Source organism: Bacillus sp. PK3-037, assembly GCF_054161355.1.
Genome location: NZ_CP096408.1, coordinates 1,840,049 through 2,070,734 on the forward strand (window position 1 = coordinate 1,840,049; position 230,686 = coordinate 2,070,734).

General features: G+C 41.3%; 236 protein-coding genes, 1 tRNA gene, 2 other RNA genes, 17 pseudogenes and 2 riboswitches (3 of these 258 running past the window's edge). Of the genes and pseudogenes, 182 read left to right on the forward strand and 74 right to left on the reverse strand.

What is annotated here, in order from left to right:
* A protein-coding gene (locus M1D69_RS09625; protein WP_458103903.1) for a CCA tRNA nucleotidyltransferase crosses the window boundary here: on the forward strand, position 1 shows a 1-nt sliver of it. The gene continues 1,193 nt to the left of window position 1, outside the view; a 1-nt sliver of its 1,194-nt coding sequence is all that appears in the window; its start codon lies off the left edge, out of view; only part of the stop codon is in view: it crosses the left edge, with 1 base visible at position 1.
* Positions 1–969, forward strand: the 3' portion of a protein-coding gene (locus M1D69_RS09630) for a biotin--[acetyl-CoA-carboxylase] ligase (protein ID WP_458103902.1). It extends 15 nt beyond the left edge of the window; 969 of the gene's 984 nt are visible here — the last part of the coding sequence; the start codon falls outside the window, past its left edge; it ends in the stop codon at positions 967–969. The genes M1D69_RS09625 and M1D69_RS09630 overlap by 16 nt, the downstream gene beginning before the upstream one ends.
* A gap of 239 nt (positions 970–1,208) precedes the next feature.
* Complete coding sequence (gene panB / locus M1D69_RS09635) at positions 1,209–2,042, forward strand: 3-methyl-2-oxobutanoate hydroxymethyltransferase (protein WP_305934396.1); 834 nt, start codon at positions 1,209–1,211, stop codon at positions 2,040–2,042.
* Position 2,043: 1 nt separating this feature from the next.
* Positions 2,044–2,904: a pantoate--beta-alanine ligase gene (gene panC, locus M1D69_RS09640; protein ID WP_458103901.1), complete on the forward strand. Its 861-nt coding sequence runs from the start codon at positions 2,044–2,046 to the stop codon at positions 2,902–2,904.
* A gap of 2 nt (positions 2,905–2,906) precedes the next feature.
* Complete coding sequence (panD, locus tag M1D69_RS09645; protein WP_044156733.1) at positions 2,907–3,290, forward strand: aspartate 1-decarboxylase; 384 nt, start codon at positions 2,907–2,909, stop codon at positions 3,288–3,290.
* 125 nt (positions 3,291–3,415) lie between these two features.
* Positions 3,416–6,211: an ATP-dependent DNA helicase DinG gene (gene dinG / locus M1D69_RS09650; RefSeq protein ID WP_458103900.1), complete on the forward strand. Its 2,796-nt coding sequence runs from the start codon at positions 3,416–3,418 to the stop codon at positions 6,209–6,211.
* Between the two features lie 140 nt (positions 6,212–6,351).
* Positions 6,352–6,522 carry a YpmA family protein gene (locus tag M1D69_RS09655; RefSeq protein WP_003225588.1) on the forward strand — a complete coding sequence of 57 codons (171 nt, stop codon included), beginning with the start codon at positions 6,352–6,354 and terminating at the stop codon, positions 6,520–6,522.
* Positions 6,523–6,530: 8 nt separating this feature from the next.
* A complete protein-coding gene (gene tseB / locus M1D69_RS09660) occupies positions 6,531–7,016 on the forward strand; it encodes a cell wall elongation/penicillin-binding protein regulator TseB (RefSeq protein WP_024121839.1) in 486 nt (161 codons plus the stop codon).
* 22 nt (positions 7,017–7,038) lie between these two features.
* Positions 7,039–8,220: an aspartate transaminase AspB gene (aspB, locus tag M1D69_RS09665; protein WP_268509220.1), complete on the forward strand. Its 1,182-nt coding sequence runs from the start codon at positions 7,039–7,041 to the stop codon at positions 8,218–8,220.
* Between the two features lie 140 nt (positions 8,221–8,360).
* A complete protein-coding gene (asnS, locus tag M1D69_RS09670) occupies positions 8,361–9,653 on the forward strand; it encodes an asparagine--tRNA ligase (RefSeq protein ID WP_458103899.1) in 1,293 nt (430 codons plus the stop codon).
* A 95-nt stretch (positions 9,654–9,748) separates the two neighbouring features.
* Positions 9,749–10,447 (forward strand): DNA replication protein DnaD, encoded by a 699-nt coding sequence (gene dnaD / locus M1D69_RS09675; RefSeq protein ID WP_458103898.1) that lies wholly within the window; start codon positions 9,749–9,751, stop codon positions 10,445–10,447.
* Between the two features lie 18 nt (positions 10,448–10,465).
* Positions 10,466–11,125, forward strand: coding sequence for an endonuclease III (gene nth / locus M1D69_RS09680; protein WP_458103897.1), 660 nt, complete (start codon positions 10,466–10,468; stop codon positions 11,123–11,125).
* Positions 11,122–11,616 (forward strand): YpoC family protein, encoded by a 495-nt coding sequence (locus M1D69_RS09685; protein ID WP_458103896.1) that lies wholly within the window; start codon positions 11,122–11,124, stop codon positions 11,614–11,616. The genes nth and M1D69_RS09685 overlap by 4 nt, the downstream gene beginning before the upstream one ends.
* A 72-nt stretch (positions 11,617–11,688) precedes the next feature.
* Here the strand turns inward: M1D69_RS09685 and M1D69_RS09690 are convergent, their stop codons facing one another.
* Together M1D69_RS09690 and recU are read right to left on the reverse strand one after the other, a co-directional pair.
* Complete coding sequence (locus M1D69_RS09690) at positions 11,689–14,433, reverse strand: PBP1A family penicillin-binding protein (RefSeq protein ID WP_458103895.1); 2,745 nt, start codon at positions 14,431–14,433, stop codon at positions 11,689–11,691.
* A 21-nt stretch (positions 14,434–14,454) separates the two neighbouring features.
* Positions 14,455–15,075, reverse strand: a complete 621-nt coding sequence (gene recU / locus M1D69_RS09695; RefSeq protein ID WP_044155259.1) for a Holliday junction resolvase RecU — start codon at positions 15,073–15,075, stop codon at positions 14,455–14,457.
* A gap of 40 nt (positions 15,076–15,115) precedes the next feature.
* On the opposite strand from recU, the gene M1D69_RS09700 reads away from it, so the two are divergent.
* Positions 15,116–16,078 (forward strand): DUF2515 domain-containing protein, encoded by a 963-nt coding sequence (locus M1D69_RS09700; protein ID WP_458103894.1) that lies wholly within the window; start codon positions 15,116–15,118, stop codon positions 16,076–16,078.
* Between the two features lie 26 nt (positions 16,079–16,104).
* Here M1D69_RS09700 and sspM read toward each other — a convergent pair whose 3' ends face one another.
* Positions 16,105–16,209 (reverse strand): acid-soluble spore protein SspM, encoded by a 105-nt coding sequence (sspM, locus tag M1D69_RS09705; protein ID WP_003225606.1) that lies wholly within the window; start codon positions 16,207–16,209, stop codon positions 16,105–16,107.
* 198 nt (positions 16,210–16,407) lie between these two features.
* On the opposite strand from sspM, the gene M1D69_RS09710 reads away from it, so the two are divergent.
* Together M1D69_RS09710 and M1D69_RS09715 are read left to right on the forward strand one after the other, a co-directional pair.
* A complete protein-coding gene (locus M1D69_RS09710; RefSeq protein ID WP_458103893.1) occupies positions 16,408–16,653 on the forward strand; it encodes a DUF5446 family protein in 246 nt (81 codons plus the stop codon).
* 45 nt (positions 16,654–16,698) lie between these two features.
* Entirely contained in the window at positions 16,699–17,070 is a 372-nt protein-coding gene (locus M1D69_RS09715; RefSeq protein WP_458106173.1) for a YppE family protein, read from the forward strand.
* Positions 17,071–17,105: 35 nt separating this feature from the next.
* Here M1D69_RS09715 and M1D69_RS09720 read toward each other — a convergent pair whose 3' ends face one another.
* The gene (locus M1D69_RS09720) at positions 17,106–17,294 is read right to left on the reverse strand and encodes a YppF family protein (protein ID WP_044155293.1); all 189 of its coding nucleotides are present in this window, start codon (positions 17,292–17,294) and stop codon (positions 17,106–17,108) included.
* A gap of 188 nt (positions 17,295–17,482) precedes the next feature.
* Between M1D69_RS09720 and M1D69_RS09725 the strand changes: the two genes are divergently transcribed.
* The gene (locus tag M1D69_RS09725; protein ID WP_458103892.1) at positions 17,483–17,857 is read left to right on the forward strand and encodes a YppG family protein; all 375 of its coding nucleotides are present in this window, start codon (positions 17,483–17,485) and stop codon (positions 17,855–17,857) included.
* 21 nt (positions 17,858–17,878) lie between these two features.
* Here the strand turns inward: M1D69_RS09725 and M1D69_RS09730 are convergent, their stop codons facing one another.
* A complete protein-coding gene (locus M1D69_RS09730; RefSeq protein ID WP_458103891.1) occupies positions 17,879–18,298 on the reverse strand; it encodes an Hsp20/alpha crystallin family protein in 420 nt (139 codons plus the stop codon).
* 136 nt (positions 18,299–18,434) lie between these two features.
* On the opposite strand from M1D69_RS09730, the gene M1D69_RS09735 reads away from it, so the two are divergent.
* From M1D69_RS09735 to M1D69_RS09775, 9 genes are all read left to right on the forward strand, one after another.
* Complete coding sequence (locus M1D69_RS09735) at positions 18,435–18,941, forward strand: PTS sugar transporter subunit IIA (RefSeq protein WP_458103890.1); 507 nt, start codon at positions 18,435–18,437, stop codon at positions 18,939–18,941.
* A gap of 104 nt (positions 18,942–19,045) precedes the next feature.
* Positions 19,046–21,295, forward strand: a complete 2,250-nt coding sequence (gene mrfA / locus M1D69_RS09740) for an ATP-dependent helicase MrfA (RefSeq protein ID WP_458103889.1) — start codon at positions 19,046–19,048, stop codon at positions 21,293–21,295.
* 16 nt (positions 21,296–21,311) lie between these two features.
* A complete protein-coding gene (locus tag M1D69_RS09745; protein WP_458103888.1) occupies positions 21,312–22,553 on the forward strand; it encodes a ribonuclease H-like domain-containing protein in 1,242 nt (413 codons plus the stop codon).
* Between the two features lie 100 nt (positions 22,554–22,653).
* On the forward strand, positions 22,654–22,782 hold the full coding sequence (locus M1D69_RS09750) for a hypothetical protein (RefSeq protein ID WP_003230707.1): 129 nt from the start codon (positions 22,654–22,656) through the stop codon (positions 22,780–22,782).
* Positions 22,783–22,866: 84 nt separating this feature from the next.
* On the forward strand, positions 22,867–23,094 hold the full coding sequence (gene cotD, locus M1D69_RS09755) for a spore coat protein CotD (RefSeq protein ID WP_458103887.1): 228 nt from the start codon (positions 22,867–22,869) through the stop codon (positions 23,092–23,094).
* An 89-nt stretch (positions 23,095–23,183) separates the two neighbouring features.
* Positions 23,184–23,729: a DUF1273 domain-containing protein gene (locus M1D69_RS09760; protein WP_024121823.1), complete on the forward strand. Its 546-nt coding sequence runs from the start codon at positions 23,184–23,186 to the stop codon at positions 23,727–23,729.
* 78 nt (positions 23,730–23,807) lie between these two features.
* Positions 23,808–24,104 carry a cell division regulator GpsB gene (gene gpsB, locus M1D69_RS09765; protein ID WP_010334692.1) on the forward strand — a complete coding sequence of 99 codons (297 nt, stop codon included), beginning with the start codon at positions 23,808–23,810 and terminating at the stop codon, positions 24,102–24,104.
* A gap of 66 nt (positions 24,105–24,170) precedes the next feature.
* An RNA gene (gene rnpB, locus M1D69_RS09770) (RNase P RNA component class B) lies at positions 24,171–24,552 on the forward strand.
* A gap of 98 nt (positions 24,553–24,650) precedes the next feature.
* Entirely contained in the window at positions 24,651–25,808 is a 1,158-nt protein-coding gene (locus M1D69_RS09775) for a THUMP domain-containing class I SAM-dependent RNA methyltransferase (RefSeq protein ID WP_458103886.1), read from the forward strand.
* A 52-nt stretch (positions 25,809–25,860) separates the two neighbouring features.
* Here the strand turns inward: M1D69_RS09775 and M1D69_RS09780 are convergent, their stop codons facing one another.
* Positions 25,861–26,013 (reverse strand): YpzG family protein, encoded by a 153-nt coding sequence (locus tag M1D69_RS09780; protein ID WP_003153548.1) that lies wholly within the window; start codon positions 26,011–26,013, stop codon positions 25,861–25,863.
* A gap of 161 nt (positions 26,014–26,174) precedes the next feature.
* Here M1D69_RS09780 and M1D69_RS09785 point away from each other — a divergent pair, with 161 nt between their 5' ends.
* On the forward strand, positions 26,175–26,366 hold the full coding sequence (locus tag M1D69_RS09785; protein ID WP_059293836.1) for a hypothetical protein: 192 nt from the start codon (positions 26,175–26,177) through the stop codon (positions 26,364–26,366).
* Between the two features lie 102 nt (positions 26,367–26,468).
* A complete protein-coding gene (locus tag M1D69_RS09790) occupies positions 26,469–28,394 on the forward strand; it encodes an ATP-dependent DNA helicase (RefSeq protein ID WP_458103885.1) in 1,926 nt (641 codons plus the stop codon).
* A 45-nt stretch (positions 28,395–28,439) separates the two neighbouring features.
* On the opposite strand, the gene kduD is transcribed toward M1D69_RS09790, so the two are convergent.
* Together kduD and kduI are read right to left on the reverse strand one after the other, a co-directional pair.
* The gene (gene kduD, locus M1D69_RS09795; RefSeq protein ID WP_458103884.1) at positions 28,440–29,204 is read right to left on the reverse strand and encodes a 2-dehydro-3-deoxy-D-gluconate 5-dehydrogenase KduD; all 765 of its coding nucleotides are present in this window, start codon (positions 29,202–29,204) and stop codon (positions 28,440–28,442) included.
* Position 29,205: 1 nt separating this feature from the next.
* Positions 29,206–30,033: a 5-dehydro-4-deoxy-D-glucuronate isomerase gene (gene kduI / locus M1D69_RS09800; protein WP_024121818.1), complete on the reverse strand. Its 828-nt coding sequence runs from the start codon at positions 30,031–30,033 to the stop codon at positions 29,206–29,208.
* Positions 30,034–30,255: 222 nt separating this feature from the next.
* Here kduI and M1D69_RS09805 point away from each other — a divergent pair, with 222 nt between their 5' ends.
* From M1D69_RS09805 to M1D69_RS09870, 14 genes are all read left to right on the forward strand, one after another.
* On the forward strand, positions 30,256–31,275 hold the full coding sequence (locus M1D69_RS09805) for a LacI family DNA-binding transcriptional regulator (protein WP_458103883.1): 1,020 nt from the start codon (positions 30,256–30,258) through the stop codon (positions 31,273–31,275).
* 34 nt (positions 31,276–31,309) lie between these two features.
* Complete coding sequence (gene kdgK, locus M1D69_RS09810; protein ID WP_458103882.1) at positions 31,310–32,284, forward strand: 2-dehydro-3-deoxygluconokinase; 975 nt, start codon at positions 31,310–31,312, stop codon at positions 32,282–32,284.
* A gap of 1 nt (position 32,285) precedes the next feature.
* Positions 32,286–32,876: a bifunctional 4-hydroxy-2-oxoglutarate aldolase/2-dehydro-3-deoxy-phosphogluconate aldolase gene (gene eda / locus M1D69_RS09815; protein ID WP_458103881.1), complete on the forward strand. Its 591-nt coding sequence runs from the start codon at positions 32,286–32,288 to the stop codon at positions 32,874–32,876.
* A 49-nt stretch (positions 32,877–32,925) separates the two neighbouring features.
* A complete protein-coding gene (gene kdgT / locus M1D69_RS09820) occupies positions 32,926–33,921 on the forward strand; it encodes a 2-keto-3-deoxygluconate transporter (RefSeq protein ID WP_256766214.1) in 996 nt (331 codons plus the stop codon).
* 112 nt (positions 33,922–34,033) lie between these two features.
* Positions 34,034–35,539 (forward strand): carboxypeptidase M32, encoded by a 1,506-nt coding sequence (locus M1D69_RS09825; protein ID WP_458103880.1) that lies wholly within the window; start codon positions 34,034–34,036, stop codon positions 35,537–35,539.
* A gap of 143 nt (positions 35,540–35,682) precedes the next feature.
* Positions 35,683–35,782, forward strand: a riboswitch (purine riboswitch).
* A gap of 91 nt (positions 35,783–35,873) precedes the next feature.
* Positions 35,874–36,458 carry a xanthine phosphoribosyltransferase gene (gene xpt, locus M1D69_RS09830; RefSeq protein ID WP_059336603.1) on the forward strand — a complete coding sequence of 195 codons (585 nt, stop codon included), beginning with the start codon at positions 35,874–35,876 and terminating at the stop codon, positions 36,456–36,458.
* Entirely contained in the window at positions 36,455–37,771 is a 1,317-nt protein-coding gene (pbuX, locus tag M1D69_RS09835) for a xanthine permease PbuX (RefSeq protein ID WP_458103879.1), read from the forward strand. The genes xpt and pbuX overlap by 4 nt, the downstream gene beginning before the upstream one ends.
* Before the next feature lie 73 nt (positions 37,772–37,844).
* Positions 37,845–38,942, forward strand: a complete 1,098-nt coding sequence (locus M1D69_RS09840) for a type III polyketide synthase (protein ID WP_458103878.1) — start codon at positions 37,845–37,847, stop codon at positions 38,940–38,942.
* Between the two features lie 3 nt (positions 38,943–38,945).
* Positions 38,946–39,452, forward strand: a complete 507-nt coding sequence (locus M1D69_RS09845) for an isoprenylcysteine carboxyl methyltransferase family protein (RefSeq protein WP_458103877.1) — start codon at positions 38,946–38,948, stop codon at positions 39,450–39,452.
* Between the two features lie 70 nt (positions 39,453–39,522).
* Positions 39,523–39,612, forward strand: a complete 90-nt coding sequence (gene fbpC / locus M1D69_RS09850) for a Fur-regulated basic protein FbpC (RefSeq protein WP_100069434.1) — start codon at positions 39,523–39,525, stop codon at positions 39,610–39,612.
* Positions 39,613–39,791: 179 nt separating this feature from the next.
* Entirely contained in the window at positions 39,792–43,373 is a 3,582-nt protein-coding gene (locus tag M1D69_RS09855) for a dynamin family protein (protein ID WP_458103876.1), read from the forward strand.
* A gap of 64 nt (positions 43,374–43,437) precedes the next feature.
* Positions 43,438–43,695: a YpbS family protein gene (locus M1D69_RS09860; RefSeq protein WP_458103875.1), complete on the forward strand. Its 258-nt coding sequence runs from the start codon at positions 43,438–43,440 to the stop codon at positions 43,693–43,695.
* 74 nt (positions 43,696–43,769) lie between these two features.
* The gene (locus M1D69_RS09865) at positions 43,770–43,916 is read left to right on the forward strand and encodes a hypothetical protein (RefSeq protein ID WP_003230761.1); all 147 of its coding nucleotides are present in this window, start codon (positions 43,770–43,772) and stop codon (positions 43,914–43,916) included.
* 98 nt (positions 43,917–44,014) lie between these two features.
* Positions 44,015–44,902, forward strand: coding sequence for a 5'-3' exonuclease (locus M1D69_RS09870; protein WP_458103874.1), 888 nt, complete (start codon positions 44,015–44,017; stop codon positions 44,900–44,902).
* Positions 44,903–44,910: 8 nt separating this feature from the next.
* Here the strand turns inward: M1D69_RS09870 and sspL are convergent, their stop codons facing one another.
* From sspL to M1D69_RS09885, 3 genes are read right to left on the reverse strand one after another with little or no spacing between them, the layout of a single operon-like run.
* Complete coding sequence (gene sspL / locus M1D69_RS09875) at positions 44,911–45,039, reverse strand: small, acid-soluble spore protein L (protein ID WP_010334670.1); 129 nt, start codon at positions 45,037–45,039, stop codon at positions 44,911–44,913.
* Positions 45,040–45,071: 32 nt separating this feature from the next.
* Positions 45,072–45,470, reverse strand: coding sequence for a reverse transcriptase-like protein (locus M1D69_RS09880; RefSeq protein ID WP_024121805.1), 399 nt, complete (start codon positions 45,468–45,470; stop codon positions 45,072–45,074).
* Entirely contained in the window at positions 45,470–46,159 is a 690-nt protein-coding gene (locus tag M1D69_RS09885) for a queuosine precursor transporter (RefSeq protein WP_458103873.1), read from the reverse strand. The genes M1D69_RS09880 and M1D69_RS09885 overlap by 1 nt, the downstream gene beginning before the upstream one ends.
* Positions 46,160–46,241: 82 nt before the next feature.
* Here M1D69_RS09885 and M1D69_RS09890 point away from each other — a divergent pair, with 82 nt between their 5' ends.
* Together M1D69_RS09890 and M1D69_RS09895 are read left to right on the forward strand one after the other, a co-directional pair.
* Positions 46,242–46,922: a ribonuclease H family protein gene (locus M1D69_RS09890; protein ID WP_458103872.1), complete on the forward strand. Its 681-nt coding sequence runs from the start codon at positions 46,242–46,244 to the stop codon at positions 46,920–46,922.
* Positions 46,915–47,097, forward strand: coding sequence for a zinc-finger domain-containing protein (locus tag M1D69_RS09895; RefSeq protein ID WP_458103871.1), 183 nt, complete (start codon positions 46,915–46,917; stop codon positions 47,095–47,097). Before M1D69_RS09890 ends, M1D69_RS09895 begins: the two co-directional genes overlap by 8 nt.
* 26 nt (positions 47,098–47,123) lie before the next feature.
* Here the strand turns inward: M1D69_RS09895 and M1D69_RS09900 are convergent, their stop codons facing one another.
* Positions 47,124–47,393 carry a DUF2564 family protein gene (locus M1D69_RS09900; RefSeq protein WP_024121801.1) on the reverse strand — a complete coding sequence of 90 codons (270 nt, stop codon included), beginning with the start codon at positions 47,391–47,393 and terminating at the stop codon, positions 47,124–47,126.
* Positions 47,394–47,549: 156 nt separating this feature from the next.
* Between M1D69_RS09900 and degR the strand changes: the two genes are divergently transcribed.
* Entirely contained in the window at positions 47,550–47,732 is a 183-nt protein-coding gene (gene degR / locus M1D69_RS09905; protein ID WP_010334663.1) for a transcriptional regulator DegR, read from the forward strand.
* Positions 47,733–47,775: 43 nt separating this feature from the next.
* On the opposite strand, the gene cspD is transcribed toward degR, so the two are convergent.
* The 4 genes and pseudogenes from cspD to metA form a co-directional block, all read right to left on the reverse strand.
* Positions 47,776–47,976, reverse strand: coding sequence for a cold-shock protein CspD (gene cspD / locus M1D69_RS09910; protein ID WP_003153604.1), 201 nt, complete (start codon positions 47,974–47,976; stop codon positions 47,776–47,778).
* A gap of 15 nt (positions 47,977–47,991) precedes the next feature.
* Positions 47,992–48,119: pseudogene (locus M1D69_RS09915) on the reverse strand (hypothetical protein).
* A 102-nt stretch (positions 48,120–48,221) separates the two neighbouring features.
* On the reverse strand, positions 48,222–49,370 hold the full coding sequence (locus M1D69_RS09920; RefSeq protein WP_458103870.1) for a diglucosyl diacylglycerol synthase: 1,149 nt from the start codon (positions 49,368–49,370) through the stop codon (positions 48,222–48,224).
* A gap of 230 nt (positions 49,371–49,600) precedes the next feature.
* Positions 49,601–50,506, reverse strand: a complete 906-nt coding sequence (metA, locus tag M1D69_RS09925; RefSeq protein ID WP_024121799.1) for a homoserine O-acetyltransferase MetA — start codon at positions 50,504–50,506, stop codon at positions 49,601–49,603.
* Between the two features lie 353 nt (positions 50,507–50,859).
* Between metA and M1D69_RS09930 the strand changes: the two genes are divergently transcribed.
* The 11 genes from M1D69_RS09930 to M1D69_RS09980 all read left to right on the forward strand — a co-directional run bounded on the left by M1D69_RS09930 (position 50,860) and on the right by M1D69_RS09980 (position 59,933).
* The gene (locus M1D69_RS09930) at positions 50,860–51,342 is read left to right on the forward strand and encodes a glutathione peroxidase (protein WP_458103869.1); all 483 of its coding nucleotides are present in this window, start codon (positions 50,860–50,862) and stop codon (positions 51,340–51,342) included.
* Between the two features lie 31 nt (positions 51,343–51,373).
* Complete coding sequence (locus tag M1D69_RS09935; protein ID WP_458106172.1) at positions 51,374–51,979, forward strand: HD domain-containing protein; 606 nt, start codon at positions 51,374–51,376, stop codon at positions 51,977–51,979.
* A 59-nt stretch (positions 51,980–52,038) separates the two neighbouring features.
* The gene (locus tag M1D69_RS09940; RefSeq protein ID WP_458103868.1) at positions 52,039–53,169 is read left to right on the forward strand and encodes a conserved virulence factor C family protein; all 1,131 of its coding nucleotides are present in this window, start codon (positions 52,039–52,041) and stop codon (positions 53,167–53,169) included.
* A 292-nt stretch (positions 53,170–53,461) separates the two neighbouring features.
* Positions 53,462–55,138 carry a dihydroxy-acid dehydratase gene (gene ilvD / locus M1D69_RS09945; protein ID WP_059293734.1) on the forward strand — a complete coding sequence of 559 codons (1,677 nt, stop codon included), beginning with the start codon at positions 53,462–53,464 and terminating at the stop codon, positions 55,136–55,138.
* 104 nt (positions 55,139–55,242) lie between these two features.
* Complete coding sequence (brxA, locus tag M1D69_RS09950) at positions 55,243–55,677, forward strand: bacilliredoxin BrxA (RefSeq protein ID WP_024121794.1); 435 nt, start codon at positions 55,243–55,245, stop codon at positions 55,675–55,677.
* A gap of 39 nt (positions 55,678–55,716) precedes the next feature.
* Positions 55,717–56,502 carry a class I SAM-dependent methyltransferase gene (locus tag M1D69_RS09955; protein ID WP_458103867.1) on the forward strand — a complete coding sequence of 262 codons (786 nt, stop codon included), beginning with the start codon at positions 55,717–55,719 and terminating at the stop codon, positions 56,500–56,502.
* A 259-nt stretch (positions 56,503–56,761) separates the two neighbouring features.
* The gene (locus M1D69_RS09960; protein ID WP_095713138.1) at positions 56,762–57,376 is read left to right on the forward strand and encodes a YpjP family protein; all 615 of its coding nucleotides are present in this window, start codon (positions 56,762–56,764) and stop codon (positions 57,374–57,376) included.
* 17 nt (positions 57,377–57,393) lie between these two features.
* Entirely contained in the window at positions 57,394–57,927 is a 534-nt protein-coding gene (locus M1D69_RS09965) for a phosphatidylglycerophosphatase A family protein (RefSeq protein WP_003230797.1), read from the forward strand.
* 84 nt (positions 57,928–58,011) lie between these two features.
* Positions 58,012–58,806, forward strand: coding sequence for a thymidylate synthase (locus M1D69_RS09970; RefSeq protein WP_010334650.1), 795 nt, complete (start codon positions 58,012–58,014; stop codon positions 58,804–58,806).
* Positions 58,803–59,312 carry a dihydrofolate reductase DfrA gene (dfrA, locus tag M1D69_RS09975; protein ID WP_215510411.1) on the forward strand — a complete coding sequence of 170 codons (510 nt, stop codon included), beginning with the start codon at positions 58,803–58,805 and terminating at the stop codon, positions 59,310–59,312. Before M1D69_RS09970 ends, dfrA begins: the two co-directional genes overlap by 4 nt.
* The gene (locus M1D69_RS09980; RefSeq protein WP_458103866.1) at positions 59,313–59,933 is read left to right on the forward strand and encodes a 1-acyl-sn-glycerol-3-phosphate acyltransferase; all 621 of its coding nucleotides are present in this window, start codon (positions 59,313–59,315) and stop codon (positions 59,931–59,933) included.
* Positions 59,934–59,965: 32 nt separating this feature from the next.
* Here the strand turns inward: M1D69_RS09980 and trhA are convergent, their stop codons facing one another.
* Together trhA and M1D69_RS09990 are read right to left on the reverse strand one after the other, a co-directional pair.
* Positions 59,966–60,607: a PAQR family membrane homeostasis protein TrhA gene (gene trhA, locus M1D69_RS09985; RefSeq protein ID WP_044155470.1), complete on the reverse strand. Its 642-nt coding sequence runs from the start codon at positions 60,605–60,607 to the stop codon at positions 59,966–59,968.
* Between the two features lie 23 nt (positions 60,608–60,630).
* Positions 60,631–61,635: a sigma 54-interacting transcriptional regulator gene (locus M1D69_RS09990; RefSeq protein ID WP_268509272.1), complete on the reverse strand. Its 1,005-nt coding sequence runs from the start codon at positions 61,633–61,635 to the stop codon at positions 60,631–60,633.
* A gap of 250 nt (positions 61,636–61,885) precedes the next feature.
* Between M1D69_RS09990 and ilvA the strand changes: the two genes are divergently transcribed.
* The 7 genes from ilvA to M1D69_RS10025 all read left to right on the forward strand — a co-directional run bounded on the left by ilvA (position 61,886) and on the right by M1D69_RS10025 (position 67,267).
* Positions 61,886–63,154, forward strand: a complete 1,269-nt coding sequence (gene ilvA, locus M1D69_RS09995; protein WP_458103865.1) for a threonine ammonia-lyase IlvA — start codon at positions 61,886–61,888, stop codon at positions 63,152–63,154.
* 90 nt (positions 63,155–63,244) lie between these two features.
* Positions 63,245–63,496 (forward strand): DUF2535 family protein, encoded by a 252-nt coding sequence (locus tag M1D69_RS10000; RefSeq protein ID WP_326324554.1) that lies wholly within the window; start codon positions 63,245–63,247, stop codon positions 63,494–63,496.
* 156 nt (positions 63,497–63,652) lie between these two features.
* Entirely contained in the window at positions 63,653–64,234 is a 582-nt protein-coding gene (locus M1D69_RS10005; RefSeq protein WP_458106171.1) for an SCO family protein, read from the forward strand.
* A 77-nt stretch (positions 64,235–64,311) separates the two neighbouring features.
* Positions 64,312–65,079 carry an SGNH/GDSL hydrolase family protein gene (locus tag M1D69_RS10010; RefSeq protein ID WP_458103864.1) on the forward strand — a complete coding sequence of 256 codons (768 nt, stop codon included), beginning with the start codon at positions 64,312–64,314 and terminating at the stop codon, positions 65,077–65,079.
* Between the two features lie 9 nt (positions 65,080–65,088).
* Positions 65,089–65,652, forward strand: coding sequence for a YpmS family protein (locus M1D69_RS10015; RefSeq protein WP_458103863.1), 564 nt, complete (start codon positions 65,089–65,091; stop codon positions 65,650–65,652).
* Between the two features lie 11 nt (positions 65,653–65,663).
* Positions 65,664–65,858 carry a protein YpmT gene (gene ypmT / locus M1D69_RS10020; protein WP_044155479.1) on the forward strand — a complete coding sequence of 65 codons (195 nt, stop codon included), beginning with the start codon at positions 65,664–65,666 and terminating at the stop codon, positions 65,856–65,858.
* Positions 65,859–65,929: 71 nt separating this feature from the next.
* Positions 65,930–67,267, forward strand: a complete 1,338-nt coding sequence (locus M1D69_RS10025; RefSeq protein WP_458103862.1) for an MATE family efflux transporter — start codon at positions 65,930–65,932, stop codon at positions 67,265–67,267.
* 47 nt (positions 67,268–67,314) lie between these two features.
* Here M1D69_RS10025 and M1D69_RS10030 read toward each other — a convergent pair whose 3' ends face one another.
* Positions 67,315–67,740: a MarR family transcriptional regulator gene (locus tag M1D69_RS10030; protein ID WP_024121778.1), complete on the reverse strand. Its 426-nt coding sequence runs from the start codon at positions 67,738–67,740 to the stop codon at positions 67,315–67,317.
* A gap of 133 nt (positions 67,741–67,873) precedes the next feature.
* Between M1D69_RS10030 and msrA the strand changes: the two genes are divergently transcribed.
* Positions 67,874–68,407, forward strand: coding sequence for a peptide-methionine (S)-S-oxide reductase MsrA (msrA, locus tag M1D69_RS10035; protein WP_458103861.1), 534 nt, complete (start codon positions 67,874–67,876; stop codon positions 68,405–68,407).
* Entirely contained in the window at positions 68,408–68,842 is a 435-nt protein-coding gene (msrB, locus tag M1D69_RS10040) for a peptide-methionine (R)-S-oxide reductase MsrB (protein WP_024121776.1), read from the forward strand. It abuts the gene before it with no gap.
* A 46-nt stretch (positions 68,843–68,888) separates the two neighbouring features.
* On the opposite strand, the gene M1D69_RS10045 is transcribed toward msrB, so the two are convergent.
* Complete coding sequence (locus M1D69_RS10045; RefSeq protein WP_458103860.1) at positions 68,889–69,914, reverse strand: SDR family NAD(P)-dependent oxidoreductase; 1,026 nt, start codon at positions 69,912–69,914, stop codon at positions 68,889–68,891.
* A 355-nt stretch (positions 69,915–70,269) separates the two neighbouring features.
* Between M1D69_RS10045 and M1D69_RS10050 the strand changes: the two genes are divergently transcribed.
* Positions 70,270–71,418, forward strand: a complete 1,149-nt coding sequence (locus M1D69_RS10050; protein WP_458103859.1) for a phytase — start codon at positions 70,270–70,272, stop codon at positions 71,416–71,418.
* A gap of 67 nt (positions 71,419–71,485) precedes the next feature.
* On the opposite strand, the gene M1D69_RS10055 is transcribed toward M1D69_RS10050, so the two are convergent.
* Both M1D69_RS10055 and M1D69_RS10060 read right to left on the reverse strand, forming a co-directional pair.
* A complete protein-coding gene (locus tag M1D69_RS10055) occupies positions 71,486–72,436 on the reverse strand; it encodes a CgeB family protein (RefSeq protein WP_458103858.1) in 951 nt (316 codons plus the stop codon).
* A 6-nt stretch (positions 72,437–72,442) separates the two neighbouring features.
* A complete protein-coding gene (locus M1D69_RS10060; RefSeq protein ID WP_217827704.1) occupies positions 72,443–72,835 on the reverse strand; it encodes a protein CgeA in 393 nt (130 codons plus the stop codon).
* Positions 72,836–73,039: 204 nt separating this feature from the next.
* On the opposite strand from M1D69_RS10060, the pseudogene cgeC reads away from it, so the two are divergent.
* The 13 genes and pseudogenes from cgeC to M1D69_RS10125 form a co-directional block, all read left to right on the forward strand.
* A pseudogene (gene cgeC, locus M1D69_RS10065) lies at positions 73,040–73,332 on the forward strand (spore maturation protein CgeC); the annotation flags it as partial.
* A gap of 68 nt (positions 73,333–73,400) precedes the next feature.
* Entirely contained in the window at positions 73,401–74,681 is a 1,281-nt protein-coding gene (locus M1D69_RS10070) for a glycosyltransferase family 2 protein (RefSeq protein ID WP_458103857.1), read from the forward strand.
* Positions 74,682–74,708: 27 nt separating this feature from the next.
* A complete protein-coding gene (locus M1D69_RS10075; RefSeq protein ID WP_458103856.1) occupies positions 74,709–75,488 on the forward strand; it encodes a GNAT family N-acetyltransferase in 780 nt (259 codons plus the stop codon).
* 79 nt (positions 75,489–75,567) lie between these two features.
* Positions 75,568–75,684 carry a YjcZ family sporulation protein gene (locus M1D69_RS10080; RefSeq protein WP_044155488.1) on the forward strand — a complete coding sequence of 39 codons (117 nt, stop codon included), beginning with the start codon at positions 75,568–75,570 and terminating at the stop codon, positions 75,682–75,684.
* Between the two features lie 131 nt (positions 75,685–75,815).
* Positions 75,816–77,138, forward strand: coding sequence for an aspartate aminotransferase family protein (locus M1D69_RS10085; RefSeq protein ID WP_044155489.1), 1,323 nt, complete (start codon positions 75,816–75,818; stop codon positions 77,136–77,138).
* Between the two features lie 18 nt (positions 77,139–77,156).
* Positions 77,157–77,846, forward strand: coding sequence for a CoA transferase subunit A (locus tag M1D69_RS10090; RefSeq protein ID WP_458103855.1), 690 nt, complete (start codon positions 77,157–77,159; stop codon positions 77,844–77,846).
* Positions 77,831–78,484: a 3-oxoacid CoA-transferase subunit B gene (locus M1D69_RS10095; protein WP_458103854.1), complete on the forward strand. Its 654-nt coding sequence runs from the start codon at positions 77,831–77,833 to the stop codon at positions 78,482–78,484. Before M1D69_RS10090 ends, M1D69_RS10095 begins: the two co-directional genes overlap by 16 nt.
* An 8-nt stretch (positions 78,485–78,492) precedes the next feature.
* Positions 78,493–79,803 carry a peptidase gene (locus M1D69_RS10100; RefSeq protein WP_458103853.1) on the forward strand — a complete coding sequence of 437 codons (1,311 nt, stop codon included), beginning with the start codon at positions 78,493–78,495 and terminating at the stop codon, positions 79,801–79,803.
* Positions 79,781–80,608 (forward strand): putative beta-lysine N-acetyltransferase, encoded by an 828-nt coding sequence (gene ablB / locus M1D69_RS10105; RefSeq protein ID WP_458103852.1) that lies wholly within the window; start codon positions 79,781–79,783, stop codon positions 80,606–80,608. Before M1D69_RS10100 ends, ablB begins: the two co-directional genes overlap by 23 nt.
* A 31-nt stretch (positions 80,609–80,639) precedes the next feature.
* Complete coding sequence (gene kamA, locus M1D69_RS10110; protein WP_458103851.1) at positions 80,640–82,055, forward strand: lysine 2,3-aminomutase; 1,416 nt, start codon at positions 80,640–80,642, stop codon at positions 82,053–82,055.
* Positions 82,052–82,330 carry a YokU family protein gene (locus M1D69_RS10115; protein WP_458103850.1) on the forward strand — a complete coding sequence of 93 codons (279 nt, stop codon included), beginning with the start codon at positions 82,052–82,054 and terminating at the stop codon, positions 82,328–82,330. The genes kamA and M1D69_RS10115 overlap by 4 nt, the downstream gene beginning before the upstream one ends.
* Positions 82,331–82,415: 85 nt before the next feature.
* The gene (locus M1D69_RS10120) at positions 82,416–82,640 is read left to right on the forward strand and encodes a YozE family protein (protein WP_010334616.1); all 225 of its coding nucleotides are present in this window, start codon (positions 82,416–82,418) and stop codon (positions 82,638–82,640) included.
* 153 nt (positions 82,641–82,793) lie between these two features.
* Positions 82,794–83,480 (forward strand): hypothetical protein, encoded by a 687-nt coding sequence (locus M1D69_RS10125; protein WP_326196027.1) that lies wholly within the window; start codon positions 82,794–82,796, stop codon positions 83,478–83,480.
* Here the strand turns inward: M1D69_RS10125 and M1D69_RS10130 are convergent.
* The gene (locus tag M1D69_RS10130; RefSeq protein WP_458103849.1) at positions 83,477–83,620 is read right to left on the reverse strand and encodes a hypothetical protein; all 144 of its coding nucleotides are present in this window, start codon (positions 83,618–83,620) and stop codon (positions 83,477–83,479) included. The genes M1D69_RS10125 and M1D69_RS10130 overlap by 4 nt on opposite strands.
* A gap of 120 nt (positions 83,621–83,740) precedes the next feature.
* Between M1D69_RS10130 and M1D69_RS10135 the strand changes: the two genes are divergently transcribed.
* From M1D69_RS10135 to yodL, 3 genes are all read left to right on the forward strand, one after another.
* Positions 83,741–83,917, forward strand: a complete 177-nt coding sequence (locus M1D69_RS10135) for a YozD family protein (protein WP_010334612.1) — start codon at positions 83,741–83,743, stop codon at positions 83,915–83,917.
* Positions 83,918–83,994: 77 nt separating this feature from the next.
* A complete protein-coding gene (locus tag M1D69_RS10140; RefSeq protein ID WP_024121760.1) occupies positions 83,995–84,606 on the forward strand; it encodes a phosphatase PAP2 family protein in 612 nt (203 codons plus the stop codon).
* Between the two features lie 59 nt (positions 84,607–84,665).
* Complete coding sequence (gene yodL, locus M1D69_RS10145; RefSeq protein ID WP_038954208.1) at positions 84,666–84,980, forward strand: shape determination protein YodL; 315 nt, start codon at positions 84,666–84,668, stop codon at positions 84,978–84,980.
* 72 nt (positions 84,981–85,052) lie between these two features.
* On the opposite strand, the pseudogene M1D69_RS10150 reads toward yodL, so the two are convergent.
* Positions 85,053–85,154, reverse strand: a pseudogene (locus tag M1D69_RS10150) (ArsR family transcriptional regulator); the annotation flags it as partial.
* A gap of 176 nt (positions 85,155–85,330) precedes the next feature.
* Between M1D69_RS10150 and M1D69_RS10155 the strand changes: the two are divergent.
* Positions 85,331–85,881, forward strand: a pseudogene (locus tag M1D69_RS10155) (NAD(P)H-dependent oxidoreductase).
* A gap of 125 nt (positions 85,882–86,006) precedes the next feature.
* Here the strand turns inward: M1D69_RS10155 and M1D69_RS10160 are convergent.
* Positions 86,007–87,194, reverse strand: coding sequence for an MFS transporter (locus tag M1D69_RS10160; RefSeq protein ID WP_202647406.1), 1,188 nt, complete (start codon positions 87,192–87,194; stop codon positions 86,007–86,009).
* Positions 87,195–87,385: 191 nt separating this feature from the next.
* On the opposite strand from M1D69_RS10160, the gene M1D69_RS10165 reads away from it, so the two are divergent.
* Positions 87,386–87,970, forward strand: coding sequence for a TetR/AcrR family transcriptional regulator (locus M1D69_RS10165; RefSeq protein WP_202647405.1), 585 nt, complete (start codon positions 87,386–87,388; stop codon positions 87,968–87,970).
* 215 nt (positions 87,971–88,185) lie between these two features.
* On the opposite strand, the gene pdxR is transcribed toward M1D69_RS10165, so the two are convergent.
* A complete protein-coding gene (gene pdxR, locus M1D69_RS10170) occupies positions 88,186–89,667 on the reverse strand; it encodes a MocR-like pyridoxine biosynthesis transcription factor PdxR (protein WP_458103848.1) in 1,482 nt (493 codons plus the stop codon).
* 130 nt (positions 89,668–89,797) lie between these two features.
* Here pdxR and M1D69_RS10175 point away from each other — a divergent pair, with 130 nt between their 5' ends.
* The 3 genes and pseudogenes from M1D69_RS10175 (at position 89,798) to M1D69_RS10185 (ending at position 92,465) form a co-directional block, all read left to right on the forward strand.
* Positions 89,798–90,526: an AzlC family ABC transporter permease gene (locus M1D69_RS10175; RefSeq protein WP_458103847.1), complete on the forward strand. Its 729-nt coding sequence runs from the start codon at positions 89,798–89,800 to the stop codon at positions 90,524–90,526.
* On the forward strand, positions 90,517–90,843 hold the full coding sequence (locus tag M1D69_RS10180; protein WP_029318452.1) for an AzlD domain-containing protein: 327 nt from the start codon (positions 90,517–90,519) through the stop codon (positions 90,841–90,843). The genes M1D69_RS10175 and M1D69_RS10180 overlap by 10 nt, the downstream gene beginning before the upstream one ends.
* A gap of 723 nt (positions 90,844–91,566) precedes the next feature.
* Positions 91,567–92,465, forward strand: a pseudogene (locus M1D69_RS10185) (IS1595 family transposase).
* 262 nt (positions 92,466–92,727) lie between these two features.
* On the opposite strand, the gene M1D69_RS10190 reads toward M1D69_RS10185, so the two are convergent.
* Positions 92,728–92,853 carry a hypothetical protein gene (locus M1D69_RS10190; RefSeq protein ID WP_024121758.1) on the reverse strand — a complete coding sequence of 42 codons (126 nt, stop codon included), beginning with the start codon at positions 92,851–92,853 and terminating at the stop codon, positions 92,728–92,730.
* 203 nt (positions 92,854–93,056) lie between these two features.
* Here M1D69_RS10190 and deoD point away from each other — a divergent pair, with 203 nt between their 5' ends.
* Complete coding sequence (gene deoD / locus M1D69_RS10195; RefSeq protein WP_458103846.1) at positions 93,057–93,758, forward strand: purine-nucleoside phosphorylase; 702 nt, start codon at positions 93,057–93,059, stop codon at positions 93,756–93,758.
* Positions 93,759–93,840: 82 nt separating this feature from the next.
* On the forward strand, positions 93,841–94,662 hold the full coding sequence (locus M1D69_RS10200; protein ID WP_044155508.1) for a D-Ala-D-Ala carboxypeptidase VanY: 822 nt from the start codon (positions 93,841–93,843) through the stop codon (positions 94,660–94,662).
* 40 nt (positions 94,663–94,702) lie between these two features.
* Here the strand turns inward: M1D69_RS10200 and M1D69_RS10205 are convergent, their stop codons facing one another.
* The gene (locus M1D69_RS10205; protein ID WP_105955011.1) at positions 94,703–94,957 is read right to left on the reverse strand and encodes a hypothetical protein; all 255 of its coding nucleotides are present in this window, start codon (positions 94,955–94,957) and stop codon (positions 94,703–94,705) included.
* Between the two features lie 87 nt (positions 94,958–95,044).
* Positions 95,045–95,746, reverse strand: coding sequence for a class I SAM-dependent methyltransferase (locus tag M1D69_RS10210; RefSeq protein ID WP_458103845.1), 702 nt, complete (start codon positions 95,744–95,746; stop codon positions 95,045–95,047).
* A gap of 151 nt (positions 95,747–95,897) precedes the next feature.
* Between M1D69_RS10210 and ctpA the strand changes: the two genes are divergently transcribed.
* On the forward strand, positions 95,898–97,298 hold the full coding sequence (gene ctpA / locus M1D69_RS10215; RefSeq protein WP_202647401.1) for a carboxy-terminal processing protease CtpA: 1,401 nt from the start codon (positions 95,898–95,900) through the stop codon (positions 97,296–97,298).
* A gap of 34 nt (positions 97,299–97,332) precedes the next feature.
* Here the strand turns inward: ctpA and M1D69_RS10220 are convergent, their stop codons facing one another.
* The gene (locus tag M1D69_RS10220; protein ID WP_458106170.1) at positions 97,333–98,823 is read right to left on the reverse strand and encodes a sodium:solute symporter family protein; all 1,491 of its coding nucleotides are present in this window, start codon (positions 98,821–98,823) and stop codon (positions 97,333–97,335) included.
* Positions 98,823–99,023, reverse strand: coding sequence for a DUF3311 domain-containing protein (locus M1D69_RS10225; RefSeq protein ID WP_044155515.1), 201 nt, complete (start codon positions 99,021–99,023; stop codon positions 98,823–98,825). The genes M1D69_RS10220 and M1D69_RS10225 overlap by 1 nt, the downstream gene beginning before the upstream one ends.
* Positions 99,024–99,207: 184 nt before the next feature.
* Here M1D69_RS10225 and M1D69_RS10230 point away from each other — a divergent pair, with 184 nt between their 5' ends.
* Together M1D69_RS10230 and M1D69_RS10235 are read left to right on the forward strand one after the other, a co-directional pair.
* Complete coding sequence (locus M1D69_RS10230; RefSeq protein ID WP_202647400.1) at positions 99,208–100,119, forward strand: ring-cleaving dioxygenase; 912 nt, start codon at positions 99,208–99,210, stop codon at positions 100,117–100,119.
* Between the two features lie 11 nt (positions 100,120–100,130).
* Positions 100,131–100,733 (forward strand): alpha/beta hydrolase, encoded by a 603-nt coding sequence (locus tag M1D69_RS10235; RefSeq protein ID WP_458106169.1) that lies wholly within the window; start codon positions 100,131–100,133, stop codon positions 100,731–100,733.
* A 45-nt stretch (positions 100,734–100,778) separates the two neighbouring features.
* Here M1D69_RS10235 and M1D69_RS10240 read toward each other — a convergent pair whose 3' ends face one another.
* Entirely contained in the window at positions 100,779–101,387 is a 609-nt protein-coding gene (locus M1D69_RS10240) for a nitroreductase family protein (protein ID WP_458103844.1), read from the reverse strand.
* A 129-nt stretch (positions 101,388–101,516) separates the two neighbouring features.
* On the opposite strand from M1D69_RS10240, the gene yodB reads away from it, so the two are divergent.
* Positions 101,517–101,855 (forward strand): transcriptional regulator YodB, encoded by a 339-nt coding sequence (yodB, locus tag M1D69_RS10245; protein ID WP_024121748.1) that lies wholly within the window; start codon positions 101,517–101,519, stop codon positions 101,853–101,855.
* Between the two features lie 182 nt (positions 101,856–102,037).
* Positions 102,038–102,304, forward strand: a complete 267-nt coding sequence (locus M1D69_RS10250; protein ID WP_458103843.1) for a hypothetical protein — start codon at positions 102,038–102,040, stop codon at positions 102,302–102,304.
* 91 nt (positions 102,305–102,395) lie between these two features.
* Here M1D69_RS10250 and M1D69_RS10255 read toward each other — a convergent pair.
* A pseudogene (locus M1D69_RS10255) lies at positions 102,396–102,785 on the reverse strand (tautomerase family protein).
* A 364-nt stretch (positions 102,786–103,149) separates the two neighbouring features.
* Between M1D69_RS10255 and M1D69_RS10260 the strand changes: the two are divergent.
* A pseudogene (locus tag M1D69_RS10260) lies at positions 103,150–103,250 on the forward strand (transporter); the annotation flags it as partial.
* A gap of 99 nt (positions 103,251–103,349) precedes the next feature.
* Positions 103,350–103,583, forward strand: a complete 234-nt coding sequence (locus M1D69_RS10265) for a hypothetical protein (RefSeq protein WP_044155524.1) — start codon at positions 103,350–103,352, stop codon at positions 103,581–103,583.
* A gap of 32 nt (positions 103,584–103,615) precedes the next feature.
* On the opposite strand, the gene M1D69_RS10270 is transcribed toward M1D69_RS10265, so the two are convergent.
* Entirely contained in the window at positions 103,616–104,071 is a 456-nt protein-coding gene (locus tag M1D69_RS10270) for an Hsp20/alpha crystallin family protein (RefSeq protein ID WP_326327435.1), read from the reverse strand.
* Between the two features lie 98 nt (positions 104,072–104,169).
* Here M1D69_RS10270 and rarD point away from each other — a divergent pair, with 98 nt between their 5' ends.
* The 4 genes from rarD to bshB2 all read left to right on the forward strand — a co-directional run bounded on the left by rarD (position 104,170) and on the right by bshB2 (position 106,451).
* Entirely contained in the window at positions 104,170–105,066 is an 897-nt protein-coding gene (gene rarD / locus M1D69_RS10275; RefSeq protein ID WP_458103842.1) for an EamA family transporter RarD, read from the forward strand.
* 74 nt (positions 105,067–105,140) lie between these two features.
* The gene (locus M1D69_RS10280) at positions 105,141–105,419 is read left to right on the forward strand and encodes a hypothetical protein (RefSeq protein WP_106021292.1); all 279 of its coding nucleotides are present in this window, start codon (positions 105,141–105,143) and stop codon (positions 105,417–105,419) included.
* The gene (locus tag M1D69_RS10285; RefSeq protein ID WP_010334594.1) at positions 105,416–105,766 is read left to right on the forward strand and encodes a YojF family protein; all 351 of its coding nucleotides are present in this window, start codon (positions 105,416–105,418) and stop codon (positions 105,764–105,766) included. Before M1D69_RS10280 ends, M1D69_RS10285 begins: the two co-directional genes overlap by 4 nt.
* Before the next feature lie 19 nt (positions 105,767–105,785).
* Positions 105,786–106,451, forward strand: a complete 666-nt coding sequence (gene bshB2, locus M1D69_RS10290; RefSeq protein ID WP_458103841.1) for a bacillithiol biosynthesis deacetylase BshB2 — start codon at positions 105,786–105,788, stop codon at positions 106,449–106,451.
* A gap of 30 nt (positions 106,452–106,481) precedes the next feature.
* On the opposite strand, the gene M1D69_RS10295 is transcribed toward bshB2, so the two are convergent.
* The gene (locus M1D69_RS10295) at positions 106,482–107,330 is read right to left on the reverse strand and encodes an STAS domain-containing protein (protein WP_458103840.1); all 849 of its coding nucleotides are present in this window, start codon (positions 107,328–107,330) and stop codon (positions 106,482–106,484) included.
* A 15-nt stretch (positions 107,331–107,345) separates the two neighbouring features.
* Positions 107,346–108,704 carry an MATE family efflux transporter gene (locus tag M1D69_RS10300; protein WP_458103839.1) on the reverse strand — a complete coding sequence of 453 codons (1,359 nt, stop codon included), beginning with the start codon at positions 108,702–108,704 and terminating at the stop codon, positions 107,346–107,348.
* A 275-nt stretch (positions 108,705–108,979) separates the two neighbouring features.
* On the opposite strand from M1D69_RS10300, the gene cdaS reads away from it, so the two are divergent.
* The 8 genes from cdaS to odhB all read left to right on the forward strand — a co-directional run bounded on the left by cdaS (position 108,980) and on the right by odhB (position 120,662).
* Entirely contained in the window at positions 108,980–109,594 is a 615-nt protein-coding gene (gene cdaS / locus M1D69_RS10305) for a sporulation-specific diadenylate cyclase CdaS (RefSeq protein ID WP_458103838.1), read from the forward strand.
* Between the two features lie 243 nt (positions 109,595–109,837).
* Positions 109,838–111,055: a macrolide family glycosyltransferase gene (locus M1D69_RS10310; protein WP_458103837.1), complete on the forward strand. Its 1,218-nt coding sequence runs from the start codon at positions 109,838–109,840 to the stop codon at positions 111,053–111,055.
* Between the two features lie 397 nt (positions 111,056–111,452).
* Positions 111,453–112,691 carry a LysM peptidoglycan-binding domain-containing protein gene (locus M1D69_RS10315; protein WP_458103836.1) on the forward strand — a complete coding sequence of 413 codons (1,239 nt, stop codon included), beginning with the start codon at positions 111,453–111,455 and terminating at the stop codon, positions 112,689–112,691.
* Between the two features lie 143 nt (positions 112,692–112,834).
* On the forward strand, positions 112,835–113,425 hold the full coding sequence (locus M1D69_RS10320) for a superoxide dismutase family protein (RefSeq protein ID WP_202647393.1): 591 nt from the start codon (positions 112,835–112,837) through the stop codon (positions 113,423–113,425).
* An 87-nt stretch (positions 113,426–113,512) separates the two neighbouring features.
* Positions 113,513–114,403: an AAA family ATPase gene (locus M1D69_RS10325; protein WP_010334584.1), complete on the forward strand. Its 891-nt coding sequence runs from the start codon at positions 113,513–113,515 to the stop codon at positions 114,401–114,403.
* 10 nt (positions 114,404–114,413) lie between these two features.
* On the forward strand, positions 114,414–116,330 hold the full coding sequence (locus tag M1D69_RS10330) for a vWA domain-containing protein (RefSeq protein ID WP_458103835.1): 1,917 nt from the start codon (positions 114,414–114,416) through the stop codon (positions 116,328–116,330).
* A gap of 228 nt (positions 116,331–116,558) precedes the next feature.
* Positions 116,559–119,393, forward strand: a complete 2,835-nt coding sequence (gene sucA, locus M1D69_RS10335) for a 2-oxoglutarate dehydrogenase E1 component (protein ID WP_458103834.1) — start codon at positions 116,559–116,561, stop codon at positions 119,391–119,393.
* Between the two features lie 15 nt (positions 119,394–119,408).
* Complete coding sequence (odhB, locus tag M1D69_RS10340; RefSeq protein WP_458103833.1) at positions 119,409–120,662, forward strand: 2-oxoglutarate dehydrogenase complex dihydrolipoyllysine-residue succinyltransferase; 1,254 nt, start codon at positions 119,409–119,411, stop codon at positions 120,660–120,662.
* Positions 120,663–120,719: 57 nt separating this feature from the next.
* Here odhB and M1D69_RS10345 read toward each other — a convergent pair whose 3' ends face one another.
* Positions 120,720–121,685 carry a bile acid:sodium symporter family transporter gene (locus tag M1D69_RS10345; RefSeq protein ID WP_458103832.1) on the reverse strand — a complete coding sequence of 322 codons (966 nt, stop codon included), beginning with the start codon at positions 121,683–121,685 and terminating at the stop codon, positions 120,720–120,722.
* A 240-nt stretch (positions 121,686–121,925) separates the two neighbouring features.
* Between M1D69_RS10345 and M1D69_RS10350 the strand changes: the two genes are divergently transcribed.
* The gene (locus tag M1D69_RS10350; protein WP_458103831.1) at positions 121,926–123,263 is read left to right on the forward strand and encodes a sodium-dependent transporter; all 1,338 of its coding nucleotides are present in this window, start codon (positions 121,926–121,928) and stop codon (positions 123,261–123,263) included.
* A gap of 31 nt (positions 123,264–123,294) precedes the next feature.
* On the opposite strand, the gene M1D69_RS10355 is transcribed toward M1D69_RS10350, so the two are convergent.
* From M1D69_RS10355 to dhaS, 3 genes are all read right to left on the reverse strand, one after another.
* Positions 123,295–124,140 (reverse strand): superoxide dismutase, encoded by an 846-nt coding sequence (locus tag M1D69_RS10355; protein ID WP_044155550.1) that lies wholly within the window; start codon positions 124,138–124,140, stop codon positions 123,295–123,297.
* Positions 124,130–126,028, reverse strand: a complete 1,899-nt coding sequence (locus M1D69_RS10360; protein WP_458103830.1) for a terpene cyclase/mutase family protein — start codon at positions 126,026–126,028, stop codon at positions 124,130–124,132. The genes M1D69_RS10355 and M1D69_RS10360 overlap by 11 nt, the downstream gene beginning before the upstream one ends.
* Before the next feature lie 98 nt (positions 126,029–126,126).
* On the reverse strand, positions 126,127–127,614 hold the full coding sequence (dhaS, locus tag M1D69_RS10365; RefSeq protein WP_458103829.1) for an aldehyde dehydrogenase DhaS: 1,488 nt from the start codon (positions 127,612–127,614) through the stop codon (positions 126,127–126,129).
* Positions 127,615–127,842: 228 nt separating this feature from the next.
* Here dhaS and M1D69_RS10370 point away from each other — a divergent pair, with 228 nt between their 5' ends.
* The 9 genes from M1D69_RS10370 to M1D69_RS10410 all read left to right on the forward strand — a co-directional run bounded on the left by M1D69_RS10370 (position 127,843) and on the right by M1D69_RS10410 (position 134,773).
* A complete protein-coding gene (locus M1D69_RS10370) occupies positions 127,843–128,046 on the forward strand; it encodes a DUF6501 family protein (protein ID WP_458103828.1) in 204 nt (67 codons plus the stop codon).
* A 385-nt stretch (positions 128,047–128,431) separates the two neighbouring features.
* Entirely contained in the window at positions 128,432–128,776 is a 345-nt protein-coding gene (locus M1D69_RS10375) for a PH domain-containing protein (RefSeq protein WP_024121720.1), read from the forward strand.
* A gap of 122 nt (positions 128,777–128,898) precedes the next feature.
* Positions 128,899–129,390, forward strand: a complete 492-nt coding sequence (locus tag M1D69_RS10380; RefSeq protein ID WP_458103827.1) for a TraR/DksA family transcriptional regulator — start codon at positions 128,899–128,901, stop codon at positions 129,388–129,390.
* Between the two features lie 150 nt (positions 129,391–129,540).
* A complete protein-coding gene (gene azoJ / locus M1D69_RS10385) occupies positions 129,541–130,167 on the forward strand; it encodes an FMN-dependent NADH-azoreductase AzoJ (RefSeq protein WP_024121718.1) in 627 nt (208 codons plus the stop codon).
* Positions 130,168–130,397: 230 nt separating this feature from the next.
* Positions 130,398–130,584: non-coding RNA, 6S RNA (gene ssrS, locus M1D69_RS10390), on the forward strand.
* Between the two features lie 143 nt (positions 130,585–130,727).
* On the forward strand, positions 130,728–132,515 hold the full coding sequence (recQ, locus tag M1D69_RS10395; protein WP_458103826.1) for a DNA helicase RecQ: 1,788 nt from the start codon (positions 130,728–130,730) through the stop codon (positions 132,513–132,515).
* Between the two features lie 235 nt (positions 132,516–132,750).
* Entirely contained in the window at positions 132,751–133,614 is an 864-nt protein-coding gene (locus M1D69_RS10400) for a LysM peptidoglycan-binding domain-containing protein (RefSeq protein ID WP_458103825.1), read from the forward strand.
* Positions 133,615–133,899: 285 nt separating this feature from the next.
* Positions 133,900–134,151, forward strand: a complete 252-nt coding sequence (locus M1D69_RS10405) for a hypothetical protein (RefSeq protein ID WP_458103824.1) — start codon at positions 133,900–133,902, stop codon at positions 134,149–134,151.
* A 355-nt stretch (positions 134,152–134,506) separates the two neighbouring features.
* On the forward strand, positions 134,507–134,773 hold the full coding sequence (locus M1D69_RS10410) for a sodium:solute symporter family transporter (RefSeq protein ID WP_458106168.1): 267 nt from the start codon (positions 134,507–134,509) through the stop codon (positions 134,771–134,773).
* Between the two features lie 190 nt (positions 134,774–134,963).
* On the opposite strand, the gene desR is transcribed toward M1D69_RS10410, so the two are convergent.
* The 5 genes from desR to M1D69_RS10435 form a co-directional block, all read right to left on the reverse strand.
* Positions 134,964–135,563, reverse strand: a complete 600-nt coding sequence (desR, locus tag M1D69_RS10415) for a two-component system response regulator DesR (protein WP_044155563.1) — start codon at positions 135,561–135,563, stop codon at positions 134,964–134,966.
* An 18-nt stretch (positions 135,564–135,581) separates the two neighbouring features.
* A complete protein-coding gene (desK, locus tag M1D69_RS10420) occupies positions 135,582–136,694 on the reverse strand; it encodes a two-component sensor histidine kinase DesK (protein WP_458103823.1) in 1,113 nt (370 codons plus the stop codon).
* A gap of 119 nt (positions 136,695–136,813) precedes the next feature.
* Positions 136,814–137,872, reverse strand: a complete 1,059-nt coding sequence (desA, locus tag M1D69_RS10425) for a Delta(5) desaturase DesA (RefSeq protein ID WP_458103822.1) — start codon at positions 137,870–137,872, stop codon at positions 136,814–136,816.
* 121 nt (positions 137,873–137,993) lie between these two features.
* Positions 137,994–138,971: a S66 family peptidase gene (locus M1D69_RS10430; RefSeq protein WP_458103821.1), complete on the reverse strand. Its 978-nt coding sequence runs from the start codon at positions 138,969–138,971 to the stop codon at positions 137,994–137,996.
* Positions 138,972–139,035: 64 nt separating this feature from the next.
* Positions 139,036–139,533 (reverse strand): hypothetical protein, encoded by a 498-nt coding sequence (locus M1D69_RS10435; protein ID WP_024121710.1) that lies wholly within the window; start codon positions 139,531–139,533, stop codon positions 139,036–139,038.
* A 170-nt stretch (positions 139,534–139,703) separates the two neighbouring features.
* On the opposite strand from M1D69_RS10435, the gene M1D69_RS10440 reads away from it, so the two are divergent.
* Positions 139,704–140,486 (forward strand): VLRF1 family aeRF1-type release factor, encoded by a 783-nt coding sequence (locus tag M1D69_RS10440; RefSeq protein WP_458103820.1) that lies wholly within the window; start codon positions 139,704–139,706, stop codon positions 140,484–140,486.
* Between the two features lie 137 nt (positions 140,487–140,623).
* Entirely contained in the window at positions 140,624–141,160 is a 537-nt protein-coding gene (locus tag M1D69_RS10445; RefSeq protein WP_003231280.1) for a DUF420 domain-containing protein, read from the forward strand.
* Between the two features lie 92 nt (positions 141,161–141,252).
* Here the strand turns inward: M1D69_RS10445 and M1D69_RS10450 are convergent, their stop codons facing one another.
* Entirely contained in the window at positions 141,253–141,927 is a 675-nt protein-coding gene (locus tag M1D69_RS10450; protein ID WP_458103819.1) for a lysozyme family protein, read from the reverse strand.
* 191 nt (positions 141,928–142,118) lie between these two features.
* Between M1D69_RS10450 and czrA the strand changes: the two genes are divergently transcribed.
* Complete coding sequence (gene czrA, locus M1D69_RS10455) at positions 142,119–142,451, forward strand: Zn(II)-responsive metalloregulatory transcriptional repressor CzrA (protein ID WP_024121707.1); 333 nt, start codon at positions 142,119–142,121, stop codon at positions 142,449–142,451.
* Positions 142,452–142,481: 30 nt separating this feature from the next.
* Here the strand turns inward: czrA and M1D69_RS10460 are convergent, their stop codons facing one another.
* Complete coding sequence (locus M1D69_RS10460) at positions 142,482–143,024, reverse strand: kinase (RefSeq protein WP_458103818.1); 543 nt, start codon at positions 143,022–143,024, stop codon at positions 142,482–142,484.
* A 208-nt stretch (positions 143,025–143,232) separates the two neighbouring features.
* Here M1D69_RS10460 and M1D69_RS10465 point away from each other — a divergent pair, with 208 nt between their 5' ends.
* The 7 genes from M1D69_RS10465 to csaA all read left to right on the forward strand — a co-directional run bounded on the left by M1D69_RS10465 (position 143,233) and on the right by csaA (position 148,016).
* Positions 143,233–144,171 carry a helix-turn-helix transcriptional regulator gene (locus tag M1D69_RS10465; protein ID WP_458103817.1) on the forward strand — a complete coding sequence of 313 codons (939 nt, stop codon included), beginning with the start codon at positions 143,233–143,235 and terminating at the stop codon, positions 144,169–144,171.
* A 53-nt stretch (positions 144,172–144,224) separates the two neighbouring features.
* Entirely contained in the window at positions 144,225–144,710 is a 486-nt protein-coding gene (locus tag M1D69_RS10470; RefSeq protein WP_105955042.1) for a GyrI-like domain-containing protein, read from the forward strand.
* Positions 144,711–144,785: 75 nt separating this feature from the next.
* Positions 144,786–145,490, forward strand: coding sequence for an MBL fold metallo-hydrolase (locus M1D69_RS10475; RefSeq protein ID WP_458103816.1), 705 nt, complete (start codon positions 144,786–144,788; stop codon positions 145,488–145,490).
* A gap of 2 nt (positions 145,491–145,492) precedes the next feature.
* Complete coding sequence (locus M1D69_RS10480; RefSeq protein ID WP_059336558.1) at positions 145,493–146,068, forward strand: TetR/AcrR family transcriptional regulator; 576 nt, start codon at positions 145,493–145,495, stop codon at positions 146,066–146,068.
* 78 nt (positions 146,069–146,146) lie between these two features.
* The gene (locus M1D69_RS10485; RefSeq protein WP_458103815.1) at positions 146,147–146,899 is read left to right on the forward strand and encodes a GNAT family N-acetyltransferase; all 753 of its coding nucleotides are present in this window, start codon (positions 146,147–146,149) and stop codon (positions 146,897–146,899) included.
* The gene (locus tag M1D69_RS10490; RefSeq protein WP_458103814.1) at positions 146,899–147,621 is read left to right on the forward strand and encodes a helix-turn-helix domain-containing protein; all 723 of its coding nucleotides are present in this window, start codon (positions 146,899–146,901) and stop codon (positions 147,619–147,621) included. Before M1D69_RS10485 ends, M1D69_RS10490 begins: the two co-directional genes overlap by 1 nt.
* Positions 147,622–147,683: 62 nt before the next feature.
* Entirely contained in the window at positions 147,684–148,016 is a 333-nt protein-coding gene (gene csaA / locus M1D69_RS10495) for a chaperone CsaA (protein ID WP_458103813.1), read from the forward strand.
* A gap of 686 nt (positions 148,017–148,702) precedes the next feature.
* Here the strand turns inward: csaA and M1D69_RS10500 are convergent.
* Positions 148,703–149,071, reverse strand: a complete 369-nt coding sequence (locus tag M1D69_RS10500; RefSeq protein ID WP_017417659.1) for a winged helix-turn-helix transcriptional regulator — start codon at positions 149,069–149,071, stop codon at positions 148,703–148,705.
* Positions 149,072–149,239: 168 nt separating this feature from the next.
* Between M1D69_RS10500 and M1D69_RS10505 the strand changes: the two genes are divergently transcribed.
* Entirely contained in the window at positions 149,240–149,986 is a 747-nt protein-coding gene (locus M1D69_RS10505; protein ID WP_458103812.1) for an SDR family NAD(P)-dependent oxidoreductase, read from the forward strand.
* 433 nt (positions 149,987–150,419) lie between these two features.
* On the opposite strand, the gene M1D69_RS10510 is transcribed toward M1D69_RS10505, so the two are convergent.
* Positions 150,420–150,602, reverse strand: a complete 183-nt coding sequence (locus tag M1D69_RS10510) for a hypothetical protein (RefSeq protein ID WP_458103811.1) — start codon at positions 150,600–150,602, stop codon at positions 150,420–150,422.
* Positions 150,603–152,140: 1,538 nt separating this feature from the next.
* Between M1D69_RS10510 and M1D69_RS10515 the strand changes: the two genes are divergently transcribed.
* The 5 genes and pseudogenes from M1D69_RS10515 to M1D69_RS10535 form a co-directional block, all read left to right on the forward strand.
* Positions 152,141–152,674: a GNAT family N-acetyltransferase gene (locus M1D69_RS10515; RefSeq protein WP_458103810.1), complete on the forward strand. Its 534-nt coding sequence runs from the start codon at positions 152,141–152,143 to the stop codon at positions 152,672–152,674.
* Between the two features lie 214 nt (positions 152,675–152,888).
* Positions 152,889–153,245: a hypothetical protein gene (locus M1D69_RS10520; RefSeq protein ID WP_458103809.1), complete on the forward strand. Its 357-nt coding sequence runs from the start codon at positions 152,889–152,891 to the stop codon at positions 153,243–153,245.
* Positions 153,246–153,693: 448 nt separating this feature from the next.
* Complete coding sequence (locus M1D69_RS10525; protein WP_458103808.1) at positions 153,694–154,983, forward strand: Na+/H+ antiporter NhaC family protein; 1,290 nt, start codon at positions 153,694–153,696, stop codon at positions 154,981–154,983.
* Positions 154,984–155,335: 352 nt separating this feature from the next.
* Positions 155,336–155,612: pseudogene (locus M1D69_RS10530) on the forward strand (YolD-like family protein).
* 16 nt (positions 155,613–155,628) lie between these two features.
* Positions 155,629–156,176 (forward strand): annotated as a pseudogene (locus M1D69_RS10535) (Y-family DNA polymerase); the annotation flags it as partial.
* Positions 156,177–156,220: 44 nt separating this feature from the next.
* Here the strand turns inward: M1D69_RS10535 and M1D69_RS10540 are convergent.
* The 4 genes from M1D69_RS10540 to M1D69_RS10555 all read right to left on the reverse strand — a co-directional run bounded on the left by M1D69_RS10540 (position 156,221) and on the right by M1D69_RS10555 (position 158,235).
* Positions 156,221–156,364: a hypothetical protein gene (locus M1D69_RS10540; RefSeq protein WP_458103807.1), complete on the reverse strand. Its 144-nt coding sequence runs from the start codon at positions 156,362–156,364 to the stop codon at positions 156,221–156,223.
* Positions 156,354–157,484 (reverse strand): response regulator aspartate phosphatase, encoded by a 1,131-nt coding sequence (locus M1D69_RS10545; protein ID WP_458103806.1) that lies wholly within the window; start codon positions 157,482–157,484, stop codon positions 156,354–156,356. The genes M1D69_RS10540 and M1D69_RS10545 overlap by 11 nt, the downstream gene beginning before the upstream one ends.
* A gap of 132 nt (positions 157,485–157,616) precedes the next feature.
* Positions 157,617–157,790, reverse strand: a complete 174-nt coding sequence (locus M1D69_RS10550; RefSeq protein ID WP_458103805.1) for a phage holin — start codon at positions 157,788–157,790, stop codon at positions 157,617–157,619.
* Between the two features lie 184 nt (positions 157,791–157,974).
* Positions 157,975–158,235, reverse strand: a complete 261-nt coding sequence (locus M1D69_RS10555) for a hypothetical protein (protein WP_458103804.1) — start codon at positions 158,233–158,235, stop codon at positions 157,975–157,977.
* 657 nt (positions 158,236–158,892) lie between these two features.
* On the opposite strand from M1D69_RS10555, the gene M1D69_RS10560 reads away from it, so the two are divergent.
* The 4 genes and pseudogenes from M1D69_RS10560 to M1D69_RS10575 all read left to right on the forward strand — a co-directional run bounded on the left by M1D69_RS10560 (position 158,893) and on the right by M1D69_RS10575 (position 160,406).
* The gene (locus M1D69_RS10560) at positions 158,893–159,609 is read left to right on the forward strand and encodes a hypothetical protein (RefSeq protein WP_458103803.1); all 717 of its coding nucleotides are present in this window, start codon (positions 158,893–158,895) and stop codon (positions 159,607–159,609) included.
* Positions 159,610–159,634: 25 nt separating this feature from the next.
* Positions 159,635–159,780: pseudogene (locus M1D69_RS10565) on the forward strand (helix-turn-helix domain-containing protein); the annotation flags it as partial.
* A gap of 334 nt (positions 159,781–160,114) precedes the next feature.
* Positions 160,115–160,234: a UPF0715 family protein gene (locus M1D69_RS10570; protein WP_254518301.1), complete on the forward strand. Its 120-nt coding sequence runs from the start codon at positions 160,115–160,117 to the stop codon at positions 160,232–160,234.
* 112 nt (positions 160,235–160,346) lie between these two features.
* Positions 160,347–160,406, forward strand: a complete 60-nt coding sequence (locus M1D69_RS10575) for a hypothetical protein (protein WP_255004945.1) — start codon at positions 160,347–160,349, stop codon at positions 160,404–160,406.
* A gap of 7 nt (positions 160,407–160,413) precedes the next feature.
* On the opposite strand, the gene M1D69_RS10580 is transcribed toward M1D69_RS10575, so the two are convergent.
* Positions 160,414–160,644, reverse strand: coding sequence for a hypothetical protein (locus tag M1D69_RS10580; RefSeq protein ID WP_105955051.1), 231 nt, complete (start codon positions 160,642–160,644; stop codon positions 160,414–160,416).
* 441 nt (positions 160,645–161,085) lie between these two features.
* Here M1D69_RS10580 and M1D69_RS10585 point away from each other — a divergent pair, with 441 nt between their 5' ends.
* The 4 genes and pseudogenes from M1D69_RS10585 (at position 161,086) to M1D69_RS10600 (ending at position 164,430) form a co-directional block, all read left to right on the forward strand.
* Positions 161,086–161,829: an alpha/beta fold hydrolase gene (locus tag M1D69_RS10585; protein WP_202657155.1), complete on the forward strand. Its 744-nt coding sequence runs from the start codon at positions 161,086–161,088 to the stop codon at positions 161,827–161,829.
* Positions 161,830–162,321: 492 nt separating this feature from the next.
* Complete coding sequence (locus tag M1D69_RS10590; RefSeq protein WP_105955053.1) at positions 162,322–163,065, forward strand: hypothetical protein; 744 nt, start codon at positions 162,322–162,324, stop codon at positions 163,063–163,065.
* A 316-nt stretch (positions 163,066–163,381) separates the two neighbouring features.
* Positions 163,382–163,543: pseudogene (locus tag M1D69_RS10595) on the forward strand (GNAT family N-acetyltransferase); the annotation flags it as partial.
* 374 nt (positions 163,544–163,917) lie between these two features.
* Positions 163,918–164,430, forward strand: a complete 513-nt coding sequence (locus M1D69_RS10600; RefSeq protein ID WP_458103802.1) for a GNAT family N-acetyltransferase — start codon at positions 163,918–163,920, stop codon at positions 164,428–164,430.
* Positions 164,431–164,557: 127 nt separating this feature from the next.
* Here M1D69_RS10600 and M1D69_RS10605 read toward each other — a convergent pair whose 3' ends face one another.
* Together M1D69_RS10605 and M1D69_RS10610 are read right to left on the reverse strand one after the other, a co-directional pair.
* On the reverse strand, positions 164,558–164,791 hold the full coding sequence (locus tag M1D69_RS10605; protein ID WP_127696876.1) for a hypothetical protein: 234 nt from the start codon (positions 164,789–164,791) through the stop codon (positions 164,558–164,560).
* 197 nt (positions 164,792–164,988) lie between these two features.
* On the reverse strand, positions 164,989–165,492 hold the full coding sequence (locus M1D69_RS10610) for a DinB family protein (RefSeq protein ID WP_439024276.1): 504 nt from the start codon (positions 165,490–165,492) through the stop codon (positions 164,989–164,991).
* A 584-nt stretch (positions 165,493–166,076) separates the two neighbouring features.
* On the opposite strand from M1D69_RS10610, the gene M1D69_RS10615 reads away from it, so the two are divergent.
* The 3 genes from M1D69_RS10615 (at position 166,077) to M1D69_RS10625 (ending at position 167,995) form a co-directional block, all read left to right on the forward strand.
* Positions 166,077–166,697 (forward strand): lytic polysaccharide monooxygenase auxiliary activity family 9 protein, encoded by a 621-nt coding sequence (locus M1D69_RS10615; RefSeq protein ID WP_059336679.1) that lies wholly within the window; start codon positions 166,077–166,079, stop codon positions 166,695–166,697.
* 543 nt (positions 166,698–167,240) lie between these two features.
* Positions 167,241–167,516, forward strand: coding sequence for a hypothetical protein (locus tag M1D69_RS10620; RefSeq protein ID WP_044155612.1), 276 nt, complete (start codon positions 167,241–167,243; stop codon positions 167,514–167,516).
* 83 nt (positions 167,517–167,599) lie between these two features.
* Complete coding sequence (locus M1D69_RS10625; protein WP_458103801.1) at positions 167,600–167,995, forward strand: UPF0715 family protein; 396 nt, start codon at positions 167,600–167,602, stop codon at positions 167,993–167,995.
* Between the two features lie 12 nt (positions 167,996–168,007).
* Here the strand turns inward: M1D69_RS10625 and M1D69_RS10630 are convergent, their stop codons facing one another.
* Complete coding sequence (locus M1D69_RS10630; protein ID WP_044155615.1) at positions 168,008–168,238, reverse strand: membrane protein; 231 nt, start codon at positions 168,236–168,238, stop codon at positions 168,008–168,010.
* Positions 168,239–169,324: 1,086 nt separating this feature from the next.
* On the opposite strand from M1D69_RS10630, the gene M1D69_RS10635 reads away from it, so the two are divergent.
* From M1D69_RS10635 to M1D69_RS10645, 3 genes are all read left to right on the forward strand, one after another.
* Positions 169,325–169,654 carry an HIT domain-containing protein gene (locus tag M1D69_RS10635; RefSeq protein WP_458103800.1) on the forward strand — a complete coding sequence of 110 codons (330 nt, stop codon included), beginning with the start codon at positions 169,325–169,327 and terminating at the stop codon, positions 169,652–169,654.
* Between the two features lie 190 nt (positions 169,655–169,844).
* The gene (locus M1D69_RS10640; RefSeq protein ID WP_458103799.1) at positions 169,845–170,315 is read left to right on the forward strand and encodes a hypothetical protein; all 471 of its coding nucleotides are present in this window, start codon (positions 169,845–169,847) and stop codon (positions 170,313–170,315) included.
* 383 nt (positions 170,316–170,698) lie between these two features.
* On the forward strand, positions 170,699–171,229 hold the full coding sequence (locus tag M1D69_RS10645; protein ID WP_458103798.1) for a GNAT family N-acetyltransferase: 531 nt from the start codon (positions 170,699–170,701) through the stop codon (positions 171,227–171,229).
* 256 nt (positions 171,230–171,485) lie between these two features.
* Here the strand turns inward: M1D69_RS10645 and M1D69_RS10650 are convergent.
* A pseudogene (locus tag M1D69_RS10650) lies at positions 171,486–171,730 on the reverse strand (thermonuclease family protein); the annotation flags it as partial.
* A 501-nt stretch (positions 171,731–172,231) separates the two neighbouring features.
* Here M1D69_RS10650 and M1D69_RS10655 point away from each other — a divergent pair.
* Together M1D69_RS10655 and xynB are read left to right on the forward strand one after the other, a co-directional pair.
* On the forward strand, positions 172,232–173,623 hold the full coding sequence (locus M1D69_RS10655; protein WP_458103797.1) for an MFS transporter: 1,392 nt from the start codon (positions 172,232–172,234) through the stop codon (positions 173,621–173,623).
* 30 nt (positions 173,624–173,653) lie between these two features.
* The gene (gene xynB, locus M1D69_RS10660) at positions 173,654–175,255 is read left to right on the forward strand and encodes a xylan 1,4-beta-xylosidase (protein WP_458103796.1); all 1,602 of its coding nucleotides are present in this window, start codon (positions 173,654–173,656) and stop codon (positions 175,253–175,255) included.
* A gap of 130 nt (positions 175,256–175,385) precedes the next feature.
* Here the strand turns inward: xynB and xylR are convergent, their stop codons facing one another.
* Positions 175,386–176,540 carry a transcriptional repressor XylR gene (gene xylR, locus M1D69_RS10665; RefSeq protein WP_458103795.1) on the reverse strand — a complete coding sequence of 385 codons (1,155 nt, stop codon included), beginning with the start codon at positions 176,538–176,540 and terminating at the stop codon, positions 175,386–175,388.
* Between the two features lie 257 nt (positions 176,541–176,797).
* Between xylR and xylA the strand changes: the two genes are divergently transcribed.
* The 3 genes and pseudogenes from xylA to M1D69_RS10680 all read left to right on the forward strand — a co-directional run.
* Positions 176,798–178,135, forward strand: a complete 1,338-nt coding sequence (gene xylA / locus M1D69_RS10670) for a xylose isomerase (RefSeq protein WP_458103794.1) — start codon at positions 176,798–176,800, stop codon at positions 178,133–178,135.
* Between the two features lie 161 nt (positions 178,136–178,296).
* Entirely contained in the window at positions 178,297–179,796 is a 1,500-nt protein-coding gene (gene xylB, locus M1D69_RS10675) for a xylulokinase (RefSeq protein WP_458103793.1), read from the forward strand.
* A 133-nt stretch (positions 179,797–179,929) separates the two neighbouring features.
* A pseudogene (locus M1D69_RS10680) lies at positions 179,930–180,047 on the forward strand (glycoside hydrolase family 11 protein); the annotation flags it as partial.
* Positions 180,048–180,299: 252 nt separating this feature from the next.
* On the opposite strand, the pseudogene M1D69_RS10685 reads toward M1D69_RS10680, so the two are convergent.
* Positions 180,300–181,259, reverse strand: a pseudogene (locus M1D69_RS10685) (flavin monoamine oxidase family protein); the annotation flags it as partial.
* Between the two features lie 366 nt (positions 181,260–181,625).
* On the opposite strand from M1D69_RS10685, the gene M1D69_RS10690 reads away from it, so the two are divergent.
* The 4 genes from M1D69_RS10690 (at position 181,626) to M1D69_RS10705 (ending at position 184,508) form a co-directional block, all read left to right on the forward strand.
* Positions 181,626–182,171: a delta-aminolevulinic acid dehydratase gene (locus tag M1D69_RS10690; protein WP_458103792.1), complete on the forward strand. Its 546-nt coding sequence runs from the start codon at positions 181,626–181,628 to the stop codon at positions 182,169–182,171.
* Positions 182,172–182,359: 188 nt separating this feature from the next.
* Positions 182,360–182,839, forward strand: coding sequence for a hypothetical protein (locus M1D69_RS10695; protein ID WP_458103791.1), 480 nt, complete (start codon positions 182,360–182,362; stop codon positions 182,837–182,839).
* 273 nt (positions 182,840–183,112) lie between these two features.
* Positions 183,113–183,592, forward strand: coding sequence for a DUF4944 domain-containing protein (locus M1D69_RS10700; RefSeq protein WP_458103790.1), 480 nt, complete (start codon positions 183,113–183,115; stop codon positions 183,590–183,592).
* Between the two features lie 559 nt (positions 183,593–184,151).
* Entirely contained in the window at positions 184,152–184,508 is a 357-nt protein-coding gene (locus M1D69_RS10705) for a DUF3221 domain-containing protein (protein ID WP_458103789.1), read from the forward strand.
* A 144-nt stretch (positions 184,509–184,652) separates the two neighbouring features.
* Here M1D69_RS10705 and M1D69_RS10710 read toward each other — a convergent pair.
* The 3 genes and pseudogenes from M1D69_RS10710 to M1D69_RS10720 form a co-directional block, all read right to left on the reverse strand.
* A pseudogene (locus M1D69_RS10710) lies at positions 184,653–185,018 on the reverse strand (hypothetical protein).
* Positions 185,019–185,397: 379 nt separating this feature from the next.
* A complete protein-coding gene (locus M1D69_RS10715) occupies positions 185,398–185,943 on the reverse strand; it encodes a hypothetical protein (protein ID WP_458103788.1) in 546 nt (181 codons plus the stop codon).
* Positions 185,944–186,159: 216 nt separating this feature from the next.
* Positions 186,160–186,747, reverse strand: coding sequence for a VanZ family protein (locus M1D69_RS10720; RefSeq protein WP_458110427.1), 588 nt, complete (start codon positions 186,745–186,747; stop codon positions 186,160–186,162).
* Positions 186,748–187,449: 702 nt separating this feature from the next.
* Between M1D69_RS10720 and M1D69_RS10725 the strand changes: the two are divergent.
* Together M1D69_RS10725 and M1D69_RS10730 are read left to right on the forward strand one after the other, a co-directional pair.
* Positions 187,450–187,836 (forward strand): annotated as a pseudogene (locus tag M1D69_RS10725) (thymidylate synthase); the annotation flags it as partial.
* Positions 187,837–188,021: 185 nt separating this feature from the next.
* Positions 188,022–188,795 (forward strand): acetoin reductase, encoded by a 774-nt coding sequence (locus M1D69_RS10730; protein ID WP_458103786.1) that lies wholly within the window; start codon positions 188,022–188,024, stop codon positions 188,793–188,795.
* Positions 188,796–189,084: 289 nt separating this feature from the next.
* Here M1D69_RS10730 and M1D69_RS10735 read toward each other — a convergent pair whose 3' ends face one another.
* Positions 189,085–190,095 (reverse strand): polysaccharide lyase family 1 protein, encoded by a 1,011-nt coding sequence (locus M1D69_RS10735; protein WP_458106167.1) that lies wholly within the window; start codon positions 190,093–190,095, stop codon positions 189,085–189,087.
* A gap of 195 nt (positions 190,096–190,290) precedes the next feature.
* Between M1D69_RS10735 and M1D69_RS10740 the strand changes: the two genes are divergently transcribed.
* Positions 190,291–190,968 carry a YoaK family protein gene (locus tag M1D69_RS10740; RefSeq protein WP_458106166.1) on the forward strand — a complete coding sequence of 226 codons (678 nt, stop codon included), beginning with the start codon at positions 190,291–190,293 and terminating at the stop codon, positions 190,966–190,968.
* 281 nt (positions 190,969–191,249) lie between these two features.
* Positions 191,250–191,948 (forward strand): expansin EXLX1 family cellulose-binding protein, encoded by a 699-nt coding sequence (locus M1D69_RS10745; RefSeq protein ID WP_044155645.1) that lies wholly within the window; start codon positions 191,250–191,252, stop codon positions 191,946–191,948.
* 435 nt (positions 191,949–192,383) lie between these two features.
* Here M1D69_RS10745 and M1D69_RS10750 read toward each other — a convergent pair whose 3' ends face one another.
* Both M1D69_RS10750 and M1D69_RS10755 read right to left on the reverse strand, forming a co-directional pair.
* Entirely contained in the window at positions 192,384–192,680 is a 297-nt protein-coding gene (locus tag M1D69_RS10750; RefSeq protein WP_059336530.1) for a hypothetical protein, read from the reverse strand.
* A 113-nt stretch (positions 192,681–192,793) separates the two neighbouring features.
* Entirely contained in the window at positions 192,794–194,836 is a 2,043-nt protein-coding gene (locus tag M1D69_RS10755; RefSeq protein ID WP_458103785.1) for a molybdopterin oxidoreductase family protein, read from the reverse strand.
* A gap of 147 nt (positions 194,837–194,983) precedes the next feature.
* Positions 194,984–195,075, forward strand: a riboswitch (SAM riboswitch).
* Positions 195,076–195,171: 96 nt separating this feature from the next.
* Here M1D69_RS10755 and M1D69_RS10760 point away from each other — a divergent pair.
* From M1D69_RS10760 to M1D69_RS10790, 7 genes are all read left to right on the forward strand, one after another.
* Positions 195,172–196,194 (forward strand): 2-hydroxyacid dehydrogenase, encoded by a 1,023-nt coding sequence (locus M1D69_RS10760; protein ID WP_458103784.1) that lies wholly within the window; start codon positions 195,172–195,174, stop codon positions 196,192–196,194.
* A gap of 18 nt (positions 196,195–196,212) precedes the next feature.
* Entirely contained in the window at positions 196,213–197,691 is a 1,479-nt protein-coding gene (locus M1D69_RS10765) for an FGGY-family carbohydrate kinase (RefSeq protein WP_458103783.1), read from the forward strand.
* A 93-nt stretch (positions 197,692–197,784) separates the two neighbouring features.
* Positions 197,785–199,029 (forward strand): RbtT/DalT/CsbX family MFS transporter, encoded by a 1,245-nt coding sequence (locus tag M1D69_RS10770; protein ID WP_458103782.1) that lies wholly within the window; start codon positions 197,785–197,787, stop codon positions 199,027–199,029.
* A 468-nt stretch (positions 199,030–199,497) separates the two neighbouring features.
* The gene (locus M1D69_RS10775; RefSeq protein ID WP_458103781.1) at positions 199,498–200,049 is read left to right on the forward strand and encodes a MarR family winged helix-turn-helix transcriptional regulator; all 552 of its coding nucleotides are present in this window, start codon (positions 199,498–199,500) and stop codon (positions 200,047–200,049) included.
* Positions 200,050–200,062: 13 nt separating this feature from the next.
* Complete coding sequence (locus M1D69_RS10780; RefSeq protein ID WP_458103780.1) at positions 200,063–201,001, forward strand: ATP-binding cassette domain-containing protein; 939 nt, start codon at positions 200,063–200,065, stop codon at positions 200,999–201,001.
* 10 nt (positions 201,002–201,011) lie between these two features.
* Positions 201,012–201,758, forward strand: coding sequence for an ABC transporter permease (locus M1D69_RS10785; RefSeq protein ID WP_458103779.1), 747 nt, complete (start codon positions 201,012–201,014; stop codon positions 201,756–201,758).
* On the forward strand, positions 201,752–202,741 hold the full coding sequence (locus tag M1D69_RS10790) for an ABC transporter permease (protein ID WP_458103778.1): 990 nt from the start codon (positions 201,752–201,754) through the stop codon (positions 202,739–202,741). Before M1D69_RS10785 ends, M1D69_RS10790 begins: the two co-directional genes overlap by 7 nt.
* A gap of 288 nt (positions 202,742–203,029) precedes the next feature.
* On the opposite strand, the gene M1D69_RS10795 is transcribed toward M1D69_RS10790, so the two are convergent.
* From M1D69_RS10795 to M1D69_RS10805, 3 genes and pseudogenes are all read right to left on the reverse strand, one after another.
* Positions 203,030–203,557 (reverse strand): GNAT family N-acetyltransferase, encoded by a 528-nt coding sequence (locus M1D69_RS10795; protein WP_458103777.1) that lies wholly within the window; start codon positions 203,555–203,557, stop codon positions 203,030–203,032.
* Between the two features lie 40 nt (positions 203,558–203,597).
* Positions 203,598–204,376, reverse strand: a pseudogene (locus tag M1D69_RS10800) (hypothetical protein).
* A 68-nt stretch (positions 204,377–204,444) separates the two neighbouring features.
* On the reverse strand, positions 204,445–204,750 hold the full coding sequence (locus M1D69_RS10805) for a DUF948 domain-containing protein (RefSeq protein WP_458103776.1): 306 nt from the start codon (positions 204,748–204,750) through the stop codon (positions 204,445–204,447).
* A 149-nt stretch (positions 204,751–204,899) separates the two neighbouring features.
* On the opposite strand from M1D69_RS10805, the gene M1D69_RS10810 reads away from it, so the two are divergent.
* Positions 204,900–205,616: a 3-ketoacyl-ACP reductase gene (locus M1D69_RS10810; protein WP_059293344.1), complete on the forward strand. Its 717-nt coding sequence runs from the start codon at positions 204,900–204,902 to the stop codon at positions 205,614–205,616.
* 30 nt (positions 205,617–205,646) lie between these two features.
* Here M1D69_RS10810 and M1D69_RS10815 read toward each other — a convergent pair whose 3' ends face one another.
* Entirely contained in the window at positions 205,647–206,864 is a 1,218-nt protein-coding gene (locus M1D69_RS10815; RefSeq protein WP_458103775.1) for a cytochrome P450, read from the reverse strand.
* Positions 206,865–207,168: 304 nt separating this feature from the next.
* Here M1D69_RS10815 and rtp point away from each other — a divergent pair, with 304 nt between their 5' ends.
* The 3 genes from rtp (at position 207,169) to proB (ending at position 209,693) form a co-directional block, all read left to right on the forward strand.
* Entirely contained in the window at positions 207,169–207,537 is a 369-nt protein-coding gene (rtp, locus tag M1D69_RS10820) for a replication termination protein (protein WP_010334473.1), read from the forward strand.
* A gap of 146 nt (positions 207,538–207,683) precedes the next feature.
* A complete protein-coding gene (gene proC / locus M1D69_RS10825) occupies positions 207,684–208,562 on the forward strand; it encodes a pyrroline-5-carboxylate reductase (RefSeq protein WP_458106165.1) in 879 nt (292 codons plus the stop codon).
* 15 nt (positions 208,563–208,577) lie between these two features.
* Positions 208,578–209,693: a glutamate 5-kinase gene (gene proB / locus M1D69_RS10830; RefSeq protein WP_458103774.1), complete on the forward strand. Its 1,116-nt coding sequence runs from the start codon at positions 208,578–208,580 to the stop codon at positions 209,691–209,693.
* A gap of 62 nt (positions 209,694–209,755) precedes the next feature.
* Here the strand turns inward: proB and gltC are convergent, their stop codons facing one another.
* The gene (gene gltC / locus M1D69_RS10835) at positions 209,756–210,658 is read right to left on the reverse strand and encodes a glutamate biosynthesis transcriptional regulator GltC (RefSeq protein WP_024121635.1); all 903 of its coding nucleotides are present in this window, start codon (positions 210,656–210,658) and stop codon (positions 209,756–209,758) included.
* A gap of 146 nt (positions 210,659–210,804) precedes the next feature.
* On the opposite strand from gltC, the gene gltB reads away from it, so the two are divergent.
* Together gltB and gltD are read left to right on the forward strand one after the other, a co-directional pair.
* Complete coding sequence (gltB, locus tag M1D69_RS10840) at positions 210,805–215,367, forward strand: glutamate synthase large subunit (protein ID WP_458103773.1); 4,563 nt, start codon at positions 210,805–210,807, stop codon at positions 215,365–215,367.
* A gap of 16 nt (positions 215,368–215,383) precedes the next feature.
* Entirely contained in the window at positions 215,384–216,865 is a 1,482-nt protein-coding gene (gene gltD, locus M1D69_RS10845) for a glutamate synthase small subunit (RefSeq protein WP_458103772.1), read from the forward strand.
* Positions 216,866–216,920: 55 nt separating this feature from the next.
* On the opposite strand, the gene M1D69_RS10850 is transcribed toward gltD, so the two are convergent.
* Positions 216,921–217,910 carry a zinc-binding dehydrogenase gene (locus M1D69_RS10850; RefSeq protein ID WP_458103771.1) on the reverse strand — a complete coding sequence of 330 codons (990 nt, stop codon included), beginning with the start codon at positions 217,908–217,910 and terminating at the stop codon, positions 216,921–216,923.
* A 128-nt stretch (positions 217,911–218,038) separates the two neighbouring features.
* Between M1D69_RS10850 and M1D69_RS10855 the strand changes: the two genes are divergently transcribed.
* Complete coding sequence (locus M1D69_RS10855; RefSeq protein WP_458103770.1) at positions 218,039–218,908, forward strand: LysR family transcriptional regulator; 870 nt, start codon at positions 218,039–218,041, stop codon at positions 218,906–218,908.
* Between the two features lie 189 nt (positions 218,909–219,097).
* Here the strand turns inward: M1D69_RS10855 and ggt are convergent, their stop codons facing one another.
* Positions 219,098–220,861 carry a gamma-glutamyltransferase gene (gene ggt, locus M1D69_RS10860; protein ID WP_458103769.1) on the reverse strand — a complete coding sequence of 588 codons (1,764 nt, stop codon included), beginning with the start codon at positions 220,859–220,861 and terminating at the stop codon, positions 219,098–219,100.
* 182 nt (positions 220,862–221,043) lie between these two features.
* Here ggt and M1D69_RS10865 point away from each other — a divergent pair, with 182 nt between their 5' ends.
* The 3 genes from M1D69_RS10865 to M1D69_RS10875 all read left to right on the forward strand — a co-directional run bounded on the left by M1D69_RS10865 (position 221,044) and on the right by M1D69_RS10875 (position 222,262).
* On the forward strand, positions 221,044–221,274 hold the full coding sequence (locus M1D69_RS10865) for an excisionase family DNA-binding protein (RefSeq protein WP_024121629.1): 231 nt from the start codon (positions 221,044–221,046) through the stop codon (positions 221,272–221,274).
* Between the two features lie 315 nt (positions 221,275–221,589).
* Complete coding sequence (locus tag M1D69_RS10870) at positions 221,590–222,135, forward strand: site-specific integrase (RefSeq protein ID WP_044155674.1); 546 nt, start codon at positions 221,590–221,592, stop codon at positions 222,133–222,135.
* A 54-nt stretch (positions 222,136–222,189) separates the two neighbouring features.
* Positions 222,190–222,262 (forward strand) — tRNA-Arg (locus M1D69_RS10875).
* 88 nt (positions 222,263–222,350) lie between these two features.
* On the opposite strand, the gene M1D69_RS10880 is transcribed toward M1D69_RS10875, so the two are convergent.
* Complete coding sequence (locus tag M1D69_RS10880; protein WP_458103768.1) at positions 222,351–222,896, reverse strand: IseA DL-endopeptidase inhibitor family protein; 546 nt, start codon at positions 222,894–222,896, stop codon at positions 222,351–222,353.
* A gap of 288 nt (positions 222,897–223,184) precedes the next feature.
* Between M1D69_RS10880 and M1D69_RS10885 the strand changes: the two genes are divergently transcribed.
* The 4 genes from M1D69_RS10885 to fenC all read left to right on the forward strand — a co-directional run.
* Entirely contained in the window at positions 223,185–224,576 is a 1,392-nt protein-coding gene (locus M1D69_RS10885; protein WP_059293216.1) for an MATE family efflux transporter, read from the forward strand.
* Between the two features lie 139 nt (positions 224,577–224,715).
* A complete protein-coding gene (galM, locus tag M1D69_RS10890; RefSeq protein ID WP_059336511.1) occupies positions 224,716–225,690 on the forward strand; it encodes an aldose 1-epimerase in 975 nt (324 codons plus the stop codon).
* A 26-nt stretch (positions 225,691–225,716) separates the two neighbouring features.
* Positions 225,717–227,192 (forward strand): D-alanyl-D-alanine carboxypeptidase/D-alanyl-D-alanine endopeptidase, encoded by a 1,476-nt coding sequence (dacB, locus tag M1D69_RS10895; protein ID WP_458106091.1) that lies wholly within the window; start codon positions 225,717–225,719, stop codon positions 227,190–227,192.
* A 433-nt stretch (positions 227,193–227,625) separates the two neighbouring features.
* Positions 227,626–230,686, forward strand: partial view of a fengycin non-ribosomal peptide synthetase FenC gene (gene fenC, locus M1D69_RS10900; RefSeq protein ID WP_458106090.1) — the beginning only. 4,622 nt of this gene lie beyond the right edge of the window; only the first 3,061 of its 7,683 coding nucleotides appear in the window; its start codon is at positions 227,626–227,628; the stop codon falls past the right edge of the window.

The window sequence follows — 230,686 nt, forward strand, 5'->3', positions numbered from 1 at the left end:
AGAAACGATCTTATTGAATTATTTTCTCAGGCCGGAAGCGAGTTTATTTCCGGCCAAAAAATCAGTGATGCTCTCGGATGCTCGAGAACAGCTATATGGAAGCATATTGAGGAGCTTCGCAAAGAAGGCTATGAAGTGGAGGCTGTCAGAAGAAAAGGGTATCGGCTTATCAAAAAGCCTGGAAAACTCAGTGAAAGTGAAATTCGGTTTGGGCTGAAAACAGAAGTGATGGGCCAGCATCTTTTTTATCATGACGTCCTTTCATCCACTCAAAAAAAGGCTCATGAGCTTGCTAATGATAACGCGCCGGAGGGCACTCTCGTTGTCGCAGATAAACAAACAGCCGGCAGAGGGCGTATGTCAAGGGTGTGGCATTCTCAAGAAGGAACAGGCATCTGGATGAGCCTGATTTTGCGTCCGAACATTCCGCTTCAAAAAACACCTCAGCTTACGCTTCTTGCTGCGGTAGCTGTTGTGCAAGGAATAGAGGAGGCAACAGGTCTCCAAACGGATATTAAATGGCCTAATGACATATTAATTCACGGAAAAAAAGCAGTCGGCATTTTAACTGAAATGCAGGCGGAAGAAGACCGCGTCCGTTCAGTCATTATTGGAACAGGCATAAACGTTAATCAAGAGGCCGATGATTTTCCCGAGGAGCTAAAGGAAACCGCAACGAGCCTTAGTCAGGCAGCCGGTGAAAAAATAGATCGGGCCAGCGTCATGCAGCATATTTTGCTTTCTTTTGAAAAACGGTACCGCGATTATTTAGCGCATGGTTTCACGCCGATTAAACTTCTGTGGGAAAGCTATGCGCTTGGAATCGGCAGTGAATTAAGAGCAAGAACGCTAAACGGAACATTTTATGGGAAAGCTTTAGGAATAGACGAAGAGGGTGTTCTTCTTTTAGAAACAAAGGAAGGCATAAAAAAAATCTATTCGGCAGATATCGAAATGGGTTCATTGTAGTTGGTACAAGCCTGTTGATTTTGATATACTTCCATTGGGCAGTATCGCCTGCGAACTGCACCTATTCATAAAAAATAGATAGACATTGCAGCAGTCTGCCTTGATCCAAAAAGGACTGGGACAGAGGGATGAAACTCGCCGAACTTTAGAAAGTGAAGAATCCTTCTCGTATAGCGGAGGTTTTTTGGCTTGTATAAGAAACGGCAGCTCATCTCCTCTAAAAATGAGGAGGAGAAAAAGTGAAAACAAAACTTGATTTCTTAAAAATGAAAGAAAATGAAGAACCGATTGTCATGCTGACGGCTTACGATTATCCGGCAGCCAAGCTTGCTGAACAAGCGGGAGTGGATATGATTTTAGTCGGCGATTCACTAGGAATGGTCGTGCTAGGCCTTGATTCAACTGTCGGCGTGACAGTTGCTGACATGATCCATCATACGAAAGCGGTCAAAAGAGGTGCGCCAAATACATTTATCGTAACCGACATGCCGTTTATGTCCTACCACTTGTCTAAAGAGGATACGCTGAAAAATGCCGCAGCTATCGTTCAGGAAAGCGGAGCCGACGCGCTGAAGCTGGAAGGCGGTGAAGGAGTGTTTGAATCCATCCGCGCCTTGACGCTCGGTGGCATTCCTGTTGTCAGTCATTTAGGGCTGACACCGCAATCAGTCGGTGTATTAGGCGGATATAAAGTACAGGGCAAAGATGAACAAAGCGCCAAGAAATTAATAGAAGACAGTATAAAATGTGAGGAAGCGGGAGCCATGATGCTTGTGCTTGAATGTGTACCTGCAGAACTCACGGCAAAAATCGCAGAAACATTATCCATTCCTGTCATTGGAATCGGAGCTGGTGTAAAAGCGGACGGACAGGTTCTTGTTTATCACGATGTTATCGGCCATGGTGTTGTTAGAACACCTAAATTTGTGAAACAATATACGCAAATTGACGGCACGATAGAAACAGCAATCAGTGGGTATGTCCATGATGTAAGACATCGTGCTTTCCCTGAACAACAGCATTCCTTTCAGATGAATCAGGCAGTCCTGGAAGGCTTGTACGGAGGAAAATAAGATGAAGCAGATTACAGATATCTCACAGCTGAAAGAAATCATTACACAATATCAGTCAGAAGGCAAAACAATCGGATTTGTTCCGACGATGGGATTTCTTCATGAAGGACATTTAACCTTGGCAGACAAAGCCAGACAAGAAAATGACGCCGTCGTTATGAGTATTTTTGTAAATCCGACGCAATTCGGTCCCGGGGAGGATTTTGAAGCGTATCCGCGCGATCTCGAACGTGATGCCGCTCTTGCGGAAAATGCCGGCGTTGATATTCTTTTCACTCCTGATGCCCGTGACATGTATCCCGGCGAAAAAAATGTAACGATACATGTTGAGAGACGTACAGAGGTTTTATGCGGGCGTTCAAGGGAAGGACACTTTGACGGAGTTGCCATCGTGCTGACGAAGCTGTTCAATCTTGTTAAACCGACACGCGCTTATTTTGGTTTAAAGGATGCGCAGCAGGTGGCAGTTGTTGATGGTTTAATCAGTGATTTCTTCATGGATATTGAACTGGTTGCTGTAGATACGGTCAGAGAGGAAGACGGGTTAGCCAAAAGCTCCCGGAATGTGTATTTAACGGCTGAGGAAAGAAGAGAAGCACCTAAGCTTTACCAAGCCCTTCAGACGAGTGCCGAGCTGATCAGAGCAGGTGAGAGAAATCCTGAAGCGGTCATCAATGCTGCAAAAGACATCATTGAAACGACAAGCGGCAGAATTGATTATGTTGAGCTATATTCTTATCCGGAACTTGAGCCTGTGAACAAGCTCGAAGGAAAGATTATTCTGGCTGTAGCAGTTGCATTTTCAAAAGCGCGTTTAATAGACAATATCATTATTGATATTCGAGAAATGGAGAGAATATAATGATGTATCGCACGATGATGAGCGGAAAGCTTCATAGAGCTACAGTTACAGAAGCAAATCTTAACTATGTGGGCAGCATTACAATTGATGAAGATCTGATTGATGCGGTAGGAATGCTTCCTAATGAAAAAGTACAAATTGTGAATAATAACAATGGAGCACGCCTGGAAACGTACATTATTCCCGGTCAGCGCGGAAGCGGAGTCATCTGTTTAAACGGAGCTGCCGCACGCCTTGTACAGGAAGGCGATAAGGTTATTATTATTTCCTACAAAATGATGTCTGATCAAGAAGCGGCAAACCATCAGCCGAAAGTTGCCGTTTTGAATGACCAAAACAAAATTGAACAAATGCTTGGACAAGAACCTGCCAGCACCATTTTGTAGATATACCGCCCCCTTTATCGGGGGTTTTCGTTTAAGATTTTCAGCGTAAAACGGTTTTGCCGCTCCATTTCCGTACAAAACGTGTTACACTTTTGTCGTATGCAAGAATTGAGGTGTCCATTTTAATGAAAAAGCAACGGTTCGTTGTTATAGATGTAGAAACAACAGGGAATTCGCCAAAAAAGGGCGATAAAATCATTCAAATTGCAGCGGTTGTAATTGAAAATGGACAAATTACTGAGCGGTTTTCAAAATATATTAATCCAAATAAATCCATTCCGGTTTTTATTGAACAGCTTACGGGAATCACGAATCAAATGGTAGAAAATCAGCCGCCGTTTAAAGCAGTGGCTGAAGAAGTGTTTCATTTGCTTGACGGCGCTTACTTTGTCGCCCACAATATCCATTTTGACCTCGGATTTGTGAAGCATGAGTTACATAAAGCGGGTTTCCAGCTCCCAGATTGTGAAGTGCTGGATACTGTTGAGCTCTCCCGTATCGCATTTCCGGGATTTGAGGGATATAAGCTGACTGAATTAAGCGAAGAGCTTCAGCTGCGGCATGATCAGCCGCATCGAGCTGACAGCGACGCTGAAGTCACAGGACTTATTTTTTTGGAAATTCTTGAAAAGCTAAGGCGGCTTCCTTATCCGACATTAAAGCAGTTAAGAAGGCTGTCACAGCATTTTATCAGTGATCTGACGCATTTGTTAGATATGTTCATTTATGAAAACAGACATACAGATATGCCAGGCTTTACGCGTTTTTCATCTTTTTCTGTCAGAGAACCTGAACCTGTGATTGAACGTCTCAAAGAAGATGAAGAATTTCTATTTGAGATGGAAAATTGGGCAGCAGGAAATGAAAAAGCGCTCTCTGAGTTCATGCCCCAGTACGAAAAAAGAGAAGGCCAAATGCTGATGATGAAAGAAGTGGCTGATGCCTTTGCCAATCGTGAACACGCGCTGATTGAAGCTGCCCCGGGAATCGGAAAAACGATCGGCTACCTGATTCCGGCCGCGCTTTTTGCTAAAAAGTCAAAAAAGCCGGTCGTCATCAGCACGTATTCAACCCTTCTTCAGCAGCAGATTTTGACGAAGGATTTGCCGATCATTAAAGATATGTTCCCTTTTTCGGTGACTGCGGCTATTTTAAAAGGTCAATCGCATTATCTGTGCCTTTATAAGTTTGAGCAGGTGCTTCATGAGGAAGACGATAACTATGATGCCGTTTTGACAAAAGCCCAGCTTCTTGTTTGGCTGACAGAGACAAACACGGGAGATGCAGCAGAACTGAATTTGCCGTCAGGCGGAAAACTGCTGTGGGACAGATTGGCATATGATGATCATTCTTATAAACGAAATCAGAGGGATCAAGTGATTGGTTTTTATGAACGGGCCAAACAAAGTGCCATGCGGTCTGATCTGGTGATTACGAATCATTCTCTTCTGCTAACCGATGAGGCAAGCCGGAAAAAAAGACTCCCGGATAGCGGGACTTTTGTAATTGATGAAGCCCACCATTTCGAACGTGCTGCCAGCGAACATTTAGGAAAAAGAGCAACTTACATAGAACTGCATACAAAATTGAGCAGAATCGGGACGCTGAAAGAGCAGGGGCTTCTGAAAAAAATGAGACAGCTTTTCCAGCGCCACAGCCTGCCGGTGGATTCATTTTTCGAAGTGGAGGAGTGGATTCAGCATATTCAGGCGGAAAGTGACGCGTTTTTCAGCTCTGTGCATTCTTTTGTCAAACGAAGAAAACCTAAAGAAGACTTAAACCGTCTTGTCTTTAACGTGAACAAAAAAAGTCACGATAAAGGATGGCCTATTTTAACGGATGGAGCGGAAAGGCTTTGTTCTATGCTGACGCATTTGCAGCAGCTTTTCGAGACCCAGACGGCTCTGATGGAAGAACATCTGACGGCTATGAAAAGCAAAAATGCTTTTTTGGCCGATGAATATAATAGAAGCATGAATGATTTGGGGGAGTACTGCCAGACTCTAAATCAGCTGTTCTTTGGCTCAGATGACAATGAAGCGGTTTGGATTGAGATAGATGCTAAAGGTGCGAAGAATGCAGTAGCTATATATGCGCAGCCGCTGGAACCGGGCGAGCTTCTTGCTGATCAGTTTTTTGCCCGGAAAAACAGTGTCGTTCTTACATCTGCAACCCTAACGATAGAAAATTCGTTTCAATTTATCATTGAGCGTTTGGGGTTAAGCGACTTTTTCCCCCGCACAATGAGGATCGCGTCGCCTTTTTCTTATGATGAGCGGATGCAGGTAATGATTCCAAAAGAAATAAAATCGATCCAAGATACGGGGCAGACTGAATTTATACAGGATACCGCACGTTATATCGAACTGATGGCAAAAGAAAAACAGCCGAAAATCCTTGTGCTGTTTACGTCTCATGACATGCTGAAAAAAGTGCATCAGGAACTCAAGCTCGCCATGAGTGTTTCAGGCATACAGCTTTTGGCTCAGGGCATAACCGGCGGCAGTCCTGGAAAACTGATGAAAACGTTCAAAACAGCCAATCAGGCCATTTTGCTTGGAACGAATCATTTTTGGGAAGGCGTTGATTTCCCTGGCGATGAGCTGACGACAGTGATCATCGTGAGACTTCCTTTCCGTGCTCCGGATCATCCGCTGCACGCTGCAAAATGTGAGCTGGCGAGGAAAAAAGGGCGCAATCCGTTTCAAACGGTCTCACTGCCGGAAGCGGTGCTGACGTTCAGACAAGGAATTGGGCGCTTGCTCCGGACAGCAGGAGACAAAGGAACGATTGTCATATTAGACAGACGGGTCAAAACCGCTGGTTACGGGCGCCTGTTTCTTGATGCTCTGCCGACAACCGCAATATCTGAAGTGACTGACAGTGAGATTGAAGCTTATGTTGCCGGAAAAAGTGAATAAAAGCCGCATAAAGCGGCTTTCCGGTGTGGGAGTAGGACGTGTTTTATTTGTAAAAGCGGGTTTTTCCGCTCTGTGGTACTAGTATGGCGCGTCCTGAAAAGGAGTATGACTAACAATATTTGTTTTTGGAGGATGAAAAAATGGAAAGCAAAATCGAAATTCTTTCAACAATTAATGTAGAGCATTCGGATGACCTTTATAAAATTGTAGATACGCTGAATCGGACACTGAAAAGAGATAATCTGATGTTCGGTCTTGCGCTTGATGAAGAAAACAAAAACCAAGCCGTTTTTACCATTTATCGTACGTAGGTGAGAAGATGAGAAAAAAAGCATTAATATTTACCGCCATATTTGGTATTATTTTTTTAGCAGTACTTCTTGTCTCGGCAAACATTTATAAATCAGCCATGGCACAAAAGGAAAAGGGGCACGAAGCAGCAGCTGCTGAAGCGAAAAAAGAAACCGACCTCACCAGCGTTGATCAAGTCGAAACATTTGTCGGAAAAGAAAAGTATTATATCGTAAAGGGAACCGACAAAAAAGGCATCAAATTATATGTATGGGTTCCTGAAGATAAAAAAGCAAAAATTCTCTCAAAAGAAGCAAAAGAGGGAATCACCGAGGACAAAGCGGCGAAAATCATACAAGATGAAGGGCTGGTTTCAAAGCAAAAAGAGGTTCACCTGGCAAGAGAAGGGAACGTCCTGCTTTGGGAAGTAACGTACTTAGACAAAGAAGGACAATACAGTTTAAGTTATGTGGACTTTACAACTGGAAAGATTCTCAAAAATATCACGCCTTAAGACGAATTAGGGGGAGTTCAAGTTGAAACTGGCAAAAAGAGTATCCGCATTAACACCGTCTACCACACTGGCCATTACAGCGAAAGCGAAAGAACTGAAAGCGGCAGGCCATGATGTCATCGGCCTTGGAGCGGGCGAACCCGACTTCAACACACCGCAGCACATTATTGATGCAGCTGTACGCTCAATGAACGAAGGACATACGAAATACACGCCTTCAGGCGGTTTGGCTGAATTAAAGAACAGCATTGCAGAGAAATTTAAACGTGACCAGAATATTGAATACAAACCGTCTCAATTGATTGTCTGTACTGGTGCCAAACATGCACTGTATACCCTTTTCCAAGTGATTTTGGATGAAGGAGACGAAGTGATTATCCCAACGCCGTACTGGGTAAGCTATCCGGAACAGGTGAAACTCGCTGGCGGCCAGCCTGTTTATGTGGAAGGGCTTGAGGAAAATCACTTTAAAATTTCTCCTGAGCAGCTGAAAAAAGCGATTACAGAAAAAACAAAAGCAATCGTTATTAATTCACCAAGCAATCCGACTGGCGTTATGTATACGGAAGAAGAGCTGGCCGCGCTTGGCGAAGTATGCCTTGATCATGACATCCTGATAGTATCTGACGAAATTTATGAAAAACTTACATACGGCGGAAAAAAACACGTTTCCATCGCACAGCTGTCTGACCGTTTGAAAGAGCAAACGATCGTCATCAACGGCGTATCAAAATCACACAGCATGACAGGCTGGAGAATCGGTTATGCGGCTGGAGCAGAAGAGATCATCAAAGCGATGACAAACCTTGCAAGCCACAGCACGTCAAATCCGACATCCATCGCGCAATACGGAGCGATTGCCGCATACAATGGACCTTCTGAGCCAATGGAAGAGATGAGAAAGGCATTTGAGCATAGATTAAACACGATTTATGATCAGCTCATTGAAATCCCGGGCTTCAGCTGCGTGAAGCCGGAAGGTGCTTTTTACTTATTTCCGAATGCAAAAAAAGCAGCTCAAACTTGCGGTTTCAAAGATGTAGATGAATTTGTCAAGGCGCTTCTTGAAGAAGAAAAAGTCGCGATTGTTCCAGGCTCCGGATTCGGCTCTCCCGATAATGTCCGGTTGTCCTACGCGACATCATTAGATCTTCTGGAAAAAGCGGTGGAACGAATCAAACGTTTTGTAGAAAAACATAGCTAACGGATCAGAAAGCGGCTGACAAAAAGCCGCTTTTTATCTGCATTGACCCGGTCAGTTAAGACCGGGTATAATAAAGTGATGATAAAAGAGTTCGCGGGGCAAAAGCTTCCGAATGTCTTCTTGTTTTGGAGGGAAATATTTTGAAAACAACAATCAACCAAGTGTACAAGCACGTAGGTGAGGAAGTAACGATCGGAGCTTGGATCGCTAATAAGCGTTCAAGCGGGAAAATCGCGTTTTTACAGCTGAGAGACGGTACAGGTTTTATTCAAGGTGTCGTTGTAAAAGCGGAGGTTGAAGAAAGCATTTTCCAAACGGCTAAATCTGTGACGCAGGAAACGTCACTCTATATAAAAGGAATTGTCAAAGAGGACGAGCGTTCTCCGCTTGGTTATGAATTAGCTGTGACAGATATTGAAGTCATTCACGAAGCGACTGATTATCCAATTACGCCAAAGGAACACGGTACGGAATTTTTGATGGATCACAGACACTTATGGCTTCGTTCAAAGCGCCAGCATGCGATCATGAAAATCCGTAATGAAATCATTCGCGCAACTTACGAATTCTTTAATAACGAAGGCTTCGTAAAAGTGGATCCGCCGATTCTGACTGGAAGTGCGCCTGAAGGAACAACTGAGCTCTTTGCGACAAAATACTTCGATGAAGATGCTTACCTTTCTCAAAGCGGACAGCTGTACATGGAAGCTGCGGCAATGGCATTAGGAAAAGTATTCTCCTTCGGGCCGACGTTCAGAGCAGAAAAGTCTAAAACAAAGCGCCACTTGATCGAATTCTGGATGATCGAACCGGAAATGGCGTTTGTAGAATTTGAAGAAAACCTTCAGGTACAGGAAAATTACGTTTCTTTCATCGTGCAATCAGTTCTTAAGAACTGCAAAATTGAATTAAACACACTAGGAAGAGACACGTCAAAACTTGAGCAAATCAAAGCGCCGTTCCCAAGAATTACGTATGACGAAGCGGTTGATTTTCTGAAAGAAAAAGGCTTTGACGATATCGAGTGGGGAGACGACTTCGGAGCACCTCATGAAACGGCGATTGCCGAGCACTATGACAAGCCGGTTTTCATCACTCGCTATCCGACGTCCTTAAAACCGTTCTATATGCAGCCGGCATCTGACCGCGAAGATGTAGTGCTTTGCGCAGATCTAATCGCGCCTGAAGGCTACGGAGAAATCATCGGCGGTTCTGAACGGGTTCACGACATGGAACTTTTGGAAGCGCGCCTTAAAGAACATGGACTGGATTCTGACGCATATAAATGGTATGCTGAACTTAGAAAATATGGATCAGTTCCACATTCCGGATTCGGCCTTGGATTAGAGCGTACAGTAGCTTGGATCAGCGGAGCGCCTCACGTACGTGAAACAATTCCGTTCCCAAGACTGTTGAACCGTCTGTATCCGTAATACATTTAAATGAAACAAGAAAAAAGAGTCTCCTGCAAGGGAGACTTTTTACAGTAAAGGGGAAAACACTATCCTTTACAGTAAGAGGTGTAACGATGAAAAAACAGCAATTTATTGATATGCAGGAGATGGGGATGTCGACGATCCCCAATCTTTTGCTGACCCATTATAAACTGCTTGGACTTAATGAAACAGAACTGATTCTGCTGTTGAAAATCAAAATGCATTTAGAAAAGGGATCTTATTTTCCTACACCGCATGAACTGCAGGAAGGCATGACGATTTCTGTTGAAGAATGCACAAACAGATTGCGTATGTTTATTCAAAAGGGATTTCTGTTTATTGAGGAAGGCGAAGACCAAAACGGCATCAAGTTTGAGAAATATTCACTCCAGCCTTTATGGGGCAAGCTCTATGAGTATATAGAGCTTGCACAGAATCAAACACAAGAAAGAAAAGCAGAAGGGGAACAAAAAAGCCTTTATACGATTTTTGAAGAAGAGTTTGCAAGACCGTTATCTCCTTTAGAGTGTGAAACGCTGGCCATTTGGCAGGATCAGGATCAGCATGATGCACAGCTGATTAAACACGCTTTAAAAGAGGCTGTATTATCAGGAAAACTCAGCTTCCGCTACATTGACCGGATTTTGTTTGAATGGAAGAAAAACGGGCTGAAAACAGTGGAACAGGCCAAAATCCACAGCCAAAAATTCCGGCGTGTTCAAACAAAACAGAATGAACCGCAAAAAGAGTATAAGAGGCAGGTTCCTTTTTACAATTGGCTTGAACAATAAAGTGAAAAGGTGACAATCGTGTTAAATCTAAAACAAATTGAATTCTGTTTAGAGAAGATAGGCGACATGTTTCCCCACGCGGAGTGTGAACTTGTTCATTCCAATCCCTTTGAATTAGTGGTGGCAGTCGCATTATCTGCGCAATGTACAGACGCACTTGTAAACAGGGTGACCAAAACATTATTTCAAAAATATAAACGGCCGGAAGACTATTTATTTGTTTCTCTGGAAGAGCTTCAGCAGGATATCAAATCAATCGGTCTGTACCGTAATAAAGCAAAAAATATTCAAAAACTGAGTAAAATGATTATTGAAGATTATGGCGGAGAAGTACCAAAGGACCGTGATGAGCTTGTGAAACTCCCAGGAGTTGGCCGGAAGACCGCCAATGTTGTCGTATCTGTTGCCTTTGGCGTACCGGCCATTGCAGTGGATACACACGTCGAGAGGGTCAGCAAGCGTCTGGGAATCTGCCGATGGAAGGATTCGGTGCTGGAAGTCGAAAAGACACTGATGCGCAAGGTTCCTAAAGAAGATTGGTCCGTTACCCATCATCGTCTCATATTCTTCGGAAGATACCACTGTAAGGCACAATCGCCTCGCTGTGCGGAATGTCCATTGCTTTCTCTGTGCAGAGAAGGGCAGAAGAGAGATAAAAAAGGGCTGGTGAAACGATGACGGCAGCGAATGAATTGTTAGCTTCTTATGAGCAATATTTGCGCAGTCTAGGGCACATTGACTCCTCTGATATCAAGGAACCATTAAGGATTAATCCTTTGTATTTTGACTTCTGCGAGACCACGCAAGACATATTGCCATGGGAAAACAGCGGCAAGTACGTTCCGTATCTATTTCAAGTGTGGGAAGAAACAAAAGAATCACTTCTCCCTGTATTTCAAACAAGAAAGTCCAGATGCGACCAAAACGACATGCTTAAAGGTATTGTATGTTTACTGGCTTCATTTCATTGGACAGCGGGTGAGCGGGTGATATCGCTGAATTGGTCAGAACTGACAAAGAAATCTTTTCCGGCTAAGCCGATTAATTGGGCTGAGCGAGTGGAGTTCATTTTGCTGAAGCCGACCCAGTATCATTGCTTTATCCAGCTAGATGAACTTTTTACAGAAATGAAGAAGCATTTCTATAAGCATCACGCGATGAAACGATAAAACCTCCCCTAAAAAGGAGGTTTTTTTGTGCAGAAAAAAGCCACCACCTTTTAAAGGGTGATGGCTTTGTCTTTAATTCGTTTTTTCAGTTGATGATGAATTCGTTTGTGTATTACCAGATGTATTTGTTTTGTTTTTATCTGTATTAGTTCCTGATGAATCATCCGTTGAGTCACCATCTGACGCGTCCTCTTCTTTGCGGCCGTTGTTATTGTTGCTGTTATCGTTAGATTGGTCTTGGTTGCTGTTGTCGGACGGATTGGTGTTCGTGTTGTCTTGTTTTTTGTCTTGATCGTTTGTTGAATCATCTGTCTGATCTTGATCTGTCTGACTGTCATCTGTTTGAGAATCATCAGTTTGTGTGTCATCCTGAGTCTTCTCATCATCTTGATTTTCATCATCCGTTTGCTGCTGGTCTTCTTTCTCTTCATCCTCTTCGGCTTTTGGCACTTCATAGGATGTCGACGCTGAACTTTCGCCATCATCACTGACGGCTGTCACTTCGAATTTGTATACAGAGCCTGGCTGCACGCCCGAAATGACTGCTTCTTTTGCAGAGCTGTTTTGAACTTCAGAGTAGCTGCCGCCATCAACAGATTGCTTAACAGCAAAGGTCGCATCTCCGTCGTACTTCCAGCTTAATGTCAATGATTGATTATCTTTATCATATTTCACACTTAAACCAGACAGTTTTGCTGTTTCCTCTTTTTCTTCTTTCTCATATGTTTTAGAAACAGTAGAAGGGGATGTACCTTTTACAAAGTACTCTGTGACCTTTTTATCGCTTGGCGTATTCGGCCCTGCCAGTTTTGCCGGATTAGAGCCTTTTTCCACAGTCGCTTCCACTACGCTATCAGGTTTCTCAAATGATCCGCTTCCGTCATCGACATCGGCAATGAGCTGGGCGAAGATGCGTTTTGCAACTTTTTGCTCTTCAGTTGAAAGAGATTTCTTTCCAGCTTCGTTTTCTCCCATACCCGTCCAGACGGCTGCTGTATATTGCGGTGTGTAGCCGACAAACCAAGAATCTCGGGCACCGTCGCTTGCGATATTGTACCTTTGGATTTCACTTTCTTCGAAGTTGGTCGTCCCTGTTTTTCCTGCTACTTCCACACCGGGTACTTGTGCAAGCTGTCCGGTACCTGTCTTAACAGCTGTTTTCAGCATATCTGTAATCATAAAGGCTGTATAATCGCTCATTGCTGACTTAGATTTCGGTGTTAAATCAAGCTTTGTTCCATCGTTAAATTCAATAGACTTCACAAAATGCGGTTCATTATACGTTCCGTTATTTCCAAATGCGCTGTATGCTCCTGCCATTGTCAGAGAAGAGACACCCGGGTTGTCATCTCCGAATCCTCCGATAGAATACGATTCATACACTTTTTCCTTATTTAAACCGAGTCCTAATCCGTTAGCAAAATCCACTGCAGTGTCTTTTCCGACTGCTTGGAATGCTTTTAAAGCTGGGATATTACGAGATTGTGCCAGTGCTTCACGCATAGACATTGGTCCTTTATATGAGCGGTCAAAGTCTCGGATCGGTGTTCCATCAGAATACGTGTAAGCTGAGTCATCAATTTGTTCGTATGTGGACCATTTTTTATTTTCAATAACTGGACCGTAGTCGAGAATAGGCTTAATGGTAGACCCAGGCTGTCGCTGAGCTTGGGTCGCGTAATTGTAGCCACCAACCGTAGAATTTCTTCCCGCACCAATCGCGCGGACTTCTCCGGTTTTTGTATCGAGAAGCGAAACACCGCCCTGCATGCCTTCAGTAAATCCGACAGTGTCTCCGTCCATCAATTCATCTAGTTTGTCTTGTGCTTTTGTATCTAATGTTGTATAAATCTTTAATCCGTCAGTACCTGGATTGACATCAGATTTTTCTTCAATTTCTTTCATGACTTCTTCAACAAACGCGCTGTATTTATTTGAATTTGTTTTTTCATATTCTTTCTGTGATACAACGCCTTCATCTTTCACTGCCACTTTTTTCGCTTTGTTATATTGAGAATCAGAAATAAATCCTTGCTTTTTCATGAGACTGAGTACGATGTTCCGTCTTTTTTCCGCTTTATCCGGGTTTTTAACGGGATTGTACGCTGTCGGGCTTTGCGGCATACCCGCAAGTGTCGCAGCTTGTTCCACAGTCAATTTGCTTAAATCTGTGACGCCGAAAAATTCTTCCGCCGCTTTTCCGATTCCGTATGCTCTAGGAGAAAAATAAATCCGGTTTAAATACATTTCTAAAATTTCATCTTTAGAGTAATTGCGTTCAAGCTGAATCGATAGCCAAACTTCTTGGACCTTCCGTTTCAGCGTCTTCTGATGAGAAAGAAGGGAGTTCTTGACGACCTGCTGTGTGATCGTACTTCCGCCTTCAGCCCCGAAGCCGTCTGTAAAGTTGGCGACTAAGGCACCTCCGATACGGACAGGGTCAATCCCGTGGTGCTCATAAAAACGGGCGTCCTCTGTCGCGATAAAGGCTTCTTTTACAACATCGGGAATTTCATCTATCGAGACGTAGGACCGCTTTTCGGAACCGTATTCAGCGATTTCTTTTCCATTTTTATCATAAATTGTCGATGAATAAGGTGTCTTCAATTTGTTTTCGTCAAGTTTTGGCGCATCTGAAATCATGACGGCAAATGTAACTGCACCGCCGACTACGCCTAAAACAAATAGAATGAGTAAAGTGAAAAGGGTCTTTTTAAACAAACCGCCTTTTTTTCGTTTCTTGCCTTTTTTCGGTGAAGGGCTCGACTTGCTGTTCGCTTTACGTCGAGCTTCACGACTCGTAAATTGATCTGACATAACATCTCAACCTTTCGTTAATCAACCTTTCGCACTAGATGATGGCGAAAAATAAAGCTGCTCAATAATACTAATATAATCAATTCTTGGCGCGTATCCAAGTGAAATCGGATAAGCTGCTTCCTCTAACTCATCTTTTCGAATTGATTTTCTGCCGTTTTTCTCTTTTCTTTCCCAGAAATAAAACAGCCTATCGGCTTCTAAAAAATAAACCTGGCCGAAAGCGGATATAATAACAAAACAAATACCGTCTTGAGCCGTTACCTGCTTCATATGCTCAATTTGATGGTCATGGAAATTCTGCAGGGGGAAAGAGGTTTTGTTTTTTGTCTCTTTCGCCTCAAAGTCAATGTACCGCCCTTTATAAATTCCGTTATAATCTGTTGTCGATGATTGTTTAAAATAGGCTTCTTTTATGACTGCAGCGCTTCTTTTTGGATAATGGACATTTACAATTTGAACAGGTGTCGGCTTTTTGTGTATCACGGCAATTTGGTTTGTCAGATAATACTTATTCGTTTCGTTTAAGTCATCTTCGAGGGTCATTCCGCGATTACTGTAAGATGGCGCTCTTTTATGACTGTTTTGGGATGAAACCGGATGTTTCGGCTGAAACGTTTTTCCGTTAGGATACCGAATCACTTTCTCATCCTCCTTATTAAACTATTAGTGACGGAAGTGAATGAACGTGAAAGAACAACAGGCCATCAGAAAGCTTCTTCGCCGGATTGAACGGCAGACGGCAGTCAAAAACGCCGACAATATTTCAAGAACGAATGCTTATAAAGCATTCTATGACCGTCATCCGGAGATTAAATGGTCGCTCTTAGCTTCCTTCGTTTCACGCAATGCCGGCTGGTCAATGACTGATTTAAAGGGCAGTCTGTTTCAGCTCGGTCTGCGTGAGTCACAGCAAAGGTGGTTCTTTTTGGCCTACGAGAGAGCGAATTGGCTCATCTTTTCAGATGCCTATCCGCAGCTTCTTTTGTACCACTGGTCTGTAAAAATCGGGAAGCCCCTGTTCAACTATCTGCAATTGTTTGGGGTATCACAATTTATGACAGAAGAGTGGACCCGGTTTTGGCATGAACGAAACACGGAGCGGCTCATGTATGCTCTCATTATAAATGAACAAAACACTATCCAAACACCTATTATACAAAATCCTTCGTTCAAAAAGAACGTTTTTGGCACGATTCCTTTTTATTTAAGTGACTGGTTTCATTTCAACACCGTTATTTTTCCTTCTTCAGACGGCATTCTTTACGGTATTTCGGTCAAGCGTTTTTCTAAAACCGAAGAAAGGATAAAGCTCGGAAAACAGCTGTCACAATTGCTGTTCAGTCCGGAACTGTTTTCTTCTTTTTATGGCTTTTTGCACACAGTACCGCATACAGGCTCCCGTTTTGATATGGAAAAAATGATCGGAATCACAAAAAGGACATCCCCTATGCTAAGGACATGCTACCCTGAATTAACTTACTCATTAGACGGAAAGAAAACAGATTGGTTTCATGGAAAGATAAAGAAAGGCCTCTTTGCGCGGGAGGCATTGCCTCGGCAGATAGAATTGACCGACTGGTATGTAAACAAAAAACGTCAGCTGCATGCGCTCTTTGCGGTGGAGCATTGGCTGAAGAAATAAAAGAAGCAAGGAATTTCCTTGCTTCCTTACGTAGAAGGACGGTTCGGGCCGCCTAGTTTTTTATCTAAAGAATCGATTGCTTTTGATTCAGTCTTTTTTTGCTGGCCGGCTTTTTTCGGTCTGGTTTTCATACGGCACCTCCTCACAAGTATCGTTTGCATTAAGGGGGAGGATCATACAATTTTTGCGGTTGTTTTTGTCGAAAACTTCAGCTTTCCGTGGAAAACCTGTTTGTTTGGCGATTTGCTTCTAGTTTTGTCAGGAGGAAGGAAAGAGACTGAAGAGCAAAGAATCTTAACCGGGAGAGACGAGGAAAGGGAGGAACACAAATGTCCGGTTACGTAAGCAAGACAGATATTCTCCGAATGCTTTCTGATATAGAAACTGAAATAAACTGTGCTGAACAGAGCCTTAGCCGTTCTATAGATGTATTCGAGGCTGAAATGCGTGAAACGGAGGACGAACGTTTGAGTGTTCTGGAAGAAGAAATCATAGATCTTCATATATGTATAAACGAGCTATACCGATCCCCTCAAGAGAGGTATCCTGTGGACAAGGTATACCGTATCGGCTGAATTTATGAGCAAAATTTGGTACGATAAGCTTTGAGGTGAAGGATGTTGCAATCACAAACATTGCTGAAAGTTACCGAGCAAATGATTGAAGCCGCTGAAACAGGTGCTGCACGATATCAGGAAGGGAAAGAAAATAACCATTCGTACGATTTTTTTGAGACGATTAAGCCTGCTGTGGAGGAGAATGATGCCCTGGCAGCTCACTGGGCGGAAGGGGCGCTTGAATTTATAAAAGCACGCCGCCCGAAATACGTGCATGCTGAGCAAATAGAGACTGCAAAGGATAATTTCCTGGAATTGATTCTTCAGTCATATGTTCATCATATTCATAAAAAGCGATTCAAAGACATCACTGAATCAGTCGTTTACACATTGCAGACAGTGAGGGATGAAATTGCAAGTGAAGACAGCCAATAAAGGCTGTCTTCATTTTTATTATAGGGGGCCGGACGTTAATTCAGCTCATATGCCGGGCTTTCTGCTCCATTTGCTTCCAGAACCTTCATACTGTTACGAAATTCAGTTGCATTGAGGTGTCCTTGAATATAGAGGAACTTGGCAAAGTCCATCAGTTTATTCACACAGTCTGTTTCATATTTCTTCATTTCTGCAAAACGTTTGCTTAAGTATGGTACGTTCATTATGGTGCATCCCCTCTCATCTGTATTGAAAATATGGTATCATAATGATTCGACTTTTTTCTGTTTTTAAAAAATTTAAACTTTCGACACAATTTGACAAACACGCTTGATAGCATCAGACACAAACAAAAGAAATGATTCATACATATATAGGAGAGAAACTGTTGAGTCTAGGGGGGGAAATCGCAATGAAAAGGAGACCTCAAAACGATCCTCGGCAATTGGGTTATTATTATCCTCAGCAAGTGCAGGGATATTATCAGCAGAATGCGCCTGTTCATTCTGAACAGTACGCTCCGCAGCATTACGGACAACAGGAGTTTTATCAGCCGTATATTCCGCCTCAGTCTATGCCTATACAGCCGCCGGTATTTCCTAATCCTTATCCTATTCCGAGACCGAATCAGCAGCAGCCTTCACAGGTTCAAAGTATTATGTCACAATTCAAAAAAGCGAACGGGCAGTTTGACTTTAATAAAATGATGGATACGACAGGCCAAGTCATGAGTGCCATGAATCAAGTCGGCTCATTAATAAAGGGATTTACCAGCTTTTTTAAATAATAGAAGCATGAATGAATCAAATCATTCATGCTTATTTGTTGGGAAGAAAAGCGTCATTGTCTGCTCACTCCATGACGTTTCCATTTTTTCCTGTTGTACCTCATAAGGCAGCTGTACGGTTCTCGTCATGCTTGTTAATGTGGAGGTGTTTTGCTCCTTCTGTTTTTCCTGAAGCGTTACATGGAGGTACCGGGACTTAATGTCGATGAGAATATCACCGTCTCGAAACGTTGCCGGAATTGTGATATCGGCATACAGCCCGTCATCACTTTCTCTGACGTCTATCGTTGTCTGGACATCTTTAAAACTAGAGTCGATCAAGTTTTGAAAACCATGTAAAAGATTTCCTAATGCAGAAGACTGAAACAGATGGACCATTGCTTGATTGATGATCTCTTCTTTCTTAGACAATTCATTCTTTTTGTCATCTTTACGTTCCAAATGAGCCACCGCCTTTTTTTATCAGACTATGCGTTTGTGCCGGATGTTGTTATAAATTGAAGCAAAATTGAAAGTGTGGTTAAATAGGTGGTGAATGAAGGGATAACGGTTGATGAATTGGAAGGGAGATAACACATTGCTGAAAAAATTATTCGGAATGGGAAAATCAGAGGAAAAAATTGCGGAAGAGGTCATCTATTCTCCGGCAGACGGGACGGTAATGGATCTGACAGATGTGCCGGATCCTGTTTTTTCACAAAAAATGATGGGCGAAGGAATTGCAGTTGAACCCTCTAATGGTGAGATTGTTTCACCTGCTGAAGGTGAAGTGATTCAGCTGTTTCATACAAAACACGCCGTGGGCATCCGGACACGTTCGGGAATCGAGCTGTTAATTCACGTCGGATTAGAAACCGTAAATATGAATGGAGAAGGATTTAACGCTCATATTAAAGAAGGTGACAAAGTAAAGGTCGGCGACCCGCTCATCACGTGTGATTTGGAGTTAATAAAAGAAAAAGCGAGCAGCACAGTCATCCCAATCGTCATTATGAATGGGGAAGCTGTGGAAGCAATAGAGCCTGCAGGCGAAAAGGCTGCGCAAAAAGGCGAAACAAAGCTGCTCACGATAAGAGCGAAATAAGCAGGGCGGATGCCTTGCTTTTTTGTTGTCCGATTGTATAAAATTTGCACCTAGCCATGCAAACAAATATTCGGTAAACTGTACTTGATAAAGAGGTGTAAAGAATGAAAAAGAAATCACTGACTGAACTCATTTCTGAATTGAAAGGAAATGAAAACGTTGTGAACTGGCATGAAATTGAGCCTCGTGAAGCAAGGACAAGGCCGATGCCTGAACGTATAGATGAGAGACTCAAAACAGCCCTTTCCAAAAGAGGAATTGATGCCTTATATACCCACCAATATGCCGCTTTTCAATATGTGCAAAAAGGTGAAAGCATTGTAACTGTAACGCCTACGGCATCCGGGAAAACATTATGCTATAACCTGCCTGTCCTGCAATCTATCGCTGAGGACGATACAAACCGGGCGTTATATTTATTTCCTACTAAAGCGCTGGCCCAGGATCAAAAAAGTGAGCTCAATGAAATCATTGATGAGATGGGCATTGATATTAAAAGTTTTACATATGACGGAGATACATCTCCGGCGATCAGACAAAAAGTCAGAAAAGCAGGGCACATTGTGATTACAAACCCTGATATGCTTCACTCGGCAATTCTTCCGCATCATACAAAATGGGTGAGTCTGTTTGAAAACCTTAAATATATTGTGATAGACGAACTGCACACGTATCGCGGTGTATTCGGAAGCCATGTGGCAAATGTAATCCGCCGGCTGAAACGGATCTGCCGGTTTTATGGAAGTGACCCGATCTTTATTTGTACCTCGGCAACGATCGCGAATCCGAAGGAATTGGGAGAGCAGCTGACCGGAAACTCAATGAGGCTGGTTGATGACAACGGTGCGCCAAGCGGACGGAAGCACTTTGTATTTTATAATCCGCCAATTGTTAATCAGCCGCTTAACATCAGAAAAAGCGCAACAGTAGAAGTAAACGAGCTGGCGAAAGACTTCCTGAAGAACAAAGTGCAGACCATTGTATTTGCCAGAAGCAGAGTCCGTGTGGAAATTATTTTAAGCCATATTCAGGAACTGGTGAAAAAAGAGATCGGGGCAAAGTCTATCAGAGGCTACCGGGGAGGATATCTTCCGAAAGAACGAAGAGAAATCGAAAGAGGACTGCGAGATGGCGAAATTCTTGGGGTTGTCAGCACAAATGCGCTGGAGCTCGGGGTTGATATCGGTCAGCTGCAGGTCTGTATCATGACCGGTTATCCCGGAAGTGTGGCAAGTGCGTGGCAGCAGGCGGGAAGAGCCGGCAGAAGACACGGTGAGTCCTTGATTGTCATGGTGGCTAATTCAACGCCGATTGACCAGTATATTGTGCGCCATCCTGAATACTTTTTTGACCGTTCGCCGGAATCAGCAAGAATCAACCCGGAGAATCTAATTATTTTAGTTGATCACTTAAAATGCGCTTCTTATGAACTTCCTTTTAAAGCCGATGAAGAGTTTGGGCCGCTGGACGTCAGTGATATTCTCGAGTACCTTCAGGAAGAAGGTGTCCTGCACCGCAATGGGGAACGTTATCATTGGGCAAACGAATCGTTTCCTGCTTCCAATATCAGTCTGCGTTCGGCTTCACAAGAAAATGTGGTCATTGTCGATCAAACGGATATTGCGAATGTGAGAATCATCGGTGAAATGGATCGGTTTAGTGCGATGACGCTTCTCCATGATGAAGCGATTTATTTGCATGAAGGCGTGCAATTCCAAGTGGAAAAGCTTGATTGGGATCATAAAAAGGCTTATGTCAGAAGAGTTGATGTGGAATATTACACGGATGCCAATCTGGCAGTCCAGCTGAAGGTGCTGGAAATTGACAAGACAAAAGAGAGGAGCCGTACATCCCTACATTACGGCGATGTTACGGTAAATGCATTGCCCACTATTTTTAAAAAGATTAAGATGACTACTTTTGAAAATATCGGATCAGGCCCTATCCATTTACCGGAAGAAGAACTCCACACGAGTGCGGCTTGGTTTGAAATCAAAACAATTGATGAAGACATTGGAGAAAAGACACTCGAACAGCTGCTTCTCGGCATATCGAATGTATTGCAGCATATTGTCCCTGTGTATATTATGTGTGACCGAAATGATGTCCATGTCGTTTCGCAAATCAAAGCTGCCCATACCGGTTTGCCAACGGTATTTTTGTATGACCATTATCCGGGCGGAATCGGCTTGGCAGAAGAAGTCTTTAAACGGTTTGCTGACATTAATGAAGCGGCTAAGCGGCTGATAAAACAATGTCCTTGTCATGATGGCTGTCCGTCTTGTATAGGTACTGAAATAGAAGGAATAAAAGCCAAGGAACGAATTTTGCAGCTGTTGGACCAAATGTCATAAGGAAAGGAGGTTAGGCATGTCGTTAAAAGGAAAACTCCAGCGTATGAAAAAGCATATGGTGCTGGAGGAAGCAGAACACAAGATAGAAGAGAATGGAACCTCAGACATTCGCTCTGATATACCGTTTCTTAAAGAGTGGGAGGATTATGGAGTGAAGCCTTTCTTCTTTGAGGATGAATACTGTCTGATCAGGGAAGTAGAATATCCGCTCTCCCATCGGCACGGACTTTACTGTTTTTCCGAGCTTGATGAAGTCATCGCGTTATGGAACAAAAGCAGCCTGTCGCATACACTATCTGCAAAAGGATATGAAAACAACAGCCTCTTTTTCTTTGATACAGAAACAACAGGTCTTGGCGGCGGAGCCGGCAATACGATTTTTTTGCTCGGCCATGCAAGGGTATATAAAGATCGAGTGGTAATCAAACAGCATCTTCTGCCTAAACCGGGGAATGAAGTCGCCTTGTATCAGAGCTTTTTAAACGAGGTTGATATTACATCGCTTGTTACCTACAACGGAAAAGCTTTTGATTGGCCGCAGGTAAAAACAAGGCATACGCTGATTCGTGACAGAGTTCCGAAGCTCCCGGAATTCGGGCATTTTGACCTCTTGCATGGAGCAAGGCGTTTGTGGAAGCACAAAATGGAACGCGTGTCGCTTGGCTCAGTTGAAAAAGAAGAGCTCGGCGTACGCAGAAAAGAAGACACCCCGGGCTATTTAGCGCCGATGCTGTACTTTCATTTTATTAAGGCACAGGAACCGGATCTTTTAAAGGGTGTGCTGCACCATAATGAGATGGATGTGCTGTCGTTAATTTCACTGTACATTCATATGTCAAAGAAAATTCTTTCCGCTACTGATATGCCAAAAGAGCATGATGAAGCTTACGCAATGGCGAAATGGTTTATGGCCCATAAGGAAACAGGCCAAGCAGTCAATCAGCTTGAAAGACTTAAAGAAAAGTCATTTGAAAATAAAGACAGAGCCCTTTTAGATTTATCAATGCTGTACAAAAAACAAAACCGCTTAGAAGATGCAATCCCGCTTTGGGAGAAACTATCCCATTCTCAGCACCAAAAATGCAGGTACACTTCAGCGATAGAGCTTGCGAAATATTTTGAGCATAAGAAAAAGGAATTCGGGAAAGCTTTACATACAGCTGAACAATTACTTGCCGATGAGGCATCCTTATCAGAAAAAGAAATGGAAAATCTGCACGTGAGAATTGCCCGTCTGAAGAGGAAATATTCCTCTTAAATATTCCCCGGGAAAGCGCAAAAGACGACTTCTTTCGCCATGAAATTTTTTTGCTGGATTCACATCGATTTTGTTGTAGAATACCGGCGAATCCTGTAAAATGACGTTAGTTATTTTTAAAGGGAGAGTTGGTATGTATAAGGGTGTTTTTTATTTGTTCTTCGTCGTTGTGTTTTTGATTGCTTTCGTATTTTCAAACTTTAAAGACAGCTTAATTGCACACTTTTAAAATAGGTCTTTGCATCAGAACATGTACCCCCTATTTTTCATAGCTTAGTATTGTAATAAAGTTTATGGAAAGGGGATTTAAATCATGCATCACTGCAGACCGCACATAATGGCGCCGATTGTCCATCCTACTCATTGCTGTAAACACCATACGTTTTCCAAAACAATCGTGCCGCACATTCACCCACAGCACACAACAAACGTAAATCACCAGCATTTCCAGCACGTTCACTACTTTCCACACACTTTCTCAAATGTTGATCCGGCTACGCATCAGCATTTTCAAGCAGGTAGACCTTGTTGCGACTACTAGTATGGAAACGTGCAGCTTGATGGTGTAAACCAACGCAGCACATCAAATGGGGCCCAATGGGAGCCCCATTTTTTAAAGCAGGTGAAAAGATGAAAGTATTAGCAATAACAGGATATAAACCGTTTGAACTCGGGATATTTAAACAGGATGACAAGGCGCTGTATTACATAAAAAAAGCCATTAAGAATCGGCTGATTGCTTTTTTGGATGAAGGATTAGAATGGATTTTAATTTCAGGGCAGCTTGGAACAGAACTCTGGTCGGCCGAAGTTGCATATGATTTGCAGGAAGAATACCCTGACTTAAAGGTTGCTGTCATCACACCATTTTACGAGCAGGAAAAGAACTGGAAAGAGCCGAATAAGGAACTGTATGAAGCTGTTCTGGCCCAGGCGGACTACGAGGAAAGCCTGACTCATCGTCCGTATGAAAGCCCACTTCAGTTCAAACAAAAAAATCAGTTCTTCATTGATAAGTCTGACGCGCTTATGCTTTTATATGACTCTGAAATGGCTGGTTCCCCAAAGTATATGCTTGAGACAGCTGAAAAAAGACGCGAACAGGATGGCTATCCGATCTATTTTATCACAATGGATGATCTGAGAGTGACAGTAGAGGAAGACAGCTTCTCATAACAAAGAAAGAGAAATTTGACAATCGTCTAGATTTCTGAAAAAATATAAGATGATGATTCACGATACGAGGTGAAAAAGATGCTTGCTGATAAAGTAAAGCTTTCTGCGAAAGACATTTTGGAAAAAGAATTTAAAACAGGCGTTAGAGGTTACAAACAAGAAGACGTTGACAAATTTTTAGATATGATCATTAAGGATTATGAAACCTTCCATCAAGAAATTGAAGAACTGCAGCAGGAAAATTTGCAGCTGAAAAAACAGCTTGAAGAAGCCAGCAAAAAACAGCCAGTGCAATCAAACACAACGAACTTTGATATCTTAAAACGGCTGTCTAACTTAGAAAAGCATGTTTTTGGCAGCAAGCTTTATGATTGATCTGCGCTTGTAAAAAATGGCGCTTGTAAATGACAATCAGTTGTTATATAATAATTCATGTTCTTAACGTTCGGGTAATCGCTGCAGATCTTGAATCTGTAGAGGAAAGTCCATGCTCGCACGGTGCTGAGATGCCCGTAGTGTTCGTGCCTAGCGAAGTCATAAGCTAGGGCAGCCTTGATAGGCTGACGGCAGGAAAAAAGCCTACGTCCTTTGGATATGGCTGAGTATCCTTGAAAGTGCCACAGTGACGAAGTCTCACTAGAAATGGTGAGAGTGGAACGCGGTAAACCCCTCGAGCGAGAAACCCAAATTTTGGTAGGGGAACCTTCTTGACGGAATTCAACGGAGAGAAGGACAGAATGCTTTCTGTAGATAGATGATTGCCGCCTGAGTACGAGGTGATGAGCCGATTGCAGTACGATGGAACAAAACATGGCTTACAGAACGTTAGACCACTTAAATTAAATGATGAAATCAAGCTCTCCCGTATAAGGAGAGCTTTTATCTTGATGAGAGAAAAGTTTTAAAAGACAGGGTGATACGATGAAGAAGTATACACTAATTGCAACAGCGCCGATGGGCATTGAAGCTGTAGTTGCAAAAGAAGTTCGTGACTTAGGATATGAATGCAAGGTTGATAACGGAAAAGTTATCTTTGAAGGAGATGCGCTTGCGATTTGCCGTGCGAATCTTTGGCTGAGAACGGCGGACCGTGTAAAAGTTCAAGTTGCTACATTTCAAGCCAAAACATTTGATGAGCTGTTTGAAAAAACGAAAGCGGTTAACTGGCGTTCATTTGTACCGGAGAACGGGAAATTCCCTGTCATCGGTAAATCCGTTAAATCAACACTTGCAAGCGTTCCCGACTGTCAGCGGATCGTCAAAAAAGCGATTGTTGAAAAGCTGAAGCTGCAGTCCGGCAAAGCCAATGACTGGATCGAAGAAACAGGCGCCGAATATAAGGTGGAAATTTCTTTATTGAAAGATCAGGCGGTTATTACACTTGATACGTCAGGGACAGGCCTCCACAAACGGGGATACCGGGTGGACCAGGGAGGCGCGCCCATTAAAGAAACGCTTGCTGCCGCTTTGGTGCAATTAACAAATTGGACTCCGGACCGTCCATTTGTCGATCCTTTTTGCGGTTCCGGAACGATCGCGATTGAAGCCGCATTAATCGGCCAAAATATTGCCCCGGGATTTAACCGCGATTTTGTCTCAGAGGATTGGGAGTGGATCGGCAAAGATCTGTGGGACAAAGCGCGGCTTGAAGTCGAAGAAAAGGCAAACTATGATCAGCCGCTTACGATTTTCGCCAGTGACGTAGATCACCGCATGGTGCAAATCGCAAAAGAAAATGCAGAGGAAGCGGGACTGAGCGAATTAATCGAATTTAAACAAATGCAGGTAAAAGACTTCACTACAAAACTTGAGTTTGGCGTGATTGTCGGAAACCCGCCGTACGGAGAACGTCTCGGAGAGAAAAAAGCTGTGGAACAAATGTACAAAGAAATGGGACAGGCGTTCGAACCGCTTGATACGTGGTCTGTGTATATGCTGACTTCAAATGAAAATTTTGAGGAAGCATATGGAAGAAAAGCGACGAAGAAACGAAAGCTCTTTAATGGATTTATTAAAACGGATTACTATCAGTACTGGTCTAAAGTAAGACCTCAGCGTAATAAAACGGAACACGCATAAAAAGAAGACGCTCTGGATGCGTCTTCTTTCATCTTTCAGCCATATTCTATCGTTACCAACGGTGCGCTTTCGCGTTACTTCTTAATATAATGTTGGTTTGGGACATTTCAGTGTGACCGTTTACTTGAGACTTAGAACGTTTAGGCCGCGTCCAATTGTGATGAAACAGTTCAGAATGCTGATCTAATCGGTCTTTATAACTCATGTCAACATCACTCCCTGATAGAATATTGTTGATAAGACGGATAGTCCATGACGGAGTATCGAATGTAGTTTGTGCACATTTCAGTGATAACATGCGGAAAGCATGTATATAAAAAGAAAAGTTCGCATACAATGATGATTATTTCAATTAGAGGTGATCTCATGCTGAACAGCGAACATTTTAATCTCATTCAAAGGGCGCTTGACGCAACCGCAAACGAGCTGAAGGAGCTCAGAGCTGATGCGTCTCCTTCTGTGATTTCACATGCGCAAAATAATTTAGAAAAAGCGGTGGAACATATTCATTCAACAGACCATCCATTTTTATCCTCGCATGTGATCAACCGAAAGTAAGTCACAAAAAGCTTGGCACTGCCAAGTTTTTTTATTGTATTCAGCGGCGGGAAATGATAATATTGATGGTCTGAATGCCGAATAGTTGGGGGTTGGAACTGGGTGACAACATCACGTTTGCCTTTTTCTTTAACGAAAACAAAGAATTTTTATGAAGAATTGAACAATTGGATTGGTGACGTGTTTTACGATATTCTTCCCGAAAAAGGGTTTGATCTTCGAGATGAGCAAGTGTTCATGGCTTTTCAGCTGGAACGGGCGTTTAAAGAGAAAAAAGTCATGTTTGCCGAAGCCGGAGTAGGAACGGGGAAAACACTTGTTTACCTTCTTTTTGCGATCAGCTATGCAAGATATGTCGGAAAACCCGCCATTATCGCTTGTGCAGATGAAACGTTAATCGAACAGCTTGTGAAAAAAGAGGGAGACATTTCGAAGCTGGCTGAACATTTGGATCTTAAGATTGACACAAGGCTATCAAAATCACATGAGCAGTATCTATGCTTGAAAAAGCTTGAAAAAACAATGCAGCGATCTGATGATGAAAAGTGGCTTGATCTTTATGAAGCTTTACCGTCATTTGTCCATGAGTCACAGGCCATGCAGCGGTTTTATCCATATGGTGACCGAAAGCAGTACGCTAACCTTTCGAATGAAGAATGGTCGCAAGTAAGCTACGACTCGTTTCAAGATTGTCTGACATGTGATATGAGACACAGATGCGGTTTGACGCTATCAAGAGATTATTATCGCAAGTCAACAGACTTGATCATTTGTTCTCATGATTTCTACATGGAGCATGTGTGGACGGAAGAATCGCGCAAACGGGAGGGACAGCTGCCGCTCTTGCCTGATCATAGTGCGGTTGTATTTGATGAAGGGCATCTGTTAGAGTTTGCTGCGCAAAAAGCGTTAACGTACAGAGTCAAGCAATCAACTCTCGAATTATTTTTAGAACGTTTGCTTCAAAATGACATTAGAGAAGAATTTGCTGAATTGATAGAAGACGCACTTGCCGCAAACGACAAATTTTTCTATGTTCTTTCTGAAGAATCAAGAGAAGTTGCCGGGTCGCACCGTTTGGAAATAAAGAATGATCAGCGTGTCAAAAAGGCGGCGGACGAGCTGTGCCGTTTGCTTGATAAAATTGGTGAAGCACTCGTATTTGAGTCAGAAATGTACACCATTGATCAATACGAGCTGTCAGTCGTTGAGGAATATGTTGAGCAAATGGCGTATTCACTATCTTTATATCAAAAGGATGCGATCAGCTGGCTGGAGCAAAAGGAAGCGGAATCCACTTTTGTCGTGATGCCGAGAACGGTGGCAGAAGTGCTTGGCGAGAAAGTGTTTTCAAAGAAAATTCCTTATATCTTTTCTTCTGCAACGCTGTCAGAAGGCGGTTCGTTTGACTATATTGCGGACAGTCTGGGGATTCACGATTACTTATCGTTAACGGTTGATTCTCCTTATGATTATGACGAACAAATGACCGTTACCCTTTATGGGAAAACAGAAATGAGCGCAGAACAAAAAACAGTTCAAACAATAGAGACAATTAAGCATTATAAAGGCAGAACGCTGGTGCTCTTCCCGTCTTTTGAGGAATTAAACGAGTTTAAGGAGCTCGCAGCTGCTTGGGAGCTGCCGTATCCGATTTACTTTGAAGGCGACGAGGAAATCAGCAGCTTAGTAGAAAAATTCCAAGGGGAAGAGGAAACGGTTTTATGTTCAGTTCACCTATGGGAAGGGCTTGATATTCCTGGTGACGCATTGAAGAATGTCACGATCTGGTCATTGCCGTTTCCGCCTCATGACCCTGTATTTACGGCAAAACGCAACAGTGCGAGAAAAGACCCGTTTGAAGAGGTTGACCTTCCGTATATGCTGTTGCGAGTGCGGCAGGGGATTGGCCGTCTGATTCGCTCAAATCAAGATAACGGCTCGATTCATATTTATGCGGGCGGAGAAAATGAACGCATCATTGATGAAGTGAAAAAGGTCTTACCTGTTGAACCGCATATGATGTAATCACGAAAAAGCTGATGATCCATGATCATCAGCTTTTTCATTTTGTCAGCGGGCAAGCCAGCCGCCGTCTACTGCTAAAATATGTCCATTGACATAATCAGAAGCGCGAGATGCCAGAAAAACAGCCGTCCCGCCGATATCATCAGCTTTGCCCCACCGTCCGGCTGGGATTCTCTTTAAAATGTCTTCATTTCGCTTTTCATCGTCCTGAATAGGCTTTGTATTGGCTGTAGAAATATAACCCGGGGCGATTGCGTTCACCTGAACGCCGGACGCTGCCCACTCATTTGCAAATGATTTAGTCAAACCGGCAACAGCATGTTTGCTCGCTGTATATGCGGGAACAAGGATACCGCCTTGAAAAGATAGAAGAGAGGCAATATTAATAATCTTTCCATAACCTCTTTTCAGCATGTGCCCGCCTGCCAGCTGTGTCAGAATAAACAAGCTGTTTAGATTGACATTCAGTACGTGATGCCAATTCTCTTCTGGGAAATGTTCCGCTTTTTCCCGGTGAATAATGCCGGCATTATTGACAAGGATGTCGACCTGCCGGTTTTCGAACAGCTTAGCTGCAATATCCTTTATCGCTTCAGGTTTGCTCATATCCATTGTAAAAGACGTAAACGTTCGGCCTTCCTGTTCGACAAGCTGCTGTGTTTCAGACAGGCTGCTTTTATGTGATGTCCCGATAATATCAGCACCGGCGCCTGCCAGCGCTTTGGCGATTCCTTGGCCGATTCCCGTACCCGGCCCTGTCACCAATGCCGTTTTTCCTTCTAATGAAAATGCCTCTTGCAGATAACTCATCTTATTTCAGCCCATCCATCGGCACAAGATCCATGTCCGTAAATGTGTAGTTTTCACCAGCCATCGCCCACACAAAACTGTAGTTAGATGTTCCTGCGCCAGAATGAATGGACCAGGCAGGAGAAAGGACAGCCTGCTCGTTTCCGACGACAAGGTGGCGTGTTTCATCCGGCTGACCCATGAAGTGAAAAACCTTCGAATCCTTCTCAAGATCAAGGTAGAGATAAGCCTCCATCCGGCGATCATGAACGTGTGCCGGCATGGTGTTCCAGTTATTGTTTTCGTCTAGCATCGTGATCCCCATCATCAGCTGACAGCTTTGAATGCCATCTTGATGAATAACTTTGTACAGGCTTCTTACATTTGATGCTGCTGCGTCTCCGAGCCGGTCCGGTGTCAGTTCAGAAAGAGCGGCTTTTTGCGTCGGATAGCTTTGATGCGCGCCCGAGGAGACGAAGTAAAACTTTGCTGTTTCTCCGTTTAGGCTTTTAAATGCTACATCCCGATTGCCCATCCCGATATATAGAAAATCCTTTGTTTGAAGCACGTATTCATCATCGCCGACTTTAACCGCACCAGGCTGGCCGACGTTAATAATACCGATTTCCCGCCGTTCCAGAAAAAAGTCCGTTTTAAGAAAGTCTCCGGCATCAAGCTTCAGTTCGCTCTGTCCGGGTGCTGCACCGCCGATCACAACGCGGTCTTCATGGGAGTAATACATGGTCAGCTTATTTTCCGTAAATAAAGTATCCATTAAAAAATGACTGCGAAGCTCCTCAGTTGTAAAGCGTTTTACTTGTTCAGGGTGTACAGAGTAACGATTTTCCATTGGATTTCCCCCTTGGTTAGGATTTCAGCATCACTTGAATGAAATTCTTTGGTAACGGTTTCAAAGAAAATTTTAGGATAAATAGAGAAAAGAGTCAACGGAAATTTTGTGAATAAGCACATTATTCAAAAAACACTTTTCAATTTTAAAAAATATGGTATTCTTGTGTTGTAACGGTTTTGAAATCGGTTTCAAATTATAAGACGATACAGGAGCACTTGAATGAAAAAGAAAACAACAGGCCATATCACTATCAAAGACGTAGCTGAATTTGCAGGAGTATCAAAATCAACTGTTTCTCGTTATATTAACGGGAAAATTGACGCGATTTCTCCTGAAAAGGTAAAAAACATAAAAAAGGCAATCGCTGAATTGAATTATCGGCCGAGTAAAATGGCACAAGGCTTGAAAATAAAAAAAAGCAAATTAATCGGATTTGTTGTTGCCGACATTACAAACCCCTTTTCAGTCGCAGCATTTAGGGGAGTTGAAGAGGTTTGTGATCAATATGGCTACAGCATAATGGTGTGCAACACTGATAACAGTCCTGAAAAAGAACGGGAAATGCTGCTAAAGCTCGAAGCACACTCTGTAGAAGGGCTAATTTTGAATGCAACCGGGGAAAACAAGGATATTTTATATTCCTTTGCCGAACAGCAGGTGCCGACAGTATTAATTGACCGCAAATTGCCGGATCTGAAACTGGATACCGTAACGACTGACAACAGAAGGATCACTGAAGAGATCCTTCAGCAGATTTACAGCAAAGGGTACACAGATGTCGCGCTGTTTACCGAACCGATTGCATCCATCAGCCCCCGGGCGGAAAGAGCGGCCGTTTATCAGGAGATTGCTGCGGTAAGCAATGTGAATGGACTCAGTCGAATGTATGAAATTGACGTCAAAGACAAAGAGCAGCTTGAGAAGGCGCTGCGCTCTTTTATGAATGAGATGCCTGAGCAAAAAAAAGCGATTCTTGCTTTAAATGGGTTGATTATGCTGAAAATTATTAGCTGTATGGAAGAAATAGGGCTGCGCATTCCCGAAGATACGGGGATTGCCGGATTCGATGATACGGAATGGTATAAACTCATCGGCCCGGGCATTACAACAATCGCCCAGCCGTCACATGATATGGGCAAGACGGCGATGGAACGCGTTTTAAAAAGGATTGAAGGTGACGAGGGAGCGCCTCAAACCATTGAATTAGAGGCAAAAGTCATCATGAGAAAATCACTTTAATCCAAGGTGCCCTCAACTAAGGGGAGGTTGGGAAATGAAGCTTGATGCGATTACTTTCGGCGAATCGATGGCCATGTTTTACGCAAATGAGTACGGAGGCCTTCATGAAGCTTCCACATTCTCAAAAGGACTGGCCGGGGCGGAAAGCAATGTGGCTTGCGGCCTGGCCAGACTTGGCTTTCAGATGGGCTGGATGAGCAAAGTCGGCAATGATCAGCTCGGCACATTTATTCTTCAGGAGCTGAAAAAAGAGGGAGTGGATGTGTCTCGCGTGATCCGGTCTCAGGATGGCAATCCAACTGGGCTGCTGCTAAAGTCCAAAGTGAAAGAAGGCGATCCTGAGGTAACCTATTACAGGAAGAACTCGGCTGCAAGCACTTTAACAGCTGCTGAATACCCAAGAGACTATTTTCAAAGCGCAGACCATCTGCATGTGACAGGTATTCCCCCGGCTTTGTCCGCCGATATGAAAGAATTCGCCTATTATGTGATGAAAGACATGAAACAGGCTGGAAAAACCATCTCATTAGATCCTAACCTAAGACCCGCACTTTGGCCTGATCAAGCAACAATGGCACATACGATTAATGATTTGGCGGGACTTGCGGATTGGTTCTTCCCTGGAATCGCAGAGGGAGAGCGATTGACTGGCGAAAAAACGCCTGAAGGCATTGCAGATTTTTATCTGAAAAAAGGGGTCAGCTTTGTCGCTATTAAACTTGGAAAAGAAGGCGCTTACTTTAAATCAAAGGAAAGTGAAGGATATACAGAAGGCTTCCGGGTTGATCAGGTTGTTGACACAGTCGGCGCCGGAGACGGATTTGCTGTCGGCGTCATCAGCGGAATTCTTGATGGTTTGCCGTACAAGGATGCAGTGCAAAGGGGTAATGCGATCGGCGCATTGCAAGTTCAGGCACCGGGGGACATGGACGGTCTGCCGACAAGGGAAAAATTAGCCGCATTTTTATCTGCTCAAAAAACAGTTCACCACAAGAAAGGGGATTGTTAATATGGAGTCCAATGTAGTAGAAAACCGTCTGAAAGAAGCCAGGCTGATTGCAGTCATTCGTTCAAAGGATAAACAGCAGGCCTGTCAGCAGATTGAGAGTTTGATAGACAAAGGGATTCGGGCAATTGAAGTCACTTATACGACACCTGGAGCTTCTTCTATTATTGAGTCCTACAGAAATCGAGAGGATGTCTTAATCGGAGCGGGCACGGTCATCACTGCGCAGCAGGCGGGAGAAGCTGCGGAAGCAGGAGCACAATTTATTGTCAGTCCGGGTTTTTCAACAGATCTTGCTGAACACCTATCGTTTATGAAGACGCATTATATCCCTGGCGTACTGACACCGAGCGAAATTATGAAAGCGTCGACATTCGGATTTACTACATTAAAGCTGTTTCCAAGCGGTGTATTCGGCATCCCATTTATGAAAAATTTAGCGGGCCCTTTCCCGCAGGTTACTTTTATACCGACTGGCGGAATCCATCCGTCTGAAGTTCCGGAATGGCTCAAGGCAGGGGCAGGTGCCGTCGGAGTCGGGAGCCAGCTGGAAAGCTGTTCAAAAGAGGATTTACAGGCTGTTTTCCAAGTGTAGCCACATAAGGGGTATTGTTTTTCCATAACCGGAGGATGGGAGAATATATATGAAAATCAAAGCGACAATTGAACGGGTACCTGGCGGAATGATGATTATTCCGCTGTTTCTGGGAGCAGCGCTTAATACGTTTGCGCCTGGAACAGCAGAGTTTTTTGGAGGGTTTACGGGTGCGCTTATTACAGGAACCCTTCCCATACTAGGCGTTTTTATCTTTTGTGTTGGAGCGACGATTGATTTCCGTTCTTCAGGCTATATTGCGAGAAAAGGGATTACCTTATTATTGGGAAAGATCGGGTTTGCGGCACTGCTCGGTGTGATTGCGGCTCAATTTATACCCAATGAAGGCATCCAATCCGGATTCTTTGCAGGTCTTTCTGTTCTAGCCATTGTTGCAGTGATGAATGAAACGAACGGCGGCCTCTATTTGGCGCTCATGAATCATATGGGCAGAAAAGAAGATGCCGGCGCATTCGCGTTTATCAGTACAGAATCTGGACCTTTTATGACCATGGTTACATTCGGTGTTACCGGACTGGCTGCTTTTCCGTGGGAAACGCTGGCGGCAACAGTCATCCCGTTTTTGCTCGGCTGCATACTTGGAAATCTTGATCATGATCTGAGAGACTTATTCAGCAAGGTAGTGCCGGCAATCATTCCGTTTTTTGCATTTTCACTTGGGAACACTTTAAACTTTGGGATGCTGATTCAGTCAGGGTTATTAGGCATTTTGGTCGGTGTCTCTGTTGTCATCTTATCCGGCGGCTCCTTGTATTTGCTTGATCGTTTCATTGCCCGGGGAGATGGTGTCGCGGGGGTGGCAGCTTCATCAACAGCGGGAGCGGCAGTCGCCGTGCCATACGCCTTAGCGGAAGCGAATTCTGCGTTTGCACCCGTTGCTGAATCGGCAACTGCAATCATTGCGACAAGCGTTATTGTCACCTCTTTGTTAACACCTCTGGCAACAGTGTGGGCGGATAAAAAAATCAATGCAAAAAAACGAAAAACACCGCCGCCGCCAAACAATCAAATGACGATAAACTGAGTGATGAAGGCTGCCGATAACTAGGCCGGCAGCCTTTTATACAAACAATTTGACTTTCAAACACCCTTCCAGTAGCCTGTAATGGAACGGCTAGAATAGGGAGGGAATGGATATGGAGATACATACATACGAAAAGGAATTTTTTGATCTTTTAAAAAGAATCTCACATTATAGAGAAGCGGTTGCATTAATGCATTGGGACTCCAGAACAGGCGCGCCGAAAAACGGCTCAGAGGACCGTGCTGAAAGCATTGGTCAGCTTTCGACAGATATATTCAATATCCAGACATCAGATCGGATGAAGGAGCTTATTGATGCGCTTTATGAACGGTTTGATGATTTGGCTGAAGATACGAAAAAGGCTGTAGAGCTGGCTAAAAAAGAGTATGAAGAAAACAAAAAAATTCCTGAAGCAGAATACAGGGAATATGTTATTCTCTGTTCAAAGGCTGAAACAGCATGGGAGGAAGCGAAAGGAAAATCTGATTTCAGCTTGTTTGCCCCTTATTTGGAGGAGCTGGTCGAATACAATAAACGATTTATTGAATATTGGGGTTATGAAGAGCATCCTTATAATGCATTGCTTGATTTGTTTGAACCAGGTGTGACAGTTAAGGTGCTTGATCAGCTGTTTTCTGAGCTGAAAGAAGCGATCATTCCTCTTATCAAACAAGTGTCAGCCTCAGAGAATAAACCGGATACAAGCTTTATCAGTGAAGTGTTCCCTAAGGAAAAACAAAAAGAACTCAGCCTTTATTTCCTGCAAGAGCTCGGCTACGATTTTGACGGCGGAAGGCTTGATGAAACCGTTCATCCATTTGCGACAACAATGAACCGCGGGGATGTTCGGGTGACGACGAGATATGATGAAAAAGATTTCCGGACAGCTATTTTCGGCACAATTCATGAATGCGGTCACGCGATCTACGAGCAAAATATCGACGAAGCGCTGAGCGGGACGAATTTATCAGACGGTGCTTCAATGGGAATTCATGAATCTCAATCATTATTTTACGAGAATTTTATTGGACGCAACAAGCATTTCTGGACACCATACTATCAGAAAATACAAGAAGCGTCTCCTGAACAGTTCGGCAACATATCGCTTGATGATTTTGTTAGGGCTGTCAATGAATCAAAACCTTCATTAATCAGAGTTGAAGCGGATGAATTGACGTATCCTTTGCATATTATTATTCGTTATGAAATTGAAAAAGCGATTTTCAGCAATGAAGTATCTGTGGAAGAACTGCCTTCACTTTGGAATCAAAAATATCAGGATTATTTAGGTATTACTCCTTCTGAGGATGCAGAGGGAATCCTGCAGGATGTTCACTGGGCGGGTGGAGATTTTGGCTACTTCCCATCGTATGCACTTGGTTATATGTATGCAGCTCAGCTGAAGCATAAAATGCTCGATGATCTGCCTGAATTTGATACTCTCTTGGAACGAGGAGAGTTTCATCCGATTAAACAATGGCTGACGGAAAAAGTGCATATTCACGGAAAACGGAAAAAGCCATTAGACATTATTAAAGAAGCAACAGGTGAAGAGCTGAATGTACGCTACCTGATTAATTATTTGCAAAATAAATACTCAAATCTGTATTTATCTTAATGAAAAAGCCTGGCGTTTCGAACGTCAGGCTAATTTATTATCAAAATATTCACAAAAAACGAATGATCTTTTCAAAAAAAGAATTAAAGTTCGGAAATTTTTATTTTTGTCTATGCAAGGCCTTAGAATCTTGATATAATTTGTAACAATATAATAGGAACACTCATATAATCGCGTGGATATGGCACGCAAGTTTCTACCGGGCACCGTAAATGTCCGACTATGAGTGAGCAATGAGACCGGACGTGTACGGTTTTTTGTTATTTCAGCATTGCTTGCTCTTTGTTTTGAGCGGGTAATGCTTTTTTTATTATCTAAACGGAGGTATGACAGGATGGAAGCACTGAAACGAAAAATAGAGGAAGAGGGCGTCGTTTTATCAGATCAGGTATTAAAAGTGGATGCTTTTTTAAATCATCAAATTGATCCGCTGCTCATGAAGAAAATCGGTGACGAGTTTGCCGCCAGATTTGAAAAAGACGGAGTAACAAAAATTGTTACAATCGAATCATCCGGAATTGCTCCGGCCGTAATGGCTGGTTTACAAATGGGTGTGCCGGTCGTCTTCGCGAGAAAACATAAGTCTTTAACGCTCACTGACAATTTGCTGACATCGTCTGTTTATTCCTTTACGAAACAAACAGAAAGCCAAATCGCAGTATCAGGAAATCATCTGTCAGATCAGGACCGCGTTTTGATTATTGATGACTTTTTGGCAAATGGACAAGCCGCACTTGGGCTGGTATCGATCGTACAGCAAGCTGGAGCTTCTGTCGCAGGGCTTGGCATTGTCATTGAAAAATCGTTTCAGCCGGGAAGAGAAGAACTTGTGAAGCTTGGCTATCGGGTGGAATCTTTGGCAAGAATTGAATCTTTAGAAAAAGGAAAAGTATCCTTTGTACAGGAGGTTCGTTCATGAAAAACGGATTCGGCAAAACGCTGTCACTAGGGATTCAGCATGTACTCGCCATGTACGCCGGCGCCATTGTCGTTCCCCTGATTGTGGGGAAGGCGATGGGGCTGACAGCGGAGCAGCTGACCTACTTGGTGTCGATTGATATTTTTATGTGCGGTGTTGCTACACTTCTCCAAGTTTGGAGCAATCGATTTTTCGGCATCGGGCTTCCAGTTGTGCTTGGCTGCACATTTACCGCTGTGTCACCAATGATTGCGATAGGCTCCGAATATGGGGTTTCCGCCGTTTATGGAAGTATTATCGCTTCAGGTATTCTTGTGATTCTCATTTCTTTTTTCTTTGGAAAACTCGTCTCGTTTTTTCCGCCTGTCGTTACAGGTTCTGTCGTTACCATCATTGGCATTACGCTTATGCCGGTGGCCATGAATAATATAGCCGGCGGGGAAGGCAGTCCAGACTTCGGTGATCTTTCTAATCTCGCTCTCGCTTTTATCGTTTTGAGCATCATCGTGCTTCTATACCGCTTTACAACAGGATTTATCAAGTCTATCTCCATTTTGATCGGTATTTTGATCGGGACATTTATTGCGTATTTTATGGGGAAAGTTCAGTTTGATCATGTTTCAGACGCTGCCATTGTGCAAATGATTCAGCCGTTTTATTTCGGCACACCGTCTTTTCATGCGGCCCCTATCATTACAATGTCCATCGTTGCCATTGTCAGCCTTGTGGAGTCAACGGGCGTTTACTTTGCTTTAGGCGATCTGACCAACCGCCGTCTGTCAGAAAAGGACTTATCCAGAGGATATCGTGCAGAAGGACTGGCTGTTTTGCTGGGCGGTATATTTAACGCATTTCCTTACACTGCATTTTCTCAAAACGTCGGTCTTGTCCAGCTGACAGGAATTAAGAAAAATACAGTGATTGTGGCGACAGGCGTACTTCTAATGGCTTTTGGCCTGTTTCCCAAAATTGCTGCTTTTACGACAATCATTCCATCTGCCGTGTTAGGCGGAGCGATGGTGGCCATGTTTGGAATGGTCATTGCTTATGGCATCAAAATGCTCAGCCAAATTGATTTTGCAAAGCAGGAAAATCTGCTGATCGTTGCCTGCTCAGTGGGGCTTGGGCTCGGTGTGACAGTTGTGCCGGACATATTTAAACAGCTTCCAAGTGCCTTAACGCTTCTTACAACAAACGGCATTGTTGCCGGCAGCTTTACAGCTGTTATCTTGAATATGATATATAATATGTTTTCGAAAACTGAAAAAACAGAACAGAAAGCTGATGTCAATCAGCAAAAAACAGCAGTGTAAACTCCGCTTCGGCGGAGTTTTTTTGCATATAAAAAAGAAAGTTGCGGCACAATGTATGCTAAGAGGTGATCATATGGCGTTTGTTTTGTCGATCGGGACAAGTCTTCCTGAGAATGATGTGAATCAAGAAAAGGCGGCGGAGTTTGCCAGATATATGTTTCAGCATTCCTTTAAAGATATAGAACGGCTGTTAACCTCCTTTAAAAATGGGCAAATTGAATCGAGACAATTTGTGAGACCAATTGAATGGTATAAAGAAGGGTACAGCTTCGAAGAAAAAAATCAAATTTACATAGAGGAAACACTCAGGCATAGCGTCAGTGCTGTTCAAACGTGTCTTGCAAATGCATCTTATCTTCAAGAACCCATTCCTTATGAAAAAGTGGATGCTGTTTTTTTCGTCTCCAGCACGGGCCTTTCCACACCGAGCATTGAGGCGCGGCTGATGAATGAACTCCCGTTTTCTCCTTATACGAAGCGAATTCCGCTTTGGGGACTCGGCTGTGCAGGAGGGGCGAGCGGACTGGCGCGCGCTGCTGAGTACTGTAAAGCGTATCCGGAGGCTTTTGTTCTTGTCATTGCTGCTGAGCTGTGCAGTCTGACATTTCAGCCTGAAGATAAAACGAAAAGCAATTTGATCGGCACATCACTTTTTGGCGACGGCATTGCAGCGGCATTATTATGCGGGGAGAAGGCGGACCGCCGGCTGACAAAGCTGCAGCTTTTGCCGAATATATCGGATTCGCAATCTGTATTGATGAAACAATCTGAAGATGTTATGGGCTGGGACTTTACCGATCATGGTTTCAAAGTCATTTTTTCAAGGGATATTCCGACGTTGGTTGAAAAATGGCTGAAGACAAATGTCCAGGCTTTTTTGAATGGACATCAGCTTTCATTCAGCGATATTACGGTCTTTCTGGCTCATCCAGGCGGAAAAAAAGTCATTGATGCATACATTAAATGTCTTGAACTGTCACCTGAGCAGCTTGCGTCTTCGCAAACGATCCTTAAAAAACACGGAAATATGTCATCAGCCACAATTCTGTATGTAATCGACCACCATCTGCAAAACGGAAGCAAAAACGAAGCAGAACGGGGGCTGATCGGTGCATTGGGGCCGGGATTTTCATCAGAATTGCTGCTGTTCAGCTGGGAAAAGGGGGCATAACTCATGTTTTGGATGCTAATCACTGTGCTCACTGCTCAAAGAGCAGCGGAAATGGCTGTGGCGAGACGAAACGAACAAAAGGTGAAAAAACAAGGGGCGATAGAGTTCGGAGAGGGTCATTATCCGTATATCATCACCATGCACATTCTTTTTTTTCTGTCTTTAATTGCCGAAGTACTGCTGCTGCACAAACAGCCTTCAAACTGGTGGTCAGGCATAGCAGCGGCTATATTGGCAGTACAGGCGATTCGATATTGGGCGCTTTGTTCCTTGGGGGCATACTGGAATACAAAAATTCTTGTTGTTCCGGGTATTGAACTTGTCAAAAAAGGGCCTTACAAATGGCTGAAGCACCCAAACTATACGGTTGTCGTATTAGAAATCATTCTAATTCCGCTCTTGTATCAAGCGTACTTTACCATGTGTCTGTTTTCATTTTTAAATGCCGTTATGCTGTCTGTCAGAATACGCGCAGAGGAGCAAGCATTACGAGAATATACAGCAAAATAGAGATTGAATATCATTCTCATCCATGTTAGAATGAACTTGAAAAAGATTCTCAATCAGGATGGTGAAGCAAATGACAATGCTGTTTTTGCTTGGGGCAGTTTGTACATATAGTGTATTAATTGGTTTTGTATTGAAAGGAATCTCTAATAAATCTGTTTAAAGAATCTGGAACTTGTAAAAAAGTTGCAGATTTTCTTTTATAGAAGCTGCCGTCTTCGGCAGCTTTTTTTCTATTCTCTTAAAGAAATTTGGGTCATTCTTGTGTAAAATGGAAGTGGGATTTATTCAGATCTTTCAAAAAAGATTCATAATTGAAACGGCACAAAGGGGTTCAGACTTATGACAGGACGCAGCAGACAAGAACTTTTGTACAAAACTGGGGCACTTTATGAACAATTGATTGAGAACCAAGATGAAAAAAGGGCGGCTAAACTGGCTTCAGTTGTTAAAAAAGCCGCAGATGAAGAAATTTATATCGCGTTTACAGGGCATTATTCAGCGGGGAAATCGTCATTGCTGAACTGTCTGTTAATGGAGAATATTCTGCCGACAAGTCCAATTCCGACCAGCGCTAACCTTGTTGTGATCAGAAACGGAGAAACGCGTGTTCGTCTTCAAACAACAGACGGAGCGTGTGCGGAGCTGGAGGGTGCCTATCATAAAGACAAGGTGCAGCAATATTGCAAGGATGGGGAGCAGATTGAAACCGTAGAAATTTTTGACCGGTATACTGAAATCGAACCAGGAGTTGCGTATATTGATACCCCCGGGATTGACTCAACAGATGAGGCTCATTTTTTATCGGCGGCATCTATTCTTCACCAGGCAGATGCGCTGTTTTACGTCGTACACTATAACAATGTCCATTCTGAGGAAAATGTACTGTTTCTTAGGTCAATCAAAGACAGCATTCCGAAAGTCTATTTTATCGTTAATCAAATTGACAGACATGATGAGACTGAGACACGCTTTGAAGATTACAAAGCGCAAGTGGAGGAGATGCTTTGTCAAGAAGGCATTCCAAAGGATGCACTCTTTTTTACGTCGGTGACGGAACCGAATCACCCATTCAATCAAATCGGTTTCCTGCGAAAAGAGTTAAAAAGAATTGAACAGCAGTCAAATAGAAATTTGCATTCCATTACTGAACAAAAAGTACAGAATTTACTGAGAGAGCACACAGAGATGCTCATGAAAGAGGATACGGACAGTCCAAGTTCCGGAGAACAGCTTGAAAAGCAAGCACGGCTGGTGGATTCCCTGCAGCTTCAATCAACCGAAGCAGCAAATAAACCGATTAAGGCAGAAAGCACGTTGCAGGAGGAAGTCAATCGAATTTTAAAAAACGCTAATTTGACGCCTTTTGAAATGCGTGAACTGGCAGCGGCTTACTTAGAATCACGTGAGCCCTCTTTTAAGACCGGTTTTATCTTTTCTAAAGCAAAGACTGCACAGGAAAGAGAAAAAAGGAGAAATGAGTTTTTCTCTGATGTGAAAAAAAGAACGGAAGCTGAAGCCGATTGGCATATCATTGATATTTTGCATAAACTCGCCAAGGGATTTGGTATTCAATCCGCTGAGAGTGAAAAGCTGATCCAGGCTTATCGCACGCCGCTTCATATTGATATCATTGACCGCGCAGTCAAGCAAGGTGCAGCATTTTCTTCTGAATATGTCTTGCAATATACAAAAGATTTGGCAGAGCTGATCCGTAAAGAGGCGAAAGCTGAAGCGTCAGACATCATCAAAACACTTACCGACACGGTAAAAGAGAGTACTTCTATAGAACAGGAATCGATCAATGGCCGGCTCGCGCAGGAATCGGAAAAGCTGGCTTATCTTCAGGAACAGGCCAGTCATGAACAACATGCCCGTGAGAAAGCCGACCGGATGTGGGCGATCTGGGAAGAGAAGTCTGCAAGCCCAATAAACATAGATCCGGACTGGTTTAGAACGAAGAAAAAAAAGGTCGAGGCTCCAGAACAGAAACAAAGCCAAGCACAGCATATAAAGCAGCAGACGCTAAAAACAGAAGTGAAAAGCGGGAAAGAACTGCCGCTTCAAGAACAGATAAAACGCTTTTACACACTGTCGGAACTATTGGGCGGATATCGTATGCTGTCAAAACAAACCTCAGCTTTTCGTGAAAGGATTAAAAGGCTTGAGGACCGAACATTTACACTTGCTCTATTTGGCGGATTCAGTTCAGGAAAATCCTCATTTGCCAATGCGCTGGTTGGTGAAAGAGTACTGCCATCATCACCGACACCGACAACAGCAACGATTAACAAAATAACGAAACCAGTAAACGGCAAATCCCATAAAACAGCGGATGTCATGTTTAAGACGGAGGATGACATAACGGCTGAAATCATGCAGCTCACAGGAATGCAAGAGGAACCACAAGGACGGTCATTTGCGGAAAAATGGAAAAAGGCTATCAAAAAAGAGCGTCTGCTAGAAGAACAAATCAACATGATCAGTCATTTCCTGCTTGCATATGAAAAATATCAGCGATATATTCAGGCCCAAAAGCTATTAACGATTCCGCTCTCCGAATTAAAACCGTATGTAGCTGAGGAGACAACGGCTTGTGCTGTAAAGGAAGTGACCGTTTATTATAAATGCCCGCTGACTGAAAAAGGGATTACGATCGTTGATACACCTGGAGCCAGCAGTCTAAATAAACGGCATACAGAACTTGCGTTTCAATATATCAAGGATGCCGACGCGTTTTTTTACATGACCTATTATCAGCATTCTTTCTCGAAAGGAGACCGCTCATTTTTACGGAAGCTGGGACTCGTGAAAGAATCGCTCAGCATGGATAAAATGTTTTTTGTCATTAATGCAGCTGATCTTGCGAAAGATAAAGCAGAGCTCGAAACGGTCACGGATTATGTCAGATCAGAGCTTTTAAAAGAAGGAATACATGATCCGCAGCTCTTTTACGTGTCAAGTAAAGAAGAGCTCTTAGGAAAACCGGAAACGTATCATAATCAGTTCTCAAAAGCAAGAGCACATTTAGACCAGTTTATTGAGGTCGATGTAAAGAAAGCGGCTGCGGCACAGCTTAGCTCAGAAGCAGACAAACTATGTGAGACGGTCTTACAGCTTCATCAATCTCAGCATCAGTCCAAAGAAGAAAAGGAAGCGCAAAAACAGCGCCTTCTGTTATCGTTTGAGCGGGCAGCTGCTGATATCAAGGAACGCCGCAATTCAGAAACCATTATTGAGAAAGTAAAAAAGGATACAAGAGAGCAGCTTTATCACATTACTCAGCGTTTGTCCTTTTTTGCGAATGATTTGTTAAAATCAGCGTTTCATCCGGGTCTTCAAAATGGAGATTGGAAAAAGAATATCAGTGCGGCGATGAAAAGCGCATTACATGATTATCAATTTGAATATATTCAGGAGATCAAAACGCTCGACATTCGAATGAGCGGTTTCATCGAACGGCATATCACTGAAGAATGGCTGGAAAGCTGTCAAAAAACATTAGAAGAAGACGGATATTTCTCCATTTATGCGGATGATCAGCTTTTTAACAGCATGCAGCTGAAAGATGTTGAACCAGAAATCGATGAACGTGCCTTTGAACAGGAACAAAAACAAATCAAATCTCCGAAGCAGTTTTTTGAACAGAAAGGAAAATCAGGCTTCATTGAAGCAGTGCGGACGAAGCTTATAAAAATAACGGAGGCCTGGATTAGAAGTGAAGAAGAAAGCCTTATATCTCATTATGCTGAATATGTCAGACACCAGCAGTATGAAATGGCGGAAAAAGCATTGGCGCAAATAGAAGGCCAAAGAGATACGTATGTAAAAGGATACGCAGAAGGGGAAGATGTGAAAGAGATAGAAGATGCATATCAAGCATGTATTTCTTGGCAGAGAACAGGCGATACAATCAAAATGTAAAAATTCAGTTGGCTTGCATTTCAAATCATGATAGACTAAATAGAAAAAGCGAGATGAACGATTGATGTCAGAGGTACATAAAGCAATTTCTGCACATTCTGCAAAACAGCACGAGCATATTAAAACATTTATGCAGCTTGAACACCTTCGTGAAATGGCGATTGAAGCAGCTGTTGCTAAATGCAAAAACGATGAGCTGTTTTCAACAGATGCCATTAATGAAATTACAGAAAGGATGAATCAGCTGGCCAAAAAAGGTATCGTACCGACTAGACGTCTGGTATCAAAAGAAATGGTCAAAGAATACGTCAGCCGCACATAAGCTGGATGATCCTGCCTCGAGTGCAAATCCTCCGTTACGCGCATACTATATGTATCCGACGTAAGGGGGGATTTATGTTGGGCAGAACAAAGCTGGGGAATAGAAATGCACAGGCCAATAACAATGCCAAAAAGAAAAACGGGTTTCAAACCCATTTCGACTCTTACGCAGGACGCGAAGCTGAAAAGCTGATTGCCAGCAATAAAAGACACAACGATTAATTTAACCGCAAAACAGTATCTCTATACAGAGATGCTGTTTTTTATTTTCGCGGCACTTATGGTAAAATAGATCGACTGATAGAAAAAGGAGTTATCATATGAAAAACAAATTATTGCTTGTTGACGGCATGGCACTATTATTCAGGGCATTTTTCGCCACAGCCGTGCATCGCAACTTTATGATAAATGACAGCGGGGTTCCGACAAACGGCGTTAACGGATTTTTGAAGCATTTAATCACAGCCGTGGAAACATTTCAGCCTACCCATGTTGTATGCTGCTGGGACATGGGCAGCAAAACGTACCGCAATGATCTGTTTCAGGATTATAAGGCGAACAGAAGCCAGCCGCCGGTTGAGCTGATTCCTCAGTTTGATCTGGCAAAGGAAGCGGCCGCTGAACTTGGCATCATGAATATTGGCCTTGCCGGGTACGAAGCGGATGATTGTATTGGAACACTTGCAGCTTTGTTTTCTGAAGAAACGGATATTACGATCGTAACAGGCGACAGGGATTTACTTCAGCTGTTAACGGACGAAGTAAGCGTTGCGCTGCTTCAAAAAGGAATCGGCAATTATAAAATGTATACAAAAGATGTATTTTACGAAGAGACAGGTGTCCTGCCCAAGGCTTTAATTGACATCAAAGCGCTGATGGGCGATTCCAGTGATAATTATCCCGGAGTAAAAGGCATTGGAGAAAAAACCGCGTATAAACTGATTCGTGAATACGAAACAATTGACCGCTTGCTGGAGAATCTGTCTCTTCTTCCAAAGGGACAGCAGGGGAAAATTCAGCAAGGTTTAAGCGAGCTGGAAATTTCGAGGAAGCTTGCTGAGATTAACTGCTCTGTGCCGTTAGCCTGTACGCTGACAGAAGCCGTTTTTACATTGCAAATGGAGCAGGCGGCTGTCATGCTTCGCCGCCATCAGATCAAAGGAATAGAGCGTATGCTTGAAAAACTGAACGCTAGAGAGATCGTGTAAGATCTTCTCTAGCGTTTTGTATTGCTTTTTTTAGCTCTTTCCTCAAGCTCTGTTTTAGGATCATTATGTGTATTTCCTTCTAAATCACCTTGCGGGGAAACACCGCCGGTCAGCCGGCCCTTATCTTTCTTTTTCATGTTTGTTCACCTCATCAATAGGATGAACCATTCTAATTCTTATCATTCATCCGAATCGCTTCTTTTGCCAGCTGGTCGGCTTTTTGGTTTTGCTTTCCCGGAATCCATTTGATGAAAAAAAGAGGAAAGGCCATTTTTAATCGTATGATTTCTTCGACAAACGACTGAAACGCTTTATTTTTCACGATTTCAAGATCGGCTGCGCGTTCCACGATATCCGAGTCAGTTCGAAAGGAGACCGATTGATACCCGCGCGCTGCACACAGCTTCATGCCTTCAATTAACGCCAGAAATTCCGCTTCCTGATTGGTATGCATTCCAATTGGAATTGAGAAAGATTCTGCTTTTCCTTCATGTTTGATAAAAATACCGATGCCGGAAGGCCCTGGATTACCGGCGCTCGCTCCGTCAACATATATTTCTGTAGGCATCATGTACTCCTTTCGTCACTCGGAATCATTTTTTTCGCCGCATAAGCATATGGCAGAGAAATCAGAGATACCGCAAACTTAATCAAATATGTAGAAATAAAAATATGAAGCCAAACATCCGCCGGATATGTGCCGAAAAAAGCGACTCCGGTAAAAATGAATGTATCAAACAGCTGGCTGACTGCTGTACTGCCGCCGTTTCTCAGCCATAGAAGCCGATCGGAAGGAAATATCCTTCTAATTGCCGAATATACATAAACATCCAGTGTTTGGCTGAAGATAAAGGCAAGCAGACTTCCCAAAGCAACTCTCGGGAGAAAACCGAAAATCGTTTCCAGCGCTGTTTGTGATATATCGCTCGAAGCGGGTTCGAAAAGCAAAACGCCCTGCATAACAAAAGTCAGTGTCAGGAGAGTCGAAAACCCGAGCCATACAGCTTTTCTCGCTTCAGCTGGCCCATATTTTTCATTCAGCACATCTGTAGCAAAAAAGATTGTGCCGTACATCACATTCCCGAGCGTTGCTGTTAAGCCAAACAGCTCAACCGTTTTGACGACTTGAAGGTTGGCACAGACTGTTGCAAAGCCGATCCACACAAATAAACCCATTTTGCCAAATCCTTTATAAAATAAAAGAACAATGATAAAATGAATGATCGCAAAAAGGATCCAAAAAGAGTTATTAAACAAAATGAAGAAGCTTCCTTTCCGGGTTAAGAATGGTTTGATTATAGCACAAGCCCGGCAACTAATGAATGGTAAGGTGATTATATTGAATCTCAGACCGCACATGAAAATAGAAGCAAAAGGGACAGGGCCTGTCTCGTTTTTGGGCGAAAACTGGCTGACTGTTCAGGAAGCCCGTATGCTCGCGAGGGAACTCGGCCGCTTTCCTTATATGAAGGAACTTGAATTCGAGGATGAGAAGGGCGGCATCTGGACGCTGAAGGAATTAGAAAAGCTGACTGAGGAGCTTGCGCATGAACCTGATGACATTACCGTTTATTTTGACGGCAGTTTCGATAAGGAAAGCCAGCTGGCCGGGCTTGGAATCGTCATTTATTATTCATTGGGAGGGACGCGCCACCGCTTAAGAAAAAATAAAAGCTTCCGTCTGAAAACCAATAACGAAGCTGAATATGCCGCTCTTTATGAAGCGATAAGAGAAGTAAGAGAGCTGGGAGCTAGCAGAAATTCAATCACGATTAGAGGGGATTCTCTTGTTGTGCTGAACCAGCTTGACGGCAGCTGGCCTTGCTATGATCCCTCCCATAATGAATGGCTGGATAAAATAGAAGCGCTTCTTGAGTCACTAAAGCTGAGTCCGACATACGAAACGATACAGCGAAAAGAAAATCAGGAAGCTGATGGCCTCGCAAAAAAAATCCTATCTCATCAATTCGTAGAAAGCCATATGAAATTAGACTGTAACGGAGATGACAATATTGGATAAGAAAGCTATATATAAGGAACTGACAGAACTGCAAGATGAATTTTGCAAAGACTGTTTTATTAAGAAGCAGTTTCGCAAGGAATTTGGCAAAACATACGCACATTCATTTTGTATCAATAAATGTACAGTGGGTGAAAAGCTTAAATCATATGGAGATGTCTTAACCAAGCACTAAAAAATAAAACCGCAGAAGCTGCGGTTTTATTTTTTAAATTCATCCAGCTGATGCTGGCAGGCATCTAACAGCTGCTGTTGCTGCTGTACAAATTCAGGATCATCAAGAGCTGCCAGTTCTTGAGACAGTGAAAGCTCTCTGGCGTCCTCGATGGCTTGGTATGCGGAATTGAGTAATGTTGAGCTTCGGCCTCTTGTGGCGGCGCCGGTCGTTTTCTGCGCTGTTTCCACCGCTAGTTCCAGCTGCCGTTTATCGGTAAATCCAGTCTGATCCTCTTCATGAAATTCTGAGTTCACAAAAAAACACCTCCGCAACTATTTTGCAGAGTTTTTTAAAATTTATGTGCCAAAATAGAAAATAAAATAAAAAATAAGCCGATATAACTATTGAACCTGAATGAGTAGGTCTGTTTTACTATTTGAGGTATCTTGGTAGAGAAGGGGAGCACTGCTATGGATGATAAAGACTTAAAATCGATCCTTCACAAAACATTTATAGAAATATACAATGATTTAGAAGAACTTGCGGATATTGCGAAAAAAGGAAAGCCGTCAATGGAAAAGCATATTGAAGAGATTGAGCAGAGGTGCAAACAAAACATTTTAGCGATCGAAATTCAGATGAAAATCAAATAGGAGAGGCATTTGCCTCTCCTCTATTTGTCAACTTATATTGAGTTTAGAGTTTTACAACATTAGAAGCTTGAGGTCCACGATTACCTTCGACAATTTCAAAAGAAACTTCTTGTCCTTCTTCTAATGATTTGTATCCTTCTCCTTCGATAGCTGTGAAGTGAACAAATACATCGTCTCCGCCTTCAACTTCAATGAAGCCGAATCCTTTTTCGTTGTTGAACCATTTTACTTTACCGTTTTGCATATTGCTTAATTCCTCCTAGTACTGTAGCACCCATGTGCTAAAAAAAATTTTGTACCATTTAACTTCGTTTCGTTGTTAAATGATGGTTCAACTATACACCATCTGGCAGCACGCGTCAAGTTGCGAAACTGCTTATTTTTCAAAAAAAGGGCAAGTTTCTCAAAAAAATGTAACCGCTTTTACGAAAAGATGAATGCGAATAAAAAGAGCACACGATTTTTCGTGTGCTCCTGCAAGAACATCAGTTAAGAAAGCGCCTTGGCTTTTTGTTTGGTCGTCATCATTTCTGATTCCTTCAAAATATCCTCCAAAATCACTTCAGAGGAGTGTGCCAAATGAAGACTCTTAATGTTTTTCTTCATTCGCTGTAAGGTATCTTCATCTGAAAGAAGGGAGGTGACAGACTCGAGAATCTCTTCATGCCGGTTCACGACAATGGCAGCTCCGCGGTCCTCAAAGAAATTTGCATTTTCTTTTTCTTGTCCGGGTACTGGTTTGTACAGAATGACAGGCACGCCGATAGCAGTGGCTTCTGTCAAAGTAATGCCGCCTGGTTTTGTAATCATGCAATCTGTGACCCGGAAGAGCTCGTCAATTCGCTCTACATAGCCGAGAACCTTTAAGTTATCGCCGTTTTCTGCTTCAAGTATGCTCAAGGATTCTTTTAAAGGCGTATTTTTTCCGCATACGACCACCACTTGCACCTGATCATCCATAACAAGGTTTTCGCACAGCTCTTTTACGTTCTTTAATACACCGTGTGCGCCGGCCATGATGAGCAGCACTTTTTTGTCAGGCGAAAGATCGTACTTTTTATAAATCGGCTCAACCGGCAGCGATTCTTCGAATTGAGGCCTGATCGGAATTCCCGTAATTTTCACGTTGCTGGGATGGGTCCCGATCTCAATCAGTTTTTCCTTCACATAATCTGTTGCCACATAATATTTATCCACATTTTCGTGAACCCAAATTTTATGAAGACAAAAATCAGTCATGACGTTGAAGGTAGGAATAACTCTTCCTGTTCTCCGTCTGTATTCGGGTACGACGATCATCGGAAATGTATTAATAATGATGTCGGGCTGATGTTCATCGACAAGTTCGCCCAATCGTTTATTTCCCATTTTAAAGTAAATATTAAATTTACGTTTATTATAGATTTTGTCAACTCCGTAATAAAACAAACGATAAAACTGTTTTCCGATTGAGAAGCTTTTTAAATAAAGGTACTGAGTTACCTCTGAAACAATCGGATTTGACTCTTGATACAAATTAGAAACTGTTACATGCTGAAAGCCGAGACGTACACATTGTTCATAAAGCGTTTTGGCTACCTGTACATGTCCATTTCCGTAATTTGCAGTCAAAATTAATACTCTTTTATTGGTATTCAAGTAAATTCACCTCAATGTAATCAACAACAAGCAAGCTTCATGCATCGTAAGGAGTTATTGTCTATACATAAACATAACACAAATACATAATCGAATTATTAATGCAGTGAAAAAATTAAACTAATTTTAAAAGATTCGGATTCCATTATTTTTAATTTTTGTTATACGCATACTGAATCAGATGTATTTTATCATATTTTTTGCTCAGCGTATCACTTTAAAAAGAAAAATTAGTCCCATTCATAAGGAGTTTCTTGGTAAACATAATAATTAAGCCAGTTCATAAACAATAATGTCGCATGTGCTTTCCAGCGATTGACAGGTTCTTTGCTGTCTTCTGCGAAATAATGTTTCGGCGCCTCGACAGTCGAAAGGTTTCGTTCCAGATCTCTTTCATACTCTTGAAGCAGCGTATTTGTATCATATTCAGGGTGTCCTGTTAAAAAGACTTGTTTTTCGTCTTTTGACACAATTAAGCAAACCCCAGCTTCCTTTGATGCAGTAAGAATGTTTAACTCGGGCACTGCTTGCAGTTGTTCCATATTTATATCTGTATGCCGGGAATGCGGCACGTAGTATAGCTCGTCAAAACCTCTTACCAATCTTTCGTGCTTGGAAAGAACAGTATGTTCAAACACACCAAAGATTTTTTTCGGCATTTCAGTTTTTTCCACGCCGTAATGATAATACAAACCTGCCTGAGCACCCCAGCAAATATGCAAGGTTGACGTGACATTCGTTTTGCTCCATTCCATAATCTCTTTGAGCTCTTCCCAATAAGAAACATCTTCAAACGCCAAATGCTCGATCGGCGCACCGGTGATGATCATGCCGTCAAATTTCTTATGACGGATATTGGAGAATGTCGTATAAAACTCATCAAGGTGTTCCCTTGCTGTATTTTTCGGTGTATGAGTGCTTGGGATTAAAAATGTAAAATGAACCTGCAAAGGCGAATTCCCAAGCAGTCTGAGCAGCTGGGTTTCCGTTTGAATTTTTTTCGGCATTAAATTTAAAATAATAATTTTCTGCGGCCGGATATCCTGATGAAATGCTCTGCTTTCATCCATTACAAAGATATGTTCACTCTCAAGCACCTGTTTTGCCGGCAGGTGTGTAGGTATATTAATAGGCAACGTGCCACCTCCATCATTTCCCCGTTAATTTTCTTCATTATAGGAATTTTCCCGCCAATTTTCAATCTATCTATTAGGGTTTGAAGGGGAACAGCAGAAAATACTATATAATAAACGCAAACATATGACTTTTGGTTTCACTGTAAAGAGTTTTCCAGGTGTCATGCAATATATAGAATAATAGCTCCTTCTCAAGAGATGTTTCTGTTCATATGAGGGAAGCACATCCGTTGAAGACATGTCTGTACGAATGAACAGCTGGCCAATTGATAAACCTAGAGCTTCCGTTTTGTTTTGAAACAGGAAAAAAGCTAAAATAATCACACACTCAGGTTCATTAGGAGGGAATTTCAATGTCTATATACAATATGAGGGTACGCACCATTACAGGCAAAGATATGACACTTCAGCCATTTGCCGGAAAGGTGTTGATCATTGTTAACACAGCCAGTAAATGCGGTTTTACTCCTCAATTTAAGCAGCTTCAGGAGTTGTATGATACATACCAGCCGGAGGGCCTGGAGATTTTAGGGTTTCCCTGCAATCAATTTATGAATCAGGAGCCTGACGACGAGGAAGGCATACAGGAATTTTGCGAAACAAATTACGGTGTTACGTTTCCCATGTTTTCAAAAGTCGAGGTAAACGGAAAAAATGCCCACCCGCTTTTTGCGTATTTGACAAACAATGCGAAAGGCATGCTTGGAACAAAGGCAATCAAATGGAATTTCACTAAATTTGTAGTGGACAGAAACGGAGAAATAGCCGGCCGCTATTCACCAAACACAAATCCGAAAGAACTGGAAGACGTTATTGCGAAGTTATTAGGACAATAAAGAGGGTGTTTTGGTGCGGGATCGAAAACTGATGCAGACAGAGCAAATCAGGACATGGGTCAAATCTGTTCTGAGCGGGGAAAGCACGGGTCATGATTGGCTTCATGTGTCAAGAGTTGCAGAGCTTGCTTTATATATTGGAAAAAAGGAAAATGCGGATTTGTTCGTCGTTGAAGCGGCAGCCTTGGTTCATGATTTGATTGATGTAAAGCTGCCTGACGCAATCAGGCTTTCAGTCAGTGAGGTGGACGAACGGCTGATTTCTTTAGGAGCCGGAAAAGATGAGGCTGAAAGAATTATTCACATTATTACTAGAATGTCCTTTCGGGACAGGGAAAAGCTCGGAAAAGAACCGCTTTCACTTGAGGGGAAAATCGTACAGGATGCTGACAGGCTGGATGCGATCGGCGCAGTTGGTATAGCACGGACGTTTATGTTTGCGGGAGCAAAGAGACATAGCCTTTATGGAAATGATAAGAGTGCCTATGCCCACTTTTTCAGCAAGCTGCTGCTCCTAAAAGATATGATGAATACAGATACCGCAAGAGAAATGGCTGACGAGAGGCATCAATTTATGCTTCATTTTGTCAGTCAATTAGAAAAAGAAATTCCCGGAATTGATATTGAAACATCGTAATAGAAGGCGCGGGGCGACTATGTTAGAATAAGTCACAGATAGGCTATAGGAGGACAATCATGAAAATAAAATCAATTGAACCGACGCCAAGCCCGAATACAATGAAGGTCATCTTAACGGAAGAGCTTCCGGCGGGAAAAAGCAATAATTATAAACCGGATCAGGCAGAAGGCGCCCCGCCTGTTGTCGTGGAAATCCTAAATATTGAAGGAGTTAAAGGGGTATATCACGTTGCCGACTTTCTTGCGGTTGAACGGAACGCCAGATATGACTGGAAAGACATTTTACCGCAAGTCCGGACGGCATTTGGAATGGAGAGCGCTGAGAGTGCAGAAAACCGCTCGGATCAGGAGTCATTTGGAGAAGTGAAAGTTTTTGTACAGATGTTCAGCGGAATTCCTATGCAAGTCAAATTGACAGATGGCGAGCGTGAAGAGCGGTTCGGGCTTCCTGACCGTTTTCAGCAGGCGATCTTAAAACTCAGAACTGAAGCGTCAAATGTTGTGTTTGAACGAGCTTGGAAAGAACAAGGCGTCAGATTCGGCGATTTTACTGAAATCGGCCATGACGTGACAGAAGAGCTTCAGGCCGCTTACAGTGATGAAAGGCTGAAACGGCTAACGGAAGCAGCGGCCCAAGGTAAAGGCGAAACGAAACAAATGGCACAGCGCAATGCCTATAAAGTAACGCTTGACATGCTGGATGATGAGGACTGGAAGCAGCGGTACGCACACTTGGAGCAGATGGATCCGAAAGAAGAGGACATCCCGGTTTTGCAAAAAGCATTGGATGATTCGAAGGTGTCCATCAGAAGACAGGCTGTTGTGTATTTGGGAATGATTGAATCACCTGATGTTCTTCCTCTATTGTATAAGGCGCTTGAGGATAAGTCTGTATCGGTGAGAAGAACGGCTGGAGACTGCCTGTCTGATATCGGCGATCCTCAAGCCATCCCTGCGATGATAAAATCGTTAAGCGACTCAAGCAAGCTGGTCCGCTGGCGCGCTGCTATGTTCCTTTACGAAGTCGGTGATGAAAGTGCAATAGAAGCTTTACGGGCTGCTGAAGATGATCCGGAATTCGAAGTCAGCCTTCAAGTGAAAATGGCGCTGGAACGAATCGAACATGGGGAAGAGGCAAAAGGTTCAGTCTGGAAACAAATGACAGAGAGCAGAAAAAAAGGCGAATAAAAAAGAAGATGAAGGTGCAGATCATGCACCTTTTTTGTTTGAATTCATTTTTTATAAAAATTATTTCGAATATTGTTGAAAAATAGTCAAAAACTATATATAGTAAGTAACAATATTAATAGTTGGAGGGTTCACATCGACAGAAAGCTATATAAATATAAAAACATGAATCAAACAACCGAGGAAAGGGCTGCCTGAAATCATGAGATTTAGCAAAAACGGCCCGCAAATAAACTGAAAATTGTTAAAATAAAATTCAATCTAACAATTGAGACTATTTAGGAGGATCACCATGGCAGAATTACGCAGTAACATGATCACACAAGGAATCGATAGAGCACCGCACCGCAGTTTGCTCCGCGCAGCAGGTGTAAAAGAAGAGGATTTTGGCAAACCGTTTATTGCGGTTTGTAACTCATATATTGATATCGTTCCCGGTCATGTTCACTTGCAGGAGTTTGGAAAAATCGTAAAAGAAGCAATCAGAGAAGCCGGAGGCGTACCGTTTGAATTTAATACAATCGGTGTAGATGACGGAATTGCGATGGGGCATATCGGAATGAGATATTCGCTCCCGAGCCGTGAGATCATCGCGGATTCAGTGGAAACTGTCGTATCAGCGCACTGGTTCGACGGAATGGTCTGTATTCCGAACTGTGATAAAATCACGCCGGGAATGCTTATGGCGGCTATGCGCATCAACATTCCGACCATTTTTGTCAGCGGAGGACCGATGGCGGCAGGAAGAACAAGCGACGGCCGCAAAATCTCTCTTTCTTCAGTATTTGAGGGAGTCGGTGCTTATCAAGCTGGAAAAATCGGCGAAAGCGAACTTCAAGAATTAGAACAGTTCGGCTGCCCGACATGCGGATCTTGCTCGGGAATGTTTACAGCAAACTCAATGAACTGTCTGTCAGAGGCACTTGGATTGGCTTTGCCTGGTAATGGAACCATTCTTGCGACATCACCGGAACGAAAAGAGTTTGTCAGAAAATCAGCTGCGCAATTAATGGAAACCATTCGCAAAGACATCAAACCGAGAGATATCGTTACAGTAAAAGCGATTGATAACGCGTTTGCGCTTGATATGGCGCTCGGCGGTTCAACAAATACTGTACTTCATACGCTTGCCCTCGCAAATGAAGCTGGCGTTGAATACTCTTTAGAACGCATCAATGAAGTCGCAGAGCGCGTGCCGCATTTGGCCAAGCTGGCGCCTGCATCTGATGTATTTATTGAAGATCTTCATGAAGCGGGCGGTGTGTCTGCAGCATTGAATGAGCTTTCCAAAAAAGAAGGAGCACTTCATTTGGACGCGCTGACAGTTACAGGTCAAACGCTTGGAGAAACCATTGCCGGACATGAAGTGAAGGATTATAACGTGATTCATCCGTTAGATCAGCCATTCACTGAAAAGGGCGGCCTTGCCGTATTATTCGGAAATCTGGCTCCGGACGGCGCTATCATCAAAACCGGCGGCGTACAGAACGGAATTACGAGACACGAAGGGCCAGCTGTCGTATTCGACTCTCAGGATGAGGCGCTAGACGGCATTATCAACCGGAAAGTAAAAGAAGGCGATGTCGTCATCATTCGTTACGAAGGGCCAAAGGGAGGTCCGGGTATGCCTGAAATGCTTGCACCTACATCACAAATTGTCGGAATGGGGCTTGGTCCGAAAGTAGCGCTGATTACAGACGGACGTTTTTCCGGAGCATCACGAGGCCTTTCAATCGGACACGTATCACCAGAGGCAGCAGAAGGCGGACCGCTTGCCTTTGTTGAAAACGGCGATCATATCATCGTTGATATTGAAAAACGCATCCTGGACGTTCAAGTGCCGGAAGAAGAATGGGAAAAACGGAAAGCGAATTGGAAAGGATTTGAGCCAAAAGTGAAAACCGGCTATTTAGCCCGTTATTCTAAACTTGTGACAAGTGCCAATACGGGCGGTATCATGAAAATCTAGACATCAGGATCACATTCTCTTGTTTTAAGACGTGAACATTTGAAATCCGGCTCTCTCTATAGTATCCTTACTTCAGATGAAGGATAATAGAGGGGGCTTTTTTTATGTCAATGGCTTATGAAGAATATATGCGCCAGCTTGTCGTTCCGATGCGCCGCGAGCTGACTGGGGCCGGTTTTGAAGAATTAACAACGGCAGAAGAAGTGGAGAATTTTATGGAAAAGGCAGAGGGCACAACTCTCGTAGTCGTTAACTCTGTTTGTGGCTGTGCGGCTGGTCTTGCGCGTCCTGCGGCAACTCAGGCAGTCCTGCAGAACGACAAAACACCTGACAATACGGTGACAGTATTTGCGGGCCAAGATAAAGAAGCCACTGCAAAAATGCGGGAGTATTTTACAGGCCAGGAGCCTTCTTCACCGTCAATGGCTCTTTTGAAAGGCAAAGAAGTCGTGCATTTTATTCCGCGCCATGAGATTGAAGGGCACGAAATGGAAGAAATCATGAAAAACTTAACTGACGCCTTTGATGCACACTGCTAAATGCCCGTTTTCCGGGCATTTTCTTTTGGAGTATAGATCATGATTACAACAAGCTATAGACCGTCTGACCACACGATAAAGATCGCAAAAATGCTTTCGGAAGAGCTGGGTATACAATATGGCGACCGAAATAAACAAACGGTTGAAAATATGCTGAAGTCAGCTGAGCGTGATTTGCTCGTGATTGGAAAAGAGCGGTTCGAACTTTATACAAAACAAGGCGGTAAATTCTTTTTTCATCCGAATACAGCGATGTTCAGAGCTAAACGGTTTATGCGCGGCGAGCAAGAGCCAATGCTTCGGGCAGCCGGCTTAACGGCCGGAGATTCTTTTTTGGATTGCACGCTCGGTCTGGCTTCCGACGCAATTATCGCAAGTATGGCCGTTGGTGAAACCGGGTCGGTGATCGGGCTGGAAAAAAACAAGCTTGTGTCCGTTCTGGTGAATACGGGGCTCCATTCGTGGGAAACCGGTATAGAACAGCTTCAAGCTGCCATGAGAAGAATACAAGTGAATCATGCGGATTGCTTTGACTATCTAAAGCAGCTGCCTGACAAATCAGTAGATGTCATATATTTTGACCCGATGTTTCATGAGCCTGTAGAGTCGTCTGATGGCATCGCGCCATTACGAGAGCTGGCTGAGGATTTTGCATTGGCTGACGGCTGCATCAAAGAAGCGGTGCGGGCAGCCAGAAAAAGCGTGGTACTCAAAGACCATTGGAAAAGCCCGCGCTTTGACCAATTTGGTTTTAACGTATTGAAAAGAAAAACAGCGCTTTTTCACTACGGTGTTATTCAAATCGCAAAAGAAACAAGCCCGTGAAGAACCTCACGGGCTTGTTTCTAATCGGTGACTTCCATGACGACAAAGTATAATAATGTTAAAAGTGAAACCGTTGCAAACAAAGCGTCAATCATGCGGAAGGCCTCCTTTCATATTATATTGTAAGCGTTTTTACACCCGCGGCAAAGCAACAAATCTCCTAAATTGACTTAGAGCTTCATATAGTGCATGACTTGTAAGTTCGACCTATGATAAAATAAGAGAAACATGACAATAAAATAGAGAGGAATAAGCAGTCATGAAATTGTGGATGAGAAAGACCCTTGTGGTTTTATTTACCATCGTAACGTTCGGGCTCGTATCTCCTCCGGCTGCTCTCATGGCAGACAAGCCTTCAGGACAGCCGAGCAGTCTTGAGCAGAATGATTACACCGCTTTTTATGATGAGCATGATTTGTACGATGATTATGAATCGGAAGACAGGCGAGACCCCGAATTACTTTTTCAATCGTACAAGGAACAGCTCCTTGACAGCGCTGAAAATCAGTCTTTTTTGAAATTTGGCAGCAAAATTGCTCCGGTCATTGAAGATGACTATCGGAAAGAGATTCTGCCGAAAATCGAAAACGTCATATGTGACTTTTTAGCGACATTGCAAGATGATGAAGCGTATCAAGATGTTGTGATTTCAAGCAAGCCTTCAGCGGGGAAAACGGAGAAAATCTTTCACGTTTACAATCGGACAACCGGAGAAGACCTCCTCAGGTTCCATGTGCGCAGAGATCACCCTCCGCATGACGGCTACTGGTTTAATTTTCATTATCATACAGCAGAAGATGGATTTCAATCACACCATGAGCTTGGGAGCATTTATTGGGACCGCAACACACCTCCCAACTGGATGAGTGCTTAAAGGAGATGCCATTAGATATGAAAAAGTACACAATGAATGAAATGGTCGATATAACAAAAGATATGCTGAACAAACGGGGCGTTATGATAGAAGATATTGCGCGTATTGTTCAAAAACTTCAGGAAAAATACAATCCAAATCTCCCGCTTAGTGTATGTATGGAGAATGTAGAAAAAGTACTGAACAAGCGTGAAATTATCCATGCTGTTTTAACTGGGCTGGCGCTTGATCAGCTTGCAGAGCAGAAACTACTTCCTGAACCGCTGCAGCATCTTGTTGAAACAGATGAACCGCTGTACGGCATAGATGAAATTATCCCTCTTTCAATCGTTAATGTGTACGGCTCGATCGGCTTGACCAACTTTGGTTATTTGGATAAAGAGAAGATCGGAATTATTAAGGAGCTCGATGAAAGCCCTGACGGAATCCATACGTTTTTGGATGATATTGTGGCAGCACTTGCAGCCGCAGCAGCGAGCAGAATTGCCCATACGCATCAGGATCTGCAAGATGAAGAAAAGGAACAGGACGAAAAGCCTGTTGTCAGCTGACTTATAAAAAAATCATTTCTGGGTTCAGAAATGATTTTTTATTGTGTTACACTACTATAAGACTACTTTTAAAGGATGAATAAAATGAAACAATATAAAGAATTATGCCGACATGTTTTAGATCATGGTGAAAAAAAGGGTGACCGTACAGGAACCGGAACAATCAGCACCTTCGGCTATCAAATGAGATTTAATTTACAGGAAGGCTTCCCGATGCTGACCACAAAAAAACTTCACTTTAAATCAATTGCGCACGAGCTGCTTTGGTTTTTAAAGGGTGATACCAATGTACGCTATCTGCAGGAAAACGGAGTGCGTATTTGGAATGAATGGGCCGATGAAAACGGCGAACTCGGACCTGTATATGGTTCGCAATGGCGTTCGTGGCGGGGAGCTGACGGAGAAACCATTGATCAAATTTCACGTCTTGTGGAAGATATTAAAACAAATCCGAACTCAAGACGTTTAATCGTCAGTGCATGGAATGTTGGTGAAATCGATAAAATGGCCTTGCCTCCGTGCCACTGCCTGTTCCAATTTTATGTATCTGACGGCAAGCTGTCCTGCCAGCTTTATCAGCGCTCAGCCGATGTTTTCCTCGGTGTGCCGTTTAATATAGCTTCTTATGCGCTGCTTACGATGATGATCGCGCATGTAACAGGGCTTGAGCCGGGCGAGTTTATTCATACATTCGGCGATGTCCATATTTATCAAAATCACATTGAACAGGTTAACTTGCAGTTGACCAGAGATGTCCGCCCGCTGCCGAAGCTTCGTTTTGCCAGAGAGGTTGATTCGATTTTCGGCTTTACGTTTGATGACTTTATCATTGAAGATTACAATCCGCATCCGCATATTAAAGGAGCGGTCAGCGTATGATTTCATTCATTTTCGCGATGGATGCCAACCGGCTTATCGGGAAGGACAATGATTTGCCGTGGCATTTGCCGAATGACCTTGCATACTTTAAAAAAATAACCTCAGGACATTCAATCATCATGGGGCGAAAAACATATGAATCAATTGGACGTCCGCTTCCGAATCGGAAAAATATTGTTGTGACTTCTGCACACGATTCAGAATTTCCCGGTTGTACCGTCGTCAGTTCTATAGAAGATGTGCTCCAGACTACCTCAGATACTGAGGAATGCTTCGTGATCGGAGGCGCACAGCTTTACACAGCGCTGTTCCCTTACGCGGACAGGCTGTATATGACAAAAATTCATCACCAGTTTGATGGAGACCGCTACTTTCCTGAATTTGATGAGAGCAAATGGAAACTTGTTTCTTCTGAGCAAGGGACTAAGGACGAAAAAAATCCGTATGACTATGAATTTTTAGTGTATGAAAAAAAGAATGTATCATCTGAAGCGGGAGGATTTTAATTGATTCGCTACAGCTGTCTAGTGATTTACATTGTGTATATGCTGTTAAAAAATATAAAACAATTGTTTAATCAAAGAATGCTGGATCCGCGTCTGTCATACAAAAAACAGATGACGCTCGTTTACGAGCAGCCAAAGGCGTTTTTGGAAGGCTGTATCGGCATTTCAGGATCTGTCATCACCATTCATCAGCCAGAGCCGATACCGAGCGGTCCTGTTTTGTATGTGCATTCTCGTTTAGGATTGCCTGAACTTGCTTTGATTGCCGGGTATATTGAAGAACCAGCCGGATTTATCACAAATCCCAAAGTGTTTCGTTTACCGATTATCGGACAATGGCTTGAACGGATGAATGTCATTCGAGAGAGCAGTTCAGAAATGGTATATGAAGATATTTTGACCCAATTAGAAAAAGGCCAAAGCATGATTCTTTCTTTAGAGGGCTGTATCAATCCATTGGAACTTGCAGCCAGCTGCAGCCTTCCGGTTGTAATGGTGGAAACGAAAGGAACCGATGAACTGCTGAAGGGATCGCTTGTTAAACGCTTAAAGCCAGCAGATATAGAAGTGTCATTTTCCAAGGCTTATATACCGGCAAGTGAGAAGCAATTACGGGCCTAAAAAAGCGCAGTCACTGAGACTGCGCTTTTTCATTAGGATAAAAACGGCACTTTCACACAATAGAACAGCACGCAGAAAAACATCGCCGCACTCCCGCCTAAAACAAAGCTGTGCCAAATGGCATGATGGAAGGGGATCTTTCTCCAAATATAAAAGATCGTTCCGGCTGAATACAACAGACCGCCAAGCAAAAGAAGACTGAATCCAGCTCCTGTCAGTGAAGCATATAAAGGCTTAACCGCGATAATCATTAGCCACCCCATTAATAAATACATCAAGGTAGATAAAATGATAAACCGTTTTACGAAGAAAATTTTGAATACGATTCCGCCGAGGGCAAGCGCCCAAACGATGATCAGCAGGGTGAAGCCGAGTGTGCCTTTTAACGGTCCAAGCAGAAAGGGGGTATAGGTTCCGGCAATCAACACGTAAATGGCGCTATGGTCAATAATCTCCAAAATATCTTTCGTCTTTTTGTGCTGAATGCTGTGAAGCAAGGTGGAGCTCAAATAAAGCAGCAGCATGGAAACACCAAATATGGTAAAACTGACGATATCCCATGCGGACCCGTAATTAGCCGCAAATATGATGAGAAACACTAATGCTGGTATGGATAAGAACACACCGATGCCGTGGGTAATGGCGTTGGCGATCTCTTCTTTTATTGTATACACTTACATTCTCCTCTCTTTAGCTGCTACATCATTTGTTTTTGCAGCGTTTCTAAAAAATTCAGCCCTTCTAAAGTGATTTTCGTGCCCGCACGTCCGCGGCTTTTTGTCACATACTCTTTCTTCTCCAAATAATCGAGACGGCTTCTGACCTGCTGCGGCGTTAAAGAGATTTGGCTGTTTTTGCTGCTTTCAGAGATGATCCGTCTGCTTGCCGGTTCGCCTTTTTCATTTAACACTTTTATGGTTTCCAAAATAAACAGAAACTCGGCTTTTTCCATTAAAGTCAGAAGCTTCGCTTTTTTCTTCGTCGTTTTTTCATTTAGCCCGTCCCGTATATACGGCGGCACATCATACGGATGAATGGTTCCCCCGCTTGATACAGCCGCCATATAATCTGCAGCGTTTTTTAATTCTCTTACATTCCCATCAAAGGGATGCTGCTCAAGCAGCGGAAAGACTGAGGGATCAATTAACAATTGCTGCCCCGATTCCGAAAGGAAATACTGGGTCAAAAGGGGGATATCGCTTTTTCGCTCGGACAGCACCGGCAATGTGAGCGTTAAAATGTTCAGCCTGTAAAATAAGTCCTGCCTGAATGTATTTTCAGGAACAACTGTTATCGGGATTGCAGAAGCACAGATGATTCTCGGTTTTTCCCCATCTGAGTCAAGTGCTTCTAGAAGCTTAGCTTGTACAGAAACCGGCATACTCCATACGTCATTAAGAAAAAGTGTACCTCGGGCGGCTTTTTGAAACGCACCCAAGGCATCATCAGCGCCAAAAAGCTCGTATGCAAGGTTTTCTTCTGAATGGGTGCTGCAATTGATACTGATCAATGGTTCGCCGTTTCTTGAAGAGCCTTGGTGTATGGCTTGTGCAAAATGATCCTTGCCTGTTCCGACCTTTCCTGTGATCAGGACAGGAAGCTCTGATAGGGCGAACTGCATGGCGACTCGTTTTGTTTCGAGAAATAGTTGATGCTCTCCAATTAGATTATGAAAAGTGCAAGGTCGAGGTGCGGTAATCATTTATTGGCTCCTTTTGGTTCTAATTGGTTCTATTATAGCATGCCTTTCAGATGAAAACATCTTTTATCTTTGAGAAACTTTTTTCTTAGGCTGCTGGATTCAGGTCACGCAGATGGTTATCACGGGTGCGGAGAACTGAGAAGACAATTATTTTTTTATTTACTAAATAAAAATAATTGTCTTATTATTTGAATATTCATGTTATAATGGCATATTAAATAGGGATTTAAAACAAGAAAGGAATCTGTACATGAAACCGTTGCTTAAAGAAAACTCTCTCATCCAAGTGAAAGACATTTTAAAGGCTCATCAAAACGTGAAGGACGTTGTGACTCACACACCGCTGCAAAGGAATGACAGACTTTCTGAGAGATACGAATGCAATATTTATTTGAAACGAGAAGACTTGCAGGTAGTCAGATCTTTTAAACTCAGAGGGGCTTATAACAAAATGAAGCAGCTCTCTGACGAGCAGACTAAAAACGGAGTCGTGTGCGCAAGTGCCGGAAACCACGCGCAAGGTGTAGCGTTTTCGTGTAAACACCTGGGCGTTCACGGGAAGATTTTCATGCCTTCCACAACACCAAGACAAAAAGTGTCACAAGTTGAACTGTTCGGAAAAGGATTTATCGATATTATTTTGACAGGTGATACTTTTGATGATGCGTATAAAAACGCAGTTGAATGCTGTGAGCAGGAACACCGCACCTTTATCCATCCGTTTGATGATCCGGATGTAATGGCCGGCCAGGGAACTCTGGCGGTCGAAATTTTAAACGATATTGATACAGAACCGCATTTTCTATTTGGAAGTGTCGGGGGAGGCGGGCTTCTTGCAGGGGTCGGCACGTATATGAAAAACGTGTCTCCTGAAACCAAAGTAATCGCGGTTGAACCGGCGGGCGCTGCGTCATATTTTGAATCTAACAAAGCTGGACATGTCGTCACGTTAGATAAAATTGATAAATTTGTGGACGGAGCGGCTGTGAAAAAGATCGGCGATGAAACCTTTCAAGCGCTAGAAACCGTTGTAGATGACATACTTCTCGTGCCAGAAGGGAAGGTATGCACAGCCATCCTTGAACTGTATAATCAATGTGCGATTGTCGCTGAACCGGCGGGTGCTCTTTCTGTCGCGGCACTGGATTTATATAAGGAAGAAATTAAAGGGAAAAACGTAGTATGTGTTGTCAGCGGCGGCAATAACGATATCGGAAGAATGCAGGAAATGAAGGAGCGGTCTATGATTTTCGAAGGCCTTCAGCACTATTTTATCGTCAATTTTCCGCAAAGAGCTGGTGCACTCCGTGAATTTCTTGACGAAGTTCTTGGGCCGAATGATGACATTACACGATTTGAATATACGAAGAAAAACAATAAAAGCAACGGACCGGCCCTGGTCGGCATTGAGCTTCAAAACAAAGCTGACTATGGGCCGCTGATTGAGCGGATGAATAAAAAAGGGTTTTATTATTTAGAGGTAAATAAGGATCAAGATTTATTCCATCTGCTGATCTGATTTTTTCGGCACAACCGCGCAAAATGACAGACAGCCCGGCCGGCATTGTATATAATAGAAGAAAACAATCAAAAAATGAGGATTGATAGCTTGTTACTCAAAAGCCTAGAGTTCAAACGCAGCGACGGGATTCAGGTGAAAGTGACAGAAATACCTGTGTTAAAGGAAGATGAACATTATTTCTTTATGTTGAATCAGCATTTGCAGATCTACTTAAAAGAAGTGCTTTCATCAAAAAGCAGGGCAAAAGTGTATTCTTTCCGACAATATATGAAGCGCCGGATGAAATGGACTGATTATCAGGCTGTTTTTCATCAAGAGGTGTTAAAACACAACGCGTGATACGCCGTTTATTCCTGTGTGTCCCCTTTGCTATGCCGCTCGCAGGCGGACGAAGGGGCGTGCAGGAATTTTTTTGCGTTTATAGAATTAAACAAAGGATGTAAGAAGGTGAGCGCGGTATTTAGTAAGCGCTTTAAGCTGGAAAGGGTGAACGGCATGAAGATGATCAAAGGGTTGGCGGCGGGGCTGATTTTTCTGCTTTTGTGTGCCTGCGGAGGACAGCAGATTAAGGATCCGCTTAATTACGAGGTGGAGTCTTTTACTTTTAAAAACCAAGATGGCAAAAATGTTTCTTTAGACAGTTTAAAAGGAAAGGTTTGGCTCGCAGATTTTATTTTTACCAATTGTGAGACCGTGTGTCCGCCGATGACGGCTCATATGACAGATCTTCAAAAGAAATTAAAGACTGAGAATATAGATGTGCGTATCGTATCCTTTAGTGTTGATCCTGAGAATGATAACCCGAAGCAGCTGAAAAAATTTGCGGCAAATTATCCTTTATCGTTTGATAACTGGGATTTTCTAACGGGATACAGTCAAAGTGACATCGAGACGTTTGCGTTTGATAGCTTTAAAGCGATCGTGAAGAAACCTGAAGGCCAGGACCAGGTCATTCATCAATCCTCATTTTATTTAGTAGGCCCTGACGGTAAAGTGCTGAAAGATTACAATGGAGTAGAAAATACACCATACGATGACATTATCGCTGATGTGAAAGCGGCTAGTAAACTCAAGTAATCTCGAAGACAAGGCATTTTCAAATCTCCTAAAACATGATACACTTTCCACTAGTAGAATGGGGAGGAGCAACAAGATTGAAACTGCGCATTTTTGCACTCATGGCCAGTTTGATTTTGCTTCTTACTGCATGTACGAGCTTACGTACAGCATCTGAGGGAAAACAAAAAGCCCATGAACTGAAAACGAAGGAACACATTGTCATTGCCGCTGTCGGAGATTCGCTTACAGAAGGTGTCGGAGATCCTGAGGGCAAGGGATATGTCGGCAAGGTGGCGGATTCTATCCGGTCAAATGAGCAAGTCAAAAAGGTTGACGTTAAAAATTATGCCGTCAAAGGGAATCGTTCGGAAGATTTGTTAGAGAAACTAAAAGATAAAAACGTTCAAAAAGGCATAAAAGATGCAGATTATGTCTTTTTAACAATTGGCGGTAATGATCTGATGAAGGTCCTTCGTCAAAACTTCCTGCAATTAACCGTCGAACCGTTTCAGGAAGAGGAAAAGCCGTACGAAAAGCGTTTTAAAAAAATCATTTCAGAAATCCGCGCGCTGAATAACCACGCAGAGCTGATTTATGTCAGCATGTATAATCCGTTTACATTTACTTTATCTGAATTACAGGAAATAAACGGGGTAGTCACTGATTGGAACAACATTGCTAAAAAAGAGCTGAAAAAAGATAAACATGCAAAAATCATTAATATAGAAGACTTGTTCAATCAAAAAAGTGACAGTAAACGAATTTCTGAGGAAGATGATTTTCATCCTAATGGAACGGGTTATTCCTTAATAGCGAAGCGGGTCTATCAAGCAATTGAAAAAGAAGGATTACCGAAAGAGTAGGGTGAAATCATGAATAACTGGAAACGACTGTTTTTTATATTGCTTGCCATCAATATTGTATTAGCAATAGGATTTGTCACGCTGGTCATGCTGCCGGGCAAGCAAGCCGAGGTAGAGGATACCTCTAAAAGCGAGTACGGATTTCAAGTGACAAGCACAAAAGAATCCTTAGCTGCGTTTGTCAACTCATATTTAAACGAGAAAGCGTCAAATCAGCTTGATTACAAAGTGGATATAGATGACGATGTCCATGTGGCAGGGAAAATCAAAGCATTTTCCACGTCAATTGACGCGTTTATCGCATTTGAGCCGACGGTGAAAAAGAATGGCGATGTCGAGCTGAATGTAACGAAATTTTCCTTAGGGAAATTGAGTATTCCTATTAGCTTTGTGTTAAATTATATGGACAGCTTCTATGAACTTCCATCCTTTGTGCATGTTCATCCCGGCGATAAAAGCATTGAGGTTCGTTTGTCTGAAATGCCATTAACGAACGGTATGTATGTCAAAGCAGATAAAATTAATTTAGAAAAAGATGAAATTGAGTTTTCCTATTACCATCCTAAACAATAGAGGTGACTGAAATGAAGCGGATTTACCAGTATTTCAGTTTGTTATCATTTACGTTTTCCCTTTACTTCGGCTGGCTGGCTTATCATCATCTGGCGGCTGAGGATATGGATCAAATGTACTTGAACATTTCGTACTGCGCATTGTTTTTGAGTGTGATGGTGTTTACATTTGGCATGAAAGACCGAAAAAAAACCGATAAATCATGAAAAAAAGAGACATGCTGCACCGTCTCTTTTTTCATGCGGCTGACAAAAATATAAGAGAACAAGGAGAAGAAATGAAAGCATACGATTTTACGAAGGGAAACGTGCTGAGGCAGCTTATCCTGTTTTCGATGCCTATTATGCTGGGAAATGCTCTGCAGGTTTCTTTTCAATTCATAGACAGTTTATGGGTCGGCAATTTGCTGGGGGCAAAAGCGCTTGGCGCGGCCGCGGTATCAAGCACGATAGTTTTAACCGTGCTGTCTTTTATTTTGGGACTTAATAATGCGACCTTAACCATTTTGTCTCAGCAAAAGGGAAAAGATGATGAGAAAGAAATGGCGTCGTATATAAATGCCTTTGTCGTTTTATTAACAGGCTTAAGCGTCGGGTTCGGCGCAGCCGGTTTTTTCCTGTCAGAACCATTGCTGCGTCTTCTGCAAACGCCGGAGTCCATGATTCCGCTTGCCGAGATCTATTTGCAGATTCAATTTATCGGCATCCTGTTTTTGTTTGGTTATAACTTTATCAGTACGGTTCTTCGGGCGCTAGGCGACAGCAAAACACCGCTGCGGTTCATCGCTTTTGCCGTTGTGCTGAATGCTGTGCTGGCACCGCTCTTTATTTCTGTTTTCCGCATGGGGATTGCGGGAGCGGCTTATTCAACTGTTTTGTCACAGGGCATTGCGTTCCTTTACGGCTTGTTTTATGTCATCAAACATCAGCTGGTTCCGTTTTCTATGCCAAAAGCACCTAAGTGGGAAGAGACTGCGTTGATTCTGAAACTTGGTATTCCCGCCGGTCTGCAGATGATGGTGATTACAGGCGGAATGATGGCGATCATGAGTGTCGTCAACTCTTATGGAGAGCATGTGGTCTCTGGATTTGGCGCAGTGCAGCGGCTGGACAGCATCATCACACTTCCGGCTATGGCGGCCGGTACGGCGGTCAACAGCATGGCGGGACAAAATATCGGACTCGGAAACTATAAAAGGGTGGAATCGATTGCGAAGCTTGGTGTGATGTCTGTTTTTTCTTGCATGCTCGTCATTGCTATTATCATTTGGATATTTGGAAAATACTTGATGAGATTATTTATTAGTGAGCCTGACGCGGTAGCGTTTGGTGAACAATATTTGCGGTGGATTGCGTTTTTCTATCCTTTTATCGGTATTAATTTTGTACTGAACGGAATTGTCAGAGCTGCTGGGGCAATGATGCAGGTTTTGGTTTTAAATTTGATTTCTTTTTGGGTTTTGAGATATCCTTTTACTGCTCTGTTTTCAGCTTGGCTTGGACAGAAAGGGATCGGTCTCGGAATCGGTATGAGTTTCTTATTCAGCAGCTGTGCGGCGTTTTTGTACTACAGATACGGCCGCTGGAAAACGATGAAATTGTTTACTGAAAGATAAGAAAGGCGTTGCGAAAAGCACATACCCTAAATGGGTATGTGCTTTTTTTACCGTTTTTTATCAAGTTTGCTGAAAAGCTCGATTAACGTGGCGAGTTCAGTATCTGTATAACAATCAAAGCGTTTAAAGAAATATTCAGTTTTTTTCTCATTGAAATGCTGAACGATTTTTTCACCTGCTTCAGTGATATGAATGCGGATGATCCGCCGATCTTCCTTCGATCTGATTCTCGTGATCCATTCTTTTTCTACCAGCGCGTCAGTCACTGCGGTAATATGGCTTGCCGATACTTCCAAAATGGGCGCAAATTCCGTCACTTTCTTAGGTCCCTGTTCACTTAGAATGCGCAAAATGGTAAATTCATTCCGCGACAGCTCTTTATCTAGAATATCGTTGATTTCATTGCGTATTTGTTTAAAAACTTTACGGAGTAAAGTTTCCATATCATACATCATTTGTGTTCTTACTTTCAAATTTGTGAACCCCCATTACATAATTGCTAATACTCAAAACCTATAGATTTTTATTGAAAAGCAGAATCATTTTCATTCTATTTTTACATGCTATAATATAATAATACCACGTATTAACAAAGGAGGCACCAGTATGTCTGAAAAAAAAGAACTCGCCACATTTGCAGGCGGCTGTTTTTGGTGTATGGTCAAACCATTTGACGAACAGCTGGGAATTGAAAAAGTGGTGTCCGGGTATACAGGCGGCCATACTGAAAACCCTACGTATGAAGAAGTATGCAGCGAAACAACAGGGCATCGTGAAGCTGTACAAATCACGTTTGAGCCTGATGTATTCCCTTATGAAAAGCTGTTAGAGCTGTTCTGGCAGCAAATTGATCCGACAGATGCAGGCGGCCAGTTCGCTGATCGCGGCAGCTCTTACCGTGCAGCGATTTTTTATCATAATGAAAAACAAAAGGAGCTTGCCGAAGCATCAAAACAACGGCTGGCGGAAAGCGGCATTTTTAAAGATCCTATCGTGACAGACATTTTAAAGGCTGAACCATTCTATGAAGCGGAAGATTACCATCAGCATTTTTATAAAAAGAATCCAGGGCATTATCAGCGTTACCGGACAGGCTCCGGAAGATCTGGATTTATTAGTGAGCATTGGGGGGCGAAATAAATGACGCTAAATAAAGAAGAAAGAATAAAGTCATTAAACCGTATGCAATACGAGGTCACACAAAATAACGGAACGGAGCCGCCGTTTCAAAATGAGTATTGGGATCATAAGGAAGAAGGGCTTTATGTTGACATTGTGTCAGGAAAGCCTTTGTTTACCTCCAAGGATAAATTTGATTCCCATTGCGGCTGGCCAAGCTTTACAAAGCCGATTGAGGAAGAAGAAGTGGAAGAAAAACAGGATACGAGCCACGGAATGATTCGGACAGAAGTCAGAAGCCGAACAGCCGATTCCCATCTGGGACATGTATTTAATGACGGACCTGGGCCTAGCGGACTTCGTTACTGCATTAATTCTGCGGCGCTGCGATTTATTCCTAAGGATAAGCTCAAAGAAGAGGGATATGAAAGCTATCAGCACCTATTTGACAAATAAAATGCAAGAAAAAAACAAGCCTGCCTAATGGATAGACAGGCTTGTTTTATGCCTTTTTTTCTTTATGCAGGTCTTCAATAATTTGGGCAATTCTGTCTTTTGTAATAAGAGGGGCCTGGTCAGACTGATATCCGGGCAAATTGACTTTGCGAAAATCAGGATGTTTTTCAGGTTCTGGGAGGATAGCATATAGGTTGCCCCATTCATATAGTGACTCTACTTCGTGGGGAGATGTCAATTCTTCGTGAAGCTTTTCGCCTGGACGCTTGCCGACTTCTATTGCGGCCGGGCGCGGGAGACCGTGCTGCGCTGCGTATTCTTCAAATCCATGAATCAATTCCTCGAGTTTCAGTGATTCCATTTTAAAAATAAAAGTTTCTCCGCCTGTGGTTATAGCGGCTGATTGCAGTGTCAGTGTGGCCGCCTCATCAATAGACATAAAAAATCTGGTCATGTTCTTGTCTGTGATGGTCAGCGGTTCACCCTCCATCATCTGTTCAAATAAAATAGGGATGACTGAACCTCTTGAGCCGAGAACATTTCCGAAACGGACTGAACAAAAAACAGTTCCTCTATTTTGAACGTGGCGGTTAGCTTGATGAAACAGCTTTTCAGATAACAGCTTAGTGGCACCCATTGTGTTTACAGGGGACACAGCTTTATCAGTACTGATATTGATGACATGCTGTACTCCATTGATTAGGGCGGCCTCCACCACATTCTGTCCGCCGATGAGATTGGTCTGGATCGCTTCAAACGGATTGTCTTCGCATGTCGGTACCTGTTTCAGCGCTGCTGCGTGAAAGACGATATCGACACCTGTCATCACCTGATTCACTCTCCGGTGGTCGCGCACATCTCCAAGTACAAATGAAAGCCGCTGATCCTCCGCATACTTTTGACTCATTACATACTGTTTACTGTCGTCTTTGCTGAATACAATAACCTTTTTTGGTGTAAGCAGCAAAAGGCGTTTGACAATTTGACTTCCGATTGAACCCGTTCCGCCAGTGACTAAAACTGTTTTGTTATGGAAAAATGGTTTTAGTTCTGCTGTTTGCTGTTTAGGCATGGCTTATCCTCCAACTCTCGTTTCTCTACCATGCATCATATGTTCAACATTTTATTCGAGTTAATGAAAGCAACCAATAAAACGAAATTTAGGGGAATGATGATGTCACAAAGTGTTCTTTTTTAATAGAAAATGAAGAGATTGCTTTAATCTAACTAAATAAACAGTGTACTAAATTTTCATAATATCTTTTTTCGCTCCATATAAACAGGTCCCATATGATCTGATCACGTCCATATAAAAAGCTTTCTTTTGAATCAGAAACACTACGAAAAAAAGGTACGATTGTCTCACTGTTCATCAGCTTCATATATTTTACAATAAGAAATGAGGGTTAAAATAAGGAGGCTGTAAAATGAAGTATCCAAAAACTATTCTGTTTAGTGCCGCTGCGGGTTTATTGCTTAGCCTATCTGCAAACTCGGTATCGGCTCATCACGCTGATGAAGTGAATCATTTCAAAGTAACGGCAAAGGGAGAGACTGACCCGGTTGCTTCAGGAGATGACGCAGCGGATGATCCGTCCATTTGGGTTGATGCAAAGCATCCGGAAAAAAGCAAATTGATAACGACAAACAAGAAGTCCGGGTTAGTCGTGTATGATTTGGACGGCAAACAGATCAATTCTTACGAGTTTGGCAAGCTGAATAATGTCGATCTGCGTTATGATTTTCCGTTCAACGGCAAACAGATTGACATTGTCGCTGCTTCAAACCGGACAGAAGGAAAAAATTCGATCGAAGTTTACACCATTGATGGGGCAAAAGGTGAATTGAAAAGCATCACAGACCCAAAACATCCTATTTCCACTGATATTTCTGAAGTTTACGGTTTCAGCCTGTATCACAGCCAAAAAACAGGGGCATTTTATGCGTTGGTAACGGGAAAGCAAGGAGAGTTCGAGCAATATGAAATTGCCGACAATGGAAAGGGATATGTAACAGGGAAAAAAGTGCGGCAATTCAAATTACATTCACAAACTGAAGGTCTCGTCGCAGATGACGAGTATGGGAATCTCTATATAGCGGAGGAAGACACAGCGATTTGGAAATTTAATGCTGAACCATCTGGAGGATCGCAGGGCAAAGTCATTGATTATGCTTCTGGAAAGCATTTGACAGCTGATATTGAGGGCTTGACCATCTATTATGCGCCGGACGGAAAAGGTTACCTTATCGCTTCAAGCCAAGGCAATAACAGCTATGCGATGTATGAAAGACAGGGAGGCAATCGGTATATTGCCAATTTTGAAATTACGGATGGCGAGAAAATAGACGGGACGAGTGATACTGACGGTATTGATGTTCTTGGTTTCGGACTGGGGCCAAAATATCCGTACGGCATTTTTGTAGCGCAGGACGGAGAAAATATAGAAAATGGACAAGTTGTCAATCAAAATTTCAAAATTGTATCATGGGAACAGATTTCTCAGCATCTTGGCGGAAAACCTGACCTGAATAAACAGGTGAATCCAAGAAAGCTGAAGGACAGATCTGATGAATAAAAAAGCAGCCTATTTTCGGCTGCTTTTTTTGTCACGAAAAAATCGTTCATATGAAATGAACGATTTTTCAAAGCGCCAGATGAATGGCTTTCAGTTTTGCGGGAAGCTCATCAAATGTATGAGCAGGAACGGTCTCTTTGTAATTTAACGCCGCAGCTTTGTTTCGTTCCTCAGGATGATTGATATAGAAAGCGGCTTTTTCCTTAAAGTCGTCGATGCTGTGATAAGAAATAAAGGATGAAAAAGGATGTGCCGCGGGGAGATCCACTAGTTGAAATACTTCGCATGCAGCAATATCAAAGGTGCGGTTATTAAAGCTTGTATTTTTAATGCAGCTTTTATTTTTGTTGAACGTAAAATGATACGGCCGATGCGGATTGATCACGATGTCTGCCCCGTTATAATAATGAACGGCCTGTTCAGGCGGAACCCATGTGCTGACTACATCTATATGCGGCTGTTTGAGTACTTTTTTAGGCAGGTATTTTCTCCATTCCTTTCCGATGACCCGAATGGTGTACGGGAGATATGCCGCTTCTTTCACAAGCTGAACCCGATTAGGGTAAGGATAGCCGATGATAAGCAATTGTGAATGAAAGGAATGTTCGGTGTCCATTTTTTTAAACAGCCGATGATTAACAGGAATTGGAGCATAATAGATATGCTGATAACCAAGCTCCTGATAATAGAGGGCAGCATTTTGGTCAATTGTTAAAACCGCGTCAGCGTGCTTTATCACCTGAAGACTGATATCAATATAAAATGGGTCTTCTGTCAGCCAAACATATACCGGAATACCCTTACCCTTTAACCAGGTCAGCCAGTCGTGAGGAACGTGAACTCCAACCATCATGAGTGCGAAGTCCGGCTGAAACGTTTCAATGCGTGACAGCGATTCGGTGTCTGGTGTATCTGCAGCCATGTATTCTGTCTGAGCGTGCCGAAAGCATTCTTCAGCCCAGCGGTCAAAATAACTGTATATTCCTCCATATCCCGACTGGATATACAAAACTTTCATCAGAGGTTATGAAAAGAATGTAACGCTTTCTACTTTATCTACATCAATCAATGTTGTCGCTTGACCTGGCGGGGTTACAGAGCTTTCCTGTGTTACGAATACAATGCCTCGTAGCCGATCAAAATCAACAAATACGACAGGACCGATCATGTCACCTGAATCAGTTACTATACTAATTATAGTGCCCGGTTCGATTCTGGCAAAAATCCATTCCGCCGGTGAACTATTAAACAAAAACTCGGCTGAAGCAGTATCGTCCACTTTCTGATCAATCGCAGATTCCAGTAAAGCTTTAATTGTATTCTCCACGTTATCTCCTCTTTCAGTTGCATTTGTAAATAAAGGACTTAAAAGGGACTTGATTAAATCCTTTTTTACTTGTGTTTTTTTAATACTCATAAAAACACACCTCCTATAGATTATTGAACTCACGTTTAATCATATTCTTCTGATTGGCAATTGGTATGAGTCGAACGCCGTACCTGAGCTATTTTTCATATATTTAAGGAAAATGCTGATTTTCTTCAATGGATGGATATTGCCTATACCGCAATTGACAGCATGTTCATATTGTGAAACAGAGGGTAAGGGAGAGAGGGAAGTTTGGATTTAGAAAACAAAGTGAACCAGGAAGAAAATAACGACGAATTGCATTTTATTTTGTTTTTATTCATTCTGCTTATACGTCAAACAGCTTCAGACAGAAATCCATTTGATCACAGACGCCAACTCGTATTTGCTAAAGAGCTTGGTGTGCCGATTTCAAGAGTCAATCTGATCAATGGAGATACGCTTCATAATGTTATCGTAAAAAGTCTTGGCTGATTTGGTTATTTTTTCAGAACCCGCTAAATCAAACGGGATCAAATGTTGCTATTGTAAGTTGGGGTGCTTTTTACATGATGACAGAGGCTCTGCTTGCTGCGGAGCCGTTTTCATGTGTGACAATAGGAGGCTTGCAGAGATGGGGGACAAAGTGTCCATTATTTTAACGAGTTATAACAAACCTGATTATCTACAAATGGCGATTGAGAGTGTCATCAATCAAACTCATAGCAATTGGGAGCTTTTTGTCATGGATGACCATTCAAATGAGAAAACGATTGCGGTGATTCACAAGTACCTTCATGACCAGCGCATTCGTTATAAAAACAGCTTCGTCCATCCTCAAAATCGATTAAAAACAACCCGTTATGCCACATTAATTAATAACGCTCTTCCATTTGCCGCAGGCGACTACATTTCTTATCTCACCGATGATACAGTTTATCATCCTGATCGGCTGAGCCGTATGCTGCAGACGTTTTTGTGTCATCCTGAAGCACAGGCAGTCTATTCAAAACAAAAAGTTGTTCAAGTAAACGAAAGAGGAGAGGAAATTTCCCATTTTTACAGAGATGCCAATGCGGTGCTTGATCAAGCCGCTTTTCAAGTCGATCATTGCTCTGTTATGCATCGCCGTTCGTTGCTTGATCGGATCAAAGATAAATATGGAAGCTATTGGGACGATGATATGATGCATTGGAATCACGGCGACTCAATTTTTTGGATGAGAGTAAACACATTTGCCCCGTTCCTGCCGATAAATGAAGTATTAGATACAACGTATAAGACCCCGAATTCCTTTCAAAACGCTAATCAGTTTCTGCCCGCCGATTTGATTGACGGCACGTTTGTAAAAGGATCTGATCAACATGTGTATTTTCTTGATCAAGGTGTGCGGCATCCTGTGGGGGAGAGATGGAGTTCAGTGTATCTGGATCGGACTGTTGTTATCCCCGATCCGTATTTATTTCAATATCATACGGGGAAATGTTTAAACATTCCGAATTATGTTTTGGTAAAAGAAGCTGACCAGCCTGCAGTATTTTACATTGACGCCGGTAAAAAAAGACGGATAGAAAGTCAGCATGCTTTTCAATTTTATCAATTTAAAAGAAAAGATATTTTGACGATTGAAAAAGAAGTGCTCGCGGATCTGCAGGAAGGGCCGCCTATCACGCGGGACAGATCTGGGGTGATCGCAAATCCGCCTGGACGAAGGCTGTTTTTTATAGAACGCGAAAGGTTTCTATTTCTAAACGGTGTTTTTCATCCAATCAGCGAGCAAGTGGTGAGGAAATTCTTTTTACAGCAGAAACCAATACCCGCTTCTTTCCGGAATATTCAGCAATTTCCAATTGGAAAGCCGTTTTATCCAGTGTACGATGAGATTATAAAGAAATTAAATATTGCAATCGAGTAAATGTATAGGTCATAAAAAGGAGATATCATGACAGGACATTATTCAAAAACGGAGCATCAATATCTATCGTTAACGTCTGAATCGAAGTTGTTTGGTCATTACAGTGTATATAAAGATTCCAAGCTGCCGCAAATTTTTTCTCATAATTTTGTACAGCTTCATGATACATTTCCATTGGAGCGTATACCTGATTTTTTGCCGTCCGTACCGAAGCTGCTTGATGCGAATTATATCCATTTAAAAGCGTCTCCTCAGCATGTTTTTCCGCTCGTTTTGAAGCAGTCGCTTGTGAAAAGCGGTTTTGTGGTTGAAGATGAGCTGTTATACAGCATGAAGCTTGGAGACTGGAAGGGACAGACGGGACATCCTTTCACGGCATGGGGGACGGCAAAAAGTCTTAGTGACGGATCTTCTATCATGAAAATTTATGACTCGCTTTATATAGGAGAGGCAACCGCAGAACAAAAATTAGTGAGAAAATATCCTTTTTACAAAGTAGGTACGATTTTGCTTGTCGTTTGTTACAGCGATTCATCACAGAACATTCCGATTGGCTGCGGGGAACTTTTTATTGATTCGCAAGAGAAAACGGCGAAAATTGAAGAGGTGGCGATTTTGGATCAGTTTCAAAGAAGGGGCTACGGCAGTATTCTTGTGGGTGAGATGCTGTCCATTGCCAAATCTTTAGGAATGGATGAGGCTTATTTAGTGGCCTCAAATTCTGACGGCGTTACTCATTTTTATGAAAAGCTCAAATTTAAAAAATATGAGCGGGTGCACACTGTTTTTCATTATTTCCTTACATAGATGGGCGTTTGCACAAACCGTTTGGGACTTGGCCCGCATACAATGCCGTATATCGTGATAAGAAAGGATGAAAAACAATATGCATGGATATCATGGATACGGTTACGGAGGATTTGGCTGCGGGACAAATACATTTGTATTGATTGTTGTCTTGTTCATTTTATTAATTATCGTCGGAGCCGCTTTTATTTGCTAGATGAAATAACACAAGAGCCTTTCGAAGTTCGGAAGGGCTCTTTTTTTGTGCGAAAAAAGATTTTATAGAGAGCGTCATGCCGCTATTTGGACACTCATACAATGTAGAAAAGGGGTTTTTGAGGTGGAAGCATGAGCAGTTATTTAATTAAGCCAGAGCTTAATGCGGAATATCCGATTGTCAGTCATGCAAAGGGCACATATGTGTATGATCAGAACGGAAAAAAATATCTTGATGGCTCATCTGGTGCGGTGACATGCAATATCGGCCATGGGGTTGAGGAAGTAACTGAGCAGCTGAAAGAACAGCTTGAAAAGGTGTCTTTTGCTTACCGCTCGCAGTTTACGAGTGAGCCGGCGGAGCAATTAGCTGCTTTACTGGCCGAGCAGCTGCCGGGAGACTTGAATTGGTCTTTTTTTGTAAACAGCGGATCAGAGGCCATAGAAACGGCAATGAAAATCGCCATTCAATATTGGCAGGAAAAAAAGCAGACACAAAAATCCATCTTTCTCTCACGATGGAGCAGTTACCACGGAATAACTTTGGGAGCGCTTTCATTGTCGGGGTTTTATGAACGGAGGTACCGGTTCACCCATTTGCTAGAGCGTTATCCCGCTCTCTCAGCCCCGCATATATATCGGCTGAATCAAGAGGCAAAAAAAGATTTTGTTCAAACGGCTGCGGAGGAGCTGGAAACCGCTATAAAAAGAATTGGAAGTCAGTTTATTGCTGGCTTTGTGGCAGAACCTATTATTGGAGCCGCGGGAGCAGCAATCACTCCTCCTTCTGGATATTATGAGAGATTGCAAGAGGTGTGCCGCTCACACGGCGTGCTGTTTATTGCGGATGAAGTGATGACCGGGCTTGGGAGAACTGGAAGGATGCTTGCGACAGAGCATTGGCATACCGTTCCTGATATCGCTGTGCTTGGAAAGGGACTCGGTGCCGGCTACGCGCCTATTGCAGCGGCAGTTGTGTCTGATACGGTTCTCCAAACGATAAAGCAAGGATCAGGTGTTATTATGAGCGGTCACACATATAGTGCTCATCCCTTTTCAGCCAAAGCCGCTCTCGAGGTTTTGCGTTATGTTATCAGACACGGCTTGATCAAACAGGCTGAAGAAAAGGGCTTCAAGCTGAAAAAGAAACTTGAAGAGATGATGCACCGAAGCGGCATCATTGGGGATGTCCGCGGCAAAGGACTGCTGTTAGGCGTTGAATTTGTGGCTGATAAAAAGACAAAGCGAGTGTTTCCGCAAGATCGGTCGATGACCCAGCGTATCATCAGCGAAGCAAAAAAACGCGGGCTCATTGTCTATCCTGCCAAGGCTGGAATCGACAGCGGAGAAGGAGATGCCGTAATCATCGCTCCTCCATTCACAATCTCAGACGGAGAGATGGAAGAACTTATATCAACTTTTTCGGAAACAGTTGCAGAAGTTGAAAAAAACTGAAAAGGGATTGAAATCAATATGGCACCATTTCAAAAAACGATCAGCATTGAATCGGCAATTGCAGATGTGCGTGATGGATCGGTCCTTATGTTTGGCGGCTTCGGAGGAGTCGGCTCTCCTCCTTCTTTGATTGAAGCCATATTGGACAGCGGTGTGAAAGAATTAACTGTCATTTGCAATGATGCCGGATTCCCGGAGATTGGGATTGGACCGCTTATTGTCAATAAAAGAGTCAAGACACTGATTGCATCGCATATCGGGTCAAATCCTATAGCGGGAAAACAGATGACAGACGGCACATTAGAGGTTCGATTTTCGCCTCAGGGCACGCTCGCAGAACGGATTCGCGCCGGCGGATCCGGCCTTGGCGGCATTTTGACCGATATCGGCATTGATAATCAAATGGTTTGTGAGAGAAAAGAGATTGTGTCTGTAGCGGGGAAACAATACTTGGTTGAAGAAGCGCTGACGGCTGATTTTGCCTTCATCAATGCCTGCATTGCAGATGAATTCGGCAATTTAACGTATGACAAAACAGCGCGCAACATGAATCCGCTTATGGCAATGGCCGCCAAAAGAACCTTTGCCGAGGCGGAGACGATTGTGCCGATGGGTGATATTGCAGAAGAAATGATTGTAACGCCTGGGGTTTTTGTTGAGGGGGTTGTGAGAAGCGAAGGGGTGAGGTGGAAATGGGCTTGGGAGTAACAGAAAGAGAGCAGATCGCCAGACGGGCTGCTTCTGAAATCAAACCAGGCATGATGGTGAATCTCGGTATCGGCATCCCTTCCTTGGTGCCGAACTTTTTGCCGCCTGACATGCAGGTTATGCTGCAGGCGGAAAACGGCGTACTCGGGATTGGCGAAAGTCCTGAAAAAGGGAATGAGGATGAAAATTTATGCAACGCCGCGGGATTCCCTGTCCGTGCTGTAAAGGGGGCATCTTATTTTGATACAACGATGTCTTTTGCCATGATCAGAAGAGGCATGATTGATATTACGATTCTAGGCGCTTTGCAGGTAAGCCAGTCGGGAGACCTTGCGAATTGGCTTGTACCCGGAAAAAAGGTGCCGGGCATGGGCGGTGCGATGGAGCTCGCCCAAAAAGCGAAAAAAGTGGTTGTCGTTATGAGCCATACCGATCAAAAAGGGAGGCCTAAATTAACAGAAGCCTGCACCCTTCCGTTAACAGCAGCAGCCTGTGTAGATATGATCATTACTGATAAAGCAGTTCTGGCAGTTGGCCGGCATCATTTTATTTTAAAAGAACTGATTAATGGCTCAACAATTGACGAGGTGATCGGTCTGACCGACGCTGAAATAATGGTAGATATGCCTTTTTCTTAAAAGGGGGAGTGATGATGCAGGACATTGAAAGAAAAGTAATCGAATGGCTTGATCAGCATTCAGCCAAAGCCATTCGTCTTTTGAAAAGGCTGGTTGGAGAAAAAAGCACACTTGGCAAGGAATTTAACGCGCAAGCAGTAGTCCTTGAAAAGCTCCGGCAATTTCATATGGACATTGATGTGTGGGAGCCGAGCCTAAAACAATTAAAACAGCATCCCTATTTTATATCAGACCGGTCGGATTTTCATGAGAGCCCGAACATTGTCGCTAAAAAAACGGGAGAGGGCGGAGGACGATCTCTGATTTTAAACGGGCATATCGATGTTGTGCCAGAAGGAAATTTGAAGGAATGGAAGTATGAACCGTTTCAAGCTGCCGAAGTAAATGGTAAAATTTACGGCCGCGGCTCAACTGATATGAAGGGAGGCAATACAGCCCTTCTATTTGCATTAGAAGCCCTGCACGCCTGCGATGTCAAACTGAAAGGCGATGTATTGTTTCAAAGTGTTATAGATGAAGAGTGCGGCGGCGCCGGAACACTTTCTGCCATTATGAGAGGCTATCGTGCGGACGGGGCGCTAATTCCGGAGCCGACGAATATGAAGCTTTTTATTAAACAGCAGGGCTCGATGTGGTTTCGGATCACGGTTAAAGGATTAGCGGCACACGGAGGCACACGGTATGAAGGTGTCAGCGCCATTGAAAAAAGCATGCGTGTCATTACGGCCATTCAAGAGCTTGAAAAAGTCCGCAATGCAAGAATTTCTGACCCGCTTTATGATCATATCCCAATCCCGGTTCCAATTAATATTGGCACCATCTCAGGCGGAACATGGCCGTCCTCGGTAGCAGACCGCGTCGTCATAGAAGGAAGGTGCGGAATTGCTCCCCATGAAAAGCCTGAAGCCGTAAAATTGGAATTGGAAAATTGGCTGAAAGATTTACAATACCATGATGAATGGTTTAAACGCCATCCAATTCAAGTGGAATGGTTCGGGGCTCAATGGCTGCCGAATGATTTGCCTGATGACCATCCTTTACTATCAGTCTTGCAATCAGCCTATCAAAAAATGAAACAAACAGAGCCGATCATCGAAGCGTCGCCTTGGGGGACAGACGGCGGCCTTTTGTATCATGCGGGAGATACTCCTGTTATCGTTTTTGGGCCGGGAGAGACGAAAACGGCACATCAGGCAAACGAGTATATTGAGGTTGAAGCCATGTTAGAATCAGCTAAAATTATTGCTCTTTTTGTGATGGATTGGTGCGGGCTCCATACAGACGGGGAGGATGCTGATGATCAAAACGGTAAAGAGTAGCGGTGTCACGGCTGTCATAGATAATGACCGCTTTAATAAACGAATGAGAGTCATTCGTTATGAAGGCGCTATTCAGGAAGCCTTGTCTGATATTATGACAGCGGCTGAAGAGGAGAGCGCCGAAAAAATTATTGTGTACACGAAACAGCATGACGAGGCGGAGCTGGCTAAACAATTGTTTACGCCGGAGGGCTTTCTCGAAGGCTACTATCTCGGCCATCGCGCTGCCGTCATGGTCCGTTATCTTACAGAAAAACGAAGACAAACAGATACCTATTTAGCCGAGCAGGAAATGATAGAGCTATTATATAAAATGAAACCTCAGCCACAAATCGAAGACAGGTCTCCTTTTACAATGAGAAAAGCAGAAACAAACGACATGTATCAGTTATCTATGCTGTATAAAAAAGTATTCCGCACGTATCCGACCCCTGTGTTTGATCCCGCCTATATTGAAAAGACGATGAATGAGCATACGCTTTATTATGTCATGCTTGAAGATGACCGTCTGATTAGCGCGGCAAGTGCAGATATCAATCCTGAGCTGGGGCATGCCGAATTGACAGACTGTGCCGTGCTTCCCGATTATCGGGGCCGTTCGCTGACAAGTATTTTAATAGATGCATTAGAAAAAGAAATGAGAGAGCAAGATATCTTTCAAGTATTTTCACTCGCCCGCGCTGCATCTTTTGGAATGAATGCTGTCCTGTATCATTCCGGGTATCAGTATGGCGGAAGGCTGATCAATAATTGTTATATAGGAGAAGGGCTCGAAAATATGAATATCTGGTGCAAGCGCCTGTAAGTCAAAAAGAATGCACGAGGAGGAATTTCATTTGACAAACAAATGGTATAAACCGAAACGGCATTGGAAGGAGATAGAGTTATGGAAGGATGTTCCGGAAGAAAAATGGAATGATTGGCTCTGGCAGCTGACCCATACTGTAAGAACATTAGATGATTTGAAAAAAGTGATTAACCTGACCGAAGAAGAAGAGGAAGGCGTCAGAATGTCTACTAAAACGATCCCCTTAAATATCACACCCTATTATGCTTCCTTAATGGATCCCGACAACCCGAGATGTCCGATACGGATGCAGTCTGTGCCGCTCTCTGAAGAGATGCACAAAACAAAATACGACCTGGAAGACCCGCTTCATGAGGATGAAGACTCTCCAGTACCCGGTCTGACCCACCGTTATCCCGACCGAGTCCTGTTCCTTGTCACGAACCAATGCTCTATGTACTGCCGCTACTGCACAAGGAGGCGTTTTTCCGGTCAAATCGGAATGGGTGTCCCTAAAAAGCAGCTTGATACCGCGATCGCCTACATTCGGGAGACACCCGAGATCCGGGACTGTCTGATTTCAGGCGGGGACGGGTTGCTGATCAATGATCAAATTTTAGAATACATTTTAAAAGAGCTGCGCAGTATCCCGCATTTGGAAATTATCAGAATCGGCACAAGAGCGCCTGTCGTTTTTCCTCAGAGAATCACCGATCAACTGTGCGATATCTTAAAGAAATATCATCCGGTCTGGCTGAACACCCATTTCAACACAAGCATCGAAATGACGGAGGAATCCGTTGAGGCTTGCGAAAAGCTGGTGAACGCAGGTGTGCCGGTCGGAAATCAGGCCGTCGTGTTAGCAGGCATTAATGATTCGGTAACAATTATGAAAAAGCTTATGCATGACTTGGTGAAAATCAGAGTCCGTCCCTATTATATATACCAATGTGATCTCTCAGAAGGCATCGGACATTTCAGAGCTCCAGTTTCAAAAGGGCTGGAGATTATTGAAGGGCTGCGGGGCCATACTTCAGGCTACGCGGTACCAACCTTTGTCGTTGACGCACCAGGCGGCGGCGGGAAGATCGCACTGCAGCCAAACTATGTTTTATCGCAAAGTCCTGACAAAATCATCTTGAGAAATTTTGAAGGAGTCATTACCTCTTATCCGGAACCTGAACATTATATCCCTAACCAGGCTGACGCCTACTTTGAGTCTGTTTTTCCTGAAACCGCTGACAAAAAAGAACCAATTGGACTGAGTGCCATCCTTGCCGACAAAGAGATTTCTTTCACACCGGAAAACGTGGCCAGAATCAAAAGGAGAGAAGCATATACAGCGAAGCCGGGGCACGAAACCTTAAAGGACCGGCGGGAGAAAAGAGACCAGCTAAAGGAAAAGAAATTTTTAGCCCAGCAGAAAAAAGAAAAAGAGGCGGAAAGCGGGGGGAATTCTTCATGAAAACATGCGAATGGTGCGGTGTGCCTGAGGCGCAGCCTGGCACGAACACGGTTTATTGGGAGCTTCCTGACGGCACACGAGCCATAGAGCTGACAAACACCCCCGCGATGATTTGTTCTTCTTGCGGAATGGCCTACCAAGAGGATTCGACGATAAAGGATATTGAGGATCAGCTGTTTGTAATCAACACAAAAAAACTCCCTGAAAGTCTGACATATCAACAGCTCATGGAAACGGAAAGGATATTAAAACGCAACTATTTTGATTTTTCCTGAATGATGTTTCGTATTCTTTTGTTGTAATTTTACACTTGCACTGTATAATAGAACAACAAAAGACAGACACCAGGAGGGGAAACCCATGAAATCCTTTTATCATTATTTATTAAAATACAGACACCCTAAACCACAGGACAGCATCAGCGAGTTTGCCAATCAGGCGTATGAGGATCACAGCTTTCCAAAAACATCAACCGATTATCACGAAATCAGTTCATATTTAGAGCTGAATGTTGATTATCTGGACACGATGGCGACGTTTGATGAAGCTTGGGAAAAATACGAGGCCGAGGTGCACGGCAAATAACCACATGTTTAAATCCGCAGATCCGCTGCGGATTTTTTTGTGCGCATACACATACCATAATTGGATACTTCCAATGGTTTTCATGCCCATGCGAATTGGTGTAACCCAGCATACGATAGCGTATGAGAAATGTTGCGGCGAGGGGGAGACACCATGAAGCAAAATAAACCGAAATTCCAAGTAGGGGATATCGTAGTCGTCATTATGTATGGGACAGTCGGCACAATCACAAAAGTGCACCAAATCGATAAGCACTATCTTTATGAAGTAAACCACAATGAAGTCTTATATTTTGAATCGTCCATTCAATTATATAAAGATTATGAAGGCGTCATTGTCGATATGGAAAAACTTGATATTGAATATGAATTCCTCATTGGAGATGTCGTTTATGTAAAAGATTATGGAAAAGAACTCTTTCGCATTATCGGCCACAGAACAGAAATTTGGAGATATTTAGAAGATGGCTGGGAAGATATTATTTATGAGCTGACTCGTTTAAAGGATGGAGAGTGGCTTGAAACGGAGGAAGAGGATCTCACGCTGGTTCTCAGAAAGTATGAAATGGACCAGTTTGTGCATCAGCTTTTGTTTGTCCACTATGTCGGAGAAACTGCCCATGAGATCGGCGAAGATATTGTCCCGTCTGCTCTTCTTCAGTTTGAAGGCGAAGATGAAGATCAAGATCAAGATACCCTGCGCATCCTGGCTGTATCAATTGTTGATGAGCTTTTGGATATTTACAACGACTACAAAATTCTGTACGAAATGTTTAAAGATGAAGAATATAAAGATATGATGATGTTTGTGCTGGAAAGTTTAAAAGAACACTTCAGTTAGTTTGTGAACAAGCGGATGATCACATATAAAAAGTAAGGCAGACAGCCCCACATCATGACATGCGTCATACCTTTGAGCGTTTTTTCCATCACCATATCGAATCTTTCTCCGTCCAGTGCTTCCATCATTTTAGCGATCATATGTCAGCCTCCTATGGCTTGTTTTTTTATTCAATGTATATGAATGAAAGAATTGTTTAGAACACCGGGTATAATTCATCCCGTTTTTTCATAAAACATAAAAAAGGAGGCGGTACGGTTATGAAAGAAATAGATCTTGTGATTGACACGGAAGAAATCGCTGAATTTTTTTACAGAGAGCTTGCAAGACGGGGCTACATACCGAGTGAAGATGAGCTGTTTGAAATCGCCGATATTACCTTTGATTATCTGATAGAAAAATGTATGATAGATGAAGAGCTGGATGAAGATTGTTAAGGCTTGAAACCGGAGCGGCCAGCTCCGGTTTTTTATTCGGCTGATATGAAATTTTGAGAAATAAAGGAGGGAAAATCTTGTACAAGCCAGTCAGTCTGTTTCTTCTCTTTCTTTTTTTAGCCGCGGTTATTCATACATCTGCTGTTCAATCAGCAGATGAAATGATCAGTAAGGCAGCCGCAGCTATCCGTCAGCCTTGGCTGAACGATGTGATGATTTGGGTGACACATCTTGGTGCTACTTCCTTTTTACTGCCCCTTATCGTAGTCATTGGGGCAGGGCTGTTTTTTTACAAGAGAACCTTGGACGGTCTTTTGATGCTCTTCATATTCGGTGCGGATCGTCTGTTAAACAAAATATTAAAAGAGTGGATCGAACGGGCAAGGCCGGATTTTGAGCCGCTCGTTCATGAGTCGTCCTTCAGCTTTCCGAGCGGCCACTCCATGAACGCTGCTTGTGTTTATCCAGTAATCGCCTACTTTCTAGTGAAACACATCCCGTTTTTGTCAAAGCATAAAAAAGCGGTATACATAATCGCCGGTACTGTCGTTATTTTGGTTGGTGCCAGCAGAGTCTACCTCGGCGTGCACTTTTTAACTGACGTTTTAGGAGGCTTCAGTCTCGGCCTGCTGCTGTTTTTCCTCGTGAAAGGTTTTGACGAAAAGTTTCATTCGTTTCGACAAAAGTAGAGAGAGGAAAAAGAGGGCGAAACGCCAATATGTTATAGAAATAAAAGGGAGGGATCTTGATGATGTTATCCGTGTTTAAAAAGAAGTCTTGTTTTTACGATGTGACAATATTTCAAACACCCCGGTTTGGTGAAAAAAAAGGCTACAGAGCCGTCTATCGAACTGAACTGAACGGGAGCAATCATCAAGACGTGCTAAAAAGAGCATTCTCCTTGTTTAATGTATTCGATACTGTTCCAAGTGATTATGATGCGAGATTTATGGCCACAGGGGATGTGATTTTGATTGATGAAGGCAGAAAAGGGAAAACATATTATAAACTGCTTCCCGCCGGATGGAGGAAAATCAATCGTCTGATTGTGCAAACAACATAACGAAAGAAAACGATGTTTTTTCCACATGCTGAATACCAAGGGTGTCAAAACCCTTGGTATTTTTTCTGGTTATTAGATTTTATCTTCAGCTTTACGTGCTGCCTCGAGTTTATCAATCCTGTCTTTATATTTTTCTCCCCAGTCCTTCATATGAAGGATAACAGGTTCTAATGTTGTTTCCACCGGACATCATTCAAAGTCATCAGAAGAATAATCAATACCGAATTTACGATTTCTCAAGCTATCCACTCCTAATAGTATACTTTTTGATACTATATACATTCAATGCGCGTACTTTTTATATTTTAATATACATCATATAATGATGTCACATCAAAGGAATGAAAGGAATGGATCATATGAAAACACTCGTACTCGTGGTACATCCGAACATAGAATCCTCTCAGATCAACAAAAAGTGAAAAGAAGCCGTTTTAAGTGCATCAGATGTAACTGTCCATGATCTTTATGAAAAATATCGCGATCAACCAATTGATGTCGAATTTGAACAACAGCTGCTCCTCGCCCATGACCGTTTCGTTTTTCAGTTTCCATTATACTGGTACAGCAGTCCAGCGCATTTAAAACAATGGTTTGATGAAGTGTTTACGTTTGGCTGGGCTCATGGTCCCGGCGGAAATAAATTGAAGGGGAAAGAGTGGGTAACTGCCATGTCCATCGGTTCACCTGAACACTCTTATCAAGCCGGCGGATATAACTTGTTTTCAATAAGCAGCTGACAAAACCGTTCCAAGCATCTGCCTTCCTTTGCCGAATATCGCGCCAATACAATCAGTGACCAAGAAATTGCCGAAAGTGCGAATCGGTATGTAAAGCATAAACCCGAAGGTTCGCCCTGCAAAGATATTTGAAACAGCTTGAGGGTGTCGATTTAACATAAAGATTGATTTTGGAAAATCCTGTTCTCACCAAGCAGGATTTTTTCTTGTTCAGCGCATTGAAAAAGAAGAATCCACCAAAAATAAGCCATCAGCTTGGTCTTGACTGCTTATTTTTGGTGAAAGATTATTTCTCTGTGGCGAAATAAAGCGAAGCTATGACCGGAAAAGCGATACCAATCCATAATGCTGTACTCCAGCCGCCTGAGGCATATGCCCATCCTCCAATAGATGATCCTATCGCACCGCCTAGAAAGAAGATTGCCATGAATAATCCGTTTAATCGACTGCGAATTTCAGGCGCCAACGAAAAAATGGCACGTTGACTGAGCACAAGGTTTGCTGATACGCCCATATCTAACAGAATTGCGGCAGCCACTAGAACTGTTATACCGACGGGGGAGCTGCTCTGAATCATGAGCGGCAGTAATAAAGAGACAATGACAACACCGAGAGCGATTCCAGTGGCAATCCGGGTCAAGCCGCGATCAGCCAGACGGCCGCCTATTGGTGCAGCGACTGCACCCGCAATGCCTACCAATGCGTAGAGTGCTATTGCCTTCTGAGAAAAATGAAAAGCAGGACCGGACAATAATAAAGGAACAGTCGTCCAAAACAAGCTGAAAGCTCCAAATACAAACCCATGATAGATGGCACGGCGGCGTAAGACTGGAGTCGTGCGCAGCAGCTTCCACATTGAACCGAGTAATGCCGTATAGTTTGTATTTGCTGTCGGTTTTCTGGCAGGAAGCACTTTTGATAATACGATGGCTAGGACAACACTTACCACGGCGGACAAAGCAAATATTGCATTCCACCCCCAAATATCAGCGACTAGACTGGATATCGGCCGGGAAAGCATAATACCGAGTAATAAGCCGCTCATGACATTGCCAACAACCCGGCCGCGTGCAGCGTCTGATGCGAGGTATGATGCAAATGGAACAAGCACCTGGGCTGCGATTGACCCTAATCCGATGAAAAACGCAGCTGCTAAAAACAGTGTCCCATGCTTCACAAATGCTGTTAGTGTCAAAGCTGCTGCGCTTAGAAGGAGCGATGCAACGACAAGTTTTTTGTTTTCGATAATATCTCCTAAAGGGACAAGAAATAGTAAGCCGGCAACGTATCCGATTTGGGTTAGTGTGACAATCAATCCAGCACTGCTTGGAGAAAGTCCAATTGCCTTACTAATTAAACCAACCAAGGGCTGTGCATAGTAAAGATTAGCAACAATGATACCGCATGCCGTTGCGAGAAGAAGGGTTAAACTGGGTGAGATCCTCTGACCTGCTTGTTTGTTTCTATTAGCCATAAGAATGAACTCCTTTTTAAGTGGTTTTTTGAGTGTAATCATGACTCTCAAGTCATTTTATAAACTGAACGTTCAGTTTCATCGATTAAGGAAAATGATATACTAAACGTTCAGTTTTGTAAATAGGTTTTTGTTTTCTTTTTTTATTCAGGTTAAGTATACTGAACGTATAGTTTATATTTCAGGAAGGAATGATTCATATGAGTAAACGAGGGCGGCCGCGTGATGAAGGAACGCATAAGGCGATTCTCTCTGCAGCCTATGACCTATTGCTGGAAAAAGGCTTCGATGCGGTGACAGTCGATAAAATTGCCGAGCGCGCGAAAGTGAGTAAAGCAACGATTTATAAATGGTGGTCTAACAAGGCTGCCGTTATCATGGACAGCTTTCTTTCGACCGCGATGGACAGGCTGCCTGTGCCTGATACAGGGTCGTCAGTACATGATATAGTAACCCACGCCACGAATTTAGCAAGGTTTTTGACAAGCAGGGAAGGAACCGTTATTAAGGAATTAATAGGTGCAGGGCAGTTGGATGAAAAATTGGCAGAAGAATATCGCACACGATTTTTCCAGCCTCGCCGCCTCCAAGCGAAAGGCCTTCTAGAAAAGGGAATTGAGAAAGGGGAATTGAGAGAGAATCTTGATATTGAAGTAAGCATAGATCTCATATACGGACCGATTTTCTATCGTCTGCTTATAACAGGTGACGAAGTGAATGACTCTTATGTGCATGATTTGGTGATGAATGCGTTTAAGGGAGTTCAAGCTACGTGAATCATATTTGGGATTTGGTACAGAAAGCCTTCAAAGAACAGGGAGAAATCAACGGCCATTTGTAGATGTCATGGCAATGGAGAAAATACTTGCAATATAAAACAGGCCTCTAAAGAGGCCTCATCTTGTAGAGAAAACGATGTTTTCTGTAAAAGATGAGTGAATATTTTTAATGTTCACTCTTTTCTTGATAATAGGTTACTAAAATATCTATTTTATAATATTAGTCGACTATTCTCTGAAGGAGTAACTGATAAAAATTCTTTTAAGATTCTACATAATTCTATAATTCCTGTCTCTAAAACATTATCGTTTAGATATGAAAAGCTTAATCTTAAATGATTTGTTTCTGGTTCACCAGAAAAACATACAAAACCTGGTAGGAAAGATAGGTTTTTCTTTTGACATTCTAATAATAACTGTTTAGTATCCCACTTTTCAGGAATAGATATCCAAATATTTAATCCTCCTTTTGGTTCTATCCACTCAACACCTTCAGGCATATGTTTCTTTAACAACTTAATTACTAAATCTCTTCTTATTTTTAATGCAGTTCTTAATTTTTGCATATGATCTTCCATTCTTTTAGATTGAAAGAGTGGATATAAAGCTTTTTGTGTTAATAAAGGACTTCCAAGGTCAGCATTCATTTTTGATGATACCAAACGATTAAAAATAGTCCCATCTGCAGTTAGTAATCCTATTCTACAACCAGGAATTAGTGTTTTACTTAATCCTTTTAAATATATAACATTCCCCTTAGTATCCAAACTTTTAATTGGATTTGGTGGTTTTTCATTGTAATAAATTTCACTCCAAGGATCATCTTCAATAATTATTATTTGAAATTCTTGAGCAATTGTTAACAGTTGTTCTCTTCTATCTTTACTAAGAACTATTCCTGTGGGATTGTGGAAATTAGGGATTGTATATATTAATTTAGGATTTTTTGTTTCACATAGTTTAATTAATATGTCTGTTCTTATTCCATTTTTATCTATTGGAACGGGTAAAATTGAGGCTCCTCGCGAACGGAATATGTCTAATGCTGCTGGATAAGTAGGCGCTTCTGCTATAACTACATCTCCTGGACCAATAAATGTCCTTGCTACTAAGTCTATTCCCTGTTGTGTACCGTTTGTAACTAAAATATCCTTTTCGCTAACATTAATTTTTTGTTTCTTTAAAGTTCGTTTCATAGCTATTCTTAAATCTAAGTCTCCCTGAATCGGTCCATATTCTGATAAGATAAGAGGATTTTTTTCTAACATTGTATGAATCTCGTTTTCTAGATATCTATTTGGCAAGAGAGAGGGAGCAATAGCTGCTAATGAAAATTGTAAACTATGATCTGACGAATTGTAATGTGTATCAAAATGTGTTCTTGGAAGATAATCTTGTATTGAAAGTTGCCACTTGTATGGCCCCCCCATGTTTTTTGATTTTTCGCACTTTATGGAATTCAATTTAACAAAAGTTCCTTTTCCTTGTACTCTTTTGACAAGGTTATTTTGTTCAAGTAGATCATAAGCTTTCACAACTGTAAGAAAACTCACCTCTAAATTTTTGGACATGTCCCTAATTGAAGGTAGACACTCCTCCTCATTTAATATCCCTGACCGTATTCTGTCGGATAGATTTTCGTATATTTGTTGGACAAGGGATATTCTACTATTTCTGTTCAATTCAATTTTCAAATTTAATTCCTCCGTAAAACCATCAAGGTGTTATAGTGTTATGTTGACTGTTATTCTAATTATTGGTTTATATTAGGGTCATACCATACAATATAACTTATTTTGAAAATTATAAAAAGGAGGAATTCGTATGTCAGACAGTGCTCTTCAACTTAAACGTTCAGCACAAAACCAAGATACTTTTATGGATGGTGTGAAAGCTTGCTTGCCGACTGTGTTTGGTTATCTCAGTATTGGTTTTGCAGCAGGGGTAGTTGCAAAGACAGCTGGTCTAAGTGTTCTAGAAATTGCATTGTTATCCCTATTCCTTTATGCAGGTTCAGGACAATTTGTAACAGCTGGAATGATTTTGGCTGGAAGTGCAATTACTTCCATTATCTTTTCAATCTTTTTAGTAAATCTACGACATTTGCTATTTAGTGCTTCTTTAGCTCCTTATTGTCGTAAATTTTCCGCTTGGAAAAACTTTGTTATTGGTTCGCAAATTACGGACGAAACATTTGGTGTTGCATCCAATCATCTAGAAAATAGGAAGGAAGCGAGTTTTTCTTGGCTACTCGGATTAAATATAACAGCATATATCAATTGGTTACTTGCTAATGTCCTAGGAGGTATCTTTGGAGGTTTAGTAACAGATACAGAGTCTATAGGGATGGACTTTGCTTTACCTGCAATGTTCGCTGGCCTATTGGTTCTACAGATTTTGAGTAAGACCAATAAAGCTCTCGAAATATCAATAGCTATCTTTACAATTTTTTGTTTGATCGCTGTTAACTATTTAATGCCAGGTATGTGGGCCGTCATGGTGACAACTATTATTGCTTCAACAGTCGGGATGGTGATTAAGGAATGGAATTGAGATTAGATATTTTACTCATTGTTTTAGGTACAGGTATTGTTACATTATTACCTAGAGTAATCCCACTCCTTTTTTTAAGTAAAATAGAGTTGCCTAAATGGTTTTTGAGTTGGCTAAGTTTTGTACCGGTTACTGTTATGACTGCTTTGTTGGGTCAAGAACTTCTTTTTGAAGAGAATAATTTTTCACCTCTCTCAAATAGTCATGAGTTATTAGGAATCATACCAACTTTTTTAGTTGTTTTATTAACTAAGAGTTTACTAGGTGCTGTAGTGGTAGGAATGATAACTATTAGTTTACTAAGATATTTTCTATAATTTTAAATATAAAGGAAAGAACAAAAGCGCAAGCGCCTTGATCAGCCTCGGGCAAATAAGACGCTCATGAATAGAAGGTGCTCTTTACCTTCAATTCATGAGTCGCTTATGACCTCAAGGGGCTAGGCGCTGGAGCTGGATGCCAAGCGCTTATCCACAGTACAAGAATTTTATAATTTCCTGGTAAACGATAAAAAGTAGAAATGATAGTAATAAATAGAAAGAATATAAAACTTTTTTTCAACTAATTAATCCCTTTCATTTTATATTTCATTAGAAGATAAAATAAAGAAGGTAGTAATAACTCCAATGGTTTCCATGTATCGTACGTATTCTCTACGCAACCCTTGAAGCTTTTCGCTCCCATGTCTAAAACTTGTCAAATGCATCTCATTCGTTCGTTACACCTATCCAAGTGGTAGAGGCCAGTCCTTCTAAAGGAATAGGTAAGAGCTCTTTTGCACAATAAATCCGGTACTTCGTACTTTCTTTGGTATCCTACGAATAAGCCCATATTCGAAAGATATTAATCTTAAAAACTACCGGTTATTTTAATTTCTAATTAGTCTATTTTTTGTTTGTCTTGTATTTTAAAAGCTCCTCCTAAGAATGATTTTGTATTGTGTGTGTATAATTATCTTAAATGAGTATCCCTTTTGCTCAGAATATGTTTACCAAATGTTTGTCAATAATGATGACTAACATTGTTCTTGAAAGGGTGCTTTGAGTTTGATTTCTTTCCAAAAACAGTTTTCGACAGAAGAGGCTTGTCATGACCATCTATTTTTATTGAAGTGGTCAAACGGCTATTGTTGTGAGAAATGTGGTCACGGTGCTTACTTTAAAATAAAAACGCGTAAACACAAGCTTTATGAATGTAAAAAATGCCGTTACCTTACCAATCCACTGTCACCGTCGGAACCGTGATGGAAAAAACAAGAACTGACTTAACCAAGTTGGTTCTTAGCCATCTATTTAATCGCTCATGATAAACGTGGTGTATCTACGACAAGACTTTCTGAAGAACTTAAAGTGTCGTATAAAATCGCATGGCTCATGCTTCACAAGATTCGCCAAGCCATGAGAAAACGTGATGCAGAATACTCATTAGCTGGTATTGTAGAGCTAGATGATGCATTCTTTGGTGCGTCATCCGAAGGCGGAAAACGTGGGTGAGGAACAGACAAAACAAAGGTATTAGTAGGGTTATCCTTAAACCAAAAGGGACATCCGCTTTATCTGAAAATGCAGGTCGTTCCTAACATTAAGCAGAAAACTTGATTGGTTTTGCCAAGAAAAGCATCCTGCCTGGGTCTACGATAAGTAGTGATGCTTTAAATTCCTACCGAGCGCTTGATGGGGCTGGTTTTAAACACGAGTATCAAGTTTATAATGCCAAAGAAACTCCAGACCATTTAAACTGATTGCACACTGTTCTTTCGAATGCAAAAGCGTTTGTTGGTGGAACGTTTCACGGACTTGATTCAAAACATCTCCAATCTTATTTAGACGAATTTTGCTATTGATTTAATCGAAGAAAATTCAAAGGAGAATGGTTTAGTCGTTTAATAACATTGTGTGCATCAACACAGACAATTACTTTTACTGAACTAGTGGGATAAAAACTCCCCCTTATGATATGCGAAAAATTTAGCATATTAATCCAGGAAAGTATAGAATTTAATCTGTATGAATTTGAAAAAAAAACCTTTTTTAGAGGAAATAAAATAGCTGTTTACAATAATTGCGATATTAAATTAAATATCTTTATTGTCATTTAACAGCATAAACACAAAAAAAGAGTAGACAACATTGTGTCTACTCAGGCTGTCGAGAAAATCTCGACAGCCTGAGAAAATGCGGATATCCGCAGTTTTCTGTTTTTTAAGGTTTTCGTTTGGCCGCGGAATGCTCTTTTTCGTGCGCCTCTTCAGCCGCGATAACGTCTTTAGCAGGTATGTGGTTGTTCTTTTTTTGTCCGGTTATTCGGTTACGCTGTTTTTTACCCATGTTTCATCCCTCCTTTTGCGGTTAGGTTCTCATATAAGCGGCTCAATTATCCCGATTTTCTCTAATGGCGCCTAAAAATACCCCGGATCATTTTCTTTTTTCGGAACATTCCTTTATAATCAATGCTGAAGTTTGTCTCATCATGACATCCGTTGTAAAACGAACGGACTGATCGTTAATTTTGGTTTATAGGAGGATATGAGATGAGTGTACATATCGGAGCGGAAAAAGGACAAATTGCGGATACGGTACTATTGCCGGGGGATCCTTTAAGAGCAAAATTTATCGCTGAAACGTATCTTGAAAATGTGGAATGCTATAATGAAGTCAGAGGCATGTATGGATTTACAGGTACATATAAAGGCGAAAAAATCTCTGTGCAGGGCACGGGCATGGGCGTTCCGTCCATTTCAATTTACGTCAATGAATTAATTCAAAGCTATGATGTGCAAAATTTAATAAGAGTAGGCTCTTGCGGCGCCATCCGTAAAGATGTCAAAGTGCGCGACGTCATTTTGGCCATGACTTCTTCTACTGATTCACAAATGAACAGAGTCGCCTTTGGAAGTATTGATTTCGCGCCTAACGCAGATTTCGAGCTTTTGAAAAATGCCTATGACGCCGCTAAGGATAAAGGCGTACCGGTGACGGTGGGCAGTGTATTTACTGCTGACCAGTTCTACAATGACGATTCTCAAATTGAAAAGCTTGCCCAATACGGTGTGCTCGGGGTAGAGATGGAAACAACCGCTTTATATACATTGGCAGCGAAGCACGGTAGAAAGGCGCTGTCCATCCTGACCGTGAGCGATCACGTATTAACAGGAGAAGAAACAACAGCAGAAGAGCGTCAAACCACATTTCATGATATGATAGAAGTGGCTTTACATTCTGTATCAAAATAAAATAAATGAAGAGGCGTGCTGGGTGCCGGCAGCCTCTTCTTTATGGATACGGAAACGATTGATAAAGGAAGGTAATGTGATTATGAAAAAGTCCGGTAAATGGTTCTCGCTGGCTGCCGCTCTGAGTGTGACGGCAATTGTCGGAGCCGGCTGCAGCATGTCAAATGGAGATGCTCAAAAGGATACGAAAACCACTGCAGAATCAAAACAGACAGAAGAAAAAACAGCTGACAGCAAAAAAACAAATACGCAGGACAGTGAGTTCTTATTGGAAAGCAAGTTTTTCAATAACATTAAAAAAGTGGACGGCCTGGAAACCATTCAAAATCCAAAAAATATCCTTGCCCTTGTCAATAAGCAATACGCACTGCCAGGAGACTATGAACCTAGCGATCTAGTTATCCCTGATGTCGAGTTTTCTTTTGAAGAGAAAATACAAAAGCGATACATCAGAAAAGAAGCAGCAGACGCATTAAAAACGATGTTTGATGCTGCGAAAAAGGATGGCTATGAGCTGGCAGCCGTGTCAGGATACCGCTCGTATGACAGACAGCAGGTTATTTTTAAAAATGAAGTAAGCCTAAAAGGGGAAAAGAAAGCAAGAGAAGCTGTCGCATATCCGGGTGAAAGCGAACATCAAACAGGTCTGGCAATGGACATTTCCAGCCGAAGCAACGGTTTTGAGCTAAATGAGGCGTTCGGCAGCACCGAAGACGGAAAATGGGTGCAGAACAATGCATATAAATACGGTTTTATCATTCGCTACCCTAAAAACAAAGAAGACATCACGAAGTACGAATACGAACCATGGCATTTGCGTTATGTAGGCAAAAAGGCTGCAAAGGTTATTCATGAGAATGACTTAACATTAGAAGAATACTTTGAAAAAGTGAAGAAGATATAAAATAAAAACCCGCTTACCATTGGTTAAGCGGGTTTTTCCATTAAAAAAAGAATAAACCGGCGAGCGCCACACCTGTAATCAGCCCAAGGCCAATACCGTATGCGGCTCCATATCCGTAGCCGCCCCAATATCCATAGCCAAATCCGCCTCTTGGGCCCCCTGAAGTAACTGGAGCAATAAAGACCTTGCTGTTGGTGACCCGTGTAATTCTGCCCACATGGACTCTGCCGTTTCTTTCTGTAATTCTAGCAACTTTTCCTTGGTGCTGGCGGCAGATATGATAGTATTTTTCCAATATAATTCCCTCCTAATCCGTCTTTCTATCAGCTTATGATAGATAAACAAAAAAAGGTTGGACGAAAAGAGGGGGTGAAGCGCCGTTTTACTTGTATGCGATAAAGATACAATGACCCATATACTCGCTGTATGCCTGCATGAGGTCATAATGAGACTGAAGCGTTTCATAGTAGATAGGAGCGATTGCTTGCGATACATCCATTTCTGTCGTCGGTTCAAATTCCATATCTTCCGGCAAAAGGGTGATCGTTTCTGTTTTCTGAAATCCATGGGAACGAATCGAGTCCATCCACTCTGATTCGTCATAAAGCTTTGTAAAGCCGTAAAAGTCCATCATTCGCTTCTTTTCGCGCGGAGGCATCGGCTTTTTAAGCGCCGCTTCAATACCGATCAGCATTCCGCCCGGCTTCAATACTCTATTCATTTCTTGAAGGGAGGATGTCAGATGGGAAAAACTGAGGACGGATTCGGACAGGACGCAGGAAAAGGACGCCGAAGAAAACGGAAGATGTTCCAGCTCTCCAAGATGTGCAGGGATGGCCAGCCCTTCATTTGCAAATCTTTTTTTCGCCTTCTCAAGCATGACAGGGTCTTTATCAACGACTGTGACTGGATAAAGCAAATGTCCTAAATAAGCCGCAGTTTGCCCCGTCCCGCATCCGGCATCAAGAATCGGCTGATCAGGCGAAGGTGCCGCTTTTTGCAATACGGCTTTTGAAAAAGCAAGCCCGCCTGGATGTGCACCTGAGACACCGAATAAGGACAGCATTTCTAAATATCGGCTCAAAATGGTATCCTCCTTTTTGGTTATTATATGTCGTGAAAAGACATAGGTTTATGAAACGATAAAGAAGGGCGGATCTCTATATTTTCTGCTCCGAGTTGACGAATAGGAAATCGTCCATGATAATAATGTAAGAAGAAAAGGTGGTGTTTAATTGAAACGGCAATTGAAACTGTTTTTTGTTGTGCTGATCACTGCGGTTGTCGCTTCGGCGCTGACTTTATTTATTACGGGCAATTCAAGCATTCTGGGCCAGAAATCAACAAGCACAGGAGATAGTAAGTTCGATAAATTAAATAAAGCGTATGAGCAAATCAAAAGTGATTATTACAAGGAAACAAATGATGACAAATTAGTAGACGGAGCAATTAAAGGAATGATTGAGTCTCTGGACGATCCTTACTCTACCTATATGGATCAAGAGGAAGGAAAATCATTCGAAGAAAGCATTTCTGCATCCTTTGAAGGAATAGGAGCGCAAGTAGAGGAAAAGGACGGTGAAATCCTTATTGTTGCGCCAATCAAAGGTTCACCTGCTGAAAAAGCCGGAATCAAACCGAAGGATCAAATCCTGAAAGTAAACGGTAAAAGCGTAAAAGGCATGAATGTAAATGAAGCCGTCGCTTTAATCCGCGGCAAAAAGGGCACAAAAGTGAAGCTTGAGCTGAACAGAGCGGGAGTGGGAGAGATTGATCTTTCCATTAAGCGCGATACGATTCCTGTTGAGACCGTCTATTCTGAGATGAAAGACAATAATATCGGTGAGATTCAAATCACTTCTTTCTCTGAAACAACTGCTAAAGAGCTGACAAGTGCAATCGACAGTTTAGAGAAAAAAGGTGCCAAAGGCTATATTTTAGACTTGAGGGGCAATCCGGGCGGCTTAATGGACCAGGCGATTACAATGAGCAATCTGTTTATTGATAAAGGTAAAAATATTATGCAGGTTGAGTACAAAAATGGCTCAAAAGAAGTCATGAAAGCGGAAAAAGAACGAAAAGTCACCAAGCCGACTGTCGTTTTAGTAAATGACGGAACAGCGAGCGCTGCAGAAATCATGGCCGCTGCCCTTCATGAATCGTCAGGCATTCCGTTAATTGGAGAAACCACATTCGGAAAAGGCACAGTGCAAACCGCAAAAGAGTATGAGGATGGCTCGACAGTCAAACTGACAATGGCCAAATGGCTGACTGCTGACGGTGAATGGATTCATAAAAAAGGCATCAAGCCGCAAGTGAAAGCAGAGCTTCCTGATTACGCGAAGCTCCCATATTTGGACGCTGATAAAACGTACAAATCAGGCAATACAGGCACTGAAGTCAAAGTCGCTCAGCAAATGCTGAAAGCACTTGGCTATCAGGTGAAGGTAAACAGTACGTATGATCAAGATTTTGTATCAGTCGTCAAACAGTTCCAGAAAAAAGAGAATCTGAAACAAACAGGCGTGCTGACTGGCGATACTACAACAAAACTAATGACAGAACTTCAACAAAAACTGTCAAATAATGATACGCAAATGAAAAAAGCAATTGAAACGCTGAAAAAAGAAATGTAAAAAAGCCATACGCGGCTACCGCGTATGGCTTTTTTTAAGCACCCTTCTGATTCGGATTCAGTTCAGTTTTTTTACCAAATAAACCTTCTTTAACTGGATTTGAACCTGCTCTTTTTACAAACAGCGGATTGAGAATGACTACAGCGATGATATTGGCGGACAATCCCCAGAAACCCTCATAAATGCCGTGTGCAGATTGAGTGATATACACAATAAACGTAACCGCAAGGCCGGCTAATAATCCGATCACTGTCGCCTCTCTCGTTTGGTTCTTCCAGAATAAACTGACGGCAATCGCCGGGAAAATCTGCACCATACCGGAAACGCCTAAAAGCTGAAGTGTTACTAAGGCAGTCGGGAACAGCATTCCAAATAGAAGTGCAAGACCGATCACGACAAACACCATGGAACGTGTAATAAGGGTCAGTTTGCTTTGTGACACATTTGGATGAATCAAGTCACGGTATAAGTTGTTGGCAAATAAATTCGATGCCCCGATAGCCATGATCGAACAAGGGATCAATGAAGCTAGGGCGATAGTGGCGTATGCAAAACCTTGTGCCACGCCGCCGTAAGACGTTTGAATCAGATGCAGCAGCGCCAGTCTTGGATTTGTATCTTCCGGCAGCACAAGAAAAGCGATAAAACCAAGGAAAATAACTAAGATTAAAACGATGTTATAAAGCGGCAAAAACATGCTGTTTTTTCTAACTGCATCGGCACTTTTCGCCGTAAATACACCTGTAGCGGCATGCGCCCACATAAAAAGTGCCAAGGCGGATACAATAGATGCTGTAATAAACCAAGGGATGCCTTTTGGGCCCTCTGTCGGTATCGTCAGCATTTGCGGCGCTTCCTTCACCAATGTATCAATCATCGGCGTCCATCCGTTGAAATGAATAAGAGGGAGGGAAACGACCATAAACAGCATAATCACCCATACTAAAATATCTTTAATAATGGCTGTAAAAGTAGGCCCTTTAATCCCGCTGAAAAACGTGTAAAGAGCAACTAGAATGAATGAGATGATCACAACGAACTTTACGTTGATATAGCCGGTGCCCGCCACCTGAAGCGTATCTTGAATTCCGCTAAGCTGAAGACAGATATATGGAATAAGCATCAGGACACCGACAATTGCAACGAGACTTGCCAACAGCTTGCTGTCAAAGCGTTCCCGCGCATAATCAGCGAGAGTTGTTAATTTGTGAATTTTCGCAACCTTCCAAAGTTTCGGAAGGAAGAAATAGGCGATAAAATAAGCCAATACGGAGTAGGGAATTGCAAAAAACGCAGCACTTCCGCCTGTGTAAGCCGTACTGGTCAGGCCTAAGAAAGTATATGCCGTGTAAAGGTCAGCGCCTACTAAAAACCAAACAAGAAGGCCCCCAAAACGTCTGCCGCCGACAGACCATTCTTCCACCGAGGTTCGCGATGATTTGTCTCTGCCGGCGAGAAATCCGATACAGACAACAGTTAATACGATAATAGCCGTAATCATAAGTGCAGTGAGATTTCCTTGCATCATTCAATTCCTCCATCTTTTTTTTGCACCAGGTAAATGCCAAACGAACATACCGGCGTAATAATAATCCACAGCAGCAGCCAAAAATGGAAAAAAGGAAGGCCGAAAATAATCGGTTCGATTCGATTCACAAACGGCAAAAGTGCAAGCTGAATGAATGGTAAAATGATGAGTATAACAATAAGTGCTTTTTTAACCATTTACTTTCCTCCTGAAACATGATAATGCTCACTATAATAGCAGTTGTAAGATAAGATCACAAGATAATTATTAGAAAAAAATGATTTTTTCAATTATTTAACCAAGTCACATGGTTTGCATCCTGCACATTATAGGGTTAAAATAATAAATATCTCGAAATCAAGATAATTTAGGAGTGAAAAGATGAAAACAGAAGGATTGCATCATGTCACAGCATTTGCCAGAGATCCGCAAGAAAATTTGCGATTTTATACAGAAGTGCTCGGGCTTCGGCTTGTCAAAAAAACAGTGAATTTCGATGACCCGGGAACATATCATTTTTACTTTGGGAATCAAAATGGAGATCCAGGGACCATTATTACCTTTTTCCCGTTTCAAGGTAGCGGGCAGGGGACGGTAGGGAAAGGCCAAGCCGGCCGGATTTACTTTTCAGTCCCTAAAGGCTCTCTGGCTTTCTGGAAGGAACGCCTTCAAAATAATGGACTGAATGCAGAGGAGAAAATGCTATGCGGGGAACACGCGCTGATCTTTGATGATACAGAAGACCTTCCGTTAGCAATCATGGAAGACGGCGAAAGCGGAAAAAGCGAGTGGACACCTGACGGCATTTCAGAACATGAAGCCATCACCGGAATGAGAGGCGTGCTGCTGTACTCCTATGACCCGCAAGCAACGATTCAATTGTTAGAGGAAAGCTTCGGATACAGCAAAGTAGCGGAAGAAGATCAGATCGTTAGACTGAAATCCGCAGCGGATGTCGGAAACGTGATTGACGTTCATTTGCAGCCGGAAAAAAGAGGCGTCGGCGGTTATGGAACAGTTCATCATATAGCGTTTCGGACAACGAGTGAGGAGCAGGCTAAATGGCAGCCGCTTATTGCTGAAAAACATCTCCCTTCATCAGAAATTCTTGACAGGGAGTATTTCACATCAATTTATTTCAGGGAAAAAGGCGGCATCCTATTTGAGATTGCCACAGATGAACCAGGCTTTATGACAGATGAAACGTTTGATGAGCTGGGGACATCCTTAAAGCTGCCTGAATGGCTGGAGCAACACCGCAAACAAATTACAGATATTTTGCCTGAATTGTAGGAGGGGACATGATGAAGCATATTTTTGAAAAAGGGACATCTGATAACGTCTTACTGCTGTTACATGGAACCGGAGGAAATGAGCATGATCTCCTTTCATTGGGCCGTTTTATAGATCCGGATGCTCATTTGCTGGGCGTCAGGGGATCAGTGCTCGAAAATGGAATGCCGCGCTTTTTCAAACGCCTCAGCGAAGGTGTATTTGATGAAAAGGATCTCGTTGAGCGGACAAAAGAATTGAAAGATTTTATCGACGAGGCGGCACAAACGCATCAGTTTGACCGGAGCCGAGTGATTGCAGTCGGCTACTCAAACGGCGCAAATATCGCGGCGAGCCTGCTTTTTCATTATGCGGATGTTTTAAAGGGGGCTATTCTGCATCATCCTATGGTGCCGAAACGGGGGCTTGAGCTTCCCGATATGACAGGGCTTCCTGTTTTCATTGGGGCGGGAAAATATGATCCGCTTTGCACAAAGGAAGAATCGGAAGAGCTTCACCGCTGTTTGCTTGACAGCGGGGCATCTGTTTCCGTTTTTTGGCAGGATGGGGGCCATCAGCTCACACAGCATGAAGCTGAACAGGCTCGCCAATGGTACAAAGATACGTTTCAATAAAAAAACCTTAGTCCGTGTTTATCCGGACTAAGGTTTTTCTTAGATTTACAGCCAAGTTGATACTTTTGATAGAGGCAAGCGGTTGCTTTGATGTGCAGGTTTCACTGCTTTTCCGATAGAAATAAGCATCACCGGAACATAGCGCTCGCTGATATCAAATTCCTTTTGGAACTGCTCCTTATTAAATCCTCCGATTGCGCAGGTGTCATAACCTTTCGCTTTTGCGGCAATCATAAGCTGCATAGCAGCCAATGAAGCATTTAAGAAAGCGGAATCGCGTGCGAACTGTTCACTTTGGTAAGCACCGTTAATTTGGCTAAGAAGCGTTTGTTTGATTTCATCCGTAATGAAACCTTGGTTTGCCAGTTCAGCGTAAACGTCTTCACCGTTTTCATTCGCTTTTAGATCGCCTAAAATGGCAACAACAGCAGAAGATTCAACAATTTGTTTTTGATTATATGCTACAGGCAGAAGAGCCGCTTTTGATTCATCGCTGTGGAAAACTGTAAAATGCCAGTGCTGCAGATTCCATGCAGAAGGCGCTTTAATCGCGAGCTCCAAAAGATCAGTCAGTTCCTCTTTAGAGATCGGGGCATTCGTATCATATTCCTTAACAGATGCCCGTGCTTGCAAAATGTCCAGAGTATCAGTCATAATGTTTCCTCCTTCGGGTAAACGTGGTATGATAATAGAAAAGTTAGAAGCTTACTAAATGTAACTTGAAAGATAATTCTAATGGATCAGTGAATACTTGTCAAACAATAGATGAAGGGATGAAGACTAGTGGGAAATACAATGTGCCCTAAAATGGAGTCAGCTTTCTCATTGCTGGGAAAACGATGGAACGGTCTGATCATCCATGTACTAATGGATGGGCCGAAACGATTTAAAGAGATAACGGAAACCATACCGATGATCAGCCAAAAAATGCTGGCAGAGCGCCTTAAAGAGCTAGAGCAAAACGAAATTGTTGAACGCCGGGTTCTACCCGAGACACCGGTAAAAGTGATCTATACGCTGACTGAAAAAGGAACCGCGCTGCAAGCCGTATTTCAAGAAATGCAAGCGTGGGCCGATCAATTTTGTGAGCCTGGTGTTACAGTGTGCGAAGAAGAGAAATAATGGAAAGAAACAGAGCATCCGCAGAAAGGGTTTGTTTCAGTGAGAAAGTCATGTAAGTGGGGTCATACCGTTTACATGACTTTTTATTTTAGGAGCCATGTTATGAATCAGCTTTTATTTTACATATATAAAAAGAGATGTTAGGATGATGTGAACATACAAAAATAGGAAAGGGTCCTTCCGTGAAAAAGTTACTAACAGCTATCCTGTTGTTAATGGGAATCATCATTTATCTTGTTGTTCAAATCTGCAAACCGGAACTCTATCTGCCTGAATTTTATATATACGATCATAACCCTGTCAGCTTTCATTGGAATTACATAGGCATCGAAACTGGTTATAAAAAGGGAGACCCTGATTCTATCCACCAAATCTGGATCACACCGTTATATTTCGTTTTGCTGGCTGTTTTCATTCTGGTTATTTCTGCTTTTTTGAAAAAGAAATAAAAAAAGAGAGGTCTTGAATAAGGCTCTCTCTTTTTTATTTCATTGACTGGCCATTTGCTAAGTGTAAAGCAGATGAAGAAGTTTCACCATCTTATAACTTACCATTCAAAAATTGTGCCTCGCCGAGCCCGAAACTCCAATCAGCATCTCCGTTTTCCGTAATGGAAACCATTAGGTCTTCCGGGGAAATACCGCATTCTGCTTCTAGTTTTTCAGCCAGCAAGGTATATCATTTCTCTTTTTGGCGCTTTGTTCTTGTTTTACTTGTAATGCTGATTACGATCAGATCCTTGCTTCTATGAAATCCTATTAACCGGTATCGTGAATCACGAGCTCATTCGCGGGATGCGGTGCACAATTTGATATCGGTCACTCTCCGGCACGCCAAACGCTTCTGCCATCGCTTGATGAGCAGTGTCTAATAGCGATTTAATGCTTTTTGATCACGGCCTTCTATCAGATCGAAACGTAATAATGGCATTTGAATTCCTCCTTTTGTGACACTGATTTTATCAGCATGTTATCACATTGTTTTGTTATTTAAGCCAATTGATAGATAAAAACACAACATATAACCAATAATTGATCAATGTATAACTATGTTGTTGTCTGGAAGCCTATGAAATCATAAATATTATTGGCAGTAATTGATTAGGAGATTAGCATGAAATAATGGTTGATCAAAAGATGACAATTATATCACCACGAAGATCCTATTTCGATAAAAAATGAAAACGCTTTCTAATGAACATCCGGAGATATTGTCAAAAACAACATGAAAATGGAGGTTAGCCATGCCGATTTTAGATCACTGTTGCCGGGGTTTTTATTTTGTTATTTCTGACGGCTTGAGCATGAAGGAAACGTTTCAAACATGGACGCTGCTCACAACGGTCCTCTCGGTACAGGACTGGGCTATGTTTTATTGGCCGGACTATTTTTGTAATCATGTTTTATCAGCAAAAATCAATATAACAATAGCCCAATCGTTTTTCTTCCTGGATGAATACCTTACATATAGGCAAACATAAAGGAGGAAATAATCATGTACCCTCAACACTCGTATTATCGCGGGAACCCAGGTCCGGCCGGATACCCGGAACGAAACCCTTTTTTGTTTGGCGCTCCTTTAGTCGGCGGTTTATTAGGCGGTTTTCTTGGGAGTGCTCTTTTTAATTATCCGCGTCCCTATGCGTATCCGCCTGTTCCTTACGGTTACGGAGGTGCGCCATACGGCCCTGGGGGACCGTATGGCGGAGGTTATCCCGGTTTCTATTAGCAAAAACGGCCTGCTTCTGTGCAGGCCGTTTTTTATCGCATAATTTCTACCTCGGACATATTGTAGTCCTGCTGTTTATGAAACATGACTTCCAGATGGCCGTCTTTATATACGGCTTTCGTTCCTTTCCGCTTGACAAGACAGGGAAGATTTACTTTTTTAGGATGAGTCAAACCCGGGAAATGTTCAATCAGCAATGTATGAGATGTATGTTTAATTTTGAGCTGTTCCAGCTGGCTTTCGTTTACTGAAACCTTTACAAACACATGGTCTGCTGTTTCGAATATATCGATATCAGGTTCGGTGCGCTTTGTTTTTTCTTTAGTCGGGAGAGGATCGCGAAATGGAAATTGAGCCGCGTAATCACTTCCGAACACACTTTCCATAACACTGTTTACATAATGCTCAACCTCTTTTGGATCGGCCTTTTTTAATGCTTCCTTGGAAAATTGATTTTGGAAAGGAAAGTACTTGTTCCACTCAAACATCTTCGTCACACCTTTCTTCACGGACAAAATAGTATATGCCTGCTCGATCTTTCACGTGATATAATATAAGATGCTCTAAAGAAAGGCAGGGACAAAATATGCATCAATCAGAAACAAAAAAAGGCGTTCTTTACACAGCCGTTTCCTTTATGATGTGGGGGCTGTTTCCGCTTTATTGGAAGCTTCTTGAACAGCTGCCGGCACTTGATATTTTAGCTCACCGTATCATTTGGTCTTTTGTTTTTATGTGTATCGTGCTTTTTTTCTTGCGTCAATGGAAAACGGGGTGGCATGAGCTGCGGTCTTTAAAAAAGAACGGAGGCATACTATCTTTATTTCTCGCTTCAATTCTCATCTCGGTTAACTGGTTTGTATACATATGGGCTGTCAATCATGGATTTCTGCTAGAAGCAAGTCTTGGCTACTACATCAATCCGCTTGTGTCAGTTCTTCTCGGCATTTTGTTTTTAAAGGAAAAGCTGAATCGCCTTCAATTGGTTGCAGTTTCTATTGCGGCAGCCGGCGTTATTATTTCTGCGTTACAATACGGCTCCATTCCGTACATCGCGCTGCTGCTAGCATTCAGCTTCGGCTTATACGGATTTACCAAAAAAAGAACAAGTCTTTCAAGCGCTATCGGTTTAACACTGGAGACATTCATGATTATGCCGATTGCATCCGGGTATTTGCTGCTTAGCGGCCATATTCAGCCTGCGGGTGCAGACAGCGGCGGGGCATGGGTGCTTCTCTTTTTTGCCGGTGTGTTTACCGCGCTGCCGCTCTTATTGTTTGCTGAAGGGGCGAAGCGGCTGCCGCTGTATCAAGTCGGTATATTGCAATATATTGCACCGACCATCACCTTGCTGATCGGACTGTTCATTTACCATGAGCCATTTTCAAGCTCGAAGGCATTTACCTTTGCCTGTATATGGGCTGCATTAGTCTTGTTTTCGTTTTCACAAGTGAAATGGAAACGGGCATCAAAAAGCCATTGAGCCTTTGGCTTTTCAGTTTGAGTATATATTATGTATAATCATTTCATGTATGTAAGACATAAAGGAGCAGGACGATGGACAATGATATAGAAATAGTAAAAGCATACGTCTCGCTATGGAACAGCCGCTCTTTCTCAAACGAAGATGCAGAAGCGGTTACAGAGGCAATTGATCTTGAGCTTTTGGATAAGAGAACACATCCGAGACTCCGTAAACCTATGCTGGAAAAATATTATGCCGCTATACAGCGCATTGTGAATTCACAGCTGGAACCGGCTGTCAAATATCAACTGGTCAAATTACATACAGAACGCGTACAGTATTTAAAAGAAGAAAGAGGGGAGCAATTATGAAAGCAATCATAAAAGAAGATGTGCAAGCATCTTTAGAACGATATGCGGACCGCCCTGTATATATCCATTTAGAAACCACAACCGGTTCTTACTCGGCACATTTAAATGAAAAAAACATGACGGTTGTTGCTTATATACGCAATGCGAAGGTAACCTATCATCAAGCTAAAATCAAAGGGAGCGGGCCTTACCGGGTCGGCTTAAAAACAGAAGAGGGCTGGATTTATGCTGAAGGCCTGACTGAGTACACAGTGGATGAAGAAAACCGCTTATTAATGGCAGGACACTTGCCGGGCGGGAAACTGGCTATTTCACTTCAAATCAGTGAAAAACCGTTCACAGTTTAAAGAAAAGGGTGAAAAAATAATGAAAGAACACGTGCTTGTAATCCTGCCTCACCCTGATGACGAATCATACGGTGTGGCGGGTCTGATTGCTTTAAACAGAAAAAAAGATGTGCCCGTTACATATGCTTGCGCTACGTTAGGCGAGATGGGCAGAAATATGGGTGATCCATTTTTTGCTAATCGGGAAACCTTGCCATTATTAAGAAAACAAGAGCTTATCAACGCCTGCAAAGAAATGGATATCAATGATCTGCGAATGCTCGGACTTCGGGATAAAACGCTTGAGTTTGAAGACGATGAATATTTAGCTGATATCATGGAAGCAATCATAGATGATGTAAAACCAAGCTTAATTGTCACATTTTATCCGGGACATGGCGTCCATCCTGACCATGATGCATGCGGGGAAGCGGTCATCCGGGCATTGTACCGCAAAAAGAAAGAAGACCGTCCGCGCACACTATGCATGGCTATTACACGCAATAGGGAAGAGGTGCTTGGCGAAGCAGACGTCGTACTTGATATCAAAGAAGTGGCAGATATTAAAATGAACGCGTTAAGAGCTCATCGCACCCAGACGGAAGGTATGCTCCGAGAGCTTGAGGAAAAACTGAAAAACAATGAACCTGTTATGGCAACATGGTTTGAAGAAGAAGTGTATTGGACATATCAATGGAATGATTAAAAAAGAAGGTATAAGGCCCTAGAGGGGATCTTATACCTTTTTTAATTTCAAGTCAGATGCAATCGCTGATGCAAGAGTAGATCTCAGTGAGATGTCCTCAAAAGACAAACCGAGCTGGACCGCGGTTTGCGCAATTTCCGGGCGGATCCCCGATAATGTGGATGAAACGCCGATCAACCGCAGCGCCTCAATCAGACTGAACAGCTGGTGGGCAACCATAGTATCAATTACCGCTACTCCGGACAAGTCAATATAAAGCTGCGTCACCTTTTTTTTCGCACATTGATTCAATGTATTTTCCATGATCAATTTAGCACGGACGGTATCAATATCACCGATTAACGGAAGCAGTCCCACACTGTGGAACAGCACGATCACCGGCGCGCTCAATTCAGTGATCATATCCTTTTGGGCTTGAAGCTGAAGACTTGTGTTTTTGTACATTTCTTCTATAAAAATATGAATTACAAGATCAAACGCCTTAATAAGAGTGTGATACAAATCCTCGGCTTCTTCGCTTTTCACGGTATCCCTATTGATATGAACAAAGTCCTTCACATAGGAAACATACAAGTCTCTCACTCTGACAAACTCACGGATAATATAGTGGATAGGCGTTTTTAAATGCTCTTGATCCTGAGTGACTTCAAATGCCCAGGCTTTTAGAATGGGCAAGTATACCTCTTCTTCATCTATAAAGATACGGCTGATCTTATAATTGAAAGCAAGATTCTGGCTCTTTAAATTTTTAATGACGGCCGGGTCTGTTGATGCATAGATTGAATTCGGATCAGTTTCCTCGATTGTTTCATACCATGTAGAACTTATTTCTTCTGCATGCTGAGACAGATACTCATATAATTTCTGGTTTTGTGCCATGTCATATCACCTCTTTTAAAATTCCTGTTTCAATAAATAACGCTTCTGCAGTTTAACCAGCCTGAAAAACAGTCCGACTGCTCCTGCCGCTAGCCCTGCAATTAACCCGATCCAATAACCGAACGCCCCAAGTTCTGTAAACGTGCCGACCGCATAACCGACAGGAAGGCCGATAACCCAATAAGAAATAAAAGCGGCTGCAAGTGTATAATTGACATCTTTATATCCTCTAAGGGCGCCCTGAATAGGTGCTGCCACAGCATCGGAAAGCTGAAAAAACAGCGCGTAAATTAAAAAGTGCTGCGTTAGCCGGAGGACATCTTGATCAGAGGTGTACATACCTGCGATTTGCTCTCTGAATAAAAGGATACAGGCAGCTGTTAACAAAGAAAAGCCTACTGCCATCATGATGCCGATAAAGCTGTAAGAGCGAGCGTCTTTAAAACGAGCGGCTCCGGCCTCAAACCCGACAACTATCGTTAAAGCCATGGACACGCTGAGAGGCAGCATATATAAAAGTGACGCAAAGTTCATGGCGGCCTGATGGGACGCGATGGTCACTGTATTGAAATGGCTCATAAGCAAAGTGACAGCCGCGAAGATGCTCGTTTCAAAAAACACGGCAAACCCGATGGGCAGCCCGATTTTCAGCATATTTTTGCACGCTTCCCAAGAGAACTTATACATGGTAAGGAAAATGCCATATTCAGAAAACGGCGCTGCTTTATGAATGATGATAAAACTGATGATACAGATGCACCAATACGTAAGCGCTGATGCAATTCCGGCGCCGACTCCGCCAAGGGCAGGCATGCCGAATTTTCCGAAAATAAATACGTAGTTTAACACAAAATTAATCGGCAGTGAACATAGTGTAATCATCATGGTCACTCGTGTTTTTCCTAATGAGTCAATGAACGATCTCAAAACGGTGTAAACAAATAAAGGAAAAATCCCCAAAGATAAAAAACCTAAAAAGCGCTTAGCAATGTCATATACGTGAGCCTCAAGGTTCAATCGGGACAGAACAGGATCAACTATTCCGTATCCAACCGCTAAAACGGCGATGCTTAGAAGCGCGGCCACATACACAGCCTGTAAGACAGTAAAGGGAATTTGTTTGGTTTTATCAGCGCCTAATAGCTGAGCGACAATCGGCGTGACAGCCATTAATATACCTGCCAGTCCAGTATAGACAGGCGTCCAAAGACTTGATCCAATGGCCACACCGGCTAAATCGGCGGCGCTGACTTTCCCTGACATCACCGTATCTAAAAAGGTCATGAGAGAAAGCCCCGCCTGAGTAATTAAAATCGGAATTAAAATGTGCAAAAGCTGTTTTATCTTTTGTCCGGCGTTTTTGGTTTCTTTCATACATTGATCCCCGTTTCTTTATCATAACGAGAGAAATTATAACATTTTATGTATAAAAAGCAATGAACGCCTGACCTATTCTTTTTTTGTCGGTTTCGTTTTTCTAAACATTTGGGCATAAATAAAAGAAAGCGAAATAACGCCTAAAAAGGTGCAGATATATTGAATGATTCTTTCCATTTCCATTCTTTACATACCTCCTTTACCAATAGAATGTACATCAATAAGATAAGCATGCGTGCAAAGTTGAAAATATGAAAAGGAGATGAAGGTCCATGCATTATGAACAGATGACAGAAAGTGTATTCACGGCAAAGATACAATCGCATTTAGAACAGATACTAGGGGATGCTTCTCTTATTTTGAAAACGCTACACGAAAAAGATCAATGCCTCCTTTGTGAATTGGATGACTTGGGACGTATTTTTCAGAATATGCACGGCATTGCCTCATCCTTTTATTTGCAATCATACATTGAACAATTTACACCGTCATTTGTGGAACTGGCTAAGGCGATTAAAAATTTATCGGAAAATAAGCATGGCGCGTTAATTGTCATTGAAAGGGCAGACGCAGTTGACAAATTTATCCAAAAAGGAACTTCGCTTCATGCAGAAATCAGTGCTTCATTAATTGAAAGCATCTTTTTCCCGGGAAACCCTCTTCATGACGGCGCTTTATTAGTGAGGGATCATACACTCGTCTCAGCCGGAAACGTTCTCCCGCTGACGACACAAGAAGTGGATATTCATCTGGGAACCAGGCACCGGGCGGCTTTGGGGATGTCTGGATATACAGATGCGCTTGTGCTTGTTGTTTCTGAGGAAACAGGCAAGATGTCGTTTGCAAAGGACGGTGTGTTATATCCGCTCATCTCACCGAGAACGTAAAAATAAACAAAAGGACCCGAACAGCTTTCGTCTCATGAGACAAAATGACTGGAATAGAACTCTTTTTTAAAAGCATTCATGCCATACTGAATGCTTTTTTTCTTGAAAACAGAAAGTCGGGAAATGTAACCTAGTATAAAAGTTATAATGGATTAATATTAATAAAGTTAAATACTTTACCTGATTTTGTATTTATAGTACTGTATAAAATATTACATAAATTTTAATGGAAGGGTGTGCCGCATGGCTAATGTATTAATGATCGGTTTTCCGGGAGAGGGCCATATTAATCCGTCTATCGGTGTAATGAAGGAGCTGAAATCACGAGGAGAAAACATTACTTACTATGCAGTAAAGGAATATGAAGAAAAAATCACCGCGCTTGATATTGAATTTCGTGAATATAACGATTTTAGAGAAGATTATTTCGGAAAAAACGCAACTGGTAATGAAGAAAGAGATTTTGCTGAAATGATATGCGCCTTTTTGAAAGGGTGTAAGGACATCGCCACCCATATTTATAATGAAGTGAAAAACGAATCATATGATTATGTCATATATGATCACCATTTCCTGACCGGTAAAATCACTGCCAATCTGCTGAAACTGCCTAGATTTTCATTATGTACGACCTTTGCGATGAATGAGGATTTTTTAAAGGAAATGATGGACACCTTCAATAGCAGACCATTTGAAGACTCACCTTATTATGAATCCTATCAGCAGCTCGCAGAAACCTTAAATGCCGAGTTTCAAGCGGGAATTACCAAGCCGTTTGACGTTTTTTCGTCCGATGGAGATTTGACGATTGTCTTTACGTCAAGAGAATTTCAGCCAATGGCTGAGCAATTCGGAGAAAATTATGTTTTTGTTGGTCCTTCAATTGCAAAAAGAGCCAAAAGCAATGCCTTTCCATTCGATCAGATTGACAATGAAAACGTGCTGTTTATATCTATGGGAACCATTTTTAATAATCAAAAAGAGTTTTTCAATCAATGTCTCGAGGTGTGCAAAGACTTTGACGGAAAAGTTGTGCTGTCCATTGGGAAACATGTTAAACAAAGTGAGTTAAACGATATTCCTCACAATTTTATTGTGCGCCCGTATGTGCCGCAGCTTGAAATCCTGAAAAGAGCCAGTTTGTTTGTCACCCACGGCGGAATGAACAGCACAAGCGAAGGGTTATATTTTGAAACACCGCTCATTGTCATTCCGATTGGAGCTGATCAATTCGCTGTCGGAAAACAGGTGGAACAAGTAGGTGCGGGGAAAGTGCTGAAAAAAGAACAGCTGTCTGAAAACCTTCTGAAAGAAACCATTCAAGAAGTGATCAGCAATCCTGTTTATGCTGAGAAAGCAAAAGCAATTGGTCAGTCACTGAAAGCAGCAGGCGGTGCTGAAAAAGCTGCCGACAGCATTCTTGAATATGTTAAACACAATACTCAATCAGCTAACGCATAGTGTATACAGCCTGTTCATTTGAAATGGACAGGCTTTTAACTGTTTCGGAAAGCTGGGCAGAGTTGCAGTCAGAAGAAGGGATTTGACACTTTGATAGAGAATTGAAAGAAAAACAGACAGGAAAGGAGGAAAATCTGCTTCTTTCATCAACATAAACCAATCATTTTACCCCCGCTTAAATAGTTCCTTAGACTTTCGATAAACCTATACAAATTATGTAAAGTATTAGGTGTTTATCTAGAGGTTTAAGGTCGAACGAAGCTGAATTTGCTGCCGGATCTATAAAAATTTGTTTATAACGCTAAAAAAGTGACGATAAAACGTATGTGTGCCATTTTTGGAAACAGAATACTAATTATTTCTGTTTGTCTCATAAAAAGTTTAGGAGGTTAAATGAATGAAAAAGAAGATCATAGCCGGCTTGGCTGTTTCCGCTGTTGTTGGGTCATCGATGGCAGCAGCACCCGCAGACGCAAAAACGATAAAGGTGAAAAGCGGTGACTCTCTTTGGAAACTTTCGCGCCAGTATCATACGAGTATTTCAGCACTGAAATCCGAAAACAAATTGAAATCGTCAATGCTTTATGTCGGCCAAAGCCTTAAAGTTCCTGAAAACAGCAAAAAAAGCAAAACATCCTCATCAAACTCAAGCAAAACGTCAACATACACCGTAGCATATGGTGATTCTTTATGGATGATTGCCAAAAATCATAAAATGAGTGTTTCAGAGCTTAAAAGCTTAAACAGCCTGAGCAGTGATTTGATTCGTCCCGGCCAAAAACTGAAAATGAAAGGGACAAGCAGTTCAAACGGTTCGAATGGGCAGAAAAAAAGCAACGGTTCAAATTCTGCAGGCTCATCAAAAGGTACATATACTGTAAAGCTTGGTGATTCTCTGTGGAAAATCGCAAACAGTCTAAATATCACGGTGGCCGAATTGAAAACCTTAAACGGCTTAACATCAGATACGCTTTACCCTAAGCAAGTATTAAAAATAAAAAAAAGCAGCTCATCCAATAGCGGTAGCGGCGGTTCCAAAAAACCGTCAAACTCAAATTCTTCAAAAACAACTACATACAAAGTGAAATCGGGTGATTCGTTATGGAAGATTGCGAATCAGCTGGGCGTCACTGTGCAAAGTATCCGTGATAAGAACAATTTGTCTAGTGATGTTCTGCGAATCGGGCAGGTTCTCACGATTTCAGGAACGACTAAATCAAATCATTCCAATAAGACAGTCCCGAAAGATAAACCAGGATCAAACGTTCAAATAGGAACAAAGATTGACAGAATGATAACGGAGGCAAAAAAATATGTCGGTGTTCCGTATCGCTGGGGCGGAAATACGCCTTCCGGTTTCGATTGCAGCGGCTATATTTATTACCTCATTAATAAAGTATCATCTACTATTTCAAGGCTGAGCACGGCAGGGTACTGGAATGTAATGCAAAAAGTCAGCCAGCCGTCAGTCGGTGACTTTGTTTTCTTTACGACGTATAAATCCGGACCGTCTCACATGGGGATTTACTTGGGCGGCGGCAATTTTATTCATGCAAGCTCCGACGGCGTGGGCATTTCCAATCTCAGCAATTCGTATTGGAAACAGCGCTACCTGGGAGCACGAAGCTATTTTTAAACTTTAAGCATCGACATTAGACAGACGGGGCGTTTGGGCAGGACGTCCTGCTGCTCTAATGTAAAAGCCTTTTAAAAGGCTTTTTTTAGTTTATATCGGAATATGATTGACCAGACTGTTAGAAAAAACAAGGGGGAGACAGCATGAATCGTTTCTTGCTCCTTATCGTGCTGGCGGCACTGGGTCTTGCGGGATGCAGTCAGGAAACACCTCCCGATCATCCGCGGCGGGTACCGGAAAAAAAGGTAATAGAAACCTCAGCGTTTCGCCATCAGATTCAGCTGGTCAATAGAGAAGGCGAAAAAGTCGGATTTATTGAAATAAAAGAGTCAGAAGACGAAGGGCTCGATTTTCACATCTCAGCACACAGCTTGACACCTGGGGCTTCACTCGGGTTTCATATTTATGAAAAAGGATCATGTGTCAGGCCGGATTTTGAATCCGCGGGCGGACCCTTTAATCCGCTGAACAAAGAACACGGCTTCAATAATCCGATGGGACATCATGCCGGAGATCTTCCGAATCTTGAAGTCGGCGCAGACGGGAAAGTAGATGTTATTATGAATGCGCCTGAAACCTCTTTACAAAAAGGAAGCAAATTGAATATTCTCGACCAGGATGGCAGCGCGTTTATTATTCATGAACAGGCTGACGACTATTTGACGAATCCGAGCGGAAATTCAGGAGCGCGAATTGTCTGCGGAGCGCTTTCTGGCAATAACGAGAAACAGTAATATAGCGGGAGCCCTTTTGTATTGAGCATACAGGGGCTTTTTTAGTATACTCGTTAATGGAATACGAATAGGAAAGGAAACCTGTCTATGACATCTCAATTGCAGCACTTAACATTGCCGGAAGATATACAAAATAAGCTTTTATCATATAAAAGCCAGCCGATTTCTCCAGAATTTCAATCGCTTATCGGGACATCAGGCTATGAGGCGGAGGATGAAGCCATTTTATTTGATGCCATTATCGCATTAGCGATGGGGAAAAATATCCTGTTAAAAGGACCTACAGGCTCAGGTAAAACTAAGCTGGCAGAAACATTGTCCAGCTATTTTCATAAACCGATGCACAGTGTCAACTGCTCAGTTGATTTAGATGCTGAAGCGCTGGTCGGCTATAAAACCATTGAAAATCAATCTGGCCAGGCGACGATCGAGTTTGTCTCTGGACCTGTGACAACGGCCATGAATGAAGGCCACTTTCTTTATATAGATGAAATTAATATGGCAAAACCGGAAACCCTGCCAATCTTAAACGGTGTATTGGACTACAGAAAAATGATGACAAATCCGTTTACAGGAGAAGTCGTTCGGGCAAAAGAGGGGTTTGGAGTCATTGCTGCCATCAATGAAGGCTACGTCGGAACCGTTCCCCTGAATGAAGCGCTTAAAAACCGTTTTGTCATCATTGATGTGCCTTATATTAAAGGCGAGCTGCTGAAACAAGTACTCATGTCTCAGTCTGCTCTTCATGATGAGAAATTGATTGACCGTTTTATCACGCTGTCTTCTGATCTGATCGTTCAGGCCAATAACGGGCAGGTGTCTGAAGAAGCGGCATCCATCAGAGCTTTAATTGATACGTGTGATTTAGCCGCTTATATTCCGCCGCTACGTGCCATCGAACGGGGAATTGTAGAGAAGCTTGACGATGACCGTGAAAAGGCGGCGGTCCGAAATATCGCGGAAACTCTGTTTGAATGAGGGATGTGCGATGAAATTTATCAAATTTAATGACAGCACAATTGACTCGTTTTTATTTATGATGCTGACCGATTTGGCCAAAACGCTCACCAAAAGTGAGGCAGTGGAAGTGGAGTATGGCGTTCAGTCCTACTACAACCCATTTGAAAAAAAAATCTACATGAGCCACTTTTGGAAGGACAGAGCAGCTGAAGATATGGAAGCAGGTCTCAAAAGCGATGTCTACCTTCGATCGGTCGGAACAAAATACAGCTCGCTGCAAGAGTTTGCGAGCCTTTTGGATTATATCCAGCACAATCTTACGTACAAAAGCTTTGCCAAACAGCTGTTTATGCTGCTTGAGGACATCAGAATTGAAGAATGCATCAAACACGAGCGTCCTGGTACAAAGCATGTATTTGCAAAACGAAAAGACATGTACAGAAAACATTTCTCCACGCAGCTGACTTTAAATTTAGAACGAAGCATTTTTACGGATGCGCTCTTTTGCGCCATGTATGTCAAGCTGACGGCGGAATCGCCTCTGGAAGCCATCCCGTCTATGCGTGATGATATTGATCTGATGCATCCGTTTATCGAACAGCAGCTCTTGCGTGTGTATGAAGCTGATTCTACACATCACGTTCTGAAAATTGTCGAAGATATCATGGACGGACTTGATGAGGTGCTTGATAAAGACATGCTGAATACCTACTTCTTTTTGCCTGAGTTAGATTATGCAAAAGCTGCAGAGCAGCCGTTATTTGAAGAAGAGAAAAAAGCGCCGAAGCTGAGCGATGACATAACGCTTCCAAAAAAGTCAGACGGCGATGAAGATATTCACGATGAAGAAATGCCGACTTGGCACCGTGAAACAGAAGCGCCGTCTAAAAGCTTCCTTCAATTTGATATTGAACACGGCGCAAAATCCGATTTAGGAAAAGATGCTTCTCGTGAAGGGGACGATGGAGACCAGGCCCTCGGCTCTGTTCAAGGTTCAGCCAGACAGACAAAACGAAAAGACTATTCCAAACTGGAAGCGCTGGAGTCCAAAAAAGACCAGCCGAAGGGTGCGGGTCTTGCCGACGGAAAGGAAAATAAATTCGCGTTTGCGATTTATAAAGAACCGCAGCCTGCAACACAAGATGAAGAGCTTTCTTATAAACAGCAGGCAAAATCGATCGAATCGTATCAGAAGCGTTTGAAACAGATGATTCAAAAAACGCTTGAACACAAAAAAACGCTGCCAAGGACTGACCTTCACGCGGGCCGTCTGAACAACAAGCTTCTCCGTTATTTTACGGAGCGGAATCCGCGTCTTTTTTACAAAAAACAAGAGCCTTCTTCAGAAATTGACGCTGTTTTCACATTGCTGGTCGACTGTTCAGCAAGCATGTTCGACAAAATGGATGAAACGAAGAGGGGAATCGTATTGTTTCACGAAGCCCTGAAGTCGGTAGCAGTCCCGCATCAAATTGTCGGTTTCTGGGAGGATACAAACGATGCGACCGAAACGAGTCAGCCGAACTATTTTAATACGGTAATCCCATTTCAGTCATCCTTAAGACAGACGGCGGGACCGGCGATTATGCAGCTTGAACCTGAGGAAGACAACCGTGACGGCTATGCGATCAGGCAAATGACGAAAAAAATGCTGCAGCGGAGCGAGGCGCAAAAATTCTTAATCGTGTTCTCTGACGGAGAGCCGGCCGCATTTGGTTATGAGCAAAATGGAATTGTCGATACAAGTGAAGCGGTTATCGAAGCTCGAAAAAGAGGAATAGAAGTCATAAATGTTTTTCTCTCCAACTCGGAAATTGAAGAATCACAAATGAAAACGATACAGGATATGTACGGGAAGTTCAGTATATTTGTCCCGGATGTCGATCAGCTTCCGGATGTACTGTATCCGCTTCTTAAAAAACTGCTCCATAAAAGCATAGGATAACCCTTTATTCTATGCTTTTTGGCGTTTCTTTTTTTAAATGATTAAATTTTTTGTTTTTTATAAAGGTTTTTTACTATTTTGTGAACAATCAAGGTAGAATCAAATTGCAAACAGTGGTAAAATATCATTGGAAGCGTTTTTATTACATAATTTTGGACATAGCGTTCGAAAGTTATTTTAAGATAGTGAATAAATCACTTGATTATCTAGGTTGGGGGTAATATTCAAATGTTTCAAAATAATATGAAACAACGAATGAATTGGGAAGATTTTTACGGTCCGAACCTCGGCTATGCGCTGGAGCTTTACGATCAGTACACCCAGGATCCGAACAGCATTGATCCGGATCTGAAGGAAATGTTCGACGAACTCGGAGCTCCTCCAAGCGATATAAAAGAGGCATCGGGAACAAAAGAAAAGGGACGTGTTACAGCCGATCTGATACAAAAGATCGCATCAGCAATCAGACTTGCAGAAGATATACGAACCTATGGCCATTTGAACGCTTCCGTCAATCCGCTCAGAAAGGATGGGAAAAAGAGCGAGCTCTTTCCATTATCCGATTACGGGCTAACAGAAGAGGAAATAAAAGAAATACCTGCGTCGGTCATTTGTAAAGACGCTCCTACAAACATTACGAACGGTTTAGAAGCCATTCAATATTTACGAAATACGTATAAAAGAACCATCTCATTTGAATTTGATCATGTACACGACTTTAAAGAGCGCGAATGGCTGACTCAAAAGATTGAATCCGGTGAATTGTTCCAAAAGAACTCAGCCGAAAAGCTGTCAGCTGTGCTGGAGAGACTGATGGAAGTAGAGGGATTCGAGCAATTTTTACACCGGACCTTCGTCGGGCAGAAGCGTTTTTCAATTGAGGGTCTGGACGCTCTCGTTCCAGTGCTTGATGACATTATTGCACAATCTGTCAAATCAGGTACAACGAGCGTCAACATCGGTATGGCGCACAGGGGCCGCCTGAATGTACTGGCACATGTGCTGGGCAAACCGTATGAAATCATATTCTCAGAATTCCAGCACGCGCCGAACAAAGATCTTGTCCCGTCTGAAGGATCAATCGGCATCAGCTACGGATGGACGGGGGATGTCAAATATCATCTGGGAGCGAACCGTGAGCTTCATGACGCTGAAACGAAGTCTGCGCGCATTACGCTGGCGAATAACCCGAGCCACTTGGAATTTATCAATCCGATTGTTGAAGGCAGCACAAGAGCGGCGCAGGAAACAAGAACACAAAGCGGATATCCGGTTCAGGATGAAACAAAATCACTTGCGATTTTAATTCATGGAGACGCTGCGTTCCCGGGGGAAGGAATTGTAGCTGAAACATTGAATTTAAGCTCTTTAAAAGGGTATCAAGTCGGCGGTGCGATTCATATTATCGCCAATAACATGATCGGATTCACAACAGAAAGCGCTGAATCAAGATCAACAAACTATGCCAGTGACCTGGCGAAGGGCTATGAAATTCCGATTGTTCACGTAAATGCGGACGATCCTGAAGCCTGTCTTTCAGCTGTTAAGTTTGCGGTTGAATACCGAAAAACATTCAACAAGGACTTTCTGATTGACTTGATCGGGTACAGACGCTACGGACACAACGAAATGGATGAGCCGTCAACTACTCAGCCGATGCTGTATGACGCTGTAAGAAAGCATCCGACTGTCAAACATATTTTCGCGGAAAAGCTCGTTAAAGAAGGGGTGCTTACCGAGGAAGTTGTTCAAAACATTGAAAAGTCGGTAACGAAACGCATAGAAGACGCTTATCAAAAAGTGCCGGCTAAAAAGGAACATATCGCCAGTGAAATAGAACTTCCGGAACCTGTTTCAAACGGCTTTCCGGATGTAGATACATCTATTGATTTTGATGTGCTCCGCAAGCTGAATGGAGAACTGGTCAATTGGCCGGACTCGTTTAATGTATTCGGTAAGCTAAAACGCATTTTGGAAAGACGGGCCAAGGCGTTTGATGATGACAGAAAAGTGGAATGGTCATTGGCTGAATCTCTCGCGTTTGCTTCCATTCTGAAAGACGGAACACCGATTCGATTAACAGGACAGGATTCTGAGCGCGGAACGTTTGCTCAAAGAAACCTTGTGCTTCACGACAGTGAGACAGGCAAGGAATTTGTGCCGCTGCACCATTTGTCAGATTGTGACACATCATTTGCCGTTCATAACAGCCCGCTGTCTGAAGGATCTGTACTCGGTTTTGAATACGGCTATAATGTGTATTCACCTGAAACACTTGTCCTTTGGGAAGCGCAGTATGGGGATTTTGCCAATGCTGCTCAAGTGTACTTTGACCAATTTATTTCTGCCGGACGAGCAAAATGGGGCCAAAAATCCGGATTAGTGATGCTGCTGCCCCACGGTTATGAGGGACAGGGCCCTGAGCATTCAAGCGGTAGAATCGAACGGTTCCTGCAGCTAGCTGCTGAGAATAACTGGACGGTTGCCAACCTGACAAGCGCCGCTCAATATTTTCATATATTAAGAAGACAGGCTAAAATGCTGCTGCGTGAGGAAATTCGTCCGCTCGTCATCATGACGCCGAAGAGCCTTCTGCGCAATCCGAATACCGTTTCTGAAGTGCAGGAGCTCAGTGAAAGCCGCTTCCAGCCTGTTTACGAACAGTCAGGACTTTCTCATGAATATGAAAAAGTAACGCGGCTCGTATTATCCAGCGGTAAAGTATCTATAGACATCAGCGATCATTTCAACAAGTTAGAAGACGGGAAAGAGTGGCTTCACATTGCGAGAATTGAACAGCTGTATCCATTCCCTGCAAAAGGAGTCAAAGAATTATTTGCAAAGCTTCCGAACCTAAAAGAAATCGTTTGGGTTCAGGAAGAACCGCAGAACATGGGGGCTTGGAGCTACATCAGCCCTTATTTGACAGAACTTGCACCAGAAGGAGTAAGCGTTCAATATATTGGACGAAGAAGACGATCCAGTCCTGCAGAGGGAGATCCGACAGTTCATAAAAAAGAACAGGAACGTATTGTATCTGATAGCTTGACTCGCAAAAACTAAGGGGGAAATGAAAAAATGGCGGAAATTAAGGTACCTGAATTAGCAGAATCAATCTCAGAAGGAACAATAGCCCAATGGTTAAAGCAGCCCGGTGATTATGTAGAACAGGGTGAATATCTGCTTGAACTTGAAACGGATAAAGTAAATGTTGAATTGACAGCAGAAGAATCGGGTGTTCTTCAAGAGGTATTGAAAGATTCGGGTGATACCGTCCAAGTTGGAGAAATTATCGGTACCATTACAGAAGGCGCGGGTGAAAGTTCTGCCCCTGCTCCTTCAGAGAAGGCTGAAAGCAATGAAAGTGAAAAAGAAGAAAAGCAAGCTGAACCAGCGGCCCAAGAAGTGAGCCAGGAAGCGCAAACTGAAGCAAAATCAAGAACAATCGCATCTCCTTCTGCCCGTAAGCTGGCGAGAGAGAAAGGCATTGACCTGTCTCAGGTTCCGACTGGCGACCCACTTGGAAGAGTGCGCAAACAGGATGTTGAGGCGTATGCAAAACCGGCGGCGAAACCAGCCCCTCAGCAAAAACAGCAGCCGCAGGCTCAAAAAACACAGCAAAGCTTTGAAAAGCCTGTTGAAGTGCAAAAAATGTCACGCCGCAGACAGACAATCGCAAAACGTCTAGTCGAAGTACAGCAAACATCTGCGATGCTGACTACATTTAATGAAGTTGACATGACGGCTGTTATGAATCTTAGAAAACGCCGCAAAGACCAATTCTTTGAGCAAAATGAAGTGAAGCTCGGCTTTATGTCGTTCTTTACAAAAGCTGTTGTAGCGGCTTTGAAAAAATATCCGCTCTTGAATGCAGAAATTCAAGGCGATGAGCTGATTGTTAAAAAATTCTATGATATCGGAATCGCTGTCGCAGCTGAGGAAGGACTTGTCGTACCAGTTGTACGTGATGCAGACCGCCTGACATTTGCAGGCATTGAAAAAGAAATCGGCGAGCTTGCGAAAAAAGCGAGAAGCAATAAATTGACCCTTGGTGAGCTGCAAGGAGGCTCATTTACCATTACAAACGGAGGGACTTTCGGTTCACTCATGTCGACACCGATTTTAAACAGCCCTCAAGTTGGTATCCTGGGTATGCATAAGATTCAGCTGCGCCCTGTCGCAATTGATGAAGAGCGTTTCGAAAACCGTCCGATGATGTATATTGCATTATCTTATGATCACCGGATCGTAGATGGTAAAGAAGCAGTTGGATTCCTTGTCACAATTAAAAACTTACTAGAAGATCCTGAACAGCTTTTGTTAGAGGGTTAAAATTAAAAAGGTACATCACGGATAAACGTGATGTACCTTTTTATATACAATAGAATGTTAAAGAGTCAGTTCTGTGCTGTTTGAATCTTCTTTTGGAGTCTTACCTTTTTTAGACCAATATGTAGCGAGCAGGGAGCCCGAAAGGTTGTGCCATACACTGAAAATCGCGCTCGGAACGGCAGATAGCGGTGAAAAATGTGCCGTGGCAAGTGCTGCGCCAAGCCCTGAGTTTTGCATGCCTACTTCAATTGCAATTGCTTTTTGAGACGCATAATCCATTTTTAACAGCTTTGCACATAGAAATCCCAGTAAATATCCAAACCCGTTGTGCAGGATAACTACTGAAAAAATAAGCAAACCTGATTGAAGCAGGTTTTCCCGGTTGCCGCTTACAACAGCTGACACAATGGCAACGATACCGATGACTGAAACAAGCGGCAGGGCATGAACGGCTTTTGCGACTTGTTTTTTGAAAAATATTTTGACGACTAGGCCTGCAATGATTGGAATCAATACAGCCTGCAAAATCGAAATAAATAAAGAGCCAGGTGAGACAGGCAGCCATTCCTTGGCAAACAGCATAATCAAAACCGGCGTCAAAACAGGTGCCAACAAGGTGGAAATCGTAGTGACAGCAACAGACAGGGCCGTATTGCCTTTTGCTAAAAATGTCATGACATTAGAGGCAGTTCCACCGGGACAGCAGCCAACGAGAATAACGCCTACCGCGATTTCCGAGGGAAGATGCAGGCCATAGGCTAAACCGAAAGCAACAAGCGGCATAATCGTATATTGGGCAATCACTCCGATAATGACGTACAAAGGTTTTCTAATCAGCTCTTTAAAATCATCGGTTTGCAGTGTTAGCCCCATTCCAAACATAATAATGCCAAGAAAAATCGTAATATAAGAACTGATCCAAGAAAATAATGACGGGAAAGAAAATCCGAGCACGGCAAAAACAATGACCCAGATTCCGAAGGTTTGTCCCGCGAAATGACTTATCTTTCTGATGTTTTCCATAAAAACACTCCTCATACACTGATCAAGAACTCCAGCAGAAATCCTTACAGATTTTTTGGTATTCCCCTATTATAATTAATTTTCTGAATAATTCAATATCGATAGATTGGCTGTATTCTGATATAACTATGGAGATAGATGATAAATATATTATGTAAACTAATCAAAATATTCTTGACTATATAGGTAGATATTCTTACAATGAACCTTTAAGCTGTTTTGGAAAATAGGAGTGATAGGGTGAAGGAAGCTAATCAATGGTCTTCGAAGCTGGGCTTTATTTTAGCTGCGGCTGGATCGGCTATCGGTCTCGGTGCAATATGGAAATTCCCATATGTAGCAGGCACCAGCGGAGGAGGCGCGTTTTTATTTATTTTTATTTTATTTACAATTTTAATCGGACTGCCATTATTGCTCGGTGAATTCATAATAGGCAGAAAAACACAGCAGGATGCCGTCCAATCCTATAAATCTCTTGCTCCAGGGTCTAAGTGGCATTGGATAGGCTATTTGGGCATGGCGACGTGCTTTATTCTGTTATCATTCTACAGCGTCGTCGGCGGATGGATTTTAAATTACATTTTTAAAGGCTTTACCGGCGGTTTATCGCATACGTCAGGATTTAATGCGCTGTTTGCGAATACTATTTCAAATCCTTATTTGGCTGTAGGAGGCCAGCTGCTGTTTATGCTGGTCACAATTTTGGTTGTCGCAAAAGGTGTAAGCAGCGGAATTGAAAAAGCAAGCCAAATTTTAATGCCGGCGCTTTTTATATTATTTATCATTTTAATGGTGCGTTCAGTTACACTTCATGGAGCGATAGAAGGTATTAAGTTTTTCCTGACACCTGATATCTCTGCGATTGACGCCAATACGATATTATATGCGATGGGCCAGTCCTTCTTCTTATTAAGTGTCGGTGTATCTGTAATGGTAACGTATAGTGCTTATCTAGAGAAACAAGAAAATCTGGTGCAGTCTGCTGTATCTGTTACGGTTTTGAATGTCCTTGTCGCCATTATGGCGGGCATCGCGATCTTTCCAGCTGTTTTTTCATTCGGCCTCAAACCGGATCAAGGGCCTGTTCTGTTATTTAATGTGCTGCCGACTGTGTTTAATCAAATGCCGTTCGGAATTATCTTTTTATTAGCATTTTTAATTCTATTTTTATTTGCGGCACTGACCTCTGCCTTTTCAATGCTTGAAATTTTGGTCGCTGTGCTTTCTAAAGGCGATGTTAGTAAAAGAAAACGATTTGCTTGGATCGGCGGGATTGCTATCTTTCTGGTCGGCGTACCGTCTGCGTTATCATACGGGGTTTTAAGTGATGTTACCATATTTCACATGTCTATTTTTGACGCAGCTGATTTTCTGGTCAGCAATATTTTAATGCCGTTAGGAGCATTATTGATTTCTATCTTTGTACCGTTAAAAATACCGAAAGAGGATTTGTTTAACGAGCTGAAAAGCGGCTCAAACCTCAAGCGAAAGTGGTTTGCGGTTTGGCTTCTGCTGATACGTTATCTTTCACCTGTTGCAATCATTATTGTATTTTTACATGTATTAGGTGTTTTTTAAAAAATGAAGCCCCCTGGAAAAGGGGGCTTTTTTAATAGAGTTTCCATACAACTTCTTTTGCCTGTTCAAAACGTTTTTCGGCTTCACGCCAATCGACTACATTCCACCAATGATCAACATAGCTCCCGCGGTCATTTTTATATTGCAAATAGTAAGCATGTTCCCATACATCAAGCGGCAAAAGAGGGATAACATCCCACTGGCTGAAGTGCTGGTGCTTCTCTGCGGCTAAAATTTCAAGCCGTCCGGAACGAGGGGACCAGACAAGAATGGCCCACCCGACACCCTCCACTTTTTTTGCAGCTTGGGTAAAATGCTCCTTAAAGGCCGAATAGCTTCCAAAAGAAAGATCGATCATTTGAAACAATGCTCCAGTAGGACGTCTTTTTCCGTTTGGGTGCATAGAAAACCAAAAAATACTGTGCAAATAATGGCCGGCTCCATGAAATGCCAGCTCTCTTTCCCAATGAGTGATCAAGTCATAGTTCTTTGAAGCTCTGGCATTCTTAAGCGCCAATTCTGCTTTATTCAGTCCGTCAACATAGCTTTGATGATGCTTTGTATGATGAAGCACCATAATATCACGTGAAATATAAGGTTCTAAAGCGGAGTACTTGTACGGAAGCTTTGGGAGAACATGTTTTCCTATAGGAACGAAGGCACGTCTTTCACCTGTTTCTTCTGATTGTGTAATATCACGATAGAGTGTGGCGGCCTGCTGATACCACTCTTCTTCTGTCGTCTGGTCATCCTCCAGCGCTTCAATCATCTTTTCGATTTGATCCTCAAATTGATCAAGCTGTCCTCGTTTTTGAATCTGATCTTTTAAGGCTTCACACCAATTGAACATCTCGTTTTGATAAGATTCACGTTTCATTTGCTGTCTCCTTTTCAATAGAATTCAAATACTTGCTGACAGCCAACAAAGGGAACACATATGGGTAACTATGGTAACGAATATAAAATTGCTTTGGCAGCCCGATACCCACTGGATAAGTCAAGCTTCTACCGTTATGAGAACTGCTGTCCATGAGGTAATTCATCCCTTTCACAATTGCTGGATGACTGGGTTTTTCAAATTGCAATAAAGCATCTAAAGCCCATGCAGTTTGTATAATGGTTCCTTCTTTAAGCGGCACATAGGTTTTGACCTCCGCGCTTTTGCAGGATTCACCCCAGCTGCCGTCATCATTTTGTACGGTTTTGAGCCACCGGATTGCCTTTTGTATCGAAGGATGTGTTCGAACAACTCCGCAGGCGTGCATACCGGTCAAGGCAGCCCATGTGCCATAAATGTAGCAAACACCCCATCGTCCGTACCAAGATCCATTACGTTCCTGGTTTTCAAAAAGCCAGTTCACAGCACGCTGAATGTGGTGATGTTTAACTGAAAAGCCGGCTTTTTCACCTAAAAAGTGCAGCACACGCCCGGTAAGGTCGGCGGTGGAGGGATCAACAGCCGCATCCTCGGCGGATTCAAGCGGGAGATGGCGGATAAGAGGGTGGTTCACATTTTTTTCAAAGGCGGAAAACCCTCCATCATTGTTCTGCATCGATAAAAGCCAAGCCACACCCCGCTCCCAAGAAGAAGGAGAGAAGTTGCGGGGAATTGCTTTTAAGACGGCTGCGGTGTCGTCACAATCAGGGTTATTCGTGTTGATATTTGAAAATCCCCAGCCGCCTGGAGATACATTTGGATTTTTGACAGACCAATCTGCTATCTTGGTATGCTGCCGCTTTTGTAAAAAAGAAGCGGCTTTTGTCATTGTACCGCCTGTTTCGGCAACGCCGTTTTGCTGAAGCGCGTAGGTGATTAATGCAGTATCCCAAACAGTGGATGTGGAATTTTCTAAGTAAGGAATGCCGCCGCATTCAGTCACCAATGCTTTGATGCCATTTATTGCCCTTCGGATGACCGGTGAATGGCGTGACACACCAAGTGACAGAAGGCTGTATACCATAAATATTGTGGCGCTTGCATAACTGTACAGTGTGCCGTCTTCTTCAATCCGGTCAAGCATATACGTTTTAGCTGTGTGTAAGCCCAGCTCCTGAAGAGCAAAGGGTGCACGAAAAATGCGCTTCCAATGGGTCAGAACAGAAGAGAGGTCTCTCTCCTCGAAAGCATCGGAACGGAGCCAAGTCAAAGGATTTTTTGTCATGTGCGGGTCGAGGTGGCGGAGAGATTGAATTTTGCGGTTTTTTAGTGTGAATCGCTGATTGAGTGTTACGGCCATCGGGGCAAAGTGTATACGGGCATATGTGCTGAACTGATAAAAATGAACCGGGAATGTTGGGGGAATTGCTAAAAGCGACAATGGCAAATATAAAACGGGCCAAGGGTAAAGGCCATTTGCTGCAAGCATCCATTTTGTCATAAAATGAATATTTCTCAAGCCGCCATGTGATGCAATAAATTGTTCAGCTTTTTTCATGTGCGGATCAGTTCGATGGCAGCATCCTGAAGCCAGCATTCCGACATATCCTTGGACGGTAGCTGTTATATTGCCGCCTGTTTCGTCAGGAAAATTGTTAAACGTTCCGTCTGGCTGCTGATTTTCGCGAATGCCGGCTGCGAGCGCCGAAATGAGTTCTTTTTCATTTTCACCTTCATCAAGTGAGGTGAGGAGCAAAATAAAAAAAGAATTCGTCATGATTGGCCCTTCAAAGCAAAAAGTCCAAGAACCGTCATCATTTTGCCTATCTTTCAGCTCTGAAATGGTGTTTTGCTGATACCGCCTCACCTTCTCCTGAAGTGTGCTCATCCCGCTCAACTCCTTCAGAAGATATATATTCATCTGCTTTTGCCGCCATTACTGAAAGAAAAAAACTGCTGGCAGGCAGCAGTTTTTTGAAAAACCTTTTAGTCCTCAAGATTAATCCATACACTCTTGACTTCTGTGTAGTTATCTAGAGCATATGAGCCCATTTCTCTTCCGAGTCCGGATTGTTTATAACCGCCGAATGGGGAAGCTGCGTCAAACACATTATAGCAGTTTACCCAGACAGTCCCGGCTTGAAGACGATCTGCGATATAATGGGCTTGTTTTACATTCTCGGTCCATAGTCCGGCAGCAAGTCCGTATTCAGAATGATTAGCTCGTTCAATGACTTCATCCACTGTTTCATATGGTATGGCCGTCAGGACTGGTCCGAAAATTTCTTCTTTAGCGATGGTCATATCGTCTTCCACATTCGCAAACACAGTCGGCGCGACAAAGTATCCTTCTTCATAAGGGCAGCTTCCGCCAGTGACAGCTTTAGCTCCTTCATCTTTCCCTTTTTGAATATAAGAAAGAACGCGTTCATGCTGCTCCTTGCTCACGAGCGGGCCGATTTGGGTATCTTTATGAAGTCCGGCTCCTTGGCGGAGTGATTCAGCATAAGACACCATCTCATTGACAACTTCATCATACTGGTCTTTATGAATAAAGACGCGTGAGCCCGCACAGCAGACTTGGCCTTGGTTAAACATGACACCGTTTAAAGCGCCTGGTATGGCTTTTTTCAAATTCGCATCCGGGAGCAGGATATTAGGTGATTTTCCGCCCAGTTCCAGGGTGACCCGCTTAATGCTTTTTGCCGCCGTGCCCATGATTTTCTTTCCGATTTCTGTTGATCCGGTAAAGGCAATTTTATCAACCGCTTCATGGTTGGTAAGTGCTTCTCCCGCATCCTCACCAAATCCCGGGATGATATTGATGACACCGTCGGGGAAACCGGCTTTATCAATTAACTCAGCCAAATAAAGAGCTGAAAGCGGGGTTTGCTCAGCAGGCTTAAGCACAATGGTACAGCCGGTTGCAAGAGCCGCACCCATTTTCCACATCGCCATAAGTAGTGGAAAATTCCATGGGATGATTTGCCCGACGACGCCGACAGGCTCATGACGTGTGTAATTAAAATAGGAGCCGGAAACAGGGATTGTCTGCCCTGTTATTTTTGTACACCAGCCGGCGTAATAGCGCATATGCTCAATAGCCAGCGGGATATCTCCATTTGTTGTTTCGTTTATTGGTTTGCCGTTATCAAGGGTTTCAAGCTGAGCAAGCTCAGTTTTATGCTCTTCCATTAAATCTGCCAGCTTATACATCAATCTGCTTCTCGATGCTGGAGACATTGTTCTCCACTCGCCTTGATCAAAGGCTTTGCGGGCAGCTTTAACGGCTTTGTCCACATCCTCTGCCTGGGCTTCATACAGCGTCATTAAGGTTTCGCCTGTCGCCGGGTTGGGCGTGTCAAAGGTTGCCCCTGAGGCACTCGGAACAAACTTTCCATCAATATAAAGCTTCTTTGTTCCATGTAAAAATGTCTCCAGCCTTTTACTCACTTGCATCGTTAAAGAACTCATTCGTAACAAACCTCCAGTCATTTTTATGGTCTGTTCTGAGATTCTTGGTGATAGAATGGATATTGCTTCATTGAAGAGCAGGAATTAGCTGTGATCGTTACTGCGGAAGTAAGCGTATACAAACATTCTATACTAGAAAACAAGACAAAATCAATGAATAACCGATATTGCAATTTACAAAAGAAAAAAGCTACAATAGGCTTATAGACAAGTAAAGGAGATTTCATCATGTTACATAAAAATTGGCTTGAAAAAGAAACCATTAAAAAAGTAAAGTGTGTTCAGACAGACGCAAAAAAATACATTGTAAATCGCGTATTAACTCCAGGGAAAGAATATGAAGTGAAGAATGAAACAGAGGAATTTCTGTTTGTCGTCGATAATACAAATAAAATCGGCGGATACTATAAAGAATATTTTGAAGAGGTATAATCACCGATTGAATTCCTGATTTAAGAAGAAACAGAAGATGTCACAATTGAAGATACGGATGGTTATGCAAAGGACCGCAGCTAAGCTGCGGTTCTTCTTTGATTCAAAAAGGGAAAATAAAACAGATACACAAAAGAAACATTAAAAAACTCATTTTTCAAAAAATATTTACGGAAAATGAAACTTTTTTCTCTTTTGGTGCGTACTACATGATGACAACAATTCAAAAGACAAGAAACAAATCAAAAATTTGAAAAATGTAATCTGTTCGTAATGGTTTAAATGTCTTCTATGTCGTATTCTTATATAGGGATAAAGGACTTATTTTATTTAATGTAATCTCGTCATAAGAAAAATAGATAAATGCAGAAAGAGGGGTTCTTCATTGGGTATTTTTTCTGTTAGCAGATCAACTGACGCAAAGAAGCTTGAAGCTTTGCTCGTTGAAGGGGAAAGAATAGAATCGATTTATAAGCTCCGGGTTGACCAAATTTGCTTTACAAACAAACGTATCATTTTCTTTGATAATAAGGTGTTTTCTAAAAAGAAGGTTCGTGTATTTCTTCCATATAAAACGATTGAAAGCTTTGCCATTCAAGAAGCGGGAATGTTTGATCCCGATACTGGACTTTTATTAATGACAAGAAGCAAAACCTTTGAGTTAGAATTTGCGAAAGACACCGATTTAAGCGAAGTGCAAGCGGTGCTGACAAAGTATTTATGCAGCTGAATAAACTGACTGAGGCCAGCCGTCTCCAAAGAATGGTTTGGCTTTTTTTGTGCCATAAAAACGCTTTTTTTGGTTTGTCAGTATTCAAAACGGGGAACAGAGAAAAAAAGGAGAGGATACACATGGCACTGACTAAAGAACAAACTCAGCATCTCTACCATAAATTGCTTGATATGCAAAAAGAATTGTCTGGCGAAAAAAAGAAAACACAATCAATGACTGAAGAAGTAGGAGAGCTGTCTAATGGGGTCGATAACCATATGGCTGACCACGGGACACTTGTAACAGACCGCATGACAGACCAAACGGTAAATGAAATAGACCGGGAGCTTTTGGAGGAAGTTAATCACGCTTTACAAAAGATAAAAGACGGAACGTACGGCATTTGTGAAAAAACAGGTCAAGACATTCCATACGAAAGATTGGAAGCTGTTCCGTACGCAAGAATGACAGTGGAAGCCCAAGCTGATATAGAGGATGACTTGGAAACGGATGCTCCGTCATTCGAAAGGGAGTTTCATGAACAGGTCAAAGATCTATCTAATAAAGAAACAATTGATCAAAAAAGCTCTCAAACGTATGAGATTTTAGATCGTGAGCAGGATTCAAACTGAAAATGGCAAGCAAGTACACCGATATGAAGTGTACTTGCTTTTTTTTATGAAAAAATCTCATATTCGAAATAAAGTGATTGACTTTGCATAAAAAAGAAAGTAACATACTATTTGTAAGTTAATATAAAAAGTTTACCGGGAGGAATACAAATGTCTACAGTTTTATTTGTAAAATCAAGTGACCGTACAGCTGAAGAAGGTGTTTCAGTTAAACTATACGAAGCATTTCTAGCTGCATATAAAGAAAACAACCCTAATGATGAAGTGATTGAATTAGATCTTCATAAAGAAAACCTTCCTTACCTTGGAAGAGATATGATTAACGGAACATTTAAAGCAGGTCAAGGTATGGAAATGACTGAGGAAGAGAAAAAACAAGCTGCAACAGCTGACAAATATCTGAACCAATTTGTAAAAGCTGATAAAGTGGTGTTCGCATTCCCGCTTTGGAACTTTACAGTGCCAGCAGTGCTTCATACTTATGTGGATTACCTGTCTCGCGCAGGCGTTACATTCAAATACACACAAGAAGGACCAGTTGGTTTAATGGGCGGCAAAAAAGTTGCACTTCTTAACGCGCGCGGCGGCGTTTATTCAGAAGGACCAATGGCTTCACTAGAAATGTCATTAAACTTCATGAAAACAGTTCTTGGTTTCTGGGGTGTTCAAGACTTGCACACAGTTGTCATCGAGGGACATAACGCAGCGCCTGATAAAGCACAAGAAATTGTTGAAAAAGGTTTACAAGAAGCGAAAGAGCTTGCTGTTAAATTTTAATGAATGAAGACTCCTATCCGTGAGATAGGAGTTTTTTTGCGTGCACATATTATATAGAAGAAAGTGATGACTTCTTGCCGCCAAAAAACGCCGTTTTTTATTGTAATATATTTTTTGTTTGTCGAATCATAAGATATATTACCGAAAAAACAGTTTTATGGACGGAAAAAAGTTTTTCTGAACAATTGATCTACCCCTTGATAAAATATGTCCGATGGTGTACTATATAAAAGAAGCTACTTTGTACGTATTGTTAATTAAGTTTTAACCTTTAAGCTGTAATAGGGAGTTTTATATCGAAGCCGGAATGTCATGCCTCCATTGTAGAGGACGACAGGAACGTTTCTGCAAACACCCACTTTGAGGAGTGGTGGTTTAAAACTTTCTTACTTGCATACGGCAAGATGTAGCGAAAGCCATTTCCTTTATGGAAATGGCTTTTTATTTTATCTGAAAAAGGATTTTTATATCGAAAATTCAATTTCCATCCGAGAAGAAATGCAGGTTTATTTTTTGTGATATGATGGGAGAAATTGAAGGAAAAGCGAGGGTTACACGTTATGTTACATAAAGCCCAATCTCTTTTGTCGCATTATTTCGGTTATGAAAAGCTGCGCAGAGGGCAGGAGGAAGCCATCCGTTCGGTGACAGAAGCGAGACAAAACACGGCCTGCATTATGCCGACGGGCGGGGGGAAATCAATTTGCTATCAAATTCCGGCATTGATATTTGAAGGAACAACTATTGTTATTTCACCGTTAATTTCCTTAATGAAGGATCAGGTTGATGCTCTTGAAGAAGCGGGAATCAGAGCTGCTTACATCAACAGCACGCAAACCAATCAAGAGATATATGAAAGGCTGAACGGGCTGAAAGAAGGAGCTTATAAGCTTTTTTACATTACACCAGAGCGGTTAACGTCAACAGAATTTATTCGTATTTTGCAAAGCATTGACGTTCCTCTAGTAGCAATAGATGAAGCGCACTGTATTTCTCAATGGGGCCATGATTTCAGGCCAAGCTACAGAAACATTGAAATTCTGTTTCGGGAGTTAAATGAAAAACCCGTCATCATGGCATTAACGGCAACAGCAACACCTGAGGTGCATGATGATATATGCAGCCAGCTGCATATTCAAAAAGAAAACACGGTGTATACCGGTTTCTCCCGTGATAATCTGACTTTAAAAGTTGCAAAGGGGGAAAACAAAGATCGTTTTATTGAAGAGTATGTAAAAAGAAACAAACATGAAGCAGGCATTGTCTATACCGCGACAAGAAAAGAAGCAGATCGGATATATGAGCGATTAAAACGAAATCAGATCAGCGCAGGGCGGTATCACGGGGGCTTACAGGACGAAGTCAGAAAAGAACAGCAGGAAAGGTTTCTGAACGATGAGCTGCAGGTCATGGTTGCCACATCTGCTTTCGGCATGGGCATCGATAAATCAAATATCAGGTTTGTTCTTCATGCACAAATCCCGAAAGATATGGAAAGCTACTATCAGGAGGCGGGACGAGCTGGCCGGGATGGCCTCGACAGTGAATGTGTGCTTTTATTTTCTCCGCAGGATATTATGGTGCAGCGCTTTTTAATCGAGCAATCGGAAAATGAAGAGAAGCAAAAGCAGGACTTGAAAAAACTCCGGCAGATGGTTGACTACTGCCATACGGAAGATTGTCTGCAGCGATTTATTCTGATATATTTCGGAGAAAAGGAGCCTGAAGCCTGCGGACAGTGCGGAAACTGCACAGATACAAGAACAGCCCATGACGTGACAAGAGAAGCGCAGATGGTCTTATCGTGTATCATTCGCATGAATGAACGTTTTGGGAAGACGATGGTTGCCCAGGTGCTCGCTGGATCAAAAAATAAAAAAGTGCTCGAAAACGGCTTTAGCAGCCTTTCAACATATGGAATATTAAAGCACCAATCAGTTGGTGAAATCAGCGACTTCATTGAATTTCTGATTGCTGACGACTTTATTAGGATGTCAGATGGAACATTTCCGACTCTTTTTGTAAGCGGCAAAGGGAGAAATGTGCTAAGAGGCGAATTATCGGTAGCGAGAAAAGAAGCATTAAAAGCAGAAGCCATTACGGAAAATGACGAGCTGTTTGAACGGCTGCGCACCTTACGCAAGCAAATTGCGGCAGAGCAGGGTGTTCCGCCTTTTGTCGTTTTTTCTGATCAGACGCTGAAAGATATGTCAGGAAAACAGCCTGTAAATGATGAGGAACTTTTGTCTATAAAAGGAGTCGGAGAACAAAAAAGAGCAAAATATGGCCGGCTTTTTTTAGAAGAAATACAAGCTTATGTACAGGTGACAGACTCAAAAAAAGCATAAATCAACCTTTTTTCTTTGAAAAACACATTTTCTTTTCTTTTTTTTGACCCGAACTTAAAAGACTTGAAAAGCCTATTATATCAAGGGTTCAGCAAGACTTTCCAACGGAGAGAAATCCTTCATGTAAAGGAACTGTAATCTAAATCATATCTTTTTGTTATTGATTTGACATTTACATGTGTTACGATATCACCTGTTAGCCGCCAATAAAAAGCTAACAAGGGAGGATTTACTTATGAAGAAGACGATTATGTCCTTTGTAGCAGTTGCAGCACTTTCAACAACTGCATTCGGAGCTCACGCTTCTGCAAAAGAAATCACGGTGCAAAAGGGTGATACGCTCTGGGGGATCTCTCAGAAAAACGGAGTGAACCTAAAGGACCTAAAAGAATGGAACAAGTTAACTTCTGATACAATCATTGCGGGAGAAAAACTGACCATTTCTTCAGAAGAAACAACCACTTCTGGGCAATATACAATTAAAGCGGGAGATACGCTTTCTAAGATTGCTCAAAAATTCGGTACGACAGTTAACAACCTGAAAGTTTGGAATAATTTAAGCTCTGACATGATCTATGCTGGATCTGCACTTTCAGTAAAAGGTCAGGCAACAGCAGCAAACACAGTGGCTGAGAATGCGCAAACAAGCGCACCTCAAACTGAAACAAATCAAGAGGCTGTGCAAAAAGAGCAACCTAAACAAGAAGCTGTTCAACAGCAACCAAAACAAGAAACAAAGGCTGCAGCAGAAACTTCTGTTAAAACAGAAGAAAAGGCTGCTGAATCTAATACAAATCAACAAGAAGCGGCAAAAGAACTAACTGTTACTGCTACTGCTTACTCTGCTAACGACGGCGGCATTTCCGGCGTTACAGCAACAGGCATCGACTTAAACAAGAACCCGAATGCTAAAGTTATTGCGGTTGATCCAAACGTGATTCCGCTAGGTTCTAAAGTCTATGTTGAAGGTTATGGAGAAGCAACAGCAGCAGACACTGGCGGCGCAATAAAAGGAAATAAAATTGACGTATTTGTACCAAACAAAAGTGATGCACACAATTGGGGCGTCAGAACAGTAAGTGTAAAAGTGTTAAATTAATAGAATAGATGAAGATAAAGGACATGTAGCTCTAAGCTCGTGTCCTTTTTTTGTTTTTTAGAGACGTAAAACATAATATGCTGATAAAAGAAAAATTGTGCTCTTTCTGATTTCGATGAATCGAAGGTAAAAGCTCCTGTCATCTCCTGTCTTTGCAGAAGGTGTTGCTGGCTTTTGCTTTGATTATTGTATCGTTCATTCTCTAACCGTTATCTCTTAGGGGAGGAGCCTCACTGTTTTATATTTTGAAAGCTCGCTTTTATAACGAATTTATCAACTGAGCTGATGGCAGGGTTAAATGGGCAAAACTACGCGGGCTCTATGACAGCATGTCTTGGGAAGCGAGTGCGCCGCCCGCGTTACTTACAAACAGAAGTCATGGCGATACCTGATTTTTGGAGCAGCGATTTGATCATAGGTTATGCTGTTTCATTCCTGCAACAGTGCTGTATTCAAGGCTCTTGTCTTCCGCATTGCGGAGACGTTTGGCATCAGCACGTTCATGGCGGTTTAGCTGATTCCTTCATTATTGCGTAACGACTGCCTACATTTTTTGCGGGCTGATAGCAGCTGCTTTTAGCAGATGTGATATACGGAATTGGTTTAATTTTAGGCGATTTTTTATTGTGGTTCTCGGCGTTCTTGCAGTCGAAGATGGGCTTTGGTAGCGGAATTGCAAGACTGACTGCATTACATAAAATCGATATTCGTAATTCGGCAGATGTATCCTGGCAGACGATTTTAACAGGTTCATTAGTGAATCACCTGTTTTATAAACCATGCAACTTGTTCAGCGTGTGTTAGGCGCTAAACATTCAGATGAAGGACGGAAGGGGGCTTTTTTAGCAGGTTTTTAAACTGATTGGAGTGTTTTATTATTGTAGTTCCGGGAGTGACTGCCTTTTCATTTGTATGGCTTCGGAATAGAAATGCTGCCACTGTATACCCTCGGCTGATCGTCGACTTATTGCCAGCGTCGCTTACAGGTGTTTTTGCCGCTATTTTATTCAGGGCGATTTTAAGCTCTTTCAGTGGGGCTTTAAACTTGTTTACATTAAATATATACAAGCCAATGTTCAAGCCAGATGATGGTGAAGGTGAAATTGTCAAATCAGGGCGCATTTTAGTAGCAGCCCTCGGGTTTGTATCCATGTCATAGCACCATTTGTTTTATACACGCCATAGAGCTATACAGCTATCATCAAGCGGTTGATATTACACCATGGAAGCACGTCAGGCTGATGTCATGTGATGTGTTATTTTCATTCTTGGATCGGCATATCTCCTGTTTCAGCGTGAGGAATAGCAGATGAACAAAAGAGGATCTTGGACATATGCCAAGATCCTCTTTACTTAAACCAGCCTTTTTCCTTTGAGCGCGTAATGGCTTCTATACGGTTTTTCACTTCAAGCTTTTCCAGAATCATGGAGATATAATTTCGCACCGTCCCGCTTTTAATGCTGAGTTCTTGGGCGATTTCTTTTGTGTTTTTTCCGTCAGCCACAAGTTCGAGCACTTCTTTTTCTCTATCTGTGAGAGGGTTGGCCTCGCTATACATATCCTCCATCAGCTCAGGTGCGTAGATACGCTTTCCGTTCATGACGCTTCGGATGGCGCTTGCGAGCTCTTCACTCGGACTGTCCTTCAACAAATAGCCTTTAACGCCGGCTTTAATGGCTCTCTGAAAGTAGCCGGGGCGGGCAAAAGTGGTTAAGATAATAATTTTGCAATCTGTATCCTTTAATTCCTCAGCAGCTTCAAGCCCCGTCTTTCCGGGCATTTCAATGTCCATAATGCATACATCAGGCTGATGTTTTTTTGCAAATTCGACAGCATCCTGTCCGGTTGTTCCTTTGCCGACAACTTTCATATCGTCTTCTAAGTTTAATAGTGATCCTAAAGCGCCCAGCAGCATCTGCTGATCTTCCGCAATAAATATACTAATCATGTAAGCCATCCTTTTTGTTTATTTTGAGTTATTAGGAATCGTCATGGTAAGCTTGGTTCCGTTTTTGGTGTCGATGTGAAGGCTCCCGTTTGCAAATTCAAGACGCTCTCTCATACCGAGTAAGCCATGTCCTTTTGAAAAGCACGTGTCTCTTCCTTGAAATGTTCCATCGTCAGACACTGTAATAACAACTTCCTTCCAGAGCTCCTGAATATCAACTCGGCATGTTTTAGCCTGACTGTGTTTGACAACATTTGTGACAGCTTCCTTTAAGCACATGCTCAAAATGTTTTCATTAAGCAATGAGATATTTTCGGGCATTTTCTCATCTTCGTAGATAAATGTAATGTCAGCTGCTTCGAGAATTTGTTTGATGTTTATGATTTCATCCTTGAGCCGGATGCCTTTCATAGAGGATACGATTTTTCTTACTTCATTTAAAGAAGTTCTCGCTGTTTGCTGAACACTTTTCAGCTCACGCGTTGCTTGTTCAGGATCTTTGTATATTAATTTTCTCGCCAAGTCGCTTTTTAAACCGATAAGAGAAAGTTTTTGACCAAGTGTATCGTGGAGATCGCGGGCAATCCGCTGCCTTTCTTCTAATTTTACCAAATCGGCAATCCGTTCATTTGCAAATTCAAGTTTTTCTTCCAGCCGTTCGCGTTCCTTGCGGCTTCTGATACTGAACGGCAATAAAATTGCACTGATGAGGGTAATGACTACAAAAGGAATTTGTGTCAGAAAGAATTCCTTTTTTAACACAAGACTGAAATTCGCTGCGACGGCTGCGCTTATTAAATGTACGTAATATAAAATGTGGAAAGGGACGCGTTCTTTTATGTTTCCAATAAAATACGAGATAAAAAAAGCAAAATAAATATAACTGAACAGCGTAATGGAGGCTGTTGAAATGCCGATTAGCAGAAACGCCCACAAATAAATGGCCCAGCCTTTTGAGACAAAAGCAAATCGATAAACCGAAAAAAATAAAAGCGTCAAAATAATTCCGACGATAATAACAAATGTAGAAGATGATTTAAATATAAAGTAGAAGGGCAGGATGAAAAATATCGTCCATATATAAGGCGTGATCCCGCTTAGTTTTTGAAATGTAAAATGCTTTTTGATCATGATATAACCTCATTTTCAGCTTTTCATCTTAAATGTAACTTTACCATTGTGAAAGCCAGATTGCATCACCGAACAATAAAAAGGAAGCCTTCTTGTTGTATAAGAAGACCTCCTAATTGTCAGGCGTTCTTCCGCAGCTTCTGTTTTTCTGTTGAATCAGGCGGAAGGCGGAAAGATATTTGTTTGATATCCCGAAATGACACAAATTGTTTTTTGTCTTCATCCCAAAGCCGGAAAGCGAGTGATTGCAGGCTTGTTTTTAAGGTGATTGTCGGTACGTTTTTTAATGGTTCGTGATGTTCATGAGCAACTTCAAGCTTATAGTTGGGCACCTTTGGGCTCAAATGGTGAACGTGGTGGTAACCGATATTGCCTGTCAGCCATTGAAGGAGTTTCGGGAGTTTATAAAATGAACTGCCTTCCACAGCGGCCTGAACGTAGCTCCAGTTTTTATCTGCTTCAAAATAAGAGTCTTCAAATGTATGCTGTACATAAAACAGCCACACGCCGATTGAACCTGAGATCAGAAAGATAGGGCCTTGCACAAGCAAAAACGATTGCCAGCCAAAGATCAAGCAGCAAACAGCAGCCAATGATACAATTGCCAGGTTTGTAAGGTACGTGTTCACACGCTCCTTACGTCTTGCGCCTTTTTTGTTAAAACGGTTGGTGATCAGAAAAACATAAATTGGTCCGAGAATAAACATGATAAACGGATTTCTATAAAGTCTGTATGCAAGTTTTGTGCGTCTAGGTGCGGCTTTATATTCGTTTACCGTTAACAGCCAGATGTCGCCTGTTCCGCGTTTATCCAGATTGCTGCTGGTCGCGTGATGAATCGAATGGCTGTGCTGCCATTGAAGGTAAGGGAATAAAGTCAGAATACCTGTCAGAAAACCGAGAATATGGTTATAGCGCTTTTGTTTGAAAAATGATTGATGGCAGCAGTCATGAAAGATAATGAAAATTCTTGTTAAAAACCCTGCGGCAATCACTGTTAATGCTAAAGTAAGAAGATAGGAGACATTGAGGCTGAAATAAGCAAGAAACCACAGTCCGAAGAAAGGAATAAACGTGTTTAAAAGCTGAATCAGACTGTTTTTTGTTTCGGGCTGAGCAAAAGCAGCGACTTGCTTTGTCAGCAGTTTTTGTTTATGGGCAATGGTTTTTTCAGTCATAGTAAGTATCCTCTCATTGTGTGTCTCGGTTAAGTATACGCTAATGAGAGGAGTCCTTTGTAGTAGCACACATCATGCATCATACATGACATTTGTCATATGCCCTCGTGCAGTAAGCTGTTTAATGCTTGTCGATCCATATTCGTGATTTGCCCGAATCAGCTTCAATCCTGCATGTTCCCTCTATAGGGAACGTGGCAATTGGAGAGGTATGCCCGGCATTTATGTTTGCGATGACGGGGAGGCCGGATAATTCTTTTTTTGTTCTAATCATGGCTTTTACGTGATCTATTGATACGTTTGATGCTTTTTGGAACCTGCCGATCAATATCCCCTTTACATTTGGAAAAGAAGGGAGGTGGATGAGCGATTGTAAATCGCGGTCAAACATGTTTGCGTCTGACATATAATCATCTTCAATCAGTAAAATTGTATTTTCTGTTTCCGGAAAATACTCCGTTCCCTGCAGCAAATTAAGTGTACACAGGTTGCCGCCAATCAATGTGCCTTCAGCATAGCCATCCTGGATCACAATAGGACCGGAATGAGGGTGAAAGTGCCTGTTTTCTTGATCTAAAAACCATTGATCATCACTCCACTCTTGTGATGGCAGGATTTCAAAGGCTTCATCCGAAGCGCAGCAAGCCAGAAAATAATCTTTTATATAGTCCAATCCTTTTTTCATTGCAAACGTAGAAAAGTGGGGGCCTGAATATGTAACGAGACCGGTTTTTTGATAAATGGCATTGGCGAGAGCCGTAATATCGGAATAGCCGCAAAGAATTTTTGGATTCTGTTTGATTTTCTCGTAATCAAGATAACGCAGCAGCTGATTGCTGTTGAATCCGCCGAGTGTTGTTAAAATAGCTTTGACGTCGGGATCAAAAAAGGCGCTGTGCAGATCACTTACTCTTGATTCGATAGAGGATGACTGGAATTCGTTTAACTCCTCCGCGTGTTCAGCAATGGTCACCCGAAAACCCAATCGTTCTAATGTCGTTTTTGCGTGCAACTTTGCTTCATTTGTTAATACGGACATGCTGGTGGCGGGAGACACGATTCGAATTTCGTCTCCCGGTTTCAGTTTGGGTGCAAACACTTCAGGTCCTCCTAAACAGTTTTACACCATTACAGCATATCTCGGCATATTCTTCCAGACTTTTTTAGAAATCCGTCCATTTAATGCTTCCTGATTGTGTATCGTAGTCAATGGATACTTCAAATTGATGCTTTTCATAAAAATGAATGAGTCTGTCCACATGATTCCAATCCCGTTTGGCTATGTCGCCGGTAACTTTCGGGATATTGCAGTCTCTGGCAATATCTTTTAAATATTTCATACAAATAGAACCGAAGCCGTAATTCGGAGGCCCTTTAATATCCCCAATATGAATGGCATCGTCCTGATAGGATGCTACAAGTGAAAAGCAGCTTTTCCCTCTATAAGCTGTTTCACAATCTGTGAGCATAATTTTGCATGTTTGGCCATCATCAATCGAGGAAACAATCATCCAATCTTCATCTTTCGATTGATCAATACCAAGCACTCTGGCATCTTTCGATAGGTCCTTTATATTTTCCTGCATGCGATAAATTTGAAATTCTAAATGATTCAGCTCTTCTTCAAGCTCTTGACGGTTTTTTTCCTTAGTGGTAATCAAAATCAAACCCCTTTCAAAAAATAGTTAGAAACACAGTAACCAATTGTAGTAGATAGAAGAGGCGTTTGTAAATGATAAATCCATAATTGCTAGAATTTAGTGCAAGGAAGGTTTGATTGGTTTGAAGAGAGGAAAAAGAAAAGTAACCCGTTGCAAAAGGAGGAATATGAATGCCGATTGATTCATTGATTAAGAAATTGCGTTATGTCCAATTGGAACCCCCGGACAAAATTCTCTCGTTATATCTCAACACAGATATGAGGGATCCAGAGCAGCAGGGGGGAGAATGGAAAATTGCCCTTAAGTCAGGGTTCGGCAGATTAAAAGAATATCTGGCAGCAAGTGACCCGGAGGAAGAAAAGTGTCTGAATGCAATCACGGACAAAATCTATCTGCACCTTAACGGAATAGGAAAAAACATGCCGCGCAGCCTCGTATTTTTTGTTTCGAATAGCGGTATATGGGAAGCGATCAGGCTTCAAATTCCTGTTGAAACAAAATTTTACTGGGAAGAGACAGCTGTACTTGATCAGCTGGAGAATTTGCGCAAAACGTATCCAAGCACGGCTTTTATTTTAACGCAGCAAAATGAAGTGAAAATAATTGAAACCGTTTTAGGCAAAATTGAAGCGGTGGAACATTATGAATATGACGTAATCAATGAATCATGGGAGAGCAGCCAGTCTTCTAAAACCGCATCGGCTTCATTAGAAGAGGAACAAATGAAGAATCATGTAACGGAGAATCAAACGAGACTGTACAAGCGGCTGGCGGCCAACCTCGACCAAAAGGCCGCGGCAAAAAAATGGGAGCGGATGATCATTGCCGGTGATAAAGAAACGGCTGACATCCTTGATCAGCATATGAACAAACCCATTCACTCGAAAATCCCAAAAAATTTGCTGAATGAAAATGAACACAAGGTTGTTGATCATTTAATGCAAGAGGCATAAACCAAAAGGCTGGTGCTTTTAATGCACCGGCCTTCTGAAGTGTGTCTAATTTCTGACGAAGCCATCGAAAACGTTGACATCTCCGTTGAATTTGCATACGATTTGGATAGCCAGTACAAATTAGGAGAGGTCACCAAATGAATCAAACAGAAAATAAACCGAAAAATTATACTGGAATTGTCCTTACACTGACAGTTCTGATTAACGGTTTAATCGCAGTGCTGTTTTTTATGCCCAAATTAGATCAGTTCAGCCATGCGAATATTCACATTTTGCCAATGCTGAATGCGATATTCAACAGCTTTACGTTTATCTTCTTATTGGCGGCACTGATTATGATTAAACAAAAAAACATTAAGGCGCATAAACGCTTTATTTTAGCTGCTTTTACGACAACATTATTGTTTTTGATTTGCTATGTCACATACCATTCGATTGCGGAGAATACGCTGTATGGCGGAGAAGGTATTATGCGTCCGATTTACTTCTTTATCTTAATTACGCATATCTGCCTTTCTGCAATCATCGTGCCGCTTGCGCTGTTTACGCTGATCAGAGGCTTCAGCATGCAGGTTGAGCGCCATAAAAAAATTGCCAGATGGACAATGCCGCTTTGGCTGTATGTCAGCCTTACAGGCGTTATTGTATATTTGATGATATCACCGTATTATTAAAAGCCATACTTTGTATGGCTTTTTTGAGGTTTGTAAACATAACAAAAGCCCAAATATCGTTTTGGGCTTTGTCAGTAAATTGACAGGCTCCTTTAATGAGCCGTTGATTCCATGGTTTCAAGTGTTGCAACTTGTAAAGATTTTTCAACAGTTTTCGTTTTTTCTTTTACTTTTTCCGCGTACGTGTAATCACCGTAGCAATACGGATAACGGAAATTGTTTTCATTTCCTCCGCAAGTATAGAGCCCGGGATTTTTTTCGACTTGCTGCTCGGAGTATTGTTTTGCCAATTCCTCAGTATGCGTTCCTCCATGTTCAGCTACAAAATCAATATAACCTGCCCCCATGTTGTAGCTTTGAATAATCGTATCCAAATCCACACCTTTTTCTTTACCGGTTTTGTACATGAGGGTAAATTGTTTGATGCCTTGTTTAATACTGAGTTGAGGGTCTGTTATCTCATTACGCTTTAACCCTAGAGATTCAGAGGACTGCATCGGATCATTGCCTTTTCCTTTTGACTCCTGATACATCATGCCGAGTATCAGCGATGTGTAATTGGAGAGTCCCCGGTTTTCAAGCTCGTCCTCAACCAGCGGTTTATAATCAGTTAAACGTTCGAGGACAATTGTTTTTGTGTCAATCGGAAGTTTTTTGATTAAATCGCGGTTGAACATAAGCAGGACCAATAAAAAAGAGGCCATGACAAAGACAGAAATCATCATAAAACCCGCAGCAGCGAAACAGCCTTTTCTCTTTTTCTTCACTGTGTTTCACCCTCAATGTTTGCAGCAGTATGACTTTTTCATTATGACACAGAACGTATACCAGACCAAGTGAAAACCTGATTTGAAACATAAATTTAAACTATGAGATTTAATTGGAACAAGAAGAGACAGGTTTGCATGAAAGGTCATTTGTTATAAGATAAAACTATGAAATAAGAAAGGTGAGACACATGACTGAATTTCGAGAAACGGACCGTGCGAATGAAACGGTGACCGATTTGGACGAAGAAACTTTATTTCTAGTCGCACAAACCTTCAAAGCGCTTTCTGATCCTACGAGAATCAGAATTCTCCATTTGCTTTCTCAGGGTGAACATGCTGTGAACGGGATCGCTGAGAAACTGAATTTACTGCAATCAACAGTATCCCATCAGCTCAGGTTTTTAAAAAATCTACGGCTCGTGAAATCGCGCAGAGAAGGAACATCAATCTACTATTCTCCCGAGGATGAGCATGTTTTAGATGTGCTTCAGCAAATGATCCATCATACAAGACACGATTAAAAAAGACATCCTTGCTGCCGCATTTCGCGATTAAGCAAGGATGTCTTTTCCTTTACTGTGCCCATTTTGTTCCAGCCCGTTTCTGCTGATTTTGATGACAATAGAGGAAAAACCGATATAATAGACGGCGATCAGAAAACAGACGCCAATCGTGAAAGGATCAGTTCCGATAGACTGGCTGTAAGATCCCAGGCTGTGTAAATCAGGCGCGGCAAGGTACAGCTCTGTTACACGATAAAGAAATCTCGATATAAATAGGGTTAGCAGAATAAGCTCTACCCAAATATGAGTCCGAAAATAAATTTTTCCTCTGCGTTTTTCAAAGGAGAGATTTTTCCTGGCGAAAAAAACCAGCAGACATCCGCCAAGAATGCCGATAATGAAATATCCGTATAAAAAAGGATGAATGAGGCTGAAGATGGTGAGACCGAATGCGAATATTGAAAAAAGAATCATACGAGTAAAAAGCCAGCGAGGCTTCAGCGGCTGATATCCGATGGATCGTTTGATTTTTTTATACAGAAAAAAGACGATAATCATGACAGGATAAACGCTTTGAAGTGTAAGATGCATGATGTGATATCCCCTCCGTTGAGAAGTGTATGCTTATCCGTTTTGAAATAGTAGTCTAAATAAAACAATGATCATAAAAAAAGAAGGGGAGGCCCCTGTTTTCATAACATATGCACGATGCCTTTAGGCTGCATAATAGATATGCCCAAGCCTCATAAAATGGTATGATAATATTGGAAAATAAAAGCGGAAGACAAGGTGCGAAGAAATGAAACTGGAACGTATGTTAGCGATGGTGATGTTATTAATCAGCAAAAAACAAGTGCAGGCTGCTGAGCTAGCTGATTTGTTTGAAGTATCAGTCAGAACGGTTTACCGAGATATTGATACGATCAGCAGAGCGGGCATTCCGATTGTAACCTCACAAGGCGCCGGGGGCGGGATCAGTGTGATGGAAACATATCGGCTTGAAAGAGAGTGGCTGAAAGAAGAGGAGCTATTTGCTATTGCTTCCGCTTTGCAGAGCGTCTCATCGATGTATGAACCCGCTTCTCACAGCGCGGCTTATCAAAAAATAAAACATCTCATATCTGACCAGGCCGCAGAGGCATTTAAGCGTGAAACGGAAAAATGGTTTATAGACATGACGGCATGGGGACAAACAGAGGACCAAAAGGCGCTTCGAGAAAACATCAGTGATGCAATCGATCGGTCGTCAACCATATCATTTACATATACAAATGCAAATGGGGAAATACTTCTCCGTGAAACAGAGCCTTACACGTTGGTGTGCAAGACAGGCCGCTGGTATTTATACGCCTACTGTCTGGTTAGAAACGATTTCCGCTTTTTTAAGTTAAGCCGAATGAAAGATCTGACTGTTTTACAGCAATCATTTAAGAGAAAAGACATACAGCTGGAGACTCTGCCTTGGGATGCGAATTGGTATCGAAAGGATCGTTTAACTGAACTGGTCATTCTTGTCCAGCCCGGTGCGCATCAGCGTATAAGTGAGTGGTTTGGAAATGATGTCCTTCAATTGGATGAAAATGAAGCCTGCCGAGCGGTGATATCTCTGCCTGAGGATCAATGGCTGATCGGTTTCTTGCTGCAATTTGGCAAGGATATTGAGGTCCTGGAACCCCTTCATATCCGGGAAAAGGTAAAAGAAACGATTTTTCATATGCAAAAAATATATGAAACCTGACACAATGCTGTCAGGTTTCTTCTTTTATAATCTAGGTAAAAAGGAGGTATCATATGAGCTATTCACATATGACACATTTAGAACAAAAGCGCTTTTCAGGGCTGTCACAAAGAACAAGCAATGCATTGGAAATGACGGAAAAAAGACAAATCCCGCTCTTATGGAATCGATTTTGGCAGCAGGATACGAGCATGTTACTCCCGCCTAATAAAAAGGATCAGAGCATTATCGCTTTATACTCTCATTATGAACAGCAGGAGAATGGGTTTTACACATTTTCTGTCGGCGCTTTTACCGAGCATAGCGACATGCTTCCGGAACCTTATGAGGATATATATTTACCGGCTTCCGCTTATGCTGTTTTCACTTCAAGAATCGGTCCTATTGAAGACATTGTACTCGACACATGGAAGGAAATTTGGACTTGGGACAAGCGCCATTTGCGTACGTTTTCGGGAGACTTTGAGCAGTATGATCAAAGTGCGCTTTCACCGCAGCGGGCGCAGGTTAAAATATTTGTCGCCATAAACTTGGTATAACACTCTTGAAAAACTAATGGTATTAGTTAATAATAAAACTAACATCATTAGTTTTTTATTCAGGAGGAGTATTATATGAGAATCATTCAGAATCAAACTGTGCGGCAGCTGACGTTTTATCCGACATTATTTCCGGTCAATTGTTATCTTGTAGAGGAAGAAAATGAAGTAACCTTAATTGATACTGGTCTTCCGAACAGCTATAAAGGGATTATCCAAGCAGTGAATCAGCTTGGAAAACCGTTACAACACATTTTACTGACTCATGCGCACGGTGATCATGTCGGTTCGCTGGATGCACTGTCCCAAGCTTTTCCTCATGCAAAGGTTGTCATATCCGAGCGTGATTCATTTTTGTTAAAAGGTGATGTTTCTTTGCGGAAAGATGAACCGCAGACGCCTATAAAAGGAGGAATTCCAAAAAATATCAAAACAAAGCCTGACGTTTTGCTAGCGGGTGGCGAAACAATCGGTTCTCTCCTTGCGATTTCAACCCCAGGTCATACCCCGGGTAGCATGTCGTTTCTGGACACAAGAAACGGAATTGTAATAGCTGGGGATGCATTTCAATTACGGGGGGGAATAGCCGTTTCCGGCCAGATGAGATGGACATTTCCTTTTCCGGCCTTCGCCACTTGGAATAAGGAGGCTGCTGTAAGAAGCGCGGAATGGCTTGTTGACAAGGCGCCAAGCTGTCTTGCGGTCGGACATGGGAATTTCCTTGCTTCACCAGAACAGTCGATGAAATTAGCAATTCAAAAAGCAAAGAAGGGGGTCTGACCATGTCACCGAGAGCAGGATTACATCAAAAGATGATTATAGAGGCGGCGGCAGAGATTGCTGATCAGGAAGGAATAAACGGCGTGACACTAGCCGCACTCTCTAAAAAAATGAATGTACGGCCCCCGTCTCTGTATAATCACATAAGCGGGCTGCAGGGAATCAGAACGGAGCTTGCCGTTAGCGGTTTGACAAGGCTTTTTGATCAGATGGCTGATTCTGTCAAAGAACAGAAGGGGGAGTCCGCCTTGCTCTCTTTAGGCGATGCATATGTTGGGTTTGCAGTTGAAAATCCGGGTTATTATGAAGCGACTTTGCTTAAAATTCAAGATGAAAGAGCTGAAAGCCTGTCAAACCAGATTGTCAGGCTTGTGACGAAACTGCTTATTGACAGCGGTTATGCAAACGAACAGACTGTGATTCATGCAACTAGAGGGCTGCGAAGCTTGCTGCACGGATTCGCGACTTTAATCGGAAAAGAAGCGTTTGAATTAAAGGAAGACATTTCAGACAGCTTAGCATTTTCAATTCGATTATTTCTATCGGGGCTGTCAATAAACAATAAAAGTATTATGTAAACTAAATAATATATGTCTTATATTTCTGAATATTGTATAATATATCATGCAGTATATATAAGGGAGAGGCAAGAGGCGATGCATGATATTTACAAAATTGAGCAATTAGCGGCAGCATCATGGCCGTCTTATATTCAAAAACGAATGGGGAAATGGCTTCTCAGAGCGAATTTTGGCGTAACCAAACGGGCGAACAGCGTATGGACATCGGCGGACATGCCAGAAGGAGATTACCAAAAAGAGATCGAGCATTTTTATAAAAGTTTAGGTCTGCCCGTTTGTATTCAAATCAGTGACGCATCTCCGGAAGGACTTGATGATGCGCTGGCAGACAGCGGATATGAAAAGCTTGATGAATGTTTTCAAATGACAGCATCATGCTGCGATATTTTAAATTGTACTTTTGAGAACAGCCGATTTACATATAAGTGGGAGCAGGAGTCATCGTCTTCATGGATTGATGATTTTATCCGATTGGAAGAATTTTCACCCGAACGGCATTGCGGCTATACAAGCATTTTCAAGCGAATGCAGCCGTGTAAAACCTTTTTCACTATGTATGACCAAGGCAGCCTGACAGCAGTGGGCACGGCTTCCGTTATCGATGGCTATGGGGGACTTAGCAACGTTGTTGTAGCAAAGGAACATAGAGGAAAAGGGGCAGGGACCCAAGTCATCAGGGCTCTGACTGAATGGTCAATGAACAATGGAGCTAAGCATATGTACTTGCAAGTGATGAAAGAAAACTCATCCGCCGTTTCTTTGTATGAAAAAATCGGGTTCTCGCCAATATCGGAACACCATTACCGGATCAAAAAGGAGGATGGCTGATGAATTCGCTTCAAGAGATTATCTGTGAAAAACGGACATATACCCGCCTTTATTCCTCACATAAGCACGCGTACAGCCAATTTCTTTTTCCCCTTGAAGGGAATATCGATCTTGAAACAGAGGATCGGCAGGTCAAATTAAAGCCGGATCAATTTTTATATATCCCTCCAGAGTCCGAGCATCGATTCCGCTCTATTGGCAGAAATGAATGTCTTGTGCTGGATGTGCCGCTTCAGGCGATGAAAATTGAGGAGCATCATGCAGCCGCAGGGATTGAAGCTGCAATCGATCCTTTTTGGTCTTCGATCAGGCACTTATTAATAGAGGAAGCAAACACACGCTCAGCGCACTCGCTCCATCTGCTTGTTCAATACATAAAAGAAAAACTGCAAACCCATACTCATGCTTCAATCGCATACATCCATAGCCATTTGTCTGAGCCTCTGACAATACAAAAGCTGGCGGAAATTGAACATTATCACCCAGCTTACTATTCAAGCTGGTTTAAGAAACAGACAGGTAAGTCCCCTCAAGCCTATATAGCTGACCTCCGCCTTGAGGAAGCGAAACGGATGCTGATTGAGAAAAATGTTACGCTGACTGTCGTGAGTCAATCGCTCGGCTTTCAAAACCTTTCTTCTTTTACAAGATGGTTTGCAAAAAGTACAGGTGTATCGCCACGAATGTACCGGAATACCTTTCATTCAGATAAAAAAATATGAGCTTTTGGTTAAACATTTAGCAGGTGTCTCTTTTAAAATAGTAAGAAAAAGGAGATATAATGATGGCTGTAATTGAAGATTTTGAAAAACTGGATATCAGAACTGGCACCATTATCAAAGCGGAAGAATTCCCTGAAGCAAGAATCCCGGCGATTAAACTGTTCATTGATTTTGGAGGAGATATCGGCATTAAACAATCAAGCGCGCAAATCACAAAGCGCTATTGCCCAGAAGAACTGACCAACACACAAATTATCGCTGTCGTGAACTTCCCGCCGCGCCGAATTGCAGGTTTTAAATCCGAAGTCTTAGTCCTCGGCGGCATTCCCGGCCAAGGCGATGTCGTCCTGCTTCAACCTGAACAACCATTACCAAACGGAACAAAAATCGGATAACACAAAAAAGACGTTTGCCTAAGAGGCAAACGTCTTTGCGTATTGAGGCGATGCACCACACGCCACATTCGTGTGTGCCGCAAAGGGCATGTACATCGGCTTACACAATTCAGCTCATCGCTATATGAATATAGCATGACGGGGGAGGAAATGCAAGGAGTACTTTGTGTTATTGTGATTAAATTTGTTGTGAAAATATGAAATGAAGAGAAATAGGGTAGATTACTGTACAATGATTAGTTTGTATTTGATGATTTGAAACCGGTAAAAGTCATTTTATGACCTGAGTGTGACCCCCACTGTGACCCGAAGTGTACATGTAAGAGTTGTCATAAACATAGTTAAATCAATAAAAATGTACTAAATAATAAGGTGAATACAGGGGAGGAGTGTGACCTGGGTTTTTAATTCAGGTCTTTTTTTATGCACAAGAAAATGCCTATCTAGAGATCATAGGCATTAAATATTATTATCAATATCTTCATTTATTTTTTGGCTAAGTTTCTGAACCTTCTCTTTAACATTTGAAACAGCTCTTTTTTGAATTTCATCAAAGTTCTCCTGAATATAGTCCATGACACTTCTTATTAGAACTTCACTTTCAAAATTGAATATCTCATTTATTTCTGACTGTTCTTCATCTGTTAGGTGATGGTATTGAAGTTGATTAGCATTTCCTTCAGCAGCTACATCAATCCTAACTTTAGTTGTTCTGGTTGTACAATTTCATATTCACCTTCTGCATACTCTTGCTCCGCATAATGGCTTCCCCATTGACAGAGCTCCTGCAAGATAGGTTTAAGAGATTCTCCAAGTTCAGTTGATGAATATTCAACCTTCGGCGGTACTTGATTATACATCTTTCTGCTCACAAGTCCACTGGCTTCAAGCTCTCTAAGTGTTTGAATCAGCATTTTCTGAGTTATATTTGGGATAATGCGCTTTAATTCACTCGTTCTCTTTGGTCCATTCATTAAAAAGTATAATACAAGTCCTTTCCATTTTCCGCCAATAACTTCCTTTGTCACTTCAAACCCACAGCTAAATTTTTTCATGTCTAAAGCTCTCCATTCCACATTTATTACTTTTTAGTTACTATATCACAAAAAAGTGGGTACTTCCGATAATGTGCTTACTGAAGGATACTATATCTTGTAAGTTGTTCTTCAAGTACTTAAAGGTACTAGACATAAAATAAAATTAATTCTAAAGGAGTGTTAAGTATGGGTAAATTTGAAGGTAAAATAGCGCTTGTAACGGGTGGAACAAGTGGGATTGGTCTTGCTACAGCACAAAAATTTGTAAACGAAGGTGCATATGTTTATATCACGGGACGTAGACAAAATGAACTTGATAAAGCTGTTAACCAAATTGGCAAGAACGTAAGCGGTGTTCAAGGTGATATTTCTAAGCTTGAAGACTTAGACAAACTATATGACATTATAAAGCAGGAAAAAGGTAAGTTGGACATTCTTTTTGCTAATGCAGGCATCGGCAACTTCCTTCCATTAGGTGAAATTACTGAAGAGCAGGTTGATAAAACGTTCGACATTAACGTTAAAGGAACCATCTTTACTGTTCAAAAAGCGTTATCACTATTCCCGGACAAAGCAGGTTCTATTATTGTAACGGGCTCTACTGCTGGATCAATTGGCAACCCAGCGTTTAGTGTATATGGAGCATCTAAAGCAGCATTAAGAGCACTAGTTCGCAACTGGATTCTTGACCTAAAAGGTACTGAAATCCGTGTAAATGTGGTTAGTCCAGGAGGTATTCTTACACCTGCCTACGATGAGCTTTTTGGTGATGCACTTGAAGAAGTAATGGAAAATAGCAGAAATACTGTTCCAGCTGGAAAAGTTGGGACACCTGAAGAAGTAGCAAACGCTGTATCTTTCCTTGCTTCAGACGAAAGCAGTTACTTGACGGGTGTTGAATTGTTCGTAGATGGCGGGCTAGCACAGGTATAATTTCACTGCGCAGAGATTACAAATAGTCCCCAAAAAAGGTTAATGGGGATTTACTTGAAGAAGTCGTATAAAAAAGTCGTTTACCTTAAAGGACAGGGAATTCGACTTTTTTATGTTTGAATTTGATTAACGTTGTAAATTCGCATTTTCCTGGGGCTACCACTAAATGACCTGTAAAAAAGATTACTTTGTGAATAAATGTACTTAAAGTAACGGGGGCGTTAGTTGAAGAACAAACAACACCGTTGTTGTAGTAAATGAGGTCATTTGTTGTACAAAAAAAGGATAGTTGAATACAGGCATTTTCACCCTGTTCATCTATCCTCTCTTTTTGTTTATAAAATGTGTGACATTTTATTTGGTTGCTTAATTATTAATAATATTAAACATTTTCTTGACTTTTAATAAAAAATAATATCCCTGTCCTTGTATTCTAATACTTTTGAAAATATTTAAAGGATTCCTTATGTCCTGAATAACCACAAATGCTGCATACATAATCACCTGTGCTTGTACCAAGGTAATACTCTTTATCGGGTCTATTAGGATGGTCACAAGGTGGATTCCCTTTTTCTTTCCAAGCTTTTCTTAACTCAGCTGCTTCGCTCATTTGCATACTAGTATTCTCCTTTCCAGTTCTAAAAAATAGTATACACCTACCAGAGTAATATATTCCAATTAAACAAAATCTATGTAAACGAACCATTTGAAACAGGAGAATAAGGAGACTTTCGCTTCCTTTCTAAGGATTACTTGCCTCTTGACTGAGCTAACACAGAACGAGCTTTGTTTTAGAATCTTTACTGTATCTTCCATCTCTTAAGACTTTAGATGCCAGTTTTGCAGTTTTCGGGCTTGATGTCTTCTTTTTACTAGGTTTCCCGTTTTTTCTTTTAGACATTCGAATCACCTCCGCACTATATATTGCATTATGTATCTTTGACAAACACAATATATTGATTTTCTTTTTGAGAAATACCTGAGGGATTTACAGATATCAGACCGCCGGACGGAATGTACAAACTGAAATTCGATCCTGATAAGAAAAACTGGTATGAGTCAGCTTCACAGGAGTACATTGACAGCCTCCACGGCAGTCTAAGGCTCCATTACAGGGCGACTTCGGATTTCTATGGCACGGTAACATTTCGTTAAAAAAGGCATCACTAAAGACAACACCTTAATTCAGGAGCATAGACTGACTTTATTAAATTGTAAGGAGTCGCATGCGCTAACACACGTAAAACTTGACAGGGTAGTGACTCAGCCGCCGCAATAATTGAGGATAGGATGCCTTCTGTGTTTCCCTATTTACACATGCATCTGAAAGGCGAAAGCTGCCATTAAGTGCTGACGAAGGAAGGGTGTATCGTTTCTGACGATGCAGGACAAGCCATAAGTATACGAACCCAATTTTGGGTTGGTTGAACCTGTTAGGGACCTTGACACAGTAGGCTTGTTTGGGGAATAACCAACGGCAAATAGGGTGAACACACGGATACCACAAGTGGATATACAATCAAGTTTCAGTCGCCTGCCTGAGTTTGTTTATTTTTTTTTACAAGCAAATTCAGGCAGACAACTTGTCCAGCCGTTGTCCACAGTCTCAACCAATCAAGCAAAAAATTAAAAGAAAAGTCAAGACAAATAACAAAGAAATTTGTGAGGTTCACTATGAACCTGCCAAGGTGTAGTTCAAGCTGAACCAGACCCTTTGGTTAAGTATATATACTTAAATAAAACCAACAAACGACAGTTCAGTCTGAACCATCGTTTCTCCAGAAGTGGGGAATGAGACAGAGAGACATCATGTAGTTCTGTTACTTTAAGTAAGGTCGTATCCAATACGTATACGACCTTAAATCACTCGTTGCCGAATAAGCAACGACTCAATCCACGACTACAATGAGGTCGTAGACAAAACAACCACGACCTCGGTATGCTCGTTGGTGAAATAACAACGACCTGACAAAGAACATGGGCATAAATGAGAGGAACAAAAAGGTGATAAAAACATTATTCTTAGTTTTACAAATATTTGATAATATTGATAATAGTTTCAAAAAAAAAAGAGCAGTTTTATGTTGGTAAATTTATTAGAGGAAATTCGGAAAACTGAAGCAAAATATGTAGATGAACGGAGGAAAAGTTAAAATGGCAGTTACTTATTGGACAGGGGAAAATCTTACACTGCGAGCGATCCAACCTGAAGATATCGTTATTTTTGAATCATTAGATGATGAAATTTTACGAAATATGGACTCTCTTCATTTTCCTCGTTCAGCTAATAACATGAGAGAATGGGTAGAAGAACAATTAGAAAAAGATGAATTCCGTTTTATTGCAGTTGATAGAGATAATAATATAGTAGGTATGATCGAAACCTTTGACTGTGATAGGAAAAATGGTACCTTCGATTATTATTTAGCTGTATTTGAGCCATATAGAGGTAAAGGATATGCCAAAGAAATGATCTTGATGGTTCTTCGCTTCTTTTTTTTGGAGCTGGCTTATCAAAAAGTAAATGCAACTGTTTATTCTTTTAATAATCCATCCATACGATTACATGAAAAATTAGGTTTCATGAAAGAGGGACAACTAAGAAAGATCATTTTCACTAAAGGTGCCTATTATGATGGTATTTGCTTTGGGATGACAAGAGAAGAATTTGAACTGAATCATGGTTAATAGTACTTGTGCACCGATAAAGTATTGAGTTCCAATAAAATAATGGTTTATCCATAAAACAAAAGTTTGCAAATTAGGGAGAGAACATGCTTAATGCAGGTTCTTTTTTTATTCAATTATTAAATCATTTGAATAATTGTCGATATTTAACATGTGTAAAGATGAAAAGGGTGCTCTAAGGTTATAAAAAGCTCTGAAAGGATTGTGGTTATCGATGGTAAATGAAAACTCAAGTGATCTTATTTATGATCCAAAATTCTTAGCATTTTGCAGTTTGGCTACTGAAGGGTATGGAGGGAATAATCCAACTCCTTCATCCATTAGTTTTAGTGAATTCTGTGAAAAACTAGAGAAAAATAAGGTCGTTGAACCCGAGAATAAAAAAAGCTCACTTGACATAAATAAGTCTTTAGATTATTGGAAATCTAGATTAAATGGTGGAGGTAGCCTTTCTGCAATAGATTTGAAGGTATTAGATATTATTAAAAAAGCTTACAACTTAGGCATGGTTAACAAAGATAACATGTTACTACGTAACGAAGCAATTAGTGCTTATAAGAACTCAATCTGAATATGAAAATAGCGCCCTTTTAATTATTGAATTTATTTTCTTGTAAATGCTCCTCATGTTCTCTGATGTTTGCTATTTCTTGTTTGAATAACAATTGCTATGACCGCAGATTTAGTTGGTGCATAAAGAGGAAGGGTGTGAACCCTTTCCTTTTTATATTGTATTATTGATAATAGCTAAAACAGTTTTTATGCCAGTATCGTTGCGTGTTGCCCCCTCAAACACTCCTCATCAAACAGTTGTATTTGTATATGGAACTTTCCAAATAATCTGTTGATGAAAGTGTTATTTCCTCTTCTTGAAAAATCCTTCTTTCTTTTCTGTTTTTAATTTAATAATTACTATACTATTTTTCCGCTTGACTTTTTTACTGTAGCCTTTTAAAGTATGGAATGTTGTTTAGACTATATTTTACGACTTGATACTGAAATTAAAGGTGGCTACTTAGATGAAACAAAATGGAAATCCTTGGGCGCTATTGCCACTAGTCTTATTTGTAGGCCTATTTGTCGGCTCTGGTGTATTGACTGGAGATTTCTATAAATTGCCGATATTGATTGCGGCAATTATAGCATCAGCTTTCGCGCTTACATTTAACCAGAAGCAATCTCTCAATCAGAAAATAGAATGGTTTGCTTCCGGGGCGGGACATCCTGATATTATTATTATGGTTATCATTTTTATATTAGCGGGTGCTTTTGCTTCTGCAGCTGAGGCGATGGGAGCGGTACACTCAACCGTCAACCTTGCTTTGAGCATTATTCCGAAGCAGTTTATACTGCCAGGGCTTTTTATCATTGCTTGTTTTATTTCTGTTTCGATGGGAACATCGATGGGGACGATTGCCGCAGTTGCTCCAATTAGCGCCGGTTTGAGCGGAGAACTTGGCTTGCCTACTGCAATCGCTATTGCAGCTGTTGTCGGCGGAGCTATGTTTGGAGATAATCTTTCTTTTATTTCGGACACCACCATCGCGGCAGTACGGTCACAAAAAACACAAATGATGGATAAATTTAAAACGAATTTTTTGATCGTTTTGCCTGCTGCTATCATAACTATCATTTTATTATTTTTTATACCGACAGGACACGTAGGACATATCGGAGCTGAATCTTACAGCTGGTTTAAAGTACTTCCTTATGTTGCTGTGTTAGTATTTGCGTTAATTGGTTTTAATGTGGTGGCTGTCATTTTTGGGGGATTAATCTTAACAGGGATTATAGGGTTTGCAAGCGGCAGCTTGACGCTTGAGTCTTATTTTAAAGCAATTACGGATGGAATTGCCGGAATGTCTGATCTTATCATCCTTTCAATGTTAATTGGCGGAATGGTCGGCGTCATGAAACAAAACGGAGGGATTGACTTTTTGGTGGGATTCATTTCCAAAAGAATCAATTCAAAAAAAGGTGCTGAAGCCGGTATTGCCGGATTGGTCAGTGTTACTAACCTAGCTACTGCCAATAATACGATTGCTATTATTGCAGCCGGACCGATAGCCAAAAATATCTCTGATGAATTTAAAATTGACAATAGAAAGTCGGCAAGTATCTTAGATATCTTTTCCTGCGTGATACAAGGTTTAATTCCTTACGGTGCGCAGATGTTATCGGCCGGGAAGTTTGGGAATATTTCACCTGTCAGCATCTTGCATTACTCTTTCTATCCAGTTTTAATCGGGATCTGCGGCATCATAGCAATTATATTCGAACTGCCAAAATTCACAAGAAATGCGAAATGAATATAAAAAAGGTACCAAATGGTGCCTTTTTCTTTTTTTGCCAAAATTCGTAAAAGCATATAGAAATGATGAAAAACGAAGATAGAGGGTGTAATGAAAACAAGCTTTCACAAGGGTCTTAAAGCCCTTGTTATTTTTTATGTCTTCTAATTTTTAGAGGTTTATTTATTTGGAGACGTGTAGATTGTTTTAAGGAAGGATCATTCGAGGATATGGAATAGCATTACCAGTATTTATATCAAACTCTTGTTCTTGTTCATATTGAATAAGGACCATTTGTTCTGTTGATATTGGATCAACAAAGAAGTGAGTCAAATTGCAAAGAGATTGAGGGACAATCAAATGGACATCAATGATGCTTCCAGAACATTTAACGCAACGATGCATCAAAAATTGAAAAACCATCCTTAGATGATCAAAAAATTGAAGAGATGGATCTTCTCGTCTTTAAGGCTCTTGAATTTAAAAAAGAGTTGCAATTCAAGCTGTATAAAAACGGATTCGTGAAAATATCGCTCGCAGAGTCCATTACATTAATTTTGAACAACTAGCTACACGTTAAAGATCAACATAACAATACAGTCTATATCAACATGAAAAACATCATAGGAGTTACATACAATGATTGATTCTTTTGATTACCACGTAAGATTAGCTGCATCTCCTGCACTTAAAAAAGATTTTGGAATCAAAACAAAACAAAGTCTAGATTATTCGAGATACCTGAAGCGCCCAGAATAGACATTGTAAATCCGCAAATGAAGCTTTTCATCAGAGTTTCAACTGAGATTACAAAACTGTTTTACAGATTTGTTCCTGAAAAATGTGTCCACACGTATTCAATTGATGAATTTTTTTTAGATGCAGGAAAAGAAGATCCTGAAGAAATGGCCAAAGCAGCGTGTGGAGAGAGTTCGGTTTGATGTGTACTGTAGGCATTGGGGATAATATGTTGCTCAGTAAGCTTGCGCTTGACCTGGAGAGTAAGAAACGAAGAGTAGTATCGCACGTTGGAGATATGAAGATGTGCCAAATAAAGCTTTAGAATGTTCATTAGTTGTTGTCTAAAATGTGGGGATAGGAGGGAGGATAGAAAGGAACCTGAACCGAATGGGGATATCGACTGTAGGCCAGTTAGCCAAGTTTCCCTTAGAGCTGCTTGAACAAAGTTCGGAATAAAGGGTAACAAGTTGTTGACATAAGAGTTAAAACCCTTCTCAATGAGAAGGGCTAAACATTAAACAAAAAACTTGGTCGGTTGAATTGAAGTAATATTCCTTTTAGCTTCATGGAACTCTTTGTCATTCGAGGATGAAAAGCCACTAAACATTGCTAATCCAACGACAACTGACAAGGTGGCTAATGCAACTTTAAATTTCATATAAACACTCTCCTCTTTGTATTTGGATTCGGGCATCCACCATGACGTCAAAAAAGGTGGTTGAGTTTTCAAATTGCCCTATCTCCTTACAATAATTAGCCGTGTCAAGTGCTAACTCCTCTAAATCTGGATACATAACATTATCTTTAAGTACAGAAAAAGTTCGGAAAACTGTGCGTTTATCTATAGAGTCGATATATAAAGCCTTTAGGTAATTAAACTCAGCAACTAAGACATCATCGTTTATGGCTTGTGCTTTCTCGATTCCTTTTTTATAAAGAATCAAGGCTTTTTCAATATCCTTCATTTTGAAGTAAATTTGTGTCAGTGTAAATAACGTGTGAGGGAGTAGATCGCTTTTATCGCTTTCGTACAATGAAACTGCTTGTTCAATATATTCAGCAGCTTTGTCATACTCTTTCATCTTATAATAACAGTTTCCTAAATTATATAATGATGCACCAATTAGCTTGTGTTTGTTTATGGCTTTTGAGTCTTTTATGGCTCTCTGAAGATGGGGAACTGCTTTTTCATGACTTTCCAGATCATCAAAGTTGCCTGCTACAACAAATGCACATTGTATTCGGCGAACAGTATAAGTTTTTTGGTCTTTATAAATGTTAAGGGCTGCTTCAGCATAGTGCATTGATACATGGGTTTGTTTCATGTGATAATACACTTCAGCCATTTTGAAATAAAACTCAGCTCGTTCAATTTCGTCTGTTACTAAAGCGAGCTTTTTCTCAGCAATTTTATATGACCTTATTGCTTTTATATATTCCTTCTTATCACATTCGTACATTCCTCTAAAGAAATTGCAGTAGTATTCCAGGACACCTTTAAGTTTTGTTTGGCTGCTTTCGATCTTTTCTAATAAGTCTGAAATTTTAGGGCGTTCTTCATTCAATGACTTAGGTTCAAGGTAATCCAGCATTAGCTGATGACGAAAACACATTAGAGAATAATACAGCAATAAGTCTTGGTCTTCCTTCATATGTTTAATTTCTTCTTCAATCTCTGCTTTTAATATCTCTGCATCTGGAACGGCGAACATCCGTATGTATTTATACCATTCATTGATTTTAACTCCAACTGTGGATGACGGAATTAATTGCTCCATTGAAATCCCTCCCTCTATGTATCTAATAGACTAATATGTAATACTTTATCATATTTAAATGAATGAGGAAGATTAATGTTATCTTAAAAAACGAAAAAAATACCCTCCTCAATTAAGAGAAGGGTAGGGGTTTTATCTCGGTGAATCATAATCCAGTGCATGTTCACTATCAGAAATACCTTGAGTTGTCGGGTCAACAATGATACCCATTGCAGTTAAAAATGTTAGAAGTGCATTAAATCGCTCTGTCAATTTGTCACCCAAAACCGTCAAGTCGTATATCGTACACGATCCTAGTACTTTCATCTAAGGGTTAATCAGTCGAGATCATTGAGGAATCAAAATATGGCCAAGTGATTGTTATTACTCAGCGCAACAGAAAAGAAGGAACCAGCAAAAGTAAATATTACGTTTTCATACATAAAAGATCACATTGGAAGAAATACCTTGCTTAAAACAAGAAAAAGGAGCTAAAAAGCCCCTTATAAGTTTAAACAACTTTTGTATAAATAGCCTTATAAAACCCTATTGAGTAATCAAAATAATAATTTGTAAGAGTATAAGTATAACCATTGTATTCAAGAGAAGGCTTGAAGTTTGGTATGGGACTAAGCTGATATATGGTGTCGTATTCATATTCATCATTTTTCACAACAACTTCAGATGAAACATTCGTTGCCAAGGCAGGAACAGCGGATATTAGCATGCCGAATGTTAAAGCAGAACTCAATAAAATGTTTCTAGGGTTCAATTATATCAACTCCATTTACATATTATGCATTTATTGTGCAATATCTGGAGTTTGTTTGGAAGTGAATGAAGGATCATAAAAGCCTATTTATTTTCAAAATCGTGATTTTAAACAAATTAGGGGGAACGAATAAATCAAGATATTCAGCTTTTGAAAGACCTCCAAACTGAATTGTAAACGCAGGATCATGGCTCTCAAGCTGCACCGTGATTTTGGTCTATAGGAGATTATAAATGGGTTAGGACTTCAGCTGAACGCTATTCTGTTTCATACCTGAAAATGGAAAATCTTATGAGCTGGAAAGTTATCTAAAGGACATCAAGAAGAATGATGAATTGTCTTCAGAAGCGATGGAAGATATAGGTGTGAGGCTTCCGCATTAGATTGGATACATAAATATGTAGACAGGGGCGCTGATCTGATACCAGAAACAGAGGTTCATTACATTTATCAAAATACAATGTTTCTAACTAAAGCGGAGGCAAAAGAGAAAGAAAATGATTCAGAAGTAATCGCAGTTCACCAATCCTTATTCAAAGACAGCCTTCCTTTTGGATATTTTTATTGGTATCAATTCTGTATAAAACATGTATAAACAAAGAGAGATGTGAACAATGGTAAATATCTTAACTATTATCTTGAAAAGTGACAGATTGGATGAATATCCATTATTTCAAAAGTTCTGTTCCCTCAAAGAAAAAGGGTTACGTAAAGAATCCTTTAAAGCATTATCTTCTTTTATTGATGAGGCAAAGACGTGGGATCATAATGCGAAACAGAAGTTTGCTTGTTAGCTATTTGCTTTATTTACAAACATCAGATGATATTCACCATGTACTTGTTCATCCTTTGGAAGAGGAACTTTTAAAGCCTTTACTTGAGGGATGGATGAAGAGTAATTCCGAAGATCCAAGGCCATATAGGTGGTATGGCGTGTTTTTAAATACTGAAAAACGTGTCGATTACTTACACAATGCGCTTAGACTTGGTGGCAGCAATGAACAATTATCCTTATTGATACTAATCAATTTTAATTTAGTCGCCCTTTGGTATTCATTTCATCATATATCCGAAGATTTGTATCTTGGTGATATTAAAGAAAATACAGCACTTATTACTAAGTCACTGCATTTAAACAATAAGGTAGAATGTCAACAAACAAGAAATAACAATAACGAGGCACTTAACTATTATCAAGATCTGTTGAATGACTGGGTGTTGTTTACAAAAAACAATTTATTGAATGGTGTGAAAATAAGGGCAGAAATTATCATTGGGTCAAATCCTATTATTACGAAAAATAACAATAGAATGCAGTTTTTATTTGTTTATTGCATGCTTGTTTTAAATTTACATAAAAACAACTTGATTTAGACATTTTAATCGTGAATTGATCACTTTTGCGACTGTCAGAAAGCTATACAGGTATAAAATGGAGCGGTACCCAAGAGAGCTGTTAGATAACTCTGCACATACCTAAACATTGAGCTGCATGAGATGTTGCTATTTCAAAAAGATCAAAACCATATCGATTACTCAGGATAAAAATGGTAAACTAAAGTTATAAGATTAGGAAATAATTACAAGTTTTCTAGGGCAGTGAGCAAATGTAAATATAACGGCGAATGGGTTACTGATAGTCAAGTGAAAAAATGATATTGATTTAATGGAGGATGTATGAAAGGAACATTTAAGTACAACAAACCAGGTGAAAACAGATCCGAACAGAATTTATTATCAAGAGTTCACATAAAGAGACAAGCTTAAGAGACGTTTGGATAAAGAATTTATGGTTTGAGCTTAATGATATGAATTATTTCGTAACGCGGTGGTTATTTTCAGAGGTTGAATAATGCTCAATCTTTTATACTCTGGATTTATGGCAATCGCATTAGTCACTATTGGCATCATAGGATTTTACGCTTTAATCACTTATTTGGTGTTTGCTGTCCCTTTGCAATTTGCAAGTGCTGCTGAGAAAAAGAGGAAAAAAGTTTAAATTAATCTTTTTATCTACACAGCTATAGCTTTTGTAGCTGCGTTATCGTTCTTTGTTGTGACTAATCCAACAGCTCTTGCTTGCTGTGCTAAAAAGCTTAAATTATTTCATTATGAGCATTGTTGCAGCTTTCATTTATTGGTTCTGGGACTCTATATTCTTACGGAATTGAAATAAGTTTAAATCATGAATTTCACACCGTTTACAACAAGTAAGAAGGCTGCTGTTCCAAACAATAAATATCCAGACAGTTTTTGTTTGCTTAATATCGCTTCAACTCCGACTAATGATAAAAGGGCTGCAACAAATAATTGCACAACCAACAACAATATTTCATTTTGATTAAACAGTGAGTATACGCACAAGACTAATGCTAAGCAAGAAACCGAAATTTTTGCAACCTTTAGCAAGGTATCACTCCTAATGCAGTCATGAATTAACCTTAACATGATTACGTGTCTTAATCCGAGAGCATAAAGAATCAAGATAAAAGAAGTGTTTTATTTAAAATTGGAGTTTCACTGGAACATTTTTATTCGGATTGCCATGTTTATAGCTATTTTTGGTCTGCAGGTTACTAACCAAACATCATATCCATTCGTTTTTATTATTTTTCTCTTTCTCTTTCATAAGCATATCACCCACATAAGATAAATACCGTATGATGTTAACAAGGAGAATGTTTTTCATGATTGATTTCCTTTTCTTAATGTAATGTCAAGGGTTTGGTAATGTCATGTTTGGGGAGGTTTAGCATTCGACAAAAAAACAGGAAAGTATATAAAAATGTCAGAGACACAATGCTCCATTTTAACCTATGAACCTAATGATTAAACACTGGAGGTTTTTGTATGAATAAAATTACCAATACTGGAAAGATGCAAGATATTGGTGGTATTAAGCTCTATTACGAATTTTTTGAAAGGCAAAATGAAAACATTACAGTCATATTTGAATCAGGATACGGATGCCCTTCTGCTTCTTGGGACCCTATAAAAGGTGAAATTTCAAAATTTGCACAATTCTTCATCTACGATAGAGTAGGTTTAGGAAAAAGTGAAAAAGACGATAGACGAAAAGACAGCAAGCAGTCTGTTGAAAATCTTCGTACCCTTTTAAAAAATGCGAATATTAAACCACCATATATGCTTGTTGGGCATTCATTTGGAGGAGCAAATGTAAGATTATATGCTTGTACATATCCAGAAGAAGTAGCAGCAGTTATTCTCTTAGATTCCTGCCATGAAGATCAAAACAAAATTATGCCACCACTATTCAGTGAAGAAACAAGATCTCTTTACTTTAATCAATTTTCGGTAGAAGGTTCTTTAAGTGAAATTCATGATAGTTTTGAACAAATAGACAAATGCACATCATTAGGAGATATCCCACTTATAGTTGTCAGCGCTGGTTTACAGTCTTATCATACAACTGAATCCTTCGCTGCATGGAATTTATTTCAAAGAGACTTTATTCATTTATCAACAAATAGTAAACATATTGTTGTGAAGGATGCATCACACAGTCTACATGTTGATCAACCCCAGATTATTGTTGACATTATTAAAGATACATTGAAAGAGATACAGAAATAAGTTTAGTTAAAAACTGTACTAGGAGTAAAAGCAGTACTGAAGGGTGCAGTCTCGTATTGGTTAGAGTAGGTAGCAATCCTTAAACGCTGTATCGAAATCGGCTGGATTACGCGGAATGGAGAATTCTATAAAGCGATACGATAAAGTAATCCTTTTATTATTAGTGAGGTTTAAAATGTGCGTAAAGAAAGAGGCAGATTGGTCAAGAATTTGGCGCTGAAGAAATTGCTGAATATTTAAAGTCAAAGGGTCATAAACCAAAACTTAATGTTAATCACTATCGAGTTTACTTTGGTGGCTCTATAACCATTTGACACAGGCTAAGGAGATACTACATAGCTCTTGAAGACAGAAGGCAACAAGAATATATTATTTTCCTAGTTTTTAACATTCATATTAAAATAATTGTTTTATGCAAAAGCCCGCAGTAGGACTAAAAATTAGATAAATATGGTATTGTATTTTCAACTAAAGTTTTTTGAGGTGAGCATTTTGGCTACTACATTGAATAGAAGTTTTTTAACCGAAATCAGAAACAGACTAAACAACCAAGGAATAACTTCAGATGACTTTCATATTATTCAAGAACAGAAGGCAAGGAGAATAAACTTAAATATTAAATATTTATATGATGATTATTATTACAACGCAACAATTGAAGGAGAGGGCTCTCGTATATCAAGCCAATATAGTCCAGGTGAAGTAGTTTTAACTCAAAATAAACATAATATGAATTCTGACGATCTTTTAGACAGCATCGAAGGATGGGTTAATGCATTACGAAAGGAAATAAAGAATACAATTTTAGGAAGACAAGCTGAGGAAACAGAAGAAAAATTAGCTGAGCTTGAAAATTTGGTTCGAGAGAAATTTAAAGAAGATAAAGAAACCTTTTTTACTAGGAAAGAAGCAAATGAATTAAAAGAAAAACTCAGTCAACTTGAAAAACTTTATAACGAAGCTATTAATAAAAACGTAACTAATAAGAATCAATCAAGAGAAGAATATACAAAACTACATGATGAAGTTGAATTATTAAAGGAGCAAGTCGAGTACTTATCAAAAAAGAAATGGGCAACTGCTCTAATGATAAAAATAATGAATTGGACTTCACGAAATCCTGCCGCAGCTAAACAAATAGGGCAAGAAGCAGTAAAAGCACTTCTCCCAAAAGAAATTGAGGAATCACTACCGCCTAGCCTACTGCCACCTTCAGACGAACAATTAAAAAACTGATTGAAAAAAGGCGAAAAAGGCGAACTTTTCTTCATTATTGTATTTTTATAAATAGAAAACATCCTGCTTCCTTTGTTTTAGATATTACAAAGGAAGTTTTTTGTGAAAAAATGTTGAGATCTTGTGGTTTTTGTTAGGTATTTACACTTTTGTGTATAAATTTAATCTCAACTGATTAATTAAAAAATAAATGAGTTTTAAATAAAATAAGAATTTTAAAGAAATTCATTTGAATTGGAGACTGACTCGGTTACATTCCACAGTTACCTGATTGTCAAATTTTAGTTTTTTCAGAGCCCTTTCAACTAGCAATCTTGCAGATTATTATCCGAAGTTTGGTTTTAAGCCAGCTAGCTTATGGAATATAAAAGCGCCCTTTGAGGTGCCTGATGAAGTATTTATGGCTCTGGAATTAGCAGATCATTCTCTTGAAGATGTGCAAGGTGTCGTTCATTATTCAGAAGCTTTTATAAATTGAAAGCTAGATGATTGATTAGAAATTGATAAAAAAGAGGTTATCCCTGAAATTGTCATTTTGTGGATAGCCTCTTTTTTGTGTAAAGAGCTTTAAAAATGAAAAAGAAAGCTGCAAAGGGATATGAATGAAAATAATATAGACGCGAATATCGAATCATTAAACCGTAAAGTCAAGCGATTAGAGCATAAGAGCAACGATTTACGTGACCAATTAAAGGCGTACACAGAAGTCTACAAGAAGATATAGCTGAGACGCCTACCCTTTGTTTGCAAGGACCCAGATTGTTGTATAAGGATAGTATTTAAAGAGGTTATTATTGTCTTAATATCGAATAAAGATTTAAGTGTAATTTATTTTTGATGGGAGATATTTTAATGCATATCACAACAAAAAGGTTATTGATACGTGAATTTGAATTCAAAGATTGGAAAGCTGTATATGAGTATACGTCAGATATGAATGTTATGAAGTATATACCAGATGGGGTTTTAACTGAAGAAGATGCAAAAACATTTGTAAATAAAAACAAAGGTGATAACGCTGAAAATTTTCCTGTAATACTAAAAGGTGAAGATTCTCTTATAGGCCATATTGTTTTTTATAAGTATTTTGGTGAACATACATATGAGATTGGGTGGGTGTTTAATCCGAATTATCAAAATAGAGGGTATGCTTCTGAAGCAGCACAAGCTATCTTGGAATATGGATTTAAAGAAATGAACTTACATAGGATGATAGCTACGTGTCAACCTGAGAATATCCCATCATACCGAGTTATGGAGAAGATTGGAATGAGAAGAGAAGGCTTTTTTAAAAAATGTATTCCTAAAGGCAATGAATGGTGGGATGAATATTATTACGCTATTTTAGAGGAAGAGTGGAATTGAACTATATTGAAGGAAGAAACATTGGCGATACAAACAAAATACCATCTCCTACTTAGAACACTGAAATGGCAGGAGACATTCTTACATGCAGGGCATTTTATTTGAGACAATTCTAGTAGGATTAAAACTATATATTTACTAATGTGTAAACCAATACAACGATGAACAAGAAATATGAAATATAAGAAATTGCTTTTGACGAACTTGCTTTATGTTTTTGGAGAGTATATATAAGTGCAAAACCCAAAAAGAAAACAGTCACAAACCAAGAAGTGTATTCAGGAAAGATTGCGACCAGCAACACGATGATCGTTGAAAAAATAAATGAGGAGTAATGAGTAACTTTTTGATCATGATTCAAAGAAATCACCTTATAAATTTTTACCCATTTTAATGTATATCAAAACATTATTCAAAAAGGAGATTAGAAAAATGCCAGATATTATTTCTGATGTTAATCAACATTGATTAAATGAACAAAAGGAAGAGCATGTTTTGAAAAAAATCATCGAAACATGCTTTTATATTTTGTAATAGGTAACTTCGTTAAAAGGCTGCTTACATATGCGGGGGTACCAAACCGAATTTTGTCCATTCCTCTTTAGCTGGACCATAAATACCTGGAACAGTTAATCCTGCTTGTCTCATAAGAACAGTCATTTGTCCTCGATGGTGATTTTGATGTTGAATCAAAAACATCAAAAGTGAACCCTTTGGCAATTGTTGACCAATAAAGTTGATACGTTCTTGAAGTGTATGATCAGTCCATTGGGTTGTTAATGCCTGTACAAACGCATTGCTGGCTTGATGATAGCTGTCTGCTATAAACTGAGCCGAAGTAGGAACAGGATAATCTTCAGCAGGGGCATGAAACGTTAAGTCTGTGTTTGAGGTAATGATGCGAATGGCAGCAACAGTATGCCAAGCAATACGGCCTAAAGTCCAATTTTGTGAAGTTATTGCTTGTTTAAGTGATTCATCAGTTAGACTATTTAGCAGTTTCTGTGTAGCGTCAGCTTCGAACTCCCAAGATTTTAAAAAATGGTCTAAGGTTTGAAACACAAAAATCCTCCTTATGATGTTTTGTTTTCTTTTTATAGCTTAATTATACCTGCTCGTTTAGTTAAAAAGAACAAAACTTTAGACAAGAATTTTCTAAGGAAAAGAAGGCGTCGCAACATTCTTATAGACGTCACGACTTTATTTGGTTTGATTGATGTTGAATTGCCTTTTTCACAAGGATTCTGAAAAACAGCAGTGTGAATTTCATAATGAGTTGAATAAAAGCCTTAAATTTATAAACAGCTGAATAATCATTTTTAAATGCCTCACATGCTATAGGTTTTTTCTGACAATTTTCGGCTATCAGAAGATTGATTAAAATCCTTTTGTTAGTGATTAGGGGATTGAGAATATACCGCTGGGTTGAATGATACTGCAGATGATATGTGTTAAGGCAGAGATTGAAAAAGAGTTCGCCATCTGTGATTACATTAAAAAGCTGTAGGAAGAACAAAAGAGCGGGGGAGTATGAAGTTTTTTAAGTGTTACGCCATCAAAAAAAAGAAGGAGTTTACCTGACATATAATGAATTATTATAGTAGGAAAGAGAAAAATTTTACAGAAAAGGGAGGAATGAGTTGGTAATGAAGGGTTTTGTCAAAGGCGCTGTTCTAACTGCTGTTCTGAGTGTGGGTGCTACTTTATTTGCAGGTGATGTATCTGCACACGGGTATATAAAAGAACCTGCTAGTAGAGCGTACATGGGATCATTAGAAAAACAAATAATTGGTTGGACGGCAGCTACACAAAAGTATGGTTCTGTAGTTGATAATCCTCAATCGGTAGAAGGACTAAAAGGGTTTCCAGCCGGAGGTCCGCCAGATGGAAAAATTGCATCGGCAAATGGAGGCTTTGGTCAAATTGACTTTGGGTTAGACAGGCAGACTGCAGATCATTGGGTAAAACAAAACATGCATGGAGGTCTAAACACCTTTACTTGGCACTATACTGCTCCTCACGCAACATCAAAGTGGCACTATTATATAACCAAGAAAGATTGGAATCCAAACAAACCATTAACAAGAGATGAGTTTGAATTAATTGGAACAGTTGATCACGATGGTTCAAAGGCAGATACAAATCTTTCTCATAAAATTTATGTGCCAGCAGACCGCAGTGGTTATCATGTCATTCTAGGGGTGTGGGACGTTGCGGATACCTCTAATGCCTTTTATAACGTAATTGATGTAAACCTAATACAATGATGTTGAACCTCCATCGAACAACTCTTAATCCCAATGAACAAGAATATGAGGCTTAATCAGAAAATTGCCATCAAATCTGGCACAGTGTATACTGCTAAGGTTTTAACAGCTGCCAATAGTTGTGAAGCCATCACCAGCTAGTGAAACGTTTACAGTACAAACAAGGAAACTGTAATGGAGCCGGGAGAACACAGAGTGTTTGATTGTGGAAGTACGAGAATCAGCTATCTATTGCAAATCGGTTAGATGTTCGTGCATCTGCCGATCTTTTTTAAATTTTAATTGAAGTCTACTCAATACATAGAATAGAATGGCATTAAGCTTCTTCACTTCCTTGATAATAACGAATAGAAAACCATTATGATAAACCCTATTTTCGGGATATGAGAAAAGAATTAAGCTCAGTGTGAACTGAGAAAAGGTTTGAATCATCTCTCGAAATTATAATAAAGCTGTTGTTGAAGCATAGCACGGAGACAATGACGTCTTAATATATTTTTAATAAAAATACGATTTTAAAGAGAACGGAGATTTACTTTTAATATGAATTTTAAAAAAGCTGCAGTCATATTTTCATTTGCTTTTCCAATTATCTCAGCTATATTAATAATTAATTTTTTGACTGGGATTATTTCAATGCCGTGGCAAGGAATGCCGGTATTGTTCCCTCTATTACTCTCACCTATAGGGATAATGCTGGCGTTAGGTTCAATCAAGACAAATAAACGGTGGGCTATATGGGGAATCATCTTAAATTCAATTTTGTTACTATTCCCTTTCTTCTTTTTTATAGGTGGAACTTTGTTATTCGGAGTCTAATTTTTAAAAAGTTGTGAAAATCGATGAAGATTTTGAACAATTGGATAACTGGTTAAACAGGATACATGTAGGGGGTGCTGATTTTGAGCCTCAATCAAAAGACGTTAAACAGTTATGTTTATACTCTGGTATTCTCGAGTTTGTCATATGGTCTAGTCTTTGGCTTGTATATGTTTGTTTATTCGGGATTTATGGCGATCGCCTTAATCACAATAGGCATCATTGCATTCTACTCTTTTATCACTTACTTAATATTTGCTTTCCCCTTACAATTATTACTAAGAAGAAATCCCAGAAAGTTTAGTTTGATCTATTTTTTCATTTATACAGCAGTAGCTTTTTTACCTGTGTTCGTGTTCTGGTTTGTTGATTATCCGCCTAGTGCTCTTACAGTGTTCAAGAGCTTAAATTATTACATAATGAGCATTGTTGCTGCGTTAATTTATTGGTTCTGGGATTCCATATGCCTGCGGAATTAGTTTATCTACTATTTAAATCATGCATTTCACAACGTTCACAACAAGTATAAAAGCCGCTGATCCGAACAACAAATACGCAGACCTTGTTTGTTTCTTTGAAAGTGTCTCCACTCCCATTAAAACAAAGAGAAGGGCAACTAATACTTGGAGAGAAACCAAGAGGAATTCACTTTGATTGTATAAAGAATATACACATAGAATTAAAGCTGCACATGAAATCAGTATTTTTGAAGCTTTAAGCAAAGAACCACTCCTTGGAAGTTTTATTAAACCATAACACGGTATGAGCATTTATTGGAGAGGAAAGGGGTCATGATAAAAGAAGTGTTTTATTTAAAATTGGGGGAATTGACTTGAACATTTTTATTTGGATTGCCATGTTTATAGCTATTTTTGGCGGCTCTTATGCAGGTTACAAAAGGAATAAAAAGAAAGAGCTTAAACAAGAAAAGTAAGTATCTAAGTTTCTGGAAACGGACTGTGAGAATTCTTAAAGAGTATTAAGTTATATGCTCTTTTCTATCCCACATCTCCGGCATTCATGTAAGAATACACCGCTCTTTGCAGAGTTTTTGAATAAAGCTAATCGCCATTATCGCAGGGTAAGAAGTGTTTATTTGTATTGAATAGAGCGGAAAAAGAATGGTGAGTCAAAAAGCATGGCAGCTGAGAGGGTTTGTAGAGCGGGCTGCTACACTTGTAGACCTGTATCAAAAGCGGTTTAATAATAGAAACGGATTTAAAAAGGAGTGAAAAGCTATCAAAACATTAGTTGTATTATCCAGTTTTATGGGAATTACGTTATCAATTATTGGGCAAATGTTTGGAATCCTAACTGATTTCTTTATTCCAGGCATTGCTCGATTTATAGGGGTAATAGCGGGTATTCTAGTGTTACTTAGTTTGAAGTCAAGAAATACAGAAATGCAGGCTTTTATATTAGGTTCAAGCACTGCGTTAGGATTAATGGGAGCAGGAATTTTATATGTTCCAGCTGCGATGATCAATGTCTTCATTAGTTTCAAACTAAACAAAAAGTTAAAAGAAGAGAACGTAAAGGAGTAGATCTGAATAGACTGCTTTTTGTTAGGGATACGATGGAAAATTGTAGTAATGAAATAATCATTTTATTCATATAAGCAGCAAAAGTGGTTTTACCCAATTAGGCATGGATTCTAAAGGAAAAGCAGAGAGAATAATATTCATTTGGCTGTCCACTTTAACGGATGGTATAGAACCAATAAAGAACCAAATCCTAGAGGAGAGCATTGGGTTAATTTGTATATTGGCTATGATGATCAAATCTAAATATTGTAAGGGGGATTAATAATGAGTGAAGACTTTTATTGCGATGAAGTATTAAGTGGAAAAACAAAAGTAAATAAAGTTTTAGAAACCGAGAATGTATTGGCGTATCATCATACAAGACCTTTTTGGCCCGTCCATATAGTTGCAATTCCTAAAAAGCATATTTCTTCTTTAATAACTTTGGAAGAAGGGGATAACGAGCTATTACTTGAGTTGCTTGGTGTGATAAAAAAGGTTGCAGCTATGGTAACAAAAGAGAACGGTTCTTGTAGAGTACTTACAAACTTGGGAGAGTATCAGGATTCGAAGCATCTACACTGGCATATAGCTTCGGGAGAGCCATTAAGATAAAAGAATCCTTTTAAAGTGAAATTGTAAATGACCTTAATGCTCAATTAATTTTTTCTCATTGGACCAAATTAACAAATGCCTAAAATGAGTTTTGGGGTATTCACCATAAGGAAGAATTTGAGGACTTAAGAAACTCCAAGGAGCAGTTGATTCTTAAATAACTAATGACCAAAAATTGGGGATATAAAAAATGAAATTGTATAATGAATTTATAAATATAGCTAAAACTCTTAATAAAGAGTTAGACATTATTCCATTATTATATGGCTCTTTAGGTCTTGAAAAGGTAACTGGGTTGGACTTTTCCCCAGAAGATATTGATATTCTTATTCCTTTAATTTTTTTAGAGGAAAAGTGGGAAAAACTAAAAAAAATAATGGACCTGCAAGGATACAAAATGGTTGATTTACATGAGCATGAATTTAGGAAAACTAATATTAAAATAGGAATTGCTTACATAGAAGATTTAAAACCATTTGCAGATGTAGACTATAATAATTTAGAGATATTTGAAGATGACGGGGCAAAATATTATTTGCTAACTATTGATGATTACCTCAAGGTTTATAATAGGTCTTTATTAGATAGCTATAGAAGAACAAAGAAGAATAATAAAGACCAAAAGAAAATTAACATATTAAATAAGCTGATACAGAATTAATTTCTATTATTCTCTTTTGTTTCAATTTTAATAACAAATATAAGTTTATACCAATGTGGCAGTAGTGAAGAGACATTTGATCAAAGTACAATACCTTAATATTAAAATACGTAGAGACATAGATGGAGATGTGTTAAGTGATTTAACAGCTGAGAGATGTTTGGAAAAAGAATACCGTTCCCAAATAACAATTATTACTGAAGAATTTTGTTTAGAACTTATTAGCGTTGTAAAATGGTTTCTTTGTAATCTTTATAACAGGATGATTTGACAGGGGCTTTACGTTAATAATCTGAAGGTTAATTAAAGTAGGATAACTATTCGTTAGGGAAGTGCCTATTATAGAATAAAGTAAACTAACAAAAAGAACAGGAGACTAAAAAATGGAATTTTTCATTAGACAAGAACTCACGCATGAATATAATACGACTGAAGACATTGTTAAAAAAGCTTTTTTAAATGAAAAATATAGCGACAAGAAGGAGCATTTCCTTGTAAATAAGATTAGAAAATCAGATGCATTTATTCCTGAGCTTTCATTAGTCGCTTTAAACGGAAAAGAGATCGTCGGGCATATTCTTTTATCTAGAATAAAAATCGTGGATGGTGATAACGCAGTCGATTCTTTAGCGCTTGCTCCGGTTTCTGTTGCACCTGAGTATCAGAGAAAAGGAATCGGGAGTCAATTAATTCATGTTGCTTTAAAAAAAGCAAAAGAGCTTGGTTTTCGTTCAGCCATTGTGTTAGGGCATAAAGATTATTATCCAAAATTTGGTTTTAAGCCAGCTAGTTTATGGAATATCAAAGCCCCATTTGAGGTGCCTGACGAAGTGTTTATGGCTTTAGAGTTATCAAAGGATTCTCTCGAAAATGTAAAAGGTGTCGTTCATTATTCAAAAGCTTTTTCAGTGTAAAATCTAGATGGTTGTTTAAAGAGGCTATCCCCTAAAATCTTACTGAGCGTCTCTTTGGTTTAAAGAATAAAAGAAAGCTGCAAGCTTTCAATTATCTTTCACAGGCAAAGTTGTCATGATCTCTGTCCATTTAAGGTTGGTAAGCAGGGTGGGAACTAGGTACTCCATTCGGGTTTCACTCAAAGCAATTTGCAAACGGTTCTGTTTTTCCAGTTAACGCGCGGTAGAAGTATTACTCAATTTTTAAAGTTGCGGACATATAAGCTACTCTGGCCAATCCGTCTTTCAAAAGTGTTTCATGAACAGACTTGCCATCAACATAAACCTAAGCTAACAGCGCCTTCCATACTGATCTCTGCAATCACCTGTATCAAACTCTAATTGAAGCTTACCGCTTTTAACCCATTCTTTATTTCGATTAGATGCATTTTCGTCACATGGTTACATAGGAGAACTGTTTTTTAGCTTTTGGAGTGTTTACAGTAAGTAGCGAACTGTATCAAAAAAGGACCCAGCGTCATTAATTGATACGCGACATTACTTAAATAGTTAAAAACTGAATATACAAAAAGAAGATAAAACCAATATTTATCTCAGATCAGGTTGAATTTTCTGAAAAAAATGTTGAAAAAGCCGACAGTATTTTATAATATTAACTCAAGTTAGTTTGTTTGATCAACAAACTAATTAGCTGAACTTTAATTGTCCATAATATATGGTTCTTGCTATATATGGATGGAAGGGGGATAAGAGGATCGATTTAATGGAGCTACTAAACAATATAAAGAATGAGGTTTTTATCCTTTGCGGGTATAGAAAAAAGATGAATTTCCTGTTTACTGATCACCATTTAGATGATGAAAATGCTTTGGGAAAGTAGATCACTATAATTTTTTTACGCTCTTTTGAAAGCGCTTTACAAACGTTTGCTGCCCATAAATCGAGAAATCATTATATCCTTTCATACTGTTCCTTATGAAAGGATCGAAAAGGGGAGAAATCATGCTCAGTGAAAATGTAAAGAAGATTAGCATGACTGAAAAAGTTGGCTATGCTTCTGGAGATTTTGCATGTAATTTAATTTATGCAACGGTGTCTACTTATCTTTTGTTCTTCTATACAGATGTATTTGGTTTATCGGCAGCCGCCGCCGGTACCATGTTCTTAGTGGTTAGAATCATCGACGCTCTTGCTGATCCTTTTATTGGAACAATAGTTGACAGAACGAATAGCAGATTTGGACGCTTTAGACCATATCTTTTATTCGGAGCATTCCCATTTGTAGTACTTGCATTACTCTGTTTTACAACTCCAGATTTTTCGGATATGGGGAAATTAATATATGCCTATATGACCTATGTTGGCTTGTCGCTTACATACACAACCATAAACGTTCCATATGGCGCATTAACATCTGCAATGACTAGAAATAATCAAGAAGTGGTTAGTATAACATCAGTTCGTATGTTATTTGCGAATCTCGGAGGACTTGTCGTTGCATTTTTTGTTCCCTTACTGGCTGCTTATTTAAGCGATACTTCCGGCAATGAATCTCTTGGCTGGCAGCTAACCATGGGTATTTTAGGATTGATAGGCGGGTGCCTTTTAATCTTTTGTTTTAAAAGCACAAAAGAGCGGGTCACTCTTCAAACATCCGAAGAAAAAATTAAATTTACGGATATATTTGAGCAGTTTCGTGTTAATCGTCCACTTGTTGTATTAAGTATTTTCTTTATTATTATTTTTGGAGTGAATTCCATCAGTAATTCGGTTGGCATTTATTACGTAACGTATAACTTAGAAAGAGAGGATTTGGTGAAGTGGTACGGTTTGATAGGAAGTTTGCCCGCTTTGGTCATTTTACCGTTTATTCCAAGGCTTCATCAATTGTTGGGGAAGAAGAAATTACTAAACTATGCATTATTACTGAATATAATCGGCCTGTTAGCTTTACTGTTTGTTCCGCCAAGTAATGTATACCTCATACTTTTCTGTCGCTTAATCGCTGCTGCTGGAAGTCTCACTGCCGGGGGATATATGTGGGCGCTTATTCCTGAAACAATAGAATATGGAGAGTACAGGACTGGGAAAAGAATGGGTGGGCTTATTTACGCTATCATCGGATTTTTCTTTAAGTTTGGTATGGCCTTAGGAGGAGTTGTTCCAGGTCTGGTTCTTGATAAGTTTGGATATGTGGCAAATCAGGCACAAACCCCGGCGGCATTAACGGGGATATTAATTACAACAACCATTATTCCCGTGTTCTTGCTGGCTCTGGCTTTAATTGATATTAATTTCTATAACTTAGATGAGAAAAAATATAAAAACATGGTTCGAGAATTAGAGAATAGAGACAAAGTTTATTTGGATCATATTGATGATTTCAAAGCTTAAAAAAGAAAATAAACTGAGGAGGAGTCCCAAATGAAGATTACCAATCCAGTACTTAAAGGATTCAATCCCGATCCAAGTATTTGCAGGGTAGGGGAGGATTATTATATCGCTGTATCTACATTTGAGTGGTTTCCAGGTGTCCAGATACACCATTCAAAAGATTTAGTGAATTGGCGCTTAGTCGCACATCCTTTACAGAGAGTTTCACAATTAGACATGAAAGGAAACCCTAATTCAGGCGGGGTATGGGCACCATGTTTAAGTTACAGTGACGGAAAGTTTTGGCTGATCTATACGGATGTGAAGGTCGTAGATGGCGCCTGGAAAGATTGTCACAATTATTTAGTGACTTGTGACACGATTCATGGTGATTGGGGGGAGCCGATCAAATTAAATAGCTCAGGATTTGATGCTTCTTTGTTCCATGATACGGATGGGAAAAAATATTTATTAAATATGTTATGGGATCAGCGTATTGATCGGCACTCCTTTGGAGGCATTGTCATGCAGGAATATTCTGATAAGGAGCAAAAACTAATCGGTAAACCGAAAGTGATATTTAAAGGAACTGAAAGAAAGCTGACAGAAGCGCCGCACCTTTACCGTATCGGGAACTATTATTATTTATTAACCGCAGAAGGAGGAACGCGGTTCGAACATGCTGCTACAATTGCCCGTTCTAAAAATATTGAGGGACCATATGAAGTTCATCCCGATAATCCAATCTTAACGTCATGGCATGATCCAGGAAATCCATTGCAAAAATGCGGTCATGCATCCATTGTTCAAACACATACAGATGAGTGGTATTTAGCTCATTTAACGGGCCGTCCTATTCATCCTGACGATGTGTCAATTTTTCAGCAGAGAGGATATTGTCCTTTAGGCAGAGAAACAGCTATTCAAAAACTGGATTGGAAAGATGAATGGCCTTATGTTGTAGGTGGAAAAGAAGGAAGCTTGGAGGTAGAAGCGCCTTCTATACCCGAAACCGTGTTTGAACCAACGTACCCTGAAGTTGATGAATTTGAGGATTCAACATTAAATATCAATTTTCAAACTTTAAGGATCCCGTTCACGAAAGAATTAGGTTCATTGACTCAGGTGCCAAATCATTTACGATTATACGGTCATGAATCATTAACCTCGACATTTACTCAGGCATTTGTAGCCAGACGTTGGCAAAGCCTCGATTTTGAAGCGGAAACGGCTGTAGCGTTTTTTCCGGAAAATTTTCAACAAGCTGCTGGATTGGTGAACTACTACAATACAGAGAACTGGACGGCTCTTCAAATCACGCATGATGAAGAACTCGGCCGTATTCTTGAATTAACAATATGTGATAACTTTTCTTTTTCACAACCATTAAAAAATAAAATTATTATTCCCCGTGAAGTAAAGTATGTATATTTAAAAGTAAATATTGAAAAGGAAAATTATTATTATTTTTATTCTTTTAACAAAGAAGATTGGCACAAAATTGACTTTGCATTGGAATCGAAAAAATTATCAGATGATTACATCCGTGGAGGAGGATTTTTTACGGGAGCCTTTGTAGGGATGCAATGCCAAGATACCAGCGGTAATCATATTCCAGCCGACTTTAAATATTTTCGTTATGAAGAAAAATAATTTAAACATGAAAAAGGAGGCTTCTATAGCTCCTTTTTCATATTCAACTTCAACATTAAAATAACAAAACAAAAAACTCATCTTTAAAGATGAGCGCAGAACATAGAGGTTTGTCCTTTTTTATCATAAATTACATTGTAACCATATCCAGAAAATGATCAATAACAATAGAGGACATTCCTAATGCCGGTGCATTTTTTCCTAGAAAAGACGGTACTAATTCATAGCTATTGCCTAATTGGGAATAAACCCTGGACGACACTTCACTTCTAATTGAATTTAAAACCATAGGATGCGATTCAATTATGCTGTTTCTTAAAATGATGGCTTGGGGATTGAATGTATTTAGAATATTGGTAAGGCCTATTCCTAAATAGAATCCAAAATTCTGTAATGCATTTAAAGTTCCAATATCATTCCGGTGGGCGAGGTCTATAATATCTTGATAGGACACTTTTTTCTCTTTCGTCTGAAGAGATTTCAATAAAGCCTTCTCAGAAGCATACAATTCCCAGCAGCCTCGGTTTCCGCAACTGCATTTAGGGCCATTAAAGTCTATTGTCATATGTCCCATTTCTCCAGAGAATCCGCTTACCCCTCTATATAAATCATTGTTGATAATAACACCGATCCCTATCCCTGTACTGACACTTGCATAAATAATGTTATCGTGATTTTTTGCAGCACCAAATACTTTTTCTCCATATGCCCCAGCATTCGCCTCATTTTCAATAAAAACGGGCACATTGAACTTCTCTTGTATGAAAGATTTTAAGTCAATATCTCTCCAGTTGGAGTTCGGAGTGAAAACAATTTTTTGATTTTTATCAACTAGTCCAGGCACGCATATGCCTATACCAGTAAGCCCGTATGGAGATTGTGGCATATGCGTAATAAATTGATGAATCATATCAAGTAAAATGTCTTTGGTTTTTTCTGGAGAATTTGATTCCAAATGGTGGTGCTGATCAAGAACGATCGTTCCTTCAAGATCTGTTAAAATGCCATTCATATAATCCACACCAACATCTATTCCTACGGAGTATCCTGCCTTTTTATTAAAAACAAGCATGACAGGTCTTCTTCCGCCGCTTGATTGTCCCTGACCTATTTCAAATACAAGATTTTCTTTCATTAACGTGTTTACCTGTGATGAAACAGTTGATTTATTTAATCCAGTCTTTTCAGATAATTTTGCTCTTGAAATAGGTGAATTTTTAAGAATTTCTTTTAATAATAACTTTTGATTTACTTTTTTGACAAAGGTTTGATCAGCGATAACCACTTCATCCACTCCATTTGTATAATCTTTAAATTAAGTTGAAATGTATTGTTTTCAGTATGAGACATAGTACATAGCTAATCTTACCTTTACTATATCTAATGTGTTTATAAAAAACAAAAAAAATATTGAAAATACTGATGAGGTTATATAAGATGAAAATAAGTTAGTTTGTTCGTACAACAAACTAATAGACAACTTACTTACAATATGAAATAAAACGCACATGTATTTGAAATGATTTTTAAGGGGGAAATAACATGTCTCAATCTTATTCTAGTTCAGTCAACTATTTTGAAAGCGTAAACAAAGTGGTTTACGAAGGGAAAGATTCCACTAATCCTTTAGCATTTAAATATTATAATTCTCAAGAAGTAATTGGCGGAAAAACGATGAAAGAGCACTTGCGATTTTCTATTGCCTATTGGCATACATTTACCGCTGACGGAACAGATGTTTTTGGGGCAGCTACGATGCAAAGACCATGGGATCACTATAAAGGAATGGATCTGGCGAAGGCGAGAGTAGACGCAGCATTTGAGATGTTTGAAAAACTAGATGCACCATTCTTTGCTTTTCATGACCGAGATGTTGCACCAGAAGGAAGTACGTTAAAAGAGACAAATCAAAATTTAGATATCATCGTGGGCATGATGAAAGAATATATGAGAACTAGCAACGTTAAGCTATTATGGAATACTGCAAACATGTTCACGAATCCCCGTTTCGTCCATGGTGCGGCGACTTCCTGCAATGCAGATGTGTTTGCGTATGCTGCAGCACAAGTAAAAAAAGGGTTAGAAACAGCAAAAGAGCTTGGCGCCGAGAACTATGTATTTTGGGGCGGCCGTGAAGGATATGAAACATTGTTAAATACAGATTTGAAATTGGAGCTTGATAATTTGGCGAGATTCATGCATATGGCAGTGGATTATGCGAAGGAAATCGGATATACAGGGCAGTTTTTGATTGAGCCAAAACCAAAAGAGCCGACCACTCATCAATATGATACAGATGCAGCAACAACCATTGCCTTTTTAAAGCAATATGGTTTAGACAATCATTTTAAATTAAATCTCGAAGCCAATCATGCCACCTTAGCAGGGCATACATTTGAACATGAATTACGGATGGCAAGAGTACATGGTCTTCTTGGCTCTGTTGACGCGAATCAGGGTGATCCTCTTTTAGGCTGGGATACAGATGAATTTCCGACGGATTTATATTCTACGACATTAGCAATGTACGAAATCCTGCAAAATGGCGGCCTTGGAAGCGGCGGATTAAACTTCGATGCGAAGGTGAGAAGGTCTTCTTTTGAGCCTGATGATTTAATATATTCCCATGTTGCAGGGATGGATGCATTTGCAAGAGGATTGAGAGTAGCCCATAAATTGATCGAAGATCGTGTGTTTGATGATGTGATTCAACATCGTTATCGCAGCTTTACTGAAGGAATTGGTCTTGAAATTACAGAAGGAAGAGCTAATTTCCATACTCTTGAGCAATATGCGCTAAATAATAAAGCAATTAAAAACGAATCAGGAAGACAGGAGCGATTAAAAGCTATATTGAACCAATACATTTTAGAAGTATAACAGATAAAGAGAACTGCTATAAAAAGGTATAGCATGATAGCCAATACCTGAGATTACCCGTCATGATCCCTTAACTTTTGCTTATTGTTATGACGGGTAATTTTTATAACTGGGCATTTATTTAGAGTGAATGGTTTTTTATAAGGGTAAGGGGTGAAAAAATGAAGTATATCATTGGAATAGATCTTGGAACGAGTGCTGTTAAAACGATTTTAGTTAATCAAAACGGCAAGGTTTGTGCAGAAACGTCCAGAAGTTATCCGCTCATTCAAGAGAAGGCGGGATATAGTGAGCAAAATCCTGAAGACTGGGTGCAGCAAACAATTGGTGCATTGGCTGAATTGGTGTCCATATCCAACGTTCAAGCCAAGGATATTGACGGGATAAGTTATTCAGGACAAATGCATGGGTTAGTACTGCTTGACCAGGATCGGCAGGTGTTACGGCATGCGATTCTTTGGAATGACACCAGAACCACGCCTCAATGTATTAAGATGACCGAGAAATTCGGTGATCATCTGCTTAACATCACAAAAAACCGTGCTTTAGAAGGGTTTACATTACCTAAAATCTTATGGGTGAAGGAACATGAGCCTAAACTTTTTAAAAAAACGGCTGTTTTTTTGCTTCCGAAAGACTATGTGAGATTTCGTATGACCGGTGCCATTCACACCGAATACTCCGATGCAGCAGGAACGTTACTTTTACATATTACTCGCAAGGAGTGGAGCGATGATATTTGCAATCGATTTGGCATTTCTGCAGATATTTGTCCTCCGCTTGTTGAATCTCATGATTGTGTAGGATCGCTGCTTCCGAACGTTGCGGCGGAGACAGGGCTGTCGGAAAAAACAAAAGTGTACGCTGGGGGAGCAGATAATGCTTGTGGTGCGGTTGGAGCCGGCATTCTTTCTTCCGGAAAAACATTATGCAGTATTGGAACGTCAGGGGTCATACTTTCATACGAAGAAGGCGAAGAAAGAGACTTTAAAGGGAAAGTGCACTTTTTTAATCATGGAAAAAAGGATTCTTTTTATACGATGGGAGTCACGCTCGCTGCAGGGTACAGCTTGGACTGGTTCAAAAGAACGTTTGCCCCAAACGAATCATTTGAGCAAATATTGCAGGGGGTGGAATCTATTCCAATAGGAGCAAATGGACTGCTATACACTCCTTATTTGGTAGGTGAAAGAACGCCACATGCTGATTCTTCTATTCGGGGAAGCTTAATCGGAATGGATGGAGCCCACAAAAGAGAGCATTTTTTGAGGGCAATAATGGAAGGCATTACATTCTCTTTACATGAATCAATTGAGCTATTTCGAGAAGCGGGAAAATCAGTGCATACTGTGGTTTCTATTGGTGGAGGAGCTAAAAATGAAACGTGGCTTCAAATGCAAGCTGATATTTTCAATGCGAGGGTAATCAAGTTAGAAAATGAACAAGGTCCAGCCTTGGGGGCTGCGATGCTAGCTGCCTTTGGAAGTAGGTGGTTTGAATCTCTTGAAGAGTGTGCAGAGCAGTTCATTCATGAGGCTGCTACATTTTATCCAAAGGAACAAAATGTTCAAAAATATAAAACACTATTCGATGTGTATAAGAAAATTTACACTCACACAAAGGATCTAAATACAGCCTTGAAGAGCTTTCGAAAAAACTAGTATGGTTAGTAAAGAGTGTGTTTTTTTTGTCAGGGGATCAACGAAAGAACAATTAACGGCTAATCATCAACAAAGGCATTTGATGACAAAACTACAGCTCAAATCGGTTCCCTAGCTATGAATATGAATGCGGAAGGATTATGGGCACACCAGTATGACGCTCAATAGCGGCGGCGCGTTTAGTGTGAAGTAGCATTGGGAATGCTTTATTCCGAAAAGGCAAGAAATTTGATATAACCAAGACTCACTCATAACTTGGAAACATGTCAATTCATTACAACGCAACCTTCAATCTGGGAGAGAATTCAAGCAGTAAATCATCCTTTTAAGTTTTGATTCAAATCCTGATTTGGTATCAGTCCAAACTCTTGATTTACAATCAAATTGGAAGTATTGTCTACGCACAAATAACTCCTCACATTAAATATGAAGGGGTGTTTTTGATTAGCTACACGATATAATTGCTGTTTTAAAAACAATATCAAATCTATCTAAAGGAGTCGTTAAAACGGATATAAAAAACGAATGATTGAAGTTATACGATTCACTTCATACGCCGTTCGTATTCCGGATTCAATCGCTCCTTGCATCCAACCGTGAGTAAGTGAGGAGTGTTCTCCGGCGAAATGTATTTTCCCTTCAGGAGCAGGGATGTATGGAAACAGCTGTAATTCCTGTCCAGGTTCGAAAGCTGTGAAACCCCCGGCTGAATATGGATTTTGGGTCCAGCTAAAAGAAGCGCCGGTCACAAACTCTGACCATACAACATCACCATAGATTTCCGATAAATTCATTAACGTATAGCGGAGGCGCTCTCCCTCTGAAAGACTGTCCCATATCAGTGCCTCATCCGCCCATGTGTAACTCGCTGCAAATACAGCATGTCCATTGGATCCAATGTCAATGCTGGTATAATACGAAAATCTAATCGGAAGATCAGTTATCGATTTGCCGCCGCGCTGCCCAGCTTTTTCCCAAAAACGGCTCTTAAACTCTATTCCGATTTTTGTTGCGGCAATATAGTTGAGTTCACGAATGGCCCGCCGTTTATAATAGGAAAATGAATCATATGGTTCAACTTGTATAAAACGCAATGTTGAAAATGGAATGGTTATGATAGCGAGATCGCCTGTCACTGCCAAATGTTTTGCTGTCTGTTGATGAATGCAGTTAACCGTAACATTGTTTTGGTTTTGAGATATTTTTACCATTTTATGATGGAAGACAGTATGTTCTTTTAATTGAGGAAGAAAGGCTTGAGGAAGCCGATCCATGCCGCCTGTTATTTCATAAAAGCGAGTTGGCGATGTATAAAAGATGGATTCCCGTAACACTTCAACATGGGACATCCCCATATATGCTTCCATATCCAAAAGTACGCCGATCATATCGATAGCACCGTATGAAAAATAAGTATTCAAGTAAGAGCCTAACGAATGGTTCCGGTATTGTGTTTCAACAATCGATATCTGTACTAAAATGATAGTGAAAACCCGATTAGGTTTATCAAGAAAACAATTCTGCATCAGACTCCCAATGAAGTGCGAGAAATATTTGATATGGAATTGTGGAAGAAAGCAAACTTTATACGTTCTTGATTCAACGATTACATGAAGGCCGCCATTAGTATTGGCTAAGGAAATGATGGGATAACATTGGGTGTGCATATGGCATGTCCTTCACTGATCTGCTCAAACAAAACGATTTGTAGTTATTATTTGTCGAAGTTCTTTTCGTTTGGGAAATAACTAACGGAATCTTTTGATATCACATTTTAATCTGTGAAGCTAGAATTTAGGGCACTAATAAATTTGGGGAGGCTATTTGTTTTGAGTCAGTCAAGTATGTGCATTACTTTAGTGGCAGGACCAAATTGTGAGTTAGAATCATTTGCATTACGTTCCGCACTAGAATATTATGGTGCAAAAGTACACATGCATTGGGTCGGACGACCTAATGATTTAGTTAATGTGCTTTCGGGCGAGAACAGGGGAGAAACCGACTATTTGATTTTAAGTTTTCATGGAGAAGATGGAAAATTTATATTGCCGGAATTGGGGCAAGACGCTTATGAAAAAAACGAGCCGCGTTCATGTTATTTCGGTCCTGAAGAAGTTCGGGCGTATGCAGATTTACGAGGGGTGCATGTGTTAGCAACTGGATGCACATTAGGTGACAAAAGGCTTGCAGAAGCGTTTAGACAATGCAAAAGCTCTTCTTACATAGCCCCTGGCGACTATATAGATGGAAACGCTGCGCTTATCTTCGTCCTCACATTCATATATGAACAAATGACAAATGCGAAATCTCAAAAGGAAGCATTTCAAAAGGCTGCTTCGATCGACAAAGAAACAAGCTTGTTTCAATTGTATTGAATCTATACCACATACATTTAGCTATTGTAATGCTATGTTGCTGAAAGTCCTGTTTAGATTTCCGCAGACTAATGGAATTGTATTGCATTTGTAATGAAAGCTCTCTAAATGAGGGCTTTTTTATATTATGCGTCATACCGGACACTTATATTGGGGAAGCTAATCAAAAAGAAAGAAGGAGATACGAAGTGAAGAAGCATTTACTTTCCTTATGTGTTTTATTATTTGCATTGACTTTTGTTCAAACAAAGACTCAAGCCCTGACATTTACAGAGTTGCCAATTAAACAAAAAACAGAACAATGGTCAGTCGAAATAACTGAAGCAAAAAATGCAAAGGAATTAGCGAGTCCAAAAAAGGGGGAATATAACGTATATTCAATGGAAATCAAAAACATAGGGGAAGCCGCAGCTACAGTGGATGTACAATTGTATAGAAATGATCCTGATTCCACCACGAGGTTTTCACTTTTTGGCTGTCCTAACGAAAATTGTTCGAGACAGGAGGAGGATTTAATAAGCTTAGCCGAAAGTTTAAACGATGGTGCCCCGCTGAAGTTTAACCATTTTATGGTGGCTGAAAAGGCATCTGAATTAGAGGTTGTTATTATTTGGACACAAAAAGGAAAAGAAGGACGCCAATTAAAACAAACCTTTACATTCAGTTAGAAGAGGTTACTTAGACAATATAGTGACCTACATAGCTTGTAAGTAAACTTCTTTCCGTTTGATGCTAAGGCAGGTAATCAACACCTGATCAGTCATTAGCAAATATAGATGCGCTGCGTATTCAAAGCTGAGAACAATGAAGAAAGTCTTATATGGCTGCAAAACTGAAAAGACATGATTGGGCTGCTTTATGAGCAGCTTTTTTTATATTCTTTTTCAAGTAACATTTTGCCCATTTATTCTACTAATAAAATGAAGAAAGCGAGGGGAAACATGAGAAACAAAAATAAAATCAAAAAATCACTAATCATTACAGCTCTATTATTGATTTGTTTAGTAGCGTTCTTTGCAATGATATCAGGAGACAAAGTGAAATATGAGGGAAGCAGCAGGAACGGATTATGGGTTTCTACCATTGAAAAATCAGATAAAACTTCGATTGGCCCTAATTACTTCTTGAATTTATACTGGCAGGGGAACAAGGGAGAAGCGAAAAGAACCATTGTTGAAAAAATCATATTGTATATAGATGGTAAAAAGTACGATGACAGAGAAGATTATGATTTATCAGAGTACACAGGTGAAGAAATGCCAGGCGGAGGACAAATGGAAGACCACATTGCTACGTTTGATTTTATGCCTGAAGATGAAGTAATTGGACATGATGTAGTTGTTAAGGTGGAGTGGAAGACCGGTAGGGAGAAACATACAGATAAAATAAGATTACAAGAGAAACCATGGTATAAAAGATAAATCTGCAATGGAAAGTTTAGGGATGAACGTCCAAAATATAGGTCTGCTTTCAGAAACATCGCTTTTAGCTTTAGCTTTTTAAACTCATCTTTAAAATAAATGAAAACGAGAATTAAAGAGCAAAAGGATGCTGCAGTGCTTATTACATCAATATTTTTCATGACTTTCGCAATGATGATACATAAGATGAAAAGAAAAAATGCTAGTTTTCAGACAAAAACCGCTCCTTATTTTATGGCTACCCAAAAAGTTTACAAGTTTTTCACAATAGGCACAATGCGATGTCAGTAAATTAATCTATTGGTTAACGAAATAGTTTTTTTATCTTATTGTACCATGTACTAAATATTCAATCGTTTTTTATATGCGGGCACTAGGAAATGATGTGTAACGGAAAGGCAAAACGGAGTTGAAGAGAGTTTACCCGTGGTAAATCTGTTCTTCAAATCTAAAACTTGTACTGTCTTTCCGGGTCCAGTACTCTAGTGTCGCGTGATTATAAATTACCTCTAAAATGATTTGCACTGTTATAAAACATACACCAAAAAGGGAGAGATAAATGCGTAAAATCGGGATATTGGTCTTAGCGTTCTTTGCTTTTATTTCAGGCTGCAATGATAAGGAAGAAAATAAAATAAAAACGCCAAAGATGCAGAACCTTGTTGGTTATATCCTTTTTAAGGATGAAAAGTCAGCCGTTTTTCTTGAGGGCAAACATGCTCCTGAAAAAGAGGACTTTGAATTGTCCCAAGATAGACTAATAAGAAAATATAAAAATCATGTTGTGATATTGGGATTAAATCAAATTGAAAACAAAGAAGACCTTGTGGCAGGTAAAAAAATGAAGGTGTGGTTTAACACTCTTAAAGAATCTGATCCTCCAAAAGCAACAATTGAAAAATTCAAATGGTTATAAAGGTTGGCATCCCCCGCCTATGATCGCTTAACAGAAAGCTCTACAATTACCGTATACAACAATTTGAAGAGTTAAATAGCGAGAGGGGATACACCTGCTTCTCTAGAATCGATTCAATCTAAATGCAGATAAAGTTAGCTTCAATTATTCATTTAACCCGTCGATTTCAAAATTATCTATATCAAGATTTAGGTTTTTCAATTGTTTTAACAAAACTTCAGCTTTTAAGCAGTCACCGTTTTTAAATTCTTTTGGGATATCTTCAGGGTGAAAAATTTTTATACCAGCCTCAATCCATTGTTTACGATACAATTGAAATGCAGCTTCAATCAGATGATCTGGTGTTACAATAAAACCTAATCTCACATCATGATCTTCACTGTAACCAAATTCAAATCAACAACATGGACAAATATCAAATGTTTTTTGATACTCTCCATTATACAAAAGGTTTTCTGTTAATCCTTTATACCCGCATACTAAACATGAGTACAATTCTTTGTCCAACATTAATCCCTCATTTGTCTATTTTTATAATTACGCATTACGTTCGCTAAATAAGAAGTTCTTTGGTCTTTTATTTTAATAATGGTACTGCCATAAACAACGCTTGGGCAATTTTGATATGAAACAAACTTTAAGGCGTAGAGAAAATGGATTTACGATTGGAACGGTCCTGAAAAAAATCAATAAACACAGATGTTCTTTTACCACGCCTAAAGAGCATGAACATCGCTTACACAATCAATGCAGCTTGTTGCTGTATAAAAGCAGCATGATGGGCGAGGGCTGCAAGTGTAATTTGTAATGATGCTTTAGCATAAAAAAACAGCACTCACACGAAGACGTAGTGCTGTTTTAACGTTTGCAGAGCATTGCATAAAAGTGGTTATTTCCAGACTGACAAATATTTCTTTCGATATTTGCTATCTTTCTCGATCTCAATCAAGTCCATTGCTATTTCCCTAATATGCTCATCTTTATCTTCATCGTATAATTTTTTTAAACCTACAATCATATCGTAGCGAATCAATGTATAATGTTTTTCGTTCATTCCATTTTTAAAGCGATCAATAATATGAGTAAGCACCAGTTCTTTTTGTTCTGGCCCAGCTAAACCAACCTTCCAGATTGCTTGCAAACTATGCCGAGCAGTTACAAATTTTGAATCCCTGGTCACTTCCCATAACGCTGAAAAGTCGCGCAGCATCCGTTTATCCGGATCACTGATTGCTAAACCAGCAAGAAACTGTGCAGCTCTCGCTCGCCTGTGGTTATCCGGATCGGTCAGCCATCCTATTAATTGATCCCACACTTCATAAGCCCAGTCTACTTTTTCTTTTGTGGCGTTAATAATATTCTGAAAGCCGTCTAATTGCAGGCTTTTGTCCTTTGCTTCTAGATTTTCAAAATGAGATTTCATTATACTGTCCATTTTCGTATCACCTTAAAACGATTAGTTATGTTGATTATATCCTTTCACTTGCGATCTTCCAATAAACATCATTTCTCGCAAGTGAATGCTTACCTTTTCCTATTATGTTTTTCTAATTCAATTTCAACAAAAAGTCTGTTACATTGGCTGTTCTTTACATTGTGTACTTGATGAGGGCTACATATCTTGTTTACAGATCAGATGTTTATGAAAGAATCATTTTTTAAATCGTAATTTTTTATATAACGATCGAAGAATACAAAACAGCAAGTAGCCTATTGCAGCACCTGACGTATTAAGGATTAAATCATCAACGTCAAAGCTTCTATAAGAGTTTCTTACATACATAGAAATTGAAAGTTGCGTTAGTTCTATAAACAATGAAGTAAAAAATCCAGTTAATAACATTCTTTTTAGGTTCCTTAACTCGTCAAATAAAAGAGGGAACAACAAGCCAATTTGCAACAGTAAAATCAGATTTCCGCCAAGAGATCTTATCACAAAAAACTGCAAGCCTATATGATAAATATCTACAAAGAAATAAAACGGGATAAAGTTATTTCCATACAAAAATGGATGATAAGAATCGTTCCTCCAGTTCGCAATTAAATGATGATCTATAGGTAAAGGGAATATTGTAACGCTTATCAGTTCAAAGAAGTAAACGATTAAACAAACAATAACAAGATGCTTATCATTGGACATTCGTTCTTTCTTAAATATAAATCGTTTAATAATTCTATAAAGAATAAAACAAAAATAAAGTACAAACATGAATGGCAAGAGAAAAGTTGAGTCAAGCATAAATACACCACAATTTCTTTTTTTTGATCTATTTTTACATAATTAGGAAAGAGATTAAGATTAAATAAAAAAGACTTTTATCTAGATTTAAAAGGAGGAAAGAGAAGGTGAAACTCAATAACGACAGTGATTTCCAAGTTTGCTGACATGTTTTTAAGAAATGGTTGAGGAGAAGTGTATTGCTCATATGAGTCAAAGTTGATTTAAGTGATATTGAATTGATCAATTGTTAAAGAATAAAAAAATAACTAAATATATTGAAAAGATCAATGGCTCTAAAGAATGCCTAATTTTGTATGGACAAATGACATTTGGCTGTGAGGTAAATACAATACAGTAAACTAGAGGAGCGAATGGAGGGTTCGATGTGTTTAGACAATATCCGGTTTGGTATACACAAACACCTTACTATCTGAATTATCATGTGCCTCAATACCAAACAATCTCTTATGATCCACAACGATGTTATCAACGTTGCATGTATCAAACTGGCGGTAACTATGAGTTATGTGACAGATTATGTTATGGAGAAATACAAGTGTAAAAGAGGGGGACTTTCTCCTCTTTAAAACCACATTATATAAATGAAAAATGAAGAATCTGATATTTGTTAAACGATACATCTTAATTTTAAATAATGTTATCTCAGTTGAAGAATGTAAACCAAGAAGAGTCAGAAAAAGCTTGCAGCTTAAAGAATTACAAAGGAAACAAGAGGACGGCAACATCGGCAATACATATGATGATAAGCTTGCTAAGAAAATAGAATGTTAACTGATGAAAAAGTTGACCAGGTCGATGATCTTCTTCATCAGTTAAAGAACGACTTCATCACGCATGCTTTGGAATCAAGACCAATTAAACTCAATGGCATTTACACCATGCCTATTTGAAATTCAAAGGTATGTTTAAGCAAGGAAAACTCCATTTAGGGGCAAGGCCGTAGCAATGAAACTTTGGGTAACGGTCTAATGAATTCCAATACATTGTATTACAGCGCATAAATACTAAAGAAAACGGATAAGAGCTCGGTGTCCATATCTTTAACAATAATGAGGTCATGGTTACACACGTCATATAGATCAACTCAATTAAGGGATCAATCCTGAAGTGAAGAACTTTATTACGTTACACACGATGATTTCAACTTGAATTAATTAATATAATACAAGCTTTCTTTTGAGTTGAGACAGCAGTTTACATTATGTAGAGAAACACTGATTTGTTAAAATAAATATATCGTCACTATATCTCATTGCGAAAGGGGAATATTTATGAGCAAGGTAGCAATAGTTACTGGTTCCGCAGGCGGATTAGGGAGAGGGATAGCAGAGAGATTGTGCAAGGATGGTTTTAGTGTCGTTCTGCATGATATTAACGAGGAACTGCTGCATGCAACTGTATCAGACTTCAAAGAAAAAGGCTTTCATGTTATCGGAGTAAAAGGGGATGTATCCAAGCGTGATGACCAATTCAATTTAGTTAAAGCAGCGGCAGATACATTTGGTCGTTTGGATGTGTTTGTAAACAATGCTGGCATTGAGGCAGTTTCTCCATTTTTAGAAATAACAGAAGAACAACTGAATCGATTGTTCAAGGTTAATGTCAATGGCGTTGTATTTGGTACTCAAGCAGCTGCTGATCAGTTCATTAAGCAAGAAACAAAAGGCAAAATCATTAACGCATGCAGTATAGCAGGTCACGAATCATTTGAAATGCTTGGCACATATTCCGCTACGAAGCACGCTGTGAAATCTTTTACACATTCAGCTGCTAAAGAGTTAGCCAAATATAAAATAACAGTTAACGCATATTGTCCTGGTGTTGCAAAAACAAAAATGTGGGATCGTATTGATGAAGAAATGGTTAAACATAGCGATGATTTAAAACCAGGAGAAGCTTTTGAAAAATTCTCTTCAGACATTGCTCTAAAAAGATATCAAACTCCTGAAGATGTGGCCAATTTAGTCTCATTTCTAGCTTCAGATGATTCAGATTATATCACCGGTCAAGCTATTTTAACTGATGGCGGCCTGGTTTATAGATGATAGAATGTACATTAAAATAAAAGAATCCATTTTAGAAATGGGTTCTTTTTGTTTGAGATGAAACCATAATGACCTAGTTGTATAATAAGAAAAGCAATTCAGAGGTCCGTGTGTTCATTCAATGAAAATGGAGTGAACATTTTCGAAAAAAATTTGGTCCGTAAGCATGTTCATCTTGTGCAATGTTTGACAAGCAACATTGTGGCGCACATGTGAGTTTTAGACACAAGCAAGACGCAGAATACATAGCCATAAAGAGAGGCTTGGCGTTATGCAAGCCCTCTTTGTGTCAGTAGCCAAAAACCAATGTTGTACTTTGTGATCCGGCATATTTTGTGACAAATTCTTTTGTGTACTGCGGAGTTTGAACCCGGTAGCTGTAATTGGAGCCTGGATTCCACGTTGTCAACGGAGAGGATTGCCTGTTCAAGGATGGATAGCTTCCTGTATCCTTAAAGTATCCGGTGCCCTTGTCATCAAGGATTCCGCCTTTTTCGCTGCCTTTTCCAAAATAATTGTATTCAGAGTATATTTTTGCTTTTGTCGCGATGGTAATTGCTTGGTTAAAATTGTTGCTGTAATTGTTTTTGACATGAAAATAGCCATATCTCATCAGCCCCGGGCCTCTTACATACAAATTCTCAAAATAGTTGTTGGCGATGGTCATGTGCGGATAGCCGTCATATTGGTGCTGGGAATCATCAGGATATCCTAAAATTAAACCGTACTTATGATTTGCGAATTTTGAGTTGCTGATGGTGATATAATCAGCTGATTTACCGATATACAACAGCTTGTCCAGGTCACTTCCGCCAGCATTATAGCTGTGTCCTGAAAATGTAACATGGTCGATCCAATAGTTGAAGCCTGAATCTAGATAAAGCTGTATATCGTTATTTCCATTAATCTGCGGGCTGTGTTCAAAGGTCAGATTTTGAAAGATGACGTTTCCGGATGAAGAAGATGTTGTTAAATAAATATTTTTCAGCGTTTTTTTAGCGTAAGAACCTACAAGTGTTTTATTTGAACCAATCGTTACCGTTGTTTTTGAAGAAGCGATTAAATCATTTTGAAGCACTAAAATTTTAGGTGTTGATCCGCTCAGATGGGTTTTTAAATCATTTAGGCTTTGGATATAAACGATCTGGCCGTTTTTTCCGCCGGATGTGCTGGCTTTAGAGACTCCTTTTCCATTTTTTGCATTTCCGGCAAATCCTAAAATGCCATTCGTCGAGGTATTTGGAAAATCTACGGCGCCTAAAGCTTTTTCAGGCAAGAGAAGCAATAATAAACTTAACATGGCAAATAATAAGGAAAATCGTTTCAAAGCCACTCAGCTTCCTTTCAAATGTAAATGAATTCATATGGATTATTATTACAGTTGAACAAAAGTAAGAATAGAGTCTATATTCCTGATCAAAACCGGGATTTTATATGTTATTTGATGCAAATAATAGAGTTACAATTGGAACAGCACGAAAGGATTGATACACCATTGACTGCTTCAGCATATCGAAACACCTTGCTTTCACTCCTTTGTTTAACAGCGGGAATCGTGGATGTGATCGGCTATTTAAGCCTAGGACACGTCTTCACTGCTAATATGACCGGAAATATCGTTTTATTGGGATTAGCGATCGGAAAATCTCTTCAGGTCACTGTTTTTCATTCTTTGACTGCGCTAATCGGCTTCATATTTGGGGTGATTATTTCAACAATCATTGTTGGAAAGGCAGAGAAAACATTTTGGCCATCCGCTGTAACAAAAGCTCTGGCAATTGAAGCATTCATTTTATTTGTTTTTGCTTGTCTTTCAATATCTACTGCTTTCGTTCCCGTGTACATCCTTATTATCCTTTTGAGTATTGCCATGGGGATACAAACAACAGCAGCTAAACAACTGGGGATTGCAGGCATTTCTTCAACTGTTTTGACCGGAACATTGGCTTCTCTTTTAGAGGATCTTTCCGGCCGGTTGCTTTTCTCTAAACAGAATAAAACATTCTTGAGAGATGCTGTGTTAAGGGCGCTGGCCATCATATTATATTGTGTGGGGGCTATTATTGTAGCTTTTGCAGAACCGCATTTTCATTACATCATTATTTGGGTTCCGATTGTGCTCATTTTAGGTATTATACTTACTGCTCTGGCCAAGTTGCAAAAAGTAAAGTGAAATTCTCCCGCTTGCGATTTCAAGCGGGGATGGGGATTTTTTGAGCTGATATACTTCAGATCCCCACTATAGCCACCCATTTTAATGAAACAAGAACTTTGGCTCATATGTGCATCTGAACATAAGTAGTGCATAGTCGTAAAAAACGCACCTTTTGATAGATATAGAATAGTGAATTAGACATAAATCAATCTATGAATCTATGTCCTCTTTCCATCCATATCGAATCAGCATTACAATGATAATGATTCTCATTCGAAATTTGGACTAGGAGGATGTCTATGAAAAAGAAGATCAGTGCTGTTATTAGCGTGGTTATGTTGATGATTCTTTGTTTTTGCCCGCAGGCTTCGGCAGCCTATAACGATTTGCACGAAGGCTATGCAACCTATACCGGATCAGGCTATTCAGGAGGAGCTTTCCTTCTTGACCCTATCCCATCTGACATGGAGATTACGGCAATTAACCCAAAGGATCTTAATTACGGGGGTGTGAAAGCCGCTCTTGCCGGCTCTTATCTTGAAGTGGAAGGGCCAAAGGGGAAGACGATCGTCTATGTTACCGATCTATATCCTGAGGGTGCCCCAGGAGCCCTTGATCTTTCACCCAATGCCTTCAGCAAAATCGGTGCTATGAAAGATGGAAAAATCAAAATCAAATGGCGTGTGATCAAAGCGCCAATCACTGGCAATTTCACATACCGGATTAAAGAAGGCAGCAGCCAGTGGTGGGCGGCAATCCAAGTTAGAAATCACAAGTATCCCGTTATGAAAATGGAATACTACAAAGACGGAAAGTGGATCAACATGGAGAAAACAGACTATAATCATTTCCTCAGCACCAATTTAGGAACGGGCTCTCTTAAAGTCAGAATCACTGACATTCGAGGAAAAGTTGTAAAAGATACGATTCCAAAGCTTCCTGCAAACGGAACATCTGGGGCGTACACAGTTCCCGGGCATGTTCAGTTTCCTGAATAAAAGCTTTGAAAAACGGCGGGAAAATCTAAATTTTCCGCCGCTTTTTTATACGTGCAAATGATTATGAGGTAAGAATGTTGTGACTTCCTTATGCATGTTGGCACAGCAATGGTAGAGGAACATTTCAAATGAAAAATCCTGCTCAAGAAGAAGGGCTAAATGAATCCTGCGACTGGTCTTTCAGCTGCTTGGATGTTAGATAGTGACTCTGTATTCAATTGCATTTGGCATCCCCTCTACCGAAGACACCAATACCTATACTTGATAAGTAAAATCAATAATTGCATATGTGGGCTGCTTTCGTTAATGTGGTGATCTTTTTTAAATTAAATAAATAACAAGAACCAATAAATTGATCAAAAAGCGTTTACCAATCCTGCTTTTTGTTTTGATGGTAAATAGAACTTCATAGCTCGTCTTATTGAAAAATTCGCATTAATCTTTCGCTTGTTGTTTCTCTCCTAATGTTAATACCCATTCTCTTAAGATATGTTTTTGCACATATCTTTTTCCGTTTATTTCGATATGAGGGAGGTCTGTGAGATCCTTTGCTAAGAGTTTCGCCTCCGCTTGGGTTATTCCTAAAAAATGCCCGATGTAAAAGTGAATATCTCGTTCTTTAATCAGCATGATGTCATTTTTTTCGTTAGCTTTTGGGTTGTTAATATGCTTTAATCCTTCTCCGATAAAATATCCAGCCAATGCAATACCGATTCCTAAAAAAACGTCCATGTGTATGCCTCCATTATGTAATCGTCATGTTATACGGTCACTCTATACCATTGGTTTCATTTTTTTGTTGACTGTGCACACAAAAAAACGCCAGAGCAAGCTCTGGACGGTTTCTATGCTTTTTCAATCTGCACTCGGCCTGAGAAAAAAGTGGCGCCTCCGCCTATATCAGACAAGCGGTCGGGGGTCAGGGCGTTAACAAGCTGATTTTTGCCTGGTTCATCTGCCCATAATCCTTGACTGACGACAACACCGGGCAGCACTTGTTCTCCGACTGCGGCGGTTAATTCACACTCACCTCGGCTGTTCCAAATCCGTACGGCTTCACCATCAGTGAGGCCGTGTTTTTCGGCATCTTTCGTGTTGATAAAGAGTTTCGGTGCTTTTTCAAGTTTGACGTGCTTTGCATTATTGGAAAACGTTGAGTTTAAGAAATTATGATTCGGCCCGGGAACATACATAAACGGGAATTCATGATCCGGCGCAAGCGGCGTATGTGTCGGTAACGGCGGGAAACCGGCTTGTTTCATTTTTTCTGAATATAATTCTATTTTTCCGCTCGGTGTCGGCAATTTACCCGGAAACAGCGGCTTTTCACGCTTCGCCTTCATAAACGAACGTTCAGTAAGTGATTCATAAGTAATCTCTGCTAAATAAGGATTATCGGGGTGGTGAAGCGCCTGCCGGATTAAGTCTTCATCTGAATCTTTGAGCTCCTGATCCGTAAATCCCATTGCCTCAGCCAATAACCGGAATACCTCGGTATTAGACTTACTTTCTCCGTATTTCTCAATAACCGGCTGCTGCAGCTGAATGTAATGATGCCAGTATGAGGTGTAAAAATCAGTATTTTCAAAAGCAGATGCAGCGGGCAGTACAATGTCCGCATATTTGGCCGTTTCTGTTACAAACAAATCATGAACCACGGTGAACAAGTCATCCCGCAGGAGGCCTTGTCTGACTTTGTTCGCTTCTGGCGCCACAACGGCTGGATTCGTCCCATAAATAAAGAGGGAGCGAACAGGAGGGTCTGTTTCCAGAAGAACCCTGCCCAGCTGGTTCATATTAAACGATCTCGGTGTGCGGCCTTTCAGTAAATCAGGACGCTGAAGCGCGGTGGTGTTATATTCTAAAACTCCGCTGTTATGTTTGATGGCACCGCCTCCTGTATGCATCCATTGACCGGTAATCGCCGGAAGACAGGCAATCGTTCTTACAATCATTCCGCCGTTGTCATGATGCTGAAGGCCGTTTCCGATTCTGATAAAGGAAGGGGAGGTTTCACCATACATTTTTGCCAGCTGATAGATATCGTCGGTACTGATACCAGTGATCAAGGATACCTTTTCTGGATGATACTGTTTCACATGCTCGCGCAGTTCTTCATAGCCGACTGTATATTCTGAAAGAAATGCTTCATCGTGAAGATTTTCTTTAAATAAAATGTGCATGATGCCAAGGGCAAGCGCGCTGTCGGTACCGGGTTTTATAGGAATAAACCAGTCTGCAAGACGCCCTGTCTGATTTTTATGCACATCAATCACAACAATTTTTGCGCCTTTTTTCCGTGCTTTTTGGGCGATTGTAATTTGATGCATATTTGTGCTGACTGCGTTAATTCCCCAAAAGATAAAGAGTTTCGTATGGATTGTTTCTTCAGGATCGATTCCAGCACTCACACCCATGGTATATTTATAGCCCTCTGATCCGGCTTTGCTGCAAATCGTCCGCTCAAGCTGGCTTGAGCCCAAGCGATAAAAAAAGCGGCGGTCCATTCCTTCAGCCGTTAATTTTCCCATATTGCCGTAAAAGCTGTAAGGCAGTATGCTTTCAGCTCCTTCTTCATCAATCAGCTGTTTCCAGCGGGATGTGATGGTGTCAATCGCTTCTTCCCAAGAAATTGGTTTAAACTCTGCCTCGCCCTTCACACCTGTTCGTTTCAGCGGAGTCGTCAGCCGCTTTTCATCATAGATGCGCTCAGCCATATTTCGTACTTTGTTGCATATATTTCCGGCTGTCACGGGGTGATCAGGATCACCCTGCACTTTCACAATTTTCCCGTCTTTTTTATGTACCAGCAATCCGCACTGGTCCGGGCAGTCCAGTGAGCAAACGGATTTAAAAATGCCGTTTTGTTGAGTGGCGAACGATTTCATAGCCCAGTTCCTCTCCCTAGTTAGATATATTGTAAGAATTATAACATTTCGAATGATAACGTCAATTCTGAAAAAAGACATTGACATCAATCTGGGTCTTCTTTATGATTAACGTATTCTCAATACTGAAAATTACATACAAAACATTTTCTATCAAGAGAGGTGGAGGGACTGGCCCTATGAAACCTCGGCAACATTATTGTGCCAATTCCAGCAAGCGTCAGCTTGAAAGATAGGAAAGTAAGGTTTATACCGGCTTCTGTCTGTGGCAGAGTGCGCCTATACATGAATCTCTTTCCATCTTTGGAGAGAGATTTTTTTTGTGAAAAATACCGATGAAAAGGATGTTTTGCATCATGACGGTTTTGATTACAGCACCGTACAACGAAGAAGGACGAAAAGAGCTTGAAGAATTGTTCGGTTCCGTTGTTTATCAGTCTTGGAAAGAAAACGGCCGGGCATACAGGGAAGATGAATTGATTCAGCTATTAAAAGAATCAAATGCGACGGGTCTGATTACTGAGCTTGATCAGGTGACAGAGAATGTGTTTGCATCAATGCCGGAACTTTCATTTGTGGGAGTATGCAGGGGAATGCCTTCCAATGTTGATATAGCAGCAGCGTCAAACAGAGACATTCCGGTTTTCTATACACCTGGGCGCAACGCACAAGCTGTTGCTGAAATGTTTATTGGAAATGTGATTTCATTTCTCCGGCACACGAATACCTCTAATCAATGGCTAAAGGATGGAAAATGGAACAGCGATTATTTGCAGGCGTATGCCAAATTCAAAGGTAATGAAATAACAGGAAAAACCGTGGGTATGGTCGGATTCGGAGCGGTTGGGCAAAGAATTGCAAAACTGCTGGCTGCGTTTGACTGCAAGGTTTTGTATTACGATCCATACGTACAGCACGATTATCCGCAATATGAAAAAGTTTCTCTGGAGAAGGTTTTTTCAGATAGTGATATCGTTTCTGTTCATCTGCCGCGTACAGATGATACGCTTGGCCTCATTGATCGGCCGTATTTTGACTTGATGAAAGAGAGCGCCATTTTCGTGAATACATCAAGAGCTGTCGTGGTAAACCGAGAGGATCTTTTATCTGTATTGAAAGAAAGTAAAATCAGAGGTGCGATATTAGACGTTTTTTATCATGAGCCGCCAGAGCAATCGGATTATGAATTTATTTCATTGCCTAATGTTCTGGCAACACCGCATTTAGCAGGAGCAACATTTGAAGTAGAGGATCATCACGTTACCATTCTGAACGAAGCGCTTAAAAAGTGGAAGGGTGAAAAAACTCTCAATATTCCGACTTTATATAACAAAAACGATCTTAAAGCAGAGGTGTAAGAAAAGGAGGGCATCAGGATGACGAAACAAAAAGGTTATCTCGTATTTGACATTGGCACTGGCAATGCAAGAGTTGCGGTCGTAAGTGTGTCGGGCAGCGTTCAAACGGTTGAACGGGAGGACATTGTATATACGACCGAGCCGCTTTACCCGGACAGCCGCTATTTTTCTCCACAGGCGCTGTGGAATCAAATCATGAATCTGGCTAGACGTGCGATTTCTCGTTCTCATCATATTGAAATTATTGGTCTCACTTCAACAAGTCAAAGACAGGGGATCGTGCTGCTTGATCAAAATGGTGAGTCTTTCCTCGGTCTGCCCAACATTGACAATCGGGGCAGGGAGTGGGAGGAAAACATACCGAATCGGGAAGAAGTATACAGCCGAACAGGCCGTCTGCCGACTGCGCTTTTTTCAGCGCTCAAGCTTTATGGTTTAAAGCACCGGCAGCCCTCCTTATGGGAAAAAACTGCAAGCTTCACAAGCATTAGTGATTGGGTGACGTATCAGTTGAGCGGAGTATTGACATATGAACCTTCACAGGCGACGGAAACGCTGCTGTTTGATGTAAAACAAAATACATGGTCAGAAGAGATGTGCGGTATATTCGGTTTCTCGCCATCCATTCTTCCGCCTCTAGTAAGAGCGGGAACAGTCATTGGATCGATAACAGATGAGTATGCGGCAGAATTGGGACTATCACATCATGCGAAGGTTATAGCGGGCGGGGGAGATACACAGCTTGCTGTCAAAAGCACTGGTGCTGCTCTGGGAGACGCAGTCATTGTATCAGGTACGACAACACCGATTACCAACATTATAGATGAAATTCATGGGGACAGACAAATTAAAGCCTGGCTAAACTGCCACACAGATCAAGGACAGTGGCTTGCGGAGACAAATCCCGGGGTAACAGGTCTGAATTTTCAAAAACTAAAGGATATTTTCTATCCGAATGAACCGTACGATGTGATGGAAGAAGAGATTGCTGCTCTTGCTAAGGTAGATCATGCATGTGTATCTTCCCTCGGCTCGTATTTATCGGCAGAAAAAAACGCCCTGACGAAAGGCGGCTTTCTTTTTGATGTACCGCTTTCAGCCCATTTAAGCAGAGCGCATTTTGTACGCGCGGCATTACAGGAGATTGCATGTTCAATCAAATGGAACTTTGACATTTTAACAGAGATCACTCCGTTTGATCGTGACTATGTGTGGGGATGCGGAGGCGGATTCCAAAGCAGAGCATTTACACAATATATCGCCAATCTTCTTCAGAAAAAAATCTATGTCAAAGAAGGGTACAGTCAGGCATCAGTCGTTGGTGCTGCTGTGGTTTGCAATGAGGCCTTTAGATTGACCGAAGAAATGTCTGGAAGTGTTCGGGTGATAGAACCGCAGGATTGCCGGATAGAAATGACTTTATACGAGGAGTGGAAGCAGGTCCAACGCTTCTTTTCAGGGTTAGAGCCGTCATCGGGAAACAAGGTATTAGTATAAGGCGGAATTTGCCGCCAATTGAGGAATTATACATTTTCTTACTTTAATGAGGTAATACGGTGATTGGGATAAGCATCTAAGGAGGATACAGATATGTTGGATAAAATTGGTATACCAAAGCGGTTGGCATGGGGGTTTTTAGGGGTTGTGCTGTTTATGATGGGAGACGGTCTTGAACAAGGATGGCTCAGTCCTTTTCTGATTGAAAATGGGCTCACCGTTCAGCAATCCGCTTCGATTTTTAGTATATACGGCATTTCACTGGCCATCGCTTCATGGTTTTCGGGTGTATGTCTGGAAGCATTTGGCGCAAAGCGGACGATGTTTATGGGGTTGTTGTTTTATGTGATCGGTACAGCAGCTTTTATTGTCTTTGGATTTGAAAAGCTAAATCTGCCTGTCATGTATGTGACTTACTTTATTAAAGGCTTAGGATACCCGCTTTTTGCTTATTCCTTCTTGACATGGGTCATCTACAGAACACCGCAGAACAGGCTAAGCACAGCTGTCGGCTGGTTTTGGATTGCGTATTGTCTGGGCATGTTTGTTTTCGGTGCTTGGTATTCAAGTTATGCAATTAAAACGTTTGGTTATTTAAATACGCTTTGGAGTTCTATTTTCTGGGTATGCCTCGGTGCAGTCTTCGCGTTGTTTATTAATAAAGACCGGTTTGAAAAGAAGAAAAGAAAAAGATCAGAAACGGCGGAGGAGCTTTTAAAAGGGATTACCATTCTTGTTACCAATCCGCGGGTGCTGACAGGAGGAATGATTAGAATCATCAACAGCATCGGCACATATGGTTTCCCTGTGTTTTTGCCGATGCACATGGCTCAGCACGGCATTTCAACTAATGTGTGGCTGCAGATTTGGGGAACGATTTTTCTGGGCAACATTGTATTTAACCTCATTTTTGGAATTGTCGGTGATAAATTCGGATGGAAAAACACCGTCATTTGGTTTGGAGGAGTCGGCTGCGGCATTTTCACTGTTTTATTATACTATGCGCCAGTTTTTTCAGGCGGGAATATAGCGGTTGTGAGCATCGTCGGCTTTATCTGGGGCGGTTTGCTGGCAGGCTACGTGCCGATTGGTGCGATTGTGCCGACAGTTGCCGGAAAAGACAAAGGAGCCGCCATGTCCGTTTTGAACCTCGCAGCCGGCTTATCGGCATTTGTCGGACCTGCTTTAGCTTGGATGTTCATTGGACTCGTCGGTGCACAAGGCGTTGTCTGGATTTTTGCGGTGCTTTATCTTGCGAGTGCAGTCATGACGAAATGTATTAAGCTACCTGAAGAAAAAGAAGTACAGAAAGAGACTTCCCCTCAATATGCATCCTGATGAAAAGCGCCCTGTTTCAGGGCGCTTTTCATGATTTTTTTCAGCAATGGCTTCAGTTATAGAGTGCCACGCAAATCATTGTTCTGGACGGGACTTCATCATTAGGAGTCCGCTCAATAAATAGTTTAGGCGATCGCTTCTGCATTTATATCGCTTTTTAACTCTCATGATTGTATGCCTTTTTTAAGTGTATCTTTGCAGGGCACGGCTCAACCATTGTAGGACGATTTAAGGGTCTCCGTATTTCTCTTCAATTAGATCTTCAAAAAAAAGGCTGATTTCAATGCTTTTTCTTCATCAACTATACGTTGCCGAGCCATGATATACCTTTTTCATATTGATCAATATGTGTATGTTTTGCAAACGAGGATGTTAGTTTTTTGAAATAAAATAGACAATATGTTGACAAATCAAAACGAAGTGCTATGATGATATAGACAACAAATTGTCTTTTTTAGGAGGATTATAATGAACTTTTCTAAAGAACTAAAAGATTTATTTTTAATGCAGCAGTCTTACGCTACACTTTTTTCTGTTTTAAACAAAATTCAATCACGAGGTGATGAGTACTATGAGAGCTTAACGACTAGGCAATTTATGACGATGGTCTCCATACTGCATTTACCGGAAGAAGAAACCACTTTCAACAACATTGCCAGAAAATTAGGTACGTCGAAACAGAACATAAACAGGCTTGTCAGCAGTATTGAAAAAAGAGGATATGCCGTTACTGTGCCAAGTAAACGTGACAATCGTGCGGTTAATGTGAAAATTACCGATTCTGGAAAACGCGTTTTAGAGGAGTGCGGTGAAAAAGCTGTGTACTTTATGGCTGATATTTTTCAGGGGTTTTCGACGGAAGAATTAGAGACACTGTGGAATTTATTGAAAAAGCTATACAGTTTTGACGGAGAAGAGCAGGATGGTTTCGAAGAAGATGCTCGTGACTTTGAAATTGAACAAGAACGTGATGATCTGAAAATAAAAATACTTCAGGAGTTCGCAAAACGGAGAATGTAAAAAGGAGATACGTATGAACAGCGTGGCATCAATAGAAAATTTGAAAAAGCAGTACACGAACAAAACTGCAGTAGACGGCATTTCATTTGAAGTAAAGGAGAGTGAAGTCCTTGGGCTTCTTGGCCCAAACGGAGCAGGAAAAAGCACAACGATTCATATTTTATCCGGAGTACTGTCGGCCACTTCCGGAAATGTTACGATATTGGGCCATAATGTAAAAAACAGCGCAAAGAAAATGAAAAAGGGCATCGGAATCGTCCCTCAAGATATCGCCATCTATGAGGATATATCTGCTGAGCAAAATGTTCGCTTTTTTGCCAGTCTATATTCTCTTAAAGGAAAAGAGCTGAAAGCCCGGGTTAAGGAGGCCTTGGAGCTTGTACAGCTATATGATCGTAAAGATGATAAGCCTAAGACTTTTTCAGGCGGGATGAAAAGAAGACTAAACATTGCCTGTGCTATTGCCCATCAGCCGAAACTGATTATTATGGATGAGCCGACTGTTGGGATAGACCCTCAATCAAGAAACCACATATTGGAGTCTATTAAATTGCTGAAAGAAAAAGGAGCGAGCATCATTTACTCAACTCATTATATGGAAGAAGCGGAGGCTATTGCTGATCGGATTATGATTATAAATGAGGGGAAAATCATTGCTAACGGGACGAAAGATGAATTGTACAAAAAAGTAAATAAAGAAATGACTTACTCTTTTCAGCTGGCGAATGCAGATAAATTAAACAAAAACATTCTGATGGATATAGAAGGGGTTATAAAAGCACACTCCATAGAGGGTGAATTGAAAGTTACAGTCCGAAAGAGCCAAGATCTCCTAAGTGAAATCATAGCAGAATTAAGTGTTCAAGGATGCAGCATTATGCATATGAGCAGTCAAGAGGCATCATTAGAAACGGTATTTTTGGAGCTGACGGGAAGAAATTTAAGAGATTAGGAGAGGCAACATGAGTTTGATAAAAGTAATGACATTTGATTTTATGAATATTTTAAGGAATCCGGTTCTCGTTTTAGCTAATACGATTTTTCCTTTCATTCTTATTATGATCATGGGTTTTGTCACAAAAAACTGCTTTGGGGCAGATGGTATCAGTTCATACGATTATTACGGGGTGAATATGATCATTTTCTCAGCGGCTCTGATTGCAATGACCGCGTCCAACACATTTATGGAAGAAAAGGTGAAGAGAGGAAACATCCGCCTTGTATACGCACCCGTTTCGAAAACAAGTATTTATCTTTCAAAATTACTATCAACTTACATATTCAGTGTGATATTGTACAGCATGAATGTATGGACGGCCCAAACGATTTTTAAATTGAACTTTGGCGGAGAAGACCTTCCGTATATCTTGCTTTTGCTGCATGTCTTTTTGTTCTTTGGCTGCTGTTTCGGCACCATGTTTTGCTGCATTTTCAAAAATGAAGAACAGGCGAATAGTATCATGCAAATTCCAGTTGCTTTTTTTGTTTTCTTTGGAGGCGTTTTTTTCGGAATTCATAGATTTGGAGATACCGTAAATGAAATTTCCGTATTTTCTCCGGTTAAATGGGTAGCGGAATGCTCATTTCGCCTCATTTATGATCATGATTTCAGCATTTTGCTGCCTGTGGTATCCATTCTTCTCTTTGCTTCAGTCGTTTGTATTGCCGTTTCCCATGTTGTTTTTAAGCCGGAGGGATATGTATGCTGAATCTATTCCGAAATAGGTGGGAACGAATACTGGCGAAGAAAGCCGTTATCATCATTGCAGTGATTATCATTCCGCTGATGGTTGGAGCAGCGATTCTTTTTTCCGGTAAACCGGTCTTAAAAGAAACCATTGCATTTGTCTCGGAGCAGGATGAAATGAAAAATCTCCCCAAAGATTCTGCCTTTCGAGTGGTTATGGTCCATCAAAAGCCGAGGTTTTCTGATCTTGTGTTAGGAAAATATGCAGCAGTCGTAGAAAAAAATCATCAAGACTACAAGGTAACCACTTTGAAAAGTGAAGCGGATAAAGAAATGATTCGGGAGCTTTTTGAGACTGGGAAAATGCCGAACAGCTATAAAGGAGAGGATAAAATAAGGGCTGAAAGAGGGACTGGCACAAATATCTTAGGTTTTATCGTAATGCTTGTTTTTATGCAAGGTGTCGCGCTCACTGCCTTGTATCCTGAAGACCGCATGCTTAAAACCTTCAGGCGGATTTTAGTGTCACCCGTAAACGAGAACAAATACCTGAGTGTTCAGTTTATCTTTACATTTTTATGTCTATACATACCAACCTATCTGGCCATTGTGATGACAACAATATTATTTCATGTGGATATTGGCTTTCGCTTGGACATCCTTGCTGAACTGCTGGCTGTTCTCGCAGTGCTTGCAGCGTCATTCGCTATTTTTATGGCATCAGTTATGGATCGAAACTTAAGCTTGGTGACGAGCGGAATCAGTGTGGTTACGTCTGTATTGTCAGGCTGCTTTATTTCTTTTACGACTAATCTCCCCGTCTTAGATGCACTTTGTGCGATTCTGCCGCAAAAAACATTCATGACTTTTATCCATGGGATAGAACTAGGGCAGACAGTGCGGGAATTCAAATTTCAGCTTTTTTATATCTTTCTTTGGTCGGCATTATTTTATTTCTTTGGTGGCTTTATGACAAGAAGCAGGATGAAGAAAGGGATTTATTAATGGATGTCACTAGATGCATAGAGCGCTATGCATCTTTTATTGTTTCGTTATAGTGAGTTATTTATTAGGGAGTTTTAAGAATGAGCGTCATTGCTGGCACGAATACAGAACCGGACATTTTATATGACAAGGCTCCGTCTTCGCCAATGCTGCGATCGAATGCGGTCCTTTTGACTTCAGCTACTGTGAGTATTTTACCTGTGATATTTTGAGATGCAATCCTGCGGAGTGAAAACAGACGAGAGACTTAGGAAAGAGCAGCTAGAATCTCTGCTCATTCTCTGATTTTCATGATTTTATAATAGAATAAACATTTGTATCATAAGGGACACCGCTTTGGTACATATATTGTTTTAATACGCCTTCTTTTTCAAATCCCATTTTTAACAGCAAACGATTTGACGCTTCATTTTCCATAAAAACAACTGCACCGATTCTCGTTAGTTCAAGGGTACCAAAGCCGAAAGACACAATTTCTAAAATGGCTTCTGACGCATAGCCGTTTCGCCAATTCGCCGGGCTGATTTCATAACCGATTTCTGCACGTTTATGCTTGGGGGCCAAAGCATGAAAGCCAATCGTACCGATGAGTTCCTTGGTGTCTTTTCTTTCAATTCCCCACCGTATTCCCCGCTTTTCTTGATAATTCTCGGCAAACTGATGAATCATTGTTTTTGCTTGATCTATACTTTCAAAGGGATCGAGTCCGTAGTAGCGTGTGACGCCATGGTTTGAAAAACAAGTAAAAATGGCTTCCGCATCTTTCTCTGTCAACTCTCTTAGAATAAGCCTGCCGGTTTCTAATACAGGAAACATCCAATCCCTCCCTAATGTATGTAGCTTTATCATATCCCTTTTATTTCCTCTTTTCTATAACGAAATCGAATTTGATGAAGCAAAGGAGCGAATTTGTTTTTCTAATTCCTCTTTGTTTTTCTTAAATTGTTTCATTCGATGGCCGTTCGCGCCTGATGGGTGAGGGAAGCCGTGTAGGCAGGTCAGCCGCCATTTGCTGTTTTCCCTGATCAGTGTTTCACAGACTGTTTCGGCTGCTTTGCCTAGCGGGATAAGAAGAGCAGGGCCCGATAGCTTTCCAAGTTCAGCGGGAAAATGCTTATATGCATAAGTGCTTAGCATAGATGAGCGGGGGATAGCTGGACGATGTCCTGTATAGTTTTTCTGCTGAATGAAAACAGGGTATTTGATAACAGAAGTGGTGTGAAGCATATGGCGCAAGTGGCCGAAAAGCTGTGCGGCGCTTTGAATGCCGAAAACCTGTGGCAGCCCGCATTGATCCAGCATCGCAATCAGGTTATCTCTCATAGTTCCAGAAAGTCCTGCCGCTTTTTTGGTGTCTAAAGCTATCTGTTCTAGAGATCGGCCTTTGCGCAAGCTTTCTGCGGCTGTTTCATAAGCTGTTTTCATCTGTGAAAAACCCGGCGTTATGCCTGAAATCACAATAGAAGCATCTTGATTGATATATTCATTATGAGGTGAATAGTACATTTCAAGCGCGTTTTCTTGGTGTATGCGAAATGGGGAAGTAAGCAAATCCGTTTTCGAAAGCGGTTTTGATACCGGAAGAGTATTTAGTTTCTCTGCAAATGATGCTAAACCGCTGCGGTTTTCAATCATGGGCGAACCTCCCTAAAAATGATATCCCATTGTCCATTTTAAACGTTACAACGGGATATCATTCATATTTAACCTCTATTCAAATGTCCCGCGTTCCACACCTCTTTAACTGCTTGAGGGGCTTCTTTCACTTCAGCAGCAGTCTGCTGCAACGCGGTTTTTTTCATTTCAACATCGTACTGAATCATTTTTTGTTTTTGAGACAGCTGTTGTGCTTCCGTTTTTACCATTTCAACTTGTGTTTGCATGGATTGCGTAACTGCAGTGAGTTCCTTCATGGCGGGATCTATTTTCTTCTTGTTTTGAATCACATTTATCCCTAAGTAAATGATTGAAATGGCTATTACTGCGATACTGATATAAACGATAACCATATGTTCACCCCTTTTCTAATGTCATACCCTATTTCGCTTATTTTAAGCAGGTGAAATGATAGTTGCGCAGTTCATATCATTTGCGTATTGGTTTTCTTGTGCTTATAATGTGTTATCGTACATATGTAAACAAAGAAAGGGTGCTTCAATTGCAAAGTTTACAAAATAAAACTGCTCTTATCACAGGCGGAGGCAGAGGGATTGGACGCGCTACAGCTCTTGCGCTTGCGAAAGAAGGCGTAAATATCGGTTTAATCGGTCGAACTGCCGCCAATGTTGAGAAAGTCGCAGAAGAAGTAAAAGCACTTGGTGTGAAAGCTGCGTTTGCCGCTGCGGATGTAAAGGATGCGGCGCATGTTGATCAAGCTGTGGCTTCTATTAAAGAGGAGCTAGGCGAGATTGATATTCTCATTAACAATGCGGGAATCAGCAAATTTGGCGGATTCTTAGATCTATCCGCTGATGAATGGGAAAATATCATTCAAGTGAACCTAATGGGTGTATACCATGTTACTCGTGCAGTGCTTCCTGAAATGATTGAACGCAAAGCTGGTGACATTATTAATATTTCTTCTACAGCCGGCCAAAGAGGAGCAGCTGTCACAAGCGCTTACAGCGCATCCAAATTTGCCGTTCTTGGGTTAACGGAATCTCTCATGCAAGAAGTGAGAAAGCATAATATCAGAGTCAGCGCGTTAACGCCGAGCACTGTCGCAAGTGATATGTCGATTGAACTGAACCTGACAGACGGTAATCCTGAAAAGGTTATGCAGCCTGAGGATCTTGCTGAATATATGGTGGCTCAATTGAAATTAGATCCGCGTATTTTCATTAAATCTGCAGGATTGTGGTCAACAAATCCGTAAAACGAAAGCCTGTCTAGCGACAGGCTTTTTTTATTTATATTCAATCCGCACAGGTAAATGTTTAACACCAAACACGAAAGGACTTGGTACCGCTTCGAGTTTCTGTTCATCATCAGCTTTTTTAATATAAGCGGACATAGACAAGAGGGAGGAAAGAACGACTTTTGCTTCGAGCCTGGCCAATGGTGCGCCGAGGCAAAAGTGAATTCCGAACCCAAAGCTGAGATGGGGATAGGAGGGGCGGTTAATGATAAAACGATCAGGTTCAGAAAATTTAGCTTCATCCCGATTGGCTGACGCGACCCAGCTGATAACGGAAGATCCTTTCTTTATAAATGCTCCGCCAAGCGCTGTATCTTCTGCTGCAACTCGTCCGATGGCTTGAACAGGCGGATAATAGCGGAGTGTTTCTTCTATTATATTAGGCACATAGTCTGTATTCTGTCTTATCTGTTGTTGCATGGCTGTGTCTTCCGTGATATAGCGAACAGCATTCGCGATCAAATTAGTAGTCGTTTCGTTTCCCGCGACAAGAAGTAGAATGCAAAAACCGAGCAGCTGCTCTTCTGTTAGATATTCTCCATCGACTTCTGACTGCAAAAGCATCGTAATCAAATCTTCTTTTGGCTGGGCTCGTCGTTTTAATAGAATGTCTCTAAAATAGTTACTTAAGAAAGCGTGGCCGTCCCGGCGTTTTTGAACCATGTCAGCGACAGATTTGTCTGAACTGTCCTTCGCTCCGGCAACGAGCACGTCGGAGTATGTTTTGATGATGTGCCGGTCTTCAATCGGTGCTCCAAGCATTTCAGCAATGATAATAACAGGAAGGGGGCCTGCTATATCATCTATCATATCGATTGTGTCTTTTTGCCGCGCCTCCTGTAAAAGGAGTGCTGTAACGTCTTTTATGCGGGTTTCGATTTGTTTCACTGCCTTTGGAGTAAACGATTTGTTGACGAGTGCACGTAATTTGGTATGTTTCGGAGGGTCCATTGTTAAAATGCTTTCTGCCTGTATGCCGCGTTTGGATGAAAAAAGTTTGGGGTTTTTCAGGACGAATTGAACGTCATCATACTTAAAAACATCCCAGCAATCACGCTGTTTGTCATAGCGGACAGGAGACGATTTCCGAAGCTTTTCATAAATCGGGAAGGGGAAAAGACGATCCTTTTCGAATTGTAATTCTTTCATGGGAATTAAGTTGGCGTAACGTTCTTCTTTGGCAGGGCACGCTGTTTGCTTTGTCATTTTATCATCTCCTTTATTGATACGTTATCAAAGGCTGTTTTTCAATTCAACGGACATATATTGAAGAAAATGTAAACCGGACAATAGTTTTAAATTGAAGATCATAGCGAAAACAAGTTATAATGAACCAAACAAACTATGTACCAAATGTTCATTTTATCTTTTTTTATTCCCTCCAGCCATACAAACATCAAACACAAAATAACTTGATTATCATGTTATTAATAGAAGAAGGAGAACAACAGGAAAAAATTGAATATTTAGTACATGGTGTTCTCAGTATACAGAGAAGGGGTGCAGACCGATGAAAGAAGAAAAAAGAAGTTCCACTGGATTTTTAGTCAAGCAGCGCGCGTTTTTGAAGCTTTATATGATTACCATGACTGAGCAGAAAAGACTTTACGGATTAAAGCTTCTGGAAGTGCTTCGATCAGAATTTAAAGAGATTGGTTTTAAACCAAACCATACAGAGGTTTACCGGTCTTTGCATGAGCTTCTTGATGATGGGATATTAAAACAAATCAAAGTAAAGAAAGAAGGGGCTAAGCTCCAAGAAGTGGTCCTCTATCAATTTAAAGATTACGAGGCAGCCAAGCTGTATAAAAAACAGCTGAAAGTAGAGCTGGATCGCTGCAAGAAACTGATTGAAAAAGCACTGTCAGATAATTTTTAACATAGAAAACACCCGGCATAATCACGAGTATCGGGTGTTTTCTGTTTTTCATTATACATATTTGTCGAAACGAAACAATACAAATCAATAGTGACCTTCAAACTTGACATCATTTCCTCACGTGGTAACATTTTAAACGTGTGAAAATACGAACAAAAAAGCGAACAAAGGAGATGTTACCGATCTTTGATCAAAAAAAAGTAGCTTTTATTGGAGCCGGATCTATGGCGGAAGGAATGATATCAGGTATCGTTCGTGCCGACAAAATCCCAAAACGAAACATCTGCGTTACAAACCGCAGCAATACAGAGCGATTAGCTGAGCTTGAACTTCAATATGGAATCAAAGGCGTGGCGCCGGATCACTTATGTATTGAAGACATGGATGTGCTCATTTTGGCGATGAAGCCAAAAGATGCCGAAAGCGCTCTGTCATCTTTAAAAACACGCATCCAACCCCATCAATTAATTTTGTCGGTGCTAGCCGGCATAACCACCTCTTATATTGAACAATCATTGCATAATCAACAGCCGGTTGTTAGAGTAATGCCTAACACATCAAGTATGATCGGCGCTTCTGCAACTGCCATCGCACTTGGCAGGCATGTGACAGATGATTTAGAAAAACTGACGGCGGCTTTGCTCGGCTGCATGGGTGAAGTGTATACAATCCAGGAAAATCAAATGGACATTTTTACGGGAATTGCCGGCAGCGGCCCTGCGTATTTTTATTATTTAATGGAATTCATCGAAAAGACAGGCGAGGAAGCGGGCCTTGATAAACATTTATCACGAAGCATCGGTGCACAGACACTCTTGGGTGCTGCAAAAATGCTGATGGAGACAGGAGAACAGCCTGAGGTGCTGAGAGATAATATCACCTCGCCAAATGGAACGACTGCTGCCGGATTGCAGGCCTTGAAGAACAGCGGCGGAGGAGAAGCCATTTCTCAAGCCATTAAACATGCGGCTAAGCGTTCAAAGGAAATCAGCGATGATATCGAAAAAACAGCGGCACCGCTATAAAACAGGAGTGATAAAGTGACATCTGAAACAGAAATGAAAAGAGTTGTCGTGAAGATCGGCAGCAGTTCATTGACAAGTCTTCATGGGGAAATCAGCATTCGCAAACTGGAAGCTTTAGTGGACCAGGTCGCCAAACTAAAAGACGCCGGTTATGAAGTCATCCTGGTTTCTTCCGGCGCAGTAGCTGCAGGGTATCGCAAGCTCGGATTTCTTCAGCGACCAGAAAATCTGCCTGAAAAACAAGCGTCTGCTTCAATCGGTCAAGGGTTGCTGATGGAGGCTTATTCAAAGCTATTTTTGGCGCACGGTTATGTGGCTTCCCAAATTTTAATTACAAGAAGCGACTTTTCTGATGAATACCGATATCACAATGTTCGGAACACGATGAATGTACTGCTCGAACGCGGTATTATCCCGATAATTAACGAAAATGACACAGTGACCGTCAATCGGCTTAAGTTTGGCGATAATGATACACTCGCGGCCAAAGTCGCCGGATTAATCGATGCGGATTTGCTTGTGATTTTATCGGATATCGACGGTTTATATGACGGCAATCCGCGAACTAATCCAAAAGCGAAAAGGGTGCAGCGAGTCAGTGAGATTACACCGGAAATTGAAGCGTGTGCAGGCGATACAGACAGCGAGGTCGGCACCGGAGGCATGCGGTCCAAACTGGATGCGTTTAAAATTGTAATGGCATCCGGCATAAAAGGATTTCTTGGCCAGGCAGACGCTGCAGATATATTATATCAAGCTGTTCATGGAGAGGCGGAAGGCACCTATTTTGAAGCTGAGGGAACGCTTCCGTTGAATCAAAAAGAGCAGTGGATCGCTTTTAATTCCGGACCAGAAGGTGAAATTGTTTTATCAGATGACTGTTCCGGCCAAATAGCTGACGGTCAATCGCATATATACCCAGATGGTGTAAGGGAGATTAAAGGGAAATTTAAAAGCGGCGCTGTTGTCCGCCTAACTGATTCTCATGGTGAAGACATCGGTCTTGGGATCGTCAATTATTCTTCCTCGCAGCTTGAGACACCTGAAAAAAATAAAGGCATGAAAAACAAAGCGGTGATTGATCCAGAAGCGTTTGTATGCCATGTGGATTTATCTTTGCCTGTATATTAAATAGAAGAAATACATGGGAGCAAAAAGAACCCGAGCTTCTCTGGAGAAGTTCGGGTTCTTTTTTATTGATACTGTTCCAATTTGGAGAAAAACTGAATGACAAACTCATAAAAATCCTGCGCTGACGGTGCAAGCTCTCTGTTTTTCGGCTTAATAATTCCGACAGTCCGTTTCACTTGAGGAAACTCAATTGGAATTTTCACAGTGAATCGGGGTGTCGTTTCAGCAAAAGTACTCTCCGGCAGAAGGGTGACACCCATACCTGCGGACACCAATCCTTTGATAGCGTCCAAATCCTCACCCTCTGTAGAGACAAGAGGGGCAAACCCGGCTTGTTTGCAAGAGTCAATCGCCATTTTTCTGAGCACAAATCCTTCCGGAAACAACACAAATTGATCGTTGCGCAAATCGATTAAATGGACCGTTTTTTGTTTGGCGAGCGGATGATTTAAAGGTACAAGCGCGTAAATTTTTTCCGTGAATAAAATATTTCCTGCTATGTCTGGAAAATTCGTCGGCACCGGTCCTAATAACGCTAAATCGATATCGCGGTTTCTGACAGCTTCAATCAGAAACTTATAAGAGCCTTGGCGCAGCAAAAACTCTACGTGCGGATATTCTTCTTTAAATGCCGAAACGACAGTCGGCAGAAGCTGACTGGCGAGGCTTGTAGGAAAGCCGATTTTTACGGTTCCGCGATGCGGGTCAAGGTACTCATCAATTTGTTCTTTTGCATAATCGATGGCTTTCATCGCTGTTTTGACATGAATTAAAAATTCTTTTCCAATCGGAGTGAGTTTGATATTTCTCCCTTCACGCTCAAATAAAGTAACATTTAATTCTTCTTCAAGGTTTGCAATTTGTCTGCTGATTGCTGATTGGGCCACATGCAGATAATCAGCGGCTTCTGAAACGTGTTCCCGTTCAGCAACCTCCATAAAATAACGCAGTTGGCGCAGCTCCATGTAAGTCTCACATCCATCTATCTCATTTTGAGATTCTTTTGATCTAAATTATATATTGTTTATATCGTTTTGAAAACCTACAATAATATTAGAGTTGTTAGATTTTATGACCGGTATTATCGGAAACTGATCGGGGGAGAGGAATTATGACTTACAATCAAATGCCAAAAGCTCAAGGTCTCTACCGTCCTGAATTTGAACATGATGCATGCGGAATCGGCCTATATGCGCACTTAAAAGGAAAGGCGACACATGACATCGTCAAACAGGGGCTGCAGATGCTTTGCCAGCTCGACCACAGAGGAGGTCAAGGCAGTGATCCGGATACGGGAGACGGTGCCGGCTTACTGGTTCAAATCCCTGATGCTTTCTTTAAGAAAGAGTGCAAAGACATCAATCTGCCGGAAAAAGGACGTTACGGGGTAGGAATGGTCTTTTTCTCGCAGAAGGAAGATGAAAGAAAAAAAATCGAAAAGCAAATCAATGCACTGATTGAACAGGAAGGCCAAGTTGTGCTTGGATGGAGAACTGTACCTGTAAATGTCGGAAAAATCGGAACAGTAGCACAAAAAAGCTGTCCGTTTGTCCGTCAAGTATTCATTGGCGCAAGTTCTGACCTGAAGGATGATTTGTCCTTTGAGCGAAAATTGTATGTCATTCGTAAACAGGCTGAAAACTGGGGAGTAACGGAAGGTCTAGATTTTTATTTTACCAGTCTTTCAAGCCAAACTATTGTTTATAAAGGCCTTTTAACACCTGAACAGGTTGATGCGTTTTATTCCGATCTGCAAGATGAGGCATTCGTATCCGCTTTTGCACTAGTTCATTCACGCTTCAGCACTAATACCTTCCCTACATGGGAAAGAGCACACCCAAACCGTTATTTGGTTCACAATGGTGAGATTAATACCCTTCGAGGAAATATCAACTGGATGAGAGCACGTGAACAGCAATTTGTGTCTGAAAGTTTTGGTGAGGATCTCAATAAAATTCTTCCGATTCTGAATGCTGACGGCAGTGACTCTTCCATTTTAGATAACGCATTTGAGTTTTTCGTTATGGCGGGACGCAAGCCGGCACATACGGCGATGATGCTGATTCCTGAGCCATGGACAGAAAATACGCACATGTCTAAAGAAAAAAGAGCGTTTTATGAGTATCACAGCTCATTGATGGAGCCTTGGGACGGTCCGACAGCCATTTCATTTACTGACGGAAAACAAATCGGCGCAATACTCGACCGTAATGGTTTACGTCCGGCCCGTTATTATGTGACAAAGGATGATTATATTATTTTCTCATCTGAAGTCGGTGTTATTGAGGTTGAACAGGAAAACGTTTTATATAAAAACCGCCTTGAACCAGGAAAAATGCTTTTAATTGACCTGGAAGAAGGCCGCATCATTTCTGATGAAGAAGTAAAAACACAAATCGCAACTGAATATCCGTACCAAAAATGGCTTGAGGAAGAGCTTGTGCAAGTGAATCCTGATCCGGAAACAAGAGAGGAAGAGCAGTTCACGGATCTTCTTACGCGTCAGAAAGCGTTTGGATACACATATGAGGATATTCAAAAATATTTAATTCCTGTTATTAAAGAAGGAAAAGATCCTCTCGGCTCAATGGGGAACGATTCGCCGCTTGCTGTTTTGTCTGATCGCCCGCAATCGCTGTTTAACTATTTTAAGCAATTGTTTGCACAGGTTACCAACCCGCCGATTGACGCGATTCGCGAGCAGCTCGTGACTTCAACAATGACTTGGCTCGGAGCAGAAGGCGATCTCCTTCATCCGAATGAACGAAACGTCCGCCGAATCAAGCTGTATACACCCGTGTTATCCAATGAGCAGTTTTATGCGCTGAAAACGATCGTCCATCCTGATTTAAGAAGCCAAAAAATGAATGTGCTGTTTTCAGAAGATCTTGAACGCGGGTTAAAAGACATGTTCACCCAAGCTGAGAAAGCAATCAGCCAAGGCGTCAGTCTTTTGATTTTGTCCGATAGAGCAATGAATGAGCAGTTAACGCCAATTCCGCCGCTATTAGCAGTCAGCGCACTGCACCAGCATTTAATCCAAAAAGGATTGCGCACGAAAGTCAGCATTATCGTTGAATCAGGAGAAGCACGTGAAGTTCATCACTTCGCAGCTCTAATCGGCTATGGAGCTGATGCTGTCAATCCTTATCTGGCATATGCGACCTACAAGCAGGAAATTGACGAAGGCCGCTTAGATATCAGCTATGAAGAAGCGGTCAGCAAGTATGGAAAAAGCATTACCGAAGGTGTCGTAAAAGTGATGTCGAAGATGGGGATTTCTACTGTACAGAGCTACAGGGGCGCCCAAATCTTTGAAGCGGTAGGAATCAGCCGTGACGTGATTGACCGTTATTTTACGGGAACAGCATCACAGCTCGGCGGCATTGACTTAAATACCATTGCGGCAGAGGCGCAGCGCCGCCACCAGGAAGCGTATAAAGATAACTACAGCAAAACGCTTGAACCGGGAAGTGACTTCCAATGGAGAAACGGCGGAGAGCATCACGCATTTAACCCGAAAACGATTCATACCTTGCAATGGGCGTGCCGCAGAAATGATTACAATCTGTTTAAACAATATACGAAAGCGGCAGATGAAGAACGAATCGGATTTCTGCGAAACTTGTTCTCATTTGATGAAAACCGCAAGCCTCTAAAAGTGGAGGAAGTAGAATCTGCTGAATCGATTGTCAAACGTTTTAAAACAGGTGCGATGTCATTTGGATCATTAAGCAAGGAAGCCCACGAAGCATTAGCGATTGCGATGAACCGCTTGGGCGGAAAAAGCAACAGCGGTGAAGGCGGAGAAGATCCAAAACGCTTTGTGCCTGATGAAAACGGCGATGACAGAAGAAGCGCGATCAAACAAATTGCATCCGGACGTTTCGGTGTAAAAAGCCATTACTTAGTCAACGCCGATGAGCTGCAGATTAAAATGGCGCAAGGCGCAAAACCGGGAGAAGGCGGACAGCTGCCAGGCAATAAAGTGTATCCTTGGGTTGCCGATGTCCGCGGATCAACACCAGGGGTCGGATTGATTTCACCGCCTCCGCACCATGACATTTATTCAATCGAGGATTTAGCCCAGCTGATTCACGATTTAAAAAATGCGAACCGTGATGCAAGAATCAGCGTGAAGCTGGTCTCAAAAGCTGGTGTCGGAACGATCGCTGCGGGTGTTGCTAAAGCAACTGCAGATGTCATCGTTATCAGCGGTTACGACGGAGGTACAGGTGCTTCACCTAAAACAAGCATTAAACATACAGGGCTTCCGTGGGAGCTTGGCCTTGCAGAAGCGCACCAAACCTTAATGCTGAATGGACTCCGTGATCGTGTTGTATTAGAAACAGACGGAAAGCTTATGACAGGCCGGGACGTCGTCATGGCCGCATTGCTCGGCGCTGAAGAATTCGGTTTCGCAACTGCTCCGTTAGTTGTTCTCGGCTGTGTTATGATGCGCGCCTGCCATTTGGATACATGTCCTGTCGGGGTAGCGACTCAAAATCCTGAACTTCGCAAAAAGTTCATGGGAGATCCTGATCATATTGTGAACTACATGTTGTTTATTGCTGAAGAAGTCCGTGAATACATGGCTGCATTAGGGTTTAAAACTTTCGATGAAATGATCGGCCGCACTGACGCACTTAACGTGAGTGAGCGGGCAAAGGCGCATTGGAAAGCGAGCCAGCTTGATTTGTCCACACTTCTATATCAGCCGGAAGGCGTACGGACATTCCAAACGCCGCAAAACCATAAAATTGATCAATCGCTCGATATCACAACGATTCTTCCTGCTGTAAAGGATGCCATCGAATCGGGAAAAGCAGCTGATATTTCAGTCGAAATCAATAACACAAACCGTGTAGCAGGCACTGTAACAGGCAGTGAAATTTCGAAACGTTACGGTGAAGAAGGACTTCCGGAAGATACGATTAAGCTGCAATTCACAGGATCAGCCGGCCAAAGCTTTGGAGCGTTCGTTCCAAAAGGTATGACGCTTTATTTAGACGGAGATTCAAATGACTACGTCGGAAAAGGTCTGTCTGGCGGAAAAATCATCGTCAAATCACCGGAAGGATTCAACTCCGAATCACATGATAATGTAATTATCGGCAACGTAGCATTCTATGGCGCGACGAGCGGAGAAGCATATATTAACGGCCGTGCAGGTGAACGCTTTGCCGTTCGGAACAGCGGTGTGAATGTTGTTGTGGAAGGCATTGGTGATCACGGCTGTGAATACATGACAGGCGGAAGTGTTGTCGTACTGGGTGATGTCGGCAAAAACTTCGCGGCTGGTATGTCCGGCGGAATCGCGTATGTATTGGCCGAAGATGTAAAAGCATTTAAACGCAAATGCAACCTTGAAATGATTTTGTTTGAGTCATTAGAGGATGAAAAAGAAATTCAACAAGTTAAAGCAATGCTTGAAAAGCATGCTGCGTATACAAACAGCCAAAAAGCAGCAGACCTGCTTGAACAGTGGGAAGACAGTGTAAAAACATTCATTAAAGTGATTCCGAAAAACTATAAACAAATGCTTGCGAGCATCGAAGAACAGAAAGCTGCGGGCTTATCTGAGGAAGAAGCCGTCATGTACGCGTTTGAAGCCAATACGAAACCAAAGCAGAAAAAAACGCCGGCGGGACAAAAACAAGCGGTAGTACAGTAAGGAAGGGGAGAGGAACATGGGGAAACCAACTGGATTTATGGAAATCAAACGAGAAAAACCAGCTGAGCGAGACCCTCTCACTCGCTTAAAGGACTGGAAGGAATATTCTGCTCCTTTTTCAGAAGAAGCGTCGAAACGGCAGGGGGCGCGGTGTATGGATTGCGGTACACCGTTTTGCCAGATCGGTGCTGACATTAATGGATTTGCATCCGGCTGTCCGATTTACAACTTAATTCCTGAATGGAACGATCTTGTCTACCGAGGCAGATGGAAAGAAGCATTAGAACGGCTTGTGAAAACAAACAACTTTCCTGAATTCACAGGGCGGGTTTGTCCCGCTCCTTGTGAAGGGTCATGTACACTAGCGATTTCCGATCCGGCCGTATCGATTAAGAATATTGAACGGACCATTATTGATAAAGGGTTTGAGAATGGCTGGATTCAGCCTAGGATTCCGAAAAAACGAACAGGCAAAAAAGTTGCTATCGTTGGATCGGGCCCAGCCGGACTGGCGAGTGCTGACCAGCTGAACCAAGCTGGACATTCTGTCACTGTATTTGAACGCGCAGACAGAGCGGGCGGACTTTTAACTTACGGCATTCCAAACATGAAACTTGAAAAAGGAATTGTCGAACGCCGCATTAAGTTGCTGACGCAAGAAGGAATCGATTTTATTACAAATACGGAAATTGGCGTTGATATAACGGCTGATGAGCTGAAAGAGCAATTTGATTCCGTGATCCTTTGCACAGGTGCTCAAAAACAGCGGGATCTATTAATCGAGGGGCGCGAATCAAAAGGTGTTCACTACGCGATGGATTACTTGACGCTTGCTACAAAAAGCTATTTAGATTCTAACTTTAAAGACAAGCGATTCATTGATGCGAAGGGGAAAGATGTTATCGTGATCGGAGGCGGAGACACAGGAGCTGACTGTGTGGCTACCGCTTTGCGCCAAAAAGCCAAAAGTGTGCACCAATTCGGCAAACACCCGAAACTTCCTCCGGCTCGCACGAATGATAATATGTGGCCTGAACAGCCGCACGTCTTTACGCTTGAATATGCATATGAAGAAGCAGAAGCAAAATTCGGAAGAGACCCGAGAGAATATTCGATCCAAACAAAAAAATTGGTTGCCGATAAAAACGGCAAATTGAAAGAGCTCCATACGATTCAAATGGAGAAAGTGAAAAATGAGCATGGAAAATACGAGTTCCGTGAACTGCCTGGAACTGAAAAAGTATGGCCTGCTCAGCTCGTCTTTATCGCTATCGGCTTTGAAGGCACAGAACAGCCGCTTTTAAAACAATTTGGTGTTGATTCTAATAACAACAAAATCAGCGCAGCATATGGGGATTATAAAACAAATATCGATGGTGTTTTCGCCGCAGGGGATGCAAGAAGAGGCCAAAGTTTAATCGTATGGGCGATTAATGAAGGCCGTGAAGTGGCGCGTGAAGTTGACCGATATTTGATGGGGAGTTCAGTTCTGCCGTAAATAAAGGGGATTATATAAAAAAAGAAACCGGACTGTTTGTCAGCCGGTTTCTTTTTTAATCTATTGTGATCCCGATGTTCCCAAACTGGCTGCCTTCCTGCATTCTGGTATATGCTTCATGTGCTTGTTCTATAGGATATGTCCGGTCAAGCACGGGCCGAAGTTTATGTTTTTCCATGAAATGCAGCATTTCATGGAATTCATCACGGCTTCCCATCGACGTTCCCAATATATTGATTTGCGGAAAGAATAAAGAACGCAGCGGAAAACTGAGATTATCACCCGAACTTGCACCAAAGCTGACAATACGGCCATTCGGTTTAACATGATCAAAGTATTCTGAAAAGAGGGCCGGTCCTATGCTATCGAGAATGACATCAGCTTTTTGTCCTTGAAGATGTTCAGACCAATTGCTGTAACTGTCAAAAGCGTGGTCAGCACCTAATTGTATTGCTCTTTTTCTTTTTTCCTCGCTTCGAGAAGTTACGCTTACAGTTGCTCCAATCGCTTTAGCCATTACTAGCGCGTAGGTTGCAACGCCGCTTCCAATTCCGGGTATCAAAATATGCTCGCCTTTTTTTAATTGGGCCTTTGTAAAAAGTGCTCGATATGCGGTCAGAGCTGATAATGGCAACACGCCTGCTTCCTCCCAGGATAGATAAGAAGGTTTTTTTACTGCGTTTTGTGAAGGAATGATCACATATTCAGCAAGTGTTCCGTTTGAAGGGCCTCCCAAAATATCCGGAACAGGAGGTACATCATCTGTTACTTCCCAATTCAAAGTCGGTAAAATCACCACTTCTGTTTGAACAGCCAGATTATCTACACCTTCACCGACCGCTTCAATAATACCAGCACCGTCAGAGCCCAGAATAAACTCAGAATCTTGTTCAGTTTTATTTTTCATGAGAAACAGGTCCCGGTGATTTAATCCCGCCGTTTTCAACTTGACTTTCACTTCTCCGTATCCGGGATTTTGAGAAGAGAGGTCCTGATACGCTAACCCCCGAAGTCCGCTTTTTCCGTTATGAATAACCGCTTTCATGCCGTCTGCCTCCTATATTCCTCGTAATCTATGATCTTCACATATTTTACACAGCGGTTTTCTTCAAGTAAAATGAACAAAAATGATTGCCGGTATCACTTTTAATCATAGCAAGGAGGTGACAGCGTGTGGAAAGCGGAGAATTAAAGATATTCCGGGCTGTTGCCCGTGAAGGAAGTATAACAAAAGCAGCCCGGCAGCTGAATTATGTTCAATCTAATGTAACAGCCAGAATCCATAAGCTTGAGACAGATCTGAATATCAAGTTATTTCACCGGACAAATCGCGGAATGAAGTTAACGGCTGCGGGGGAAAACCTATTACAATACGCAGATCAAGTTTTATCATTATTAGACGAAGCTGAGAAATCAGCGCAGTTAAGTTTGCATCCAAAAGGGCCGTTGCGGCTTGGAGCATTGGAAACAACAGCGGTCACTCACCTGCCTGAACATGCAGCTGCATTCCTCAGACGTTTTCCTGAAGTTGATTTATCAGTGAACACAGGTGATACGCACAGCTTGGTTCGGCAAGTTCTAGATCATAAGGTGGATGGCGCTTTTGTGTACGGTCCTGTTGAATACATGGATATCAAACAAATTCCTGTTTCCCATGAGGAATTGGTATTGATTTCACCGGAGGAAGGGGCGATAGAGGACATGCTACGGCTGCCGATGCTCTTTTTTGGAACCGGCTGCTCTCATCGCGATAGGATCAAAAGATTATTGGAGGAAGCAGGTATTCGACAGCAAAAAATCATAGAATTTGGCACATTGGAAGCCGTTATCAGAGGAGTTTCCGCTGGTTTGGGAACGGCGCTGCTGCCAAAGTCGGCCATTGCCTGCTCTGTCCATCGCCAAAGGGTGTACGTTCACCAGCTTCCCGCATCATATCAGGATATGACGATCGTGTTTATTTACAGAAAAGACTTTTTTATGACCAGTGCATTTCAGCGGTTTATTGCAGAATTGAACGAAACCAAATTGATCCCATCAGTCTAATCCAAGAAGAGAAGATTAAACAATAGCAGGGGATGCGGGATAGATTTTTGTTTTCGTAAGGATGTTATATTGAAAGGTATACGTACCGACATTAGATTCGCGTTAAGGAGTTTGCGAGGACCATAGGCAAGATTAATCGTTCACAGCAAAAAAACTGTACTCGGCAAAAATGAGTACAGTTTTTCTTTTTTATTTATGTTTTAAATTAATTCCGATCGCTGCGCCGTTTCTGCTTGAATCGGCTACTCCTTTGAAGGTGCCGTTTTCACGGTCGATAAAAATGCTTTGCACGTTTCCGATGTCCACTGGACTTGTGCTGAATTTATGGCCCATGTCTTTTAATTTGCTGAGTACATCCTCTGGAACTCCGTCTTCATATCTGTAGGAGCTCATACTGTTTGTGTAAATTCTCGGCTCTTCAACCGCTGCTTTTAATTCCATTCCATATTCTATATTATAGAGGATGGTTTGCAGCACGGAAGAAATAATCGTTGCCCCTCCAGGAGATCCGACGGTGAGAACTGGTTTGTCATCTTGAAACAAAATCGTCGGCGTCATGCTGCTTAACGGCCGCTTGTTCGGCTGAACTTCGTTGGCTCCGCCTGGAACCGCATCAAAATCTGTTAGTTCATTGTTTAAAATGACGCCGTAATCAGGAACCATAATACCTGTTCCAAACAGCTGTTCAATTGTTGTTGTATAGGAAACAACATTGCCCCAGCGGTCCGCGACGGTAAAGTGTGTCGTTTGGCCGTCTACTTTATCATTCGGCTGTTCGACTTGCTTATAGTTTGCGGTTCCTTCTTCGTATTTCCAAGGATCACCGGCTTTTGGTTTTTTGTTGACTTCATCTAAACTGATTAATTGCTGGCGCTCTTTTATATAGTCGGGGTGAAGCAAACCTTTGAGAGGAACATTTACAAATTCGGGATCGCCTGCATAAGCCGCGCGGTCAGCGTAAGACAAATGCATGGTTTCAGCGAGCATATGGTATTTTTCCCATGAGCGGATATCATATTGTGAAAGGTTAAAATCATCGAGAATGTTCAGCATTTGCAGCAAGAAAACGCCGCCAGAGCTTGGAGGAGGAGTCGTTGCGATTTGATAGCCCTGATATTCTCCCCAAATCGGTTCGTCAATTGTAATGTCGTAATTTTCTAAATCCTTTTCGGTCATTGATCCCCCAAAATCCTGAACAGTATCAGAAAGGGCTTTGGCAAATCTGCCTTCGTAAAAGGCGTCTATGCCTTTCGAACGAATGAACTTAAAGGTTTTGGCCAGATCTTTTTGAATGAGCGTATCGCCTTCTTTAAGCGGCTCGCCATCCGGCAGAAATACATCCTTAGCGGCAGTCCGTGATAATTTTTCCTGATAATCAGAAATCGCATCTGCTAACACTGAATCAATCGGAAAGCCTTTATCAGCGAGTTTAATAGAGGGGGAAATTAATTGTTTCATTGAACGGGTTCCCCATGTATCCAAGGCTTTTTCAAGCCCTTTCAGTGTACCCGGAACACCAACGGCAGTACCTTTTGTGACACGTTCGGAGAAAGGTATCGCTTTGCCGTTTTCATCGAGAAACATATCCGGAGTTGCGCCTGCGGGAGCGCGTTCACGGCTGTCAATGATCGTCGTATCTTTTGTTTTTCCGTCATACACCATCATAAAACCGCCGCCGCCAATACCTGACATCATCGGTTCTGTGACATTAAGCGCAAACTGAATAGCGACCGCTGCGTCAATGGCATTTCCGCCTTTTTTCAGGACGTCAGCTCCGATCTCTGAAGCGAGAGGATGCGCAGTCGCAACCATTCCGTCTTTGCCTACATCTACTTGTTTGTACTCGTCATAGCCTTTGGGCGGTTTTTTAGCTTCCGCGTGAAATGGAGCACTTCCAGCGACTAACAGAACACTAAGCAGGGCTGCTAAACAGACGTTCCACGTTTTTTTCATGTTCTCCCTCCTATTAAGCTGTTATGTTACAATCTTAGCGTAAAAAAAATACAGCGGTTTCACAAGTGACAAATGGTATATTATCTATATCATCCGGCCTTATTTCTGTGTGAAATTGATTATATTGGGGTAAGTCATGTGCTATAGTAGAAACAGCATACGGATTAAGAAAGGAATGCTATATGTATTTAACGATTAAGGAAACAGCAGAATATGCAAATCTTTCAGAGGATTATATTAAAAGCTTGGTGCTCGAAGGTAAAATCAGGGCCGTTCATGACGGTGAGCAATTTTTGATTTATAAGGGACAGTTCAAAACGCATCTCGAACAGCTGGAAAATTATAAAGCGCTCGTGCAGGAAATATTAAATGAACCGATCCCAGAAGATATTGATGTAAAGGATGAGGATTAGGACACAATTTGAAATTGTGTCTTTTTTTGCATATTTTTTTGAGAGCATCTCGAAAAGCAAAGCGTCATATTGCGTTTTAAGAGCTTTTTCGGGAAGGGGCAGAGTGATTTGTCTCAGGGATCGAAAAAGCTTTATATGAGCCTGTAAATATCATTTCAGAAGATAGGGCGTTTCAAGAGATCTTTTTTCTGCTTATGTAACACTATGTATATTATGTTACATAAATGCCTCCGAACTTTGACATTCAACGTTTTTCCGCTATAATAGTAACATAGACCTCAAAACGTTACATAACGGTTTTTAAGGAGTTTTTTGATGCATATTGTACAGCCGATCCGCAGTTTAGAGAAAATTCAAGATGTAAAACAGTATTTACGCAGCAAAAACAAGCGTGATTATTTTTTGTTTATTTTCGGCATTAACAGCGCGCTCCGAATTTCTGATATTTTGCCGCTTCAAGTGAAAGATGTCAGAAATAAAGATCATTTATGGGCGACTGAAAGCAAAACAAAAAAGAAAAGGAAGATTCTCATTTTAGAATCTTTGAAAGCAGAAATATACGAGTATACGAAAGATATGAAAGAAAATGAATACCTCTTTAAATCTGTCCGAACCAGAAAGCCAATTTCACGCATTCAGGCATACAGAATTTTAAGAGAGGCAGCCGAAGCGTGCGGACTTGAGGAAATAGGGACCCATACGCTCCGGAAAACATTTGGCTATCATTTTTACCAGCGGACAAAAGATATTGCTGAGCTGCAGAGGATCCTTAATCATTCATCACCTTCGATTACAATGCGTTATATTGGAATCGATGAAGATACAACAAGAGCTGCTTATAAGGTATTTGGAGGGCTGTAAATCAAATCCCTTGAAAATCGTGACAATCGGAGCTACTATATAGATATTAAAAATGCTCTAGTAGCACAGCGGATAGTGCAGCAGTTTCCTAAACTGCAGGTCGGGAGTTCGAATCTCTCCTAGAGCGTAATAAAACAAAAGGGCAATGGACGATACGTCCATTGCCTTTTTTATGCTGAACATAAAAAACGCCCGTTTTTCTCGGGCGTTTTTTCTTATATAACTGCGTCAAAGCGATTTACTTTCCACTTTTTATTCTCTTTTACAAATGTCACTTTCCGTTTTGCTGAAGGTGATCCGTCCAAAGTAGGAACGGTAAATTCATATGTGACTGTGCCGCCTTTTTTAGAAATGAGTTTAGCGGTTGATTTTTCCCAATTTAAGAGATTGTCTCCGTCACCGACCGGAACAGCAAGTTTTCCTTTTGAGACAATGAAATGATAGTCTTTAAAGCCTTTTTCAATCGCTGTTTTTGAGAAAATAGGTGTTAAGTAATTCACAGCTTTTTCTTTTGTACCAAGGTCACTGCACATGTATACGTACTGAAGGTTTTGATGCTCGAATGTGCCTGATGGGCAAACTGCTTTTTTCGCTTTTGGATTGTGTCCGCTCATTGTATTCCAAAAATGCTCTCTTGCTGTTAGCGCCAGCTGCAATGCTTGTTTTTGTGATAAATCCCCGGATGTGTTTTTCGCAAATACATTTGTGTTCAATGACAGAATAAGTGCAATAGTGGTTAGAAATAGAAGATATTTTTTCAATGTGGCTCTCTCCTTTAAAATCTCTTTCTCTTATGTTACAAATGTTACAATAGTTACGTTTAGATTACAATACTTTTGCATAAATTATTTTTTATTCTTTCATCTCACCAAAAGACTATGCTGTATCGCACTAGTTTATTCTGGCAGATTGAAAAATGTGTAAAAATAGGAGAATCGGGAAGGGTTTTATAAGTACTGTGGTGAATAGTTACATGTTGCATGTCGTGTTCATTTCAAAAGAAACGGGAGCACGTTAGTGAAACGAGTTTAAATAAAGGAGTCATTCATATGGAAACATTACAAGAAAATCCCGTATCTAAGAAGAAGAGCAATCCATCTGTTTGGCGGTCAATGTCACTATTTTTAGTACCGCTTCTTCTGAGCAATGTGCTGCAATCAGTGGGCCAATTAGTCGGGATGGTAGCTGTGGGCAGATGGCTTGGCGTAGATGCGCTTGCAGCTGTCTCATCCTTTTTCCCGCTGTTTTTTCTTCTCATTTCATTTACGATCGGCATCGGTTCAGGCAGTTCCATTCTTATCGGGCAAGCCTATGGGGCAAAAAATGAGGAACGGTTAAAGGCCGTTGTCGGAACAACGCTGACATTCACCTTTTTATTAGGAATTGTGTTAGCTGTGATCGGCAGTATATTCACCTTAGATATTCTGCGTCTCATGGGCACGCCGGAAAATGTAATTCATGTCAGTGTCAGCTATGCACGTATCTTATTTTGCGCAATGCCGTTTATGTTTTTATATTTTGCTTATACCACATTCTTGCGGGGGACAGGAGATTCTAAGACACCTTTTTATACATTGATTGTAAGCACAGTCATCAATATAGCACTTTTACCGATCTTAATTCTCGGCATGTTCGGCTTGCCGAAGCTGGGCATTTACGGCTCTGCTTACGCAACGGTTATTTCTACAATTGTGACCTTTATCGTATTATTGGTGTATCTGCGGAAAACGAAACACCCGCTGCAATTTGATAAGACAGTGCAGCGTTATTTGAAAATGGATAAGGAACTGCTGGCGCTTCTGCTGCGTCTTGGTATTCCGTCAAGCATTAACATGATTCTCGTCTCACTATCGGAAATAGCGGTCATTTCATTCGTCAATCATTATGGCTCTGATGCAACCGCAGCATATGGCGTGGTCAATCAGGTAGCCAGCTATGTGCAAATGCCGGCTGTCAGTCTGGGGATCGCGGTGTCTATTTTCGCCGCTCAATCTATTGGAGCGAATGAGTTTGACCGGTTAAAGCAAGTCATTCGGGTCGGCATTTGGCTGAATTATATCATTGGCGGTGTGCTGATCCTCCTTATCTATCTTTTTGCACATCAGATTTTAGCATTATTTTTGACCGAGAAAGATACCCTTTACATTGCACACAGGCTTTTGATGATTACATTGTGGAGCTATTTGCTGTTTGGGAATGCCCAAATTATTTCTGCGACGATGCGTGCAAGCGGAACGGTTTTATGGCCGACCCTCATCAGTATTTTTGCCATCTGGGGAATCGAAGTGCCGGTCGCGTTTGTTCTGTCTCACTATACAAATCTTGAAATACTTGGCATTTGGGTAGGCTATCCGGCAGCATTTGCCGTGAGTTTACTTTTGATTTACGGGTATTATCAATTCATTTGGAAAAAGAAGCAGATTACACGTCTGATTCAATAAACTCCAAGAGAACACCGTTCATTTTGAATGGTGTTTTTTGTTTACTTAAAGACTAAAGGGAAAACATAAAATGGAGGAAATAGTGCACACTGAATTGAATTCATATATAAGCATTGAATTAAGGAGAGGTTGAGTACACATGACAAATTATATTGAAAAGATGACGTATTTAGGAACACCAGCTGTCAAAGCGGGTAATGAGCATTTGGAAATAATAGTCGTGCCTGAGTGGGGCAGCAACGTCATTTCTCTCGTAGACAAAGAAACAAAGATGCACCTTTTACGAGAACCGGAAACAACTGAAAGCTTTCATGACACACCTACATTGTATGGAATTCCCATTTTGTTTCCGCCTAACCGCATAAGTGACGGAACGTTCACCTTCCGGGGCAGAACGTATCATTTTGATATCAATGAAAAGGATAAACACCATCACCTTCACGGCTTTCTCTATGACAAAAAGTGGGACATCATAACAATGAAACAAACAGACGAAGAAGTGATCATAGAAACTGAAATTGATCTTTCGGAGATTCCCCATGTTTATAAACAATTTCCGCATCATGCTGTTGTACGGATGACATACATTTTAAAAGGTAACACTCTTTATAAGCATGCCACGATCATGAATAAAGGGAAGGATGCATTTCCTTGGGGGCTTGGTTATCATACGACCTTCGTTTTCCCGGAAGAGAGCTCTTTATTTTCTCTTACTGCTGATCAGCAATGGGAATTGGATGAACGTTTATTGCCGACCGGAAAGCTGATTGATATACCGAATCAGGAAGCTTTGCACGAAGGAATGCTCTTACGGCAGCAGCTTGATGATGTCTTTTTATCTTCTTATCAGAAGAGAGGGGGAGAAAATCAGGCTGTCATTTACCATCAGCATGCACACCTGAATATGATCTACAAGGCGGATGAACAATTTAAGCATTGGGTTGTGTATAATGCAGATGGAACACAAGGGTATTTGTGCCCGGAGCCTTATACATGGGTGACAAACGCAGTTAACCTTGATCTCTCTTCGTCACTCACCGGCTTACAAGTGTTAGAGCCTGGTGAAGAGAAGACAGTAAAAAGCAGCATCACGATTGAGCGTAATCATCGTTAGCCATTCAGGAGAGGCGGGATAAGAAAATGAGAAAAAGCATGAAGCTTTATTTTGTAATATTGCTGCTTTTCATCTTTGCTTCCATTCCATATATGCATCATGCTGCACATGCGGCTGAAGAACAGGATACACTTGCCGGGCAGATTGAAACCATTTTAGCCAATGAACCTGCTTTAAAAGGCGCAATGGCCGGCATTACTGTCCGTTCTGCAGAAACAGGCGACGTCATATACGACCATTTAGGGGATGTCCGGATGAGACCCGCCTCTTCTTTGAAGCTTTTTACAGCCGCCGCGGCACTTTCTGTTCTCGGTGAGGATTTTTCTTTCACAACAGAAGTGCGGACAGACGGCCGCCTCAAAGGACAAAAGCTGAATGGCAACCTTTATCTGAAAGGAAAAGGAGATCCGACACTTTTACCAGCTGATTTTGATCAAATGGCCGAAAAGCTGAAAAAATCCGGCATCAAGTCCATAAAAGGCAATCTTGTCGCCGATGACTCATGGTATGATCATATCCGCTATTCGCCTGATTTGCCATGGAGTGATGAGTACACTTATTACGGCGCGCAAATTTCCGCACTGACAGCGTCTCCAAATGAGGACTATGATGCAGGCACTGTGATAGTAGAAGCCAGTCCGGGAAAGAAAGAAGGACAAAAGCCAGCAATATCAGTGTCACCAAAAACGGATTATGTAGCGATTGAGAATGAGGCGAAAACAGTTGAGGCGGGAAAAAAGAAAGATCTTTCTATCGAAAGAGAACATGGAACAAACACTATTACGATTAAAGGGAGCATACCGGTTGATGCGAGCAAAACAAAAGAGTGGATTTCCGTCTGGGAGCCGGCAGGATATGCTTTAGATTTATTTAAGCAGGCTCTTAAAAAACAAGGCATTACAGTAAAAGGGAAAATCATAATGGGCACAGCGCCCGACTCTTCAGACATACTGGCCACTCATCACTCAATGCCTTTGTCAAAGCTATTTCTTCCTTTTATGAAATTAAGCAATAACGGACACGCCGAGGTACTTGTAAAAGAGATGGGGAAAGCGGAAAAAGGAGAGGGCAGCTGGGAAAAAGGGCTTGAAGTGCTAAACAGTACGCTTCCGAATTTCAGCGTTGATCCCAAAACACTTATTTTGAGGGATGGTTCGGGGGTCTCTCATATCAACGCCGTATCATCAGACCAAATCACAAAGCTGTTATATGACATTCAAGATGAAAAGTGGTTTCAACCTTATCTGCATGCTCTGCCGGAAGCGGGGAACAGTGACAGACTGGTAGGCGGGACGCTAAGAAACCGCATGAAAGACACCCCGGCAGAAGGAAAGATAAGGGCAAAGACCGGGTCGTTAAGCACTGTCAGCTCTCTGTCTGGCTATGCAGAAACAAAGAGCGGAAAAACGCTTGTTTTCTCTATTCTTCTAAACGGTTTGATTGATGACTCGGATGGCAAAGACATTGAGGATCAAATTGCTGTTATCTTGGCAAATCAATAAAAACGCTAAACCTGTTTTCGTGGAAAACAGGTTTTTTTATGTTTCTTTTTACATTATCGCGCTTGTTTTTAAAACATTCAGCTAAATATTGTAGAAATGTAACCTGATACTGAGGCGGAGAATATCTTATAAACGGTCCAACACTATCCTCATATGAAATTAAATAAACGAAGAAAAAATCTAGTGATGAAGAACTATTAAAAATCAATACTTTCATAACTTTACATTCGAAATCCTAATAAAATTAATCAAGAAAAATAAATAATTAATACTATATTCAAAAAAATGTTATAAAAATTTTATATTTTTTATTGTACTTTAAAAAAATTCGGTTAATATAATGCATATATGGATTATATAGTCATATAATTTCTTTTTATTGTAATTATTTCAGTTTCTTATCCTCTTATAAATTAGAATTGGAGGGAATTCGTTGAAAGAAAATACTTATGGTTTAACTCATGCCCAAAGGAGAGTTTGGTTTACTGAACTGTTGGAGCCTGGTACAAGCATCTGTAATCTGACCGCCTGTGTAAAATTCAGGGGTGATGTTGATCTTGATGCTCTTCAGCTGGCTCTGAACCTTTCAATCTCCCGTAATGATGCAATCAGGTTCCAACTGACAGAAGGAATTGAATCGGAGTCAGAGCCTCGTCTGTATCTTGCAGAATACAAAGGATTATCACTTGAAATAATAGATTTTACAAATTCTGAAATGACAGAAACAGAGCAATGGATTCATGATCAAGCCAGAATTCCGTTTAAGCTGCTTGATTCGCCTCTGTATCAATTTTATCTCCTTAGAATCCATTCTCATGAGATTTGGTTATATGCGAAATTCCATCATATTATCATGGACGGCATCTCTTTAAATTTGATGGGAAATCAAATTATTGATCTGTATCAAAAAATCAAAAAAGGGGAGCCTGTACCCGATGAGCAAGAGCCTTCCTACATTAGCTACATAGAAAAAGAGAGGCAGTACTTACAATCTTCACGTTTTGAAAAAGACCATTTGTTTTGGACGCAAACCTACCAACAGCCTCCGGTATACCACTCACTAACCGGACAGAGCACTTCACAAAAGCAGAGTACCTCCGCATCGAGAGATACTATCACACTTTCACCTTACCTAGCACATACCATCCAAGCTTTTTGCGAAGAACAGAAAATCAGTATGATTTCCTTATTTATGGCTTCATTTTACATATGTATCAGCCGCATCACCTCTAAAACGGACCTTGCGATCGGAACCTACTATGGAAACAGGGGGTCAAAGGCGGAGAAAGAAATGCTTGGCATGTTTGTCAGTTCTCTTCCAATCAGAAAAACGGTTGATTCTGACGCCGATTTTCTTTCCTTTGCACGCAGTGTCGGCAGAGAACAGCTTTCAGTCATGCGCCACCAAAGATTTCCTTATAATTTGCTGGTGAATGAATTAAGAAAAGAACATAAGGATTTACACAACCTGATCGGTATATCAATGCAGTACCATCCGCTTCAGTGGAAAAAAGCGGATGATTTGAACTATGAGACGGCGCTTTACTTCAGCGGATACACCGCGAATGAGCTTTCTGTTCAAATACAGGAGCGGATAGATACTGGAGCCATTCAATTAAATTTCGACTATCAAAATACCTTATTTTCTCTTGAGGACATTAAACGGATTCAGCACCACCTGCTTACGTTGCTGGAAAACGCACTTCAAAATCCGCATAGTACTATAAAAGAATTAGATATGGCAGAAAAACGTGAGAAAGAAAAAGTTTTGTATGAGTTTAACAGAACGAAAGCTGTTTCGCCTGTAGCTTCGACGCTGCACGGGCTGTTTGAACGTCAGGCGGCTTTGACGCCGGATCGGACGGCCTTACGCTTTTCTGGCGGCTCGCTGACTTACGCGCAGCTTGACATGTACGCCAACAGGCTGGCAGCGCGCCTTACGGCGCATGGTATCACAAAGGAAAGCATTGTTGGTGTTCTAAGCGAGCGTTCGCCGGACATGCTGACAGCCGTTCTCGCCGTATTAAAGGCAGGCGGGGCTTATGTGCCTCTTGATCCTGCATATCCAGAGGAGCGGCTGAGCTATATGCTGAAAGACAGCGGGGCAGCATTGTTGCTGACGCAGCCGGGATTAAAGGCACCTGTTTTTTCCGGAAAGACACTGGAAGTGGATATGACGGCGCTTGCGAATGAAGAATCTGAATATCACTCTCTTCATCAAGCAGACAGCGATTCTCTCGCCTATGTGATCTATACGTCGGGCTCTACTGGACAGCCGAAAGGGGTCGCCGTGGAGCACCGCCAGGCTGTTTCCTTTCTGACCGGCATGCAGATGCAGTTTCCTTTAGAGGAAGACGACATCATTATGATGAAAACGTCTTTTTCCTTTGATGCATCTGTCTGGCAGCTGTTTTGGTGGACGCTTTCAGGTGCTTCGGCCTATCTGCTTCCGTCCGGCTGGGAGAAAGACCCGGCATTGATGGTAAAAGCCATTCGGGAGGAAGGCGTTACAACGGCCCATTTTATTCCGGCCATGCTGAACAGCTTTTTGGATCAAGCGGAAATAGAGGCACCGAGAAGCCTGAAGCGCGTATTCGCCGGAGGTGAACCGCTTGCTCCCCATCCGGCAGCCCGTTTCGCTTCTTTGCTGCCGGAGACATTGCTGGTTCACGGCTACGGGCCGACAGAAGCAACCGTTGATGCCGCATTTTACGCGTGTGATCCTGAGCTGGACAAGAATCGCTTACGCCTTCCGATCGGAAAACCCGTGCCTGGCGCGCGTCTGTATGTATTAGATCCTCATTTAGCCGTACAGCCTGTCGGCGTAGCGGGAGAATTGTATATCGCCGGAGCCGGGGTCGCCAGAGGCTACTTGAATCGTCCGGAATTAACAGAAGAACGTTTTCTTGATGATCCATTTTATCCGGGTGAACGCATGTACAAAACGGGTGATCTGGCGCGCTGGCTCCCAGACGGACAGGTTGAATTCCTCGGCCGTCTGGATGACCAGGTGAAAATCCGCGGCTACCGAATTGAGCCGGGAGAAATTGAAGCGGCGCTCAGAAGCATTGAAGGTGTGCGGGAAGCAGCTGTGACCGTTCGTACAGAAAGCGGCGAGGCGGAATTATGTGCGTATGCGGAAGGACTCGGCAGAAATGAAGTGCGCAAGCAGCTTGAGACTTTGCTTCCGGGCTACATGATCCCTGCTCATATCATTGAGATGGAACAATGGCCGGTTACCCCGAGCGGAAAGCTCGACCGAAAAGCGCTGCCTGCTCCTGACGGAGCGGCAGATCGGGAAACCTACACAGCGCCGAGAAATCTGACAGAGATGAAGCTTTCCCAGCTGTGGGAGGAAGTGCTGAAAAGCGGCCCTGTCGGCATTCACGACAACTTTTTTGACCGGGGCGGCCATTCCTTAAAAGCCACCGCGCTTGTCTCCCGGATCGCCAAGGAATTCGGCGTCCAAGTGCCGCTGAAGGATGTGTTCGCCC

Bases quoted from the DNA above. Each gene is read 5' to 3' on its own strand.
- panC (WP_458103901.1), top strand. From the start codon at position 2,044: ATGAAGCAGATTACAGATATCTCACAGCTGAAAGAAATCATTACACAA.
- panD (WP_044156733.1), top strand. From the start codon at position 2,907: ATGTATCGCACGATGATGAGCGGAAAGCTTCATAGAGCTACAGTTACA.
- dinG (WP_458103900.1), top strand. From the start codon at position 3,416: ATGAAAAAGCAACGGTTCGTTGTTATAGATGTAGAAACAACAGGGAAT.
- M1D69_RS09655 (WP_003225588.1), top strand. From the start codon at position 6,352: ATGGAAAGCAAAATCGAAATTCTTTCAACAATTAATGTAGAGCATTCG.
- tseB (WP_024121839.1), top strand. From the start codon at position 6,531: ATGAGAAAAAAAGCATTAATATTTACCGCCATATTTGGTATTATTTTT.
- dnaD (WP_458103898.1), top strand. From the start codon at position 9,749: ATGAAAAAACAGCAATTTATTGATATGCAGGAGATGGGGATGTCGACG.
- M1D69_RS09685 (WP_458103896.1), top strand. From the start codon at position 11,122: ATGACGGCAGCGAATGAATTGTTAGCTTCTTATGAGCAATATTTGCGC.
- M1D69_RS09690 (WP_458103895.1), bottom strand. From the start codon at position 14,433: ATGTCAGATCAATTTACGAGTCGTGAAGCTCGACGTAAAGCGAACAGC.
- M1D69_RS09700 (WP_458103894.1), top strand. From the start codon at position 15,116: ATGAACGTGAAAGAACAACAGGCCATCAGAAAGCTTCTTCGCCGGATT.
- sspM (WP_003225606.1), bottom strand. From the start codon at position 16,209: ATGAAAACCAGACCGAAAAAAGCCGGCCAGCAAAAAAAGACTGAATCA.
- M1D69_RS09710 (WP_458103893.1), top strand. From the start codon at position 16,408: ATGTCCGGTTACGTAAGCAAGACAGATATTCTCCGAATGCTTTCTGAT.
- M1D69_RS09720 (WP_044155293.1), bottom strand. From the start codon at position 17,294: ATGAACGTACCATACTTAAGCAAACGTTTTGCAGAAATGAAGAAATAT.
- M1D69_RS09725 (WP_458103892.1), top strand. From the start codon at position 17,483: ATGAAAAGGAGACCTCAAAACGATCCTCGGCAATTGGGTTATTATTAT.
- mrfA (WP_458103889.1), top strand. From the start codon at position 19,046: ATGAAAAAGAAATCACTGACTGAACTCATTTCTGAATTGAAAGGAAAT.
- M1D69_RS09745 (WP_458103888.1), top strand. From the start codon at position 21,312: ATGTCGTTAAAAGGAAAACTCCAGCGTATGAAAAAGCATATGGTGCTG.
- M1D69_RS09750 (WP_003230707.1), top strand. From the start codon at position 22,654: ATGACGTTAGTTATTTTTAAAGGGAGAGTTGGTATGTATAAGGGTGTT.
- cotD (WP_458103887.1), top strand. From the start codon at position 22,867: ATGCATCACTGCAGACCGCACATAATGGCGCCGATTGTCCATCCTACT.
- M1D69_RS09760 (WP_024121823.1), top strand. From the start codon at position 23,184: ATGAAAGTATTAGCAATAACAGGATATAAACCGTTTGAACTCGGGATA.
- gpsB (WP_010334692.1), top strand. From the start codon at position 23,808: ATGCTTGCTGATAAAGTAAAGCTTTCTGCGAAAGACATTTTGGAAAAA.
- M1D69_RS09775 (WP_458103886.1), top strand. From the start codon at position 24,651: ATGAAGAAGTATACACTAATTGCAACAGCGCCGATGGGCATTGAAGCT.
- M1D69_RS09780 (WP_003153548.1), bottom strand. From the start codon at position 26,013: ATGAGTTATAAAGACCGATTAGATCAGCATTCTGAACTGTTTCATCAC.
- M1D69_RS09785 (WP_059293836.1), top strand. From the start codon at position 26,175: ATGCTGAACAGCGAACATTTTAATCTCATTCAAAGGGCGCTTGACGCA.
- kduD (WP_458103884.1), bottom strand. From the start codon at position 29,204: ATGAGTTATCTGCAAGAGGCATTTTCATTAGAAGGAAAAACGGCATTG.
- kduI (WP_024121818.1), bottom strand. From the start codon at position 30,033: ATGGAAAATCGTTACTCTGTACACCCTGAACAAGTAAAACGCTTTACA.
- M1D69_RS09805 (WP_458103883.1), top strand. From the start codon at position 30,256: ATGAAAAAGAAAACAACAGGCCATATCACTATCAAAGACGTAGCTGAA.
- kdgK (WP_458103882.1), top strand. From the start codon at position 31,310: ATGAAGCTTGATGCGATTACTTTCGGCGAATCGATGGCCATGTTTTAC.
- eda (WP_458103881.1), top strand. From the start codon at position 32,286: ATGGAGTCCAATGTAGTAGAAAACCGTCTGAAAGAAGCCAGGCTGATT.
- kdgT (WP_256766214.1), top strand. From the start codon at position 32,926: ATGAAAATCAAAGCGACAATTGAACGGGTACCTGGCGGAATGATGATT.
- M1D69_RS09825 (WP_458103880.1), top strand. From the start codon at position 34,034: ATGGAGATACATACATACGAAAAGGAATTTTTTGATCTTTTAAAAAGA.
- xpt (WP_059336603.1), top strand. From the start codon at position 35,874: ATGGAAGCACTGAAACGAAAAATAGAGGAAGAGGGCGTCGTTTTATCA.
- pbuX (WP_458103879.1), top strand. From the start codon at position 36,455: ATGAAAAACGGATTCGGCAAAACGCTGTCACTAGGGATTCAGCATGTA.
- M1D69_RS09840 (WP_458103878.1), top strand. From the start codon at position 37,845: ATGGCGTTTGTTTTGTCGATCGGGACAAGTCTTCCTGAGAATGATGTG.
- M1D69_RS09845 (WP_458103877.1), top strand. From the start codon at position 38,946: ATGTTTTGGATGCTAATCACTGTGCTCACTGCTCAAAGAGCAGCGGAA.
- fbpC (WP_100069434.1), top strand. From the start codon at position 39,523: ATGACAATGCTGTTTTTGCTTGGGGCAGTTTGTACATATAGTGTATTA.
- M1D69_RS09855 (WP_458103876.1), top strand. From the start codon at position 39,792: ATGACAGGACGCAGCAGACAAGAACTTTTGTACAAAACTGGGGCACTT.
- M1D69_RS09860 (WP_458103875.1), top strand. From the start codon at position 43,438: ATGTCAGAGGTACATAAAGCAATTTCTGCACATTCTGCAAAACAGCAC.
- M1D69_RS09865 (WP_003230761.1), top strand. From the start codon at position 43,770: ATGTTGGGCAGAACAAAGCTGGGGAATAGAAATGCACAGGCCAATAAC.
- M1D69_RS09870 (WP_458103874.1), top strand. From the start codon at position 44,015: ATGAAAAACAAATTATTGCTTGTTGACGGCATGGCACTATTATTCAGG.
- sspL (WP_010334670.1), bottom strand. From the start codon at position 45,039: ATGAAAAAGAAAGATAAGGGCCGGCTGACCGGCGGTGTTTCCCCGCAA.
- M1D69_RS09880 (WP_024121805.1), bottom strand. From the start codon at position 45,470: ATGCCTACAGAAATATATGTTGACGGAGCGAGCGCCGGTAATCCAGGG.
- degR (WP_010334663.1), top strand. From the start codon at position 47,550: ATGGATGATAAAGACTTAAAATCGATCCTTCACAAAACATTTATAGAA.
- cspD (WP_003153604.1), bottom strand. From the start codon at position 47,976: ATGCAAAACGGTAAAGTAAAATGGTTCAACAACGAAAAAGGATTCGGC.
- M1D69_RS09930 (WP_458103869.1), top strand. From the start codon at position 50,860: ATGTCTATATACAATATGAGGGTACGCACCATTACAGGCAAAGATATG.
- M1D69_RS09935 (WP_458106172.1), top strand. From the start codon at position 51,374: ATGCAGACAGAGCAAATCAGGACATGGGTCAAATCTGTTCTGAGCGGG.
- M1D69_RS09940 (WP_458103868.1), top strand. From the start codon at position 52,039: ATGAAAATAAAATCAATTGAACCGACGCCAAGCCCGAATACAATGAAG.
- ilvD (WP_059293734.1), top strand. From the start codon at position 53,462: ATGGCAGAATTACGCAGTAACATGATCACACAAGGAATCGATAGAGCA.
- brxA (WP_024121794.1), top strand. From the start codon at position 55,243: ATGTCAATGGCTTATGAAGAATATATGCGCCAGCTTGTCGTTCCGATG.
- M1D69_RS09955 (WP_458103867.1), top strand. From the start codon at position 55,717: ATGATTACAACAAGCTATAGACCGTCTGACCACACGATAAAGATCGCA.
- M1D69_RS09960 (WP_095713138.1), top strand. From the start codon at position 56,762: ATGAAATTGTGGATGAGAAAGACCCTTGTGGTTTTATTTACCATCGTA.
- M1D69_RS09965 (WP_003230797.1), top strand. From the start codon at position 57,394: ATGAAAAAGTACACAATGAATGAAATGGTCGATATAACAAAAGATATG.
- M1D69_RS09970 (WP_010334650.1), top strand. From the start codon at position 58,012: ATGAAACAATATAAAGAATTATGCCGACATGTTTTAGATCATGGTGAA.
- dfrA (WP_215510411.1), top strand. From the start codon at position 58,803: ATGATTTCATTCATTTTCGCGATGGATGCCAACCGGCTTATCGGGAAG.
- M1D69_RS09990 (WP_268509272.1), bottom strand. From the start codon at position 61,635: ATGATTACCGCACCTCGACCTTGCACTTTTCATAATCTAATTGGAGAG.
- ilvA (WP_458103865.1), top strand. From the start codon at position 61,886: ATGAAACCGTTGCTTAAAGAAAACTCTCTCATCCAAGTGAAAGACATT.
- M1D69_RS10005 (WP_458106171.1), top strand. From the start codon at position 63,653: ATGAAGATGATCAAAGGGTTGGCGGCGGGGCTGATTTTTCTGCTTTTG.
- M1D69_RS10015 (WP_458103863.1), top strand. From the start codon at position 65,089: ATGAATAACTGGAAACGACTGTTTTTTATATTGCTTGCCATCAATATT.
- ypmT (WP_044155479.1), top strand. From the start codon at position 65,664: ATGAAGCGGATTTACCAGTATTTCAGTTTGTTATCATTTACGTTTTCC.
- M1D69_RS10025 (WP_458103862.1), top strand. From the start codon at position 65,930: ATGAAAGCATACGATTTTACGAAGGGAAACGTGCTGAGGCAGCTTATC.
- msrA (WP_458103861.1), top strand. From the start codon at position 67,874: ATGTCTGAAAAAAAAGAACTCGCCACATTTGCAGGCGGCTGTTTTTGG.
- msrB (WP_024121776.1), top strand. From the start codon at position 68,408: ATGACGCTAAATAAAGAAGAAAGAATAAAGTCATTAAACCGTATGCAA.
- M1D69_RS10045 (WP_458103860.1), bottom strand. From the start codon at position 69,914: ATGCCTAAACAGCAAACAGCAGAACTAAAACCATTTTTCCATAACAAA.
- M1D69_RS10050 (WP_458103859.1), top strand. From the start codon at position 70,270: ATGAAGTATCCAAAAACTATTCTGTTTAGTGCCGCTGCGGGTTTATTG.
- M1D69_RS10055 (WP_458103858.1), bottom strand. From the start codon at position 72,436: ATGAAAGTTTTGTATATCCAGTCGGGATATGGAGGAATATACAGTTAT.
- M1D69_RS10060 (WP_217827704.1), bottom strand. From the start codon at position 72,835: ATGAGTATTAAAAAAACACAAGTAAAAAAGGATTTAATCAAGTCCCTT.
- M1D69_RS10070 (WP_458103857.1), top strand. From the start codon at position 73,401: ATGGGGGACAAAGTGTCCATTATTTTAACGAGTTATAACAAACCTGAT.
- M1D69_RS10075 (WP_458103856.1), top strand. From the start codon at position 74,709: ATGACAGGACATTATTCAAAAACGGAGCATCAATATCTATCGTTAACG.
- M1D69_RS10080 (WP_044155488.1), top strand. From the start codon at position 75,568: ATGCATGGATATCATGGATACGGTTACGGAGGATTTGGCTGCGGGACA.
- M1D69_RS10085 (WP_044155489.1), top strand. From the start codon at position 75,816: ATGAGCAGTTATTTAATTAAGCCAGAGCTTAATGCGGAATATCCGATT.
- M1D69_RS10090 (WP_458103855.1), top strand. From the start codon at position 77,157: ATGGCACCATTTCAAAAAACGATCAGCATTGAATCGGCAATTGCAGAT.
- M1D69_RS10095 (WP_458103854.1), top strand. From the start codon at position 77,831: ATGGGCTTGGGAGTAACAGAAAGAGAGCAGATCGCCAGACGGGCTGCT.
- ablB (WP_458103852.1), top strand. From the start codon at position 79,781: ATGATCAAAACGGTAAAGAGTAGCGGTGTCACGGCTGTCATAGATAAT.
- M1D69_RS10115 (WP_458103850.1), top strand. From the start codon at position 82,052: ATGAAAACATGCGAATGGTGCGGTGTGCCTGAGGCGCAGCCTGGCACG.
- M1D69_RS10120 (WP_010334616.1), top strand. From the start codon at position 82,416: ATGAAATCCTTTTATCATTATTTATTAAAATACAGACACCCTAAACCA.
- M1D69_RS10125 (WP_326196027.1), top strand. From the start codon at position 82,794: ATGAAGCAAAATAAACCGAAATTCCAAGTAGGGGATATCGTAGTCGTC.
- M1D69_RS10130 (WP_458103849.1), bottom strand. From the start codon at position 83,620: ATGATCGCTAAAATGATGGAAGCACTGGACGGAGAAAGATTCGATATG.
- M1D69_RS10135 (WP_010334612.1), top strand. From the start codon at position 83,741: ATGAAAGAAATAGATCTTGTGATTGACACGGAAGAAATCGCTGAATTT.
- yodL (WP_038954208.1), top strand. From the start codon at position 84,666: ATGATGTTATCCGTGTTTAAAAAGAAGTCTTGTTTTTACGATGTGACA.
- M1D69_RS10160 (WP_202647406.1), bottom strand. From the start codon at position 87,194: ATGGCTAATAGAAACAAACAAGCAGGTCAGAGGATCTCACCCAGTTTA.
- M1D69_RS10165 (WP_202647405.1), top strand. From the start codon at position 87,386: ATGATTCATATGAGTAAACGAGGGCGGCCGCGTGATGAAGGAACGCAT.
- M1D69_RS10175 (WP_458103847.1), top strand. From the start codon at position 89,798: ATGTCAGACAGTGCTCTTCAACTTAAACGTTCAGCACAAAACCAAGAT.
- M1D69_RS10180 (WP_029318452.1), top strand. From the start codon at position 90,517: ATGGAATTGAGATTAGATATTTTACTCATTGTTTTAGGTACAGGTATT.
- M1D69_RS10190 (WP_024121758.1), bottom strand. From the start codon at position 92,853: ATGGGTAAAAAACAGCGTAACCGAATAACCGGACAAAAAAAGAACAAC.
- deoD (WP_458103846.1), top strand. From the start codon at position 93,057: ATGAGTGTACATATCGGAGCGGAAAAAGGACAAATTGCGGATACGGTA.
- M1D69_RS10200 (WP_044155508.1), top strand. From the start codon at position 93,841: ATGAAAAAGTCCGGTAAATGGTTCTCGCTGGCTGCCGCTCTGAGTGTG.
- M1D69_RS10220 (WP_458106170.1), bottom strand. From the start codon at position 98,823: ATGCAAGGAAATCTCACTGCACTTATGATTACGGCTATTATCGTATTA.
- M1D69_RS10225 (WP_044155515.1), bottom strand. From the start codon at position 99,023: ATGGTTAAAAAAGCACTTATTGTTATACTCATCATTTTACCATTCATT.
- M1D69_RS10230 (WP_202647400.1), top strand. From the start codon at position 99,208: ATGAAAACAGAAGGATTGCATCATGTCACAGCATTTGCCAGAGATCCG.
- M1D69_RS10235 (WP_458106169.1), top strand. From the start codon at position 100,131: ATGAAGCATATTTTTGAAAAAGGGACATCTGATAACGTCTTACTGCTG.
- M1D69_RS10240 (WP_458103844.1), bottom strand. From the start codon at position 101,387: ATGACTGATACTCTGGACATTTTGCAAGCACGGGCATCTGTTAAGGAA.
- M1D69_RS10265 (WP_044155524.1), top strand. From the start codon at position 103,350: ATGTACCCTCAACACTCGTATTATCGCGGGAACCCAGGTCCGGCCGGA.
- M1D69_RS10270 (WP_326327435.1), bottom strand. From the start codon at position 104,071: ATGTTTGAGTGGAACAAGTACTTTCCTTTCCAAAATCAATTTTCCAAG.
- rarD (WP_458103842.1), top strand. From the start codon at position 104,170: ATGCATCAATCAGAAACAAAAAAAGGCGTTCTTTACACAGCCGTTTCC.
- M1D69_RS10280 (WP_106021292.1), top strand. From the start codon at position 105,141: ATGGACAATGATATAGAAATAGTAAAAGCATACGTCTCGCTATGGAAC.
- M1D69_RS10285 (WP_010334594.1), top strand. From the start codon at position 105,416: ATGAAAGCAATCATAAAAGAAGATGTGCAAGCATCTTTAGAACGATAT.
- bshB2 (WP_458103841.1), top strand. From the start codon at position 105,786: ATGAAAGAACACGTGCTTGTAATCCTGCCTCACCCTGATGACGAATCA.
- M1D69_RS10295 (WP_458103840.1), bottom strand. From the start codon at position 107,330: ATGGCACAAAACCAGAAATTATATGAGTATCTGTCTCAGCATGCAGAA.
- M1D69_RS10300 (WP_458103839.1), bottom strand. From the start codon at position 108,704: ATGAAAGAAACCAAAAACGCCGGACAAAAGATAAAACAGCTTTTGCAC.
- cdaS (WP_458103838.1), top strand. From the start codon at position 108,980: ATGCATTATGAACAGATGACAGAAAGTGTATTCACGGCAAAGATACAA.
- M1D69_RS10310 (WP_458103837.1), top strand. From the start codon at position 109,838: ATGGCTAATGTATTAATGATCGGTTTTCCGGGAGAGGGCCATATTAAT.
- M1D69_RS10315 (WP_458103836.1), top strand. From the start codon at position 111,453: ATGAAAAAGAAGATCATAGCCGGCTTGGCTGTTTCCGCTGTTGTTGGG.
- M1D69_RS10320 (WP_202647393.1), top strand. From the start codon at position 112,835: ATGAATCGTTTCTTGCTCCTTATCGTGCTGGCGGCACTGGGTCTTGCG.
- M1D69_RS10325 (WP_010334584.1), top strand. From the start codon at position 113,513: ATGACATCTCAATTGCAGCACTTAACATTGCCGGAAGATATACAAAAT.
- M1D69_RS10330 (WP_458103835.1), top strand. From the start codon at position 114,414: ATGAAATTTATCAAATTTAATGACAGCACAATTGACTCGTTTTTATTT.
- sucA (WP_458103834.1), top strand. From the start codon at position 116,559: ATGTTTCAAAATAATATGAAACAACGAATGAATTGGGAAGATTTTTAC.
- odhB (WP_458103833.1), top strand. From the start codon at position 119,409: ATGGCGGAAATTAAGGTACCTGAATTAGCAGAATCAATCTCAGAAGGA.
- M1D69_RS10345 (WP_458103832.1), bottom strand. From the start codon at position 121,685: ATGGAAAACATCAGAAAGATAAGTCATTTCGCGGGACAAACCTTCGGA.
- M1D69_RS10355 (WP_044155550.1), bottom strand. From the start codon at position 124,140: ATGAAACGTGAATCTTATCAAAACGAGATGTTCAATTGGTGTGAAGCC.
- M1D69_RS10360 (WP_458103830.1), bottom strand. From the start codon at position 126,028: ATGAGCACACTTCAGGAGAAGGTGAGGCGGTATCAGCAAAACACCATT.
- dhaS (WP_458103829.1), bottom strand. From the start codon at position 127,614: ATGAGTTCTTTAACGATGCAAGTGAGTAAAAGGCTGGAGACATTTTTA.
- M1D69_RS10370 (WP_458103828.1), top strand. From the start codon at position 127,843: ATGTTACATAAAAATTGGCTTGAAAAAGAAACCATTAAAAAAGTAAAG.
- M1D69_RS10380 (WP_458103827.1), top strand. From the start codon at position 128,899: ATGGCACTGACTAAAGAACAAACTCAGCATCTCTACCATAAATTGCTT.
- azoJ (WP_024121718.1), top strand. From the start codon at position 129,541: ATGTCTACAGTTTTATTTGTAAAATCAAGTGACCGTACAGCTGAAGAA.
- recQ (WP_458103826.1), top strand. From the start codon at position 130,728: ATGTTACATAAAGCCCAATCTCTTTTGTCGCATTATTTCGGTTATGAA.
- M1D69_RS10400 (WP_458103825.1), top strand. From the start codon at position 132,751: ATGAAGAAGACGATTATGTCCTTTGTAGCAGTTGCAGCACTTTCAACA.
- M1D69_RS10405 (WP_458103824.1), top strand. From the start codon at position 133,900: ATGGCAGGGTTAAATGGGCAAAACTACGCGGGCTCTATGACAGCATGT.
- desR (WP_044155563.1), bottom strand. From the start codon at position 135,563: ATGATTAGTATATTTATTGCGGAAGATCAGCAGATGCTGCTGGGCGCT.
- desK (WP_458103823.1), bottom strand. From the start codon at position 136,694: ATGATCAAAAAGCATTTTACATTTCAAAAACTAAGCGGGATCACGCCT.
- desA (WP_458103822.1), bottom strand. From the start codon at position 137,872: ATGACTGAAAAAACCATTGCCCATAAACAAAAACTGCTGACAAAGCAA.
- M1D69_RS10440 (WP_458103820.1), top strand. From the start codon at position 139,704: ATGCCGATTGATTCATTGATTAAGAAATTGCGTTATGTCCAATTGGAA.
- M1D69_RS10445 (WP_003231280.1), top strand. From the start codon at position 140,624: ATGAATCAAACAGAAAATAAACCGAAAAATTATACTGGAATTGTCCTT.
- czrA (WP_024121707.1), top strand. From the start codon at position 142,119: ATGACTGAATTTCGAGAAACGGACCGTGCGAATGAAACGGTGACCGAT.
- M1D69_RS10460 (WP_458103818.1), bottom strand. From the start codon at position 143,024: ATGCATCTTACACTTCAAAGCGTTTATCCTGTCATGATTATCGTCTTT.
- M1D69_RS10465 (WP_458103817.1), top strand. From the start codon at position 143,233: ATGAAACTGGAACGTATGTTAGCGATGGTGATGTTATTAATCAGCAAA.
- M1D69_RS10470 (WP_105955042.1), top strand. From the start codon at position 144,225: ATGAGCTATTCACATATGACACATTTAGAACAAAAGCGCTTTTCAGGG.
- M1D69_RS10475 (WP_458103816.1), top strand. From the start codon at position 144,786: ATGAGAATCATTCAGAATCAAACTGTGCGGCAGCTGACGTTTTATCCG.
- M1D69_RS10480 (WP_059336558.1), top strand. From the start codon at position 145,493: ATGTCACCGAGAGCAGGATTACATCAAAAGATGATTATAGAGGCGGCG.
- M1D69_RS10485 (WP_458103815.1), top strand. From the start codon at position 146,147: ATGCATGATATTTACAAAATTGAGCAATTAGCGGCAGCATCATGGCCG.
- M1D69_RS10490 (WP_458103814.1), top strand. From the start codon at position 146,899: ATGAATTCGCTTCAAGAGATTATCTGTGAAAAACGGACATATACCCGC.
- csaA (WP_458103813.1), top strand. From the start codon at position 147,684: ATGGCTGTAATTGAAGATTTTGAAAAACTGGATATCAGAACTGGCACC.
- M1D69_RS10500 (WP_017417659.1), bottom strand. From the start codon at position 149,071: ATGAAAAAATTTAGCTGTGGGTTTGAAGTGACAAAGGAAGTTATTGGC.
- M1D69_RS10505 (WP_458103812.1), top strand. From the start codon at position 149,240: ATGGGTAAATTTGAAGGTAAAATAGCGCTTGTAACGGGTGGAACAAGT.
- M1D69_RS10510 (WP_458103811.1), bottom strand. From the start codon at position 150,602: ATGCAAATGAGCGAAGCAGCTGAGTTAAGAAAAGCTTGGAAAGAAAAA.
- M1D69_RS10515 (WP_458103810.1), top strand. From the start codon at position 152,141: ATGGCAGTTACTTATTGGACAGGGGAAAATCTTACACTGCGAGCGATC.
- M1D69_RS10520 (WP_458103809.1), top strand. From the start codon at position 152,889: ATGGTAAATGAAAACTCAAGTGATCTTATTTATGATCCAAAATTCTTA.
- M1D69_RS10525 (WP_458103808.1), top strand. From the start codon at position 153,694: ATGAAACAAAATGGAAATCCTTGGGCGCTATTGCCACTAGTCTTATTT.
- M1D69_RS10540 (WP_458103807.1), bottom strand. From the start codon at position 156,364: ATGAAATTTAAAGTTGCATTAGCCACCTTGTCAGTTGTCGTTGGATTA.
- M1D69_RS10545 (WP_458103806.1), bottom strand. From the start codon at position 157,484: ATGGAGCAATTAATTCCGTCATCCACAGTTGGAGTTAAAATCAATGAA.
- M1D69_RS10550 (WP_458103805.1), bottom strand. From the start codon at position 157,790: ATGAAAGTACTAGGATCGTGTACGATATACGACTTGACGGTTTTGGGT.
- M1D69_RS10560 (WP_458103803.1), top strand. From the start codon at position 158,893: ATGAATATCCATTATTTCAAAAGTTCTGTTCCCTCAAAGAAAAAGGGT.
- M1D69_RS10570 (WP_254518301.1), top strand. From the start codon at position 160,115: ATGGCAATCGCATTAGTCACTATTGGCATCATAGGATTTTACGCTTTA.
- M1D69_RS10585 (WP_202657155.1), top strand. From the start codon at position 161,086: ATGAATAAAATTACCAATACTGGAAAGATGCAAGATATTGGTGGTATT.
- M1D69_RS10600 (WP_458103802.1), top strand. From the start codon at position 163,918: ATGCATATCACAACAAAAAGGTTATTGATACGTGAATTTGAATTCAAA.
- M1D69_RS10615 (WP_059336679.1), top strand. From the start codon at position 166,077: ATGAAGGGTTTTGTCAAAGGCGCTGTTCTAACTGCTGTTCTGAGTGTG.
- M1D69_RS10620 (WP_044155612.1), top strand. From the start codon at position 167,241: ATGAATTTTAAAAAAGCTGCAGTCATATTTTCATTTGCTTTTCCAATT.
- M1D69_RS10635 (WP_458103800.1), top strand. From the start codon at position 169,325: ATGAGTGAAGACTTTTATTGCGATGAAGTATTAAGTGGAAAAACAAAA.
- M1D69_RS10640 (WP_458103799.1), top strand. From the start codon at position 169,845: ATGAAATTGTATAATGAATTTATAAATATAGCTAAAACTCTTAATAAA.
- M1D69_RS10645 (WP_458103798.1), top strand. From the start codon at position 170,699: ATGGAATTTTTCATTAGACAAGAACTCACGCATGAATATAATACGACT.
- M1D69_RS10655 (WP_458103797.1), top strand. From the start codon at position 172,232: ATGCTCAGTGAAAATGTAAAGAAGATTAGCATGACTGAAAAAGTTGGC.
- xynB (WP_458103796.1), top strand. From the start codon at position 173,654: ATGAAGATTACCAATCCAGTACTTAAAGGATTCAATCCCGATCCAAGT.
- xylA (WP_458103794.1), top strand. From the start codon at position 176,798: ATGTCTCAATCTTATTCTAGTTCAGTCAACTATTTTGAAAGCGTAAAC.
- xylB (WP_458103793.1), top strand. From the start codon at position 178,297: ATGAAGTATATCATTGGAATAGATCTTGGAACGAGTGCTGTTAAAACG.
- M1D69_RS10700 (WP_458103790.1), top strand. From the start codon at position 183,113: ATGAGAAACAAAAATAAAATCAAAAAATCACTAATCATTACAGCTCTA.
- M1D69_RS10705 (WP_458103789.1), top strand. From the start codon at position 184,152: ATGCGTAAAATCGGGATATTGGTCTTAGCGTTCTTTGCTTTTATTTCA.
- M1D69_RS10715 (WP_458103788.1), bottom strand. From the start codon at position 185,943: ATGGACAGTATAATGAAATCTCATTTTGAAAATCTAGAAGCAAAGGAC.
- M1D69_RS10720 (WP_458110427.1), bottom strand. From the start codon at position 186,747: ATGCTTGACTCAACTTTTCTCTTGCCATTCATGTTTGTACTTTATTTT.
- M1D69_RS10730 (WP_458103786.1), top strand. From the start codon at position 188,022: ATGAGCAAGGTAGCAATAGTTACTGGTTCCGCAGGCGGATTAGGGAGA.
- M1D69_RS10735 (WP_458106167.1), bottom strand. From the start codon at position 190,095: ATGTTAAGTTTATTATTGCTTCTCTTGCCTGAAAAAGCTTTAGGCGCC.
- M1D69_RS10745 (WP_044155645.1), top strand. From the start codon at position 191,250: ATGAAAAAGAAGATCAGTGCTGTTATTAGCGTGGTTATGTTGATGATT.
- M1D69_RS10750 (WP_059336530.1), bottom strand. From the start codon at position 192,680: ATGGACGTTTTTTTAGGAATCGGTATTGCATTGGCTGGATATTTTATC.
- M1D69_RS10755 (WP_458103785.1), bottom strand. From the start codon at position 194,836: ATGAAATCGTTCGCCACTCAACAAAACGGCATTTTTAAATCCGTTTGC.
- M1D69_RS10760 (WP_458103784.1), top strand. From the start codon at position 195,172: ATGAAAAGGATGTTTTGCATCATGACGGTTTTGATTACAGCACCGTAC.
- M1D69_RS10765 (WP_458103783.1), top strand. From the start codon at position 196,213: ATGACGAAACAAAAAGGTTATCTCGTATTTGACATTGGCACTGGCAAT.
- M1D69_RS10770 (WP_458103782.1), top strand. From the start codon at position 197,785: ATGTTGGATAAAATTGGTATACCAAAGCGGTTGGCATGGGGGTTTTTA.
- M1D69_RS10775 (WP_458103781.1), top strand. From the start codon at position 199,498: ATGAACTTTTCTAAAGAACTAAAAGATTTATTTTTAATGCAGCAGTCT.
- M1D69_RS10780 (WP_458103780.1), top strand. From the start codon at position 200,063: ATGAACAGCGTGGCATCAATAGAAAATTTGAAAAAGCAGTACACGAAC.
- M1D69_RS10785 (WP_458103779.1), top strand. From the start codon at position 201,012: ATGAGTTTGATAAAAGTAATGACATTTGATTTTATGAATATTTTAAGG.
- M1D69_RS10790 (WP_458103778.1), top strand. From the start codon at position 201,752: ATGCTGAATCTATTCCGAAATAGGTGGGAACGAATACTGGCGAAGAAA.
- M1D69_RS10795 (WP_458103777.1), bottom strand. From the start codon at position 203,557: ATGTTTCCTGTATTAGAAACCGGCAGGCTTATTCTAAGAGAGTTGACA.
- M1D69_RS10805 (WP_458103776.1), bottom strand. From the start codon at position 204,750: ATGGTTATCGTTTATATCAGTATCGCAGTAATAGCCATTTCAATCATT.
- M1D69_RS10815 (WP_458103775.1), bottom strand. From the start codon at position 206,864: ATGACAAAGCAAACAGCGTGCCCTGCCAAAGAAGAACGTTACGCCAAC.
- rtp (WP_010334473.1), top strand. From the start codon at position 207,169: ATGAAAGAAGAAAAAAGAAGTTCCACTGGATTTTTAGTCAAGCAGCGC.
- gltC (WP_024121635.1), bottom strand. From the start codon at position 210,658: ATGGAGCTGCGCCAACTGCGTTATTTTATGGAGGTTGCTGAACGGGAA.
- gltB (WP_458103773.1), top strand. From the start codon at position 210,805: ATGACTTACAATCAAATGCCAAAAGCTCAAGGTCTCTACCGTCCTGAA.
- gltD (WP_458103772.1), top strand. From the start codon at position 215,384: ATGGGGAAACCAACTGGATTTATGGAAATCAAACGAGAAAAACCAGCT.
- M1D69_RS10850 (WP_458103771.1), bottom strand. From the start codon at position 217,910: ATGAAAGCGGTTATTCATAACGGAAAAAGCGGACTTCGGGGGTTAGCG.
- ggt (WP_458103769.1), bottom strand. From the start codon at position 220,861: ATGAAAAAAACGTGGAACGTCTGTTTAGCAGCCCTGCTTAGTGTTCTG.
- M1D69_RS10865 (WP_024121629.1), top strand. From the start codon at position 221,044: ATGTATTTAACGATTAAGGAAACAGCAGAATATGCAAATCTTTCAGAG.
- M1D69_RS10870 (WP_044155674.1), top strand. From the start codon at position 221,590: ATGCATATTGTACAGCCGATCCGCAGTTTAGAGAAAATTCAAGATGTA.
- M1D69_RS10885 (WP_059293216.1), top strand. From the start codon at position 223,185: ATGGAAACATTACAAGAAAATCCCGTATCTAAGAAGAAGAGCAATCCA.
- galM (WP_059336511.1), top strand. From the start codon at position 224,716: ATGACAAATTATATTGAAAAGATGACGTATTTAGGAACACCAGCTGTC.
- dacB (WP_458106091.1), top strand. From the start codon at position 225,717: ATGAGAAAAAGCATGAAGCTTTATTTTGTAATATTGCTGCTTTTCATC.